We start from the raw sequence: 230,686 nt of genomic DNA, 5'->3' as shown, positions 1-230,686 counted from the left end.
CACCAGCACCACAGATCGCTCGTCGCTGCTGGTCAGAAGCGCGACCAGGGCCGGCCACACCGTCGGCAACTGGTCCGGGTACTGGCGGAGCGCATCGGCCGCTCGCACCCGCACCTCGGGGGCCGGCGAACTCAGATTGTTTGCGAGCGCGGTCGCGTGCCGCCGGCGTACCTCGGTCGGCGCCGTCTTCCAGGCCGGTTGTTGGAGGACGCACTCCAGCGTGCGCGGGTCGAGGTTCGTGTCTTCCACCAGCGCTACGGCCCCGTCGAGATTCAGTCCCGCGAACACCTTGGCCAGAGCCGCGAACGCATCCGGGGTGAATACGACGGACCGCCGGAGCCGGTCGAGGGTTCGCGCGACCAGGGTGGTCGCGTTCGGATCGCCCTGCGCGATCCACGGCAGAACCGGGCACACCGTGCGCGCGGTTTCGGGCTGCTTCGCGATCAGTTCCAGAACGTCCGGTAGCACGGAACTGGCGCCCGAACCGAGCGCGTACAGCACCCGGCCCGCGGCCTCGAGCAAGTCCAGTGGCACCGCGCTGCAATCGCGCGTGCGCTCCAGAATCACGTTGTGTGCGTGGGGGCGCGCGAGCAGGCGCGCTGGAACGCACTTCGCGGCTTTACTGAATACGACCGCCCGCGTTTGCGCCGGTATGTTTGGATCACTGAGGATCGGGATCAGTACGGCCCACCCCCGTGCGCCGAGGCGAGCCACGCGCTGGACCGCGGGCACAAATAAGTCCTGCGCCTCGGTGCCCAGGCGCACCAAAAGCTCGCGCGCGAGTGGCTCGAGGTCCGGTCGCCGACCGAGGTGCTCACAGAGCACGTCCGTCAGGAGCGCGAGTAGGAGCGGGTCGTTTTCAAATTGCGGGCTTTGCGGATCGATAGTTGCGAGCCACGCGCGGTTGACTCGCCACGTCAGTCGCCAGAGCGCGGCACCGGCCGCGAACCCCGCTTCGGGGTGGAGCAACCGGGCACGAACGGGTTCCAGTGTGATCGAGAGGTCGCTGGTTGCGTGTCCCGCGCCATCGGCCAGACCCATGAGCAGGGCGGATTCGACTTGCGGACCGGCGTGACCGAGAAGCGCCAGCCAAAGTTCCGCCGCGCGTTCGCCGGAACGAACCACAGTTTCGCCGGCCCATTTTTGGTCCCCCGGCGCCAGCCCGCGGAACTCCGCCGGCGCGTGAAGGGCGAAGTCCACGATCAGCGGTCCGGCCCGGTCCGGCGCGAGTTTGCGCATCACGGCGACCGCGTCCGCGGACGCGGCCAAATTCGCTCGACGCAGCACCCACGCGAGCGCGGCACCGGCGGCACCTTCGTCGCGGTACACCTCGACCATCGCCTCGGCCGCGATCACCCGGCGCGCGGGGAGCGCTGCGTTCAACTCGGCGCGGATGAACGATTCGAGCGCGGCGGCCTCGGCGGGGGTCGCACGCAGGTGGGCGTAGATCTCCCCGCGCACGGCGGGTCCGCCGGTGCTCCATTGCGTGAGCAGGTTCGCGAACGTGGGGGTATCGGACATGCGCGGGTGTTCGAGCGCGATCTTCAGCGGCGGAGCGATAACCATTGCAGTTGGATGGTATCACACGGTCTGGGATGTGCCAACGGGCGGCGGAAAAGCGGTGCCGATAATCGGAAGACAGCGCCGGTCGCGAATTGGTTCGTTTGCGTCGTTTTGGGCTCATTTCTCGTGATACGCGGGAGTAAATCGGCGCCGCCGGGCGTTATACGAATGGCGGGGTGAACGCGACCCCGTCGGTGACTCTACTTCACTTCGAGGAGGACGCGAACGATGATCGTTCCACAACCGTGTGCACGGTGCGGCGGCGAGATCCCGCCCGAGCGGTTGGAAGCCATCCCCGAGACGAGGGTGTGCGTGGCGTGCAGCAAAGAGATGGGCGGCGAGTTCACGGTGGTCGCGACACCGGAACGGATCAGCAAGGAGGGCAGCCTCAAGAAGAACTACGGCGGGTACAGTACCCAGAAGATCCGGAGGCCGATCAAGCCGAAGAGTAGCGAGTGATTCGATTGAAGATGCGTGGCGAGGGCCGCTGGTAGCAAACCGGTGGCCCTCGCCACGCGCAAACGCATTCACCCGTCAGTGGCGCCGCCATGCTGCTGGCGGGGCACCGGAGACACTGGGCGAGATTGTGACGTGCCGCCTCTCCCCGCGGGCGAATCGCGGTTCTCGGTCCGCATCGCCGAGCACTACACCTTGAACACGTCCTTCACGTTGTCGCGCAGGAGCCGCGTGCCCAGTGCGACCGCGTCCGTCTCACTGAGTGCCCCGGGGCGGACGAACTCGTCTGCCAACACGCCCGCAAGAATGCGCCGGTACATGCCGTACTTTGGCTTCACGAACTCCAGCTTGTAGGCGTCCGAATAGTACCCGATCAGCTTCGTCTTCGGCACCGCGGTGATGCGCTCCGTCAAGTCCTTGCGGATGAACGGCGGGGTGTTCGAGTACCACCAGTGGCCGTTCGGCAGCACGTTCGGGAAGATCCACGAGTACGCCATCAGTTCCTGGTTCTGCGCGCTCGTCAGCACCGAGACCGGGAACGTCACGTCCGGGAAGGCGTTGAACAGTTCCTTGTATTGCAGCAAACTGGTGCGCTGGTCGAACAGGTCTTGCCCCTGGTAAACGCCCTTCTCGTAAACACGACGGTTCACGCCGATCATTAAGTCGAACGGGAGCCGGAAGTCGCGGCAGAACTCGGCGATCAGCCAGAACATGCCGGGCGCGAGGTCGTGGTACCCGTGGAACTGCATCTGTTCGTAGAAGTGCTCGTCGTCGAACTTCGCCGGGTGGAAGTTGGGCGGGAGCGAGATCGCACACGCCTTCGCCCCGTTCCGCGTGAAGTGCAGGAACACTTTCGCTAGCGCCATTCGCAGCGTCGCCCCGTCGTGAACGTGGACGCCGCTGATCGCCTCGAGCCGGCGCCGCGTGTCGGGCTTATCGAGATTGAACACCAGTGAGTCCGTCCGCAAACACGGGACGTACTTCGTGGTGTCGAAGCCCTGGAGCGGGTCGTCGAACTCGTTCGTCAGGAAGATCTTTTCGAGGCGCGACTTCGCGAACACCTGCGCTTCCCAGTCCGGTTGCGCGAACGTCTTTTGCGCAGCGTCGAAGAGTTTGTCCGCGTCGGCCGCGGTGACGTGCGTTTCCTGTTCGTCGAAGCCCAGAAACGTGCGGGCGATGTCCACGAACCAGCCGTACTGGGCAGTGTTGTCGTACCGGTCCATGAACCGGACGATTTCGCGCACGCGCTCGCGCGGGTCCGCGTCCCGTGACAGGAGTGCCTGACCCATCCCGGCGGAGTGGGCGAGTTCGGTGTAGTAGTGGTAGCCGAGGATGTCGTCGAGGGACTTCGAGACCGGGCTGAGCGGGTCGATGTGCGAGTGCGGGTCAATAAGGGGAACCTTGGACAGTGCGGATTCCAGGTTCTGCACCAGTTGATCGGCCGGCATGGCGCCCTCTTCAGCAGCAGGTAGAAAGGTGGGCGGTTGTGTCAGTTTTACCAATGACACGTCTTACAACGCCCGGCAAGATTTACAAACTAGGCGAGGTTTCCGAACTGTGGCACGAATTTTTGCCGCGGTACACCGATTGGTCAATTTTCGCGGACTTATGGCATCAGAGGAGTTGCGCCGAATCGAGCATTTGGTGCCCCGCGATACTCCGGCAATTGGCACGGTCGCTGCTTTCAGTTATACCGTCCGCGACGAACAACCCCCAAGTGAATCGCGGATCGGTGCCGGATCGCTCAACGACGAACTTTCCCCCAAAGTTCGTCACCCCCAAGGGCGACCCGGAACTGCGGAACACCAGGGCCACAACGACCTTCCCCCAAGGTCGCGGCCACGGGAGAGATTTCCCCCCTCTCCCGAACCTTTCAGACAACACGTCCGTTCCCCCGTCTTACGGCAACACTCCCCCATGCCGCCGCCTCCCCCAGGCGGCGGCTCGTCTTTTTGATACACGTGATGGCTTCAAGAGTTGGGGAGCTTACACCAACCGATTCACGCCGGCCGTTCGCCAACGCATACCGTTATTCCAAATCCATTCGCCACCACGCGAGCGCCGTGAACACCGCGCCGAACGCACACAATGCCGCGCACGCGGTGAGCACGGCTGATATGTCCGGGGCCGGGGTCGCGAGCAGTTGGTTGTAAGCGTCCAGCGCCCAAGCGTGTGGGGTCACGAGGCTGATCGTCTTCATCTGTTCAGGCATCAGGTCGCGCGGCATCAGTGATCCGCTCACGCCGCCGAGCACGAGTACCAGCAGCGTGCCGTAGACCGCGACCTGTGTTTCGGTGCGCGCGACGCTCGCGACCAGAATCGCGAGCCCCACGGCCGCGAAAGAGGTGCTGGCCACGAGGGGCAGTAGAAGCTCCGGGCGCGAACCCCACGTCATCCCGAAGAGGAGCTGCCCGGCCGCGAGCAAGAACGCCCCCTGGAGCAGCGACACCGCGAGGCACGGGAGCAGTTTGCCGAGGAGGATCTGCCCGCGTGTGAGCGGGGCGGCGCGGAGGCGCACCATCGTGCCGTGCTTGCGCTCGCCGACGAACAGCCAGCCCACGCTCAGTACCAGGAAGAACGCGAACATCACCGTGTACGACGGCACCAGGATCTGGTACCGCAGCGCGCCGCGATTTAGCACGCCGCTACCGGCCGTGTCGTGGTACTCGATGCGGTTCGCGGCGACGCCCTCGCGGGTATCGCTCTTCACCAGATCGCTCCATCGCGTCGCCTCGAAGTTGTAGTTCGAGAACAAATCGCCGACCCCGCGCTTCACCGTTGGTCCCACCTGCTTTTGCACCGAGGGCGTGAGTACCTCGCCGAACGCGACGTCTTTACCCACGCGCTCCATGATCGCGCGGTTCTGGAACGCCTTATGAACCGCGCGCTGGAACTCGCCCTTGCGGTTCGCGATGACGAGGGCGTCTTCACTGGCTTTGAAGAAGTTGCTCCCCTTTGTTGCGCGAAACTCGTCCAGCACGATCTTCGGAAAGTCCTTATCGCTGGTGAGCGCGACGAGCAGTTTCTGCACCACCGGGTCGAGTTCCTGAAGAACCTCCGGTGCGATCGGCTTCACACCGTTGAGGCGGTTCGCGACCAGTTCCATGAACTTCTCGTCACCGACGCGGGCGAACGCCTTCCCGATCATCCACGGAATCACCACGCGCAGGAGCGTGACCTGCGTGACCTGCTCGATGATGGACGCGGACACGGGTTGCGTGCGGTCGTTTAGCAGCGAGGCGCCGAGTTGGTTAAGGCGCACGCCGTCGCGCCCGAACGGGTTAACGGAATCGGCACTCGTGAGGAACGAGCAGCGGTGCATCCGTTCGCTGAAATCCTCCTCGAACACGATGACCGCGGCGCGCCGGTTCTTCGCGATCAGGCGCTCGGCTTCACCGCGGTCGCGGATGATTTCCAGCCGAATGTCTTGCGTCGCGCTCATGTCGTCGATCACGACTTCCGACCACGGCTTTTCGGGGAAGGGCACCTTTCCGGGCAGCCCGCGATCGAGGTTCACGACGGAGATGCGGAGCCGATCGTCCGGCTTCTCGCCGAAACCCTCACCCAGCGCCAGCCCCAGCACGAGAATGAGCAACAGCGGCGTGACAAGCAGAATGACCGCGCTCCGCGGGTCGCGGAGCAACAGTCGAAGGTCTTTCGCGGCGAGTGTGAGAATGGGCATGCGCTAATCCCTTAGCCCGCGGCCAGTGAGGTTCAGGAACACGCGCTCCAGAGTCGGCTCGGTGGTGGTCGCGGAGGTGAGGTTCGCCCCGCTTGCGGCGCACTCGGACGCAATCCGCGCCAGGACTGGGCCGATGTCTTCGACCACGACATCGAAGGTGGAGAAACCTATGCCCGAAGAACCTAACCCCCCAACCCCCTTCCCTAAGAAAGAAGGGGGAGCAGAGCCAAGAACAGGTGCGGAACTGTTTTCGGTATTAAGCCCCTCTCCGTTTAGGGGAGGGGCTGGGGAGGGGTTCTGTTCTGTTCCCCCTTCCTTCTTAGGGAAGGGGGTTAGGGGGTTAGGTTGTCTTTGCTCCCCCACTCTCTTCACACCCGGTATCGCTTGCAGACGCTGGAGGAAGTTGCTCGGCGCGCCGGACACCGTGACGCGGACGGTCGTGTCGAGGCGCCGGAGCAGGTTCGGGAGCGTGTCGCAGGCCCGGAGCGTGCCGTTGTCGAGGACGGCAATGCGCTTGCACAGCGTTTGCACCTCTTCCATGTAGTGGCTCGTGTAAATCACCGTGAGCCCGGCCGCGTTGAGGGCCTTCACCTGCTCGAAGATGTGGTTGCGGCTCTGTGGGTCCACGCCCGTTGTCGGCTCGTCCAGAATGAGCAACTTCGGCGCGTGTACGACCGCGACCGCGAGGTTCAGCCTGCGCTTCATGCCGCCGGAGAACGCGCCGGCGCGGTCGTTCGCGCGATCAGTCAGTTCCACTGCGGCGAGCACCTCGGCGACCCGCGATTCCAGTTGCTTCCCGCGAAGAGCGTAGAGCTTGCCGAAGAACCGGAGGTTCTCGCGTGCGGTCAGGTCGGGGTAGATCGCGAGGTCTTGCGTACCGATGCCGATGAGGTGGCGCAGTGCGCGGTCGTCGTGCGTGAACGGTCGGCCGAAGAGTTTCACCGACCCGCCGTCGGCGCGCGTCAGCCCGGCCGCGATCGAAAGCAGCGTCGTCTTGCCGGCACCGTTGGGACCGAGCAGGCCGAAGACTTCGCCCGGTTGCACGGCGAGCGAAACACCGTCTAGAGCAACGGTTTCGCCGTACCGTTTGCGAATGTCCGTGACTTCGAGTACCGCTTCTGGCATGGAGGACTTTGTTGAAACGATGGTTGCAGTTACCGGAATCTACGGAATGGTTACTCGCGTGGCCTTAACCATCTACCCGCAATGGATTTAAGTCGCCTGTCGAAGCTCGTAGGCTAACAATTGCTAACATTTTTGGCCCGGAGCGGTCGCGCGGCCGATTCGTGTCGCGCTCAATGCGCTAACTGCTGATTTTTCCATTACTTGTAACAAAGGTTCCCTTTCGCCGCCCCAAGCCTGTGGCTAACAAACGCTGACATCTCGGCTAACAAATCCACCCCTCAGAGTGCTCGCTGTCAGTCGCTCACCACTCGCATCATTCTCGCGCCAGCACCCTAACCCGACAAATTATACCATAGTGAACAGAAGGATACAATCGGTTTGGTCGGGGTATCGCGAACGTGTCGTAGAAACTTCATCTCCCGTGGCAGTCTTGGCCACCACTCGCGGTATGCGGCCGGGGTCTGCAGTTCTTGGTTGTATTCCCCCAGCGCCTTACGGTTACTCCGTGATGCGCCCACCGAAACTAGAAGGACCGAGGATCGTGGACCAGGAACTGTTGGCCAGCGCCCGGGTTCGGCTCGCGAACGAGCGGCCCGTTAATACGAAGGGCGAGTACATCCTGTATTGGCCCCAGATGTTTCGGCGGCTGCACTCGAACCACGCGCTCGATTGCGCGCTCCGGCTCGCCGCCGAATACAAGAAGCCGCTCGTGGTGTACGAGGGGCTGAAGCTGAACTACCCGTGGGCGAATGCCCGGCACCATGCGTTTATTCTGCAAGGAATGCGCGACAACGCGGTTGCGGCGAAGAAGCTCGGCGTCGCGTACTGGCCGTTCGTGGAGACGCTGGGCGACACCGGACGCGGGCTGGTGAAGCGACTCGCCGCGAATGCCGTGTGCGTTGTAACCGATGATTACCCCGCGTACATCGTTCCCGCACACAACCGCGCGCTCGCGGCGAAGAGTGACGTGCCGGTGATTCTGGTCGATGGCAATTCCGTTGTGCCGCTCGCGCGACTCGGGGCGCCTGTTGCGGCCGCTGCGCACCTGCGCCCCCGTATTCACAAGCTGTTTGCCGAGGAGTGGCACCACCGCTCCGCACCAGTCCCCGAGGTGTCGAAGGTCGCGAAGAGCAAGCTCGACCCGCCGTTCCGCGCGTGGAACCCCAAAGAAAATATCGCGACGTTCGTTGCCGCGCTGCCGGTCGATCAGAGCGTACCACCGGTGCCGGGGATCGAAGGCGGCTCCGTGGCGGGGCGAACCGCGCTAGATTCGTTTATAGCTGAGAAGCTGCCGAACTACGCGGAGGGGCGCAACGAACCGAATGACCCCGCGCACAACGCGGCGAGCGGCCTGAGTCCGTACCTGCACTACGGCCATCTCAGCATTCAGGAGGTCACGGAGGCCGTTTTGGGTGACGAGTGGACCGCGAAAGAAATCAATCCGAAGACCCGGAACAAGGACGATTTCTTTTGTCGCGATGCGAACGTGAACAGTTTTTTGGACGAGGCGATTACCTGGCGCGATGTGGGTTATCACTGGCATTTCGCACGAAATTCGACGAATAACGCGAATTTAGAATTCACCCTCAATGTCAGTTGGTGCGCGCCCCCAACAACCGACATTCCGCGATTTAATTTCGAGATGATGGATTTTTCCCCGGGTGGCGAACGCACCCTGGACATCGTGTTGCCAGACTGGGCACGAACCACGCTCCGCAAGCACGAATCCGACCGGCGCGAGCACCTCTACGACCTCGAAGAGTTTGAAGCCGCCGCGACCCACGACGACCTTTGGAACGCGGCCCAGCGCGAACTGGTCGCGACCGGGCGCATTCACAACTACCTGCGGATGTTGTGGGGCAAGAAGGTATTGGAATGGAGCGAATCGCCGGCGGTCGCGTACCGCGTGCTGGAGTACCTCAATAACAAGTACGCGATCGATGGACGCGACCCGAACTCGTACACGGGCATTTTGTGGTGCTTCGGGCTGTTCGACCGCCCGTGGCCCCCGGAGCGCGAGGTTTTCGGAGGGGTGCGCTACATGTCGTCCGCGAACACCGCCCGGAAGTTCGACCTCGATGGCTACTACGAGTACGTTGATCGGGTCGCCCCGCGCTCGTGATCTCGTGCGAAACACCGCAACGCTTCGCCTTTGCGACAACCGCGCGCAGGCAAGGGGAACCGATTCAATAATCGGTCGGGTGGAGCGGGTTCGGTGCGGCACCGCGCGCCATCTCAACGGCTTTCGTGGTGATGTAGTACCGCGCGAGCGCGTTCGGGCGCTCCCACGGCGGAACGGCACGCGGCGCGTGGAAGTACCGCACGAACTCGTCCATTACGGCCGCGAAGTGGTCCTCGTGGCTCGCGCGCCAGTCGTCCGGGATGACGACCTGGGCTTCGGTACCGAGATCGGAGACGAACATCCCGGTGAAATCGCGCTGGAACGCATCGCACCGACCGCGGAGCCGGTCCACCATTTCTGCGTGGCGCGCCGGGTCGGTCGCCGTGACGAATATCTCCGGCCGCGCGCCCGGCTGCTGGCGGATCGTGAGCGTCGCCCGCGTTCCCCGCGCGACGCAGGCGTGCGTGTCGCCGCCCGCGGGCGATTCAAACTCCCAGGCCGTTTCCAGTTTCACGTGAACGCCGCGAAGTGTGTAGGTCGCGCTGTTGTTCCCGGCGTAGTGCAAATTTCGCCCCACCACATACGGGCGCAACTCGTCCGGGAAGCCGCCCAGACCCGTGACCGCGCCGAACTGCTCCCGGGTGAGCACCAGCGGCGCCCGGTCCGCGGCGAGCATCTGAATCTGCGTCGCGTAGTCGATCGGCTGGTCCGGCGCGGTGATCCACATGGAGAGGTCCGCGAGGTGCGTGCCCACGTCGGCCATCGCTTCACCGGACGTGGCCGGGTCGAACCACCACCAGGGCCGCACGAGCGGTCGATCGTTGACCAATTTCTTGAGGAAGTGAACGCTCCGCATCTGCAGGGCCGGCTCGTTCGGGGCGCCGGTCTGCCACGAACCGAACAGGTCCGCGTCGCGGGCGAACTCGCGGACGAGCCAGTTCGTGATCTCGAACCGCTCGGTGAGCATGTCCCACATGAACACTTCGCGCAGCTCGGACTCGCGGAACAGGGCTTCGAGTTTGGGGAAGTCCGCGTGTTCGATGATCCAGGGCTTGTCCGCGATAACGGGTAGGCAGTTCGACACGGCGAGCCGCATCAGGTCGATCTTCGGCCGGTTGCGCCCGCTGAGGACGACCGCGTTGCCGGGCTGCTCGCGCGCGAACCGTTCGAGGTAGTCGGCGCCGGCCCGGAGGTCCACTTCCCAGGTCGTCGGTTGGTCGGGCCGGTTGTTGAACGCGGCGATCCGCGCGAGGTGAGCGAGCGTGTCGGCGTCGAGCGGCGCGTACACGTGCGTGCGGGGGTCGATCCCGTACAGCGCGCGCTTTTGCACGAGAGCCGCGTGGAAGTGACCGGGGGCCACGGTCATGAGACGAAGTAAGCGGAACAACGAAAACTCCGCGGTGGGCCGAACGAGCGGGGGTGTCGGTTGGGAAAGAGCAAGTTGCGGGCCGGGGCGCGGGGGCGTAGAGATAACACCGAACTTCAGCGGATCTCTGAACCGGGCGGTACTCATGACAGCACGTTTTGTAATGGTTGGCGGATTCCTCGGCGCCGGAAAAACCACCGCGCTCGGGCGGCTCGCGCGCCTGTACCAATCACAGGGCAAGCGGGTGGGGGTCGTTACCAACGACCAAGCGCACGATCTCGTGGACACGAACACGTTCCGCGGACAGGGGATCGCGGTGGAGGAGGTTCCCGGCGCGTGCTTCTGCTGTCGCTTCGACGATCTCGTGGGCCGCGTCGGTGCGCTCGAGGCGTCCGAACGGCCCGATGTGATACTCGCCGAACCTGTGGGGAGTTGCACCGATCTCGTGGCGACCGTCGTCCAACCGCTCAAGGACCTGTACGCCGGCCGGTTCGAGGTCGCGCCCTACGCGGTCCTGTTCAAGCCGAGCCACGGGATTCGCATCCTGCGCAACCAGTCCGCCGGCGGGTTCAGTCCGAAGGCCGCGTACATCTTCAAGAAGCAGCTCGAAGAGGCCGACGCGATCGTGATAAATCGGATCGACGAACTCGACCCGCCAGCCATCGAGGAACTTTCGCGGTTGCTGGGCGAACAGTTCCCCGGGACGCCGGTCCTCCGTGTGAGTGCGACCACCGGCGCGGGCTTCGACGCGCTCGCAGAACTGCTCGACCAGACGGGCGCGTTCGGGCGCAAGATTTTGGACATCGACTACGACACGTATGCGGAGGGCGAGGCCGAACTCGGCTGGCTGAACGCGACCGCCCGGCTCACCTCGGACGCGCCCTTCGACCTCGACGCGCTGCTCACCGCGATCCTGGGCGATCTGGCGACCGTGTGCCGCGCGCTGGGCGGCGAAGTGGCGCACCTGAAACTCATCGGCATGGACGACGCGAGCGCGTTCGCGGTCGGGAACGTGATTAGCAGCGACACCGCGCCGAAGCTCTCGCTGCCGAGCGGCCTGCGCCCGCGCGAAGCGGACCTCATCGTGAACGCCCGGGTCGCGATCGACCCGGCTGTGCTGGAAGCGGAAGTGAAGCGCGTCGTCGCCGTGCAGTGCGCGCTGGCGGGCGTGATCGCGGACTTCCGCACGAGCCAGAGCTTGCGCCCCGGGCGCCCCGTTCCGACGCACCGGTACACCGAAGCGAAGAACTAACTGGTGGGGTGGCGGAGGAAGAGAAATGCGCCGCGGATGAACGTCGATAACACGGATCAAGATAAGAATATTTTGACAGGATCGACAAGATTAACAGGATTAAAATTTCGGAATCCTGTCGATCCTGTTAATCCTGTCCAATAGTTTTCTGTCCTGTCTTGATCCGTGTTATCGGCGTTCATCCGCGGCGCATTTGATTTCTTTTCACCGCTATTCGCGGTCCGCGTCGTTCGGCAGCGGGTTGCGGGTGAAGATCCATTCTTCGATGGGCCGACCTTCCACCAAGTGCTCCTGCACGAAGCGCGGGATGCGGTCGGCGGTCATGCCCGAGTACCACGTCCCTTCGGGGTAGACGACCATGATCGGTCCGCCGGCGCAGACGCGCAAGCACCCGACCTTTGTGCGGTAGCACGCGGCCGGTCCGGTCGCGAGCGAGAGCTGGCGGTCCTTCAGTTCGCCCTTCAGTTTGTCCCACGCGGCTTCGGCTCCTGCCGCGCCGACGTCCGCACAGCACGCTTCGCCGAGGCACAAGAACACGTGCCGGTGGAAGTGGCCGATCAGCAGCTTGTCGGCGATCGCGGTGAGTTTCTCGTTCGATACGGCCATCGTAACGACCCCAATGACCCCGCACGGGCGGGGTCAAACTTTTCTCTTGGTGTTCCACAAGCGGACGCGCCTGGTGACCTCCGCGAACAGGAGCACGCTCGAGGTCGCGGCGGCGACCACCAACCAGTCTACCGCTCTCAGCGGCTCGACATTAAACACCGCGCCGCCGAGCGTGACGATGAGCACCTGCCCGACCACGGTGAGGGACGCGATCGCCAGGAACTGCCGGTTCTCGAACAGCCGGTGCCAGCCGGATTCTTCCGGGGCGAGCGAGCGGCAGTTGATCTGGTTCCACACCTGGAAGAACACGTACACGCTGAAAAACAGCGTGACCTGGCGCATCGTCAGTTCGGGGAACTCGCCCGACTTCGGCCCGTCCCCCGCGAACCACCCCGCGTGCTGCATCCCGAGTAGCATCGCGATCATCACCACGACGAAGAACGCGGCGGTGCTGCCGATGGTGCCGAGCATCGCGGGCGTGAGGATGTTCTCGTTGCGCGTCTTGGGCGGCCGGCGCATCAGGTTCGCACGGGGCGGTTCGCTGCACAGCGCGATCGCCGCGAACGTGTCCATAATGACGTTGATCCAGAGCAGTTGCAGGACCGTGAACGGCGGTTTGAGCCCCAAGAACGGCCCCAGGAACGCGATCAACAGGGCCGACACGTTGATCGTGAGCTGGAACTGGATGAACCGCTGAATGTTCTCGTAGAGCGCGCGGCCCCAGTGGACCCCGCGGACGATCGTGCTGAACGCATCGTCGAGCAACACGATCTTGCTCGCTTCCTTCGCCACTTCGGTGCCCGAAATGCCCATCGCCAGCCCGACGTCCGCTTTCTTGAGCGCGGGGGCGTCGTTCGTGCCGTCGCCGGTCATCGCGACGACGTGGTTCTGCGCTTGCAGCAGTTCCACGATGCGGAACTTGTCCCCGGGAAGCGCGCGCGCGAGGACGCGCAACCGCGGGAGAATCGCGGAAAGTTCCGCGTCGGTTAACTTCGCGAATTCCGCGTGCGTCAGCGCCAGTGCATCCGGCTCGTCGAGTAACCCGATCTCTCGGCCGATCGCGCGGGCGGTTTCGATCGTGTCGCCCGTAATCATCTTCACTTCGATGCCCGCAGCGCGGCACTGGCGGACGGCTTCCTTTACGTCGTCGCGGAGCGGGTCGCGGATGCCGACCCAGCCGTCGAAAATGAGGTCGTTTTCGATCTCCGCGCGCCGGTCGTGGATCGCGCCTTCTTCGCGCGGGAAGTCCGGAGGGAGTTCGGTGTGCGCGAACGCGAGCGTGCGCATCGCGTCCCCCGCGGCCGCGGAGATGCGCGACTGAATCTCGGCACGAATTTCCGGCGTGAGGTCGTGCGTTGAACCATCGGGAGAGCGGTACCGCGTGGCCTGCGCGAGCAGCACCTCCGGGGCGCCCTTCACGAGCGTGACGGCGCGGCCCGCGTCTCGCACCACGGTCGTCATCCGCTTGCGGTCGGACGAGAAGTGGATCTGGTACAGCACGGGGTGCTGTGCCCGGAGTTCGATGTAATTCAAACTGTTCGGGTGGGTCCACGCGCCCGCAGTGAGCCAGTTCAACAGCGCGCCTTCCGTGCTGTTACCGATGACCGCGGTCTTGCCGTTTTTCTGTTCGAGGCTCGCGGTCGAGTTCGCGGCCGAGTTCACGATCACCCAGAAGAGCGGCGAGTGTACCCAGGGTTCATCGCTCTTCATCCCCGGCGACGCGATCGCGCTGTCTTTCTCGTAAACGGCCGTGCCCAGCCCGACGCGCGACACCGTCATCTTGTTCTGAGTGAGGGTGCCGGTTTTGTCGGAGCAGATCACGGTCGCCGAGCCGATCGTCTCGCACGCGACCAGTTGCCGCACGAGCGAGTTCGACTGGCTCATCTTGCGCCACGCGATCGCGAGCGACACGGTCACGCTCATCGGCAGCCCTTCGGGGACCGCGACGACGATGACGATGACCATGTAAACGAAGTACGAGAGCAGCGCCCGCACGCTCCCGAGCAGCACCTTGCTTGCGTCTTCGCCCTCTTGAGGGAGCCGCACTTCGCCCAGTATCAGCCCGCGAACGAGCAGCGCGACGAAGATCGCGCCGGCCGCGGCGTAGCCGATTTTGCTGATGAGCTTCGCGAGGACTTCGAGCTTCTCCTGGAGCGGCGTGGACGCTTTCGAGATGGTGAGTTTCTGCTGCACGCGCTCGGCACGCGACTCGGGCGTCGAATCGCTCGCGTCCGGTGCGGGGGACTCGCCCGACAGACGCCGGGCGATCTGACCGAGCATCGTGTCGTCGCCGATGTTGGTCACGACCATCTGGCCGACGCCGTCGCGCACCTGCGTCCCGCGGAACACGCACCCGGGCTGGTCGGGACCGTCGAAGTCCTCGTCAGCGCGCCCCGCCGTTTTTTTTGCCGGCTCGCTCTCACCGGTCATGAGCGCCTGATCGACGTGAAGTTCGTTCGACCGCACGATGCGCCCGTCGGCGGGGATCTCGTCGCCCATTTCGAGCAGGACGAGGTCACCGACCACCGCGTCTTCGAGCGGAATCGTGTGGACCCCGCCGTTCCGCTCGACTTTGACGCGGATCGCGTCCCGAGTCGAATTAAGTTTCTCGAACTCCCGGTCGCTACGGAACTCGCTGAAGAAGGCCACACCGGTCGCGAGGAACACGGCGATCATCACCGCGAGCCCCTCGTAGGACGGGTCGCCGAGCGCAGCGCTCGCGCCGACGAGGAGCCCCGCGAGCGCGAACAGAACCGCCGGGAGCCACTCCCCGAGCTTCGCCACGACCGCGCCGATCACTACGGCGAGCACCGCACCGAGGGCGAGCCCGCCGACGAGCGGGGACGTGTCGAACAGGTCCACCACGATCTTGAGGAGCGAGGCCGCGAGCAGGATCTTGATGATCGGGTCCGCGAACTTTTCGAGGAACTTCTTCCAGACGGGTTCGCGGGGCAGGGGGGTGAGCCGGTTCGCGCCGAATTTCGATCGGCTCTCGGCAACCTGTTCGTCGCTCAGGCCGGCTTCGGTCGCGCGCGGGAACAGCTCGGACACGGCACGGAGGGATCGCATGTGGCAGCTCGGCGGGTGTGTGCGGTTCGTATTGGGCGCTTCGCTCGCGGGGTTCGGCGATTTCGGAAGGCGCGAGCCGCAGGCGAGCGCGTCGGGACGCGCTGACCTGCGGCTCGCGGATCGACCGGCGACGAAGCACCGAGCACGATTACTGTTCCATCACTTCCTTTTCCTTCTTGTTGGCCAGGTCGTCGATCTTGCCCTCGTAGGCCTTAAGCAAGTCCTGCATCTTCGCCTTGCCCTTGTCGCGGTCGTCCTCGGTCATGGTCTTGGCTTTTTCGGCGTCCTCGAAGTGCTTGTTCCCGTCGCGGCGGATGTTGCGGCACGACACCTTCGCGGCCTCGGCCGATTTCTTGAGCTGCGCAACGATCTTCTTGCGCTGGTCGCCGCTCATCGCGGGCATCGACAGCCGGATCACCTTGCCGTCGTTGTTCGGGGCCAATCCGAGGTCGCTCGCGCGAATCGCCTTTTCGATTTCCTTCAGGCTGTCGGCCGTGTAGGGCTTGATGACGATGGTCGCGGCGTCCGGGCACGTCACCGAGGCCATGTCGCGGATCGGCGACATCGTGCCATAATTGTCCACGCGGAGCGCGTCCAGCATTTGCGGGGACGCGCGGCCGGTCCGCAACCCCTTCAGGTCGTTGCGGAACACGTCCGTCGCCTTCTCCATTCGGTCCTCGGAATCCTTCAAAATCTGTGGTGCGGTCATGGCACGTCCTCTGGCGTTGGTCCGTGGTCTTTGGCGTCGAATTATTCCTATTGTCGCAGGTCGGCGGGCGGTAGGAAAGGTAGCCCGGGGCGGCGATTCCGGTTCGGACGTCACCGGGGAACGCGCCCCACGACCCGCCGGACCGAAACCGAATCCGTCAACCGGTGACGATGGTACCGATCGGCTGACCGGCAACGGCCCGTTCGATCGCGCCGTCCTGCTTGTAGTTGAACACTAGGATCGGAAGTTTTGCGAGCCGGCACATCTCGAACGCGCCGATGTCCATCACCCCGAGTTGCTTCTGGATCACTTGATCGAACGTGAGGCGCTCGAACTTCTCGGCGTAGGGGTTCTTCGCGGGGTCGGAGTTGAAGACGCCGTCAACCTTTGTGGCCTTAAGAAGAACGTGTGCCTGGAGTTCGGTTCCGCGAAGTGCCGCCGCGGTGTCCGTGGTGACGAACGGGTTCCCGGTGCCGCCGGCGAGGATCACGATGCGGTTCTTCTCCAGGTGCCGCAGCGCCCGGCGCCGGATGTACGGTTCCGCGACCGTTTCCATGCGCACGGCGCTCTGGAGGCGCGTTTCCACGCCCATCGCTTCGAGTGTGTCCTGGAGCGCGAGGCCGTTCATCACGGTCGCGAGCATTCCCATGTAGTCGGCGGTCGCGGGCTTGATCCGCTCGTCGCCGGCCGAGAACTGTGCGCCGCGGAGCAGGTTCCCGCCGCCGATCACGACCGCGAGTTGCACCCCGCTCGCAGCAACGCGGGCGAGTTGTTCGGCGATGTGCTTCGTTTCATCGAGGTTGATGCCCAGTTTGCCCCCGCCGAAGCCGAGCGCTTCACCGCTGAGCTTGAGCAGAACGCGCTTGTACTTCGGTGCGGACGTGTCGGTGTCGGGCATAGCGGTACGGACCGGACGTGTACAGATACGCGGCGCGACGTGCGCACGCGGAGGCGGGTACCCCTCGACAGAGTACGAACCGCCTCCGCGGACGGCACGCTAGCCGACGTTCACGCCGACCCCGATTCCGGCCCCGGTGCCCAGCGCGAGCCGGAACAACCCGAGCACCATTCCCGTGAGAATGATCCCGGCCACGATGCGCAGGAGCAGCGCTTCTTGGGCGCGCAGGAAGCCCAGACACCCGAACGAAACCAGCATGAAGCCGAGCATCGAGCCGTAGCCCTCGTACAGCCGCGACCGTTTGTTCCCGATCTCGGTGTAGCGCTTGTCCTCGTCGGCTTCTCGCTTCTGAATGACGAACTCGTCCTCGATCTTCTTCTTGTCGTCGTCGTATTTTTTCTGTTCCTCCGCGGTGAGTTCCGAGCGGTCCTTCTTGCCCTTGGGGAGCAACTTGCGGACGCGGATCTCTTCTTCCAGGGCGACCTTCTTTTCGTACTCCACCGCGCGCTGGGTGGACGCCGTGGAGAGCACCTGCATGAACGTGAAGAACAGTACGAAGAACACACCGATGCCGAACAACAGCCCCGGGACGCCGCCGATCGCGGCCAGCGGGTTCTCCCCCGAAAGGTACTTCTTGCGCCTCCGTGAGAACGACGATTCTTTCAAGTCGCTATCAAAATCCTGGTCCTCGGGGGGCCCCGATTCGGTCCCCGTAGCCGCGACCAGGCCGGCGTCCGTAACCATGAGGGCCGTGCGACACTTCTTGCACTTGAGCCGCCGACCGATGTCCTTCTCGGCCACGTTGTAGAGTGCCCCACACGATGGGCATGTGTTGTTCATAGCCTGCTGCTGTTAATTAGAGGTAGGGCCGGACCCTCGCGGACCGGCCCGAGACGGTGGAACCGTTCGCGCCACACTCTTCGTGTCGTGCGCGGACTCGGATTCTAAGTTGTGAGAAAGAGTGTTGCAAGCGAGCCGAGCAGAAGCCGTTAAATTTCACTCACCGTCGGACAGATGACGCGGGTGGGCGACTCGGCGCTTGAGCAGTGCGGCCTCCGCTACGCCATCGAGCAGGCCGTCCAACAACCCGGCAACGGCGACGGGGGCGTCCCCGGCCACCGCGGACTGCACGTTCCCGCTCACATCAATGTGAACCGCGTGCGCGCCGGGCCGGGCCGACAGGATGCCCATCCCCACGCGCGTGAGCCGGTTGCCGGACAGGTCCAGGAATTGAAGGTGCTCGAACAGTCTGCCGAAGAGTTCGCAGCAGGCGCTTACGCCGTTGTCCGTGAGCTGGTTGCGCCCGAGCCGGAGCGCTTGCAGCCGACCAATGTGCGGCGAGCGCAGTAACGCGGCGACGCCGGAATCGCTGAGGTAGTTGTGCGACAGGTCGAGTGCGGTACACGCCGCGAGCGCGGGGCACGCGGCGAGCGCCGCCGCACCCGCCGGGCCGATCATGTTGGCGCGGAGTGATAGCTCCGGTTGGGCCTTTGTCACGCGGGCGAAAAGGGGCGCGCGCGTGAGTCGGGTGACGCCCGCGTCGCCGATGCGGTTCCCCGTGACCCGGAGCGAGTGCAGGCGCGTGAGGGACTTACTCGCGATTACGGCCCCGAGCCCCGCGTCACCGATGTCGTTGCCCGAGAGATCGAGGCCGGTCAGTCCCGCGAAGAACGGCGATTCCGCGAGCGCGGTCGCCCCCGCGTCGCCGATCGTGTCGTTGTCGTTGAGCGCGAGCGTGGTGAGGTTCGGGAACGCACTGCTCCGAGCGAGGAGGTTCACGCCGGAATCTTCGATCCGGTTGAAGCCGAGATCGAGCGCGGCGAGGTTCTCAAGGAACGGCGATCGCGCGAGCAGGTTCACGCCGCCGTTGCCGAGATCGCAGTTGCACAGATCGAGTTCCCGCACCCGCGCGAGGAGCGGCGACGCGGCCAGTTTCGTCATCACGGGTGCCGCGTCGCGGAGGCTCAGCCTGCGGACCCGGAGGCGCGCGAACAGTTCTTCGCCGCGCTCGAGGAACGTTGCGGCGTCGACCGATGCGGAATCGGGTACGCCGCGCCGGAAATCGACCGTTTCGACCAGTCCGGCGAGGTGCGCGGTCCACGCGGCGCGGTTCCTGGTGAGCAGTTCGTCTTGCCGGTCGCAGAGCGCGGGCCGGAGCGGGTCGTCTTCACTCAGCCGCGCGAGTGCGAGCTGCACGCGGATCAGCTCCGCGCGCTCCGGCGCGCCCGAATCGTCGAGGAAGTCGGCGTACAGCAGGCGCGGTCCGTCGTCCGCGAACCGAGCGAACACCGCGTCCAGGAATGGTTGCTCGTCCGTGAAGTACATGACCGCATCGTACCTCGTGGGCCGGGGCGATGCAGCAAAGAATCGGGTTCGATCCGCGAACGTCAAACTTCGCGTTCTGGAACGATCGACGGCGCCGTCACGCTTGGTCTACTCACCGCTTTGAATGGCGGCCTCACTCGCTGAGGCGCCGACCGAGGCGCTCGATGAGCGCGGTTCGGACCGCGGAGTGGGCGTTGTACATTCCGCTGATGTCCAACTCCGTTTGGGGCGAAAGGTACTCGGATTCCGCCAGTGGCGAAAGATCGTCCACGTCAATTTCGTCGTTCCGGCTCAGATCGAGTACTTGAAGGCGCGCGAGGCGCGGGGACGACGCGAGCACGTCCAGCACGCTCCGGCGCAGTTGGCACTGAGACAGACGCAGGCCGCTGAGCCTCCAGTGCGGCGAATTGAGGATCGCGTCCACGCCCGCGTCGGTGATGCGCGTGCCGCTCACGGAGAGCACACGCAGGTTCGCGAGGTCGATGCACTCCGCGAGCGCACGCAGCCCGTTGTCGGTGAGCGATTCGTAGTGCTCGGCGCCGTCCTGGTGGTACACACTGTTGAAGTTCAGGTGCAGCGTGTGGAGGTTCTTGAACCGCCCGCTGCGCGCGAGGGCACGAAGTGCCTCGTCCGTGAGGTAGTTGGACGACAGATCGAGGTACGTGAGCGACCCGGCCCAGGGCGCCTCGCAGAGTTGGGCCACGCCCCCGTCGCGGAGCCAGTTCTGTCCCACATCGAGAACACGGAGTGCGGGCGAGCCGGTCGAGGTGAAAAGCGGGTCGAGCGAGATTTCTGGCACCGACCCCTGCTGCATTCGGAGCGCTTCGGCGCGCGTCCAGAAGCGGGATCGCGCGAGGGCGCGCAAGTTCGTGATCGCGCTGCCGCACCCGTTTAACTGGAGGCGCTGGAGTTCTGCGACCGAAGCACAGCCGAGAAGGTTATCGAGCGAGATCGCACCCAGAGGGGTGCCCGAAATGTCGAGTTCGCGCAGGCGACACTTGGTGTCGCGAAAAGCTTCCCAGCCGTTCGGCGCGATCTGGTTGTAACGAATGTCCAGCGACGTGAGGCTCTGGCAGCACGCGGCCGCGAGCAGCCCTCCGAGGTCGTCCGCTGTGAGTTGCGCGCCGGCCGCGGTCAGTTCTTCGAGCGTGTTCTCCGTTCCGAGTGCCCGGACCAGTTCCCACACATCGAGCCGGCCTTCGTCGTAGTATTGGGCCGGGGCGCCGCACCGCAGAATCTTCAACTGGTCCCGAAAGGGAGCGTACCCCAGGAGTTCGGGGAGCGCGTCCAAACCCGGCCGGGCCGTGAGGTCGAGTTCGCGGAGGCGTGCGAAGTTGGACCGGCACAGGAATTGTCCGAGTTCGCCGATCGTCGTGTACCAGCCCGCGAGGTCGATCGCTTCGAGTCGCCCGAACCACGATTTCTGACCCGTTTCGCGCAGGTCTTCGATCATGTCCATCTGCCCGCCCTGCACGCGCCACCGGCGGACCGGGTGTGCCGCACACAGATCGGACCCGGGGCCGAGCATGAAGTACGGGTTGGCCGCGATCTCGTTTACGAACCCGCGCTCGAATTCCCATTCGGTCAACCCGTCCATATCGTCGGGGGCGACGCCGAGCCACGCGCGCTCGTGCTGCGCGAGCAGGTCGTGTTCGCGGTCCTCGAGTGCGGCGCGCTGCGGGGCACCTTCGGGTAGGCGCGCCCGTTCAACCTGCACGCGGATGAACTCGGCGCGCGCGGCATCGCCCTCTTCATCGAGGTAGTCGGCATAAACGAGACGCGGGGTGTCCTCGTCGGGCATTTCGCGAATGGCGCGGAGCAGGGCAGCTTCGGTGGACATGCGGGTTACCTGGTTCCCACCGCGGAATCGTCTCCGAGCCAGCGCGTGGTGCCGGCCCCCGGAGAAGTACCGGCGCCGGCGCCGGCAACGGGACCGGGAACCCGAGAAAAATCGCGTGCGGCTCGACCGCATGATAGCAGACGCGGCGGGCGATCCAATCTGGTAGCAGTTACAGCACGCCCGGTTCGTTCGGGTCCACCGCGAGCACGCCGTTGAAGCTTTTGAGAACTTCGACCACGAAAAGATAGTCGTTGAAGTGTTCCATGAAGGGATCGGGTACGTCGGTTCCCACCTCGACGCGGCGCCCGGACGCGATCAGCGCCTCGGCTTCCGCCGGTTCGATGCCCGCGAGGTGCCCCACCAAGCCGTTCGTTTCTTCGCGGATGTGGTCCCCGTTCGCGAGCGCCAGCGCGATCCACCAGTCGCCCTTACTGACGGTGACCGTTTCACCCTCGCGCGCCACGCTGAAACCCGGGAACTTCGCTGCGAGTCGCGTGCGAGCTTCGTCGAGTGTAAAGTCCGAATCGGGACGGAGCAGGCCGAGCGCGCGGTACATGGGAACCTCGGGTACATCGGGATCGCGTCCACTGGGTGCGTGCCGTCACGCACCCTTTTCGCACTGAGGCGTCCTCCACAATAGCCTATCGCAATTGTTGCGGGTTCGCTTGAGTATCCGCAGCGTTGTAGGGCGCCACCCGTCATGTGCATGACTTTTGCACCAATGCAAGCACTTCTGGTGTCCGCTCTACCGCTTCACGTTGTTGAGCGTTTCCAATGCCAGTAGCAGCGCCTGCGTGCCCTTGCGCCCAAACCCTTGTGCGCGAACGGCTTCGTAGAGCTGTTTCGCCAAGCCCAGGCCCGGAAGCGAGAGGTTCATCTTCTCGGCTTCCGCCAAGGCTATGCCCATGTCCTTGATGAAGTGCTCGACGTAGAAGCCCGGCTCGAAGTTGCGGGCCAGCATGCGCGGGCCGAGGACTTCCAGGGCCTTGCTCCCGGCGGCGCCGACGCTGACGCTCTTGAACACGGTTTCGAGGTCGAGCCCGGCCTTGTGGCCGTACAGGAGCCCTTCGCACACTGCGATCATGTTTGACGAGATGAGGATCTGGTTCACCATCTTGGTGTGCTGGCCGGCCCCCGGCGCGCCCTGGTGAACGATCGTCTTTCCCATGCACTCGAACACCGGCTGCACGGCCGCCACCACCTCCTTGTCCCCGCCGATCATAATGGAGAGCGCTGCGTTCTTCGCACCGACGTCGCCGCCGCTCACGGGCGCATCGAGCGCGGCCACGCCTTTGGCCTTCGCTGCCTCGTAAATCTCTTTCGCCAGCGAGGGCTCGCTGGTCGTCATGTCCACCAGCACCGCGCCCGGTTTCGCCCCCGCGAGCGCGCCGTCCGTGCCCAGGAACACTTCGCGCACGTCCTTCGGGAAGCCGACGATCGCAAACACGATGTCGGCTTGCTCGGCCACTTCCTTCGGGCTATGAGCGAGTTTCGCGCCGGCCTCGACGAGCGGTTGGGCCTTGTCCGCGGACCGGTTGTAGACGGTCGCGGAGTACCCCTTCGTCATGGCGTGTTGGCACATCCAGCGTCCCATGACCCCGGTGCCGATCCAGCCGATGCGGGTTTTTCCGGGTTGCGCGACGGGAATTTGCATTGCGTGCGTCTCGTTAAGGAAGTATGTATATTCTTTACAGTTTTCGCAGTGGTTGAACCGTGCCGGGACAAATTCACTTCCCTGGCAAGAAGCCGGCGACTGGCGCTCATGTTAGTGAACCCGCCTCCACGCTGACACAACCGGACGCGAACGGAATACCTTCCCATCTTTTGTCTCTGAAGAAGAGACAAAAACGGGTCGTTACATTCATCGAAGGAACGCCCCGCGTGACCGCGAACGACACTCCCAAACTCGGTGCCCCGATCGTGCTCGTTCACGGTCTGTGCGGGTACGACCGCGTGGTGGCCTTCGGGCGGACGCTCAAGGACTATTTTCCCGGCATCCGCGAGAAACTCGAAGCGGCCGGGAACCGCGTTCTAATGCCCCGACTGAGCTGCACACTCGGTGTTTCCGCGCGCGCCGGGGAATTGAAGCGGTACATTCAAAGGCACGTGCCGGCGGGTCCGGTCCATGTGATCGGGCACAGCATGGGCGGGCTCGATGCCCGTTACATGGTGAGCGAACTCGGTATGGCCGACCGCGTGCGGTCGCTCACCACCGTGGGTACACCGCACCGCGGGAGCGCGTTCGCGGATTGGGGCGTGGGCCGGTTCGGTCGGGTGCTCTCACCGTTCTTTCAGTTCCTCGGACTGTCGTACCAAGCGTTCATTGATCTCACCTCTGCCGCGTGCCGTCGGTTCAACGCCACGGTGCGCGACGCGCGGGGCGTGCGGTACTACTCTGTTGCGGGCGTGTGCGAGGGCTTGTGGGTCGGCCCGGGGTGGCGGTTCCCGCACGGCATCGTGAGCCGCGCGGAAGGGCCGAACGACGGGGTGGTATCGGTCGCATCGGCCTCGTGGGGCGAACACAGCGAAGTGTGGGACGGGGACCACCTGAACCTGGTGAACTGGCCGAACCGCCAGGCGCGGAAATGCGGCGTGTGGGACTCGTTTGCCCCGGACTACGGGCGCATCGTGCGCCGCATCGCGGTGAGCGACTGATCGGTTGGCCCGACCCGCAGAGCCGGGCGAGGGTGAAGAAGCCGACCGATCGCTAAACCTTGCCCGCTCACTTTGCCGTGTGAAGGCGCCCCGTGCGCCGCGACCGTGCTAACACGAGCGTCGGCGGCAATTCCCGCCCCCTACTTCAACGTTTCTCAACGTTCGATGTCCCGGGCTCTCCGATTGAGAAATAGCCGCCACGGAAAGCGGCGTTCCACCTCGGAAGGGTCTCCACGATGCGTAACCTGTTCCTCGCGGCACTCGGCGTGTTCGCCGTCTCCGGTGCGGTCTCCGCGCAACAGCCGCAGTACCAACCCGTGCCCCAATATCCGGCCAGCGTGCCGAGCGCCGCAGCCGCGACCCCGCTGCAACCGGTTTCCGGCACGACCGTCATCCGCGGGAACGGGGGCTGCACGAACTGCGCTCCCGTCGGTCCGGTGACCCGCGGGTTCAAGATGTCCAGTGTGACCGGCGGCAACTGCCAGTACGGCGCGCCGTGCCAGAGCGGGTGCGGCAGCGTGAAGAGCGACCTCGCGTTCCACTTCGGCTCGTGCAAGTCGTTCTTCTCGCCGTGCGGCCCGAATCTGGGTCACGGCTGCGGGATCACCCCGATGGCCGCGCCGTGGGGCACCGGCTTCGGCTGCCCCCGCGCCTACGACAGCTACGCCAACCACTAAGACTGGTCCCAGGTCATCAAGTCGTAAAGTCCCAAGTCAGAAGACAGTCTTCTGACTTGGGACTTTACGACTTGATGACCTGGGACTTATTTTCGGACCCTGTTCCACAAGCGGCCGAAGCGCTCGCCCAGCCACCACTTCGGCTCGCACTGCGGACCGTAGGTGAGGCCGAACCGCTTCATCGCGACGTCGGTGATCCCGGACACCACTTCGCCGGGGTTGTCCGACACGATGAGTTGGTCCAAATCGGTCGGGTCGATGGTCTTCTCGTTGGCCATCAGCCGGAGCTGGTCGAGCAGCGGGCGCCAGTAGTCGACGCCCATGAGCGCCACGGGGAACTGTTCCAGTTTGCCCGTTTGAATGAGCGTCGCGACCTCGAACAGTTCGTCCAGCGTCCCGAACCCGCCCGGCATCACCACGAACGCGTAGCTGTACTTCACAAGCATCAGCTTGCGGACGAAGAAGTATTCAAAGTCGATCCACGAATCGACGTAGGGGTTCGGCTTCTGCTCCATCGGCAGCACGATGTTGCAGCCGATGGACCGCCCACCCACGTCGCGCGCGCCGCGGTTGGCGGCTTCCATGATCCCGGGGCCGCCACCGGTCATCACCGTGAACCCGGACTCGGCCAAATATTTGCCGACCTCCCGGGCCATGCCGTAGTAGCGGTGGTGCTCGTCGAACCGCGCGGACCCGAACACGGTCACGCACGGGCCGACGAAGTGCAACTTGCGGAACCCGTAGACCAGCTCGCGGAAAATCTTGACCGCCTGCCAGAACTCGAACTTCCGCGCCTGCGGACCCTGAAGGAACTTTTTCGCTTCCGGGACCGCGCGGCCCGCGTGCCGCTGCCACTCACCGGACAGTTTGGCGGCATCGGTCAGTTTGGTGACATCCGTTTCTATCAATCGATCGGCCATCGCAACTACTCCGCCGCGGAAATGACGAATGACCCAGCGAAATTGAAGGGAAACCGGGCCGCGCCCGGCTCCCCTTCGCTGCGTGGGTCATTCGTGCCCGCGGATGGACTCTTCCCACTACTACCATTATTCGCGCGCGATGCCGGCCGCTTGCATCAAATCTGCCGTGGACCGGTACGCTTCCGTTACCCACTCGACGATTTTTTCGGGCTCCGGTGAATACTCCAGTTCGATGCTAATCGCCCCATCAATCCCCAGCGCCGCGATCTCTTTCAGGTAGGGCACGAAATTCACCACGCCGCGGCCCGGGGGCAGATCCCCGTGAACCTTCCCGTCGCAATCACTGATGTGAACATGAATCGCCTTGCCCTTCAATGCGCGTAGCTCCTCGGGTTTACTGCCCGCAAGGTGGAGGTGCGAAACATCGATGTTCGCGCGCACGGCAGGGTGATCGACTTCGTCGATAAAGCGCACCATGTTCGGCACGTCGTTCAGCAGTGAGAGCTTGAACGGTTCGAGTTCGAGAGCGACGTCGAGCCCGAGGGCCGCCGCGTAATCGCCGAGCGTTTTCAGGTGCTCCACGCCGGTCTTCCACTGTTCCGCGGGCGGGATCACCTGGCGCTCCCAGATGTACTCCCCGAGCACGAGCAGCAGGTTCCGCGCGCCCAGTTCGTAGCAAAAATCCAGGTACGCGCGGCAGCGGTCGAGGTGAAAGCGCTGCACACTTGGGTTGAAGTCGATCAGCCCCACCGCGACGCACGCGACGCTCACGACGGGCAGGTCGGCCCGCGCGCACTCGGTGCGGATGAGCTTGCGCTCCTTCGCGCCGGTGTCGAGCGGGTCCGCGAAGATGTCAATGGTGTCGAACCCGATGGCCTTCGTCTGCCGGATACCGAACGCCGTGCCCTTTCCCGCTTGCGCCCAGGCCGAGTTGATGAGTCCGAGTTTCATGATTATTCCGTGTTTCGTGTTTGGTGCCGGGCCGGTGCCCCGTGCGCACCGGCGCCCGGCTCGCACACAGTAAACTCCGCGCACCAAACCCCAAACACAAAACGCCAAACACTGGCCCAAGCCACCGGCGCTGGTAGGTTGACCAGACCGCCCGGCGGCGCCGGGACTTTACACCGGACCCATTTGATGCTGGAACATTTCGGCGATTACGGCTACCTCGGCGTGTTCGTGGCGCTGATCGCGTCGGCGACGGTGGTCCCGCTCCCGGAAGAGCTGCCGGTCATCACTGCGGGCATCCTGGTGGGGCACGAGGGGACGTCGCTCCGGTGGTACATCATGCTGCCGGTGCTGATGGCCGGCGTGGTGATCGGCGACGGCGCGCTCTACGGCATCGGCCGGTTCTGGGGGCGCCGGCTGCTCCACATCGGGTGGGTGCAGCGCAAGATCATCACGCCGGAGAAGCGCGAGCAGATCGAGAAGAACTTCCACGACCGCGGGATCATGATTCTGCTCGGCGCGCGCATGTTGCCGGGCATCCGCGGGCCGATCTTCATGATGGCCGGGGTGCTCCGGGTGCCGCTAGGCCGGTTCCTGCTCGCGGACGCGATCTACGCCATTCCGCTCGTCAACATCATATTTTGGCTGTCCTACTTCCTCACCGATCAAGTGCTGCTGATCTTTAACAAGATCAACGAGTACAAACCGCTGGTGATCGTCGCCATTCTGTCGGGGATCGCGGGCGCGATGATTCAGAAGTACGTCTTCGGCCGCCACGTCTCGACCGGCGAACCGCCCCACGTGCCCACCATCATCGCCAAGCCCGCGGTCGCGATGGGGCACGTGGTCGGTCAGGCGGTTGAAATGGCAGTGGATACCGTGACCGGCCGGCACCACGACAAACCGCACGAGGGGGCGCCCGCCGCGCCCGACGGCGCTGCGGACCAGGAGTTCGGCATCCGCGTTCAGGAGCCGAGCGCCAACGGCAACGCGGCCGGGAACCAAGTGAGCGAGAAGAAAGCAGACGAGAAGGCGGGCGGGTGAAGCCCCGTAGAGTAGTGGGGCGAACGGCCGGTGTCAGCCGGCCGGTGTTCTTGGCTTCCCACCGGCCGGCTGACACCGGCCGTTCGCCCCACACCGCAGGCCACACTCGAGTGCGCCTCATTTCGCCAGTTTGCCGTTAGTTTGTAGGTGCGTCAGGTAGGTGTGCCAGTCCTTCTCGAACGCGGGCAGATCCTTATCGACCAGCGCCGCGAACGCCTTCTTCGGATCGCCCCCGCTGTTGAGCGCGACCAGGTATTTGTCGAACTCTTTCGTGCCGATCAGCCGGCGGTCGAACGTCAGGTAATAGGCCAGCGCCCAGCACGACAGGTACGCCCGATCGGATACGGCCTTCTGGTCCGCGTGCGACGCGATGAATGCGTCCCGCCCGGTCGCGAGCAGGTCGCCGAGCGGAACGAGCGCGTTGCCGTTCTTCAACTTGAGCCAGTCCTTGGTGCGCTGGAGCCGGTCCTTGTCCGGGTGGTCCGCGCGCAGCTCGCCGGCTTCCACCACGGCCGTCTCGAACACCTGCGCGAGCCCCTCGTTCAGCCAGCGCGGGAGCTCGCCGGTTCCCTTCCCGGCCTTGACTTCGTCGGGCTTCAACGGCGGGTACACGAACGTCGCGACGTAGGCGTGAAACGATTCGTGGTACAGCAGCGCGAAGAGCAACTTGCCGGTCGCGGTGTCGAACTTGATGCCGTTGTTCACGTCGGCGGTGAAGACGCGCTTCTTCTCGGTCGCGATCGTTTTCAGGTGGCGCGCCAGTTCCTCGCCCTTGTACAACTTGCGCACCCCGTCCTCGTAGCGGTCCAGCCCCGCGAGTTGCTGCCCGTGGTGAACTCGGGCGGACTGCAAATCGGTCCCGAGGCGCGTCAGATCGCTGCCGCACAAAACGCGGTTGTTGGTCACGTCGTACACGGCCGGGTTCAGCACCCGCGCGCCGCCGAGCAGCGCCCCATACTCGTCCGGCGCGGTCGCGAGCATGATCTTCGTCGGGCGCCCGTTCTTCACCGTTGGCGGGAGGAACCGGGTGAACGCGGTGTAGATCTGCTCCAGACGCACCGCGGACCGGCGCGTGAGCTCCTCGGTCCCGGTGCAAACGAGGGTAAAGTAGTCCGAATCGTACAACTTCGCGCCGCCCGGTTTCTCCGGCCAATCCGCGGGCACCAGTTCGAGCGACTCCATCCGCTTGCGCTCACCCTCGCCGGTCGGGTCCAGTTCCGCGAGCCGCTCTTTCAGGGTCTCGCGATCCTTGTCGGAGAGCTTCTTGGTGTCGGCAATTTCGGCCTTGCTTAAGAAGCTCGTGAGTGTGACCGTGGGGCGCCCGGGGGGGCGCGAGACGGACTGGAACTCGATGCCGTCCAGCAACTCGTGCAGGATCAGCCCCTGCAACTTCGCGCCGTTCGTCAGCGTGATCTCGTCGAACGCCCAGTTCGAGAGCCCCGCCGGTTGCGCGGGCGGTTGTGCCACCGCGCCGGCACACGCGAGAGCGACCAGGAGAACGAGCAGTGCGCAACGCATGGATTCGTCCGGCACGGTTGAGGGGCGTGTTAACTATTGTGCGTCGGGAACGGTAGGATTGGAAGTGAGTGCCCGGTTCTCGAGGTGACTTCATGGCCGCGTCGGATCTGGTGGTGGCGTTCACAGGTGCGAGCGGATCGCCCTACGGTTTGCGGCTCGTGGAAGTGCTGCTCCGGGCGGGTCGTGCCGTGCATTTGACCATCAGCCCGGCCGCGGTCGAGGTGTTGGAAACGGAAGCCGGCGCAACGGTTCAACTCGACTCGGACGAGTTCGACCCCGCCGCACTGCTGGGCGAACGCGCTGACGGGCTGGATCTCGCGCGCTTGCACTACCATCACTTTCGCAACTTTCGGGCGGGCATCGCGAGCGGGTCGTTTCTCACCGGCGGCATGGTGATCTGTCCCTGTAGCCTCGGCACCCTCGCGGCCGTTGCGCACGGCGTTTCGGAGAACCTGATTCACCGCGCCGCGGACGTTCACCTGAAGGAGCGGCGGAAGTTAATTTTGGTGCCGCGCGAGACCCCACTTGGTCTGATCGCTTTGAAGAACATGGTGGCAGTGACTGAAGCCGGAGCCGTGGTGCTTCCCGCAATGCCGGCCTTCTACACCCGGCCCCGGGGACTCGGCGACATGGTCGATTTTGTCGTCGGGCGCATCTGCGACCAACTAGGGGTCGAACACGGGCTTTCGCGGCGCTGGGGGGAGCCGGTGGACGAGTAGCGCCCGAAATTCCTGCGGCATAGTCCGAACATTCGGCACATTTTTGATTTTCTGTTCTATGCTCAATTCGTCGTACCTCATGCGAGGTCGTCGCACCCCCTAAAATCATTGGAAACGACGGGCTATGGCAGCCATTGCCCCGGTTTCTACAACCGATCTGCTCGACCTCATCAAGAAGAGCAACCTGCTCCCGACGGCGCGTCTCCTCGCGCTCCCCGGGCCGGAATCGCTTTCTGTGGACCCGCGCCAGGCCGCGGGCGCGCTGATTCAAAAGAACTTTCTCACCAAATTCCAAAGCACACAACTGCTGGCCGGGCGGTACAAGGGCTTCCGCATCGGGCCGTATGTGATTCAGGATCTGCTCGGGCGCGGGGGCATGGGCGCTGTGTACCTGGGCGAGCACCTGGAACTGAACCGCAAGGTGGCGCTCAAGGTACTCGCGCCGGTGCGTGGGGAGGCCCAGCAGCTCGCCACGGAGCGGTTCCTGCGGGAAGCCCGCGCCGCGGCGGCTCTCGATCACCCGAACATTGTCCGAGTTTTCGACGTGGCCCGGCACAACGAGACGCCGTACCTCGTGATGGAGTTCGTGGACGGCGAGACGCTCCAGGAAACGCTCGACCGGGACGGGAGCGTGCCGCCCGAGGTCGCGGCCGAATACGTTTCCCAGGCCGCGTCCGGGCTCCAGCACGCACACGAGCGCGGGTTCATTCACCGCGACATCAAGCCCGCGAACCTGATCCGCGACCGGTTCGGCGTAGTGAAGGTGCTGGACATGGGGCTGGCGCGGTCCGGGAGCGACGAGGACAAGCTGACGGAGGTACTCGACCGGGGCGCGGTGGTGGGGACCGCCGATTTCATCTCCCCCGAGCAGGCGATCAACTGCCCGAACATCGACGGCCGGGCGGACATTTACAGCCTGGGTGCCACGCTGTTCACGCTGCTCGCGGGCAAGACGCCGTTCGACGGGAACACGACCCAAAAGCTGATGCAGCACCAAATGAAGGACGTGCCCCCCCTCGCCGGGCTGAAGCCGGACCTGCCGACGGGGTTGACCGAGGTGGTCGCGCGGATGCTCGCGAAGAAGGCGGCCGACCGGTACCCGACGGCCGCGGAAGTGATTGCCGCTCTCGTGCCGTGGGCGGGCCACAGCTCGCACGTTGTGGCGGGCCTCTCGCGGACGAAGATCGGGCAATCCGCGGACCGACAATCCGTGCTCGGGGGGTGGTCCTCGTCCGGCAGCTCACAGCGCATCCGGCTGGTCCCGCTGGGCACGGAACCGAGCGATTCGGGCGAACTGGATTTTTCCGATACGGGGAAGGCCACGATCGCCCTCTCCGGTGCCGAAACCGCCCGTTCGCGAACGCCCGCGCCCGTGTCGGTCCCCGTTCGCACCGTTCCCGCAGATCCGCTGCTCGTGCCGGTACCCGTGCCGCGCGCGGGGCGCGGTACGATGGCGCTCGTGGCCGGCCTCGCGTTCGCGATGCTCGTGGCGGGGGTGCTGATCGGCTGGCTCGCGTTCGGGCGCTGATTCACCTCGGCTGGTGTAACTCTGTACCCCACGGTAACATAACGGTCTCCCGAAACTCGGAGACCCGTTGTGGACCTTTTTGACGACCTGCGCGAAGAGAACCGTTTGCGTGCGCGGCCGCTCGCCGCGCGGATGCGCCCGCGCACGCTCGACGAGTACGTCGGGCAAAGTCACTTCCTCGGGCCGGGCAAACTGCTCCGGCGCATGCTCCTCGCGGACCGGCTGAACTCACTCATCTTCTACGGCCCGCCCGGGTGCGGCAAAACCGCCCTCGCGCACGTCATCGCGAACCACACCAAGAGCCGGTTCAAGCCGCTGAACGCGGTCGCGGCCGGGATCAAGGAAGTGCGCGAGTTGCTCGCGGAGGCGCGCAGTCACCTCGAAGAACTCGGCGAGCGCACCATCCTGTTTCTCGACGAGATCCACCGCTTCAACCGCGCGCAACAGGACGTACTCCTGCCCGACGTGGAAGACGGCGTGATCGTTCTCATCGGTGCTACGACGCAGAACCCGTTCTTCGCGATTAACACGCCGCTCCTGTCGCGGAGCCAGATTTTCCGCTTCGAGCCGCTGACGCGGGACGACATCCGCACGCTGATTGCCCGCGCCCTCACAGACAAAGAACGCGGACTGGGCAAACAGAACGTGACGATCACCGAGGACGCGCTGGCGTTCCTGGTCGAAACGTGCGACGGCGACGCGCGCCGGGCGCTCACGGCGCTGGAAATCGGCGTGAAGTCGGCCCTCGCGCCGGAGCGGGCGAAACCTACCCCCCCGTCCCCCCTCGCTTCTTGTGAGGGGGAACCCCCTGCGGGTTCCCCCTGCAACCCCCTCCTGACAGGGAAGGGGGGGAACAACCCCTCCCCAACCCCTCCCCTAAACGGAGAGGGGCTTAATACCGAAAACAGTTCCGCACCTGTTCTTGGCTCTGCTCCCCCTTCCTTCTTAGGGAAGGGGGTTGGGGGGTTAGGTTCTGCGCCCGGTATCCTCTTCGACCTCACCCTCGCGCAAGATTCCATCCAGCAGAAAGTGATCGAGTTCGACCCGACCGGCGATACGCACTACGACACCGCTTCCGCTTTTATCAAGAGCCTCCGCGGGAGCGACCCGGACGCGGCACTGTACTGGATGGCCCGGATGCTCGAAGGCGGCGAAGATCCGCGGTTCGTGGCGCGCCGGTTGGTCATCTTCGCTTCCGAAGACGTCGGCAACGCGGACCCGTTCGGGGTGGTGCTCGCGAACGCGACGTGGGACGCGGTGGAGAAGGTCGGCTTGCCGGAGTGCCGAATCAACTTGGCGCACGCGGTCTGCTACCTCGCGACCGCCCAGAAATCGAACGCGAGTTACATGGCCGGTGAAGCCGCTGCGAAAGACGTGAAAGAGGGCCGCACGCTCCCGGTTCCGTTGCACCTCCGCGACAAGAACTATCGCGGCGCGAAGGAAACGCTCGGTCACGGGGTCGGGTACAAGTACGCCCACGACTTCGAGGGCGGGTGGGTCGACCAGGAGTACATCCCAACGGACGCGGAGTATTACCAGCCCACCGACCGCGGCCACGAGGGGAAGATCAAAGCGCGTCTCGAAGAACTGCGGAAGCGGAAGAAGAAGCCGACAGAGGGCGAACGGCCGGCGTAAGCCGGCTGGTGGGGCGGTGCTTGCGCTGTGGATGTAAGCGACGCCGTGCGTCAGCAGGGTTCACGTGCGCGGGTGTTGGGTCGTCGATCTCGTCTTGGGAAAAGTCTGATGCGCCGCGAGCGCCGGCAGTACCACATCGAGTATCGGCGCGATCCAGCGGTGATCGTCGTGAAAGAGCACGATGTCGCCGGGGCGCACGAGTTCCAGCACTTCCCGCGCGCACTGAATCGCATCGGCTTCGCTGCGGCACTGCCAGTCACCACTATCGAGCGACCAATTCACGCACTCCAGTCCCAAGCGCTTCGCGGCGAACCACGACCCGGGTCTCAGTTTGCCGAGCGGTGGGCGGAAGAGGGTTGCCCCCGGTACTAGCGTTTGGCACTTCCGCACGTCGGCGCGCGGTTCCCGAATGTCGCGCCAGCGCGGAACAGTGTGAGCGAACGTGTGGTTCCCCAGTGTGTGCCCGGCTGCTGTGATGCGTTTTACGAGCGCCGGGTCCGCGATGCGCTTGCCGACCAGGAAGAATGCCGCACGGACGTCGAACACTGCGAGTCGGTCCAGCACCGCGGGGGTGTGTTCGGGGTGCGGGCCATCGTCGAACGTGAGCCACACGTCTGAACCCGCGTAGCGGGTTCGGCTGAACGGTGCGAGCGCAGCGCGCTTCAACCAGTTCGTGCGTCGGGCGAACGTCATGCCGCGCGCCTTGTCCCTTCGAGCGGGCGCGGAGTGCGTTCCCAGCCCGAACTTCGGCGCACCAAACCTGCCAGTGTCACCCAGCCCAACCGCGCCACCACGAACGGCGACCGGAGTAGCAGCCCGAGTCGCTTGCGCGATAGCCCCACGACCCACATCGCGCGTAAGTACAGCATCACGATCACGGATACGAGCACGGCCGGCCATAAGACGAAGCCGCACGCGAGACCGACCGCCGCCGTGAGCGCGAGATGCGCCAGTACAAGCGGCTTGCTCGCGAGCAGCCCGGCCCCGCGCCAGCGCCGGCGCTGTTGGCACAAATCCGCGACCGACGGCGGCGCTTCACACGCCACTTCCGCGCCGCCGCAGTAGCGCACGCGAACGCCCGCGGATCTCAGCCGCTGCGAGTATTCGGCATCTTCTGTTGCGCCGAACGCATCCCACGGCACGCGCGCCAACACACTGCGGCGAAACACCATTCCGGTTCCGCGAAGTGGGACCGAAAAGCCGAGCCGGTCCCAGCCCGCGGCGATGGAATCATCGAACGCCGCACCCACGGCCGCGACGAACCCGGCCGGCCCGTCGTCCGCGTTCCGGGACCGCACGGCCACTTGTGCCGCTTCCGCGCCGGTCGTGAACGTTGCGTCGAGTGCTTGAAGTGCATTGCGGTTCAGCGTGCAGTCCGCATCGAGAATAAGCACAACGTCCGGCGCCCCCCTCAGTACGCGCTCCAGTCCAAAGGCGAGCGCGTACCCCTTTCCGCGCTCCGCGAGGTCGAGCCGAACGAAGCACGTAACTCCGGCTTCGCGCGCGACCGTTGCGGTGCCGTCCGTGCAGTTGTCCGCGACCACGCAGACCCGCACCAGTTCCTGCGGATAATCGAGGATCGCCAAACTTCGCAGTGTCCGCGGAAGCGCGTGCTCTTCGTTGTGTGCGGGGACCAGGATGGTGAAAGTGTTGGTCGGCGCGCGCGATCGCTCGCGCCGGCGCCAGAGCCCGGCGAGCGTGGGGACGAGATAGCCCAGGCACGCCACCGTCGCCAGGACGAGGCACGCCAGAAGCCCGGTCGTAGCGACCATGCCTCACCGACGATTAAGGATATTTTGGTTCAGCGCGGGCCATACCGGTGCGTCGCGACGAGAGCAAGTCGTTTTTTGGCGGGCGCTCGTTGCCTCGCGGTTCGTCCCTAGAACCGTGAGTGTCAACGAGCGCGTGGTACATTTCGTTCCATCTTCTGTTGACACACGGCGCGGTGCCGCTATACCTCGTGGCCGAAAACGGGCGGCCGCCGACGGGGGAAACGACCGGTAGCCGCGCCAAACAAACACGAGTCCGAAACGCCCCGGTCCGCGAGACGCTCTGCTGACAGGGCCGGAGGGGGCACAATGGACGCGACCACTTCGGTGGAATCGCTCAAAGACGGTATTCGGAGGTTCGCCACCGTGCGCGGGTGGGAGCCGTACCACACGCCGAAGAACCTCGCGATGGCCCTCGCGAGCGAGGTCGGTGAGTTGTGCGACATCCTCCGCTGGCTGACGCCCGAGGAGTCGGTCGCCGTGGCTGCGGACCCGGCCACGCGCGAAGCGGTCGCGGACGAACTGGCGGACATCGCGAACATCGTGTTCTTGCTCAGCGCTCACACCGGGATCGATTTGTCCGAGGCGATCGCGGCGAAGATGACGAAGAACGCGATCAAGTACCCGCCGCCGGCCTAGCCCGGCGCGGAAGGGGAAGGGATCACGATCGGGCGCGGCTCCGGGGGGAGCCGCGAATTCGATGTCGGGCCGGCGCGCCGGCGTTGAGAAACGGATCGACCTGTCGAGGGGGAGTAGGCCGTGCGTAAACGACCGATTGTGCTCGCGGCCGCTGTTGCGGTCGCGGGGCTCGCCGTGCTGGGGACGGTGGTGGCGCAGCAACCGAGCAGCGGGTACACGCAGCCCAAAGTGGTGCCGGCCAGCGGCACGCTTCCGGCAACGACGCGCCCCTACAACGAGTGGACGCCGAACTCGAACCAGCCCATTCCCTCGCCCGCCGCGGGCCTCGGTAGCGGGAACCCGGGGGGAGCGCGACCCGCGGGCGGCTCTTACCCGGCTCCCGGCGGTCAACCGCAGAATGGTTACCCGGCGGGCAGTCAGCCCGTGAATCGGCCGCGCCCCGGCATCGCGGGGGCCGATCCGATCCGCCCCGCCGGGGGATTTGACATCCCGGCCCCGAGCATGGACCTGCCCGGCGCGGGCACCCCTCTGGCCCGGCCGCTCCCGCCGCCGAGCCTGAGCGTCGAGCCGGGGGACAACAAGTTCGCCCCGCCGCCCGCGCTCGGTGGGCCTGCCGTTCCGCCGGCCCCGGGCGGTACTCCGCTCGCACCGTCGGCCCCGCCGTTCGTTCCGGTGCCGCCGGCGCCGGGGGGAATCGCGCCGCCGGGCGCAGTTGCGCCGCCGACCGTTCCGCCCGGGCTGCCCGCGTTCCCGTCAACGCCGATCGCCCCGCCGGGTGGCGGGACCAAGCCGATCCCCGCTCCGGGAATTGTGCCGCTCGTTCCCCCGGGACCGAGTGTGCCGAGCGTGTCCGCCGCGCCCACCGGCGCGCCGCTCCCGAGCCGCGTGTCGCAGAGCGTGACCATTGACGCGGTCTGCCCCGAGTCCGTGGTGTTCAACTCGGAATGGCGCTACGAGATCGTGATCCGCAACTCGGGCAACGTCGTCGTGCAGAACGTCCGCGTGGAGGACGACATCCCGGCCGGTGCCCAGTACGTCGGCAGTGATCCGCCCGCCGAAGTGAGCGGCGACAAACTGGTGTGGGCGCTCGGCTCGATGGATGGCGCCACCGAAAAGCGGATCGCCGTGCGGGTGCGACCGACCGAAGAGGGCGAACTCCGCAGCCGCGCATCCGTGACGTACTCCGCGTCCGTTGATGCGAAGACCAAAGTGACCCGCCCGCGCCTCGCGGTGACCGTCGGGTGCCCCGAAGTGGCTCGTGCGGGCGAAGAGCCGTTGTTCAAGATCAAGGTCACGAACTCCGGGACCGGCCCCGCGCAGCAGATGGTGTTCAAAGCGCTCCTGTCGGACGGGTTGGACTACCGCGACCAGGGTAAAGAACTCGTGACCAAACTCGCGAGCCTGCCCGCGGGCGAATCGCGGACGGTGGACCTGCCGCTGAGCGCGCTCAAGTCCGGCTTGCAGTCGTGTCAGGTGACTGTGGCGGCCGAGGGTAGCCCGGAAGCGACTGCGAGGGCGTCCGTGAACGTGGTCGAACCGCTGCTCCAGATCGCGCAATCGGGTCCGGCGAAGTGCCTCGTCCGGGCCGAGCCGACCTACGAAATCAAGTTCTCGAACCCGGGCACCGCCGCGACGGACGCGATCACGGTTTACTCCGTGCTGCCGGACGGCTTCGACTTCGTCCAGGCCAGCGACAGCGGCACGTTCAACGCGACCAACCGGGTCGTGAGCTGGAAGCTGAGCGGGCTGGCCGCGGGCGGCACCAAGGCCGTCGGCATCAAGTTGCGGGCCGGGGCCGCGGGTGACGTGGCGCTGCGGACCACGGCGACGGCCGCGCCGGAGGTGCAACCGGGCGGCGTGGCCCCCGCGGGTGGCGTTGCGGTCCGGGCCGGGCGTGTGTTAGAGGCGAAAGCCGATACCGCGATCAAGGCCGAGGGCGTGGCCGCGCTGCGGTTCGATGTGGCGGGGCTCGAGAACCCGGTCGAGGTCGGCAAGGAAGCGGTCTACGAGATCCGGATCATGAACCAGGGCACCGGGGCTTGCACCAACGTGCAAATCATGGCCGCCCTCGCCGACGGGACCACGTTCACGAACTCGAACGGCCCGACCCAGGCGAAGGCCACCGGGCAGACACTGGTGTTCGAGCCGATCCCGACGCTCGCGGTGAAGGGCGAGACGGTGTACCGCGTGCGGGTCCGCGGGGCCGCGGCCGGCGACCAGCGGTTCCGGGTGCAACTCACCTGCGACCAGGTCCGCACGCCGGTGGTCAAGGAAGAGAGTACGCGGTTCTACAAGGAGTGACGCGGCCCAAGGGCAGGGGACGGGAGCACCCCGTCCGCGCGGCCAGGGGTGTCAAGGACAGCGGCGGCGCCCGCGAGGGCGAAAGGCAGTGGCGACAGATCGGTGAGTTGCCCCCGCTCCACAAGAGCGGGGGGCGAGACGGCCTCGGCCGTGCGGGGGCACGGGGCGAGGTGCAGTGGAAGGGAACAGCGGGGGTTGCTACAGTCCGGCGACTTCATACCGGCTCCGTGCGCGGGACGCGCTGCGGGGCCGGACGGGGGAGGGAGTCCGTTCATGAGCATTAGTCGTGCGCCACGCAGGGACCGGATCGAAACGGACGCGAACGCGATCCACATTCGTTGGATGATCCGGCGGGACATGCCGGACGTCATGGGCATCGAGTTGTCGAGCTTCGAGTACGCCTGGACCGAGGACGACTTCCTCCGGTGCCTGCGCCAGCGGAACTGCATCGGGATGGTCGCCGAGCGGGGCGACACGATCATCGGGTTCATGATTTATGAACTGCACCGGGCGCGCCTCCAGCTCCTGAATTTCGCGGTCGCACCCGCGGTTCGTCGGAGCGGGGTGGGCGGGCTGCTCATCAACAAGCTGATCTACAAACTGTGCAGCCACCGCCGGCAGAAGCTGAGCCTCGCGGTGCGCGAGGGGAACACGGCCGCGCAACTGTTCTTCCGGGCGCACCGGTTCAAGGCGGCCCGCGTCCTCCGCAACTACTACGAGGACAGCGGCGAGGACGCCTACCAGATGGAGTACAAGCCCGCGGAAGAGGAGTGGGCCGAGTTCGGTGGCGAACCGATCAACCGCGTCGCGATGTTTGAAGAGAGCTGAGCGCGGCGAAATTGCCCTCGTCCGGTGGGTATCCGCCCGACAAAGGCACTTACGGTGAATGCGATTGGTTTCGTTTTTGTGATCGTCGTAGCGGGCAAACGAGCCGCGACCGCAAGGGAGCGGTCTGCGGCTCCCCGCGTTGAGCCGGAACCATTGGGAACCGGTTGTGCCTCCCGCTCTCTTGCGGTCGCGGCTCGCTTCCAAGGAATCAGAAACCGGACGAACCGGACTAACGGGAAAGGGACGCCCCAATGACGACGGAACGCAAACTGTGGTGGCGCAAGGTCGTGGCGGTCGCGATCGGTGGGGGTGTCGTCGCGGGCGGACTGGTCGGCGTCGTTCGGGCAACCACGGACACTCATAAGCCCGTGCCGCCCGTAGTCGAAGACGCCGCCTGGACGCGGTTAGCAGATCCGGTTGTGCCGGCGGTTGCCGAAGTCGATCGGCGTGATGTTCCGCCCGGGGAAGTGATTCAGGTCGGGGCCGCGCTCCCGATACCCGTACCCAGCGCGCCGACCCCGGTTGCACCCGCAGTGCCCGTTATTCCGGCCCCGCCCGCGCCGTTCCCGCCGAATCTCGAACCGGTCGGAGCGGGTCCGCGCGTTCCCGATGCGGGTTCTGGTGCCGATAAGAACTTGCTCCCGCCGGTGCCGTCGCTCCCGCCCGTCGAGCTGCCGAAGGTGCCGGCTGCGCAAACTCCACCGGCCGCGAAGCCGACCATCCCGGCTCCGCCGATGGACTTGCTGCCGCAACTGCCGGTTCCGAGTGCCCCTCCCGCCGCTGGGTTACCAGCGCCGACCACACCGGGCTCCCTGCCCGCACTTCCCGCGCTTCCCGGTGGGACCGCGGAGCCACAAAAGGTACCCGTCGTTCCTGCGCCGCCCGCGCCGGTAATGCCCGTAGTTCCCCCGCCGGCGGGAATTGCGCCGTTGATACCACCGGTACAAACTACCGAGTCGGTGCAGCCGATGTTACCGGGTAAACCGGATTCTGGCTTGAACCCGACTATTCCAGGGAATACGCTCAATCCAACGCCGCCGACTGGTGCCGCGATGCCTGCCGGCTTCCCACCGAAGAGCCCCGGGGGGCGCGACGTGCCCGGCACGCCGGTCGATCGGCCGAAGCCGCCCGAGCCGTCATTCGGTTCGACCGACAAGTTCTCGGTCCCGGCGGCCAACCCACTGAGCCCGACACCACGAGAATCCGCCATGCTCAACCTGAAACAGACGGCCGCCCTCGCGGTCCTTAGCGGTGCGATGCTCACCGCGGAGCAGGCCCGGTCCGCCGTGCCACTTCCGCCGATCGTTCCGGCCGTGCCGGTGAAAGCCGCCGAGAAGACGGAGACGGAGAAGCTCAGAGACGACTTGACCGAAGCAAACAAGAAGATCACGGCGCTCGAAACATCTGTTAAGGGGCTTACGGAACTGTTGAAGGGCAAGAAGGACACCGACGGGACGACTATCCTTCCCAGCGATCCCGGCGCGGTCGAGGAAATCAAGCGGCTCAAGAACCGCATTGCGGAACTCGACAACGAACTCAAATCGCTGAAGACGCAGACCGCGTTGAAGCCGGCGATCGTCCCCGAGGCGAAGCCGAGGGGCATCGTGAAGGTGGTGAACGAGTACCCGGTCGAGATCTCGATGGTCATCAACGAGAAGTCGCACCGGATTCTGCCGAACACGAAGATCGATGTCGAAGTGCCGGCCGGAGAGTTCAGCTACCAGCTCCTCCAGTCCGGGGCCGCGGTCACGCGGAGCGTCATCAAGGACAAAGAGACTGTTACGCTGCGGATCAAGTAAACCCGAGAAGTGCGGGACACGACGCTCAGAACGGAAGACGATTGTCTTCCGTTCTTGGTTTTCTGCTCCGCGCTCCGCATCCCGCGCTGCACATGATCGTTACCATTGATGGTCCGTCCGGGGTCGGCAAGAGCACCGTTACGAAGGAACTCGCGGCCCGTTTGGGGTTCGAGTACCTGAACACCGGCGCGATGTACCGCGCCGTTGCGCTCGCGGTTCTGCGGGCGGGCATTCGCCCCGGCGACGAGGCCGCGGTGACGGCGGCGCTGGCGGGCGTGCGCGTCGAGGTGCCGCCGGGCTGTATCCTGCTGAACGGCGAGAACGTGGTCGCAGCGATCCGCGCGCCGGACGTGTCGCGTGGCGCGAGCGAGGTCGCCGTTCACCGGGCCGTGCGCCTGATGCTCGTCGCCGCCCAGCGCGCGACGGCGACCGGGCACGACATGATCTGCGACGGGCGCGACCAGGGTTCGTTCGTGTTTCCGACCGCGGAGTGCAAGTTCTTCCTGATTGCTGACGCGCGCGTGCGGGCCGAACGGCGCGCGGCCGAACTCGCCGCGAAGGGCGACGTTGTCAGCGTCGCGGACGTGATGCGCGACCAGGACGAGCGCGACCGGCGCGACGCGGCGCGCGAACTCGCGCCGATGGCCCCCGCCCCGGACGCGATGGTCCTCGATACAACACACCTCACCACGAACGAAGTCATCAACCGCTTAGAGAACGTCGTCCGCGACCTCCGCGCGTGCCTGCGGCGCTGAGCGTTGGGGCCGCAGAAAGCACTTCGGATATGGCAGACCGCCCGAACTTCGTCGGCCGCGTGTGGTACGACACCGTTTTCTGGTCCTCATTCACGTTCTTCACGTTCGGGTTCAGCATCCGGCGCAGCGGCTGGAAGAACATGCCGCGCACCGGGCCGGTGCTGGTGCTCGCGAACCACCAGTCGATGTTCGACCCGGTGATGGTGGGGCTCTCGTCGCGCCGCTATCTTTCGTATCTCGCGCGAAAGAACCTCTTCGAGCAGCGCGGACTCGCACCCATCATTCGCAGCCTGAACGCGATCCCGATCGACCGCGGCATGGGGAAGGACGGCATTCAGGCGGTGCTCGATGCGCTGGGCCAGGGGCAGGCGGTGCTCGTGTTCCCCGAAGGCGAGCGCACGCAGGACGGCGCGGTCGAGCCGCTGAAGCCGGGCGTGTCGCTGCTCATCAAGCGCGTGAATTGCCCGATTGTGCCAGTGGGGATCGCGGGCGCGTTCGCGGCGTGGTCGCGGCACATGAAGTGGCCGAAGTTGTCGCCCCTCTTGTTACCACCGGACCCGAGTACGATTGCGATTTCCGTGGGCGCTCCTATTGAGGCCGCGCGCTACCAGAACATGAAGCGCGACGCGATGCTCGCCGACCTGCACCGCGCGCTCGTGGAGCAGCACGCGGACGCCGAGCGCCTGCGTCGGAAGTGATTACCGTCGCCCAGTGGCAATTCACATTGGCGTGCTGCTCTCTGCGTTGTCTTCCCGGCCCTGTCAGCGGAGCTTCTCGCGGGCCGGGGAGTGGGAAGTGCTTCCGCTCCCCGGCGGTCGCGGCTCGTCCAATTCGCTCCAACGATCCCGAAACGACATTAGTGGGCTGACTTTTCCGGTACGGAGGGCTTCGGGTCGGGTGCTCCCGCCCCCCCACGAACCCGGTCGATCGTGCCCGAGGGCTTCTCCAGATCGACGATTACTTCTTGGCCCCAGACGTGTTCGCCGGTGTTCGCGGCTTTGTCCACGGCCTGTGCGCGGACGTAGAACTTCCACAACTTTTCGTCGGGCACTTCCCAGGCGTAGCGCCCGGTGGTGGCGGTGAGATCGTTGTCGAGCCGGTACTTGATCTCGTTCCACTTCGTGGCGGTCTTGTCGAGCGACCACTCCAGCCGCACGGGTTGCGGCATCAGGTTCGCGTCGGACGCGCTCCAGGTGATCTCGACGAGCGGCCCCTTAACGCCGCCCGGCTTCACCTGCACGCCGGTGATCTCCACGCGCGGTTTCGTGGTGTCCACCACCACGAGCACCATCGGCGGGTCGTCCTTTTTGGGGTCGTCGGCCTTCTTACCCGCGCCGCTCTCCGGGATGATGTAGAACCCGTAAATGCCCTCGTTGGGCGCCTTGTACGCAAGAGGGATTTTGTGCGGTTCTGCGTCGCCGGGCATCAGCTTGCTCGGTTGTTTCTTCACGAATTCCCAGGTGCCCTTGTCCTTCTGCACGAAGAGGTGCGCGGCCTGAACCCCCGAGCGCCCCATGTGTTGCACGGTGTACTCGAAGTCGAATTCGAGTGCGTTTACGTAGTCGATGCGCGGTTCCGGCAGGGACGGCACGGACCCGCCCGCCCACGCCGGTCCGCCCGGTTGTTTCGGCAGCCCGACCGGTGTGCCCGGCTCCGCGGGGACGCGCACGACCGGCGAGAGCCCCTCGTGCCCGGCCCGGTCCCGGGCCTTGACGCGCACGTCGAGCGACTGCCCCGGCTTGAACTTCCATGCGTAGAAGTCACTCGCCCGGAACGGCTTATCCGCGGGCACGTTCTTCACCGCCGTCCAGTCGGTACTGGACGGCCATTTGCACTCGAGGACGATGCTCGTTGGGTCGAGGTTGTCGTCGGTGGCGCGCCACTCCACCCCGGTGCCCGACGGCGCGAGTTGCACGCGCGGGGCCACGGTATCGACGACGGCGCGAATTTCCGGCGCGAGCGCGTCCGCTTTGGGTGCGACGGTCTCGTCGGCGTAGACGAGCTGCACCGCGAACTCGTAATCCCCGTCGCGGGGGGCCTCAAAGATGAAGCCGCGCCGGTCGTTGATCTGGCTCAGCCCGCCGACCGGTAACTTCTGCCCCTTCTGAAACGCGCCGCGGTTCAAGGAGTAGTAGAGCTGGAGGTGCGTGACCTTGTTCTGGAGCGCACCGAGGTTCTGAACGTTGACCGGGATGCTGACGGACCGGTTCGGCCAGTAGTGCGGCTGAAGGCCGCCGAACGGGTCGCGGGTGTCTTGGGGGCTCGCGGTCGGGGTCAGCGCGAGCGCCGTACCCAACCCGATAACGACGATCAGGATGTGTTTGGAGCGCACGGTTGACCTCCTCTCGTGGTGCGCCGGGACCGTGCACCACACAGAAGATCGACCGGGAGGGATGGATGGCTTGAGCGAAAGGGAGCGAAGTTGGGGGAAATGCGGGCCGGAGTGAAGCCCGAGGAACGCTTCCCGGAGTGCGTGCGTCGCGCCCCGGGACCACCACCTGCCACTCTTCTCGCGCCCCGCGGCTACTTGCCCTTCACGTACTTTTCTGGATTCTCTTTGAACTCGTCGCGGCACCCGGAGCAGCACACCCAGTAGTCCTTGCCATTGTAGCTCACGGAGATGTTGGCGGAACCGCCCGAGACGATGCACTCCGGCTTCTTGGGTGCGCCGGCAACGACGCCGTCCTTGCTGCCGTTCATCGCGTGGACCGCGGAGAACAGGCCCTTCCCGCCGTCCTGCTTCTCGTACTTCATGGCGAACCGCTCGCCCTCGGCAGCGGTGTTCAGTGTGAGGCGGTACACGTCGTTGGTCTTCGGGTCCTTGCGCTCGACCTTCAGCGCGCCCTTCGCGTAGGCGCCCTCGAACGTCTGGGCGGCTTCGCCCTTCGCGGACGGGGTGAGGGCGAGCAGGTACTTCTTCTTCTCCGCGTCGTACTTCAGTTCGCCGCTCGTGAAGTATTTGCCCTTACCCTCGGCAAACGAAACTGTGATCCAGGCGTCGCCGTCCTTGAACTTCCAGCCCCAGCTCACCTTCTCCTTCCACGCCTCGGTCTTCGCGCCGACCTTCTGCGTGCCCTCGAGGTTCCACAGCCCGATGAAGTCCTGAACTTCTTGAAGGGCCTTCTTCGACTTGGCCGAGTCTTCCGGCTTCGCTTTCTTTTCGGGTTGCGCGCCGCTGTGAAGGGCGGTCAACCCGAGGCCGCACACTGCGAGCGCGGCGATGTACGTCGTCCGCTGAAACATCGTAAACGTCCCTCTGGGAGTGGTGAGTGGGTGGGAATAGAACCCGTTACTGGTTCGACGCCCCGGCGGGCCGTTCGGTTCCGCAACATCATTCCTAAGTCATAAACCCGCTCTCCGCCACTGAATACCGGTCGCCCGCCTCACTTGGCGAGGCCGTTGGGGTCGATGCGGAGGACGCGGAGCGGCTCGTTCGCTTCGGCCGCGCCGCGGAACTCGAACGTGTCCCCGAACGGGACCGCTTGCGGGACGAGGACCGACCGCGCCGGGTTGCTCGGGTGCGGGACGACGAACCAGAACAGGTTCCCGGCCCCGAAGTAAAGACCGCCGCCGGCCGGCCGGGTGACGACGACCGGGCCGAACTTGTTCTGGTCGTCGCTAAACCACACGACCCCACTTTCGGTAATCACACCGGCCGAGGTGTCGTTGACCCAGAGCGCGCCCTTCGGTGCCCCCGCGCCGGGTGGCCACAACGAGGTCACGGGCCGCGACTCGGCGCCGAGCGGAAGATAGAACAGCGCGCGGTCCTTTTTGCCCTTCCCTTTCGTCTCGAGGGTCAACAGGAGTCGGCCGGGGGTACCGCTGGCGGCGACGGCGAGCGGCTTCACCTCGCCCCCGAGGTCGTGTACGCGGAGCCGGTCGAGGGCCGCTCCGGCCTTGATCTGGTAAAGAACCCCGCCCACGACGAGGACGATCGATCCGCCCCCCGCGGCGCGGGCGACGGACGCACCCAAGATGACTTTCCCTCGCGCGCCGCGGGGCGCGATGAACTCGGACACGGTGGCCCCGCGGCGCACGTCGAACAGGTGGACCGCGCCGGCCGTGGAAACGGTCACGATCTGGTCCGGTTGGGGCGCGAAGAACGCGGCGGCGAGACCGTCTTTCTGGTGGTCCGGCTTGCCGGCGAAGGGATCAACGGCATCGGCCAGCTTCGTGTTACCCTCCAGATCCCACACCGTGAGCTTCCCGCCGGACGCGGCGAGGAACCGCGTGGCGGTGGCGGAGGAGTGCAGGTCCCAGATCGGCTCGACGGGGTCGGCGGTGAACTCCAGGCGCGAGACGCGCACCCGGGACGACGGACTGTAGGCGTCGAGCGCGAAATTCGTACCGGTTCGCACCACGACAAAGGTGTCGGCCGTTTTCGGGTCGAAGGGCGGGAACGCGCGCCGGACGAGGTCGAACTCCGTTTCGAGGATGAACCGCGGTTCACTCGGCTTGTCCGCGCGCTCGAACACGATCGGCTCCTTACCGACAGTGAACGCGGGGCGCGCGGCCGTCAGTTCGAGCGCCGGGCGCGTGCCCTCGGGTTCGAGAGCCTGGTCCGCCGAGTTCGGGTCCGCCGGAGCCGACGGGTCTTCGTTCTGCGCTTCCGTTTTGATCGCTTCCGGCGGTTCCGTGTTCTTCATGTACGCGATGACCGCGGCGGTCCCCAGAGTGACCGCGAGAAGTCTGGCGCCGACCCTGGTCCGCAGCCTCCTGTCCGTCCCGCTTTTTGCTTCCGGGCACTGGTAACGGGACGTGTTCTCTGCTGTTTCCTCCGGCTCGTTCTCGCGCGTCTTGCGGGGTTGTGGGCCGTCGGCGGGGATTTCGGACGAGTGCGCGACGGGCTGGGGCGCGGGGGGCTTCGGAGCCGCTTGATCGAGGTCGACCGCACCGGCGCCCGGAAGCCCGGAGAGAGCTTTCACCGGTGCGGTTGTCAGGTCCGGCGCCGGTTGCGCCGGTGCGAAGTCGGTTGGGTCGGCCTTATTTTCTTTCGACAGTAGAGCCGCGGGTGCTTCGGCTGCATCGAGTCTCTGCGGTTCACGGGCGACGCGATTCACCGGGAGGGGCGCGAGGACGCGGAACGAGTGCTGACACCGCGGGCACCGGACTTTTCTGCCGATTCGACTCTCGGGCGCCTTCAGTTTCACCCCGCAGTAAGGGCATCTTATCTTGGCGTATTTTATGCCGTTGGATAAAGGAAGCGCGGGCGCCTCGGCTGCGTCGATCTCCTGCGGTTCACGGGCGGCGCGATCCGCCGGGGTGAGTACGGGAATGCGGAACGAGTGTTGACACTGCTGGCACCGGACTTTTCTGCCGATTCGACTTTCGGGCGCTTTCAGCCTCACCCCACAGTTGGGACACAGCACCAAGACCACGATAACCTCACGGGCGTGCGCAGTCGAGCGATGAGAGGTGAATTTCAGGCTATCAGCCGCACCCGAATGTTGCAACGAACAAGGCGGGTTAAAGGGCTCGAGTGCAGAAACGGACTGTGGCGTGTCAGGCGGGCCGTACCCGGTAGTCCTCCCGCTGCCGGCCGGCTTGGACGGCGCACAGGGTCGCCATCCGAGCCGCGCGCTACACTCCACCGCGCCACTGTCGGCTCCAGCCGATGGCACACCGCCCGCTCACACGATCCCTCCACCAATCCACTGCCGATCACCCGCCTTTCGGACGACCGCGCCCCGTAGCCGGTGTGCATGGAAAACCCTTCCGATCAGTGACGCGCACCCGCGAGAAAGGGTATTGGGGAGCTACCGATCGGCGGGCGCGCGTTTGAGCCGCTCCTCAAGGACCGTGGCGAGTTCGTTGGGGTCGTATGCCTTGGCCACGAGCTTCCCGGTCGGGTCGAGGAGCCAGTACGTCGGCACGCTCGACACCCCACTCGTGCCGCTGGCCCCGAGGCGCCCCTGTGCCCACCCCACATCGAGGCCCTTCAGCGCCGTCTCCCAAGCCGTCGCGTCGTCGTCGAGCGCGAGCGAGAGCACTCCCAATCCGCGCGCCGCGAACCGCTCGTGTAACGTCTTCAGCGCCGGGAGTTGCTTCTTGCACGGCGCGCACCAACTCGCCCAGAAATGCACCACCATGTACTTGCCCCTGCAGTCCGCGAGCGTCCCGTCCTTGCCGTCGGTCCTCTTGAAAGACAGTGCCGGGACGTCCCCGGGGCTCAGAACGGGTTCGACCTCTGCTGTGATCTGGGACACCTTCAGTTCCCCGCGGGCCGCATCGGTGGCCGTCACCGTGACCCGGACCACGCGCCGGGCCACCGGGTCGATGAGGCACCCGCTCGGCTTCGCGTACACCGCGACTGCCAGGTCGTACTCCCCGGCCGGCACACCGCTCACCCGGAACGTGCCGTCGGAGGCGAGTTTCACGAACCAGTTCTGAAGGGTGCTCAGGTACGCGAGGCCCTCGGTGCTCTGGTGCCACGTGTCCCGCCACCCCTTCCGGGCATCGAACCCGGCGGCCGCCACGTCGGGCGGCGGGGTGATCCCGGGCTCCCGGCGCACCAGGTAGTTCAGCGAGTACGTGCAGTCGAGGTCCGGTGGAACCTTGCCGGCGAGCTTCACCTGTCCGGTCACGACGGCCCCACCGGACCCGAGCGCGAGGTCGACCCGTGCGCCCGGCTTGAGGTCGAGCGGCACTCTCGGTCCGGAACGGAACCCCTCGTCCTTCCACGGACCCAAGTAGACCCGAACGCTCACCGGACCGGGCGGGACGCGCGGGAACTCGAACCGGCCCTCGGCGTCTGTAGTCGCTTGCAGGTCGTAGGAAACGCGCGGCCGGGTCAGGTCTTGGATGCGGACCGCGGCCGCGAACACCGTGGCCCCGCGCACCGGCTTTCCGCCGTCGTACAGCGTGCCACGGACCGCGCCCCACGGTTGCAGCTTCAGGGTGCCCGCATCGACCCGGTCGGCGGAACACTCGGCGAACGCGAACCCCGCGCCGGTCCGAGCGACCACGGCCCACGGCTCGCCCGGGTCCGGGAACTCGAACCGCCCCTGCTCGTCCGTGAACGTGCGGTGGGTGTCGTCCCCGGAGAGCCGGACCTGCTCGGTCGGGGTGGCGAGGAGCACTTCCGCCTTGGCCGCGGGCCGGCCGGTAGCATCGACCACCAGCCCGGTCCGCGCGCGGCTCGGGGCGAGCCGGAAGTTCTGAACTCGGGCCGCGTCGTCCCCGACCCGGAACTCGGGTCCGTCCTGGGTCCGGTACCCGGGCGCCTCGATCCGGAGCCGGAGCGGGATGTCGGTCCGGTACGCCAAAAAGTCGAGCCGCCCCGCGGTGCCGGCGGCCCCGTTGAACCGCTCCGCGCTCAGGTGGTCCTTCCCGAACACGTCCACCGGGATCACGGCGAAGCGCGGGACCGGTTTGCCGGTGGCCGCGTCCGTGACCGTACCGGTGACCCGATGCTCGGCCTTGAGGGTCACGGTCCGATCCGGCGACCCGCCGGTGACCTCGAGCTTGAGTGCCGTGTACCCCCGCGCCTCGATTTGGACTTTCACCGGCTCGTTCGGAGCGGCCGCCCATTCCCAAGACCCGTTCGCGTCGGCCCGGCGCGGGATCCCGGTGCCCGTCCCCTTCGGGTGGTTCGCGTTGTGTACCGAATGGATCGATTTGCTCCCCTTCCACTCCATCAGGGATACGGACGCAGCGGGGACCGGTTTACCACCGGTATCGACGGTCCGAAGGCGCACCAACTTACCCGGCACCAGACGGAAGTCCTGGGCCGGGGAGTCGGGCTTGAGTTCGACCGCGCGGAGTTGCGGCGCCCAGCCGGGAGCAATCACCGTGAGTGACGTTTTTCCCGGGGCCAGGGCCGGGAGTCGGAACCGGCCGTCGGCGTCGGTCGAGAATGTGTTCGTCGTGTCGCCCCCGTCGGGGGCGTCGCTGTGGGCCACGAGCGCGTCCTTGATCGGCTTGCCGTCCGGATCGGTCACCGTCCCGCGGACGACGACGCCGGTCTTGAGCACGAGAATTGCGGTCCCCTTCCGCAGGGCTGCGGTCGTAATCCCGGTCTCCTTAGCCACCTGTGCCCAGCGGGGTTCGGTGACATAGTCCGGGTGCGTCACGAGCAGGCTCAGTTCGACCTCCGGGTGGTCCGGCACGGTGTCGATGCGCCACCGGCCGTCGGCGTCCGTCGCGGGCGCGTCGCTGCCCCGTGCCAAGGTGTCGCTGTAACGGACGCGCCCATCGCCCCGAACGGGCCTCGGGTCGTTCCCGAGGCGGACCTCGATCTTGGCCCCGGCGACCGGGCGCCCCTTCTCGTCAACGATTCGGCCCCCCGCGGTTCCCGTGGGCTCGAGCCGGAACGTGTACTCGGCCGGGACGCCCTTGCCGTTCAACAGTTCGGCCTGCTCCCAGTTCGCGAACAGGGTCGCGCACCCGATCTTACTGGCCCACAGGCGCAGGATGTAGAAAGTCTTTGGGAGCTCGATCCGGGCGACACCTGCCGTATCGGTCTCGGTGTCGCGGTTGGCTTTAAAATCCTTTTCGTCGGTCCAGACACCCACGTGAACGTTGGCCCCCGACAGGGGCTGGCCCCGGGCGTCCAAAACGACCACGCGCATTGCCCCGGCCGCGACCGGTGGGGCGTGCGGTTCGGGGGCTCGATCCAGGGGCGCGGTGGTGCCCGTTGGTGGCGCGACCGGCGCCGCGGGGGCGGTGCTCGATGCGACCGCCCCGACCGCGAGGAACCCGCCGAGGATCAGTACGCCGAGGGTAGCCCTCATCTTGTTCCGACCCGTCATCCCGATTCCTCCACTAACGAGTTGAGCAACCCGGGACGAGATTACCCCGTCCGGATTTCCGGTAGCGAGTGTCCGCACGATGTGTGACATGCTCTGGACAAGGGGTACGGGCACCGCGTGCGCGGGGCGCGCGCCCAGAAGTGTCCCGAGGAGAGCCGCAGAAAGGCCCAGCCCGCGCCGGGCGAGCGCGGCTTGGAGCCGGTCCCGGCCCCGCTCCAAGCGGTTCTTGAGTGTGGCGAGTGGACACCCCAGGCGCGCGGCCGCTTCGTCCCGGGTCGCGCCCTCGAGGTAACACAGCACGAGCGGACCCCGGAGCGGCTCGGGCAGCGCGAGGAGTTCCTCATCGAGCACCGCGAGCAACTCGCGGGCGGTGAGCTCGGCGAGCGGGTCCGCGGGCACCCGCGGCGCGACCGCGCCCTCGCGCCGGGTCCGCCGGGCCGTCCCGCGCCGGACCTTGAGGGCCAGCAGGTGCGCGGTCCGGTGCAGCCAGCTCGCGACCGACGGGTGCCAGTGCCCGGACGGGGCTCGTCGGGCCAGGAGCACGAACGCGGCCTGGAACACGTCCTCCGCGTCGTGTGCGTTGCCGAGCACCCGGTGCCCGGTCGCGATCACCATCGGCCCGTGGCGCCGGACCAGGGTCTCGAACGCGCCCTCGTCTTGCCGCTCGGTGAACTGTCGGAGCAGCTCCCGGTCCGTGGTCCCGGGATCGACAGTCCCCGTTACCAACTGCCGAACGCGCTGTCGGTCGATCCCGGCGCCCCGTATCGCCATTGTCGTCCCCACTCCGGTGATCCGAAGTCCCATTGCTACCCTACAATCCCCGCCGACAGCGAACCGGCTAACCGAAATTCCCGGATCATGAAATTGTTCCCAACCAGAACCGAAACGGTCCGCGCCGGCTCGGACCCCGAACCGAACACTTCGGGCGCCGGCGCCGCGAAGCCTACACCCGCTCGCAAGCCGGCGAGGGCTGGGCGCTGGTGCCCGAGTAGTACGACGACGGGGTACACGGGGTAACGCGGACCGTCCGGGCTCCAGAAACTCATGGCTCACCCGGAGGCGTTTGATGAGTAACTTCAGCGGTTTCGGCGCATCGAGGAACTCGCTGCTGTGTTTACCGCAATCGAAGCGGTGCGGGCGGAGGTGTTCGCGCGTTGCACGGGGTCTTGGCGGACCGGAACCCAGGGCGTGGGCCAGCGCGGGGCCGTGGTCGCGTGCGAATGGGGCAATGGCTTCCAACGAGCGCGTGCCCGCGAGTGTGGCGACGATCACGAGGTTCAGAACTACCGGGAGCGGGTACCGGCGCCCGACGGATCGCGCGGATCGGGAATCGTGGCCAGAACTTCGGTCAGCGACGGCACGGCTTCCATACCGGTCTCCCCGAAAAAGGACCGGGAGCGAATACCCGAACTTCACCCAACTGCCAAGACCAACGAACTAAACGGCCCGCGCGAGCTGCAGGACTCGTCTTCCCTGCGGCCCCCATCTTTGCTAAACCGGCGCCCCAGCCCCGGGCAGAAGCGGGGGCATTGGTGCGGCCTCCGGGCGGCACCCGGTCGCCGAGGCCAAAGTAGAGGGGTGGGGTCTCGTATGAGAAGGTTTCCGAGGCGACGGTATCTCGTGCTCGTGTTACTTCTGGCCGCGGCGGGAACCGCTGCGTTCGCAGCGAACCACCCCCGCAAGAAGAAGCCCAAGAAAAACAAGCCCGATTCAGTCGCAACCAAGATCGATTACGCGCGTCATGTCAAGCCCATCCTGGAAGCTCACTGCTACTCGTGCCACGGGCCGAGCAAGTCCGCGGCCGGGCTCCGGCTCGATACCGTCGCGTCTATCCGCAAGGGCGGCGACAGTGGTGGCGTGGTTGTCCCGGGTGACGGTTCCAGAAGCCTCCTTGTCACGGTACTGACCGGCGCCGATGACCAGGTCCAGATGCCGCCGACCGGCGAACCGCTGAACGCCGAGCAAGTTGCAATCATCAAGGCTTGGATCGACGACGGGGCCGGCGCGTCGAACGAATCCGGCGCGCCGAACGAATCCGCCCCCGCTCCCCGGTCGGATCACTGGGCGTTCCGGCCCCCGGTCGCAGCCCCGGTTCCGGCGGCCGGGCACCCGATCGACGCCTTTCTCGCCGTCGGTCGCGAACGGCACGGACTGACCCCCAATCCGCCCGCGCCGCGCGCGATCCTGTTGCGCCGCGTCTACATCGACCTCATCGGGCTCCCGCCGACCCGAGAGGAGCTCTCCGCGTTTCTGGCGGACACTTCCGAAAGAGCATACGAGAAGGTAGTCGAGCGCCTCCTCGCCGACGCGCGGTACGGCGAGCGCTGGGGCCGGCACTGGATGGACGTGTGGCGCTACTCCGACGCCGACGGGCGCAAAGCCAAAGCCGACATCTGGTGGGGTAACGCGCACGTCTGGCGGTGGCGCGATTGGATCGTCCGCGCGCTCAACGAGGACAAGCGCTACGACCGTATGGTACTCGAGATGCTGGCCGGGGACGAAGTCGCCGGCGGGGACCACACCACCGCCGCGGCCACCGGCTTCTTGGTGCGCAACTGGTTCAAACTGGATCGCGACATCTGGCTGACCAATACGGTCGACCACACCGCGAAAGCGTTTCTCGGACTTTCGCTCGGGTGCGCCCGGTGCCACGACCACAAGTTCGACCCGGTGAGCCAGAAAGAGTACTACCGGTTCCGCGCGTTCTTCGAGCCGCACGACGTGCGCACCGACCCGGTTCCTGGCGAAACCGGCCCGGCGGCCCACGTCGCTCGCGTGTACGACGCCAAACCGGATGAGCCGACTTGGGTGTTCGTGCGGGGGGACTCCAAAGCGCCGGACAAATCGGTCCGCATGCCCCCGGGGGTCCCGGCGGCGCTCGGCGCGGTCGCCGTCGCTCCGCCCGCGGCCGGGGCGAACAGCACCGGGCGGCGGCTCGCGCTGGCCAAGTGGATCGGCGCCCGGGAGAACCCACTTACGGCTCGTGTCGCCGTGAATCACATCTGGATGCGGCACTTCGGCCGACCGCTCGTGAACAACGTTGCCGACTTCGGCCTCCGCACGCCGGCGCCCGCACAGCAGCAGTTGCTCGACTGGCTGGCCGTCGAATTCATGGAGCGCGAGTGGAGCGCCAAACACCTGCACCGGCTCATCGTGACCTCCGCCGCGTACCGCATGAGTTCGTCGAACCGGGGCGCGTCGGCCGGGAACTTGACCGCCGACCCGGACAATAATTTCTACTGGCGGGCGAACTCTCGGCGGATGGAGGCCGAGGCGGTGCGCGACTCGCTCCTGTGGCTGGCCGGGGCGCTGGAACCAACGGCCGGCGGACCGCCGGTCGATCCGGCCCGCGGAACAGAAACCGGGCGCCGCAGCCTCTACTACCGTTACTCGCGCGAGGACAAGATGGACTTGCTCTTGGCGTTCGATGCGCCGGGCGTGGAGGAGTGCTATCGCCGCGAGCAGAGCATAGTGCCTCAGCAGGCGTTGGCGCTCGAAAACAGCGCGTTCTCGTGGGACCAGGCCCGGCGGATCGCCCGCCGGCTCGAGCGCGACGCGCCCGCCCCGGCCGCGTTCGTACCGGCCGCGTTCGAGCACGTCCTCGGGCGCCCCCCCACGGCCGCCGAGGGCGCGGCATGTGAGGCGTTTCTGGCCCGCCAGCAGGCGCTATTAGCCGATCCGAACGGGCTGACCCCGCTCCCGCTCCCGCCGGAGCCCGTCAAACTTGATCCCGAGGCCGCCAAACAATTAGCCACGCGGGTGCGCGGGTTACCGCTGGTGCTCGGGGACGCCAAGCCGCTGCCGCCGGTGCCCCCTGCCGCCGGCCCGGTCGCGCGGGCGCGCGAGTATTTGGTTCACGCGCTGCTGAACCACAACGACTTTATCACCGTTCGCTGAAGTAAGGAGACCGATATGGCGGTGTCACCGCGCCCCGTTGGGCGGAGGCGGTTCCTCGCGGACCTCGGGATGGGGTTCACCGGCGCCGCTCTCGGGGCCATGCTGTTCGAAGACGGCATCGCCAAGCCGGTGACGGCCGGGGGCGGGGCCGCGCCGGCCGCGCGGGCCAAGAGCGTGATCTGGCTGTTCATGCTCGGCGGGGCCAGCCATTTGGAGACCTTCGACCCCAAACCGGCGCTGAACAAGTATGCGGACAAGACGATCGCCGAGACGCCGTTCGAGCGGACCGTCAGCGACCCGAAGGTGACCAAGAACTTCCGCGTGTTCGCCGGGGCCGCCCGACTGGGGACCAAGATCCTGCGCCCGCAAGTCGGGTTCCGCGAGCGGGGGCAGTGCGGCACCGCGGTGTGCGACTGGCTGCCGCACGTCGGCGACTGCGCGGACGATATTGCGGTGGTGCGGTCGCTCTGGACCACCGACTTCAGCCACGCGGCGCAGGCCCTGGCCCACACCGGCCGGATCATCATCGACGGGCGCGAGCCGTGCCTGGGCTCGTGGGCGCATTACGGACTGGGCACGCTCAACCGCGACCTGCCGAAGTTCGTGGTGATGGGGCGGCCGCCGAGCGACTTCGGCGGGGGCTACGGGGCGCACCAGGCGAGTTACTTGGGGCCGGAGCACGACGGCATACCCGTCGAGGTGCAACCGGATCGCGCGGTGCCGTACCCGCCGCGCGGCGCCGGTCTCACGCGCGAGGCTCAGAAGGCCGAGTTCGACCTCGTGGGCGAGCTGAACAATCTCGCCGACGTCGAGTACCCGGACGATCCCGCACTCAGGGCACGAATCAGGTCCTACGAACTGGCGTTCCGGATGCAGTCGGCGTTCCCGGACATCGTGGGGCTGGCCGACGAGACCCGCGAAACGAAGACCCTGTACGGCTTGGACGATCCGGTAACGGCGCCGTTCGGCCGCCAGTGCCTGGTGGCCCGGCGCCTGGTCGAGCGCGGGGTACGGTTCGTCCAGATCTACCACGGCGGGGCGGCCGACGACGACAACGGGCTGTGGGACTCGCACCAGGAACTGCGGAAAAACACGAGTGACCGGTGCCGCGAGGTGGACCGGCCGGTTGCCGCGCTGCTCAAGGATCTCAAGCGCCGCGGGATGCTGGACAGCACGCTGGTAGTGTGGGCGACCGAGTTCGGGCGGACGCCGAACGTCGAGCCGCGGCCGGACGGGGAGAGTGATCGCGAGGAACTGCGCGGGCGCGATCACCACATTTACGGGTTCTCGTCGTGGCTAGCCGGGGGCGGGATCAAGGGAGGGATTGTCCACGGTGCGACCGATGAACTCGGGTTTCACGCCGCTGAGAACCGGCACTTCGTCGCCGACATTCACGCGACCGTGCTGCGGCAACTCGGGCTCGACCCGCAGCGGCTGGAGATCCCCGGTCGGCGGCGCCTGGACCTGGAGCGCGGCCGCCCGATCACCGAAATCATCGCGTGATCGGGCCACAAAACGCTCGAGCAAATTCCCGGCGTGGCAGGCCGCCTACTGCCGGGTCCGCGCCGGGCGCCTGAAACTGCACTAGCAACGTTCACCGAACGGACTACCCGACCGCGATCGCGGTCGGGACATCGGCCGTGGTCCGACGGGGACGGGGTGCAAGATCGCGGGCCGCCGGTTGCGCGGCGCGGGTATGAAGTGGTGGAAGCCCCGGTCCGCTCAAGGCGCGGCGCTACGCGCCCTCTTGCTCAGCAACGAGGGCTTCTGGAATGCCCCCCGGACCACAAGCCGCTTGAATACCGCGCACATTCCTCGGACTTATCCCCTCGGAGGAGCGCACTCGACCGTTCTGCCCGTTGCCACCGGAATCGCGACCCGTCATACTGAAGGGCACCAGAGGCCGCTGCTGGTTCGATCTATTTCTGTTCGCACACACAGCTCCGCCGCGCCGCTGTCGCCCGGCGAACCACATGACGCACCCCCTGTTCGCCGTGTTTAGTCCCGCGCTCGCCGCCGGCGCCGCCGTCGTCGCTCTCGGCGTGCCCCTCGTCGTCCACTTGCTCTTCCGCAAGCGGTACCAGATCGTGCCGTGGGCCGCGATGCGGTTCCTCCTCGTCGCGGAGCGCCGGCACAAGCGCCGCATCGACCAGTGGCTGCTGCTCGCCCTGCGCACGCTCGCGCTCCTGTTGTTCCTGTTCGCCATGATCGCGGTGATGCCGTGGGCCGAAGGACTGTGGCAGCAGATCCGCCCCGGCGCCGCGGAAACGGTCGCGAACGTGCCCCGCACGCACCACGTTCTCGTGATCGATGCGTCCCTCAGCATGACCGCGCGGGCCGAAGGCGATCGGACCCGGTTCCAGCGCGCGATCGCGCAGGCCGAGAACCTGGTCCGCTCGGGGAACCCCGGCGACGGGTACACCGTGCTGGTCCTAGCGACCGCGCTGCAGCCCGTTGTGCCCGGGCCGTCGAACGACCCCGAGAAGGTGGTCGCCGAGCTGCGCAAAATCAGGCCGGCACACGGTGCCGCCGACCACGCCGCCGCACTCGCGCACGTCGCGGACGTCCTCACGCGGTCCCCGCGGGCCTACCCGCGGCGCCAGCTCACGTTCTTTACGGACCTCCAGCGCTCCTCGTGGGTGAACGCGGTCCCGCGTGCCGAGAACAGCACGGCCGAGGTCTGGCAGAGGATCGTCTCGCGCTCGGACGTGGCCCTCGTGGACACCGCGGGCCACGACCCCGAGAACCTGGCCGTTGCCGAGATGACCCTCGCCGACCCGATGCCGCTCGTCGACCAACCGGTCACGGTTACGGTCACGGTCGCGAACTTCGGGCGCAGCGAGCGCAAGGGCGTGCGCGTCGAGTTGCTCGTGGGGCGCCCCTCGGCCGGAGGGGACGCGCTCGCGTCCGTCGAGCAGAAGCCCGTCGAGCCGATCCCCCCCGGCGGGCGCCAGAGCGTGAAGTTCGACCTGGACCACCAGCACCGGTTCCGCAGCCGCGGGGTCCACGTGCTCCAGGCCAGGATCGTCGAGGGCGACGACCTCGCGGCCGACGACAGCCGGGCGCTCGCGGTCGAGGTGCGCGACGGGCTGCACGCGCTCCTCGTCGACGGCCGGGCCGACCCCGACGTGAACCGGCGCGGGGCCACGCACCTTCAGCGCGCGCTGTTCCCGCCCGGCGCCAAGTACACCGATACCCCGAACCGCCCGCGCGTGGTCGCGCCCAACGACTTCGCCGACCCGTCCTGTGACCTCACCAACGTCGATTGCGTGTTCTTCTGTGACGTACCGAACCCGACCGCGGAGATGGCCGCGAAACTCGATGCGGTGCTGCGCCGCGGGGGGACCGTCGTCATCGGGCTGGGGCCGAACGCGGCTTCCGCCGCGAGTCGCGCGAAGTACAACGCGGAGTTCTACCGGGACGGGGCCGGCGTGCTCCCCGGTGCGCTCGGCGACGTCGTGACCGCGACCGGGCCGGACGACCCCGGGTTCCGGCTCGCGGCCGAGGAAGACGATTACCGCAAACCGCCGCTCGCGATGTTCGGCGCGGACAAGTTGCGGGCCGAGCTCATCAACGAACCGTTCCGCACGTACCTGCGGATCGACGCGCCGGCCGACGGCCGCGCGCGCCGACTCATGACCTTCTCGCGCGCCGGGACGGGGCCGGCCCCGATGACCACGTCCGCCGCCAAACCCGACCCGGCCCTTATTGAGTGGAGCAAGCACCGCGGGCGCGTCTGCGTCTTCACCAGCTCGTTCAACCGCGACTGGAACGACTGGGCGACGATGCAGACCTATCTCGTGTTCTGGCACGAGTTTCTGAAATACTCCGTCGCGAACCCGGACCGCCACACGGTCCGCGTCGGCGAGGCGCTCGAGGAGTTCTTCCCCGCGGCCGCGGTCGGATTGACCGCCGGACTGAGCGGCCCCGACGGGCTTTCTGCGACCGTTCCGCTCGTGACGCAGGACGAGGCGGGCGTCGCGCGGTTCGCCAACACCTCACTGAGCGGGTTGTACCGCGTGGGGCTGAACGGCTCGCGCGACCGCGTGTTCGCGGTGAACGTGCCGGAGGTGGTCGTCGGTGCCCCCACGGAATCGGACCTCGCGCGCATCGATCCGCGCGAGTTCAAGTCCTTCAGCGCCGTCCAGATCGTGCCCGATGTGACGGAAGTGAAGCCCACGAGCGCGAGCGGCGCGTTCGTTATCACCGCACCGAAGCCGCACGGCCCCCGGGTCGCGCGCGGGGCGGCTCTGTTCGCGGTCCTCTTCCTGGTGACCGAGCTCGTTTTGGCGTGGCGCTTCGGCCCGTCGCGGTCCGGGGCGGGCGGGGGGGCACCGGCACGCTCTCGCATCGGGCGCGCCCTCGTGCTCGTCGGCGCGCTCGTTCCGCTCGCGGTCGGTACGTTTGTGATGGTTTCGGTGATCCACGCCGACCGCACCGGCAACCCGCTCGGGTTCCTCCCGCACGGCCTGCGCTCTGGCATCGAGGCCGCGGCCGATGTGCCCACCGCGGGACCGGGTGAGGGAACCCACTGGCGCCTCGAATGGTTCCCCGCGCTCTTCAAGAACAGCACTACGGACCGGCGGACGGTCACGGCGCTCGCGTGCGCGTGCCTCGCGCTCACGTTCGGCGTGTACTGGATCGAGCGCCGCGCCGCGGGCGGGCTCGGCCGGGTCACGGTCCCGGCGCTGCTCCGGTCGGTCACATTCCTGCTCGCGCTGTTCGTGGTCCTGGCCCAGATCCGGCTCGCGTTCGATCGCGAGGGGTTGCCCGAAATCGTCATCCTGCTCGACACCTCCGCGAGCATGAACACGCGGGACGAGCTGAAAGACCCCGCCGTGCGCGCTCGGGCGGAAGAACTGGCCGGCACCACGGACCTGTCCGAAGTGAGCCGGCTCAAACTGGCCCAAATGCTCCTCACGCGGAAAGACGCCGACTGGCTCGACCGGCTGCTTCGCGAGAAGCAGGTCAAGGTTCACCTGTACGCGGTCGACACGCAGACTCGGCAGATCGGGTCCGTGGAGGAGGAGAGCCAACTCGCCGACGCGCGCGACGCCCTCACGAAACAGCAACCGACGGGCGAGGGGTCGCACCTCGGCGAGGGCATCGAGTCGGTGCTGAAAGCGTTCCGCGGGAGCACGCTGTCGGCCATCATCATGTTCACCGACGGCGTGACAACGAGCGGCGACGATCTGCCCAAGGCCGCGCGCGCCGCGGCCGACGACGGCGTGCCGCTGTTCCTCGTGGGCACCGGGGACCCGTGGCAACCGCCGGACCTCGCGCTCGCCGACATTCAGGCCGAGGACGTGGTGGGGAAGGGCGACCAGCTCGTTTTTAAGGCGCGCCTGAGCGCGAAGGGCGACGTGCCCGCGAACCCGGTCACGGTGTTCCTCCAGGAGCGCCTCCCGAACGGCAAGTTGGAGGACCGCGGGCGCGCGACCGTCGCGCCGGACCCGAACGGGAACCCGGTCGACGTCACGGTCACGCACGTCCCGATGGAGGTGGGCGAGAAGACGTTCATCCTCAGCGTGCCGGCGGTCCCGGGAGAAACCAACGTCCGCAACAACAAGATCGAGCGCACGGTGCTCGTCACCGAGTCGCGGCGCATCCGGGTGCTGTACGTCGAGGGGTACCCGCGGTACGACTTCCGCTTCGTGAAGGTGATGCTGGAGCGCGAGTCGGACAAGTCCGTCGGCGGCAAGGCGGTCGAGGTCCACGTCGTGCTGCTCGACGCCTCGAAGGGGTGGGCGGAAACGGACCGGTCCGCGTTCCGCGGCGATTTCCCCACGCGCACGGAGCTGTTCGGGTACGACGTGGTCGTGCTCGGCGACGTGGACCCGAAGCAGGTGCCGCGCGCGGCGATCGCGCTGCGCGACCTCGCGGACTTCGTGAAGGAGAAGGGCGGCGGGCTGCTCTTCCTCAGCGGCGAACAGGGCACCCCGGCCGCCTACGCGGACACGCCGCTCGCGGAGGTGCTGCCCGTCGCCCCGGGCGACCAGCCGGTGGCGACCCGGCCGCCCGAGGAGCAGCCGATCACCGAGGGGTTCCGCCCGCGCTGGACCCAGACCGGGAAGCAGCACCCGCTGTTCCTGCTCTCGCCGGACGAGGCCGCGTCGGGCCGCGCCTGGAACCAGTTCCAGGAACTGTTCTGGTACGCGAAGGGGTACCGGCCCAAGCCGCTCACGCGCGTGCTCGCGACGCACCCGACGCGCCGGGCGGACGGCGGCGCGGCCGACGAGAACCACGCGCTGATCGTGCAGCAGTTCGTCGGGAACGGCCCGGTGCTGTTCTTCGGGTTCGACGACACCTGGCGCTGGCGGTTCCGCACCGACGAGGAGAACTTCGATCGCTTCTGGATGCAGACGATGCGGGTGCTGTCGCGCTCGCGCGTTCGCCGGCCGGAGGTGCGCGTCGCGCCCAAAACGGAGTTCTGGCGCGACGAGAAAGTCACTATCCAGGTGCGGTTCCCGGTCGAAGCGCCGGCCCCGGCGGGGGCGGCGCCCGTGCGCGTGACGATGACGCGCGGCCCGGTGCTGAAGCCGGACGGCACCCCCGCGCCCGGCCCCACCGAAACGAACACGCTCACGCTGACCCGCACGCCGGGGCCGACGGTGCTGTTCGAGACGACCCTGGCCCGCGCCGCCGAGGGCGAGTACCGCTTCGAACTGGCGGACCCGGAAGTGCAGGGGACGCGGCCGTTCGCGACGGCCCGGGTGCTCCCGCCGATGGGCGAGCGCGAGCGCACCGAAATGAACCGCGCCGACCTCGCGGCGGCGGCGAACATCTCCGGGGGCGGGTTCTACACGCTCGACCGGGCCGCGGACGTCTTCAACGACCTCAAAAACCTCCAGCGCGTGCCGCTGAACCAGCCGTGCCCGCCGGTACCGCTCTGGAACCACCCGCTCCTCTACGTACTGCTATTGTCACTTCTCCTGAGCGAGTGGCTTTTGCGGAAGCGCGAGCGGCTGTTATGATGGTGGGCGCGCTGCACAGCCGAACCGGACAAGAACCCGGGAAGTGACCCTCCCGGGTTCGTCGTGGCGAAAGGTCTCCGCATGGCACTGCTCCTGCGCCCGCCGGAAGAGCGCGAATCGCTCCCGGTCCGCCTCGCCGACCTCGGGCGCGCGCGGAAACGGGTCGCGCTCGCCGCGGGCGCGTTCGGGTTCGTCGGCACCGTCGTCGGGATCGCCACGGTCTCCGGGCTCCTCGACGCGGCCGTTCACCTGTCGCCGTTCGTTCGCACGCTCGCGCTCGTCGCCCTGCTCGCGGCCGGTGGGGTCGCCTGGGCGCGCGGGATCGGCCGCGCGCGGCGGTACCGCGCCGATGCGCTCGCCGTTGCCCTCGAACTCGAGGACCAGTTCCCTTCGCTCAACGACGCGCTTGCGTCGGCCGTTTCGTTCCTGGGAACCGACGACGACGGCGATGCGGCCGATGACCTCCCGCCGAAACGAACCGGCGTGTCCAACCGCCTGACCGCGTCCGCGGTGCGGGTCGCGGAGCGCCGGGCCGGGCGCCTGCCGCTCGACCACCTCGTCCCGACCGGCCGGTGCTGGTGGAACGGATGGTTGTGCGGCGCGGCGGTCGCGGTCGCGGTGCCGCTCGCGCTGTTCGACACGGACCGCGCCGCGACCGCCGTCGCGCGCCTGGCGGACCCGTTCGGCACGCACCCCTGGCCCACGAAAACGCGCATCGAGTTCCTCGCCCCGAAGGAGTTCCCCGCGCGCATCCCGAAGGGCGAAGCGTTCGAGTTCCGGTTCGCCGTGCGCGACGAGCTCGCGGGGCCGGCGGTCGTTTCCGTGCGCGTGAAGGACGGCGGTGAGTTCGAGGAGCCGTTCCCGCTCGCGCGCAACAACGACCCGCAGGTGCCCGGGGCCGCGGTCGTCACGGCCCGGTTCGACCCGTCCCGCGTGTCCAGCACGTTTGAAGTTCGGGTGGCCTCGAACGACGCGGTCACCGACTGGCAAACGGTCACCGTGGTGCCCCCGCCGCGCCTCGTCCCGCTCGACGGGCGCCCGTCCCCGCAGTTCAACATTACCCCGCCCGCGTACACGCACCTGCCCGCGGTCGAACTGCCGCCCGGCGCGTCGGTGATCGAGATCCCGACCGGGACCGTGGTCCGCTTCCGGGCCGCGACCGACGTCCGACTCTCGGCCGCGGTTCTCGCGTTCGCGGGGGACAAGAGCGGCGTCACAAGTGCGGCGCCGCTCGCGCATTTGGCGCACCTGGACCCCATAGCGGCCCTCGGCGCGCAGGCGCTTGCCAACGAGATGACCGCCGACATCCCGCTTACCATTTCCGAGGACGGGACGCGCTTCTCCGCGACGTTCGTTCCGGTGCTGTCCGGCACTTACGCACTGAAGTTGACCGACGACACCGGGTTGACCGGCACGCGGACGATCAAGATCGACCTCACCCCGGACCCGGTTCCCAAAGTCGCGCTCAATCAGCCCGTTACGGGGCGCGACCCTTCGTACCTCGCCCCCACCGCCTCGGTGGTCGTGCGCGCGACCGCGGACGACCCGCTCTACGGCGTGCGCGGCGCGTTCCTCGAGTACCGGGTCGGGCGCGACGGCCCCGTGCGCTCGATCCCGCTCGGCGCGGCCGGTAACTACCCCGTCGCGGCCCTCGCGGGGGTGGTCGGCGGGCCGGCGGTTGTGCTCACCCCGCCCGCGGGGAGCCTCGACGCTTCCGCGAGCGTCCCGGTCAAAGTGTTCCTGCGGGACGACGGCACGCCCGTGCGCGCGGGCGACTTGCTCGTCCTGCGGGCCGCGGCCGACGACTGGGATGACGTCGCCGTGCTCAAGGGGCGCGGGCGGAGCGCCGGCGAAGTCGAAATTCGCATCGCGGCGCCGGAAGCGATCGATGCGTGGCTCCAGAGGGAACTGGCGGCGATCCGCCCCGAACTGGTCCGCGTCCGGGAGCAACAGCGCGACGCGAAACAGAAGACCCTCGAGGTGATGCCCCTCCCGGGCGGGGCACTCGCCCCGGCCGACCGCGACCGGCTCGTGGGCGCGGACCAGGGCCAGCGGCAAGTCACGGGCAAGATCGCCGACCCCGCGCAGGGGCTCCGCGCGAAAGCGGACCTGCTCCGCGAAACGGTTCGCGCCAACGGGCTCCCGAAATCGAACACGACCGACCGCGTGGAGATCGTCGCGACCGAGCTCGGGCGCGCGGCCGACCGCGACCTGGGCGCTGCGCAACAGAACCTGGCCGACGCGCTCCGGCTCGCGGGGCAGTCCCCCAAAGCCGGCCAGGAAAAGGAGCTGGCGGACTACCTGCGCAAAGCCGGGCGGAGCCAGAAGAACATTGAGGACACCGCGACCGCGCTTCTGGACCTGCTCGCGCTCTGGGGCGGGGCCGGCGAGATCCGGAGCGAGGCCCGCGTGCAGAAGGACGCGATCTTGCGCCAACTCGTGGGCAACGAGCAGCTCAAAGAGCGCGTCAAGGAGGGCAAGCAGAACCCCGCCGACGACGAGCAGCGCGAACTCGACCGCGCTGCACTCCGGGCCGACCAGTCCGCGGACCAAGCCCGCGAGCTGATCGGGCGCGCCGCGAACCTCGCGGCCGAAAAAGACAAGCAAGCGGACGACCTCCGTACCCAGGCCGCGGCCAAAGAAAAGGAAGCGGCCGACCTCAAGCGCCAGGCGGGCGCGACCGACAACCCGGTCGAAAAATCGTCACTGAACGCACAGGCGGACGCGGTCGCGGCGACCGCAGCCGATCTGAAGGCCGCAGCAGAGAAGGCCGAGGCCGAAGCGAAGGCGCTCCGCAAGGGGCTCGAGGCGGCCGGCGGGCAGGGACTGGCGGATGAACTGCGCACCGCGGCCGATCTGCTCCGCAAGAACAAACAGAGCGGTGCCGAGACCGCGCTGCGCTCCGCGGGCGGGCGCCTCGACGCGCTCGCCGACGCACTCGCGGAAAAAGAAGTGGACGCGGTGCCCGAACTCGCCAAGCCGAAGATCCAGCGCCGCGCCGCCGACCAACTGGACGCACTCGCCGGGAACGTGGACAGCCTCCGAAAGCGCGTCGAGACCGCGGCCCGGCTCGCGGACCCGGTTCAACGGGCCGAAACGCTCAAGATCCTCGGCCAAGAGCAGGACAAGCTCGTCGAGCGCGGGCGCGAGATGCTCCAAAAATTGACCGCGGACAAGGCCGAGGACGCGGCCCGGGACCTCCGCGCCGCCCTCGACCGGATGGAGGCCGCGCGCGACGACCTGGAGCAGGGGCAGCCGAACACCCGCTCGCAGCGCGAGGCGGTGGAGCGCCTCGATGCCGCGCGCGACAAGCTCGACCTCGCCGCGGCGCAGGGCGGCCGGCAGCTCTCCGACGAGAAGCGCCGCAAGCTCGCGGACCAGGTGAAGTCACTACTCGAAAAGCAGCGCGCGGCCGTGGCAGAGGCGAACCGTATTCACGGCGAGGTCGCGAAGCAAAAGGGGTGGGACAAGCTCCTGCTCACGAGCTACTCCGACATCGACGCGGTGCGCGAAAAGGACATCGCGATCGAGGTCCGCAAGCTCGCGGAAACCGACTTCGCGCCGCTCCCGGTTTTCGCCCGTTTACTCACCGATTCCGCGAAAGCCATCGATACGGCCCGCGAGAAGATCAAGACGCGGTGCGACGATGCGGACCTCGCCGCCGCGTTCGACGCGGACCTCGAAGCGCTCGGCGACCGCAAGGTCATCCGGCCGATGGAACTCGCGCTGCGGCGCCTGGAACAACTTGCCGACGCGCTCAAGCCCGACGACAAGAAACCGCCCACCAAGAAGAACAACCCGCCCGAGAACCCGCCCAAGGTGCCGAACCCGCCGGCGAATCCCAATGGGGGTGGCGAGCAGGACGTGATTCCGCCGCTCGCACAACTGAAGGTGCTCCGCGCGCTCCAGGCGGAACTCAACGACCGTACCGTCCAGTTCGCGAAAGATCACCCGGACCCTGATAAACTAACGGACGGCGAGAAGGAAGAACTCGGGGAACTGGAACAGGCCCAGCGCGAGATCGCCGAGTTGTTCGAGCAGATGGCGAAGCTGTTCCCGTCGGGCGAGAAGGAAAAGGACAAGAACGAAAAGGAAAAGGGCGCAGAGGCGAAAGAGAAGACCGACCCGTAACGTGGTGCCGGCTCGTTTGTACTTTCTCACGCTCGACCTTACAGCAGGTGACCCATGAACCGCGTCTCGTTTCTCGTGCTGTTCGCTGCGGTGGGTTCCCTCGCGAACGCGCGGGCGGGGGCCGAGGTGCCCGTCGCCCCGCCGCCCCGCGAGATCCGGCCCGACGGTACCCGCGACCCGGTCCCGCCCCCGGAACCGCCCGCGAAGGGCGAAGACCCGGCCGTCACCGTCAAGCGCATCATCGAGAACTCGAAGGACGTCGGCGACAAGCTCGCGAAGACCGATACGGGCACCGACACGCGCAAGACCCAGGGCAAGATCCTGTCCGACATCGATGCACTCATCAACCAGCAGGAGAACCCGCCGCCCCCGCAGCCCGACAAGGATAAAGACAAAGAGAAGGACAAGGATAAAGACAAGAGCGATAAGAAAGACCCGATGATGAACACGGGCATGCCGATGAAGAACGACACGCCCATGAAAAACGACATGCCGATGGGCGGTATGAATATGGGTGATCCGCCCCCAATGGGCGGCGGGATGGGGGACTCACAGCCGATGGGGCGCAAGCCGCGCATGGGCGATCCGATGAACGATTCCAAAAAGGAGCCGGGAGGCAACGCGAAGGAGCCGAACAAGTCGGAGAACGACCCCAAAAAGGGCGGGACCGAGCCGAAAGGCCCCCCGGGTACGACCGGCGGGAACCCGATGGGCACGGCGAAGACCGGCAAGCCGTCGCTGCCGTTCGAGGAGGACGTCGCGAAGGACGTGTGGGGGCACCTGCCGGACAAGCTCCGCCAGCAGATGTCGCAGTATTACAAGGAAGACTTCACGCCGAAGTACGCGGAACTGCTCCGGCTGTACTATTCGTCGCTCTCGGAAAAAGGCATGAAGCCCGGCGACCCGAAGAAGTGATTTGTTTTGTAGTTTTGTAGGGTGGGTCAAGGCTTCGCGCAGGCCCACCAGTCGTGCTTCAGCTCTCAGTATGGCCACGGGTCTGCCTTTTCAGGGTGGCGTCCATCAGGAAACGGCGGCCCACGGGTCGTGCTTCAGTTCGCAGGGAGATGGTGGGCCTGCGCAGAGCCTTGACCCACCCTACAAAAACAAATACTCCCAGGTACAGCACCATCGCAAATGTAAACAACACGTTCGGCGTAATGCCCGAACCCGGTATACAATCGAAGCGTGCCCACCGAAGGTTCCCGATTCATGCGTAACCCCCTGCGGTCCGTGTCGCGGCGCGACTTCTTCCGGGCAACGGCGGTGGGCGGGTCCGTGGCCGCGCTCCACCTGGGCGGGTTCGCCCAACCGGGCGGCGGACCGCGCGCGGACGAACCGGCCGCCCCGCGGTCGGACACGGGCGCCGAGTTCATCACCCCGGACACGCAATTGGCCATCGACCGCGGGCTCGCGCTGCTCGCGCAGAGCCAGGGCGCCGACGGGTCGTTCGGGGACCGCATCGGCGGGGCCACGGCGGGGATCACGGGGCTGAGCGGGCTGGCCCTGCTCGGGGCCGGGCACCAGCCCGGGCGCGGGAAGTTCGGGAAGAACGTGAGCAGGGTGGTCGACTACGTCACCGGGCTGGTGGCGGGCACAAACCCCGGGTTTCTGAGCGACAACCAGTTCGGGCGCATCAGCAATCAGCCCAGCGCGATGTACAGCCACGGGTTCGCGAGCCTGTTCCTCGCGGAAGTGTGCGGGATGCTGCCCGAGGCCCAGCGCCAGAAGCGCGTGCGCGCGGTGCTCGAGAAGGCGACCGCGTTCGGGGTGAGCGCACAAAACACCGAGGGCGGGTGGCGGTACGAGCCCAACGCCCCGTTCGCGGACGTGTCGGTGACGGTCGCGATGATGATGGGCCTGCGCGCGGCCCGGAACGCGGGCGTGTTCGTGCGCAAGGACGTCGTGCGGCGCGGCGCGAAGTACATCCGCGAGTGCCAGGTGGCCGACGGCGGGTTCAGTTACTTCAAGGGCACGGGGCCGTCGGCGTTCGCGCGGAGCGCCGCGGCGGTCGTCGGGCTGTACAGCGCGAGCATCCCCGAGGACGAGAAGGCGAACAACGCGGCCATCGAGCGCGGGCTGCGGTACCTGCAGCAGTTCACGCCCAACCGCCAGTTCAACCAGCGCGAGCTGCCCCCGGCGCACTACTACTACGGCCAGTACTACGCGGCCCTGGCGATGTGGTCGGCCGGGGGCGACTACTGGCGCACCTGGTTCCCGGCGATCCGCGACGAGCTCCTGGGCCGCGCCCGGGCCAACGGCGGCACCTGGAGCGACCACTTCCACGGCACCTCCTACGCCACCGCGATGAGCCTCATCGTGCTCCAGTTGCCCAACAACTATCTCCCCATTTTGCAGAAGTAGTGCGGCGGGGCCTCTTCCCCTTCTTTGGGGAAGAAGCGACGACGTTCCGGTCGATGTCGTGGTTCGGTGCGCACACTCACCCACGGGATTCGATCATTTTGCGAGCTCTTTCAGCCGGATCTTACGGTACTCCATCTGCCCGCGGTCCGCTTCCAGACCGATGGGACCGGTCGCGGGGAGCTTGAACTTCGCCTCCAGCACTTCGCCGTTGCACGTGCAGTACGCGACCTCTCCCTTCACCACGACCACAATTTCGTTCCAGTCTTGGGGTTTGTACTTTTTCAGTTCCTTGTACGGCCCGGCAACGAAGTAGTCCCGCACCTGGAGTTGTGGTCCGCGAACGAACAGCCCGCTGTCCGCGTTCACCGCCGCGCGGAACTCCAGGCGCAGCTCGAAGTCTTTGGGGAACTTCGCACCGGTCCAGAGTTGCTGAAGTCCCTTCCCGGGGTTCACGGTCAGAACGCCGTCCTTCGCGGTGTAGCGCTTGTCGGACGCTTCTATTTTGCCGTCGAACGACTCGAACTTGTCACCCGACTTGTAGCCCCACCCGGTCAGATCCTTGCCGTTGAAGAGTTCGACCGTTCCCGGTTCGAGCTTCTGTGCCCGCTCCCACGCGAGCCCCGGAGTATCAACGCGAAACTGCACGACGCGGTTGAACTCCACCTCAGTTACGTAAGCGGTGCGACCGTCGGGGCCGCCGAAGCAGATGTTGCTCGGCTGCTTGCCCAACACGGCGATTTCCTTCAGGATTTTGCCCTCCGGGGAGAGCTTCACCACCGTACCCGCACCGTATCGCGTGATGTACAGGTTGCCGGCGGTGTCGCAGCGCATGCCGTCGAAGCCGTGGTCGTCGAACTTCTTCAGGAGCGTCTTTTCGCCGAGGCTCCCATCCGTCTTGATCGGGAACGACCACACGTTTTGCTGCGCGCTTTCGTTAACGTAGAGTAGCTTCCCGTCCGGGCTCACCTCGATGCCGTTCGTGGTGCCCATGTCGCTCGCCACTTTCGTGATTTTTCCGTTCGTGCTGATCTTCCAGAGTTGACCCGTGCTTTTTCCCCAATTGGGGTCGCTCGCGTACAGGGTGCCGTCCGGCGCGATGGCGAGATCGTTCGGCTGGTTCATGGTCGGTTCGTGGGCGAATACCTCGATCTTCTTCGTCTTCGGGTCGATCTTGAGGACGTTGTGCCCTGTGTAATCCGCTACGAACATGAACTCGTTCTTGTCGAACACGATGCCGTTCCCGACGCTCTTGTTCGGTAGCTCCACGAACACTTCCGTTTTGCCGTCGGGCGTGACGCGCGCGATGTCGCCGTTCTTCTTCAGATTCACAACGTAAAGATTCCCGGCCGCGTCGCACGCCGGGCCTTCGATCCCGGGTGTGAAACTGTTCTTCTCGGTAAGCGGCTTCGCAACGAACAGTTCGTCCTTGCTTTCGGACGTGTTCGCGGTCGGGACGGCTTTGGGGGCGAGTTCCAGCACCGTGTACGGACTGAGCATCAGCACATACACACCACCCGCCTTCGTTTGGCAAACGCCGAGCGTAACGTAGCGCGAAGTCGTGACGCCTTCGGGCGTTTTGAACGTGCCCGCGTGGTACGGGAGCGGTTTGCCGTCTTTCCCCACGAACGCGGTGTAATCGGGGTTCTTAATTGCGACCGGCCCGTGATCCTTGGGTGCCCCGGTGCCGGGCGCGTAGCTCACCGCGTGGTGCAGGTTGATTCCCCACGCGCTCGATCGTGTGACGGAAACCCACACGTCCCCCTTCGGCCCGACGCACATCGCCCTGCAATCCGTCCCCTTTGCGCCTGGCACGAGTGGGCCGAGGTCGCGCCCCGGGAGCGTGTCGCCCGCGGCAGTCAGGTCGTAGGCGTACAGGTGGTTGCTGCTCATCGGCACGCAGTAGAGCGTCTTGCCGTCGGGCGACGTGTCCCAATTAATGGGGTGGCCTCGCGGCTGCTCCACCAGGTTCGGATCGAGCTTCGGCTCTTTCCCGTCGATGGTCTGCTTCAACTTGTCGAGCTTGTCGGTCTTCGGATCGTAGCGCGCGATTTCGCCGCCCAACAGCGGGTGATAGGCGCGGCCCAGGTGGTCCAGCACGATGAAGCCGTAGATGTGTTTTGTGTCGATCAGTTCGCGGTACTTGCCCGTCTTCAGGTCGAGAACGAGGAAGATCGAACTTTCGCCGGGTCCGGGGCGCCCGTCCGAGCACGTCGAAATGTACGCGACTCCGCGGCTCTCGTCGGGCGTGATGCTGTTGATCCCGTGGTGCTTCACCGGGATGTCGTACACCTTCGTTTCGCCGGTCTTCGGGTCGTAGACCATCGGGTACCCGCCGGGGTAGTCTTCGCGCGTCTCGGACTTGTCGGGGTACCCCTGCTTGGTGCCGAAGTAGATTTTCCCGCTCGCACCGACGTTGTTTCGCGTGTGGATCTTGGCCTGTGAACCGAACCCCTTGAGGTCTTTTCCGATCACCTTGTGGCAATCGACGACCACCTTCATTTGCTTCGTTTTCGGGTCGAACTCGACGAGCCAGGCGTTTACGCCGTTCGCGTGCGTGCCGATGTAGAGCTTCCCGTTGTGCCCCTCGATGATCGAGAAATAGCCCTCGCCTTCGGGGGCCGTTTCTTTCGGGATCGCGTGCGCGGTCGCGGGCACCCAGTGGTCGATCTTCTCGGTCGGCGGTGGAGCGGCGGTCGCGAGCGCGACGAGGGCGGAAAAGACGATCGGGGTCATGTGCTGACTCTGCGCGTGGGACGAGCGAGTGAGGTAGGAATCGGTGGATTGTCGGTTGTGGTTCCACGAAAGGCAAGCGCTCTCTACGCGCTCGCACCGCGTAGTTCTGCGGTCGCGAGTTCGCGCATGCGGAACTTCTGCACCTTACCCGTAACGGTCATCGGGAAGGTGTCTACGAACTTCCAGTGGCGCGGGATCTTGTACGTTGCGATGCGCCCGTGACAGGCCAGGAAGAGGTCGTCTCCGGTCAGGATCGCACCGATCTGGAGCCGCACCCAGGCCATGACCTCTTCGCCGTACTTCGGGCACGGGATGCCGATCACCTGGGCCTCCGCGACGCCGGGGATCGTGTGCAGGAACTCTTCGACCTCGCGCGGGTACACGTTTTCGCCGCCGCGAATGATGACGTCCTTGAGCCGGCCGACGATGCTCACATACCCCTCGTCGTCCATGACCGCGAGATCGCCGGTGTGCATCCACCCGGTGGAATCGATGGCGCGGGCGGTCGCGTCCGGGTCGTCCCAGTAGCCCAGCATCACCATGTACCCGCGCGTACATTGCTCGCCCGGCACGCCCCGCGGAACGACGGCTCCCGTTGCGGGATCGATGATCTTGATCTCGGCGTGGGGAACCGGGCGCCCGACGGTCGCGACGCGCTTTTCGAGCGGGTCGTCGCGGCCGGTCTGTGTTGAAGCCGGTGACGTTTCCGTCATGCCGCACACGTTGGTGATTTCGCGCATGTGCATCCGCGTTTGTATCTGTTTCATCACCTCGATCGGGCACGGCGCGCCGGCGGTGATACCGGTGCGGAGCGAAGACAGGTTGAACTCGCCGAACCGCGGGTGGTTGAGTTCCGCGATGAACATGGTCGGCACGCCGTAGAGTGACGTGCAGCGCTCGGCTTGAACCGTTTCCAGCACCGCGAGCGGGTCGAACGACTCCGCGGGCACGACGATGCACGCGCCGTGGGTGGTACACGCGAGGTTCCCGAGCACCATTCCGAAGCAGTGGTAGAACGGCACCGGCACGCAGACGCGGTCGCGTTCCGTGTAGCCGAGGCCCTCCGCGGTGAAGAAGGCGTTGTTCAGGATGTTGTGGTGCGACAGCGTCGCGCCTTTGGGGAAGCCCGTCGTGCCGGACGTGTACTGAATGTTGATCGGGTCATCGAACTGGAGCTTGGTTTCGATCTCTGTGAGCCGCTCTTCGCTGGTCGCTTCTGCGCCCGCGAGCAGGGCGTCCCATTCGGAGTCGATGACGAGTGCCGCACGCAGCGCGGGACAGCGGTCGCGGACTTGGTTCAAGATCGCGAGGTAATCCGTTTGCCGGAACCCGCGGGCCAAACAGAGCAGGGCGACGCCGCTCTTGTTCAGCGCGTATTCCAGTTCGGTGGCCTTGTACGCAGGATTAATGTTCACGAGGATCGCGCCGATGCGCGCGGTCGCGTATTGCAGCACGACCCACTCGAAGCGATTGGGTGCCCAGATCCCGACGCGATCACCGGTTTTCACCCCGCGCGCGATCAATCCATAGGCTGCGCGCGCGACCAGCTCCCACAATTCGCGGTAGGTCGCGCGGAAGTTCTGGTGCCGCACGACGAGCGCATCGCGCCCGCCGAACTGCTCGACGGTCCGACGCAAGTTCGCGCCGATCGTTTCGCCGAGTAGCGGAACCGGGGACGCGCCGTGCGCATAGGAGGGGAGCGGCATCGCGGGCTCGCTTTCGCGACAGGAGAATAGCCCGATTGTGCCGATCGGGTTCGCGAAAGTCTACAGGCGCTCGTGATTCGCTCTGCGAGCGATGAGGCGTTCGCCCCGCGGGGCCGACCCGATCCGCTGGCCGTTCACTCGCTGGGTGTGAAGGCTTTGAGCATCGCGCGGGTGTCCCGGAGCGCCTGGACGACCGTGCCCGGGAACGCGCTGCGGAACTTCGCTTTGCGGTCGGAGGGCCAGCCGGTCACCAGGATGGCGAAGGCCGAGTGGCGCGCGGGCTCGAACCCGGCGACCTTGTGTTTGTCCTGAACGTAGTTGGCGAGCGCATCAGCCGCGGAAAGGAGAGCGACGAGTTCGCGGTGGAGCTTCTCTTCCCCGGGCCGGTGGTGGTTCAGGATCACCCGAACGACCGGCTCGGGCAACGAGTTCTGGGTCGCGAACTGGTACCCGATGGCACAGTGGTCGATGCCCAGCACGTTCCGCTCATGGGCGAGTGTGTCATCGTCTTCACGGAAATCGAGTGGGTCCGCGGATTCGGCCGTTTCGGGCACCTTGACGGTGGCTACGATCCGACCGATGTCGTGCAGCAACCCCGCGGTGAACTCCGTTCCCTCGAATTCGGCCCCGGTGAGTCGCGCCAGCCCCGCCGCGACCTGGGCCACGAACAGCGAGTGCCGGAGCAACACGTCGCACCGCTTCTGGACTTCCGGCGGGTGGCTCTTGTACAGGTTTCGCATTCCGATCGCGCAAACCAGGGTCGCGCACTCTTTCAGCCCGATTCGGAGGACGGCCTGAAGCACGTCCCCGACTTCCGCCCGTCCGCGGTACGTCCACGTGTTCGCGACACGAAGAACGGCCGCCGTGAGTACACTGTCCCGGCGGATGACGGCCGCGACCTCGGCCGCCGATGCGTCCGGGGTGCTCGCCAGGGCCGCCGCTCGGACGGCCGAGTCCGACAGCATGGGGTACGATTCGACGCGCTCCAGGTCCGACAGGACGATGTCCCGGGTACACGGAATCGGTGCGCGGTCGGTGGGTTTTGGGTGGGAGAGAACGGGCATTGGGGTGCTGTCCTTCAGCGTTGTGTGCCCCAAACGTAGAATCGGTTCGCACCGCGAGCAAACCCGCGCGAACCGACGACGAGATAAATTATTACGTTGTTACGACTTGCGGATTGTTATTGTCGCATCCCACAGCACCTCGAAAACTATCGGGCAGGCGCGGACGCAACGGAAGCGGGTTGGATTTGGATTTTACCGTCCCGGATCGTGACTCGATACCGCGGTTGGGGCGCGGACATCCATTCGTTAAACACGATCTGCGTGGTGCGGCGGTTGTGGATCTTCACCACGGGATCGGACGCTGCGTAATCGATCTCGAAGCTGAAGCCCGGTTCGCGCCGGTGTGCGTCCACGAACGTTTGGACGGCCCGTAACGCGCGGGTCAGTTCTTGTTCTTGCTGCGTTACAGTGAGGTTTGCATCGCGGATGTGCTCGGCCCCCAGGGTGCTGAGGGCGAGAAGTCCGATCACCAACCCGGTGCGAATGCGACCACCCCACGAACCGACCGCGAACCACGCGGCCGACACTGCCAGCAGCCCAAACAGCAGCGCAGTGTAGGCGTAGTACGAGTTCGAACTGAGGATAAACGGGCTGGGGCGCATGTTCATTCGGCCGAGTACGGTCATCGCGCCGTAAGCGGCGTACAGCACGGTCGGCAACAACAACGTGAGCAGCGGTAACCGTGCCCGTGTGCCAACGAGTCGCCACAGACCCACAAGTCCCAGGATTACGGCGGCCCCGAGTACGGCGATCGATGTTGCCACTGCCGGCGACAGGAACCGCAGCCGGATCTTCCACTCCAGGCTCTCTGCGATCTGGAGGCGCTGCCCGCTGTACGTCGTCTGGACCAGCGAGGGGAAGAACGGCTGGACCGCAGTGTAGCTCCCGTAGCGCACGGAGTGTTCCAGCGTCGCGCGCGTGAGCGCCTGGTCCACGATGGCCGGTCCCAGATTGTCGGCGACGTAGTTTCCGCGGTGGGCGTGTAGGTCGATTCGGTTCGTTGTTTGGTAGATGACTATGATCGACGCGAACGCCGCAATCACGAGTGCCGCGCGCTTCTTTCCGATTTGTGGGAGCAGCACAGCCGCCGTAAACGCACCGGCAAGGACGGCGTAGAGTTGGCCCAACTCGTAAGTGAACGCCGAAAGAAGTGCCAGTGCCCACGTCCCCCAGAGGTATCCGCGTGCGGGGGTGCCATTTTGCACTCCGCTTGCGTATCGGAACAGACAGCTCACGGACCCGAGGAGAAATAGCAGGAACAGCAAGTAACCGTGCAGGTGGCTCCAGATGACGAGTTCCTGACCGCACGGGTTGAGCGCGAAGAACGCGAGCGTGGCGTAGATGAGGTAGTCGCGTCCGGGGTCGGATGTGGCCGAGCCCTCACTCGGTGGCCGAACGATATTCGCGATCTGACGCAGTAGCACGAAGAACAGTACACAGGTGGCACAATGGAGGGCGATGCCGAACCCTTGTGTGAGTGCGAGATTGCCCTCGAACGCGGTCTTTTCTGCTGCGAGTAGAGCGAACAGGATCGGCCGGAACAAGTCGGTGTCGCCCGGCATCATCTGCCGCGTGCGATTATAGGAGTACGTGTGGCGCAGGGCGTCGAAGAACGAGTGGTCGTTCATCGCATCGACGAGGTAGCACCACTGGTCCGCGCGGGGCGGGTGCTTGAGCGAGGGCGCGTGGGCCATCATCACGAACCCGAACACGCCGGCGAGAACCAAAAGATCCGTGACGGTCCGCCGACCGATCGGGGTTCGGGTCCATTCCGCGAGTCGGCGAATCATCCGTGGCGCGCCTCAATAGGTGATTTCGGCGCTCAGCGCCAGAGGAAGAAGTCCCGGAGGAACTGGAAGTAGTACGATGCGCCCCACCGGATCACTCGGAGTTTGCGTTCGCCACCGATCCGAGGGGGTTCGTCACCCGCAATCTCTGCCACTTTGAGGCGCCGGCGGGCCGCGCGCACGGAGAGCAGCGGCTCCCAACTGATGCGGCACCCGAACAGGCGCTCGGGCGTTTGGTACCACCGGTCCTGGTCGAGTTCCAGTTCGCGGACGAGGCGGGTGCGGTACGCCCGGTAAATCACCATCGCGTCGGTGTACCGGCCGCCGTGGAGCAGGTTCACCGTGCGCGTGAACAGCCAGTTCCCGAACGCGGTCACCCAGTCGTCGTCCGTGCTCTTCGCGGGGGGCTTGTAGCGCGACACGATCACCATGTCGTACCCCTCGTCGATCTTGGTGACGAGGTCGACGAGCAGGTCGGGGATACTGTTCCCGTCCGGGCTGAAGGTGACGATCACGTCCCCGCGCACCTTCGGGAGCACTTCCATGTACGCCTGGCGGATACCGGGTTCACTCTGGACGTGGACCTCGTAGCCGTTGGCCCGCGCCCACTCGACCGTGCCGTCGGTGGACCCGCCGTCCAGAATAATGATCTGATCCACCCATTCGGGGCGGATGAGCGGCATGATCGCCCTCATGCCGTCGATCTCGTTGAGAGTCGGCACGACGAGCGTGACCGTGCAGGTGCGCACGGGGGGCGCGTGGTCCCACGCCTCGGTCGGCTGGTGGGCGGGGCCGCAAACAGTTGTGAGGAGCGGGGCCATAGTGAACGAAACCCGCCGGCTCGGGGTAGGGGCGACGCGGGGTTATAGGGGAAGTGCGCGGCCGGGTCAATCGCGACCGGCCCGGCCCGTTTGCCGGCGAAAAGTGCTGATTTTGGACCAAATGCGGGGTTAAATCCGCGCCGGACGGCTTCGCGCGAATCGACGCGGCACCGAATTCGGGTCATTTTGGCGAACGAGTTGATTGTTCGCAGGTTGCTGGGGGGCGCAAAATCACAGCGCGAACGCAATTTCGTGTGTCTGGGCGCGCCCGTCAGCGGGGTTCTTCTTGGTGATTGTGGAACACGACTCGGAACAGACCGGACCGGCGACACTGGAAGCCGACCGGATTGTGGCAGACGTGCTCGCCGGTGACACCCCGGCGTTCGCCGGGCTCGTGCGCCTGTACCAGGAAAGCGTGTGGCGCATCGCCGCGGCCGTGCTCCGCGACCGCGACGCGACCGAAAATCTCGTGCAACAAGTGTTCGTGGACGCTTACTTTCACCTGGACCAGTACGCTCCCGGTACGGACTTCGGCGCGTGGGTGCGGACCGTCGCACGTAACCGCTTGCGGAAAGAGCTCCGGGCCGCGGGGCGCGAGGACCGGCGGTTGGCCGTGTACCGCGAGCGGCTCGCGGAGCGCCTCCGGGCCGAATCCGGTTCGGCGAACGACGATTCTGAGAACTTCGTCGAGGCCCTCCGCGGGTGCCGGGATCAGCTCCCGCCGCGTGACGCTGTACTCGTGAACTTGCGGTACGAGAAGGGCCTTTCCTTCGAGGCCATCGCCGAGGAGCAGGGGCAGACGCCCGAAGCCGTGCAGCGAATGATTTCCCGCATTCGGTTCCGGCTCCGCGCGTGCATCCAAAATAAGCTAACCGACGCATGACTCGCATCACCGAACTCACCCTGCGCCTGCTCGACCACACTCTCAGCGACGCCGAGGGTGCGGAACTCGACGCCCTCATCGCGACCGATCCCGACGCGGAAGCGGAACACCTCGCGCTGCTTGAACTCGAAGCGGAACTCCGCGGGCTCCGCACGGGCTTCGATCTCTCCGAAGCGACGCTCGCGCGAGTACAAGAATTCCAGACCGAGCGCACAACCGACGCGGTGCTGGCCGAAATCGCCGACCGAGCGCCACCCACATGGGCCGCGCGTTCGGAACTCGCGCCGGTGCCGCGGGCTGAATCGCGTCCGCAGCGCCGGAGGTGGGCCGGAGTGGTTGCGCTGACCGCGTGTGCGGCCACGATCGTGCTCGTTGTGTGGTTGGGCACCAAACCCGCGGAAGTTGTTCAGCCCAAGCGCGACGAAGCGGCAGTTCCCGAGACACGGGCGTTCGCCAAGCTGTCGCGGAAGGCGGGGTTCGTCGAGGTGCTCAACCCCGCGGGTGATGCGATTCCCACAGAGGAGGGCGGCGACCTTCCCGCGGGGTTCACCCTTCGCACCGTGGGTGATGACAGCCTCGCGGTCGTGGACGTGCTCTCCGATAACTCGCGGTTCGAGATCGAACCGGACTCCGTTGTGCGGTTCCGGGCCAGCGCGCCGGAGAACGCGACCAAGTCGCAATTGTTCCTGGCCGCGGGGCAACTCACGGCCGCGGTCCCGCAGCAATCTGATAACAGACACATGGTCGTGGGCACGCCGGTGGCGGAAGTGTTCGCGCGGAGCGGATTGTTCATTGTTTCTTCGGCCGGCCCCGATTCGGCCCGCGTGGACATCAAGCGCGGGAAGGTGGAACTGGTCCGCGCCGCCACTCCGAAGCCGGTCCTGGTCGGGGTCGGCTCGGCCGTCGTGAACGCGGGTTTTGACAAAGTTCACATCGAGCAGTCGTGGAACGTGGACCGTGTTGCAAGGCGCACGCTCACGGCCCCGGTACCCGGTTACCGCGACGCGATCTTTTCGCCAGACGGCTCCGAGGTGTGGACCGCGAACGGGCGCGCGTTCACGCGCTGGACCCCGACCGGTCCCGTCGAACTCAGCTTTTACGTTCGGAGGCTCGAGGGGCAGGCCGCGTTCGCACGTAACAAGCAGCTCCTCATCACTTTCCGCGGTGAGAAGGACGACCGCGTACTGGTTCGCACCCTCCCCGACGGCGGGGAACACGCGGCGATCAACGTGCGCCCGAACGAAGCGCGACTGTGGACCGCGGCGCCGGATGCGTCCTGGCTCGCGCTGGTTGAACCGAAGCCGAGCAAGCGCGTCCGCATCTTCGACGGCGGAACCGGGAACGAGCGGTTCGTGCGCGAGTTCGACGAGAACGTGGGGTGCATCGCCGCCAGCCCCGATTCGCGCGTGCTCGCGGTCGGGTTGAACGACCCGAGCCGCAGCCCGAACAACAAGATCGCTCTGCTCGATGCCGCGACCGGTGACCGGCTCTCCGCGCTCTCCACACCGAAGAAGCCGCTGACCGCGCTGGCCTACTCGGACGACGGGCGATTACTCGCGGTCGGCTTCAACGGCGTCATTCAACTTTGGGACGTGCGAAACCGCGAGCTGTTGCGATCGATCACCGGGTTCGAGCGCGTGCTGACGTGCTTGGCGTTCTCGCCTGATGGTAAGCGCCTCGCGGCCGGGACGCCGGACGGCCACGTGTGGCTTTGGCACACCGAAACCGCTCAGCAGACGCAACTCATCGAAACGGGCGGGCGCGTCGTTCGGTCGATCGCGTTCCACCCTACGGGGACGCAACTCGTTACGGTTGCCAATGGCGCGCCGGTCGCGGTGTGGGACGTGAACGAGGCGCTCCTGGGTGCCAAAATTCAGTGACCTCAACCGAGCCGAGAGTTACTCGAACAGTTCCTTCACCACGTTTCCCTTCACGTCGGTGAGGCGGAAGTCGCGCCCGGCGTGCTTGAACGTCAGCTTTTCGTGGTCGAGCCCGAGCAGGTGCAGGATCGTGGCGTGCAGGTCGTGCATGTGGACCTTCTTGTCCATCGCGTAGTAACCGAAGTCGTCGGTCGCGCCGTGGACCATGCCCCCAGTTACTCCCCCTCCGGCGAGCCACATGCTGAAGGCGTGCGGGTTGTGGTCGCGCCCGTCGCCGCCCTGCGCCGCGGGCGTGCGCCCGAACTCGCCGCCCCACCACACGAGTGTGTCTTTCAGCAGGTCGCGCTGCTTCAGGTCGGCCAAGAGCGCCGCGATGGGCTTGTCCACTTCCAGCGCGTTCTTCGTGTGGTCCTTCTTCAAGTTGTCGTGTTGGTCCCACTTGTAACTGTGGGTGCATTGAATGAACCGCACGCCGGCTTCGGCCAGCCTCCGGGCCGTAAGACACTGGCGCCCGAAGTTGTCCGTCGGTTTGCCGTCTCCGATACCGTAGCTCTCGCGCGTCTTCACGGTTTCTTTCGACAGGTCCGTGACCGTCGGGGCTTCTGCCTGCATTCGGAATGCCAGCTCGAACGACCCGATGCGGGCTTCGAGGGCCGCGTCGGGTCCGCTCTTCGAGAAGTGACTGGTGTTGATTTCTTTTAAGAGTTCGAGCTGCATTCGCTGGAGTTCGGGGGCGGCCGCGGGCACGATGTCCTTCACCGTGGCTTGTTTGGCCGGAATGCCCGAGTGCCCGATCGGTGTGCCCTGGTACGCGGCCGGCAGGAACGCGCTCGACCAGTTCTGTAACCCGCCGTGCCCCAGCGTGGGGCAGAGCGTGATGAACCCGGGCAGGTTCTGATTTTCGCTACCGAGGCCGTAAGTGACCCAGCTCCCGATGCTGGGCCGGACGAACGTGTCGCTCCCGGTGTGCAGTTGAAGGAGCGCGCCGCCGTGCGCGGAGTTGTCCGCGTGGACCGAGCGGATCACGCAGAGGTCGTCCGCGCGCTTGCGGACCTCGGGGAACAGGTCGCTCACCTGGATGCCGCTATCGCCCCCGGGCCGGAACTCCCAAGGCGACTGAAGGAGGTTCCCGGTCGCGGCGAACTGCACGCGCGGCTTCTGTCCCGGGTAGGGTTTGCCGTGGTGCTTCTTCAGCATTGGCTTGGGGTCGAACGTATCGACCTGCGACGGTCCGCCGTGCATGAACAGGAAGATCACGCGCTTCGCTTTTGGCGCGAAGTGCGTGGGTCGCGGCGCGAGGGCGGAGGCGGATTTCGCTTCGCGCGCGTGGAGCATGTCGGCCAGCGCAAGCAGCCCGAAGCTGTTCGCCGACAGCTTCAGCATGTCGCGCCGGGAAACGGCGGGTGCGAGCGTGTTACAGAACGTCGGCATCGTTGCTCCCGGGCGAACCCCGCCCGCAAGGGCGGCGGGTCTCATCATGTGAATCACCCGCCGCCCTTGCGGGCGGGGTTCGCCGAATCAGTTCACGTACACGAATTCGCTGCTCGCGAACAGCACCTGGCACCACGCGGCCCAGGCCTTCGTGCGGCGGGTTGCGGCGTCCGTTTCTTTCGTGCTCAGCGCGGCATCGAACCGCTGAACGAAGCTCACAGCGCGACTCACGTCTTCGTCGGTCGCGGGGCGCGCGAGTGCCCGCAGGTACGCGGCTTTCACGCGGTCCGCGTCGTTCCCCTCGGGCTTCGAGAGCGATGCCGCGAACGCCTTCGCTTGTTCCGTTACAAACGGGTTGTTCATCAGGTACAGTGCCTGCGACGCGATCACGGTCGAGGCGCGCTTGCCGTTAGAAACGTGCGGTTCCACGAAGTCGAAGGCCTGGAAGAAGTCGAACACGTTGTTGCGGATGACCGGCAAATAGATGCTACGGCGGTGGCTGTCGTACCGCGTCTTCGTGTTGGACTGGTCGTTGGTGACGTACTCGAAGTTGCCGTTGCTGAGGAGCGAACCGCCCGCAGTGTGGTCGAGCGTCCCGGCCACCACGAGCATCGAATCGCGCACGGCTTCGGCTTCGAGGCGCTGGCGGTTGAACCGCCACAGGAGGCGGTTCTCCGGGTCCGCGAGCGCGGCTCGCTCGTCGTGGGTGCTGTTCATCTGGTAGGTCGCCGAGAGCAGGATGAGTTTGTGCAACTTCTTCATCGACCAGCCGTTCTTGACGAACTGTACCGCGAGCCAATCGAGCAGTTCGGGGTGCGTCGGCCGGTCCCCGAGTCGGCCAAAATTGTCCGGCGAGCGCACCAGCCCTTCGCCGAAGTGGTGCTGCCAGACGCGGTTGACCATCACGCGCGCGGTCAGGGGGTGTGCGGGGTCGGCGAGCCAGTTCGCGAGTTCCAACCGGCCGCTCGATGTGCGGAGCGCGCCGTACCGGATCTTGTTCGCTTCGAGCTTGTCCGCCGGGTTCGGTTTAATCTCGACAAAGGGCTTCTGCTCCTCTCCGGCGATGATGCGCGGGAAGACTGCGGGGGCTTCAGCGCCCGGCGTCGAGTACGTACCGCGTACCTGCACGTAGAGATTGCGCCCGTGCGTGCCGTAAGCGCCGCCGCTGCCCTCTTCGACGGCGAGTACCACCGGGCTCGCGGGCGGGAGTGCCGCTTCGAGTTTTTTGATTTCCGCCCGCTTCTCGTCTGCCTTAGCCGCGACCTCGATGCGCTTCTGCTTCTCTGTTTCGGGTACCTTGCTGTACTCCACCTCCAACTTGCGGACGTCCTTACGCAGTTGTTCGAGTTTCTGGCGGTCCGCCCGGATCTCGGGCTTTTCGGGACCGTCCGGGGACCGCTCGAAGGCGCGCGCGACGGTGTTCAGGTTCTGCATCGTGCGCGTGCTGGTGAACACGGCGAGGAGGCTGTAGTAGTCGCGCGTCGGGATCGGGTCGAACTTGTGGTCGTGGCACCGGGCGCAGCCGAGCGTGAGGCCCATGAACGCTTTGCCCACGGTGTCGAGTTGCTCGTCGGCGATGTCGAGCAGCATCTTCTGCTTGTCCGGCTCCGCGAGCACCTTCGGCCCGATCGAGAGGAGCCCGGTCGCCGTCAGTTGTTCCAGTCGTGCCGCGCCCGAATCGGCGGGGAGCAAATCCCCCGCGAGCTGTTCCTTCACGAACTGGTCGTAGGGCTTGTCGTCGTTGAAGCTCTTGATGACGTAGTCGCGGTAGCGCCAGGCGTTGCCGAACGAGGTGTTCTCATCGAGGCCGTTGGAGTCGGCGTAGCGCACGACGTCGAGCCAGTGGCGCGCCCAGCGCTCGCCGTAGGTCGGCGCCGCGAGCAACCGGTCGATGACTTTTTCAAACGCCTCGGGCGAATCGTCTTTGAGGAACGCTGCGACTTCTTCTGGCGTGGGCGGGAGCCCGGTGAGATCGAACGTTACGCGCCGGATCAGCGTCCGCTTGTCCGTGGGATCGGCCGGCGACAATTTCGCGGCGCTGAGCTTCGTGAGGATGAAACGGTCAATTTCATTCCGGCTCGCGTACTTCGGATTTTGGATCTCCGGTACCGGGGGTAACTTGGCTGGCTGAAACGCCCAGAACGCCTTCTGCTCGGGGGTGAACAGCGGACCGGCTGGTGCTGCTGGGTTCGTGGTCGCGGTGTCATTGGGCCACGCGGCGCCGGACTTCACCCACTTCGTCAGGTCCGCGATCTGCTGATCCGAGAGCTTGCCCTTCGGGGGCATTTTGAGCCCCTCTTCGGTGTACTCCACCGCTTTAACGAGCAGGCTCTTGTCCGGTTCGCCCGGTACGAGCGCGGGGCCGGTTTCGCCGCCCTTCAGAAGCTCCGCGCGCGACGTGACCTTGAACCCGCCCCCGAGGGACTTGCTCCCGCCGTTCGCGGGCGGCGTGCCGTGGCACTTCAAACAGTGGTCCGCGAGTAGCGGCCGGATCTTCTTCTCGAAGAACTCATCATCGGCGGATGCGTTGGCCGGCGCAGCGGGTGGCGCGGCAGTGGCAGTGAACGGAGGCGCGAGCAGTAGGGTCGCGACAACGCACGCAGCACGGCGGAGCGGGGCCGTCATGCCTGTTGACCTCGGAGGCGTGATTCGGGCGGAAGAGGCGGGTGGGAGGGCTGCAGCTATTCTATCGCCGAACGAACGGGGTGCAAAACGAAAGCGGCCCGCCTCGAAGAGTTCGGGCGGGCCGGATGAAGATTTCAAAGGTCGTTGCATCAATCGTCGATCGGGACGGGCCGACTCGGGTACCGGTCGGGGTGGTCGAGTTCCGCGGGCCGTAACCCGAGCTTCACTTTGAAGACCTTGCGCTCGGTCCCGCGCTGTACTTCGATCTCGACGATCGCGCCCGGTCGGAACGAGCAAATGTGCGCGACCGCGTCGCTGTAGTCCCGGGGATTCAGGGTGCCGACGCGCAAAATCACGTCGGCTTGACGGAGGCCGTATTTCGCTGCGGGCGCGTTCGGTTCGATGCGATCGATCACGACCCCCTCGCCGAGCGTGACGCCGAGGTACCCGCGGCCCATCGGGTCGGGCCGCAGTTCCGGCGGCACCGGGGCAAGAGTGTGTGTCGCGCCGCCGAGCAGCAGCGCGGTAATCGCGGTCATCATGGGAGACCCTCCGGTGGCGCGAGCGCCAGGGCCGCTGAGGGCTACGGCCTACATTCAGTCATGCCCGAAAGTGCAGTTGAATGCAAGGGAGAACTGCGGCGATTGGAAGGCACGAAGGCAAGACGTCACGCCGCGGTTTGCGTGGTGCCTTGCGCTGTTTTGGCAACGGGATAGGTCAGCCATTCGTCGATCGGCCACACGCGATCGGCTAATCCGGTGACCAACGCTGGTACTCGTCGGTGGCCTCCAACACGACGAGCGTTGGCCCTCCAACGGCCCGAACCGGGTGACCAACTGGTCGAGCCCGCCATCGGTGTTGAGAGCCCGGCGCCGGGGGCCGGCGCGGTAACCACGATACTTGCACCTACTTGAAACTACTTGAAACTACTGGAATCGAGTTGCTCCCCGCCGGCCGGCGCGGTCCAATGACCCCGCGCCGGAGACCCAACCGGCCGAGTTCCCGCGTGACCTCTCCCCGTGATCGAGGAACCATCTCGTGCGCCCTCTCAACTGGTTGCTGGCTGCTTGTGTATTCTCTGGCGTCGCGGGTTCGTCGGCCGCGGCCGACCCCACCGCACACCGGATCATGTTTGCGGAATACGGGAAAGGGCCGAACCGGTTGGTCGAATTGGGTGCCGATGGAAAGGTGACATGGGAGCACAAGTTCCCGAGCACCGCGGTCATTTTTGACGCGCTCCCCAACGGGCACGTGATCTACGCCTACGGGGGCAAGCCGACCGGGGTGCAGGAAATCGACCGCGACCACAAAGTGATCTGGAATTACGAGAGCAAGTGCCCCCAGGTGCTCGGGAGCCGCCGCCTGCCGAACGGGAACACGTTGCTCGCCGAGCAGGGGCCGTGCCGGGCGGTGGAGGTCGACAAGGACGGGAAGGTTGTGCGGACGACCCCGCTGACCACAACCGAGAAGGGGTATCACCTCCAGGTGCGGAACGTTCACAAGCTGGCAAATGGAAACGTCCTCGCCGCGCACGAGGGCGAGGGGGCGGTCCGAGAGGTGGACGCGGACGGGAAGGTCGTGTGGGAGTACGCGAAAGTGGAGAACGCCGGGGAAGCGGTTCGCCTGGCCAACGGAAACACCCTGATCGCCTGCGGAACCCAGAAGCGGATTATTGAGGTCACACCGAAGGGCGAGGTGGCCTGGGAGTTCGGCCCCAAGGACGCCCCGGAGTTAAACCTGACGTGGATCTCCAGTTTGCAGGTGCTGAAGAACGGAAACTACGTGGTGGGTAACTTCCTCCGCGGGCAGGAGGGGAAGGGCGCCCACGCCTTCGAGGTGACCCGGGGGAAGAAGGTGGTGTGGATGTTCGCTGACCACAAACTGGCGCAGTCGATCACCACCGTCCGGGTTCTTGGCGACAAGTGATTCCCGGCGGGCGACCCGATGTCGAGCGACGGAACCGCGGGGCGCCTACTGCCCAGTTACTAAAAGGTGTACACCGAGTACGAACGCGGCCATTCCCAGGCCGCCGGCGAACTCGGTCCCGCCGCGGCCCGGTCGCCCGGTTAAACGGGTTCCCGTTCCGCACCTCCGCAATCACCTGGCCCGCGTGCGCCAAATACCAACGATTCGCGCACGCCCCAAACCATTGCGAGAGCGAACCCGGCGACCGGTGCGAGGCGCGGCCACCCACGTCAATCCAGTTCCCGTCGGGCGGCCGGGTGTGACGTCGGCCACCTGAATTTGTCACGGCGTCACGTCCCCGGTGTTCATACCGTCATCGAGTTGAAGTTCGCGTTGGCACGGTCGGCCACCGGTCGCTCGATCCCGGGGTTACTTCTTCCACCGGCGGGGGGGCAGTGGCGGCCCGGCCGGAACCGACAACGAGTTACCACCACCGAGGGCTTGGTAGGCATTTACGACGGCCGCCAGTTGCTGCCTCTTCGTTTCGATCAGGACCATTCTCGCGTCCATGAAGTCGCGCTGGGCCAGCAGCACTTCCACGTATTCCGCGCGGGCGTTATCGAACAGTTTGCTGGCAGAGTCGACCGAGGCCTCGAGCGCGGACAACTGCTGTTTCTTGATCTCGATGCTCTTGCGGTAGTTCTCCACCATCGACACGCGGTTGACGACCTCGGTGAAAGCGTTGAGGACCACGCGCTGGTAGTTGTACACGCTCTCCAATTGTTTGGCGTTCGCGCTCAGGTACTCGGCCCGGATCGCCTTTTTGTTGATTAGCGGTGCCATCAGGTCGCCGGCGACGTTAGCGGCCAGGGCCTCCGGCGTGTTGAACAGGTACTTGGGATTGAAAGCCTGGTAGCCCACGCCGGCGGTGATGGTCAGGTCCGGAAAGAAGTGGGCGCGGGCGACCTTCACGTCGAGTCCGGCGGCTTCCAGCTCGCGCTCGGCTTGCCGGATGTCGGGGCGGTTCTGAAGGAGCTGCGAGGGCGCCCCCAGGCTCAGGGTGTTAATGTTGAGATCGAAGAAGTCCGCGGACGCACGGGCGACGGGCGCCGGTACGCGATTGAGGCGGAAGTTAATACGGTTCTCGCCCTCAACGATATCCTGTAGAACGATCAGCTTTTCACTCTGGTTCTTGCGAACCTCGGCCTGGAAGCGCTGGACGCCGAGTTCGGTGCCCCGTCCCGCGTCCTTCTTGGCGATGGCGACCTCGAGGCTCCGTTGCTGCAGCTCGATGGTTTTGTTCAGAGTTTCGAGCCGCTTGTCGAGCGCCATAAGGCCGTAGTAATTCTCGGCAATTTCGGCGACGAGACGGGTCACGAAGTCGTTCCGCTTCTCGCTGGCGGCGATGTAGCGCTGGGCCGCGGCGTCCCGTGCGTTGCGTAGTGCCCGCCAGATGTCCAGCCGCCAGAAGAGGTTGAGACCCATTCGGAAATCGGGCAGCGGGTTGTGAATGGGCTGGTTGGGGCGAATATCGAGTTGGCTATCGACGGCCCCGTCGCGCGTGAAGCGGCTGGACAGATCCAACCCCGTACCGCCCCCGGCGGTGACGAAGGGGAGGTACGCCCCTTGGCGCGCAAGAACCTCGTTCCGGGCGACCTGAACTTCCTCGTTGAGGATCTTCAGTTCCCGGTTGTTAAGCATCGCCTGATCGATCAACTGCGTGAGAATTCTGTCGTTATAGAATTCTTCTACCCCGAGCTGGCCAGAGCTTCCCGAACTGATCGGTGGGCCGATTAGCCCGCCGATCAGCCCACCGGCCGCCTCGCCGATCGTTCCGCTAATCGTCCCGCTGGGCGCGTCACTGATCGCCCCGGTGAAACTCGCCGGTAGGATCGGCCCCGGGTCCGCCTGGCGCAGTTCGGGTATCCGACAGGATGGCAAAACCAGCGCGCCGCACGCGATCACTCGCGCGATCACGTACCTCCGGCGCTTCGCGTTCGGAAATCGCACTAAGAGATTCATCCGCCTCATCCTTGAGGAGTTAGCGCCCAGTCGGAAACCCTACGTACTTGATCGGCAATCCTGCCTAGCAGTATTAGGTGATCCAGGCGCTATAATCGGGATCTTTGGTATTTGGGCCGACCACAGGGCTGATAAATCAATCCGCGGTCGGTCCGGGGTCGCAGTGAAACGCTTCTGTCTCGAACCGACCGGTCAGTTCTGGGCTCCGTCCGACGGGGGGGAGTCCGACGGCGGATGGTGGGGCGGAGACTCGGGGGGCGGCGGGCTGGCGGGACCGGCATCGAACGGTAAGTGCTCGCTCTCGGCGCCGTGCGACTCTAATGGGGCACGCTCAAAAATCTCGCTGAGAGGCCCGTCCACCTCGTCCTGGAGAAGTTTGCGCCCGTCGGCGATCCGACCGAACAAGTAATACAAGCCGGGAATTATCAGAACCCCGACCACAGTACCCACGAGCATCCCGCCGGCCCCCGTGGTGCCGATGGTTCGGTTCCCGATCGCCCCGGCGCCGGTGGCCAGGACCAACGGAAGGAGCCCCGCGATGAAGGCGAAGGAGGTCATCTGAATCGGCCGGAAGCGCAATTTCCCCCCTTCGATGGCCGCGTCCTTGAGTGACAGCCCCTCCTGGCGCCGCTGGACCGCGAACTCGACGATCAGGATCGCGTTCTTGCCGAGCAGACCGACCAGCATGATCAGACCGATCTGGGCGTACACGTCGTTCGCCAGCCCCATCGCCTGCAGGCAGAAGAAGGAACCGAAGACGCCGATCGGCAGCGACAGGATTACCGCCAGCGGCAGGATAAAACTCTCGTACTGGCCGACGAGCACGAGATAGACGAAGGCGATGACGACCAGAAAGATATAGATCGCCTCGTTCCCCTTTTTCGACTCGTCGTAAGAGAGGCCGGCCCAGTCGATCCCGTACCCACGCGGCAGCGTCTCGGCTGCGACCTCCTGGATCGCTTTGATGGCTTGCCCGCTGCTGTAGCCGGCGGCGGGGGCACCTTGAATGGTGGCGGAGGGGTACAGGTTGTAGCGCGTGATCTCGTTCAAGCCCTGCTTCTTCTTGAGTTCCATGAACGCGGAGTAGGGGACCATTTCCCCTTCTACACGGACCTTTTCCATGTTCCCAGTTTTTTCGTTCTTGATCTCGATCTCGCGTTCGCTCTTGATGAACATGTCCTTCAAATCCTTGGGGAGCCGCCGGAACTCCGGCGACGCCTGAACGTAGACCTTGTAGAACTGGTTGAAGAGAATGAAGCCCTGCTCGTAAGTGCTGCCAATTTGGATGTTGAGATTGTCCAACACTTTTGCCTTCGTTAGCCCCTTCTGGTAGAGGATGTCGTCGTTGATGATCAATTCGTACTGCGGGTAGTCGGTGGCGAAGAAGGTGAACAGATTGTTCAGTTCTTTGCGCTTCTTCAGGGCGGCCATGAACTTTTCGTTCACCTCCCCGAGCCGCTGGTAGTCGGACGTGTTCGTTTTGTCGAGGAGCACCACGGAGACGCCCCCGGCCGCGCCGAAGCCGGGAACCGCGGGGGGTTCAAAGAACTCGAGTTTGACGTTGGACATCCGGCCGCATTTTTCCTCGAGTTCTTCAATGATCTGGCGCGCGGTCCGTTTGCGGTCGGTCCAGTTTTTCAGGTTGATGATGCAGGTTCCCGCGTTCGAGCCCCGGCCCTCGGTCAGCACCTCGTACCCGGCCAACGAGGTGACGGAGGTGACTTCTTCGACCTCTTTGGCGATCTCCTCGAGTTCGTGGGACTTGGCGTTGGTGTACTCGAGCGTCGAGCCCGGCGGAGTCTGGATGACCGCGTAGATGATGCCCTGGTCCTCGCCGGGGATGAACCCGGTCGGGAGCTTCGTGTTGACGACAACAATGCCGGCGGCGAAGCCCCCGACGACGGCCATGCTCAGCGTCCGGCGCGTCACGATGCGCCGGAGGACCCCCGCGTAGCCGCTCGTGACCTTCTCGACGGCGCGGTCAAAAGGCCCCCGCACAAAGGGCAGCAGAATGAACAGGAAGCCGACCGCTCCCCACAAATAGTACGCCAGATAAGTGATTGGCGCCAGGACCAACAGCCCGCCCGCAACGTACACCAGAACGACTTGTAGTCCGAGCCGCTTTTTTGCGTGGGTCGTGTGGTTCGTATGGTTCGAGTGGCCGCCGGCGTGGGGCTTGAGGATCATCGCACAGAGCACGGGCGTCAGCGTCAGGGCCACCAGACCGGAGAGAACGATGGACGTGGCCATCGTGATCCCGAACTGGCGGTAGAAGGTGCCGACCGGCCCGGGAATGAACGTCACCGGAACGAAGACGGCCGTCATCACCAGGGTGATGGCGATGATCGCGCCGCTGATCTCGTGGAGCACTTCCATCGTCGCTCGGTACGGCGACAGGTGCTTTTCGCCCATCTTGGCGTGGACCGCTTCGACCACCACGATCGCGTCGTCCACCACGACCCCGATCGCGAGGACCAGTGCGAAGAGCGTGATCAGGTTGATCGACAAACCCATCAACTGCAAAACAAAGAAGGTCCCGACGAGGGACACCGGAACCGCGAGGATCGGGATCAGCGTGGACCGCAGATCCCCGAGAAACATGTAGACCACCAGAGACACTAAAATGAACGCCTCGAGCAGCGTGTGCAGCACCTTTTCGATAGAGGCGTCGAGGAAGCGGGAAACGTCGTAGGCGAGTTCGTAGTCCATGCCGGGCGGGAACGATTCCTTCTTAATTTGCTCGAGTTCCTTCTTGATTTCCTCAATGACCACCGCGGCGTTGGAGCCGGGACTTTGCTTGAGAATGATGGACGCCGCGGGGTGACCGTTGATGTCCGAGTAAATATCGAAGAACTCGGAGCCCAGCTCGATGCCGGGCGGTGGGGACTTAGGTAGAACCGCCGCGCCGGCGCCGCCGATGACGGCCGGCAGCGCTTTCCGGACGTCGGGCTTGATCGGGTCCGGGACGCCACAGACCTGGTGGAGTCGCAGGATCTCGCCGTTGGCGTTCGCCCTCAGAATGATGTTTCCGTAATCGTCCGCCTTGTTGTATCGCCCCTTATAGGTCAAGACGTACTCGATGGACTGCGACGTCTGACCCGTTGCTTGGCCGATTCGCCCGGGCGAGCCAATTATACTCTGCTCCGCCAGGGCCTTCATGACATCTTCGGTGGATATCGCGCGGGCGCGCATGAGGTCGGGGTTCAGCCAGATCCGCATCGCGAACGTGCGGTTGCCGAGGTTTCTGGGAATGCCCATGCCCTGGATCCGCTTGAGCACGGGCATGACGTTGACGTTGGTGAAGTTGAACAGGTCCTTCTGGTCGGCGTTCGGGTCCGTGCTGAAAATGTTCACGTACATCAGCATGCTGGGGACGACCTGGCTGACGAGAATCCCCTCCCGCACCACCAGCGGCGGGAGCCGGCTCAGCATGATGTTGACCCGGTTCTGCACGTTCACGACGTTGATGTCGGGGTCCGTGCCCGGCTCGAAGTAGATCAGGATCGCCGCCTCACCGGCGCTGGTAGCGGAGGAGACCATGTACCGCATGTTCTGGACGCCGTTGATGGATTGCTCCAACGGAATCAGAACCGAATCGACCAAAACGTTGGCACTGGCCCCCGGATACGCAATGGACACCTGAACGGTCGGCGGCGCGACGTTGGGGAACTGTGCGACCGGAAGGGTCTTGATCCCCAGCACGCCCAGGAACAAGAGGAGGATCGAGATGACGATCGCCAGTGCCGGCCGATGGAGGATCTGTGTGAACATGGTTCTGAGATAATCTCGTTAGGTTCCGTATTCAGGGAGCGGCGGGAAACGGGTACTATTCCGCGTGATTTTTTTGGTTCGCCAGAGCTTCTGCCGACTTACGGAACTCGTACTCCACCTTCTCGCCCTCGTGAACCTGCCGGCCCCCCTCGAGTATGATCTTCTCGTCCACACCGATTCCGCTCTTGATGATAAAGACGTCGTCCATTTCGTGCTGGATCGTGATCAGGCGCTGGTGCACCACGTGGTCCTCACCGACGACGTACACGTACCGCTTGTCGAGAACCTCGAACGTCGCCCGCTGCGGGATGACGATGGCGTTGTGGACCGTTTGGTGAATCAACACGCTGCCGGTCTGACCGTGGCGCAGCAGGCGCTCCGGGTTCGGAAAATCCGCGCGGAAGGGGATGTTCCCGGTCTCGTTGTTGAATTTTCCCTCGATGGTGACGGTGTCGCCGGCGGACTGATCGAACTTGCTACCGTCCGCCAGCACGAGTTCGATTCGCGAATCCAAGAGTTTGAGCTGCCCGTTCTCCTGACTCTTACCCTGGTGCATTTTGTAGTCGAGGTAGCGGGCCTCGGGGACGTTGAAATAAACCCACATCACGCTGTTGTCGGACAAGGTCGTGAGGAGGTCCTCCTTTTTCACCAAACTGCCCTGCTGCTGGTACAAGCGGTCGATGATGCCGTCGAACCGTGCGGTGACCACGGTAAAGTTCAGTTCGGCCGCCGCCTGTTCCGCCCGGGCCTCGGCCTTGGCCAGTTTAGCCTCGTACAGTGCCACCTCCTGAATCGAGATCACTTTCTGATCGCACAATCTCTTGGCGTTATCGCGCTCCACCCGCGCGAACTGGGCCTCGGCCCGCTCGGCGTCCAACTTCGCCTTGTACAGCGTGGGTACCACCCTGAACAGCACGTCGCCCGTACTCACCGTCTGGCCCTCCCTGACCGGGATCGGCTCGAGATAGCCTTCCTGCAAAGCACGGACTTCGATGTTGCGCTGAGAGCGGATCTGGCAGACGTATTGCTGGGTGAGAACGACGTCCTTTGCCTGAGGGCTGGTGACCACGATCTTTTGGTGCTCCTGGTGCTGCTCCTTCTCCTCCGCGTGCGTGCGCTCGCAAGCGGGTAGAGAAAGGGAAATCAGCGCCAGACTGACGGCCAGGGTCGACGAGACTTTCATAGATTTTTTCGCTCGCTGGTTCCCGGTACTGGTTAGAACACCAAACCAGTGCGGTTTCGTAAGTCCACATTCCGGCTTAATATTTCGAGTAATGCAATCTTCGGACCAATGCGATTAGCCACCGACAGATCCGGCCCTCCGAGCGATCTGCCTCTAAACCTAGCACCTAACCGGAATTTCATTCGATAAAGAAACCCGTTCGAGACAGAAATGCGATTGGCAACTTCCGGCTGATCCGCCAGCGTAAATCCTTTGCGCACAAGATTTGCGAAGACCATGAAAAGTGGGCTTCGGAACCCAGAAGACGTGTCGCTCGGCTCTGCACTTTCTCAGCCCGCGTGAAACTTTGGTCCCTGTTTTTGACCCGATCGATTGCGCAGTTTTAGGGCTTATGGAGTGCGATGTGATCAATTGTTCATATTGCGCGTGATTCGTGTCGAACTGGGGGGTAAATGGGTGCCAGACGACCAGACTGGCACGACCGCGATCTCTAAGCCGGTGTTTCGGCGGAAGGGTTACCATCTCCACCCAGGGCGCTCTCGAGCGGTTCGATTCAGCGGGAGTGCGCTGGGGGCTTTTGCGATGCAACTGCAGATGGTGGAAGACGATACCGAGATCAGCCAGTCGCTGCGCCGCGGTTTTCTGGAGACGGTGACAAATGTCTCTCTCGGGTGTGCGGGTCGTGGCTGACGCCAACTTGCTCCGCGTCCGTACCAGTTGATGACCGTGAGACCCATCCGACACTGATTTTCCCCACGAAGCGGGGCACTTCAATTACATTCGTGAAATGTGTCAATCCGTGGTCATGTAATTAGCCGCAGGCACTGTGGGCCTTGTCGTTGGTCGGGCACGCGCGGAGGACCGCGATCTTATCCGTGAGGCGACTCGTCTTCGCCGATGACGAGATCGGGGGGCGGTGCAGATCGTGCCCGCGTCTGGTTTCGGATCCCGCGTCTCTTGTTGCCGGGCGCGCCGAGCCGGAACAGTAGAATCAGGCTCGTCTTTTAGGCGCTCGGGCGCGCGAACGACCCGGGTCTTGTTCTCGGGCGCGGAGCCGTTTCGGGCGCGTGAGACAGAAGGCGCCGAGCGAACCGATGGTGCGCGATTCGCGGCGCGAAAGGCCGTCGCAAAAGCGGGCGGAATCGGGCGCGGACACGGAGAACCTTAAAAGGCTCGCGCGGTGGGAGAGTTGCGAGCGCTGGAGGTCGGTAGTGAATAGAGTATGCCGCAAGCCGTCTCCGAAATGAAGTGGAAATTCCCGATGCGCGTGTTCGTTTACGAGTACATGACCGCAACCGGTACCGGGCGCGAACCCGATTCGCCCGATCACGGGATGTACCGCGAAGGCTCCGCGATGCGGGACGCGGTGGCCGAAGATTTCGCTCGCGTGGCGGGAGTTACGGTCGAAACACTCGATCGATTTGAAGGGAACGATCACGAACGCGAGCTCCAGCGCGTTGCGGAGCGAAGCGATTGGTCACTCGTGATCGCGCCCGAAACGGACGGACAACTCGATCGCGACTGTCGCGCGGTGCGCCAATCGGTGAGTGCGCTGCTCGGGTCATCGGTGGGAGCCGTTGCCCTCACCTCAGATAAGCTCGCGCTCGCGGCCCACTGGCGTGCGCACGGCGTGCGCACGCCGGCGACAACGGACCGCGCCCCGACCCCGTGTGAAGCCTTTCCGGTGGTGTGGAAGCCGCGCGACGGGGCCGGATCGACGGACACGTTTCTGATCCGCGACCGGTTCGAGTTGGCGCCCGCGCTCGCGGCCCGCACACCCGCGCACTCGATGATCCTTCAGGAGTTCGTGCCCGGGCGCGCGGCGAGTGTCGCGTTCCTGTGCGGCCCGCGCGGGCACTTACCCCTTCTGCCCGCTTTCCAATTACTGAGTAGCGACGGGCGATTCAAATACAGGGGGGGGGAGTTGCCGATCCCGGACGACCTCGCGGCCCGCGCCGTGAAACTCGGCCGTGCTGCGGTGGAGTGCGTGCCCGAGTTGCTCGGATTCGTGGGCGTCGATCTGGTACTGGGCGACGCGCCTGATGGCTCGGGCGATTACGCTATCGAGATCAACCCGCGGCTCACCACATCGTACATCGGGCTCCGCGCGCTCGCGGATTTCAACCTCGCCGAGGCCGTGCTCGGTGTCGCGAAGGGAGAGGACGTTCGCGCGCCCCGGTGGAAGCCGGGGCGCGTGCGGTTCGGTCCCGACGGGTCCGCGCATCACCTATGAATCTGGTGGCGCGGAACCTCCGCGGCTCTACTTCTTCGGCGGCAGCGGGTTCGCGAGTTGCGCGGCGCGGCCGGCGAGTGCCCGAGCGTGTGCCGCGCGACCGGGAAACCCGGCGTGTGCGACGGAATGCTGCTCGTAGGTGCGCCACGCGGAGAGGGCCGTCTTCCACGAATCCGTGGCATCGGACCTCAGACGATCTGCCTCGGCCCCCACCGCAGTGTCCGCGCGGGCCTGGCTCCGTTCCGCGAGTTCGTGCTTGCACAGCGCGAGGAGGTACGTCGATTCCGCGAGACCGACTTCGGACGACGCCCGGTCCACGAGAAACTGTACACCGGCGTGTTTCCAATTGTTGTCGATCTGGCCGACGATGTTCGCCTCTGTGACCTTATCCGCATTCAGTTGGGCGCGCCCGAGTTCCTGATAAAGGCCGTTGATGAGCTCGATCCACTCCTTGATCTGCTGGTCCGCGTCCTTGTTCAGGCGGAGGCGCTCTAAACCGTTGGCGAACGTTTCCTGTTTCGCCACGAGGTCTTTCGCCGCGTCCTGGAACTGACCGCGCTGGATGCGCTCGCGCGGGTTGGGCGGTTCGATGAACGAAATTCCGAGGACCGCCGCCGCGGTCCCACCGAGGCGCGCCCGGGCGGGCACGGGCGCGAGGGCGTCCGGGAGTTTGAACACGCTCGTCGGGAGTTGCTCGCGCCGGAACGCATCGAACAATCGGGCGGAGGGCGGACCGCGATCGGTGCCGCCCATGTCGAGTGGGAGCAGCGAGCGGCTCGCGTGCCCGTAGGCGAACGCGTCCGGTTGGCTCGGCTTGTCCTGCGGGTTCCAGAACGCGGGCTTCGGGTCCGGGAACGAGTCCTGCAGCGCCTTCGCGTTAAAAGCCAGCTTCGCGCCGAGTTCGCTCTTCAGTTTGGATTCCACCAGAGCCATGCGCGGGGCGAGTGCGTTTACGGGCACCGCGAGGAACGCGGTTGCCTTTTTCGCGTCTTCAAGCGTTGCGCCGCTGATGTTGGCCGGGTCCGCGAACCACGCTTTTGCGGCGTCGGGGTTCGCTTTGAGTTGCGCGAGTGTGACCGGGAAGGGTTGCCCGCGCCACGGGTCGAAGAGTTTCACGTCGGAGCCGATCCGCACACCGACCGCCCAGAACGGGCCGCGCGGGGCGCCGCTTATGAAGGCCTTGTTATCGTGAGTCACCAGCGGCAGCCCGGCCGGTTGCTCCCCCGCGTCCGGCCCACCGATCAGGCACCCGTCGAGTTCGAGTTGTTGGAGCAGCGCTAGGAAAACGTACATCCGCTCGAGCCCGGAGCCGAACCCGCGCCGCAATACCGCGGTCGGGGGGAGCGCGCTGGCACCGTCGGAGCGGCCCGCGACCCGCATCCACGGCTGTAGGTAGACTTGTCGGCACACCCAGGCGAACGCCCGTTCCGCGCGCTGGTCCGGCGGGAACCCGTTGAGTGCCAGAGAATCCGCCGAATCGCGCAAGTACAAACAGTCCGAGAGGTAAACGCTGTCGTGTGCGCTGAACGTGGTGGCGCGAACCTCCTCGCGATCGTCGGGGGAGAGCGGCACGAGGTGCGCGAGTTTCGTGAATTCCGCTTCCGACAGCGCGGGGAGCGCGTCTTTGGTTTGGGTGTTCAGGTCGGTCGCCAACCCACCGAGGGCGGTCCGGCACGCGGCCCAATCGGTTTCCTTTTTCAACCGCTGACCGGCGACCTTCCAGGGATCACCCTTCGCGGTGACGGGTTCCTCATTATTCTTCACGCCGCTCGGCGGCTTCGTACACCCGCTCGCTCCGGTGAGTACGGCGCCGACCACGAACAGTGCGGCGAGGGTGAGAGCGGCGAGTGGTCGGCGGGAGCGGGCGTCGGGCCAGTGGTCGGGGGTCATGCGGGTTGGCTCGTGTGGCAGTGGCTTGGCAGAGTTCCTGTTGCAAGTTCGAGTTCGACGCCCCGCGACGGACCAACGTGTTTCGCGTCCGGCCGACGTTCACCGTCACGACGCTTTCTTGTCATCCGCCGGGAATTTGGACCCCGAACCCTGGGAAACAGCGTTACTGAGGGCGGCTCGGATTCGCAGGCACCGCGTGAACAACTCGGGCAGCGCGTCGAGCGGGAGCATGTTCGGCCCGTCGCTCTTCGCCTCGTCCGGGTTCGGGTGCGTTTCGAGGAACACCCCGTCGCACCCGGCGGCGACCGCGGCGCGGGTCAGGACCGGCACCATGTCGCGGTCCCCCCCCGTGCGGTCCCCGAGCGCTCCCGGTCTCTGTACGCTGTGGGTGGCGTCGAAGATCACCGGAGCACCGGTTTCTTGCATCCACGGCACGGATCGCATGTCGTTGACCAGCAACCCGTAACCGAAGGTCGTGCCGCGCTCGGTCAGGAGCACGTTTCGGCTCCCGAACTCGGAGAGCTTCGCGACCACGTTCTTCATATCCCACGGGGACATGAATTGCCCCTTTTTGACGTTCACCACGCGCCCGGTCCGGCCGCACGCTTCCAGCAAGTCGGTTTGGCGCGCGAGGAACGCCGGAACTTGAAGCACGTCGCACACTTCTGCGGCCGGGGCCGCTTGTGCGCACTCGTGAATGTCGGTGGTTACCGGCAAGCCGGTTGCTCGTTTAACGGCTTCCAGAGTTTTAAGGCCCTCGTGAAGCCCCGGCCCGCGAAACGACTTGCCGGAACTCCGGTTCGCCTTGTCGAAGGAGGCCTTGAACACGAGCGGGAGCGAGAGCTTGTCCGCGTACCCGCGGAGCGTTTCCGCGATGCGCAGCGTCAGGGCGTGTGATTCGATCACACACGGACCGCAGATCCACAGCAACGGGTTGCCGGCGCCGATCTGATAAGACCCCACGGTCACGACGCTCATAGGGGGGTGCGGCTCCATCGGTTCTCCTTGCGCGCGAGCGCGGGACGGGCAGAAATTGAGATGTAGCGGGTTCGCGCCGCGCGGGGCAACCCCAACTGTGGCGCGCCCAAATATTAGGGAGGGCGCGTGCGTTCAGGTCCGGGCGAGTCAAGTGGGCGAAAATTCCGCGATCCGGTGCGATTCGGCCCGAATCTTTGCAACTCTTGCGTTCCGCCGCCCGATTAGGGACTGTGCCCTTCGGCTCTGCTACATCCAATCGCCTTTAAAACGGGCCGAACTTGAATCGACCCTCCCGGTCGCCGGGTTCCGGTGGCATCGGAAAAAGTTGCTCTCGTTTTGTAAGAACGCACTTGGTAGAGTCCGCCGCCTTCACGGTCCCGAAATCATTCCGGGGCGTGGGGCCGCACTCATGGACGGGTGCGACTTGACAGGAGGTCGTTGCGTGGCTCGCCGCCGATTGCGCCACAAACTGATGCTGGGCCTGGTCCTCGTGGCCGGGAGCATTGGGCTATTGGCGAGCGGCACGGCTTACGGCATTTACACGTATTATGTGAGCGTAAAGACGATCGATCGCAAGGTTAGTGAGCTGGCGATCGTGACTCAGATGATTGGTGCGTTGAACACTTTTGACCAGGGCGACCCTAACAACGGTGACGGTTGCCTTTTGGCCATAGATTCCACCCGGGCACTTCTGAACGGAACTTACGGTTTCGACCAAGCGAATAAGAAAAATGTTCAGGCGGGGTACGACCCCGATGATGGCGCTCAGGAGTCATTTCTTATACCGGAATTAAACAGAAATCTGGATGCGCTTCAGAAAGAAGTCAATGACGTAATACAAAAGCCACAAAGTGGTAGCACAACTGTAGCGGTCCGGGATCAGGAACAGGTTCGTAGAGAGTACGGGAGCGCCCGGCGCACTGCGGAAAATTTACGTCACGCACTTCTCGACGACATTCAGAAGAGCGGCCAGGAATCTTTCGGCGCGATCCGGCGGACCGCCTGGGTGGTCGGGTTCGCGATGGTCTGGGCGCTGGCGCTCGTCGCGACGATGCTGTACTACTTCCGCGTGTGGATGTTCGCCCCGATCCGCGAGCTGCAAGCCGGGGTCCAGCGCGTTCAGAGCGGGACGTTCGATCAGCCCCTCACGCTCACTTCCGGCGACGAGCTCCAGGAGCTCGCGGACGAGTTCAACGCGATGGTCGCCCGCCTGCACGCGGTCTACGCGGACCTCGCCCGCCAGGTGAACGAGCGGAGCCGGCAGCTCGTGCGGTCCGAGCGCATGGTGTCCGTCGGGTTCCTCGCCGCGGGCGTCGCGCACGAAATCAACAACCCGCTCGCGAGCATCCTCTTCTGTTCCGAAGCGCTCGAGCGCCGGTTGCAAGACGTGCTCGCGTCCAGCACCGCGCCGCCCGCGGAAACCGAAGTCCTCACGCGCTACCTGAAGATGATTCAACAGGAAGCGCTGCGGTGTAAGGACATCACACAGAAGTTGCTCGACTTCAGCCGCACGGGGGAGCGCACGAAGGATCCGGCCGACCTCACCGGCCTGGTCCGCGGCGTCCTCGAAGTCGCGCGGCACCTGCCGTCGAGCCGCGGGAAGGGCGTCGCCTTCGAGCCGGCCGGGTACATCGTCGCCCCCGTTAACGCACAAGACTTGAAGAGTGTGATTTTGAACCTCGTGGTGAACGCGCTCGACAGCATGGAAGACGGCGGTCAGTTGGGGATCACGCTCGGGACCGCCGGCGGGTACGCGGAACTGATCTTCGCGGACACCGGGTGCGGCATGGCGCCGGAGGTGTTGCAGAACATCTTCGAGCCGTTCTACACCAAGAGCCGCACGGGGAAGGGGACCGGGCTGGGGCTGTTTATCAGCCACCAGATCGTGGACCAGCACGGCGGGACGATCACGGCCGCCAGTGCCGGACCGGGCACCGGGAGCACGTTCACCGTTCGCATCCCGCTGCAGCTCGCACCAGGTGTATCGGATGCGCCGGGGAGCGAGGGCGACTCGGAACCGGCGCCCACTGTGCTGACATTTCCCGGCAGCCGCACCGCGGCATGATGGGCGGCTGAAACGGGCTTGTAAATCCTGCAAGCCCGTCTAAGCTCCGCCGCCCCCAAGTTCGGATCGTGAAACGGAGACCGCGAGTGGCAACCACACCCGCACACAACCGCCTGCGAATCCTGTTCGTCGACGATGAAGCCCACCTGCGGGAGTTCATGAAGTCCGAACTGCCCCGGTTCGGGCACGAGGTCACGACCTGTGCGGACAGCAAGAGCGGCATCGAGACGGTCAAGAAGCAGACGTTCGACGCGGCCATCCTCGACATGCGGATGGAGCACGACAAGGCGGGGCTCCAGGTGCTCGCCGCGCTCAAGCAGGTCGCGCCGGACACCGAAGCCGTCATCATGACCGGGTACGGCAGCACGGAGACCGCCGTCGAAGCGCTCCGGCTCGGCGCGTTCGACTACCTCACCAAGCCGTGCAAGCTCACCGACATCGAGGCGCTGCTGATCCGCATTCAGGAGAAGCGGAAACTCAAGAACAAGACCGCGGCCCTCGAGAGCCGCGTCGAGGCGGCCGAAGGCCCGTCCGGGCTGATCGGGGCCAGCGCCGCCATGACGCCGGTGCAGCAGTTCATCGACCGCGTCGGGCCGACCGACGGCCGGGTGCTCATCACCGGCGAAACCGGCACCGGGAAAGAGGTCGTCGCGCGCTCGCTGTACACGAAGAGCAAGCGCGCCGACATGCCGTTCGTCCCAGTGAACTGCGGGGCGCTCACGCAGACCCTCGCCGAGAGCCAACTGTTCGGCCACAAGAAGGGCGCTTTCACCGGCGCGGACAAGGACCACAAGGGGTTCTTCGAGGTCGCGAACGGCGGCACCCTGTTCCTCGACGAACTCGGGGAACTGGACAAGAATCTTCAGGTGAAACTGCTCCGGGTTCTCGAAGCGGGCGAGATCCAGCGACTGGGCGAGAGCCAGCCCATTACCGTGGACGTGCGGGTCATCAGCGCGACGAACAAAGACCTGCGGAAGATGATTGAAGAGGGAACGTTCCGCGAGGATCTGCTGTTCCGGCTGAACATGTTCCACGTTCACCTGCCGCCGCTCCGGGACCGGCGCGAGGACATCCCCGAACTGGCCCGGCACCTGCTCGCCAAGCACGCCAAGCGCCCGGTGGAGAACGTGGCCCACCTGCTGACCCCCGAAGCGCTCCGGATCATGCTCAACCATGATTACAAGGGGAACGTGCGGGAGCTGACGAACGCGATGGAGTACGCCTGGATCGTGTCCGGCGGCGGGCTCATCACGCCGGAAGCGCTGCCCCGCGACATGGTGTACCCGAAGACGTCCGCGACGATTCCGATGGCATTCCCGGTTACTCACAGCGCGCCTGCGCCGAGCGCCTACCCCGCCCCATTCCCCGGGAACGCGCCGACATCGTTACCCTTCCCGGCGACCCAGGGCGACCAAGGTACAGGTGGGCCGACGAAATCGCTGGCGGACGTGGAAATGGAGTACATCCTTCAGGTGTACGCGAAGAACGGGATGAACAAGCAGAAGACGTCCGACGAGTTGGGGATCAGCCTGAAGACGCTCTACAATAAACTGCACAAGTACGAAGAAGAGCGCCAGCGCCGGGCGGGGTGAGTGGTCGCCGGTGCGTGAGAGATTGAGACGGGATCAAGATCCGACAGGATTCACACAGTGGATCGCGTCGGATCTTGATCCCGTTGATCTTGTTAATCCTGTCAGAAAGACTTCGTTCGTTCTCGCCGGCCGTTCGCCAACCACATCGCCGGGCCGACCTCACGCCGCTCGCGTTCACCTGGAATCTCCGGTGCCACAAGCGGGAGGGTTCAATCGAACTTCTTCCAGGTGAGTGTTTCCTTACCGGTCATCCCGATGCCGCCGACCCCGGCCGCCGGTTGCTACTCGATCGTTTGCACGCGGATAACGGGCAGACGATCGGGCAACTCTGCGCACACCTGGACGGGATGACCCGTCAAGCGGTGACCAACACCTCGCGGTGCTCGAAGACGGGTATTGGTCCTACGGTCGGGATTGGCTGTACAGTCGGATGAAGTACCATAGCGCGCCGAGGTGATTCCTCGGGCACTTGGAGCACGTCCGGGTCTTACGGGCGAATCGCGCGCACCTCGATCTCAGCGTAAGCCCGAAGCGCTCGATGTGTGCGGTGTACCCGGTGCCCTTGCCCGCGGCTCGGTGCCGAGGAGCGGGGATCACGGCTCGGTACGAGGCCAGGAAGTCGGTGAACACAATGACCCCGGTTCGGTACCCGCGCGGGAGCGCGCTCCAGAGGCGCCGGGCGGTGCCCGCGGACCGATCGCCCACGACCATCGCGGGTGTCCGCGTCGAGGGCCACCCAGACCCAATGCACGTCGGCCTTGGATCCCACGAAGCTCCACAATTCGTCGGCCTCGATTACGACCGGGCCGGACTTTTTGGGGGCAACCCGGGGTCGTGCGGGGTGCCCTCCCGGTACAGCGCGTTGACGAACCCCTGGAGCCACGACCGGGACACCCCGACGACCCGGGCGATGGCCCGGATCCCGACCCGCTCGGCCAGCAGGCGGCGGATCAGATCCTTGGTCGCGTCGGGAACCGGTCCGGTCTTCGGAGCGGCGACGAATCGCCGGTCGCACCCACGGCACCGGAACCCCGGCGTACCCGAGTGGGTGAGCCCATTGCGGACCACATGGGTCGCCCCGCATCGGGGGCACGGCGGAATCGGTGCCCGAGGGCGAGTTGCGTTCGGCATCCCAACACCTTATGGCAATCCCGACTCGTGGGTCACTACCGAAAAAAGCCCGCCTCGTCACACGCGGGACCGCGCCGGACCAAGTCCCGTTCGTCGTCGGCGACGGCTACTTCAGTGTCATCAGGAACTCGATCAGGTCACGCATCTCGCGGGTCGTCAGCGTGCGATCGACCGCCGGCATCGGCGAGAGCGACGTGGAGCGCCGCTCGATCTCGTCGGCTTGCACGGTCACTTTCTTGCCGTCCGGCGTTTGCACGACGAGCGCGCCCTTCTCTTCCGACAACAGCGTACCGCCGATCGTGCGCCCGTCCGCCAGCGCGAGCGTGACCGTGCCGAACCCGGTCGCGATTTTCGCGCTCGGGAGCACCAGCGATTCCAGTAAGTGCTCGCGCGTCTTGACCGGGGTGCGTGCCACCACTTTCGTCAGGTCCGGGCCGGCCGTGCCACCGGACCCGTTGATCGTGTGGCACCGCACGCACTGGGCCGCCGTATGGTTGAAGAACACGTCGCGCCCCGCGTCGGCGTCGCCCCCCGTCAGGCTCACCTTGAACTTGCCAACGGGATCCTGTGGCAACGCGGACTCGAACTTCAACCGCAACCGATCCCGTAGCGGCGACGGGGCCGACTTCAGCGCGTCGAGCATATCAACTTGCAGATCGGCCGGCACCTCACCGGCCGCAAGGCGGTACGTCCAGGCGTCGAGGACTCGTTCCGCGGCCGGGGTCTTCAATGTGGCGACCGCGGCGAGTGCCTGCTGCCGTTCGCGCGTCGAAGCAGCTTCATCGGCGAGCACTTCGTCGAGCAGCGGCACCCCGCGGGCCGGATCGGATTTCGCGACGAGTTCGCGCGCCTCGGCCCGCACCAGCGGCGCGTTGCTTTTCAGCGCGGCCGTGAGTACCGCGTCCGCCTGCTTCGACTTGTGACCTGCGAAGAACCGTACCGCCGCGACGCGCAAGTTCGGATCGGCCTTGGGGTCGCCCGCGAGTGAAGCGAACCGGGCTTCATCGGCCCGCGCCCCGACCGCGACGACCAACCCGACCGCGTCCGTTTGGAGCCGACCGGTCGTGCCGGCGAGGAGCGCTTCGAGTCCGCTCTCGACGACGCCGCGAACGATCGCCGCGTCGCGCGTCTTCTCGGTCCGCCAGAAGCCGGTGACGCGGTCGCGCGGGGGCGGGTTCGACCAGTCTTTCAGGGCCGCGAGGGCTTCGGCCCGGACCGCCGTCGAGAGCGTCGGGCAGGTCACGGCCGCGAGAACGACCCGCGCGTGTTCGGTTCCACCGAGCCGGTAGTTCGCGTTGATCGCGCGACGCGCGAGCGCGTCGCTATCCGCGATCGGCGAAGCTACCAGTTTCGCGAGTTGTGCCGCCAGCGGGGGCAGCAGGTCGTCCATCGGGAGGTCGTGAATCGCGCGTGCGGCTTCGGTGCGCACCAGCGGGTCGGCGTCGGCCAAGAGGTTCGCGACCCGCTTGTCGGCGAGCTTGCGCTGAACCAGCACGACGGCCATGCGCACGGCCGCGCTCGGATCGCCGGACCGGGCCGCAACGGAATCGGCGTCCGCGATGCGGGTCAGGGCCGCGACGCAGGCGTGGCGGATGAAGGTGTCTTCGTCCTTGTTCGCTTTCAGCACGTCGAACAGGGGGCCGACGGCCGGCTTGTGTTTCAACTTGCCGAGCGACTGTGCCGCGAAGAACCGCACCCGCGGGTTCGCATCGGTGAGGCGCTCGACGAGTGTGGCCGCGGCCGCGCCGGTTCCGACGTCACCGACCAACTTCGCGGCCTGAGCGCGGACTTCATCGTCAGCGTCGGTGAGCCGGGCCGTGATCGGACCGACCGCAACAGGGTTCTTGCGCGCGAGCTGCCCGAGCGCCCACAGCGCGTGGATTCGCGCGAACTGGCTCTCGTTCTTCGCGGCGACCTTTTCCAGCGTCGCGCAGATCGCGGGCGTTCGTCCGGCTCGCTCCACGAGCGCGAACTGCACCCGCTGGCGCACGCGCTGGTCGGCGTGCCCCAGCAACTTTGTGAGTTCGTCGGCGCTCCGCTTGTCGAAGCCCTCGGCAAACAATTTCTTCGTGTCTTTCACGACGGGGGCGTCGAGCTTCGCGGGGTCGAACACCGTGTAGATGCGACCGCCGAGGCTCTTGCCGCCCCAATCGAGGTTCACGAAATCCGCGACGTACAGCTTGCCGTCGTAGCCGAACTCGGCGTCGGTCGCCTTGATCGGTTTGAAGAAGTCGTGGTAGTCCTCGATCTCGAAGCCGGCCCCCTTCGCCTTCACTCGGAACGCTTCCAACCCGGCGTCGGGACCGCTGGTGTAATTGCACATCACGAAGCTGTTCTTGTAGCGGTCCGGCAGACTCGTTCCGCTCGTGAACAGGAACCCGCTCGGCCCGGTGCCGATTTTGCCGACAGGGGGCACGATGTACGCGGGTTGCCCGCTGTGCGGCAGGTGCCAGAGCCGTTCCGCGAACCACGGTCCGGTGGTGTACGGCCCCGGGATCGTTTGGTACGGCATGTTCCAGCCACTGTTGCCGTCCTCGACCACGTACACGAGGCGGGCGTGGTCGCCCTTGTCGCAGTTGTTGTCGTCGGCGAACAGGTTGCCGTACTGGTCGAACGCGAGCTCCTGCGGGTTCCGCAAGCCGCGGTGAACGACCTCGAACTCGGTGCCGTCCGGGTTACAGCGGAACACCGCACCCGTTCGCGGCCCGCTGTGCGTGGCGCCCTCTTTGCTGGTGACGTGGAAGCCGCGGTCGCCGACGCTGAAATAGAGTTTCCCGTCAGGCCCCCAGGCGAGGCCGTGCAGGTCGTGACCGAGGAACGCACAGTTCACGCCGAACCCGGTGAGCAGCGCCTCGCGCACGTCGGCCTTGCCCTCGCCCCTGGTGTCCTTGAGCTTCCACAGGTTCGGAATGCAGGTGAAATAGACGTCGCCGTTAGTGGCCATGACCCCGGCCGCGAGGCCGTCGAGGGGGGCGTTGAAGCCGCCCGCGAAGACCGTGCTCTTGTCGGCCCGGCCCGTGCCCTTAGTGTCCTCGAGGAGGCGGACCTGGTCACTGTGCTTGGTGAACCAGTCCATGCCGCCGTCGAACTTGTTGGCGTGCTTGCGGTACATCGCAAGGCGCTCTTCGGGGGTGCGGATCTGCAGGTCGTCGTCGAGGAGGAAGCTGCGGCTGCGGTTCTCTTCGGTACCCCGGTTGAAGCGGTACTCCTCGGCAACGAACACGCGATTCTTCTCGTCGAGGCCGATGGCGACCGGGCTCGCGAGCATCGGTTCCGCGGCGAACAGCTCGACTTTCAACCCGGCCGGGACTTTGAACGTCGCGATCTGCTTGCGGGCGGCATCGGTGCCGTCGGGCAGGTCGGGTTCCGTGGCCGCTTTCGGACCCGCGGCGGGATCAACGGCCGAGCCCGCGGAAACGAGGGCGAAGAACGCGAACAGCGCGGCGATGCGGGAGGGGTGCATTGCGACCTTGGAAATGGGTCGGGGGGACAGACGATACCGGGGTGGTTCATGATATTGGAACGACCGGACCCGGTGGCCACATACCGAACACGCGACGAGCTTCGGTGTGGTGTTCGGGGCAGAGGGTATCGAAGTGAAGCGCGTGGGTCCGCGTGCCTCAAACGTGAGCGCGTGCGCCGGGGGCCGGGTTCAGGCGCTGCGCCGGGGCGTTCGGTATCACTCCGGGGGGACGACCTGCTCGTCGCGCCGGTCGCCCAGTGCGTCGAGCGTGCCCGGGGCCAGCCCGTACCGCAGGTGCCGGACGCTCCCGTCGCCGAACACCGTGTTCGCGCCGGACGGGTGCGCGGAGCCGAACTCGTAGTCCATTTCCTTGCGCTCGTCGCGCCCGAACGGGCGGGAGGTGATGGCGATGATGTCGTTGTCCCAGCCGTCCGTGAACCCCTGGTCGTCGCACCAGTCGCCCGTGGCGTACCGGTCCGGGTGGAGCCGCTTCTCGCTGACGACCAGGGTGGTGCTCAGCCCGTCCGTGACGCTCGCGGTTGTGGTGCGCAACGGGTTCCGCACGATCACCCCGAAGTACGGGCCGGTTTCTCCGGCCGTGCCCCCGGTGCCCGTTGCGGCGGCGTAGTCGCCCCCCGCGCGCGGCCCGAACGACTGGGCTACGACCGTCGGCCCGCGGCGGGCCGGGCAGAAGTAAAGCGGGACCGGGGTAGTCAGCACGGCGGCCGGGCTCCGGTGCAGCGCGTCTTGCTCGATGAACGGCAGGAGCTGGAACGCCCACCCCGCGTTCTGTGCGGGCGGGGCCGCGGGAACCCCGTTGACGTAGGTCGGGGGCGGGGCGAATGACGTCCCGCCGGTCGGGAAGTAGCCCACCGCGTCGTGGTGGCTGTGCAGCGCCAACCCGATCTGCTTGAGGTTGTTGGCGCACTTGATCCGGGCCGCGGCCTCTCGGACCTTCTGCACCGCGGGCAGCAAGAGCCCGATCAGAACCGCAACGATAGCGATGACAACGAGCAGTTCGATGAGGGTGAGGGCCGTTCGGCGCATCTGCGGTCCCCCTTGAAGGACAGGTGCCGATCGATCCGCTACGGGGCCACGGCCCTCCGAGCTGATCCGAAGTCCTTCGTTTCGTACTTGTGGCACTTGCACCCTCGCCGAAATCGTTCCGGTACCGTGTGGGAGCGTTCGGCGTGTCTACTAGTGTAGCTGAGCGCTGGCGGCCCTGATACCGAATCGTGTAGACCAATTCTGACAGGAACCGACGCGAACCGATCGTAGCCGGTATTTACTTGAACCCAGCGAGCTCAGACATTAGCATCGACTCGAAAACGGCTGAGAGCAAGATCGGTGGGAGCGCGAACCGCTCGGTTTCGGTTCGGGTCCGAACTGCTCAGCGCCCGGACCGATACCCAAGTAGTTCACCCGATGAGTGCATTTCTACCCGCGTTCGATCCGGACCCGGAAACCCGTGCCGCGGGGCGGACCGCGAAACTGCGTGAGTACACATACAACCACGACTACGTTTCGCCGCTCGCGTTCGTCGGGGAAGTGCCCAGCCGCGACCGGTTCCCCATCGACTTCACCACGCTCGTTCTCGGCAAGATCATGACGAACGTGGCGAACCAGGCCGACGCGGATTCCGCGCTGCGCCGGCGCCTGCGCGTGATGGACACCCCGATCACCGACATGGTGCTCGCCGGGTCGACCGCCGTTCGCGCCGTCGGCGCCGCGGTGGGTGCCGTGATCGGGGCGGCGGCGGACGCCCGTCGGTTGCAAACGATCGACGACTACAACGCGCTCTTCCACGTCATCGGGCTGCCGCCGATCGCGAAGGACTTTGAATTCGACAGCACGTTCGCGGAGTTGCGGCTCGCCGGGCCGAACCCGGTGATGATTCACCGGATCGACAAACCGGACGATCGGTTCCCGGTCACGGACGCGCACTTTCAGGTGGCGCTGCCCGGCGACGCCCTCGCGGCGGCCGGGGCGGATGGGCGGCTGTTTCTGGTGGACTACCAGAAACTTGACGGGGTCGAAACTGGGGTGAGCCCGTGTGGGCTGCCGAAGTACCTCTACGCCCCACTCGCGCTGTTCGCGGTGAACACGGACACGCGAAAACTGGTCCCGGTCGCGATCCAGTGCAAGCAGCGACCGGGGCCGGAAAACCCGATCTTCACGCCGGACGACGGCTACAACTGGCGGATCGCCAAGACGATCGTGGAAATCGCCGACGGGAACTACCACGAGGCGATCACGCACCTCGGGCGCACGCACCTGACGGTCGAGCCGTTTGTGGTCGCGGCGCACCGGCAGTTCGGTCCGAATCACCCGCTCAATGTGCTGCTCCAACCGCACTTCGGCGGCACGCTCGCGATCAACCACCTCGCGCGCCTCAAACTGATTTCGCCCGACGGCGTCATAGACCGGCTCCTCGGCGCGAAGATCTCCGCGGCGCTGGGGCTTAGTGCATGGGGGGTGCAGGGCCATGCGTTCATGGATCTGCTGCCACCGGCGTCGTTCCGGCGCCGCGGGGTCGATAACACGGCCACCTTGCCGAGTTACTCTTACCGCGACGACGCCCTCCTGCACTGGGAGGCCGTTCGCGAGTGGGTCGCGACGTATCTGCGGTGCTTCTACCGGTCCGATGCCGAAGTCGCGGCGGACATCGAAGTCGCGGCGTGGCTCACGGAGGCGTCCGCGAAGACCGGCGGGCGCATCAACGGGATCGAACCGGCCCGCACCTTCGCGGAACTGGTCGACGTGACCGCGCTTGTGATTTTCACCGCGAGCGCGCAGCACGCGGCGGTGAACTTCCCGCAATACGACATCATGAGTTACGCCCCCGCGATGCCGCTCGCGGGTTACGCCCCCGCGCCCACGAGCAAGACCGGTGCTACAGAAGCCGACTACATGGCGATGCTGCCACCCCGGGACCAGGCCGCGCTCCAGATGAACACCGGCTTTATGCTCGGAACGGCGCACTACACGCGGTTGGGGCACTACGAGCCGGGGTACTTCGGCGAACCACGCATTAACGAATTGGCGGCGCGCTTCGCCGCGAAGATGGACGAGATCGAGGCCACTATCACGGAACGAAATCGGCACCGCCGGCCGTACCCGTTTATGCTGCCATCGGGTGTCCCGCAGAGCATCAACATTTAAATTCCTCGGTGCGGTAGCCGTGGGTCGCGCGCTCTCAGCCGATGGGGTAGCCGCGGTCAATTTACCACCCGTGAAGCGCCCTCGTTCCATGAGCGCGCCAGACTGGAAGACACCTTCCGTGAACGAAGACGATATCGTCCTCAACGGCATCAACGGTGCGACGGGCGAGTACCTCGTGTCGCCGATCACGCCGGCTCAGGCCGTCAACATCGCGAGCGGGCGCCCCGCGGAAAGTGCCCTCACGACGTGGCTCAGAGCCATCGCGAGCGTCTTCAAACGACCGAAACTCGGCCTCCCGATGGACGTCGATCCGGTCAACCCGGCGCGCGCCGGGTGGGCGATTGTGCTCCCCGCGGGCGCCCCACCGGAACTCAGAGCCGCGGTTCAACCGCTCATCGACCGCCGCAAGTCTGTTGTTCCGCCCGACCGGTGTAAGGTGCTCGAGTACCGGCCCGGCGAAACGATGAAGAAGTGGCTCGCGCGCCACGGCGTGGCGCCGGGCACGGTCGCGCCGACGAAAGTCCCGTACTACGTCACGCTCGTCGGCGGGCCGGCCGAGATCCCGTTCGACTTCCAGTACCTGCTCGACGTCGAGTACGCGGTCGGGCGCCTCTGCTTCGATGCCCCGGAGCAGTACCGACGGTACGCGGAGAGTGTCGCAGCGTATGAAACGGCTTCGAGCGTCAAGAACGCGAAGGAAGTCACTTATTGGGGTCCGCGACACGCCGCGGACCGCTCCACGCAAATGAGCGCCGATTCGCTCATCCGTCCACTGATGGACGGCGTGCCGGCCGCGGGCGACCAGCCCGCGGAGGCGCCGGTCGCCACCGAGAAAGGGTTCCGCTCGAGGTGCTTCCGCGCCGCAGACGCGACGAAGGCGAAACTGCTCGAGACGTTGCACCCGACGACCGGGACCGCGCCGCCCGCGGTGCTGTTCACCGCGTCGCACGGGATGGGGTGGCCGAAGGACGACCCGCGCCAGCGGCCGGCGCAGGGCGCGCTGCTCGCACAAGATTGGGCCGGGTTCGGGCAGGTGACGCCGGCGCATTACCTGACCGCGGCCGAAATCGAAGACGGTGCGAACGTGGGCGGAATCGTCGCGTTCCTGTTCGCGTGCTACGGCGCCGGCACGCCCGCGACCGATGCGTTTCTCACCGACCGCGGGCGCGGACCGGTGGACATCGCCTCGGCGCCGTTCGTCGCCGCGCTCCCGCAACGGTTACTGTCGCACCCCAACGGCGCGGCACTCGCCGTACTCGGGCACGTTGAGCGCGCGTGGGGGTATTCGATCCGCCCGACCGGGGCCGGAACGCAGATCGGGCAGTTTCGCGATTTTCTCGCCCGCATCATGTCCGGCGAACCGGTCGGGCACGCGACGAAGAACTTCAGCGAGCGCTACGCGGTGCTTTCGACGGCCCTGGCGGGCGCGCTGGACGAATCGAGCAAAGAACCGAAACTCTCTCCTCAAGAAATCGCCGCGACCTGGGTCGAACGAAACGACGCGCAGAATTACGTTATCCTCGGCGACCCGGCCGTGAAACTGCGGACCGATTTGTTGAAGTGACGTGTCCTTCGCGCGGAGCGCCGCGCGACCGGGGCGCCGACTCCCGTCCCCGGAACCCGGTCACTTATGCCTGCGCCCTACCACGTCCGGCTCGCGGTTTCGCAGTACGGTGAGCAGTTCCGCGCCGAACTTTTTACCGAAGACCTCGGCGACACCGAGGGCGACGTGCTCACCGAACTGCCGCCGAGCATCGCCGAGTGGGTGCCGTATCTCGCGCAGGGAGCGGACCTCCCGCCGGACGCGGCCCGGCAGCTCGGAAAGGATCTGTTCGCGGCGCTACTCGGCCAACCGGAGAACGCGAAGAAGTGGGCCGAGGTGCTCGCCCGGGCTGACCGCAAGGGCCAGTCGATCCGCCTGCTCATCGACGCCACGACCGAAGCCGTTCGCGATCTCCCTTATGGTCTGCTCTGCGAGCCGCACGACGACTGGTTCCTGTTTCGCGGGAAGAAGCGCCCGGTCGAGTTCGTTCGCATCCTGCGCCGGTGCTCGCCGCGCACGCTGAAGCTCCGCGGGCGGCTCCGGGTCGTGATCGCGGTCGCGGAGCCGAGGAGCGCGGACGTTCCGCCGTTCGATGCGCCCCTCCGGTTGCAAAAGTTCGCAGCGGCGGTTCACAAGGAAATCGACCTCGTCGTTTGCGGTCCGAGCGGCCCGAAACCACTTGCCGCAATCGCCCCGAATCCGGAAACCGCTGATCCCGCGGTGTTCGCCCCGTACACGAAGACCACTCGCAGCGCACTCCGCCAGGCACTCGCGGGCGAGTTCGACGTGTTCCACCTGCTCGCCCACGGGCACGGGGCAGGGGTGCTGCTTTGCACGGACGACGGCGCACCGGCCGAAACGACCGCGAGCGAACTCGGCGAGTGGTGCGGCGCGGGCCAAACGCCACTGGCGTTCCTGCAAGTGTGTAAGGCCGGTCAGACGGCCGGGCGCGGGGGCTTCGGCGGGGTCGCCCAGCAGTTGCTCAACCCGCGCAGCGGGAACATGGCGGCGGTGGTCGCGTCCACGTTCCCGCTCGACGCCGAGCACAGCACGGACGCGGCCGTCGGGTTCTACCGTCAACTCGCGGCGGGCAAACCGCCCGAGGAAGCACTCACCGCGGAGCGCCCGGAAACCGACTGGTGTTGGGCGTTCCTCGAACTGTGGGCGCGCCCCGGCGCGCTCGGTGGCACGCAGCAGCGGGCCGCGTTCCAGTTCGTCAGCCCGTACCGCGGCCTTTCGAGTTTCGGTGAACAGGACGCCGACCTGTTCTTCGGCCGCAAAGTCGAGGTCGCGGAGCTGCTTCAGATTTTGCGCACCGAGCCGGTCCTCGGGGTGGTCGGCGACTCGGGCAGTGGCAAAACGTCGCTGCTGCAAGCGGGGCTGGTTCACGCGATCCGGCGCGACGGGCTGGCCGGCTCGGACAAGTGGCGCATCGTCTCGCTCCGTCCGGGGTACCGCCCCGCGCAAGCGCTCCTGTCAGCGCTTACAGGTACCACCGGGGAACCCACGCCGTCCGCGCTGCGGGCCGCACTGCGAGCGGACGCACAGCCGTTGATCGTGGTGTTCGACCAGTTCGAGGAAGTGTTTACGCTCGCGCGTGACGTGAACGAAGTGCGGATGATGAACGAGGTACTCGCACAGGCCGTCGATCAGCAGCGCGACCGGTTCCGGCTCGTCATCGGAATGCGGAGTGAGTTCCTGGGGCAGTCCGCGTCCGCGCCGGAACTCGGCCCGCGCATTCAGCGGCCCTGGGTGCTCCGGCCGCCCGGCGCGGACGACCTGCGCGGCATCGTTGCGGGACCGGCCGAGCACTGCGGGTACACGTTTCAAGGGCCGCTCGCCGACGGCAACCCGGCGCACGCGGTCGGGCTGCTCGATCGCATCCTCGCCGACCCGTTGCTCGACCGCAACAAGGGCGGGGCGCCGCTCCCGCTGTTGCAATTCGCGCTCGAGCGGTTGTGGCTGAAGGCGGTCGAGAAGGGCGTGACGGAGTTCACGCACGCGGAATTCGACGAGATCGGCGGGATGGGCCGGGCGATCGCGCAGCACGCGGAGGCGGTGTTCCAGGCGAGCGCCACCGCGCCCGAGTTCGGGGCCGGGGGGCGCCACCTCGTGGAGCAGATCGTCACCGCACTCGTCAGCGCGCAGGGCACGCGCCAGCCGCGCTCGCGCGAGGGGCTCCAGGCGGAAACAGGCGCCCCGGAGGCGGCGCGGGCGGTGATCGATTTCCTCGTGGGCGAGCGGCTGCTGACGATCCGCACCGACCCGGAGGACATGTCGAAATCGCTCGTCGATCTGTCGCACGAGGCGCTGATTCACAACTGGGACCGGCTCCGCGGGTGGCTGGCCGAAGACCCGCAGGGCCGGGCGATGCGCGAGGAGTTCCGCACGGCCGCGGAGAAGTGGGAGGTGGGCTTCGCGGGCACCCCGGCCCAGAGCCGGTATGCGCTGCCCGGTACCGACGTGGCCCGGAACTACCTCGCGTGGATCAGCACCAGTAACCCGCGGCTCGTGCCCGTGCAGCAGGAGTTCGCACGGGCGATGCGCGACATGCTCACGCGCCACCAGCGCCGCCGGCAACTGGTAACGGCGGTGCTGGTGGCACTCACGCTGTCGGCGTGCGCCCTGGCGTTCTACGCCGACGGGCAGGCATCACTGGCCCAGACCAACGAGTCCAAAGCGAACAAGAACGCGGCCCGAGCCGAGGCGGAAAAAGAGAAGGCCGAGCGCGAAGAGGAGAAGGCCAAGCGCGAGAAGGAGAAAGCCGAGCGCGAGGAGCGACGGGTACAGGAGCGGTCCGCCGCCCTACTTCTAGACCGCGGTATAGATCTGTGCGAGCGCGGCCGGCCCCGGATCGGTATGCTCAGCATCGCCAAGAGCCTCGAAACCTGCCCGCCGGAGGCCGAAGCCCTGCGCCGGGTCATTCGCACCAACCTGTCCGCGTGGGCCTGGTACCTGATGTGCCTGGACGGGGCGCGACAGTTCCCCGGTCCGGGCATCGCGGCCAGCCCCGACGGACAGGCGGTCCTGATCGCCGTCGCCCCGGGAACGGCCCAACTGTTCGACGCGGACACGGGCCACCCACTCGGGCCGCCCATGAAACCGGGCGAGCGGAACGCGGTATGGGGCGAGGTCATGCGGGCCGGGAACGAGTGGGTCGTGCTCACCTACGGGTCACACACCGCCCGGCTCTGGAACGGCACCACGGGTGCCCCGGTGGGGCGCGTGTTTGAAACGGCAACCGCCCCCGGTGTGCCGGCCCAGGGCGAGATCCTGATCGCCGCTATCAGGCCCGACCGACAAGCCCTTGCCCTCGGGATGGCCCACGGAGAGGCCCGGCTCTGGAGCGTGACAACGGGGGAGGCGCTGGGGCAACCGTACAAGCACGAGGGGCCGGTCCACGATCTGGCGTTTACTCCCGACGGCGGGATGCTGCTGACCGGCTGCTCCCGGCGCCCGAACCGCCCGCTGCTCCCGGACGTGGCGGCCGTGGCCCGCGTTGGGGCCGAGCGGCGCGCGGCCGGGGTCGCACGGTTCTTGAACCTGTCCACGCGGGAACTCGCCTGGTCGCGCACGATGAAAAATCCGGTGACCTCCGTCGGCGTCAGCCCCGACCCCGGCGGGCGGTACCTCGCGGTCGGCGGGTTCGCAGTCGCGATCTACGACCGGCACGAGAAAAAAATTCTCACCAACAGTCAGAAGGACCACGAGCCGGCCAACTGGACCGCCTTCGACCCCGAGGAGCCGGGCACGATGTTCATGTCCCGCTCGTCCGGTGACGTCGAGCTTTTGCACTTCCCGGATTCTTCGCGCGCTCCGACTGATGACGCCGAGTTCTCGCATGGGCAAGAACCCTCTCACGACCTCTCGAACCCCGTGACGAGCGAGCGCCTGTCACCACAGGGGCTTGTGGTCGGGGCGGGGTTCCGTAAGGATCGGAGCGTATTCACGTTCAACCGCGACGGCACCATGCGGCTCTGGCGGCGCCCGCTCACGCAGAAAGCGCAGCGCGAGTTCGTTCACACCGACGCGGTGCTTTCGGTAGCGTTCGGGCCGAGCGACAAGACCCTGGCGACTGGGTGCCGTAACGGGTCGGCGTACCTCTGGAACACCGACGCGCCCGATAAATGGAAGCACCAGTTCACGCCGCCCCGGAAAAAAGAGAACTCCCACCCGCTCACCCAGGTTCGGATCAGTTCCGACGGCGAACGAGTGATCGCCCAGGACCAGCACTTTAACCAGTTTGTTTGGGACGCGGCGACCGCGCGCCCGGTTGTTCCGGTCGCCGGGGAAGCGCTCGTCGGAGTGGCCGACGACGGGGCCACCGCCCTCGTGCGGCTCCCCGATCTGACTTACCGGGTGAAGAACCTGCTCACCAAACAGGCCGGGGCGCCGTTCGTCGTCCCGGGCGGGGTCGGTCCCGACGCGGCGCACAACGACGACGAGACGACCATGCTGCGGGTCGTGCGCGTGGCATTCAGCCCCGACCGTTCGGTCGTGGCGACGATCAACGAGCCCGGTCAGGTGCTCCTCTGGCGCTCGGACACCGGGGAGGCGGTGGGGCACCCGATCGCCCACACGATCCGGGGCGGAACCGACAAGATCCGTGCGGTGAGCTTCTGCCCGGACGGAACCCGGCTCCTGACTCAGAGTTCCCGTGTCCGCGGCGTCTGGGACGCGGCGACCGCACGCGAGGAACACGTGCTCCATAACCCCGTCGGCGTGCAACTGTCCCGGTTCAGCCCGAACGGGCGGCTGGTGCTCTCTGGCACCAACTTTAACATGGTGCAGATGTGGGACATCCCCGGCCGGTCGGTCCGCGAGACCGCGCTGCTGCACTCGGCTCAGGTGTGGGGGGTGACGGCCAGTGCTGATGGCTCGCGCGTGCTCACCGCGAGCTACGACCGCACCGCACGAGCCTGGGACGCGGAAACCGGCAAACCGATCTCGCCCCCGCTGTTCCACGGCGAGGGGGTGAGTGAGGTGGTGTACAGCCAGGACGGTAAGTGGATTCTGACCGGGAGCTGGGACCGGCGCGCGCGGTGCTGGGCCACGGTGGAGCCGGTGCCCGACGAGGTCGAAAGGGTCAAGCTCTGGGTCGAAGTCATGACGGGGCTCCAGATCGGACTCACCGGAGCCTCCGACCTGCTCACGGCCGAGGAATGGCACAAGCGGTACCGGCGGCTCGACGCGCTCGGTGGGCCGCTGGTGGGGCGTGCCACTCCCGAAAGATGACCGGTCCGGCGGTCACCCCGCGGTCAGCGCCGCCTGCCACACCGCGTGCGCCACCTCGGGGCGACAGATGTCGTTGTGCGCGCCGCCGCGCCCGCTCCCCTCGCGGATCACCTCGCTGCACTCCAGGTTGTACGCCGCGCCCGGCACGAAGTTGTAGTCGGTCGTTGCCGGGAGCAGCGCGAGGTCGGTCGCGTTCGTGCCCGGCCCCTGGATGCCGTGCGAACCCACCGCTCCGTACTTCGGCAACTCGCCCGGCGCCGCGAACGCCACCTGGCCCGCCACCCCCGCGCCCAGCGGGTACCACCTCCCGGTCGCCGTGTCGAACACCGACCGCGTCGAGATGATCGGCCCGCGCACGCGCTTGTCGGAAAACACTTTGTTGAAGTAGCCCGGTTGACCCGGCGTCGCGGGGATGTCGTCGCAGTACGACCAGATCGACAGCGCGCCCTGGACCAGCGCGAGCGAGTCCACCGGGCGCGCCACGCGGCCGCGGCCCTTCGGCCCCGCGAGCGCCGCGGACATCACGATGCACCCGAAACTGTGCCCCATCAGGTGGAACCGCAGGTTCCGCGGGGCCGCCTGCATCATCCGCGCGAGGAACCTCGAGCCGACCGATTCGCCGAACCACCGCGCGCGGTCCTTCATGCGCCAGAACGAGAGCGTCCGCAGCACGCCGAAGATCCCCCCGCCACTAAAGAGGCCGAAGCTCGGCGCGTCCTCGCGGAGCGACTGGTACACGCCCTCCGGGTCGAACCCGGAGCGGTCGCCGCCCGGACCCGCGCCGACCCCGCCGATGCCGAGGTCGGCTTCGAGGTTCAACTGCCGGTACGCCGCGAACACGTCCGGTGGCAGCGCCTCCGGCTCCACGTCGTCCATCGCGCCAACGACGATGCGCCGGATCGCGTCGCGCGCCGCGGGCGTGTCGGCGATGCGCGCCGCGTAATCGTCGACCATCGCCTGAACCGGGTCGTCCGCGGGGGCGCCGTCGATCGGGACCGTGAACGATCCCCCCTCGCCGAACGACTCGTCGCCCCACGGCATGCTCGGCCAGTGAATGCCGATCACGTGCGGCTTGAAGCCCGGGCGCGCCTGGTTCATGCGCGCGACGTCCGCGGTGCAGGCGGTCATCGCCTCGACCCACTTGTCGTACTGTGCCCGGGCGGACGGGACGTCTCCCATCCACCCGTGGCTGAGAACGAACACGTCCGTGACCCCGGAGTCGTCCGGCGCGAGGGTGCGGAGGACCAGATCGGACATGAGGCCGTTCGGATCGTCGGTGCGCTCGCTTCCGCCGGAATCGAAACAGACGAGGTCGTAGGCGGCCCGTCGATCGGTCGGGGCGAATCGGGGCATAGTTTCCCCTCGGGTCCGTGTGGAACCACGATTGTGGAATAAAAAACAGCCGGAATGCTGGTAGAGTGTAACCGACCTTTCGGTTGACACAATCTGTTAACCCAGGTCGCGCCAGATTCGCTGAAATCACTTGTGAATGGTCCTAGACAGCCGCCTTCGCTCCAGTTACTCTCACACAATAAACTAGCACTTGCACACCAAACACAATCCCGCCGCGGGGCGGACCAGAGTGACGCCCCGTGCTACCACCGCCCCCACACAAACCGGACGAAGCCACCGCCGATCGAACCACGTCCCTTCCCCATCCGGAGCCTTCGGGGGCCGGTGAGCACTTACTGCCTACGGGCGCCCCGACCGGGAACCATACGGGTAGCGTGCCGGACCCGTCGGCCGCTGTGTCCGCGGCTTCCGCGGAGTTAGAAGCCGCGTTCGGCGACCGCTACGAAGTCGGTACACAACTCGGGCACGGCGGGTTCGGGACCGTCTACCACGCGCGCGACCGGCGCCTGAATCGCCAGGTCGCGCTGAAGGTGTCGTGGAGCGTGACGGCCGACACGGACCGGCTCCTCCGCGAGGCCCGCGCGCTCGCACAGCTCCGGCACGCCGGGATCGTCACGGTGTACGACGTCGCGGTCGCCGGGCGGTGCTGCTTCGTCGTGTCCGAACTGCTCGCGGGACCGAGCCTTTCTCACTGGCTCGACGAGTACCGGCCGGCGCCCGCCGAGGCGGTTGGGATCGCTGCCGCGGTCGGGGACGCACTGGCTCACGCCCACGCGCGGAGCATCGTTCACCGCGACGTGAAGCCGTCGAACATTGTGTTCGCGGAGGACCGGCGCCCGGTGCTGATCGACTTCGGGCTGGCGCTCTCGGACCTGGACACGGAGAACGAACTCGGGGTCGTGGCCGGTACGCCGTCGTTCATGTCGCCGGAACAGGCCGGGGGGCGCGGGCACCGGCCCGACGGTCGCACCGACGTTTACGGATTGGCCGCGACCCTCTACGCGATGCTCTGCGGGCGGTCGCCGTTTCGCGGGCGCACCCGGAGCGACGTCATGCGCCAGGTGCGGGAAGACGAGCCCCAACCGCTGCGCCAGCTCCGGCCCGACGTGTCGCCGGAACTGGAGCGCGTCTGTCTGAAGGGGATGGCGAAGCTCCCGGGCGACCGCTACACGACGGCCGCCGACTTCACCGACGCGCTCCGCCGGGCGGTCGGGCTCCTGCCCGCGCTCCCTGCGATTCCGGTGCCGGTCGTGTCGGTGCCGAAGCCGGCTCCGGCAGTGGTTCCCGCGCCGAAACCGGTACCCCCGGCCGTAGCACGCGGCGCACGGGCCGAGTGGCGGCAGGTCACGATCCTCCAGTGTTTGTGGGAGGCGGGAGAGAACGACGAAGACCCGATGGAACAGGTGACCGCGTTCCAGACGGCGTGCGCGGAAGTGGCCGTCGCACACGGCGGGCTGCCGTTGCAAGTGTCCGGCACCGCGTTCCTGGCCTGCTTCGGGTACCCGGTCGCGCGCGAGGACGCGCCGCGCCAGGCCGTTCGCGCGGCTCTGGCGCTTAGCGAACGGTGCGCGGCGGTCGCGGTCGGCACCGGGCCGGCCGTGGTCACCGAGCACCCGCCCGCGCCGCCCGTCGTGGTCGGGGACGTGGTCACGGTCGCATCGGCGCTGCTGTCACAGGGAACGGCCTCCGGGGTGACAGTTTCTCACGCGACGTTCCAACTCGTGGACGGCTTCTTCGACTGCGAGCCGTTCGGTGCGGTCCGCCCCCGCGGGCTCCCGCAGGTGCCCGTTTTCGTCGTGCGAGCCGAACGAACTGCGCGCAACCGCGTCGATGCCACGGACCCGGCACGGCTCACCCCGCTCGTCGGCCGCGACCGCGAGGTCGAGCTGCTCAAAGAGCGGTGGGAACTCACGGCCGAAGGGGTGCAGAACGTCATTTTGCTCGTCGCGGACCCGGGGTTGGGGAAATCACGGCTCGTCCGCGTGTTGCGCGACCACGTTGTACAGGAAGTCGACGCCCCGGCGTTCGAGTCGACGCGCTCGGCCTCGGTCGGGGGCGCGGTGATCGAGTGGTTCTGCTCCCCGTACCACCAGGGGAGCCCGTTCTACCCGGTGATCGAGTACTTCGACCGCGCCTACCGACTGAGCCGCGAACCCGACGCGGCAGAGCGCCTCGATCTCCTTCTGGCGCGGCTCCGCGAAGAGGGCGTCCACGACGCCGAAGACCAGGCGCTCCTGGCCGCGGTGCTATCGGTCCCGACCGGTGACCGGCTGCCGCTCCTCGCGCTCACCCCGGAGCGGCAGCGCGAGAAGACCCAGGACGCGGTACTCAACTGGCTGATCGCCCGCGCCGCCTTCACCCCGCTTTTGTTTGTCGTCGAGGACATGCACTGGGTCGATCCGTCCACGGAGGCGCTGCTCGCGCAGTTCGTCGAGCGCGGCGGCGAGGCCCGCGTACTCGCGGTGTTCACGTTCCGCCCGGAATACGACCCGCCGTGGAAGGGGAAGGCCGTTCAGACGGTGGTCGCACTGAACCGGCTGACCCGGGGACAGATCGCCGAAATGATCCGCGCGCAAACTGGGGATCGGGCGATCCCGCAGACGGTCGCGGACCAGATCGCGGAGCGGACCGACGGTGTCCCGTTGTTCGTGGAGGAATTCACGCGGCTACTGGTCGAGCGCGGCGCGCCCGCGGACGAGGTCGGTGCCGACATCCCGACCACCCTCCGCGACCTACTGCTGGCGCGGCTCGACCGGATGGCGAGCGACAAGGCGGTGGTGCAACTCGGCGCGGTGATCGGGCGGACGTTCGCGCACGCGGTCATCCGGGCGGCGTCCGAGTTAGACGAACAGGCTTTGCGAGTTGAACTCGACAAATTGGTCGGAGCCGGGCTGCTGTTCAGCAAGGGCTCATTGCCGCGAACGACGTACACGTTCAAGCACGCCCTGATCCAGGACGCAGCGTACCAGTCGATGGTAAAGAAGCGCCGACAGCAGTTCCACAAGGCCGTGGCGGAGAAACTGGAGGAGCGGTTCCCGGAGGTGGCCCAGACGCAGCCGGAACTGCTCGCCCGGCACTTCACCGAGGCGGGCGAAGCGGACCGGGCGATCGACTACTGGCTGAGGGCCGGGCGCCGCGCGCGGGCAGCGTTCGCTAACGCCGAGGCGATCGCACACTTGCGGCGCGGGCTCGGCGTGCTCGCCACGCAGCCAGAGTCGCCGGACCGGAACGCCCGGGAACTTCAGTTCCAGGTTCCCCTCGCGGTCGCCCTCATGACCGCCCGCGGGTACGCCCACCCGGACCTGGAGTCGGTTCACGCGCGCGCCCGGGAACTGTGCGAGCGGCTCGGGCCATCGGCCCCGTTGTTCCACGTCATTTGGGGCAACTGGGCGCTGCGCCTGATCCGGGACGAACTGGACGAAGCGAACCGGTTGGCGGGCGAACTGTGCGAACTGGCCGACCGACGTGCCGACCGCGGGATGCGGGTCGAGGCAGATTTCGCGGTGACGATCACGAGTCTGTTCCGCGGAGAGTTCGCCCGGTGCCGGGCTGCCGCCGCCCGGTGCCGGGAACTGGAGGATGCCGGCGCCGCGCTCGCGCACTCCGCTCACACCGGGCAGAACGTCGGCATGGCGTACCGGTGCTACGCCGGGCTTTCGGCGTGGTACCTCGGCTTCCCGGACGAGGCCGCGGCCCGAATGCGCGAGGCGGTTGAATTCGCGCGGGGCCTGGGCCACCCGTTCAGCCACGCCTATGCGCTGCACCACGCCGGCTGGCTCGCCTACCTCCTGCGGGACGGCGAGGGCGGCATCCGGTACGGGAACGAGTGCGTGGCCGTGTCCGAGGAACAGGGGTTCGCGTTCTGGAAGGCGCTGGGGATCATCAGCCGCGGCACCGGGCACATGGTCGCCGACCGGCCGGATCAGGCGCTGGCACAGGTCAGCGCGGGGCTGACTCTGTACCACACAACGAGCTCGCGGAAGTCGCTCTCCGAGTACCACGGGTTCCTCGCCGAGATCCACCTCCGGTCCGGGCGCCCGGAGGTCGCGCGGACCGAGATCGAAGCGGGGCTGGCCGCCTGTGAGCGGACGAACAACCGCGTCTACGAGGCCGAACTGCACCGCCTCGCGGGTGAGGTCGCGCTCGCCACCGCTCCCCCGGACCCGACTGCGGCGGAGGCCGCGTTCCTCCGCTGTTTGGGGGTTTCACAGCGCCAGGGGGCGCGGTCGTGGGAACTGCGGGGGGCGACGAGTCTGGCCCGGCTGTGGCGCCGCGTCGGGCGCGCTGCCGAAGCCCGCGCCCTGCTCGCGGCCGTTTACTCGCACTTCACCGAGGGGCTGAGCACCCCGGACTTGCGCGACGCACGTGCCGTGCTCGACGAACTCAACACCGCGGTGCCCACATGACCCCGCCCGTCGCCCCCTCGCCGCTCGAACAGGTTCCACCGAACGAGACAGCAGCGATCGCGGACCTCGTGGCCCTTCAGTCGCGCCTCGGTGATCCGGCCCGGCCCCGGCGCGGGCAGCACGCCAAGGGGCACGGTCTGGTCCGCGGAACGTTCACCGTTCGCGCCGACGTCCCGCCCCCGCTGCGCGTCGGCCTGTTCGCGGCCCCGAACAGTTTCGCGTGCTGGGTCCGCTTTTCAAACGGGTTCGCCGAAGACGACCGCCTACCGGACGTTCACGGGATCGGGATCAAGGTGCTCAACCCGGTCGCGGATCACGACTTCTTACTCGTCGATCACGAGACGTTCTTCGCGGCCGACGTGCGCCGAACGGTCGGTGTGTTCTCGCGGCACGTCGACCTCCTCACATCCGGTGCTTCCCCGGCCGAACACGACCGCCTGCTCGCGGCCGAGTACCCGGTCGAGGCGGTGCTGCTGGGCGGGTTCGTTCGTCCGGCCGAGCCGTCGCCGCTCGAACCGCGGTACTTCAGTGGCACCCCGTATGCCCTCGGGGACCGTGCGGTGAAGTACCAGTTGCTCCCGCGGCCGCAGAACCTCGCGGTTCAGCGCATCCCACCCGACACGCCCGACTTCCTTCGGGCCGCGCTCGCCACGCACCTCTCCGCCCGGCCCGCCACGTTCGACTTCTGCGTGCAACCGCAGCGCGACCCGATCTCCGATCCCGTGGAAGATCCGACCGCCGCGTGGGGCGGGGACGCGGTCCCGGTCGCCGTTCTCACGCTCCCGGTTCAAGAGTTCGACACCGCGGAGCGGGAAGCTCTGGCGGACGCGCTGGCGTTTTCGTTGTGGCACGCTCCGGCTGAACACCGCCCGCTCGGGGGCATCAACCGCGGCCGGAAAGCGGTGTACGAGATGAGTGCGACCGCGCGCCGATCAAAGTAACACCAGGAGCCTATCCATGATCCGGTTCGCACTGGCGCTGACACTCCTCGCTCCGGTGGCCGTTCGCGCGCGCGGGGCGGACCCGATCTACCTCGACCAGGGGTGGAGCGGCGACGAGCGCGCGGCGTACTACGCACTGCCGCAGGGTTCGGAGGTGATGCCGTACTCTTGGTTCCTCGCGCTCGAACAGCCGTGGGCCGAGAAGCCGTTCCGCGATGACGCCCACATCGAATCGTTCCGCTACATCCCGGCCGCAGTGAACAAGTTCAACCCTGATGGGCTGCCGGTCGGGTTCACCAAGGGGCGCGGGAAGGACGGAAAGGACTGGTTCGGGCTGACGTGCGCGGCGTGCCACACCGGGCAGTTCACTTATAAGGGCAAGACGGTGCGGGTCGACGGCGGAACCGCACTCGCCGACGCCCTCGGGTTCCAGTCCACTTTAGTCACCGCGGTGAAGGCGACCCTCGCACAGCCGGCGAAGTTCGACCGGTTCGCCCGCCGGGTGCTCGGCGAAAAGCACACTCCCGAGCGCGCGAAGGTGCTGGCGACCGAGTTGCGCGAACAGCTCCGGGTGATGGCCGACTGGGAGGCCACCAGTCGGCCATCACACCCCGGTGGGTACGGTGTTTGGGACGCCCTTGGGGTGCTGCTCAACACCATTACCGGCACCGCCCCGGGCACCCCCGACAACTACCGCGTTCCCAGCACCCCGGTCAGTTACCCGAGCATCTGGTCCACGAACCGGTACGACCGACTGCTGTGGAACGCATCGGTCGAGAGCGTCACCCTGAGACAGGTGGGCGAGGTCATCATCGTCTTCGGCCGCGCGCGGGCAACCGCCGGCCCGGACGGAAAATTAACGTTTGAATCCAGCGCGGACCTGAACACGCTCGCGAAGGTGTACGATTACACCTCGATGTTGACGCCACCGGCGTGGCCGGAGGACGTGCTGGGTAAGATCGACCGCGACCTAGCGAAGCGCGGCGAGAAAATCTACCAGGACCAGAAGTGCGCGACGTGCCACCCGCTCGCGCCGTACCCGACTGTGGAAGCGAAGGCCGGCGGCCGAAAGCTCATCAAGACGACCGCGACCCCGTTGAAAGAGGTGGGCACGGACCCGCTCTACGCCGAGTACTTCACGAGACGAACCGCCGTGCCCGGTGCTCTCGCACCCGTATTCAAGGGGACCATGTTTGAAGGGCAGCAAGAAGTGCCGGCAGCGATCCAGTTCCTCGCGACCCTCACGCGGATCACCGAGGCGGACCTCGACCGGGCGGCGAAGACTCCCGCCGACCGCGCGCGATTGCTCGGCGACCGCCCGCTGCCTCAATTGCCCAAGACCCCGGCGGAACTGCAGCAACTGGTGAGCGCCCTACACGCTTACAAGGCCACGCCCCTGACCGGTGTGTGGTCCACGGCCCCGTACCTGCACAACGGGTCGGTGGCGAACCTGTACGAGCTGCTCCTGCCGCCGGAGAAGCGGATGAAGTCGTTTTACCTGGGGCACCGGGAGTTCGATCCCAAGCACGTCGGCCACCGCACCGGGCCGTTCGAGCACGGGTACAAGTACGACACCGCGCTGCCCGGGTACTCGAACCGCGGGCACGAGTACGGGACCGGCCTCGCCGACGGCGATCGCTGGGCGCTGGTCGAGTACCTCAAGACGCTGTGACCGGTGCCCGCGGCCGGAACCGCGCCCTCATGCCCTTGGGCATCATCACCGCGAAGAAAAACGACTGCTGGTACGGCCGGGAGACGTCCACGTCCGGCTCGCTCTCGCGGTAGATCGTCGCGAGCACGAGTCGGTGAACGAACTGTCCGAACGCGGCCCCGACGCACGCGCGCGGCCCGCGCCCGAACGGGAAAAAGTGCCCGCTGCCATACGGGTTCGCCTCCGCGCCGCCGTTGTCCCAGCGCTCCGGCGCGAACCGCTCCGGTTCCGCCCAGTGCGGCGCAAACTTGTGGAGGTACCAGTTGGAGATGAAGATCAGCGTGTCGGGCGGGAGCACGTGCGAACCGAGTTTCACCTCGCGCCCGCGCGCCGTGTTGCGGAAGTAGATCGGCACCGCCGGGTAGTACCGCATCGACTCGCGGATCGCGAACTCGAGCGGCCGGACCGCATCGAGCGCGGCGCGGTCGAACCCGTCGGGCAGTTCGTCCCGCACCGCCCGCGCGACCTTGGCCCCTTCCTCCGCGTGTTTCGCGAGAAGGTACAGGGTGGTGTTGACCGTGCTGCTACACGAGAACACCCCGCCGAAGAAGTTCGTCGCGAGCGCTTCCGCGAGGGCCGCGTCCGATAGCGACGTACCCCGCGCGAGCACGCAGTTGAGCAAGTCGGGTGCGGCCGGGTCCGGGTTCGCGCGCGCCTCTGCGACGGCCCGCGTGAACGTGCCGTACCAGTTCTCGCGGGCCGAGTGGAAGAACGGGTGGAGCGGAAAGACCTGCTTCGGGAGGGCCATCCGACCCGTACCGGTGCGGGCCAGGGTCCGGAACCAGTGGAACCGGTTCGGCGGGAAGACGCGCCCCCAGAACGCCCGCGCGAACACATCGAACACCAGGCGCTGCACGTCCCAATACAGATCGACCGGTTCGTGCGACCGGCCGGCCCACCGCCCCACCGTTTCAGCGACCACCGCGCGGAGCGGTTCGACCTGTCGGGAGAGCCATTCGTCGAGTGGGATCGTGGAGAGCGGGTTGTCGCGCCGCGCCTCTTCCCACCCGCGCCCGAAGTTGGTGATGAACAGGCTGGGCCGCGTGATGACCGGTTTGAGCGCGTCGACGGGCGCGCCCTTGTAGAACTCCGCGGCGCGCGTGTCGAGCACCTCGCCGATCAGGTGCGGGTCGTTGAGTACGACCGCCGGTTTGTTGAACAGCCAGACCAGGGTGATCCCGCCGTACCGGTGCCCGTACTCCGCGCACAGCTCCCACGGCCACCGCCCGAAGAACGCGGGCGCGGTCCCGAACGGGAACCGCGGGGTCGGCCCGGGAATGTGTTTCAGGCGCGCGTGCTTGTGGTCGTTGATCGTGCGGTGCAATCGGGCGAGCATCCGGTCTGCTCCGAGGAAACGAGGGGCGGTCGCCGACCGGCTCACCAGAACCGGCTACGCGAGAGCGGAACGACGAAACGAACCGATCCGCGGCCCGTTTCTCTATCCGGGAGTGGAATCGTCTAAATGTAATGTGTGGTGTGAATTTAATGGCTGATACAGCCACTCGCAAGTAATTTCGCCCGGGGCTGCGCGAGCTGGGGGCTATTTGGCGGCGCGTCTCGGCGGTCGAGCGCGCTGCCTCCGGGGAACTCGCTACGACCAAGTTGCCGCGCCAACTGACGTTCATCGTCAGCCGCGGACATCCGGACGCCCACTCGGTGGCAACGGTCCGGACTGGTTCCAGATAATGGATCGGGACGGGTTCGTGTCGCGAGAAGAGCTTACCAGGAGCAAGAACGTTTTCGCCCGACTCGATCTCGACAAAGGCGGCCCGATTGCCCCGGAACGGCATGATCTTGCGTAAAAGTGTCGCCCGCACAAACCTCGCGGATCAACGGTATCTGTGGTCATTTGGGCGGAATGGAGGGCACGAACTGGCCGCATGCGCGACATGAATTCACTCTGGCAAATGATCTGCGACGCATTGCAAGGAAGTGGTAGTTTGGTGAACGGGTGCCGATCGAGTCGCTGGGACGGGAGAACTGCGACATCCGCGAATCGTGCTCCCGAGAGCCACGACGCGCGGGCGCCCGGCGAGGGGAACCGAGGTGATCGCCCGCTACTTCACGAACCTCTTGGCCTGAGTCGGCTCGGCGGCCAGCTCGAACGGTTCCAGTTCGGTCGGCCCGGTACCCATTTTCGCGCGGAACTTGGACGTCTTCGGTACGCGGTATTTACCGGCGAATAGGTCCGCGGCCTTTTCCGAGTTGGGGTCCGACTGCCAGATGAACGTGACCACGTACTCCCCCTCCGCGGCTCCGTCGCCCTCCTTATTAATGGACATCCGGAAGAGCCCGTCGGCGTCGGTCACACCACAAGGGGCGGAACACCCACCCCACTATCGTGAATGAGGTCTAACCTGTACCTCGGCTTTGAACTGAACGATCAAGTTGGGGGTAATTGAAAGCCGGTCTCGAGACGCCTTACGGGGTCGGGCTCACAAGCTTCAACCGGGTGCTTTCCGTAAGTCTATGGGGCATGAGCTGCGGGGAGCCGCCCGCCACACCGATCGAGGGTGAATCCGTGCCACCGTTGCCGACACCCGTTCTACCCAAGCGGCTCCCGCACGAACCGCACCCGGTCGCGACGGCCCACCACGTCTCGCCACTGCTCGTCGAGGCATCTGCTGCCGACCCCGACGCGGTGTTACAACGGTTCGGCACCTCGGCGGCGGGGCTGTCGGACGAGGAAGCCGGGCGGCGGTTGCGGGAGAACGGCCCGAACGTCGTGGCCCGCGACGAGCGCCACCCACGCATCCGCCTGCTCCGCAAGGCACTCGTCAACCCGCTCGTCATCCTGCTGGTCGTGCTGTCCGCCTCGTCGTTCCTCACCGGCGACCTCCGCGCCGGGTGCGCCATCCTCCTGATGGTGCTCCTCGGGGTCGTGGTGCGGTTCGTCCAGGAGGCCCGCGCCGACTCTGCCGCCGCCCGACTCCGGGCGATGATCAGCGTTCACGCGACCGTTCGCCGCGGCGGGCAGGCGCGCGAGGTGCCGATCGCGGATCTGGTGCGGGGGGACGTGGTCGAACTCGCCGCCGGAGATATGATCCCGGCCGACATCCGGCTGCTCGTGTGCAAAGACCTGTTCGTCACCCAGGGCAGTTTGACCGGGGAGTCGTTCCCGGTGGAGAAGTTCGGCGCGCGGGAGGACACCGCCGGCCGGTCGCCGCTCGAACGGACCAACGTCTGCTACTTGGGCACCAGTGTCGAGAGCGGGGCGGCGGCCGCCGTCGTCGTGGCCACCGGGCTGACGACCTGCCTCGGGAGCATCTCCGCCGCCCTGGTCGAGCAGCCGCCGCCGACCAGCTTCGACCGCGGGATGACCCGGTTCACGTGGCTGATGATCTACTTCATCTTCGCCATGGTCCCGACGGTTTTCCTCGTCAACGGGCTGACGAAGGGGGACTGGGCCGGGGCGTTCTTCTTCGCGATGGCGGTCGCGGTCGGGATGACCCCGGAGATGCTCCCGATGATCGTCGCCGTCTGCCTGTCCAAGGGCGCGATCGGGATGTCCCGCAAGCGGGTAATCGTCAAGCGGCTGAACGCGATCCAGAACCTGGGGGCAATGGACGTCTTGTGTACGGACAAGACCGGCACCCTGACCCAGGACCGGATCGTCCTGGAGAAGCACTGCGACGTGACCCTGAAAGAGGACGACGAGGTGCTGCTCCTCGCGTACCTCAACAGCCACTTCCAAACCGGGCTGAAGAACCTGATGGACCGGGCGATACTGTCGCACGCCGAGGTCCACGCGCACCCGTCGTTCGCGGACTACGCCAAGGTCGATGAGATCCCGTTCGACTTCTCCCACCGGATGATGTCGGTCGTGGTCAAACGGCCCGGGGGCGGGCACCGGCTGATCTGCAAGGGCGCGCCGGAGGCGCTCTACGAGCGGTGCGCGAACTTTGAACTCGACGGGGAGATTCGGCCCGTCAGCCCGATGTTCCGGGCGGACCTCAAAGAGGAATTCGACCGGCTCAGTGCCGACGGGTTCCGCGTGCTCGCGGTCGCGTACCGCGACTTCGGCGCCCGGCCGTCCTATTGAAAAAAGAGGACGAGCGGGACCTGACGCTGCGCGGGTACGTGGCGTTTCTCGACCCGCCCAAGGACACGGCCCGCGCCGCGATCGCCGCGCTCCGGACGGGCGGGGTCGCCGTCAAGGTGCTGACCGGGGACAACGAGCTCGTCAGCCGGAAGATCTGCCGGGAGGTGGGCATCGCCACGGACGCGGTCTTGGTGGGCGGTCAGGTCGAGGGGATGTCCGACGCGGAACTGGCGGCGGCGGCGGACAAGACGACGCTGTTCGCCCGACTGTCTCCGGCCCACAAGCGGCGGGTGATCCGGTGCTTGCAAGGGGCCGGGCATGTCGTCGGGTTCCTGGGCGACGGGATCAACGACGCCCCGGCGCTGCGGGCCGCCGCCGTCGGCGTCTCGGTGGATACCGCGACCGACATCGCCAAGGAGTCGGCGGACGTGATCCTGCTGGAGAAGGACCTGCTGGTGCTGGAAGAGGGGGTGCGGCAGGGGCGGAAGGTGTTCGCGAACATCCTGAAGTACGTCCGGATGGGGGCGAGTTCGAACTTCGGGAACATGTTCAGTGTCCTCGGCGCGAGCGCGTTCCTGCCGTTCGTGCCGATGCTCCCGATCCAGATCCTGGCCAACAACCTGTTGTACGACTTGTCCCAGGTGGCGATCCCGACCGACGACGTGGACCCGGAGCAGGTGGCCGAACCGCGGCCGTGGTCCATCGCCCAGATCACCCGGTACATCCTGTTCATCGGGCCGTGCAGCTCGGTCTTCGACTACGTCACGTTCTTCGTCATGCTGTACGTCTTCGGGTGCTGGGCTCCGGCCAACGCGTCGGTGTTCCAGACCGCGTGGTTCGTCGAGTCCCTGCTGACACAGACCCTGGTCATCCACGTCATCCGCACGAACCGCATTCCGTTCTTCCAGAGTCGGGCGAGTCGGCCACTGATCGCGACCACGGGCGCGGTAATGCTCGTCGGGGCGTCGCTGCCGTTCTCCCCGGTCGGTCCACTGCTCGGGTTCGCCCCACTGCCGGTGCTGTACTGGCCGATCCTCGCACTGATCCTCTTCGGGTACGTCCTGCTCACGCAGGTCGTAAAGATGTGGCTGGTGCGGAAGTGCGGGGTGACCGGGTAACGGGAAGGCGTTACTCGAGTCGTGACGGGTTCCCTTCCCGTCCGACGTGACGTCCGCTCACGGCACTTCGGTCGGTGGGTCGACGTGCTCGGACCCGAAGGTGATGATGAGCGGTCTCGGCCCGCCGTCCTTGGGCGTGAGCCGGGCGAGCAGCTCATTGGGCGGGGTCTCGCCCTCGTACACGATGGTCAGACCCGTGCGCCGCACCGGGGAGCCGACCTCCGACTCGGTTAGATTGGGACGTTCGTATTGGGCGATGGGTCTTCGACTTCGATCTGGTTCGCGACCACCGGCACGCTGCACCGGCGGCGCAGTTCGTACAGTGCGAGCTGCTTGCCGTAATAGGTCCGCGCCGACCCGCAGATGACAATGCCCCGCGGCACGACCTTGAACCACAGTTCGCGCAGGTGGTTACGGTGGTCGTGACAAATCTCGGCCGCCCACTCTCGGAGCCCGCGCCCCGAATCGTTGTCACACGCGAGCGCAGCGCTCATTGTCACGTCCCGCCGTTTTGTGCCCCGACGAATTTTGTTTGGCTCAAAGCAACACTCGTGCCGGGGTGCGCCGGCACAACTCCGCTGTGATTACCCTAAGCTGGCACGGCGGGTGTGACCGAACCGCACACTCCGAGGAACACCGGGTGTGTCGGGGCGGCACACCCGGCCCCGTGACCGCCACCGTCTGAAGGCGCGCGGAGTCCGAAACCTCGGTACAACCGCGTCCCCCGGGCGCACAAACGGCTGGCACCCGGATTGCGATGGCCCCCAGCGACCACCAACTCCGGGAGCCCACGATGCAAACCTTGGTTCAAGCCTCGATCATGCTCGGCTTCGGCGCCGTGTTGCTCACGTTCCTCGTCGCGTTCACGCACATCTTGCTCCGCAAGGCGCCCCCGCGCTAGGCGCCCGCGCCCGGAGTTTGGAAGCTCCCCGTTGTTGACACGCGCGCGCGGATCGGGAACCATCTATGAATTGCACCGTCATTCGGTCCGACAACGCGGGGCGCAGGAGCGCTGTGATCGCACGTATTTCCCTCGACCAACTGGCCGAGATCCTCGACATCACCGAAGACGGGGTCGTGACCGCCGACGTGCGGCACGAGATCGTCCTGTTCAACCGCGGCGCGGCCAAACTGTTCGGGTACGAGCCGGAAGAGGTGCTCGGGCGCCCGCTCGAGCTCCTGCTCCCCGAGCGGTTCCGGCACCCGCACCCGGGGCAGGTCGAGGAGTTCGCCCGCGCCCCGGCCCCGGCCCGGTTGATGGGCGAGCGCCGGGAAGTGTTCGGCAAGCGCAGGGACGGGTCCGAGTTCCCGGCCGAGATCTCGATCTCGAAGTTCGGCACCGGCCCGGAAATGCTCTTCACGGCCATTGTCCGCGACGTGACCGAGCGCAAGCGGTTCGAGGCGGCCCAACGGGAACTGGAGCACCTCCGCTCCCAGGCCGAGCTCGCCGAGGCGCGCGCCCGGGCGGACGAGCGGCTCCGGGAAACGGCCAGCCAGCGCGAACAGGCATTAACCGAGCTCCAGACCCGGACCGAAGAGCTGCGCGCCACCACGCAGCAGTTGTGGCAGGCGGCCAAGCTCGCCGGGGTCGGGGAACTGGCCGCGAGCATCGCCCACGAGCTGAACAACCCCCTGGGCACGGTGAGCCTGCGCATCGAGGGGCTGATCGCCAAAACGCTCCCGGAAGACCCCCGGCGCAAGCCCCTGGAGATCGTCGGGGGCGAGGTCGAGCGCATGGCCGGGCTGGTCGCCAACCTGCTCCAGTTCAGTCGCGCCGGGCGCGAGCAGGTGTCTACTGTGGACGTCTGCGAAGAGGTCACCAAAACGGTCGAGCTGATCGGGCACCACTTGCGGAAGCACGGCGTCCGGGTGCTGCCGGAGTTCGACCGCAAGGTCACCACGATCCACGCGGACCGCCAGCACTTGCGCCAAGTGTTCCTGAACCTGTTCACCAACGCGGTCGACGCGATGCCCGGGGGCGGGACGCTCGTGCCGCGCGTGCGCCCCGGGCACCTGCCCGGTGGGGCGCCGGCGGTGGTGATCGAGGTGACGGACTCGGGCGTGGGGATTCCCGCCGAGCTCCAGGACCGGGTGTTCGAGCCGTTCTTCACCACCAAAGAGGACGGCAAGGGGACCGGGCTCGGGCTGGCCATCTGCCGGCGCATCGTGCACCAGCACAACGGCACGCTCGAGGTCGAGAGCCGGGTGAACGCGGGGACCACGATCCGCGTCACGCTGCCGGTCCGCCCGGACACGAACGTCGCGCGCCTGCGCGACTGACGCTCCCGCCGTAAACGCACCGATGAGTGAAGCGCCTATGACCGGTACCGACGACAAGAAGCCGCGCGGCCGCGTGCTCGTGGTGGACGACGAAGTGGAGCTGATGCGCGCCCTGTGCGAGTCGCTCACCGACGAGGGGTTCGAGGTCCGGGGGCTCTCGGACCCGGCGCTCGTGCCGGACGCGCTGCGGGCCGGCGAGTTCGACCTGCTCCTGTCGGACCTGATGATGCCGGGGACCGACGGGATCCAGCTCCTGCGCCGGGGCCTGGAGATCGACCCGCACCTCGTGGGGGTCATCATGACCGGGCAGGGCACGATCCAGACCGCGGTCGAGGCGATGAAGGCCGGGGCGTTCGACTACGTCCTGAAACCGTTCCGGCTCCAACAGGTGATGCCCGTTCTGGACCGGGCGCTGGAGGTGCGCCGGCTACGGGTCGAGAACGTCCGGCTCCGGCACTTCGTCCAGCGCCTCACGTTCGAGTCCGAGCGCTACCGCATCGTGGGCCAGAGCCCGGCCGTGCGGAAGATCGTCCAGATGATCGAGAAGGTGGCCCCGACGAACGCGGGGGTGCTCGTGCGCGGGCCGAGCGGGACCGGTAAGGAGCTGATCGCCCGGGCGCTCCACGGCAACAGCGCCCGGCGCGACAAGCCGCTCGTCACCGTGAACTGCGCCACGCTGCAAGAGAGCCTGCTCGAGAGCGAGCTGTTCGGCCACGAGAGGGGCGCGTTCACCGGGGCCGACCGCGCCAAGCCGGGCCTCTTCGAGGTCGCCGAGGGCGGCACGCTGTTCGTCGACGAAGTGGCCGAGATGGGACCGGCGCTCCAGGCGAAGCTGCTCCGCGTACTGGAAGACGGGCACTACCGGCGCGTCGGGAGCACCCAGGAGAAGCGCGCCGACGTGCGCGTGGTCGCGGCCACCAACAAACCGCTGGAAGCCGAGCAAGCGGCCGGGCGCTTCCGCGAGGATCTGTTCTTCCGGCTGAACGTGATTTCCATCACCCTGCCGGCGCTAAAGGACCGGCGCGAGGACATTCCCGAACTCATCGCCCACTTCCTGCACACGCGGCAAGTGGGGCGCGGGCTCATGACCGTCGACCCGCCCGCCCGCGCCGCGCTGTGCGCCCACGACTGGCCCGGGAACATCCGCGAACTCGCGAACGTTCTGGAGCGCGCCCAGATTCTCGCCGAAGGAACCACGATCACGCCCGACGACCTGCCCGAAACTGTACTGGCGGGCGGCACATCGGGACCGGGGGTCGAGCCCCCGATCCGCGCCACCAGCCCCGACGACCTCGATCGCGTGGAGCAGCACCACGTCGCGGACGTGCTCCGGCGCCACGGCGGGAACAAGGTCCAGGCGGCCAAGGCGCTCGGGGTGAGCCGCCGAACGCTGTACCGCCTCATCGACAAGCACCGGCTCGCCGCGGAGGGCCCGTAGGCGCCCTGCGGCACACGGTTCTACGCATACGTCGGGGCGGCGTGGGTCGATTCGGGTGCGAGAGCCGGCGCGGGAACGTGTACCGGCGCGGCCTCGCGCTCCCGACACACCCACCACGCGAGCGTCGCGCCGATCACAGATGCGACGCTCAACCAGCCGATCGCGCACATCGCGGAGATGGCGATGATCTCGGAGGCGTCGAGTCCCGTTGGCATGGTCATGTGTCTTCTCCCGCCACCAATCGGGTGATGCGGAACCGGCCCGTTGGTGGCGCGCGGGCGGTTCCGGTCAAAATTCGTTCGTGTGAAGTAGTTCAGCCCGCGGACCGGTAATCCGCCCCGCGTGCGCACCGGATGCACGTGCGGGCGTAAGGCACGGCGTCGAGCCGCGCTTTGGCGATCGCGTGGCCGCACCGGGCACAAACCCCGAACGTGCCCGCGTCGATCCGCTCGAGGGCCGAGGTCGCCTCGGCCAGAATGTGCTCTTCGGGAACGAGGAGCGTGCGCGCCACATCTTCTTCGGTTTCGCGCGTGGCGCGGTCGGCCTCGTGTGCCGGCATGTCGTCGACTCCCCGCTCCGCCCCCGTCGGCCCGCGTAACCCCTCGGCTTCGAGTCGCGCGACGCCGTCTGACAGGCGCGCGACCAGATCGCGCAATGTCTGCTGGTACGTTTGCAGCGCAGGCGCGGTCAAGTGTGCGTGGGTCACGACGGCCCCTCGTAGGTGTGCGTTCCGCATTTTGATCGGGAGTAAAGCAACGCCCATGCCGGAGCGGTCGAGGTGGGCAGAACCTCACTAAAACGCTGTAAAAGCAGGGATATGCAGGGCGACAGCGCCTCGGAAGGCAGCGCACGTGTGCGGGGGCGTCACAACCGCGTGCCCGTTCCGCACGCGCGCGCCACAAGCGATTTTTGGCCGAACCAGAGCGGGTGGTCTGCGAATGTTTCGCCGGGCGAAATACCCGGTCGAGGTGACGAGAGGTTCGGCGATGATGTGCTAAAAAACGAAGGCTTCGCAGTGCGAAGCCTTCGGGGTGCAAACGTTCCGAAGCGGCGCGTATCAAACCGACGCGATTTCCTGTACCTCTCGGATCGCTGAGGGTGCCAGTGCGTGGCGGAACGGCCCGCGCACGGTGAGCACAGGGCACGGGGCCTTCCGCATCACACTCTCGGCCACGCTCCCCACGAGTAAGCGCACCAGTCCACTCGTTCCGTGAGTGCCCATCACGATCACGTCCGCACTCGCGTCCGTCGCGAGTTTGAGGATCTGCTCCGCCGGATCACCTTCGGGCAACCGGTGCTCGACACACACACCGCGCCCAATCCCAACTTTCACCAGACGCGCCCGCGCTTCGTGCGGTTCCTCGACCGGTACCGCCACGCCCATCCCGTTAGCTGCGAAGGCGTGCCCGGGCGCGAGGACGTGAGCCACGATCAGCGTCGCTTTGTAGTCGCGGGCCAACGCACAAGCCAACTCGAACGCCGACTCCGCCGAAGCGGAAAAGTCCGTGGGGAACAGAATCGTTCGGATGGGAAGCATGTGGTACTCCGAAAGAGGTGGTACGGGCGCGAGTGGCGGTGGGAGTTCGCCCACAACCCGTGTGAGAACCGGTGCCCGTTGGTTACTTGTTTGCGAAGGTCGTGGGTGCGGGGGCGGCACTGATGCGCTCTTCCCGCAGGTGCTGGTGGCACCGCACACAAGTGAGCGTGAGGTCCACGTAGGCCAGGGCCGCGGCGTCGGTGTTCTTGTCCTTCGCGGCTTTCTTGAGGCCCTCGGACCGGCGCAGGAATTCGTTACTGTACAGCAGGTACTTGTCGGTCTCGTTGATCTTCCAAGTGGAGTCCTTGACGCACTCGATCAGCCCATCGGCCCCGACATCGATCTTCTTGAAGTCGTTGGTCGCCAGCCCCTCCAATACCCTCTGCGCGTGCGCCAGCTTCCGCTGCATCACGGTCGGCTTTTTCGATTCGTCTTTGGGTTTCGGCGGATCAACAGCGCGCCCGGTTCCGCCGATCATCACGGCGGCCGCGACACCGACCCACACTGCGGAGCGAACTGATGACTTCATCGGGCTCTCCAAAATTGGGGCGCTGCACCGAACTGGAGGAAGCTTCCCGTAGGCAGTGGCGAGCGCTACAGGTGGAAAAGCAACTCGGGGGCCAAGACGAACGCGACCGAGAATCTGAGAAACAATCGGTGGCACTGAGGTGTTACAAACGGTGCGGTTTCGGCCCGGCGCGAGTACCTGAAAGTACCGGCGCGCCGCCCCGTCGTTCGCAATTCGCCGCGATTTCCGTGCCGCGGGTGTGTCGCGAATCCGGCGCGCCAAGTCCCCCGCCACGACGTTGGGGGCGCCGTGCATGTGCGAACGCGGCACACCCGCGGCGGAAGTGTACCAAACCCGCTCACCTCGAAATACGTGCCGGGCACCCGCGGCGAACCCCAGACCGGTCATGTTCATCGGGGTGCCACACCGGGAACCGCGGCCAGTTTTTTGACGCAGTCATTTCCACCATCACACGACTAGCAGAAACGAACCCTGAGTTTGCGAGATGTCGGAACCGGTGTACCTCCCCCGTCCCCGATCACGGCCCGCCGAACGCCGTGGCGCTGGTTCTCGCGTTCGCGCTCCTCGCGGAAGGCGTTCGTCGCGCGGAACTCGGACGTGTGGCTGCACCTCGCGACCGGGCGGCTGGTGGCTCACGGCGACTACCACTTCGGCGCGGACCCGTTCGCGTACACAATCGCTGACAAATACTAGTGGGTCAACCGGTCTGGATTGACGGGCCGCCTGTGATCTGATTTCCTGGCAGTCCGAGGAGGCCCGTCATGGAACGGAAGGCGAAGTTCGTGGTGCGGTTAGACGAAGCGGAGCGCGGGCGGTTGCAGGAGATAGTGGGTCGGGGAAAGGGCTCCAAAACGATCCGCAACCGCGCGGGCGAACACGGGCCGGGGTAGCCGGACACGAAGATCGCCGGGGCCTTCGGGGTAGGCGTGCGGACCGTCGAGCGCACGCGCCCAGCACCGGACACATCTGCGCGATCGGTCACTCGCCCTTGCGTTCCTCGATCCAGGCGAAGATCAGTTCGGCTGGCTGGCGAAGAACGCCGTCGCTTTTTTTCTAGGCCGGCAATCGCGACTGGATCGGCAGCGGTTGATCCAATAGGCTTTGGGTCGTCCCAGGAGGATGACCCGTGAAGACCGCAAAGACGGCCGGGCCGACGATCACCCACGACCTGACACCCGAGCGGACCGACTGCCCGCACTGCGTGCGGCCGATGACCGCCGACTACGCCAACCGCCGGACCCTCCACACCTTGGCCGGCGTCACCCGCCTCAACCTCACCATCCGACGTTGCCACAACACCGCGTGCGTCGCCCACAAGCGGCCCTACCGGCCCGAGGTCGAGGGGTCATTCGCGTTGCCACGGCACGAGTTCGGGTTCGATGTTGTTGCCCTCGTTGGCCGCCTCCGGTACGCCGAACACCGCTCTGTTCCCGAGATCCACACCCACCTCGTCGGACGCCAGGTGTCGGTGTCCGAGCGGACCGTCACCAACCTGCTCGACCGGTACGACGAGTTGTTCGCCACGACCCTGGCCGACGACCGCCGACTGAACAAGGTACTCACCGCACAGAAGAGGGTGATCCTGGCCCTCGACGGGCTGCAACCCGATGTCGGGCACGAGGTGCTGTGGGTCATCCGGGACGTGCTCAGCGGCGAGATCCTTCTCGCGAAGAGCCTGTTGTCGGCCCGGAACCAGGACCTCGCCGACCTGCTGTTGGCCGTGAAGGCGAGTTGCCCGGTCCCGGTTGCGGGCGTGGTGTCCGACGGCCAGCACTCGATCCGCAAGGCGGTCGCAAAGGCGTTCCCCGGTGTGCCCCATCAGTTGTGCCAGTTCCACTTCCTGCGTGAGGCCGCGCGGCCCATTTACGAGGCCGACCGGCACGCCAAGGTGGGGCTCAAGAAGAAGGTCCGCGGGGTGCGCGCGATCGAACGCAAGGTCGAGGGGCGAACGGACCCCGAAGCGGACGTGGTGCGCGGGTACTGCTCGGCCGTGCGGAGCGCCCTGACCGACGACGGGCGCCCGCCCCTGGAGGCGTCGGGGCTCAAGCTCCACGCCCGGCTGTGCGCGGTCGTGTTGAGCCTCGGGAGGGCGGAGACCGAAGGGGGCTGCCGACCGAGCTGAGCCGTCTGCGGGCGCTACTGCGGGACGGGTTGCGTGTGGCCGGCGGGGCGTTCGCGCCATTGTACCTGGCGTTCGGGTGGGTGCATCGGGCCGCCCACGTCCTGGGCCAGGTCGAACTCGGCGGTGCGTCCGTCCGGGCGCAGTTGAGCGGGTTGCTCGGGGCGATGACGCGGCACCGGGAGTCGGTCGGCGCCCTGGGTGCGGCCGTGGATCACTTCGTGAAGGTGAGCCGGAGCTACTGGCCCGGGCTGTTCGCCTGTTACGACACGCCGGGCCTGCCGCGCACCAATAACGACCTGGAGCGAGCGTTCGGGAGTCACCGGTACCACGAGCGACGGGCGACGGGCCGTAAGGGCGCCAGTCCGTCGCTCGTGCTGCGGGGCGCGGCCAAGCTGATCGCCGGGTTGGCGACGCGGTCACGTGAAGTGACGGCGGCGGACCTGGCCGCCGCGGATCGGGCCGCGTGGAAGCGGTTGCGGGCCGAGTTGGAAACGCGGCGCGAGCGCCGGGTCGAGCGGAGACGCTTCCGACGCAATCCCGAGAGCTACCTGAAAGCCCTGGAAAACAAGCTCATCCAGTCACGTCTGCCGACCTAGTTTTTTTAGGATGTCGCGCTCCGCCTGCAGTCGCTTCACTTCCACCCGCAGCTTGCGGTTCTCCTCTTCGAGCGGTGTTAAGTGCCCCGATCCGGGGAACGCGTTGGCCCCGTCCTTGGCGAGGGCCTTCTTCCAGGTGTGCAACAGGTTCTCGCCGACCCCCAACCGGCGGGCCGCCCGGGGGACCGACAGCTTCTGCTCGGTCACCATCTTCACGGCGGACAGCTTGAACTCGGCGGTGCATGTCTTCCGCTTACCTGCCATCGGTGTATCTCCTGGTGATCCGAGTTTACACCGCTTTCCCGCTGTCTACCATTCGTGGGGAACTTCAATCTTAAGCAGTTGGGCTGTCCGTCAAATCGTCAGCACCTCAGTTCTCGCCGGCCGCGCGCGTGCAGAGTGCGGCGAACGTCGCGAGGCTCAGTTCCTCGCGGAGGAACTGGACGTGCCCGTCTGCGAACAGGAAGTTCCCGCCGCCCGTGTGGAACGAGTACGGTTCGTTGTCGTTTCGTTTGTTCATCACCGACGCGCAGTTCACCCCGCACCCCTCGGCCGATCCGTCGGCCGCCGACCCGTCGAAACTGAACGGCCCTTCGTTGTCCGCCCAACCGATACCCTGGTCGTTGGTCACCCCCGTGTTCGGCACGCGCCCGCGGTACACGAGCGGGCGCCCGGCCGCTTCCACGACCATGATGGTCGATGACGTTCCGTCGCTGATGGCCGTCATTGCGTTCTTCGAGTCCCGGTGCATGACCGAGAACCGGTTGTCGGCAGTGTAAAGCGGGGCGGAGAAGTGCGGGTTGATGCTCCCGTGTTGGACCCCTTGGATCGCCTCGTAGTCGGTTGGCGCCAGGGGTTGGGTGAACGTTAGCGCCGGGCGCCCGGGGGCCGGGGACGGTTTTGCCGGGGCCGCGGTGATCGGCGTTCGCGAACCGGTGCTGGGGCACTCGTACATCGGAACCCGGTAACCGGCCGCGGACAGGTTCGGGCCTTCCCACCAGTGGAAGTTCAGATCGAACACCTTTCGCAAGTTGTCTTGCTCGACATACGGGAGGATGGCGGTGCGCCACGAGTGCCACTTCCCGGCCGGGTTCCCGGCCCCGGCCTTCGTCCACCCGGACGCGGGGAAGAATTGGTAGCTGTCGTGGTACCCGTGGATCGCGAGTCCCATTTGCTTGAGGTTGTTCTGGCACTTCATGCGGGCCGCGGCCTCGCGCACCTTCTGAACCGCGGGGAGCAGCAGTCCAATGAGGACGGCAACAATCGCGATCACCACCAGTAACTCGATCAGCGTAAACCCGCGGCGAAACATGGTATCCCTCGTGTGGTGAGAAAACGACCGTTTCGTTGGAGGTAGTCGGCAAACGTGATTGTGACTCGTTACTTCAGGAGCCGCCGTAAGGCGGTCATGCCGAGTTCGGTGACCTGCGTGGCTTTCAGCGCCCATAGCACCGGGTTCATCAGTTCCAGGGAGACGGCACCGGTGTACCCGATCTGCGTGAGCCTTTGCACGAGCGGTTCGAGGCGGAAGTCCCCTTCGCCCGGCATCACGCGGTCGCTGTCCGTCATGAGCTCGCGGGGCACCCCGGCCACGTCACACACCTGAACGTGAAACAGGTTCCGTGCGGTCAGGCGCTGCAGGTCTTCGGGCTTGCTCGGTCCCTTGTAGTAGTGGAACACGTCCAAACACACGCCGACGTTCGGCTCGCCACATTGCTCGACGAGCGTAAGCGCCGTGTCGAGGCACGAACAGAACGTCTCGGTTCCCCGGAACTCGAGCGCGAGCCGCACCCCGAACCCGGCGGCCCACTGTGCGGCCTGCGTGAGCGACACCAGCGCGCGACCGAGTAACTGAGGGTCCAGCGCGTGGCCGGTCGCCGGGCCGAAATCCGTAACGAGCAGAAGGGTCGGGATCGCGAACTGCTGACAGAGTTCGAGCCGGCGCTTGAAGTGGTCGAAATGGACCTTGCGCTGTTCGCCCTGCGACAGAAGCAGTCCGCCCTGGCTCGCGGCGGCGACGAGGGTGATTCCGCGGTCCGCGAGCGCGATGCGCGTGTCCGCGGGTGAGACGGCTTCGAGGTGCTTTTCCAGCTTCGTTAGCCACACTTCAATGGCCGTGCATCCGCCGGCCGGGTAGTTCGCCACGTCGTCCGCGAACGACCCGGGGAGCGTTGTCACTTGCGAGATACAGGGAATCATGCGTTAGCTTTGGGGTTTCTCGCGGGGCTGCTTCGCCTTGGGCTTCTCTTTTTCCTTGTCTTTCTTCTCGACCGGATCGGGGCTCGAATCGAAACTGATGTACCCGCCCACCCACGCGGCGAGCGTGCCGAACGCCGTCAGGTGCAGGCACAGCCCGAGCACGATCAACAGCCTCGAGCGATTCTTGTCCTTGCTGGACAATTTTCTCCGGCGCGTTTGCCCCGAATCGGCCGCGGACGCAGCTTGGGCCTCGGCGAAGGCGTCCGGGTTCACGCCCCAGCCGTCCGGTTCCGGGGGGGCGACCGGCACCGCCACGGGCATCGCGACTTCGCGCACGACCGGAATGGAGGTCACCGACGAAACCGGTACGGCCATCGGCACCGCGGGTGGCGGTGGAGGGGGAAGAATGCCCGCGCGACAAAAGGGAGCCAGCGCGTCTTGTGCTTCCTGAGCAGTCTGAGGCCGATCTTCGGGTCGCTTCGCAATCATGCGCATGACGAACGCGGCAAACTCGGAAGGAACGTCGGGTCGCAGTCGCTCGAGCGGGGTGGGCTCCGCGGAGCGAATCTTGTCCGCGAGTTCGCTCAACGTTTCGGCGGTGTGCGGGGGCCGACCTGCGAGTAACAGGTAAAGTGACGCGCCCAAGCCGTAAAGGTCACTACGCGCGTCGTAAATGTTCTCGTCCAAGCTCTCCGGTGGGAGGTACGCCAGGACATCGGGGACCGGCAAGTTTTGCGTACCCAGCGCGTGGGCCGGGATCAGTCCCGTTTCGGCGAGTTTCGCGGTCGCGTTGTGCGCGGGCCGGCGCTTCGTCGTTCCGTCGGGGTAGGCTTTCGCCGTGAGCGGGCCGACGATCACCAGTCCGGGTCGGACCTCGCCGTGCCAACCGCCGCGCTCGTGGATCGTGCCCAGCGCCGCGGCGACCGCCCAGCCGTATTCGGCCGCGAGGAACCCCGGCATGGCCCCGCCGATTTCGATCAAGAGCGAACCGAGATCCGCCGCATCGCTGGGCTGTTCCAGCACGGCATACGCTTCCCCGCGGTACTCTCCTGCATCAAGGAGCGGGAGCAGGTTCGCGTGTGGGAGCATCCCAAAGGCGCGCGCGCGTTTGATGACGCCCGATGTCGAAGTGTTTTGCCCGAACGCACTCGTGTTCAATCGCCGCAGGACGACCGGGGTGCGGAGCGACGGGTGAAGGGCACGGTATGCGGTTCCCCCCGGGCACGGGCCGATCTCATCGACCACCGGGTAATTGGCGAAACTCAGATCCTGGCCGCGCCCCTCGCGGATCGCGTCGGCCTGGAACCGCGTGAGTACGCCCTTTTCCAGTAAGTACGAGCACAGCGCGGTGAGGTCGGTTTGTGGGGCGTCCGGCTGACGAATGAGCTGCTCCACCTGATCGGGGAACAGCACGCGGTTCGCCTTGGCGTGATCGAAGAAGCCGGCAATCGAATCGGAGGGCATCGGGTGACCCAGGGAAGGGCAGCGCAGGCAGGTGTCGTCTATTCTAGCGTGCGGAACCGGGTTCGGGGGACAGATTGGGCAAGAACCGCGTCACCAGCGGGCGACCCATTCGGCCCAGGTCACCCGGCGCGCGAGCGCACCCGCGCCCCGTTCGGGGCCGGGTTCGGCCGTGCGCTCGTGAGCGTCGAACCGTGTGACCGCGGCCATGTCGAGGAGCCCCCGGAGCGCGAACGTGGACACGGCGCGCTGCGGTTCCGTCAGTTTGTCGGCCCAGCCCATGTGCGGGATGCTCGCTTCGATCGTGCCGCCGATGTTCTCGAACGCGATCACGAACGGGTCACGGCCCAGCGCGGGTGCTCGTAGTTCGACTTCCGCCCGTTGGCACCCGAACCGTACCGCGCCCACCTCGACGGCAATTTCGCCCCAATCCTTGTTACCGGCCAAAAGGGGCAGGAGTTCGCGCTCGATGAACCGGTGAACGCCCTCGGCCGCGTGTTGCAGTTCGTGGTGCAGACGGGCCGCCTTCGCCCGATCACCCGCGTCCAGGGCGTGTCGCGTCTTGCGATGTAATTTGGGCACGGTCCCGGAGTGGAAACCGGGCCGCAGGAGCCCGCGCATCGACTCGCCGTGCGAACCGAGCATCACCGGCTTGAGATCGGGCGACCGGTTCGCGCGGTACAACCGCCAGTTCTCCTTCAATTCCCACGCGACGAACCCGAACACACCGGGGCACCCGTTAATGATGACCGTGGCGGGCACCCACCCGATTATCTCTGCGAGCGCCGGTAGCGTCGGCCACACGACCTTGTGACCGACCGTGACGACCGGGAAGTGTTTGACCGGGTTCACCTGCGGTTCCAGCAGCAAATAGAACGCGAATCGTGTCACGTAGGCGATCGGGAACCAGATCAACCCGAGGAGCGCTTTCAGGGCGAGCGACCCTTGCGAATCGCCACCGCGGAACCGCATCCACTCGTCTACAGCGTAGAGCTGTCGTTCGACCCAGTTCGCCAGAGTGCGGAACACGTCGATGATCGTGCCGATCAAGCCGGGCACGAGGTTGGAACGGACGAGGCGCCACCAATCCGACAATGCCTCCGCGATGCGGTCCTGAAACATCCATCCGAACGGCGTGTTGTAAAACACCGTCAGCGTCACAAACAGGATCCAACCCCACCATAACAGGAACCGTGGGCTCAAGCCGAGTACGAAAAAGACCCCCACCAAAATGAGGCTCAGGAGCAGCGGGCTGAAAAAGTGGCGATACAGGAACCGGGCGGTCCCGCTGAGTCGGATCGCGCGCAACGACCGCGACCGCCAGACCGCGTGCGGCAGATCCCAAACGACCCCCCGCACGGCCCACCATACCAATCCCACGCCCGCGAGCACGGCCCGCCGGAACGGGGGGGCGTGGAACATCAGTAGGAGGAAGATGCCTAGCCCCAGGATCGCGGGCCAAGTGATGAGATCCGTGCCGTGACCGTGGGGCACCACCTCGTGGAATTCGAGTGTGTTCTCATCGAACTCCCACACCGCCCCCTTTTTCGGTGCGGACGACGTGAACACGTTAGTCACGAGTTCGACGCGGTCTTCGACGTTCTTCGTGACGAACTCGAGTGTATCGGGGTCGAAGTCGGTCGGGGTCGCCACCTCGTCTTCAAAGAATTCGAGCGTGTCTTCGTCGAAATCCCATTCCCACTGTGCTGCTGGCGCCGTTCCGCCGTTAGGCACAGGTACCATCGTACCTGGGGTGGCCTGAGCCTTTGGCTTCGACTCGAACGACCGGCTCACCAACCCGACTACATTCCCGCCGATGTGCCGCAACTCTTCGGCGAACATCAGTGCGAAGAACGCGCCGCCGAACGGCAGGAGCAGGTACAGCGTGAGCGCCCGGCCCCACGGGGTGCCGAAGAAGATCGAGCTGAACCGCTGGATCATTCGGAGGTAGATTTCGCCGCGCCGGTACACACCGTCGAGCGCATAAGCGAGGTTCCGGTCCGCGCGCAACAGTGGGTCGCCGGTCAGGAACTCGCCGACCCCTGCGAGATCGGGGAGTTTGAGCCGGTTTCGTGCGACCGCGTCGCGCAGGTCGCCGATGCGCAGAAACCCGCGATCGCACACGCGGTCGAGCAACTCCGCAACGAGCTTGTCGCGTGCGACTTCTTCGACCCGGTTGGCGGGCACCACCCCCGCGTCCGTGATCGCGCGCACAATGATCGGCTCGAATTCGTAGCGGATCGCGTGCTCGCGCCGGTGGACCTCGTGGTGCATCAGGCGGTCGAGGCGCAGTTGCTCCTGTTCGTCCAACCCGGCGCGGAGCAGTTGTTTGTGTGCCTTGTTGAGCGCCATCAACAGCATGACCGGACGCGCGTGCGGTAAGTGTCGGCGCACCGGGCGCCGACCGAGCGTGCGGATCGCTTCCGGTAGGTCCACGGCGTACACTTCGCGCGCGAGGTCCGCCGGGATGCGCTGCAGTTCGTACAAACAGCGCGCGGCGCGCGGCCAGATGCCCGCCGCCGCGAGCGGGAGGAGCGGCCCGAGTGCCTGTCGCCACTCTTGGCGTGTTTCGTGGTCCCACCCCAATACGTCGCCGAGTCGGTCCACCAGTTGTCCGAGTGCGGCGATGGCACCCGCTACGGCCCGTTCGCAGTTCTCGCCCTGTCCGATCTCGGCCGCTTGCGTGCGGAGTACCGCCGCGCGGACGAGGTTCCCCTTCTGTTCGGCTTCGAGCGCCTTCTGGAGTTTCCCGCTCGTATCGCCCCGCGCCGCAGCGCCCGGAGCAGGCGTTCGAGGCGCGCACGGGGCGCACCAGCGCTCGTCCGGGGGCGGATCGCGTTCCGGGTCCGCTGCGCCCGCCGGGCGCGACGCGGTGGCGAGTTCCGCGAGGGTGATTCCGTCCGACAGCAGATCCCGGACGGCGTGGCCGTGGGGCAGGGCGGGGAAGAACTCCTCCGCCGCGTGGGTCGTGAAGTGGTCGAGGTCCAAGTACACGGCTGAGAACACGCGGTAACGGTCCACGTCGTTCGCTTCCGGTGCGGCGAAGTGCTCGTTCTCCAGAACGTAGCGGATCTCGCGCGCCGCGCCCGGACCGAAGGCACTCAGGCGTGCGGAACACGTTTCCGGGCTCAATTTCCCCGACGCGAGTTGCTGATCGATCGCGCGCATCACGGCCGCGCGGAACAACACGCGCCAGTAGACACGCAGTTGTTCTTCCCGCGGTTTGCTATCGATCAGCCGGTCGTTCGGGTCGGTCACGAGCAGCAGGCGCGGCTCCGTTCCCTCCAACACGGCGCGCGGCAGCACGTCCGCGGCGACGAGGTCGGTTCGACTGAACCAGTGCGGCAAATCCGCGCGGGTGGGCAGCGCGCGCCCGCGGTCGGCCAGGAAGTTCAGCACCTGGCGCAAGTGCCGCTCGGACACGAGCCTCAGGGCCGGTTCGACGGCGCGGAGAATCGGTTCGATGCTCGAATCGTGCGACAACGCCGGCTCCTACGGTAATCGAATGCGCCTACCGACGATCATCCGGGAACCCGGGCGCCGGTCAAGCCTCTGCCCCCGAAGTTCGGGCACAAGTGCCCGCGCGCGGCCGTCAAACGCTGAGCGGTCACGCACCAGTGGCCGCGGGGCGTATGATTCAAGTGAGGCGCTCGTGATTCACGGCGCCCGGAACCGGAGCGGCTCGCCATGCCCGACATCCCGAAGTTGACGCACCCGTGGTTCGTGGCCGTTTGGCCCGGGATGGGGCACGTGGCCCTGAACGCGGGCGTTTATCTGCTCGCGAAACTCGGCATGACCGCCGTGGCCGAGTTCGAGTCCGGTGAACTGTTCGACGTGACCCAGGTAGAAGTAAAGGACGGGGTGATCCAACCCGCTCGCCGGCCGCGGAACCGCTTTTTCGTGTGGACCGACCCGGACAAGCGGCACGACCTCGTTGTTTTTCTCGGCGAAGCCCAGCCCCCGGTGGGCAAGTTCCCGTTCTGCCGGCAAGTGATCGAGTACGCGCGCGAACTGGGCGTCGAGCGGGTGATTACGTTCGCGGCGATGGCGACGGACATGCGCCCCGAGCACCCGTCGCGCGTGTTCGGCGCGGCCACCGACGAGGACGGCGTGGCGGAACTGCGGCGGCTCGATGTGACCATTCTCGAAGAGGGGCACATCGGGGGGCTGAACGGCGTGCTGCTCGGGGCCGCGGCCGCGAGCGGGCTCCGCGGGAACTGCTTCCTCGGGGAGATGCCGCAGGTGTTCGCTCAGGTTCCGTTCCCAAAAGCGTCGCTCGCGATCCTCGAAGCGTTCACGATGCTGACGGGCGTGGAACTCGATCTCGATGAACTCGCGGAGCAGGCCCGGGCCGTTGAGGAGCAATTGGGCGAACTGCTCGCCCGCGTCGAGGACCAGTACGAGCGCCCGAGCGAGGAGGGCGAAGGGGAAGCGGACGAGGACGAGGGGGGCGAGGATTTTTCGGGCGACGAGGAGGAAGCCGAGAGCGAGAGCGGCCCCGCACACGAGGGGATCGGGTACCGGTACGAGGGGCCGGACGAGCCCGTTTCGCAGACCTCCGTGCAGCGGATCGAGGAACTGTTTTCGCGCGCCGCGACCGACCGCACCAAGGCGTTCGAGCTGAAACGCGAACTCGACCGGCTCGGGCTGTTCAAACGGTACGAGGACCGGTTCCTCGACTTGTTCAAGCACACCGACTAAATCTGAAGGCAAGAACCGTCCTCCTCGCACGGGACTCTTGCTATGCTTCGCTCGCTCGCGGCCGTTATTGCGGTCGGCTCCGTTATTGGGCTCGCGCTGGTGCCACACGCCACCGGTGCGGCACCAGCCGAACCCGACGTACTCTCCCCGTTCCCGCACCCCAAGGGCTACGTTTGCTACCGCGCCGCCGGGCCGGTTGCGATTGATGGCGACCTCAAGGACGCGGCCTGGGACGCGGTCCCGTGGACGGACACGTTCGCAGACATCGAGGGCGACAAGCAACCCAAGCCGCGGTTCCGCACGCGGGTGAAGATGCTCTGGGACGATGAGGCGCTGTACATCGCGGCGGAACTCGAAGAGCCGGACGTGTGGGCCACGCTCAAGGAGCACGATTCGGTCATCTTCGCTGATAACGATTTCGAGGTCTTTCTCGACCCCGATGGCGACAACCACCTCTACGGCGAACTCGAACTGAACGCGCTGAACACCACCTGGGACCTGCTCCTCACGAAGCCGTACAAGGACGGCGGAAACGCCGTGAATGCCTGGGAAATCACGGGCCTGAAGACCGCTGTGAAGGTGAACGGCACGCTGAACGACCCGCGCGACAAGGACACCGGCTGGACGATCGAAATCAAGTGGCCCTGGAAGGGGCTCAAGGAGCTCAGTGGGAGGCCGATGCCGCCGAAGGACGGCGACCAGTGGCGCATCAATTTCTCGCGCGTGGAATGGGACACGGAACTCGTCGGGGGCAAAACGCAGAAAGTGAAAGGCAAGCCCGAACACAACTGGGTCTGGTCCCCGCAGGGGTTGATCGACATGCACCGGCCGGAGCGCTGGGGGTTCCTCCAGTTCAGCACGGCCAAGCCGGGCGAGGCGAAATTCAAGCCCGATGTGGACTGGGACATTCGTGACACGCTCCACCGCTGCTACTACGCCCAGCGCGCGTACCACAAGAAGAACGGCAAGTACACGCCGACCGTGGCGGACCTCGGGTTGAAGGACTTGCCCGGTCGCGTACAAGCACAAACGACGCGGACGGGCTTCGAGGTGTCGTGGATGGACCGCGACACGAACCCGCAGAAGCCGATCTACACCATTACTCACGACGCGCGCATTCGCAAGGAATGACCGTCTTTTCCTGGGACCGCGGACGCCCCGTCCGCAGTGGTCACGAGCCGCGACCGCAAGGGAGCGAGAGGTACCGCACGTCCGCTGCGGCTCGGTGCGATAGACGGGAGTCGCGGTTCCGCTCCCTCGCGGTCGCGGCTCGTTGCGATGGTCCTGAAAGGTGGCCTGTCGCAGTGGTTCGCAGAGTAACACCGCGCCGTATGGCACGGAGAGCAGCGGACCGGACGTCCGCGGTCCCGGGGGTAGCTCACGCACCTTTGCTCGAATCGGGCGCGGTGTTTTCTTGCGCTCGGATGGACTCGCGGATCGCGGCGAGAATCTCCTCCCCGCGCGTTTGGGTCCACGGATCGGGATCTTGCAGCGCGAGCGCCAGTGCGGGAATCGCAGCGCGCCCGTAGGAGATCAAAGCACGAAAGGCCGCGGCCCGAGTCTCGGGTGAGCCGAACTTCATCACCAGAAGTAGTGGCCGAACCGCGTCGAGGTCTTTCAATTCTCCGAGCACATCGGCGGCCGGTACTGCTACCTTTGGGTCGGCGTATTCGAGTGCCCGAATCAGCACGGTCGTTGCACTTGGCCCCTGGCGCCGGAGCGCGTTGAGTGCCGCGTCGCGGACCTCGGGCATCATGTCTTTGAGCAGAACAAACAGTTCGTCGCAGGCCCACGGTTCTGTGATCCCGCCGAGGTGATCGGCCACTTGTTGGCGCACATTGGGGTCGGAATCGCGGACTCGCGCAGCAATGGCTCGTTGCGAGATGTGACCTTCAGCACCCAGGACGCGCTTGAACCATTTCAGCATGGGCGGGCCTTGCCTGAAGTTGTCCGTGAAGCTCACCCAAGCGGGAACTCTCCCAACCTATGTGGAGGAAGGGAGAGGCCGAAACGCTCTCACAAACCCTTGCCGGGGGTGACGGTGAGCTTCTTCTCCTTGCCGTCGCGCTTCACGACGAGTGTCACGGCTTTGCCCGGCTTCACGAGCGACGCGGCCAGGAAAGTGTCGGCGATCGTATCGGTCCAGCGCCCGTCGAGCGTCAGCAGTCGGTCGCCTTCCTTCAGTCCGCCGATTGCCGCGGGGCTCTTCGCGAGCACTTTGCCGACCACCACGCCCGCGTCTTCGTCGTCCTTGTCGCGGGACACGTCAAATCCCCACACCGCAGCGGGGGCGACCACGTTCGGTTCCGGCTTGGTGCCTTTGGACGCGCCCATGAGTTTGTCCATCAGGCCCTGCATCGCGTCGCCCGGGACGTACCCGCTGGGGGTGAGTGTCATTTCCTTCTTTTCGTAGTCGATGGTCATCTTGTAACGGGCGAAGAACGGGAACCCGATGATGCCCTCGACCGGCCCGACCACGTCCGCGATCGCCGCGACCGTGGGGTGGTCCATCACCATCGTGGGCATCCCCTCGAGCTTCAGGTCGCCGATTTCGAGCTTCTTGATGGTCTTCGCGCCCATCGAGGCACCGAACAGCGGCAACCCGCCCTTATCTTCCTTCGATAGTATCCCGGACGCCTTCGCGATCTTGTTGTTGACGAGGTTCGTGGGGGCGCCGGTGTCGAAGATCAAGCGGTACGGTCCCTTATCGTTGATCTTCACCTGAATCGCCATGTGTCGCGATTTCAGCAGCTCGAACGGAACCACGATCGGCTTTTCGTCGCTCTTCAGCGGTTCCTTTTCCGGCGGCGCAGCAATGGCAACCGGTGCGAAAGCAAGAGCCGTGAACAGGGAAAGTGTACGTGCGAATTTCATGATTAAAGCCCCTTTCCGAGTTCGACCACGATCTCTTCTTCTTTGCCGTCGCGTGTGACGTGGAACCGCCACTTGGTGCCGACCCCGGCTTTCGCGAGCGCCTTCGCTAGGTCTTTGCCCGAGTCGACCGTGTCCGTTTTGACGCTGGTGATACGATCGCCGACCTTGAGTCCGGCTTTTTCGGCGGGGCTGCCCGTGAGGACCGATTTGACGACGACTTTGCCGTCTTTCTCGTCGAACTCGATCCCGGTGAACCCGCGCGGGGCGATATCGAAGTTCGGCTTGATGCCGAGGAGCGATGTGAGCATTTTCACCATCGGTCCCATCGACTGGATGCCCTCGCCGCCCTTGCCGCCGAGCGGAAGGAGCGGCGGCGGGTCGAACGCGAGCGGCTCGAACACCAGTTTGTCGCGGGTGAGGTCGTACTCGATGCGGAACCGCGCGAGCACGTTGTAGCCGATCACGCCGTGCAGCTCGACGCCGGCTAACCCCATCCCGTTCATGCCATCAAGTTGAATCAGGTCTTCGACCCGACCACGGGCCTTTTCGACCTTCAGTCCGCCTTCCAACTCGAACGAGTCGAAATCGACCCAGCCCTTTTCGCCTTCCTCGGCCTTGGCCTTCTTCGCAACGCCCTTCGTGATGAACACGGCCGGGGCGCCTGTATCCACGATGAGGTTGAACGGCCCCTTACCGTTGATCTTCGTGCGCACCATCACGTGCTTCGTGTCGGTGAGGCGGTACGGTACCTCGACCTTCGCCGCTTTTGCGGTCACTTTCGCGTCCGCGGTGGCTTTGGCCTTATCGTCCGCACGCGACGCGGCGAGGGGCACCAGCCCCAAGAACGCCGCGAGCACGAGCGCGTAGCGGAATCTCATGTGCGATCTCCGTAGATTCTTCGTTAAAAATGCTGATCTCGGTTCCGGAATCTCAGTGGACACTCGTTCGATTCTTGCAATCATTAGTATATTGGCTAGATCGTTTCGCTCTACGTTGGCTACTGGGGTAACAATTGCTAACTTTTTGGCCCCGGGTCGGCTCGTGCGAACGCGGCGGGGAGCGAACAATGCACCAAATTCTGATTGCTTCAGGACTTCGGGCATTATTGGCTTCCTGACCTCCTCATGCGAACGGCTACCGCGGGCTAACAAGTGCTAACATCTCCGCGATTTCGGGGTTCATTGGGCCAACATCTCGGTAACAAAAGTGGCCCTCACTTACCTCGGCGCTGGTGTCGTGAGGAGACACTCGGGCAACTCGTAACCGCGCTACATTTTAATTGTACACTCGTGCATCATCAAGGCAAAGAGTTCGGGTGTGGGACGCGCGGATTCGCGTGAATACAGCGTCAGCCGAGCCACCCGAAAACTGAGGGTTGATGCTGCACGAGTATGTCGACTTTGCGAAATTGATTGAAGCGGCTCCGGGCGCCACTGAGCTGGTGGCGCATGAAGGTTACCGACCACCGGGTCATTAGTGCTCGCCAGCCTGTGAGGGGTGTCACGGCTTGTCTTTGAGTCGGTCCAGTGCTTCTTGGGCCATCTTGGTTGGCTGCGCGTCGGGATGGCCCGTCGAGAGATCCTTCAGGATCGCCACCGCGTCCGGGGTGCCGAAGAACTCGAGTAACGAAATCGCCCGGACCGCCCGGGTCCACTTGCGCTTGGGGCACCCCACGAACTCCCCGACGTTCAGCCGGTCCACCCGGTGCTCGGCCCACCACGACCCGTCGGCCTGAAAGTTGTACCCGTCCCCCTTACCGAGCGCCCGCAGAGTCACCGCTTTGTTCATCAAGTGCTTGTTCAGGTAGTCCAGGGTCCGGCCACTCAAGACCGTGACCAACCGCTGACGCGCCGGGGCGTCTGTCACCTGATCCATGAGTCCCACCAGATCGATGGTTAACCGGGGGTCGAAGTATTCCAGTTCGTGGAACGCGCCCTTCCACACCGCTTCTTTCTCGCTCCCCAGGTCGGTCAGAAGCTGTTGCACCCGGTCCTTGGTGAGCTTTAGAGGCTTCAGGTTCTCACGCAGGTAGGGGATCGCGTCCTTCGGGCGCCCAGCGAGTGCCAAGAGCGACTTGGACGCGGCCGGCTCGTCCTTCTCCAGTTCGGCCCACTGGATGTCCAGTGCTTTGCGCACCGCCGCTGGGTCGTTCGGGACCGGAGCGGCGGGAGCGGTTGAGAATAGCGCGATCAGGGCCGCCGGGACCAGCAATGAGCGGTACATCGGAGTTCCTCCGTTGGTGGGAAATATCCTACCAGACGCTCGAGCGGTCGTTCCATCTCGATCTGGGCGGTGCTGCTGCGCGGTGAACGGATTGTGAAGGATTCTATCGGAGGGGAATGCGGAAGTGTGGGGCGAACCCCGCCCTTGTGGGCGGGGTTCGGCAAATTGCACTTACTTCTTGTTGGGGTCGGTTCGCAGCACGCGGACGCGCTCCTTACCGACGGGCGTGGCACCGAGGAACCCGAACAGCATTTCATTCGTGGTCTCTTCGCCGAACCGCACGAGTTTCGGCGGGTTGCTGGGGTTGTGGGGGTTCTTGTCGGAGTTATCGAACACGGCCTCCACATCGATCCTGGTACCCGCCTTCGCGAACACGGGTTTCGCGAACCAGTACGATTCCTGCCAGTTGTAATCCCAGTCCTTGATGTCCACGAGCACGACGGTTTCGCCGCCCGGCGGGGTCAGGCTCACCTTCACGCTCCGGCCGAGCAGGTGCATGTGCGGCATCACGCTGTGAAGGTTCGCGTCCGCGGTGGTCCACGCGGAACCTTTCTCGACGTGCTTGGCCTTGCCCGCGGGGATGAGTGTGAGCGGTGACATTCCCCCCACGACGAGCGTGGTCCACGGCTTCTCGACCGGCTTCTTCGCGAAGTACAGCCCGACCTTCGTGCGGTCCTTTTCGGGCTTCCCGGTGCGGTGGTAGTGGACCTGGAGCACGATCTCCGCTTCCTTGGGCAGCAGCACGCCGGAACTCTCGGGGAATTGCGTGCCGAGTTGCCCCGGCGCCCAGCCGCCGAGCGACCCGACCGCCGGGATTTCGGGGCGCGGCGCATCCGCCTGGTTCGGGATGAAGCCGAGGCCCATTGCCACCGGGTAACCGGAACCGCGATCCAGTTCGTCCGCGAGTTTCTTGCGCTCGCGCTCGGCGGTTTCGAGCTTGCGCGCCTTACCGGTGGTGTCGAAGTAGTTGAGCGTGTGGTGAACGACGGTCGCGTTGCCCGGCCTCACCTCGTAAGCGACCACGTACTTGTCTTCCTTCAACCCCGTGGGGAGCACGAAGCAGCGGAACGTGTCCTTGCCGGCAGCGCCGACATGGAAGTCGTCGGGCACTTCGACCACGAGGTCCGGTTCGCCCAGGCGCCAGCCGGCCGGGAACTTGACGGGCGGCGGGGCGTCCTTCGGGTCACCCTCGGGGCACCCGGTCTTTTCCCACAACGCGAGCGTGTCGAGTTCGCGTGCGGTCAAACTGCGGGCGTTCTTGAACTCCAGCCCCGCGCTCGGCTTCCACGGCGGCATTTCCTTCGACTGTGTGTAGTGGACGATGTCGGAGGCCCAGTTGAGCGCCTGTTTGTACGTCATCAGCGCGAACGGCCCCACGTCACCGGGTCGGTGGCAGCTCTGGCAGTGTTTTTGGAGGATCGGCTGCACGTCGCGGTGGTAGGTAACGGTGTCGGAGGTGACCTTCCGCTCTTTCGCGTCAATGTGACAGCCGATGGCCCGCGTCGCGGGGGCCGACACGTTCTTGCCCGCGGTGAGCGCTTCGAGTGCGTCCCGCAGGTCGTGTTCGGTCACCTGGGGGTTCTTCTTCAGACGGCCGTAATACTGATTGTCGATCCGTCCGCGGTACCGCAGGACGTGGTTGTGATCGAGGACGAACGCTTCCGGCGTGACGATCGCCTTGAACGCTTCAGCCGCCGCGAGTTTGCTGTCAGACAGGGCGGGGAAGGGGAGTTTGAACTCTGTGCTTTTCTTCGCGATCCGCTCCGCGCTGTCGTCCGTCGGGACGAGTGCAAGGAACTTGACGCCCCTTGCGGCGTAGGTTTTGTGAAGTTCCGCGAGGGCGCCCGCGTAGCTGTTCGAGACCGGGCAGTCGAACGAGAGGAACACGACGACCGTGCCCTTTTCGCCCGCGAAATCCCGGAGCGCGGGCGTTTTCCCGTCGACCGCGGCGAACTTCACGTTCTCAATTTCCTTGTTGAGTCGGTCCGTGCTGACGTCCGGGTCCGCGGCGGACGTGCGCGCCGGCTCCGAGAACCCGACCAGAACACCGACCATCGCGAGAACCGCGCCCGTCAACCCGATGTGAGCCGCCCGAGACATCCGCGCACCTCCACAAGACCGCAGCAACGCAAGAGGCGACGTTGCCACACCCTCATAGCATACACGCTCCAGCCGGGGCGGGTTTCAGGTTCACGGAAGTATCACGGGGCGGGTTCCATTGACAGAGCGATTCCTGTCAGAGCGAAAGAGCCTTGGCCAGAACCGATTAGACACTCGCGATCGCCCGGCACGCTTGACCGAGCGCGAACCCGGTGCCGGCCAGTGCCACCATTCCGAGTGCGAGCCGCTGACCCTGTGTGCGGTAGCGGGCGAACTCGTCCGACGCAGCACAGGCCCGCCACGGCCAGTGGACCCACGACACATACGTGAACAGGACGCAGGCCGCGAGCCACACACCGGCTTTCGCGGTCATCAGTGCGAGCCACACGATGTTCGAGCCGTCCCACTTCAACCCGACGAGCGCGAAGCCGGACAGCCCGCACGTCAGGAGCCCGGCCGTCACGAAGTACCGCATGTTGTGCGCGAGGTGCGTGGAGAAGTGCTCGTAATCGGACCGCTTGTCGAAGAACGTGTACGCTTTCGCGTCGACGACGAGTGTGCGGTAGAAGATCGCTCCGAACCACGCCGCCGCCGACATCCCGTGGACCCAAAAAAGCAGTTGTTCCAGGGCTTTCATGGCGAATCTCGCTGTTGTGTTCCCCACTCCTCACACCGAGATCGCGAGCGGGAACACAACAGCGAAAACGCTTTCACACCCCGGACGCCAGGAGCGGGATGCCGTCGGGCGGAGTCGCGTTGAGGTCGCGGGCGGATACGGGCTGCATCCGCGCAACGATGACGGTGATGTTGTCGAAGCCGCCGGCGTCGTTGGCCGCAGTGATAAGCGCGCTCGCGGCGAGTTCGGCGGACGGGGCGCTCACGAGGATGTCGTGAATCGCTTCGTCCGTCACCTTGCGCGAGAGGCCGTCCGTACACAGGAGCAACTCGTCGCCCGGTTGAAGGGTCGCGTGGTACAAGTCGGGCGTAACATCCCTCTGACCCGCACCGATGCAGTTCCAGAGCGCGTTGCCGAGCCCGGACGCTTCCGCTTGTGCGGGGGTCAGCAAGCCGTCGTCCACAGCGCGCTGCCCGACCGTGTGGTCGGTGGTCCAGAGCTGGAGTTTGCCGTCGCGTCGGAGGTAAAAGCGGCTGTCGCCCGCGTGAACGACGTACACGCGCGGCCACAGCACGCACGCGAGGGTGAGCGTCGTGCCCATTTTGCGGAACCGCGATTGCTCGGCCGCGTCTTTAACTGCTTCCTGAACCGCCTGAACCGCGTTCTTGAGTTCGTTCTCCAGCTCCTTTTCGCGCCCGTCCTGGTAACGGTAGAACCACGGCATCGTCTTCGCGACGTACCACGAAATCGTTTCCACCGCGAGGCCGCTGGCCAGTTCCCCGCCGGCCAGTCCGCCCATTCCGTCGGCCACAACGAACAGGTGCCCGGTAACGCCCGATTTCCACCCGTAGGAGTGGGGCGGGGTCAGGCTCGTCTGCGTCACTTGGAGCTGTTTCGTGAGGTCCGCGATGAGGAAGTGGTCTTCGTTATTCTTGCGCACGCGGCCGATGTCCGTCAGCCCGGCGTACTCGACCGTGACAGCCATTTGATGCGACTCCCGCTTGAGGAAGAGCTCACGCTCTCACTGCAATGCAAGCGGTGTGCCGTCGCTCCTGCTTTTTAACACCTAATGGAATTAGACCTTATTCACGATAGCGGGTCGAGTGTTCTGCCCCTTCCCCAGAGCCGGTTCAGGAGGCTCGGTGTTTGAGCATCCGGTTGACCAACCCGGCAATGGCCCGACCCGCATCGCGTGCCTCGGTCGCGGGTGTCGGTTTAAGTGCGCCACCGCCCGGAACCGCGCAACCGCCCGATCGCGTGTTCCACTACGATCCGGCGCCGGCTGAACGCGCGGTTGTACTTCCGGTCTTCTGGCGGACGGTCCTTCCCGCGCGGCTTGCGTCGCGGGGCCGCGCCCAACCCCGTTGGGTGCAGTTCGCCCATCCCGACGTAACCCAGATCGCCGATCCCGCCGACCCCCCCTTCGGGAGCCGCTTCATGAGCCGCGACTTCTTGAGCCGTTTGATGTCCGCCCACGGCCCCGGCACCGAGTCCGAGACGTCCACGATGGCCCCGGACTCCTCATCTACGGCCACTTGGCTCTTGAGCGTGTGGGCCTTCTTCTTCCCCGAATAGTACGCCCGCGGACGGCGCTTCAGGCGCGGGGTCCTTTGCTCGAACGAGTCGATTACCACCGCCAGACCGGGCGTGCCGGCGAGCAACGCCGGCAACCGCTGCGCCGGGCCGTGCCGGGGTCGGGCGTGCGCATCGTGTCCCGGCCCGCTTGCTCCAGTGCCGGCAGGCACCGGGTGCGGGCGGGCTGGCCGTCGAGTCGGACACCCCGAACAGGAACCCGAGTACCTCATTGGTCGGGTACTGGCGCAGCCAGATGACCGTCAGCAGCACCTGATCGGCGGTCGACAGGTCGAAGTCGTCGCCTCCTCCGACCGCCCGTTGTCGGTTGGGCCGCTCGAGTGCCTTCTTGTGCGCGGCTTCAACGGCCGGGACCACATCAGCCGCCAACGCATCGAACGCGGCAACGGTCAACCCGGTCAGGTGACCAAAAACGACCGAGGACTTCCGCAGGTTCTCAAGGCGCGCGATCATCGGCATCATCCGACAGGGCAAGATTCGTCCCGACATCCTACGAATCAACTGCTATCGTGAATGAGGTCTATTAGCTAGCGCGTGAAGTTCGGTTTCGTGCCGGTCCAGTTGCCGACCTTCCCGCCGCCATTAGGACTACCGGACAAACCTGCTGTCTTCCAGCGATTTTCGATGATGGCCAGGGTTTTGTCGTTTAGTCCTAGTGGAGAGTCATTCGGTTTGTTGTGAGGGGTCAGTTGGTTGCGAATAATGGTTCATGAAAGCACTGTTTCTTCGTGAGTTGACGGAATCCGAGCGCGGGGCGCTCCGACAGGGCCTCCGCAGCCGGGAAGTTCTTACCCTCCGCGCGCCCAGATCCTGCTGGCCAGCGCCGACCAAAAACCCCGTCCCAGATCTCGCGCCGGGTCGGCTGCGCTCGCAAACCGTTCGCAACACGATCCATGCCTTCGAGAAGGAGGGGGCCGGCTGCTTGGCCGAGAAGAAGCGCGGACCCAAGGATGCCCAGCCGATCCTCGACGAGGCGAAGGCCGATCCGCTCAAGGGCATCCTCCACCAGTCCCCGCGCCGCTTCGGCAAGGCCCGGAGCACCTGGACCCTGGATCTGTTGGCCGAAGTCGCCTTCGAGCAGGAGTTGCCCCGCGCCGGCTCTCCCACGAGGCCGTCCGGCAGGCGGTCAAGCGCCTGGGGCACGGGTGGAAGCGGGCCAAGCAGTGGATCACAAGTCCCGACCCCGCCTACGCGCGAAAAAAAAGCGCGACCGGCTGATCCGATTGGCGGCGTCGCACCCGGAGTGGGTGCTGGGGTACCAAGACGAGTGCTGGTGGAGCCGGTTGGCCCTCCCGCGATGCACGCCTGGTCCGACGACCCGTTGCGGCTGGTCGAGCGCGAGGTGCCGAAGGGCGATACCGACCCGAAGGCGCTGTCGTGCTACGGGCTGTTGCGCGGGGACACGGGCCGGATGATGTTGCGGTTCGTGTCGGGCCGCCCGGTCTCGCAAGTGACGGAGGACTACTTGGGTTGGGTGTGCGAGCGGCTGAAGGCGGAGGGGAAGAAGGCGCTACTGTTGGTGTGGGACAACGCGGCGTGGCACGTCAGTAAGCGCGTGCGGGTGTGGATCAAGGGCCACAACCGGAAGGCTCGTGCGGAGGGCGGGGTTCGGATCGTGGCGTGCTTCCTGCCGGTGAAGAGCCCGTGGCTCAACCCCATCGAGCCCAAGTGGGCGCGGCAAGAGGGCCATCGTCGAACCCGACCGCCTGCTGGCAGCAGTCGAGGTCCGAACCCGCGTGTGCGACTACTACGGATGCGAGCACCTGGAGCCGCTCGCACAACTATCCGCCTGAAGCTGCACTAGTACCGGCCGCAAGGCCGCGGGTGAGCAGGTATCATTTCGGCCTTTTCGTCTCCGTTTGCGGAGTTGGTCAATCCTTGCGTGGGTGCTTGAAGTCGTCATTGTCGATCAAGTTAGGGATGGAGAACCACGCAAAGTAACTCCGTACTATCCGGCGGAATTGGTGCTCAGCCGTGATAACTCGAAGGATTGTCATTTCCCCGACCTCAAATCGGTTAGCTGAAGAGGTCGTTTACAACGGGCTGGTCATTCAAAGGCAAGGTATCGTTACAACTATTCGCACGTCACCACGTTGGGATCATTGCCCTGTTTCCGCTGTCGTGTATTTCATGACCCATCTGGTAAGCCGCCCGGTGTTGTCCTCGCCAACAGCGAATCGGCCATCGGGTAAAATGACGCCTGAACAACCTTCAGTCAAAAGGTGCAGCTTGGTTCGGTCGGCCACGTCGCGGGCGGCGACACCGTGCTGCTCCAGCTCGGTGACTCCCGCTTCCAACTCCTCTACTGGCACATCCACACATGACAAATCGAGTGGGGCGGAATCGCGATTGCAAAGTAACTTGACCAGCGTAAACGCGGACAGGCTGACGAAGCAGGGCGACCAAGCGGATTCAGTCTGAGCCTGATCTGTGGTAGCAGGCAATTCTTCTAAGACACTGAATGACCATCTTTCTTTGCTCTCGGGTTTCGCATCGACGAATCTGTCCCATGCATCATTCGTGAGATCTTCACCAAACCATGATGAAGGAATGAAACCTAACAGGTTCAGTCTTGTCCAAATTGTCTCCAACAAAACGTATGCGGGGGTCAAGACGTTGTTCGTCATGAGTAGGGGCCACCACCCGTTAAATGTGGGAGTACCCCACGGCATGGCCGTGTTTTTGACAGCTGAGTAGCCTGGCCCGATGATGCAACTGGGGATGGAAGCCGCGTTCCAGCCTGGAGTCTTGTCGAGTGACTCCAGGTGCTTGAGTATACCCTTACGGAACGAATCGTAAGAGGCGTACCCGTAGTACCCGAGCAGAATGCGGACGGGCCAAGCGGCCTCTGTAACAAGGGACCAGTAGATGCCTTGGTGGAGCAGTGGCAGGCTGTTTTTGTCGTCGGGCAAAGGGGTCCGGGTTAGGATGTGAAAGCACTGTCGCACCATTCTACTAACGATAGGCGGCTGTTCGTGGTCGAGCCGGAGTACGCTTCTGAGGTTATTGAATCCCTCGTCAAGACCCTCGGAGTACAGGTTTTTCTTGACCTCCACGACTGCGACAACTTCGTCAAGAGTGAAGACACGGGAATCGGTGTGTGGCACCTGAGTTCCCTCACCGATCACAACCATGCAATCAAGTTGCTTGCTCCACTGGTCAGTACGGTCTTTGATAAACCCCGAGGCAACTCGCAATCCCTCAAACGGCAAGTGCTTTTCCAGTGCGTTCCTCGACAGTCCTTCGTACATATCACCAATCGTAGGATTGTGGGGCAGTTTCCACTCTGCCAGCTTGGCCTTTTCGATTTCAAGGAGTGTGTGAAGCAGTTCGGCGGCGGTGCGAATCATCTGGAGCATCCAATTTTACGGATTTTCGATCCGGCTCAAAAGCTGTCCGCGATTTACACCGCTCGCAAATCTACAGGAGCCGTGAGCAGGGCCTCGTGCATGTCATTGAAAAAGACAGTCGTGCTCCAAGTAATCGCGTTCTCGGTCAGTTTTTGAAAGCTGCTGGAAAGATTTCAGGTTTCTCTCTGGGCATGAAACAAGTTCACTGGCCACACCCGCCACTTCCGCATCCCTTCGGTCCCTGATCGTCGCTGAGTAGGGGAAGGGCGGTCTTACCCTTTTCGGCCACGATCTTGGCCCATTGCGAGCCGCCGTGTTCGGGGAGGAGTTCTAGCTTTCCCGTGGTTTGAGCGTAAATGCCCTTCGCGAGCACGTACCAGCAGAAGTAACAGTGGTTGCTCGTGGCGCCGGGGAGGGCGTTCGGGTCGCGTGCCAGGATCTCGTCGCGGATCGCGGTCAGCCCGTCGCGGAAGACCGTACCCACCACCGGGTGGTTGCGCGCGAACTGAACGATCTGCTCGAGGCTGTCGGTGTAGATGTTCCCGATCGTGAGCTGGTCCAGGTCCGAAGCAAACCCGCAGCACGGCTTTACTTCGCCCTTTGGGTTCACGATGAGCGCTTGCCCCGGGCCTTCGCAGTAGTCCTCCTCGAACCACGTGCCGTCCCAGGAATCGCCGGGGAGTTCCTCAGCGCGCTCCACGGTGGCGAGGTGGTTCCAGCACGCGGTCATCGTGAAGTCGTCGCTCACGAGCAGGTAGCGCCCGAGCACCTTCGACCACTCGACCACGCCGTCCAGAGCTTCTGCGAGGCGCTTGATCGGCTCCAAACCCTTGTTAGGGGCGCGACTCGCGTAACTCAGCGAGAGGATCGTGTCGCGTGCGAAGACCGCGCGCGTTACCCGGCAGAACTCCGCGAGCTTCTCGATGTCCATGCCGTGGAACTTATCCACGCTCAGGCCGATTTTGCCGTTGAACCCCGCGTCGCGGAGGTCGGACAACACCGCCGTGGCGTGCTCCGCGTCGCGGTGCCACACGCCGTTCGTCATCAACTTGTCGAACCGGAACCCGAGTTCCGCAGCGCGCGCGGTGAGTACGTTCAGGAACTCCGGGTACAGGAACGGTTCGCCGCCCGTGAAACCGACCGTGCCGATGCCCGCGTGGTGGGCCTGTTCGAGGAACCGGACCGCGGTCGGGATGTCGAGTCGGTCGGGCCACTCGATCGGCACGCAGCAGTGCGGGCACGCGAGGTTGCACTGGTAGAGGGGCGCTAACTGCACCATTCGCGGACGAAACATCCGGGCGGGCGGCTCAGAAGGGGCGAAGCGCTTGATAATTGAGGTACTCATGAGCCACTCTGAGAAGGCTGGCGAGTTATTCTACAAACGTCGGCGCCGTCTGTTCGCTAACTCTCCCGCTATCTCAGGCGCCGCTGCGGTGGGCGTGTACGGATTGACACGCCCGACCATCCATATTCTGTTTTCTCACCGACGGATGACGGCCGTCACCGGGAAGTGGTCCGAGGGCGTCCGGCCGGCCTTCTCGGTACGGTCGATTTCCCCCGCGACTACCTTCCAGTCGCGTGACACACCGATCCAGTCGATCCGGTTCCCCTGATTCACTCCGGCCTTGAAATCGGTCGTCGTGCCCTCACCCGCCTCGCGCTTCGGGTGCGCCACCCGGAAGCTGTCCAAGACCGGCGACTGGTCGTTCCCGCGATTGTGGAACAGGGCCTTGTACGGGTCGCTGTCCTCGCCGGAGTTAAAGTCGCCGGTGAGGACCACGGAACAGTCCTTCCCGAGGGTGGCGATCTGCTCGCGGATCAGTTTCGCCGACTTGAGCCGGGCTTCCTTCCCGATGTGGTCGAAGTGCGTGTTCACGAACAGCACCGGTTTGCCACCTCGCTTGTCCTTCAACCGCACCCACGTGGCCATGCGGGGCAGGGAGCTGTCCCAGCTCTTGCTGCCCGCGTCTTTCGGCGTCTCGCTGAGCCAGAAGTGTCCGCCGTCCACCTTCTCGAACCGGGCCTCGCGCCAGTACAGGGCCATCATCTCGCCCTTCTCCTTGCCGTCGTTCCGGCCGACCCCGAGCACACCGTACCCCTTGAGCTTCTCGGCCAGGAAGTCGCGCTGGAAGCCCAGCGTTTCCTGCGTTCCGAGCAGGTCCGGGCCGAACGCCTTCACCGTCTCCGAGAGAAACTCTTTCCGCTTGTCCCAGTGGTTCTCGCCGTCCTTGGCCGTGCCGTAGCGCACATTGAAGCTCATGACTTTGACATCCGAGCCGGCCGGACCTTCACCGGCGAATGCAGGAGCCGACAGCCCGAAGATTACCGCCAAACAAATCACCCGAGCAACCATCACGAACCTCGTGGGAGAATTGGTTCCGATCACAGACGGAAGGGGCAAGTTCGTTCGCTCGTTCCGAGCGTTATTTCTTCTCGAACACCGGTAGAGGCGCTGCGGCCTTCGGGCTCGCCGCACCGAAATCCTCTCCCACCAGAGCGGCAACCGTGGCGGCGACCTGACTCTGCGTCACTTCGCGTTTCTCGCGCTCGCCCGTGGCCGGTGTGTCCGGTCCCATCACCGCGATCCAGATGTGTTCCGCCCCCTCCACGTTCTTCCCGTGGTCGGTCCAGTCCACCCGCGTGCTCCCGCGGCCGTGGTCGGTCGTGATGAGGAGGGCAGTTTTGTTCTTGTATTGCGGATCTTTCTGCAGCCCGTCCCACAGTTCCGCGAGGAACCGGTCGGCCTTGTTCGCGGAGTCCAAGTACAGGTCGTACCGCCGACCGTGCCCCCACTCGTCCGTTTCACCCAGCCCGATGTACAGCACGCGGGGCTTGCGCCGCTCCAGTGCCGACTTCGCCGCGCCCATCGTGAACACGTCGAACGCATTGTCCGGCCAGTACCGCGGGAGTAGTTCCATCGTCTCGTTCAGGCCGCGCTCGCGGTCGGTCAACTTGTCGGCTTTGAGCGGCTCCCATCCGGCCTGAATGCGTAACCCGTTCTGTTGCGTCCGAAAGATCGAAGGAAACACGTCCCAGGTGCAGACCGCCTCGACCTTATCCTTGAAGCCCGGCCGACCGTTCAGGAACTCCAGCACCGAGAGATTGGGATTGGCTTTCTTGGCGTTCGAGTCGATCCGCGGATCGGCAAGCCCGCAGAACATCTCGCTGTAGCCCGGGTACGAGAACTTGAGCCCGTTGGTGATCTTGGCCGATGCGCCTTTGGCCGGGTTCCCGAAGACCTGGCCGTTCTTGGCCACGGTGCCCCACAGGAACGGCATCAGCGCCGCCCGCCGGTCCTCGAGCTTCTCGCGCGAGTACCGCTTTTTCAGCCCGGGGACGTCCTTAACCCCGCCCTGCTTGGCGTCCATGAACGACTCGTCCCCGCCCTCGAACAGCTCCTGCCAGCGGAACCCGTCGAGCGTCACAACAATGACGTTTTCGGCTTTCCGTGCCGGCTCCGAGCCCGACGCGGGCGCCGTGAGTGTGGCGAGCACCACAAAGGCGGCGGATGAGATCAGGCAGCGTTTCGCGCCGCCTTTGGAGCGCACCGCGGCGCACAGGTTCGACAGGTCCAACATGGCAGCATCTCGGACGGAGAGTGTGAGTGCTAGAGAGCATACGAACCGCGTTGGTGACGCGGTTAAAGTTCGGATGAAGGTGCGGCGAGCGGTCGCCGCTGTGGAATTGTGGAGGGTGGGTAGCGAATGGGCACGTTTTACTTGCTCCCGGTTGTGAGCTCTACGAACTTCCATAACAACCAGGCCGAGCAGAACGCGCGGACCACTTCGTTACCCCGGATCGGTGCCGTGCCTACCGGAAGGTACAGTGTGACCTCCCGCCGCGCGAGTGCGCCTTCGACGAGTACCGCTCGGAGCAGCCATATGGCCGTACTCTCGTCCGGGGCCACGATCCCGCCCAACCGGTCTCGACCGATTCGAGCAAATTTCGGTGGGAGGTAATAGTGGCCTCGGCGGGTGTCGCTAGTTCCCAAGTGCTGGTAGAGGGCAGTTTCCTTTTAACCCTCCGTCAGGTGACTGTCCCAAACGACAGATAGTTGGGCCGGAACGTGCGGGGACGGTTCTTCACCGCGCGCTCTTCGCCCGATAAAGCACGGGAACTGGCTCCCGCATTGTGCAAACGCGCGCTGCGGGTGAATCGTCTCTTACATGAGTACGTGTCGTGGCCGGCGCGCGGCGTTAGGTTGCGGGTGCCGGTTCGTCGTACAATATCGCCCCTCTCCATGTAACGGGATGCGCCGACCGCCACTTCCCCGGCCGAACGGGAGCGGGTAGATTTCTCCTTGTGAACCGTGCGGGGAAGTGACAAAATCGGTCGGGTGCGCCGATCATTCGCGGCGCACCGGTCACGGACAGAAATGGGAACCGCCATGCGTGGCTTCAAAATGCGGCTGCTGTCCTGTGGGGTACTCGCCGCGCTCTGCGCGTGGCTCGTCACCTGGAGTGCCCACTCGGTGAACGGGCAGCCCGCCGCCGTCGCCGGGGTCGCACAGCCCGTCAGACCGGGCCAGAAGAGTGACAAGGACAAGGAGAAAGACAAGGGCGATCGCTCGGAGATCGATGACAACCTCCCGTTCGCCCCGCCCTACCAGCGCGACGCCAAGAACCAGCTCAAGGCCGCGCGCGACTACCTGACGTTCAAGGATCCGCCTTACAATACCATCTGTCCGCTGCTCCAAAACATTCTCGATACGCAGAGCGACTCGTTCTTCGACGTGAAGTACAAGGTCGGGAACGAGACCCGCGTCAACCGCATCAGCGTGAAGACCGAAGCGAACCGTATCATCGCGGAGTTCCAGCCCGAGGGGCTCCAGTTCTACCAGCAGGCCTACGGCGCCACGGCGTCCGGGCTCCTCGACGACGCGATCCGGGCCAACTACGACCTCGCGGTCCTCGCCGACGTGTCGCAGCGGTTCTTCCACACGAAGGCCGGGGCCGAGGCCGCGATCCTGCTCGGCACGCTGTACCTCGAGCGCGGCAACTTCCTCGAAGCGGCGTACTCGTTCGAGCGCGTGCTCCCGCGGAAGGACGTGGACGAGCTCTTCACGCCGTACACGCTCTTCAAAGTGGCCCTGGCCTTCAAGCGCAGCCCCGACCCCCGGCACAATGAACTGTTTAAAGTGGCCGAGGACAAGCTGTTCAAGGCGACCCGGGACGGGCTCACGATCGGCCGGAAGAAGTACACGCCGGAAATGGTGCGGACCGAACTGGACCGCCCGATCGAATTGATGCGGGCCAATACTGTCGTCGGCGAGTGGGGCGTGAGGGGCGGCAACGCGGCCCGCAACGGCGTCGTGGACGGCGGTCCGCCGTTCCTCGACAAGGTGTTCGGGTTCCCGATGTTCTACGATGGCGACGACGAGGCCAACCTCTTCATCAAGGGCGAATTGGACCGGCTCTTCGCCCGCGACGGCAAGGCGCCCAAGAACATCCCGCTCCCGGGGACGTTCCCGGTCACCACGGCCGACCTCATCATGTTCCGCAGCTACGACGGGGTGTACGCGGTCGCGACCCGGGACCGTGTGGTGAACGGCCGCGTCGTCCGCGCGGGCGAGATCGTCTGGCGCTCGAAGACCACGGCCGGGATGCACCAGTTGATGAAGAGCGACGGCACCAACGACGTGGACATGACGCGCGACGCCAAGAGCTGGTGGAGCACCTACAACACCAAAGCGGTCAACGTTTCCAGCATCTTCTACGAGAACCCGCTGATCGGCTCGCTGTCCCACGACGGCCAGAACGTCTACTTCGTGGACGACCTCGCGATCACCCCGCCGCCGGTGTTCAACAACCCGGAGTTCGGCATCAACAACGGGCCGCAGTTCCGGCACAGCGGCGACCTCGCGGACATGGTCCGGGCCGGGCGCCTGGCCGCGGTGGACATGAAGAGCGGGAACCTCAAGTGGGAACTCGGCCGCGTGAAAGAGGCCACCCAGGACCCGAAGGGGCCGCAACAACAGCCGCTGCCCCCGCGCCTGACCGAAGAAGAGGCCGACAAAAACACCGACGCCTTCCGCCTGTGCCTCGACGCGGTGTTCCTCAGCGCGCCGCTGCCGATCAACGGCCGGCTCTACGTGCTGATCGAACAGGCCGGCGTCATCCGCCTGCTGTGCCTCGACCCGAAGAACCTCGTCAAGGCCCCCGGCCCGGACCCGACCCCGAAGCCCACCCTGGTGTGGAGCCAGAAGCTCGGCAAGCCCAACAGCACGCTCCCCACCGACTCGGTGCGCCGGTACCAGAGCGCGGCCCTCGCCGCGAGCGACGGGATCATCGTGTGCCCGACCAACTCCGGCGTCGTCGTCGCCGTGGACGCCCGGTCCCGGAGCCTGCTGTGGGCGCACGGGTACCGGAAGGTCTCCCAGCAGGCCCGCACGATCAACCCGCAAACCGGGATGCCCGAGATCCCGGAGCAGCTCCGGAACGACCGGTGGCGCTCGGCGGGGCCGGTCATCAGTGGCGGGCGCGTCATTCTGACCGCTTACGACTCGAACCTGCTGGAGTGCCTCGACCTGCGCACGGGGAAGATCCTGTGGGAGGTGACGAAAGAGGCCACCGACCTGTACGTCGGCGGCGTGGTCAACGACCGCGTGATCGTGGTCGGGACCAACCAGATCCGCGCGTACCACCTGACCGGCGAGGACAAGGCCACGCAGAAGCCGAAGGTCGCGTGGGCGCCCGTCACGATCCCCACCCCGACCGGCCACGGGGCCACCGGGCGCAACGCCTTCTACGTCCCGGTGCGCCAGGAGACGGCCGGGCGCGACACGGTCCCGGCCGGCGAGATCTGGGCCGTCAACATCGAGGACGGCAAGATCGTCTCGAAGACCGGCGCCCGGAAGCGCAACGACACCACCGAGCTCGCCAAGTACGGCATCGGCAACCTCGTGTTCCAGGACGGGCTCGTGTTCGCCCAGTCGCCGTGGGAGCTCGCCGCGTACCCGCAGCTCGAGCTCAAGATCGCGGAGATGAAAAAGCTCCTCGACAAGAACCCGAACGACCCGCTCGGGCTCCTGGCCCGCGGCGAGCTCTACCTCGACGACGGGAAGCTCGCGGACGCGATCGCCGACTTCAAGGCGGCCGAGAAGAACAAGCTGCCGGTCGAGAAGCTCCCGCTCCTGCGGGACAAGCTCTACATCGTGTACACGGAACTGCTCCGCGCCGATTTCAACGCGGGCGAGGGGTACCTCAAGGAGTACGAGGCGCTCTGTGATGTGCCGGCGGTCGCGATGGAGACCCCGGAGGACAAGGTCCGGCGCGACGACGAGGTCAAGCGCCGCAAGCGCCTCCACTACTACCTCCTGGCCCGCGGGCGCGAGACCCAGGGCCGGCTCAGCGAGGCGTTCGACCACTACCTCGCGCTCGCCAACCTCGGCGAGGGCAAGCAACTGCTCGAAATGCCCGACGAGCCGAACGTGCGGATGCGCCCCGACGTGTGGGCGCGCGGGCGCATCGAGGCGATGATCCGCCGGGCCGCGACCCCGGAGGCAAAGAAGTCGCTCGAGACCCGCGTGGTGAAGGAGTGGAACGCGGTCAAGGACGGGAACAACCTGCAGCGGCTCCGCGAGTTCGTCGCGGTTTTCGGGCCGTTCTTCGACACCGGGACCGAGGCACAGTTCAAGCTCGCCGACGTGCTGCTCGCGACCAACAACGACGCCGACACGCGCGAGGCGCAGACGCACCTCTCGCAGCTCCGCGTGGCCTCCGACGACCCGGTCGTTCGCGCCCGCGCCACCGAGGCGCTCGCGCAGCTCATGATTAAGAACCGGATGATGGAGGACGCGGTCGGTTTGTACCTGCAGCTCGGCAAGGAATATCCCAACGTCGTCATCCGCGACGGCAAAACCGGGGCCGATTTCCTCACGAACCTGCTCACCGACAAGCGCCTGTTGCCGTTCCTCGAACCGAGCCGCTACCCGCTCCCGACCCGCGTGAAGGCGGAGCAGACCCAGCCGATCTCGCCGGTGTCCTACAACCAGCAGTTCGAGGTCGAGTCGCCCGCGGACCTGTTCCCCGCGTACCGCCAGTACCGGTTCACCCTGGACCAGAGCATCTCCGGCAACGGGACGTGGGCGCTCCGCGGGTTCGACCGCTCGACCGGCAACGAGCGCGTCCGGTTCCCCAACATGGCGAACCAGAACCTGTACTCGCGCAACGGGCTGCCGATCCCGTGGTCCAAGTTCGTTCAGGGCAACGGGCACCTGATGCTCGTTCAAATGGGCATGACGGTGTACTGCTTCGACCTGGCCGAGAAGAAGGAGCTGTGGAACAAGAACCTGCTCTCCGACAACCCGCTCCAGCCGAACATGAGCTACCAGGTCGAGATCCTGCCCGACGGCGAGTGCGAACTGTGGCTGGCCAACGGCGTGAAGGTGCCGATGGGCCGGTCCGCGATCCTGCAGGCGAACTACGCGTGCCTCCTGACGTCCGACGGGCTGGAGGCGATCGAGCCGCTGACCCGGCGCGTGCTCTGGACCCGCAAGGGCGTGCCCGAGCGCACCAACATCTACGGCGACGGGCGCTACATCGTGCTGGTCGAAACCGACACGGGCGCCAACCACAAGCCGCTCTCGACGAAGCTGCTCCGGGCCGTGGACGGGCTGCAGGTCGAGAACTCGCCGGACTCCGGGCGCGTGCTCGCCGACGCCAAGTCGTACCGCATCATCGGGCGCACGGCGCTCGTCACGACGGGCACCGGGGAGCAGCCCCGCGCGATCCGCTTGTACGACCTCGCGACCGGTAAGGACGTGTGGAAGAAGGAGTACGACGCGAAGGCGGTCCCGGTCACCTCGGCCCTCAACCCCGATTGGGCCGGGTTCATCAAGTCCGACGGGACCGCGGAGATCTTCTCCATTCGGACGGGCGAGGCGCTGGCGACGCTCAAGATCGACCAGAAGAACCTCGAGACCCACCTGAAGCCGTGTACCGGGGCGCAGGTGTTCGCGGACGCGGACCGGTTCTACCTGGTCCTCGACCGCGACCCCAACGCGGTCCGGCAGATCAACGTCAACAGCATGCTCCGGTCCCAGCGGGTCAACGGGCCGATTTACGCCTTCGATCGCGGTACCGGCAAGCGGCTGTGGATGTACGAGGGGGTGCTCGAGAACCAGCAACTCGTGCTGGAACACTTTAACGAACTGCCGGTCATCATCGCGGCCGCGGTGGTGATGAATCAGAACGGCACGCAGTACAGCCACACCGTGGTGGTCATCGAAAAGGAGCGCGGGCGCCTGCTCTTCGATAAGCCGCTCGTGTACAACGGGAACCCGTTCAGCCTGGTGATCGACTCGAAGAACGGGACGATCAGCTTGAACCGGTACGACACCCGCGTCCTGATCCAGCCGGACGAGCCGAAGAAGCCGGACGAGCCGAAGAAGTAAGTGTTTTTCTGTGGTTCGGCCTCTCGCGCGGTGTTGTGTTGTCGAGTTAACTGTACTCTCGGACCGGTGTCGCGGTGCTATTCCGCGGTACCGGCCGTGAACCGTTACCGATTCGCCACACGATCTCTCCTCGCTCTGTGGCCGAAAAACTCATCGCATCGCGCTTTTTTCGGTCCCTCTCCCAATTCGGTGGGCAGACCGTGCCCACCGGTGTTAATCCTTTGTCCCGCGATCGTCTTTTACCCATACCCCATTTTTCCGACCGGCCCTCGCAGGTCGAGCCGAAGGTGGGTTCTCGTTGGAGAGCGTCATGCCCCGCAGTTGGTTGCTCGCGACCCTGACGGCGTGTGTGGTCGGCGGTGTGGTCACCGTTCCCGCACCTCGACCGGCACGGGCCGCCGACGAGAAGAAAGACAAGGACCAGAAGAAGGCGATCGAGTCGGCGATCGACAAGGGGCTCGAGTACCTGAAGAAGACCCAGGCCCAAGACGGTCACTGGGAAGCGCAGGGCGGTCAGTACCCGACGACCATGACCGCCCTCGCGGGGATGGCGTTCCTGATGGAAGGCAGCACCCTCAAAGAGGGCAAGTATTCCGATCAGGTGAAGAAGGCCGTGGACTGGTTCCTCGCGCCGGCGCGCCAGCAGGCCAACGGGATGCTCGGGGATTCCCGCAACCCCACGGAATCGGTGCGGTACATGTACGGTCAGGGGTTCGGCACGATGTTCCTGGCCAGCGTGTACGGCGAAGAAGAGGACAAGGAACAGCGCGACAAGCTCGAGAAGCTGCTCAAGAAGGCCGTCGAGTTCATCTGCAAGGCCCAGACCCTCAAGAAGCACCGCAAAGCCGAGGGCAAGGACGTGGACATCGGCGGTTGGGGGTACGTGAGCGCGGCCGACGGCGGGAACTTCGACGAGGGCTCGGTGACCATCACCGCGCTCCAGGGGCTCCGGGCCGCGCGCAACGCGGGCATCCCGGTCCCCAAGGAGAACATCGACAAGGCCGTGAACTACCTCGAGGCCTGCACCACCACTGATGGCGGCATCATCTACAACTACCTCGGCGGGGCGGCGGGGCGCGGTCAGGAGCGCCCGCCGCTGACGGCCGCGGCGATCTGTTGCGGGTTCAGCGCCGGGCAGTACAAGGGCGAACTCCCCAAGCGCTGGCTCAAATACTGTAAGGACCACGAGAGCACGTTCTTGGCCAAGGGGCGCCAGGCCCACGACGAGTATCAGACGTACTACTTCGGCCAGGCCATGTACGCGCTCGGGGACGAGAAGTACGGGGAGATGTTCCCGGACCAGAAGGAAAAGGACAAGTGGCTCAGTTGGGCGCGGTTCAAGGACGTCTATTTCCCGCAGATCCTCGACAACCAGGACAAGACCGGTGGCTCCTGGACCCAGAGTTCCATTTCGCCCGTCTACGTGACCAGCATCAACCTGTGCTTGCTCCAGTTGGAGAAGGGTATTCTGCCCATCTACCAGCGCTAACCGCAGTCGTGCCGGCGGGCCGGGTTGTACCGGCTCTGCCCCTTGTTCGCTTTGTCGGGCGCGCGAAACCGGATTTTTATCGCGACACGACGACCGGACTGAGTGTATTTCTATCCCTACATTCGACCCCCTTCACCCAACCCTCCGAGAGCTGAGCCGCGATGAGCACAACCGGGCAAATGGCGCAGAGCGACGTCGACTCCATTCAGAAACTCAAATCGGCGTTCGATAATATCAAGAAGCAACTGACCCGCGTCATCGTCGGGCAGGACCTCGTGATCGAGGAGCTGCTCATCGCGCTCTTCAGCAAGGGCCACTGCATGCTCGAGGGCGTGCCGGGCCTCGCGAAGACGCTCATGATTAGCACCCTGTCGCGGTGCCTGTCGCTGGAATTCAGCCGCATCCAGTTCACCCCCGACCTGATGCCCGCCGACATCACCGGGACCGACTTCATCGAGAAGAACCCGGCCACCGGGTCGTTCGAGCTCCTGTTCCGGCCCGGCCCGCTGTTCTCGAACATGGTCCTCGCGGACGAGATCAACCGGACCCCGCCGCGGACCCAGGCCGCGCTCCTCGAGGCCATGCAGGAGCGCCAGGTGTCCGTCGGGCGCGTGCGCCACAAGCTCGCGAACCCGTTCTTCGTGCTCGCGACCCAGAACCCGATCGAACAAGAAGGGACGTACCCGCTCCCCGAAGCGCAGCAGGACCGCTTCATGTTCAAGGTGTACGTCCACTACCCGACGTTCAACGAGGAGTTCGAGATCGCCCGGCGCACGACCGGGGTCGCGGCCGACGAGATCACCCCGGTCCTCTCGGGCGAGCAGATCCAGGAGATCCAGACGCTGGTCCGCAAGGTGCCGGTGACCGACCACGTGATCCACTACTGTCTCGCGCTCGTGCGCCAGACCCGGGTGGGCGAGCCCGGCACGCCGAAGTTCATCAAGGACTGGCTGAGCTGGGGCGCCGGCCCCCGCGCCGTGCAGAACCTGATCCTCGGGGGCAAGGCCCGCGCGCTGCTCTACGGCCGCGCCCACGTCACCACCGAGGACATCAAGGCCCTCGCGCTCCCGGTCCTCCGGCACCGCATCCTGACGAACTTCACCGCCGCGTCCGAGGGCGTGAACACCGACACGGTCGTCAAGAAGCTCGTCGAGGAGACCCCGGAAAAAGAAGGCGCGCTGCTCGGCGACCCGCGGTTCCAGAAGATGTTCGCGTCCTGAATCGGGTTCCGGGTTCCCGGTTCCAAACTGGGACCCCGGATCGGCGCCGCCCCAACTTGGACCCGCACCCCGACCCCTGGAACTGACTGGAACTGAATCGTCATGGCCAAGCGCAGCGACTCCGACAACCCGCGCCGGTTCCTCGACCCGAAGGTGATCGCCCGCATCTCGCAGCTCGACCTGCGGGCGCGCCAGGTGGTCGAGGGGTTCCTCGCGGGGATGCACAAGAGCCCCGTGTACGGGCAGAGCGTGGAGTTCGTGCAGCACCGCGAGTACATGCCCGGCGACGACCTGCGCCGCATCGACTGGAAGGTGTGGCAGCGGTCCGACAAGTTCGTCATCAAGCAGTACGAAGCGGAAACGAACCTGCGATCTTACGTGGTGGTGGACGCGAGCGAGTCCATGCTCTACGGGGCGGACAAGCACCGTAAAGCGGGCACGCTGTACAAGTACGACTACGTCGCCACGGCCGCCGCGTGCCTCGCGTACATGACCGTCAAGCAGCAGGACTCGTGCGGGCTCGTCACGTTCGACTCGGACGTGCGCGAGGCGATCCCGCCGCGCAGCTCGGTGCGCCACATGGACGCCGTGACCAAGGCGCTCCACGTGTCGAACCCGCGCGAGAAGACCGACATGGTCAAGATCATGCGGCAGGTCGCGGAGAGCATGCCGAGCCGCGGCCTCGTGCTCGTGTTCTCGGACCTGCTGTGCGACCGCGAGCAGCTCTTCAAGGGTCTGGAGATGCTCCGGCACCGGCGCCACGACGTGATGGTGTTCCACATCCTCGACGACGACGAGCTCCTGTTCCCGTTCTCCGGGATGACGAAGTTCGAGGGCCTCGAACAGCTCCCGGACCTGCTCTGCGACCCGCGCGCGCTCCGCGACGGGTACCTCGAGGAGCTGGAAATCTACCTCACGGAAGTGCGCCGCGGCTGCACCCGGATCGGCATCGACTACACGCTGCTCCGCACCAGCGACTACATGGACGCGGTCCTCTCGAAGTTCCTCTTCCAGCGGATGTCCACGCGGGCCGCGCCCGCCCGCCGTTAACGGCGCGCTCCCCGGGCCAGTGCCCGAACGAACCGACCGCCGCCCAGAGCGTTGTCTGGGTTCCCGCTCCCGCCCCGTGAGATGGGCGGGAGGGAGACGCGCGGCGACCCGTACCGACCACCGACGCCGAGATTCGCACCGATGCTGTCGCAGTTCCTCAACCCGTGGACGTTCCTGGCCGGCGCGGCCCTCGTCAGCGTGCCGATCATCATCCACCTGATCAACCGGATCCGGTACCGGCGCGTCAAGTGGGCGGCGATGGAGTTCCTGCTCAAAGCCCAGAAGCGCATGCGCCGGCGCAAGATCCTCGAGCAGTTGTTGCTGCTCCTCCTGCGCTGCCTGCTCGTGTTCTTCGCGGGGCTGCTGTTCGCGCGCTACATCGGGGGGTGCTCGGGCTCGAAGGGCATGGAGACGCGGCCCACCACGCACCTCGTCATCCTCGACGACACCCCGAGCATGGCCGACGCCTGGCGCCGCGAGGACGGCTCGCCGACCGACGCCTACGCGGAAGCCAAGCGGCTCGTCTACGAGAAGCTGATGCCGGCCACGGCCGAGGCGACGACCAACCAGACCATGCAGGTGCTCAAGCTCTCGGAGCTCGACAAGCCGTTCCCGGCGAAGACCGACGACGCGAAAGTGACCGCCCTCGGCATCAGCGAGATGGAGGGGCACCTGAAGCCGCTCCAGGTCACGACCGTGCGCAAGAGCCTGCGGGACGGGCTCGACGCGGCCCGGGCGCTGCTCGGCGACGCGCCCGCGACCAACGCCAAGGTCGTCCACGTCATCTCCGACTTGCGGAGCGTGGACTGGGCCGAGGACGGCGACACGATCCAGGGCAAGCTCACCGAGTTGAAGGACCTCGGCGTCACGGTCCACTTCATCGACGTCGTGAACCCGGCGCGCAAGCCGGACCGCAAGTCCCCGCAATCCGCCGACAACGTGTCCATCGTCGAGGTCAAGCCGCGCAACCGCGTCGTCGCGGCCAACCAGCAGACCGACATCGAGGTGCGGATCAAGAACTTCGGCGGGACCGACCTCAAGGAGGTGCGGGTCGACTTCTACCTCAACGGCGTCAAGGACACGATCCCCTCGATGGTGTTCCCCAGCCTCCCGGCCAACCAGGAGCGGGTCCAGTCGTGCCAGGCGACGTTCACCCAAACCGGGTCGCGCGACAAGCCGCTGGACCGGTTCAACCTCGTGACCGCGGTCCTGGGCACCCCGGAGGCGGGCGGCCTGGCGATCGACAACGTGCGCCACACCGTCGTCGAGGTGCGCCCGAAACTGCAAGTGCTCGTGGTCGACGGGCGGGTCGACAAGCGCGACAAGCAGGAGGGCGACAGCTTCTATCTCCGTAAGCTGTTCCTCGACTCGTTCGGCGGGATCGACTGGGTCGTGACCGAGGCCCCGAAGCTCGACGGGTACGACCTGCGCCCGTTCTCCACGGTCTACCTGCTCAACGTTCCCCAACTGAGTGCGGCCGCGGTCACGAACCTGGAGCGGTTCGTCACGGGCGGCGGCGGGGTCGGAGTGTTCCTCGGGCCGGACGTGAAGCCCGAGGACTACACCGCGCGTATGTTCCGCGGCGGGCAAGGGTTCTTCCCCGTGCCGCTCTCGATCAAAGAACCGGTTGTGCTGAAGGAGGAACAGAAACTGGCGCGCGAGATCGCGTTCGGCAAGCGCGTGATCCTCCGCGACCCGGCCAACCGGCTGCACCCGGCGCTCAACGCGATCTACACCAACGAGCGCGGCGGGACCGCGAAGGACAGCGAGGTCGAGCGATACTTCTTGTTCACCAACATCGACTCGTACTGGCCCATCGCCCGGCGCGGGAGCTGGCGCGACGACAAGTCGGTGCAGGAGCTGTACTGCATGCCGAACGAGAAGCCGATCGCGGACTTCGAGGCCCCGGCCAAGGAGCTGGCCAAGGCGGTGCGCGCGAAGTACGGGGACGCGAAGTTCGAGAAGGCGCGCAAGTACCTCACCCCACTGATTAAGAACATCGAGGAGACCCCGGCCCAGGTCGGGCTCCCGCTCTCGATCCTCGCGCGGCACCTGGACCAGTTGCTCTGCGACCAGATCAACGACGGCGACGAGAGCGAGCCGATCCTGCGCGACTTCTGGAACCAGCCCGAACTGGCCGAGATCAAACCGCTGGCGATGCAGCTCCGCGACGAGGCCAAGTTCGGCGACCCGCTGTACGTCGCGAAGACGTTCGGGCGCGGGCGCGTCGCGGTGATGACCACCGACGCGGGCGGCACGCACGGCACCAGCAAGCAGTGGACCGACTGGCCCTCGGGCAAGGGCAGCCCGGGCTGGGTCGTCGTGGTGAGCGAGATGCAGAAGTACCTGTCCGGCGGCGGGGGGGAAGGGAACCTGTCGCTGGGCGACCGGTACTTCGCGGAGTTCGAGGCCGGGCGGTACAAGCCCTCCGTGGCGCGGCACCTGCTCACGTTCGATCCGGTGAAGTCCGAGAAGCCCGCGGGCGGGCTGATCCCGAAGGCGCTCGGCGACCAGGCGCTCGACCAGCCCGCGAACGCGGTCGACGCGGCCCCGGACGCCCCGCGCCGGCCGTTCCAGTTGTCTTACGCCGACGCGAAAGTGCCCGGCGCGTACATCTTCAGCCTGACGCGGCTCAAGGGCGACAAGGACCCGCCCGGTACGCCCGCGGAGCAGCCGGACTACGCCGCGGTTGCCTTCAACGTGGACGCGACGCGCGAGGGCGACATGCACCGCGCCAACACGGACGACCTCGCGACCCAAACCAACAAGGCGCCGCTCCACAACATCGAAGACCTCTCGTGGATCGATCAGCTCAAGCAGAAGCCGACGGACATGTCGAGCCGGCGCTGGCTGTACCTGCTCATCCTGCTCCTGCTGATCGCGGAACAGGCCTGGGCGGTGCGGATCAGTTACCACTCGAAGCCGGAGGACCTGGAACTGTTGGCCCCCAGTGCGGCGGCGGCGTTCGCCCACACGACGGCCCCGCCGGTTCCGGCCGGTGCGCCCGCCGGGGCGGCCTGATCCGAGGCGGACCCGCCCGACCCAGGGGCGGGCGGGGTCCGCGAGCGAAACACCAACACACGAACAAACACGACCGGACACCCGCGAGCAGGCGATGAACGAAACAACGACGACGAAAAAGAACGAGTTCGTGTTCCGGCGCGTGTCCGACTCGTTCGACCAGTTCAGCGGAGACGCGATCGGCGCTTTCGCCGGGAACATTTACTGTCAGGTGCTCCTGGCCCTCGTGGTCCTCGCGCTGGTCGCGCGCGTCACGTACAAGTACGCGAACGCCGCCAAGCACCAGCCCGGCGCGAAGGACCCGGTCGCGGCGAAGCTCCGGTCCGGGTTCTGGCTCTTCCTGATTACTTACGTCGTGGTCGGGATGTACTTCTACAACGTCCGCGACGCGGAGCCGGCGAAGGGCACGGGCGAGACCCTCTCGACGGGCAGCGCCGGGAACGTCGTGAAGTGGTACGCCCTCACGATCGGGCTGTTCGCGCTCGGCTCGGTCTTCGTCGTCTTCATGTACCTCAAGGACACGCGGACCGTGCGGTGGTACTTCGCCGGCCCGCTCGCTCTCATGCGGATCACGGTGTACGCGATCCTCTGCTTCGTCTTCCTGCTCCCCGCGATGCAGACCTGGGAGGACACCAACAAGCAGTCGCGCGTCGTCCTCCTGCTCGACATCAGCCCGAGCGTGACTGATGTGACCGACGAGATCGGCTCCGGGGCCGCGAAGAAGTCCCGGACCCGGATGGACATCCTCATCGAGTTCCTGACGGACGAGAAGGTCGCGTTCCTGAAGAACCTCCTGGAGAAGAACCCGGTCGCGGTCTACGCCTTCGGCACGCGGCTCGACGAGTCCCCGACGATGATCGGGCAGGGCGACGCGGGGTGGTCCAGGGCGGACTGGGAAGCGTTCCGCAAGTACGACTTCAAGCCGTTCGTGCTCCGCGGGCTCTCGGAGGCTGGCAAGACTCAAATCCGGGGCGTGCGGGAATGGGGCGACGGCCCCGGGACCGCGGACTGGGCACAGACCTGGTTCGCGCGCAAGGCCGACGCGGAGTTGAAGTCGTTCTCGGGCCTCGAGTCGGAGGACGATATCACGGCCCTGCGCAAGAATCTGGAGAAGCTCGACAAGCGGATCGATGTGGCCCGCACCATCACGATGGGCACCAACGTTCCCGACTCGATTTCCGCCGCGATCAACCGCGAGTCGTCCAACATGGTGCAGGGCATCATCGTGTTGTCGGACGGCCGGAGCAACCTCGGGTCGGATTCGAGTTACGTCGAGCTCCGGGACCGCGCGGTCCGCGAAAAGATCCCGGTGTTCACGATCACCGTCGGCGAGGAGCGGTCCTCGGCCGCGATCACCATCACCGACGTCCAGGCTCCCGATAGCGCACCGATCGACGAGGCGTGGAAGATCATCGTCGAGGCCGACGGCGTGAACCTCGCGAACAAGGAAGTCGAAGTGTTCCTCGACCTCTGGTTGCCGGGCCGCGACATCAAGGCCGTGGGGCCGGACCATCAGATCACGCAGAAGCTCACGTTCGCGCCCGGCGACCCGCCGCACGGCCAGACCGAGTTCGTCATCGACCCGGCCAAGTTGCCGGAAACGCTCACCGTCGAGTCGAAGGACGCGGCCATCAAGAAGCGCGTGCTCCCCGAGGGCAAGTGGTCCGCGCGCGCCCGGATCGCCAAAGACCCGCTCGAGGCGTTCCCGGACCCGGAGCACATCAGCGCCGTGCGCGAGGTCAACGTCGTCCAACAGAAGCTCCGCATCCTCCTGATGGCCGGTGCCCCGTCGCGCGAGTTCAGCTTCCTCCGCACGCTGCTGGTCCGCGAGGTGATGGACAAGCGCGCGTCGCTCACCACGTTCGTGCAGAACGACGCCGGTACGACCGGCAAGCTCACCGCCGAGCAGGACGAACTCGTCATCCCGCGGTTCCCGACGAAGTTCGACCTGAAGCCCGCGATCAAGGACGACCCGGAGAAGGCGTACAACCTCAACGAGTACGACGTGATCGTGGCGTTCGACCCGGACTGGTCGGAGCTCTCGGTCCAGCAGGCCGAGGACCTCCGCCGGTGGGTCAAGGAGGGGGGCGGCGGGCTCATTTACGTCGCCGGGCCGATCAACACGTTCCAGCTCGCCCGCGTCGAGAAGGACAGCCGACTCGACCCGGTCCTGGACGTCCTGCCGGTCCAACCGGCCGACATCATCGCCGTGCGGTTCAAGGGGACCCCGCGGACCCCGCGGCGCCTCTACCTGAACTCGAAGGCGATCATCGGTTCGGACCTGCTGAAGCTCGACGACAAGGTCGCGGACGACCCCGTCGCCGGGTGGGAGCGGTTCTTCACCGACCGCGAAAAGTACGTCCCGGACGGTGACCTCAAGTCGGAACTGTTCCCGGCCCGCGGCTTCTTCTCGTGCTACCCGCTCAAGGCGGACGTTGGCATCGGCGGGGTCAAAGCCGGTAGCGCGGTGCTCGCGGAGTTCGCCGACGTGGGCGACACGGGGGAACTCGTCAAGCTCCCCTATCTGGTGACGAATAACCCGTCCGCGTCCTGGCGCACCTGCTTCCTCGCGTCGGGCGAGTTCTACAAGATGCGCGTGTTCGAGCCCGGCGAGGGCACGGGCCGCGAGTACTTCGAGCGCATCTGGATCAAGATGATTAAGTACATGGCGGGCAAGCGGAACATCAAGGCCCCGCGCGGGCGCGTGCTGGTCGCGAAGGAGGCCGTCTCCGGCGCCCCGCTCCGCGTCCAGGCCCGCGTCCTCAACGAGAGCGCCCGGCCCTACGACATCACCGCGGCCGCGCCGAAGTTCACCATCGTCCAGGAGCCCGCGGGCGGGGGCGACAAGCGCTCGTTCGGCCCGTTCGACCTGGCGCCCAAGACGAACCCCGGCGGCGCGTTCGACGGCTACTACGGCGGCCAAGTTCTGCTCGACCCGAAGACCTTCGCCGCCGGCGAGGCGCTCTACCGCGTCGAGATCGACGTCCCGGACTCGTCCGAAAAGCTGTCCGGCGAGTTCAAGATCCGCGCGGCCGACCCGGAAATGGACAACAAGAAACCCGACTTCCCGTCGATGCTCCGGATGGCCAGCGAGTTCGACAAGGACTTCCAGGCCCGGTTGCCGGACAAGGTGAAGGTCGAATTCGGAACCAAGCTCCCGAAGGACGCCGGGGTCCACCGTCTCGCGTTCAAGGTCGGCGAGCCCGAACTGCTGAAACTGATCCCCGAGTGCATGGTGACCAAGAAGGTGAGCACGCAGAACCGCGGACCGGTGAACGACCTGTGGGACCGCGGGTTCGACATGCCGACCTGGACCCCGGAGAGCGAGGGCACCAACAAGTACCTGGCCTCGTGGTGGTCCGGTCAGCGGCTCTCGGTCGTCATGCTGGCGGTCATCTTCCTGCTCTCGTTCGAGTGGCTGGGCCGCAAGCTCCTCCGCTTGGCGTAACGCGACTGGTGCTTCGCGCCCGGCGGACCTCGAACCCCGCCGGGCGCGGCGACGAACACCGAACTAACGAACACGACACCACTGAATACTGGGTGACGACGATATGGCAACCGCGGAACAAACCCGACGGTCCGAGGGCTCCGACCGGGCGCGCGACCCACAGGTGTACCACCCGCTGGACCGGCTCCGCGGCATCATCCGGCGCTACATCGTCATCGAGGGCGCGATCTCCGCGATCCTCTTCGTGGCCGCCTGGTTCGTGCTCGGGCTGGTCCTGGACTTCGGGCTGTTCAAGGTTTCGGGCTGGGACTGGGCGCTCGACGCGGGGCGGGGCTTCCGCGTGGTCGCCCTGATCGCCGCGCTGGGACTGTTCGCGGCGTTCCTGGTGTTCCGGATCGCCACCCGACTGACGAAAGAGTTTTCCTACCCGGCCCTCGCGCTGGTTCTGGAGCGCAAGTTCCCGAAGGTGCTCGGCGACCGACTCATCACCGCCGTCGAAATGGCCGACGTCGACGCGATGGGCAAGTTCGGGTACTCGAAGGAGATGATTAACATCACCATCGCCGAGGCCCGGGAGCGGGTCGGCACGGTGCCGGTGAACGAGGTGTTCGACTGGCGCCGGTTGTGGGTGATGGGGTTCGTCGCGTTGGGGCTGCTGGTCGGCACCCTGGGCGTCGCGTTCGCGAGCCACGCGGTCGCAACGAAGGCGGCCAGCCCGTACCGGTTCGGGTGGAAGTTCGCGCACGTCACCGGGATCTTCCTCGAGCGCAACGTCGCCCTGATGAACACGCCCTGGCCGCGCCGGGCGCACATCGAACTGGTCGGCTTCCCCGAGACCGAGGCGACCGTCAGCCGCGACGTGGCGACGGTGCCGGTCACGGCCCGCGCGTACAAGTGGGTCGTCGCGGACGCCTCCGCGCCCGAGGGGTGGCGCCCGATGGTGTGGGCGGACGTGACCGAGGGGCTCGTCGGGCGCAAGGCTCCGGAGCTCGATTTTGAAGTGCTGCGGTTCGCCGACGAGCCGAAGGGCAGCGTGCCGAAAAGCGCGTCCGAATGGACCGTGGACACCGTCGAGCGCCGGCTGTTCGTCCCGGACGACGCGCCCGACGAATCGCTCGCGCCCGAAGCGGCCGCTTACCGCGCGTCGCTGCGCCAGTCACTCGGGGACAAGTTCGCCGAGGCGCAAGAGGTGTTCAAGGCCCTGAGCGCGAGAGCGGACCAGCCGAGCATGGGGCGCACCCTGCGTAAACTCGAACTGACGCGGTGGGTGACCAAGTCCGACAAGGACGGGAACGCGGAGCGCGACGAGAGCGGGCAGACGTTCCGGGTCGAGGTGCCGATCGAGGTGTCGTTCAAGTACGTTGGGGCCAAGTTCCGCGGCGGCGGCACCCTGACGCCGAAGCAGAACAACGAGTTCACCGGTGACATCAGCGGGCTGAAGGAGGACGTCGAGTTCGTCGTGAGGGCCGACGACTTCTCCACCCGCGGGCACCGCATCCGGCTCATCCCGCCCCCCTCGCTCAAGCGGCTGTACCGCGTCCAGGAAGAACCGAGTTACCTGCACCACGCGCCGCCCCAGGGGGCGAGCTTCGACGACCTGAAGGGCAAGCGCCAGGTGATGACCGAGCGGAACCTCTCGCTCACTGGCGAGCGGTCCGTCGTCGTGGTGCCCGCGGGCTCGCAGGTGCTCCTCGTCGCCGACGCCTATACCGACGACGAGGGCAAGTTGTCGGACAACGACGCGGTCGTGTCCGCGGTCGCGGTCCCGGTCACCGGGAAGTTCCCGGGCGCGGCATTCGGCGACGACGGCAAGATGACGCAGGCGCCCGTGCCGGTTCAGGTGACCGAGGGCGGTAAGGGTTTCAGCATCATGTTCCGCAACACGTGGGACGACCTGGGGCCGGTCTCACAGGCCGCCGTGTCGGTTCTCAAGGGCGCCTACCCCGAAAAAGACGCGCGGGCGAACGTCGACTTCCGGCTCAAAGACCCGGTCGAGTTCAAGGTGACGTACACGAACAAATACGCCGTCAGCACGACGCGGTCGGTCCTGATCCAGGTCACGCAGGACCAACCGCCGGTGGTGGAAGTGGGCGTGGACGTGATCCGCAAGTCGGGCAACGTGTACCTCGTCACGCCGGTGGCCCGCATCCCGTTCAACCCGGACAGCTTCATCAAGGACGACAACGGGCTGAGCAAGGTCGAGTACCAGTTCAACTACTACGCAGAAGACTCCGACACGGTCCGCGCGATACGGACGAAGTACGCCCTGCGCTCGCTCCTCGACGCGCCCGGCGCCGGTCAACGGTACCTCCCGGCCCTTATGCTCCCGCGCCTGCACGCGGACAACTTCCGCATGCTCGACAAGTCCGACGACCGGCTCAGTGCGTCGGTGTTCGTCAGCGAGTTCGTGAACCAGAGCAGCAAGCTCCGGCGCGACACCAAGGAGCGCCTCGACGCCCTGCTCAAAACGCCCAGCGCGGACGAGACGAACCCCGAAGCGGTGCGCAAGATCGAACTGAAGAACGCGGACCGCGACTACTTCGACCTGAAGGAACTCAACGACCAGGGGATCATCAAGATCCTGGCGCCGCGGGGCGACATCCAGCCGAGTTACCGCATGGACCTGTTCGTGCAGGCCACCGACAATAACGCCGACGCCGACGGCGGCCCGCGCGTCACCCGCAGTAGCGAGCCGATCCGCCTGCGCATCGTTTCCGAGGGCGATCTGCTGCTCGAAATTAGCAAGGAAGAGGAGCAACTCGGCACGCGCCTCGACGAGGCGCTCGTGAAACTCGCGGCGGCCAAACGGAAGTACGACTTCATCCGCAACTCGAACGGCTTTAAGGACGAAACGCCCGAGCAAGTGGACGCCGTCAAGGTGCGCCACCAGGACGCCTCCCAGGACGTCGAGAAGGCCCGGGACATCGTTCAGACGGTGCTCCGCGAGTTCCGCCGGATCGCCCGCGAGTGCCAGGTGAACCGGGTCATTGATGTGACCACGAATAACTACCTCAAGTATTGCGGGCGCCTCGAGGGCATCCTGAGCGAGGACCCGCAAGCGTCGGTCGCGTTCCCCAAAACGCAGAACCTGATGAACAACGTTCAGAACGTGCTGAACGGCGGCCGCTGGGCGCCCCTCGTCGCGGTGAGCGACGCCGAGCAGTCACTGTGGACGCTCGAGCAACTTCTCGCGGAGATCCGCAAGGAGATCGGTGAGTCGCAGAACAAAGAGTTCGTGATCAAGATGATTAAGAAAATCAAGGACGATCAGCTTGTCGTCCAGGCGCAAATTGAAAAGATGAAAAGGGCTTTTGACGATATTTACCTCAGTGAGAAACCGACCATCGGCCAGATCGGTGCGGTGGCCCTGACGAAGGGCGAGGCCAAGAAGTTGAGCCACACGATCATCTGGGCGAAGTACAAAGAAGACGACCTCACCGTAAAAGTAATCGCGTCCGATCCCTCCATTACGGTACCCGCGGAACTGAAACTCACTTACGAAACGCACCAGTTCCGGTTCGATTACGAGGTCAAAGCGGGAGCAAAAGAGGGCACTTATAAGATCACCCTCACCCCGGCTGTTGGTGCCCCGGTTGAAGTGACGGTGGTCGTGAAGTAGTTCTCAATCACACAGGGGTTCCGCCCTGTGCTACGGACGCCGGCCCCTCCGGGGCGAAGACTGGTGCTTCCTGCTGTGAAGGAGCGGCGTCCGCCTTGTTCTTTCTGTTCCAAACCTGCCCGCTCACAGAGCGAATGTGCCCACAAGTAGATCGCTCCGCGGTGCAATTACGGGCAGGCAGAAATCGAATTCGTAACGGACTGTAACATCTGCCCGAACGCTTGTGGTTTTTCCCCCGTTGTCTGTTGGCGGCCCTCTCGCAGGTCGTCACAATGGCAGACGAATGAACACCCGGCGACGCGGATTTGCCGCATCGCCCCCTCGGAGGGAGGCTTCCCATGTTCCGCCGGTTGCCGACATTCCTGCCGCTGACTTTCGCAGCGACGGTCGGCTTGTTCGTGCTCACCTCGGTCATTACCGCCCAGCAGCCAACGCCCGTGCCCGCTACCGGTACCAAGCGGAGTCAAGAAGAGAACCTGAAGTTCTACAAGAGCTTCACGGAACAGGTGTTACGGCTCGCCCAGAAGTGGGAGAAGAGCGACAGCCCCGAAGACAAGGATCGGGCCAAGTCCCTCCGGTCCGTTCTGAAATTGGCCGAAGAGCGGGGCGTCGAGAAGCTGTTCAAGGAGCTCATTGAGGGGCTCAACGGTAAGAACCTCGGCGGCAGCGACTTCGAGTCGCTACTTGGCAAGGACAAGAAGCTGATTGACGCGCTGACCGAGATCCTCAGTATCCTCGAAACCGATGACGAAAGCGCCCGGTTGCGGAAGGAGATCGAGAAGCTCGAAGCGGCGATCAAGGCGATCCGCGAGGTGAAAACCAAGCAGGAGAACCTGCTCGCGCGGACCTTCAACCCGAAGAGCGACGCCGACAAGCTCGCGAAGGACCAGAACGACCTCGCGAAGAAGACGCAGGACCTGGCCAACGCGCTCGCGAAGGCGGCCAACCCGAACGACAAGGGCAACCCGAACGGCGGCGAGAAACAGGAGCCGAAGTCCGAGAACAAGGCCGAGCCGAAGCCGGGCGAGAACACCGCCGAGAACAAGCCCGACACCAAGGAAAACAAGAGCGACAACAAGGCCGAGGGTATGGGTGGGATGCCAATGGACCCGAAGGGCGGGGGCGAAGCCAAGCCGGTGGGCGGGATGCCGATGGCCGGGATGCCCGGCGGCGACAAGCCGGCCCCGATGGACCCGAAGGGCGGCGAGGCCAAGCCGAGCGGCGAAGCCAAACCGATGGACCCGATGGGCGGCGAGCCCAAGCCGATGAGCGGCGAGAGCAAGGCCCAGGGCGCGGGTAAGGCCGATAGCAAGCCGTCGGCCGGCCAACCGGGCGGCGAGGGCAAGCCGATGGGCGGCGAGGGCATGGGCGGGATGGGCATGGGCCAGCCCAGCCCCGGCGGTTCCAAGAGCGGCGGTTCGCCCTCGGGCGGTAACCCGCCCCCGCAAGGCGGCAAGAAGGACCCGGCCGCGCAGAACGTGCAAGAGGCCGTCCCGCAACAGCAGGGCGCTGAAGAGGACATCAAGAAGAACGAGAAGACCCCTGCCACCAAGAAGCAGGACGAGGCGATCAAGAAGCTGGAAGAGGCGCTCAAGGATCTGGAAGCGCGCCTGAAGCAGCTCCGCGAAAAGGAACTGGCCAAGCTCCTTGCGAACCTCGAACAGCGCGTCACCCTGATGCTCAAGCTGCAAACCGAAGTGCAGGGCGATACCGTAAACATTTACAAAACCGTGCAGTCGCTCGGCGGCAAGCCGGCGGTCGCGGAGATCCAGAAGAGCCAAACTCAGGCCGACAAGGAGAGCCAGATCATCGGGATCGCCGACGCCACGCTCAAGCTGATGGAGGGCGAGGGCAGCGCGGTCGTGTTCGCGGGCGTGCTGAAGGAAGTTCGGGGCGACATGGAAGCGGTCCAGAAGCGCCTCAACGAGGCCCGCGTCGGCGAGGACACGCAGCAGATCGAGGGCGACATCATCGAACAACTCAAGATGATGAGGGAGGCTCTCAAGAAGGCCAAGCAGGACCTGGAAAACAAACCGAGCGAACCGAAGCCGAACGACCCGAACGCCAAGAAGCCGGACAACAAGCTGCTGGAACTCCTCGCCGAACTCAAGTTGGTGAAGTCACTCCAGGAGCAGGTGAACAAGCGGACGGTCATGTACAACAAGCAAGATCCGGGCGAACAGGCCAAAGATCCGCTGATCCAGGCGGAGTTGAACCAACTCGCCGCCCGCCAGAAAGTGCTGCAAGACATGCTGCACAAGATCGCGAACAAGGAAAATCAGTGAGCCGAAAATGAGGAGTGCCTGATGGTGGCACGAAATTTGTTGTGTCCGTTTCCAGAAAAAGGTAAGTTGCAGGTGTGAAAAAAGCGTGTGGTGGTCGTCTTCTGATCAGAGATGGCCACCGCGTGTCCGCAAAAATCGCAAGTGACTCTCCGCTCCATTTCCGAACCCGAGGAGTTGTGTCGTGAAGATTCGCCAGCTGTTTGCGGCCGCCGCGGTCTCCGCGGGACTGGTCACAACCGTCACCCCAGCGTTCGCCGCTGAACCGGCCAAAAAGCCGACGTTCGGCTTCAGCACGCTGAAAGCCGCCACCCCGGAATCCGCCAAGGCGAAGTCCGAAGCGTGGTTGAAGTCGGTCGGCAAGTTCGATCAGGCCGCTTTCGACAAGGTTTGGGCCGACGAGAAGCGAACCGTTCTCGACCGCACCGCCGACGCGCTCGCGCTGGGGAACTCCGAAGTCGCCGCGATGCTCGCCAGCGTGCGCAAGCAGGACGCCGTGGCCCCGGCCGCGGTCCCGGGCATTCTGAAGGACGACAAGCAGGACGCCTTCTTCCGCACCAACGTCGCCCTCGCGTTCGCGAAGGCCGCGGCCAGCAAGAAGGTGTACGAAGAGGCCATCGACGCCCTCAAGGGCGTGAACCCGGACGTCGCCGTCGACCCGGCCAGCCTGTACTTCTTCAAAGCCGTTTCGCACCACGCGACCGCGATGAAGACCGGCGACAAGGAAGCGGCGATCACCTCGATCGTCAAGCTCCTCGACGACGTGTCCGACGCCCCGGACCGCTACAAGATCGTCGCCACCCTCATGTTCTTTGAAATGCAGAACTGGGCCAGCGACCCGAAGGACCTGTCGAACATCGAGCGCCTGATGGACAACAGCGGGCGCCGGCTCGACCTGTCCCGCGGCGGCGAAAAGACCCAGGACATCCAGAAGAAGATCGTGTTCCGCCTCGACGAGATCATCAAGGAACTCGAATCCCAGTGCAAGGGTGGTCAGTGCAACGGCGGCAACTGCCCCGGCGGCGGCCAGGGCAACGGCAACGGTAACGGCAACAACCTGAACCCGAGCAAGCCGGCCGCCGACAGCAAGATCATGGGCGGGAGCGGGCCGGGCAAGGTCACCGACCAGGAGCTCCGCAAGATCGCCGAACAGTGGGGCTCGCTGCCGGCCGCGCAACGGGCCAAGGTCGTCCAGGACATTACCCGTGATCTGCCGGCCAAGTTCGAGCCGATGATTAAGAACTACTTCGAGTCCCTGGACAAGATCCACGGGTACAAGAAGTGAGTGGTCGGCGCGTTACGGCGGTATAATCTAGGCGGTGGCCGACCGCAATCGGCCACCGCCTCTCCGTTCGCAGTGGGTGCGGTCGACCGCGTGCCCGGGCCACCCGTCCCTTCCGTCAGCGCGAGGAACTCAACGATGCGATTCCCCCGCCGCGCAGTGGCTCTCGCCGCCGGACTCACGGTTCTTGCTCTTACCGGACCCGGTGCTACCGGCGACGACGTGACCACCAGTGCCGGCAAGAAGCTCAACGGGAAGCTCGTGGCCGTGGACGCTCAGGGCGTGATGTTCGCCGTGGGCGAGAGCAAGGCGCAGATCCCGGCGCGCGACATCGTGGTGGTCGATTTGGGGAACAAGGTCGCGCCGGTCCCGAAGGACGTGACGACCTTCTCCGAGATCGAACTGACCGACGGTTCGACGTTCCGCGTTGTGAAGTTCTCCCTGAAAGACAAACAGTTTGAGGCCGACCCGGTCCCGGGTCCGCAGGGCCTCCCCCTTCCGAAAATCGAGCTCCCGATGGGCGCGGTTTTTTCCGCGATGAAGCGGGCCGACGACGCGAAGGTGCGGGACGCCTGGAAGAAGATGCTGGCGAACCGCGGCAAGCGCGACCTGTACGTGATCGCACAAGAAACCGGCTTCACGTACATTCAGGGCACCGTGCTGAGCGGGACCGCGACGGGTAACAGGCCGTTCGTAACCTTCGAGAAGGAGGGCGGCGGGAAGGACGAGCTCCCGTTGTCGCGTGCGGCGGGGCTCGTGTTCTACCAGCCGCAACCGCCGGTCATCCCGGCGACGCTGTGCAAAGTGACCGACGTGTTCGGGAACGCGCTCACCGCGTCCGCGATCTCGATCGCACCCGAGGGCGTTTCCGTGACGACAGTGGCCGGCGCCACGATCAAGTACGCCTCGACCGCGGCCCTGGTGAAGCTCGATTACGCGCTCGGCAACGTCGCGTACCTGTCGGACCTCGACCCGCAGCTCGAACTGCCCGAGGTGCCGCTCATTGAGAAGCGCCTCAACCCGACCGCGGCGTACCTGAAGGACCGGTCCCTCTCGAACGAGACGATCAAACTGGAAAACCAGTCGTTCCCGAAGGGCGTGTGCATCGCCCCGGAAACGGTCGCGACGTTCAACCTCGGGGGCGACTACACGCAATTCAAGGCGACGGTCGGGATCGACGAGAACGGCGCGAACGCGACGAGCGCCGCCCGGGTGACCATTGAGGCCGACGGTCAGGTGCTGTTCACCGAACAACTGAAGCGAAAGGACAAACCCAAAGGGTTAGTTCTTGCCGTTAAGGGCGTCAAACAGTTGCGCATCATCGTCGAAGCGGACACGCCGCTCAACGGGAACTACGTCACGCTGGCCGAGGCTCGCGTCCAGAAGTGACCGTACCGTTCGCTCTTCGAGTGGGTCGCGCCGACAATTACGAACCTCAACTTGCGGGCCCACGCACCCGCTCGCTCCGCGAGCGGCCCGCGCCGAATTCACGTTCCTTCCGGGGCTTCACCATGAGCCGATTTCTTCGACCGTCCCGCCTCGCGGCGGTGGCCGCGTGTGCGGTCGTCGCGACCGCCGGTCTGCTGGTGCCGGTGGCCCCGGCGGCCCCGCTCGACGTGGACAAGGGCGTACTCGACGCCCAGGCCCAGCGCATCGCCGCGATCAAGAAGGTCCACCCGGCTGTGGTGGCGGTGTGCATGCCCAACGGGGAGGGGTGCGGGTCCGGCGTGCTCATCGACGCCGAGGGCTACGCGCTGACCAACTTCCACGTCGTCCAGGCGACCGGGCCGCTGCCCCGCGCGGGGCTCGCCGACGGCGTGCTCTACGACGCGGTCGTGTGCGGCATCGATAAGGTCGGGGACGTGGCCCTCATTCGCATGGTCCCGAAGGAGAAGGGCAAGCCGTTCCCGTTCGTGAAGCTCGGCGACAGCGACAAGGTGCGCGGGGGCGACTGGTCCCTCGCAATGGGCAACCCGTTCTCGCTGGCGATGGACTTCACCCCGACCGTGACCTACGGGCTCGTGAGCGGGGTGAACCGGTACCAGCCGCCCGAAGGGAAGGGGCTGCTCGAGTACACCGACTGCATCCAGATCGAGACCTCGATCAACCCCGGGAACTCGGGCGGCCCGCTGTTCAACATGCAGGGCGAACTGATCGGGATCAACGGGCGCGGGTCGTTCGAGAAGCGGGGCCGGGTGAACTCCGGCGTCGGGTACGCGATCTCGATCAACCAGATCAAGAACTTTATGGGCCACCTGCGGGCCGGGATCGACACGGACCACGCCACGCTCGGCGCGTTCGTCGCCAGCAAGTCCGAGGACGCCCCGCTCGCCCAGATGGTCGTGAAGCAGATCCTGGACGAGAGCGACGCCTCCCGGCGCGGGCTCGAGAACAACGACCAGTTGCTCGAGTTCGCCGGGCGCGCGATGACGAGCACGAACCAGTTCAAGAACGCGCTCGGGATCTACCCCAAAGATTGGCGCCTGCCGGTCACGATCCGCCGGGCGAACGAGCAGAAGGAGCTCCTGGTCCGGTTGATGGGGAACATGGAAAAGGAGCGGGAGAAGCCGCCGGTGCCCGGCGAGGGTCCGCCCCAACCGGCGCCCCCGACCCCGGCGCCGAAGGCGACCGGCGAGATCGCCAAAATGTACGAGGCGAAGAAGGGGTACTCGAACTGGTACTTCAACGCGCTCGAGCGCGACAAGTTGCTCGCCGCGTTCAAGAAGCACGGCGACTTCTCGACGGCCACCGGCTCGTGGACGATCGAGGGCGGGTTCAAGATGCCGGACCGCGAGGGGGCGCTGCGCGTCGAGATCGCCGAGACCAAGGACACGACCAAGGTCACGCTGAAGATGAACGTCGAAACCAGCCTCGAGCCGCTCAAGCAGACGGACATCGGGCTGCAGAAGCAGCCGCTCGGGAGCGGCGGGCTGATGACGGCCCTGTACCAGTACCAGCGGCTCCTGACGCTCGGCGCGAAGGGGTTCGAGGGCGAGTTCGCCCACGGCGGAAACGAGCCGTTCTACCCGTACCCGGCCGACGGCTCCGCGCCCAAGTCGCTCGCGGCGCTCCGCGTGGACTGCGCGGTGATCGTGAGCAAGCACGGCTCGGTCAACTGCAAGTGGTTCTTCTCGCTCAAAGACGCCACGCTCCTCGGGTTCGAGTCGTACATCGCGAAGGACTCGAAGGACGCCGAAGCGGACCCGTGCGAGGTGTACTTCTCCGACTACAAGGACGTGGACGGGCGCAAGGTGCCGGGCCGCATCGAGGTGCGCCACGCCGACAAGCGCTACGCGGTCCTCACCCCGACGAAGTGGACACTGGGCAAGTAACTCGGGCCACCGCGCGGCCCGCGCCCGAACGCGCGGGCCGCACGATCCCTCACCACGGCACACCACAACTACCATGTTTACGCGACACTCCGTTTTCCTCGCGGCCCTGGCGGTTCTCGGCGCGCCGGCCCTCGCGCCCGCGGCCGACCCGTTCGCGGACACGGCGGAAAAGGCGAACAAGAAGCTCGTGAAGATCTTCGGCGCCGGCGGGTTCCAGCGCATCAACAACTACGGCACCGGGATCGTCATCAGCAAGGAGGGGCACGTCCTCACGGTCGCGAGCCAGTTGCTCGACACGACCGCGCTCGTCGTCCACCTCTACGACGGCCAGCGCCTCCCGGCGCAGGTGATCGTGACCGAACCGCTCCTCGACGTCGCGCTCATCAAGATCCGCCCGGAGGGGAAGAAGCTCGAGGACCCGACCGGGCTCGACCTCGACTACTTCGACTTCGGCGCGGCCGCGAAGCGCCCGCCCGCGGGCGCGGGCGACTGGATCATCGCCATGAGCAACACGTTCGAGATCGCGCTCCGCGACGAGCCGCTGAGCGTGCAGCGCGGGGTCGTCTCCGCGTACACGAAGATGGCCGGGCGCCGCGGGATCTTCGAGTTCCCGTACACCGGCGACGTGTACGTGGTGGACGCGATCACCAACAACCCCGGGGCCGCCGGCGGCGCGCTGCTCAACCGCAAGGGCGAACTGCTCGGCATCATCGGCCGCGAGATCAAGAACAGCCTGACCGAGACGTGGATGAACTACGCGATCCCGGTCGGCGGGAAGGTCGACGTGAAGGAAAAGGTGCTCACCAAGGACAAGGACGGCAGGGACGTCGAGGAGGAGAAAATCACCACGATCGCGATGCCGGAGTTCGTCACCCTGGCGCTGCAGGGCAAATACAAGCCGGTCGTTCGGAAGGACGTCATCGGGCAGGGCGGGTACCACGGGATCGTCTTCGTCCCCAACGTGCTCGAGCGCACGCCGGCGTTCATCGAGGACGTGGTGCCGGGCTCGCCCGCGGACAAGGCCGGGCTCCGCCCCGATGATCTCGTGAGCTTCGTCGACGGTGAGCCGATCGTGAGCATCAAGGCGTTCGACGATTTCATCAAGAAGCACACGCGAACGGGCAGCAAGGTCCGGCTCGAAGTGCGCCGCGGGGAGGCCCTCCAGACCATCGAGGTGGACCTCGGTGCCCACCCGCCCAAACCGAGCAAGCCGGTGCCCCCGGCCCCGCCGACCGTCCCGACCCCTCCGAAGAAGTAATCGGGCTCCGTTGCGCCGGCCCCGGTCGGCGCCGCGAACGACGTCACAATTATTAACAGACCGCACTTATTCGGAACACACCGATGACATTCACAGTACCCAGAACCGCGCGGCCGTGGGGCACGGTGGTCGCCGCGGCTCTGCTCGCCGCGCCGGTTTCGGCGCAACCGAAGCCGGACATCAACGAGGCGACCGAGAAGGCGATGAAGGCGGCCTCCGCGAAGGTCGCGCCGTCGCTCGTGAAGATCGAAACCACTGGCGGGGCCGAAACCGTTTCGGACAAGAAGGGGGCCGGGCCGGGCATCCGCAAGGGTGTCGGGCCGACCACGGGGCTGGTCGTCTCCCCGGACGGGTTCATCATCTCCAGCGCGTTCAACTTCGCGAACAAACCCGCCAACATCTTCGTGACCGTGCCCGGGCGCGACCGTGTCGTCGCGAAGATCGTCGCCAACGACCAGTCGCGCATGCTCACGCTCCTCAAGATCGAGCTGAAAGACCTGCCCGTTCCCGACGCGGTCCCGAAAAAGGACGTCGAAATTGGTCAGTGGGGGCTGTCGCTCGGGCGCACGCTCGACAACAGCGTGGACCACCCGCCGTCGATGAGCGCGGGCATCGTGAGCGCGACCAACCGCATTTGGGGCAAGGCGATTCAGACCGACGCGAAGACCTCGCCCGTGAACTACGGCGGGGCACTCGTCTCCATCGAGGGGCGCGTGTACGGTGTCATCGTTCCCGCCTCGAACCGCGCCGAGGGCGAGACGGCCGGAGTGGACGTGTACGACGGCGGGATCGGGTTCGCGGTCCCGCTGGAAGACGTTCTCGCGTCGCTGCCGCGTTTGAAGGCGGGACAGGACTTGCGCCGCGGGTTGCTCGGGGTGCAGCCCAAGGGCGAGGGAGTGTACAACCCGGCCGTGATCGGGGCCATTCAACCGGACTCCGCGGCCGCACGAGCCGGGCTCCAGGTCAATGACAAGATCGTCGAACTCAACGGCAAGAAGGTCCAAGACTATTCGGCCCTCCAGCACATTTTGGGGCCGCTGTACGAGGGCGACGAGATCGCGCTTAAAGCGGTGCGCGGCGACAAGGAGATGGAGTTCAAGGGGATCAAGCTGCTCGGCACGACGACCGCATACGTCAAAGCGTACCTCGGCATCCTGCCGATGCGGGACGACCCGGGTCCGGGGGTCGAGGTCCGCTTCGTGTACCCGAAGAGCCCGGCCGAGGCCGCGGGGATCAAGGTCGGCGACCGCATCATGAAGTTCGGCGCGACCGCGCAACCCGTTCAGAACCGCGCCACGTTCCTGGCGGCGATCCAAACCCTCACGCCCGGCGTCGAGGTCAAGGTGGAGGTGAAGCGGAAGGAGGGCGGAAAGGTCGAAACGGTGTCCGCGAAGCTCACCCCGGTGCCCGACGAAGTGCCGGAAAAGCTCCCGCTGCCGTCCTCCGCGGGCAAGGCGCTCGAGGGGCAGCCCAAGCCGAAAGACCCGCCCAAAGACCCGTTCCCCAAAGACCCGTTCCCGCCGAAGGGCCTGAGCGACGTGCGCGCGGACGCGGGTGGCCAAGACGAGAAGAAGGGCGACAAGAAAGACGAGAAGAAGGACAAGCCGAAGGTCGAAACGGGGTACCTGACGCGGACCAACGAGGCGCTCGGGCGCGAGTACTGGGTGTACATCCCGGACAACTACGACCCGAACGTGTCGCACGGGCTGATCGTGTGGTTCCACCCGGCCGGGCAGGGCGGTAAGGACGGCGAGAAGATGTCCAAGACTTTCCGCGATTTCGCCGAGGACAATCACTTCATCGTGATGGGACCGAAGTCCAACGGCGCCGACGGGTGGGTCGCGAGCGAAACGGAACTCGTGGTACAGGACGTGAAAACGGTGCTCGGTCAGTACACGATCGACCGCACCCGCGTCGTGGCCCACGGCATGGCGAGCGGCGGGCAGATGGCGTTCTACGTGGGGTTCAACGCCCGCGACGTGTTCCGCGGGGTTTGTACCGTGGGCGCGACGCTCGGCACCGCGCCCAAGGACAACGTGGCGAACCAACCGCTGTCGTTCTTCATTACGGGCGGGGACAAAGACCCGCTCATCAAGGAGATCGTGGAGCACAAGAACTTGCTCATCGAGAAGCGGTTCCCGGTGATCTTCCGCGAGATGAAGGAATCGGGCAAAGAGTATTTCGACGAGACCACGTTCAAGGACTTCCAGAACTGGATCGACTCGCTCGACCGGATCTGAGTGGGCGACCGTGTAACGCAGAAGCTCTGTGGGCCACGCGCATCGTGCGCGTGGCCCACAGAGCTTTTTTGCCTCTCGTGGTTCACGTTTTGACGTTGGGGCGGTGGGGCGTGTTCGTGCGGAAGCTGGGGCGCGGATCGGCGGTTTCGCGGACCGTATAAACGGCCCTTCGATCGCTCTCGTGCTCCCCACAGATAATTATTGCGGCAGCACGATCGGAAAAGGTAAGCTATGTTTCGGGACGATAAACCGCGGACATGTCGCCCGTCTTCTCGCGGTTCCCGCACCTTTCTCGCGTGACAATAAAAATGCCTGCACTACCTCTGCCGGCCACAACCGCGGAGCTCCTCGCTCTCATTCGCGGGAGCGGGATTCACACGCCGCCGAGCGCTCTCGAGGAGCGCCTGGCCCAAATACGCGACCTCCCGGACGAGCCGATTCGGGCGGCCGAACTCCTGGTCCGCCAGGGGCTCCTCACGCGGTTCCAGGCGAAACAGCTCCTCGCCGGGCGGCACAAGGGCTTCCGGCTCGGGCCGTATGTCATTCAAGACGTGCTCGGGCAGGGGGGGATGGGCGCGGTGTACCTCGCGGAACACGGCACCCTTCGTCGGCGCGTCGCGCTCAAGGTGCTCCGCTCCCAGCGCGGTCCCGACCAAAAAGTGAGTGTCGAGCGGTTCATGCGCGAGGCCCGCGCCGCGGCCGCCCTCGATCACCCGAACATCGTTCGGATTCACGACGTGGCCCAGCAGGGCGAGGTCCACTATCTGGCGCTCGAATTCGTCGAGGGGCGCACGCTCGACCAGCTCCTCGAGCGCGGGGCCACGGTCGCGCCCTCGCTGGCCGTGGGGTACATCGCACAGGCCGCGGCCGGTCTCCAACACGCGCACGAGAAGGGGTTTATTCACCGGGACATCAAGCCCGCCAACCTCATTTTGGCCTCGAACGGCACCGTCAAAATCCTGGACATGGGGCTGGCCCGGTCGCTGACGAGCGAGGGCGACAATCTCACCGAGATGCTGGACAAAGGCGCGATCGTCGGCACGGTCGATTTCCTCGCGCCCGAACAGGCGCTCGGTGACGACCAGATCGACATCCGGGCCGACATTTACAGCCTCGGGGCGACGTTCTACGCGCTCGTGACCGGCAAACCGCCGTTCCGCGGAACCACGTCCCAGAAACTGGCCCAGCACCAGATGAAGCCGGCGCCGGACCTCGCCGCGGAGGACCGGACGTTCCCGCCGGAACTGGCCCAGATCGTCGCGAAGATGTTGGCGAAGAAGCCCGAGGACCGCTACCAGACCCCGGGGGAGGTGATCGCGGCGCTCGCGCCGTGGTTGTCCGACGCCAGCGAACAGAAGGTCGTTGTCGGGATCTCGGCGAGCGACCAGGACAGCGCCGCTCGTTTGCGCGCGACGCTCGCCGAGGTCGCGACCAAACGGACGAAGCGCACCACGAAACCCGCGCCGGTCGAAGCGCCCCCCGAGCGCCGATCGGGGCGCCGGTGGATCGCGATCGGGGCGGTGCTGGCGCTGATCGGGGTCGTCGGGGCCGTCGGCTACGTGGTCTGGCCGGCCCCCAAACAAACGGTACAACTCCCGCGCACCGAACAAACGCCCGGTCCCGTCGAACCGGGGCCGGATGCGAACGCTCCGGGTGCTCCGGGTACCCCGGCGGGGCCAAACGCTCCTCGGCCCAACCCGAAAGTCGTCATCACCGCCGGCGCCGAGGGGCTGCAGGTTCAAACGGCCAAGTACGAAGCCCTGATCGACAAGGCGGACGGCTGTCTCAGCAGTTTCCGGGTCGCGGGCGTCGAGTTCCTTCGGAACGGGGCCGCTCTCGCGGGCGGGCAGACGATCGCGCGCGGCGGGTACTTTTACTACGAAAAGGCCGGGCACCACGGGCTGGTCAAGTTGACCGACGTGAAGCAGACCGCCCCGAACGTCATTGAGGCGAAGAACGGTCAATTTAGCATCCGCTACGAGTTCAGCGCGAACGCGCTCACGATCACCGCGAACAACGCGACCGACGACACCGTGCCGTATTACCTCCTGCTCGATTCGGGCGCGGTTCACGACGTGGCGAACGATAAGGGCGAACAACTCTCGGTCCCCGCGGCCCGAACCCAGGCCGATCCGCTCGACCCGAAGTGGCGAACGACGACTTGGTTCGCCGGGCGCGCGGCGCTCAAGGTGACGGACCTGACGGAAGACCCCGCGACCAAAATTTGGGGGCCGTTCTCGGAGTTCCGGTCCCAGGTCTGGGAGAGCGCGGCGAAAACTTACAACCGCGTGCAGTTCACCCTGGAACCGACCATCAGCGCCGAGGTTCCGAAACCCGTGCTGACGCCGGGGGCCGTTATCGTCACCCGGTCCGGCCCCGCGCGCGTCGTTCAGACCGAACTGTACGAAGCGACGGTCGATTCGGACGGGTGCATGCCGAGCCTCCGCATCGACGGGGTGGAGGTGCTGAAAGCCAACATCAACGTGTCGCGCGGCGTCTATTTCCTGCCCGGGTACCCGCTCCCGTTCGACATCAAACAGTCCGCCCCCACGACCATCACCGCCCAGTGCGACAAGGCCGCGATCCAGTACGACTTCGCTGCGAACAAGATCACCTGGACGGCCGAGAACCGGTCCGACCAGGGGATGCCACTCTTCGTCGTGATGGACACGTCGGTGACGGGGGTGCGGAACGAAAAAGACGAGTGGTCGAAACTGCCCGTCACGAAAGACGCCGGTGCCCCCGAGGGCGCGGGGTGGGGGACCACCACCTGGTTCGCGGGGCGCGCCAAGATGAAACTGACGGGCGCGAGTAAACTTTGGGGGCCGTGGGAGGGGAAGTACCAGGTTTGGGAGGCGTTCCTCGCGCCCAAAGAAAAGCGCGTCATCACGGTTGAGATCGGGCTGACCGACGCGACCGAAGCGGGCAAACTCGGCGACCTCACCGGGGCCAAGCCGGCGCTCGCGACCGACCTGACTCTGGACGCCCCAACGGATTACCAGGTGTTCCAGCGGAAGACCAAGCTCCAGGGCGCGGTGGTCGTTCGCGGGCGGATGCGCTCGGCCTACGACCGGTTGGAAATTCGCACCACCGGGAAGCCGCTCCAGGGGATGCTGCCCGATCAGTGGCGCGAGGTTCCGCTCGCGGACAAAGCACGATCCTTCGAGGCCACGGTCCCGGCACCCGCCGGGGGGTGGTACAAGGTCGAGGTTCGCGCGCTGAAGGACGGTAAAGTCGTGGGCGAGATGAGTGTGGACCACGTCGGGGTCGGCGAAATCTTTATCGGGGCGGGCCAGTCCAACTCCACCAACTGCGGTCAAGAGCGGATCCAGCAAAAGTCCGGGATGGTGTCCTCATTTAGCGGCAGCGGCTGGCAGCTCGGCGACGACCCGCAGCCCGGCGTTCACGACAACACCTCCGGCGGGAGTTACTGGCCGGCGTTCGGTGACGCGCTGTTCGAGGAGTACCAAGTTCCCATCGGTGTCGCTTCGACCGGGCACTCCGGGACGAGCGTCAACCAGTGGGCGCCGGGCGGCGAACTGTGCCGCTGGACCACGGGGCGCATGAACCAATTCGGGCCGAACGGGTTCCGAGCGGTGCTGTGGCACCAGGGCGAATCGGACGTCGGGATGCCGGCCGAGGAGTACACCCGCAAGATGACGGCCCTGATTCGGGAGACCCGCAGGGTAGCCGGCTGGGAGGTACCGTGGTTCGTGGCGCAGGTCTCGTACCACAACCCCAATCAGGTCTCGTTCCCGAACCCGCGCGCGGGACAAAAGAAGTTGTGGGAGACCGGCGTCGCGTTCGAGGGGCCGGACACCGACACCCTCACCGGCGACAACCGGGACGAGGGCGGAAAGGGCATTCACTTCAGCCCCAAAGGGTTGAAAGCTCACGGCAAGCTCTGGGCCGAGAAGGTCGCCGCGTACTTGGACAAGGAGCTGGTCAAGTAGCAACCGCCCACGCGCTCGACTGAAACGCAACGGCCGGCGCTTCTGCGCCGGCCGTGACTTTTGTGTGCCTTGCGAAAGTGTAGTCCGCTCGCTCCGCGAGCGGTTCGCTTGGTTCGATGCGACTCGCTAACTGCTCTGGAAGCCAAAGCCCCGCTCGCGGAGCGAGCGGACTACACTTTCGCGTCAACGAGTGACGAACGTCGCCTACCGACCCGGCCCACCACCAACTCCACCGGGGTTCGGCTGCGGGTTAAATGGAGGCGTTTGTAGTATGGGTTGGCGCGGTACGGGCGGTTGGAACGTCTTCGCGTTTGCAGCGGTCGTGACGTAGTAGATGTTCCCCGCATACACCATTTTCAGTTCCGCCATATCCGCGAGAACCCGCACCGCGTCGTACAGGCGCACGTCGTTCAGGGTTACTGTCAACCCGGGTTTCTTGTCCTGAGTTTCGCACCGTGGGTCCAGCACGATGTTCGCCCCGGTTTGCTTCCGCAGGTCGGCGAGGATATCGGCCAGTGGCTTGTGTTCGGCCGAAACGCTCACCACCCCACCGTAAATTTGTTCGCTAGACATTTGTAAATTGATTGTTTCTACATCATCATCGGTGTGATCGAGTGGATTGACTCCGGGGCGAACCGCGGGAACGTAGGCCGGCACGATGACCAGTTGTGTTCCTCGAATCTGATACGTGCAGGGGTGCTCCAACCGGACCTGTGCCAGGGCATCCACGAGAGCGTCACGCAGCGATAACTTCTCCGCGCGCGATGGGAGCACAATCTTGGTGTCGTAAATCGTTTTCAGTGCATTCGTTGGGAAAGCATTTCCATCCGCACCCCCAGCGGGGCTGATTACACCAATTCGCCGGAACGCGGCGATATCGACGCGGACGATGAGGCCAGTTTGTTGCTCAATCTTGGCAAGAACCTCCTCTACCGTCGCGCCCTCGGGGGCGAGTCCTGCCCCCACCAGTTTGAGCAGCGCGGCCTCTCCGGTTGCGTTCACATCCGCTTTCGCCTCGGGCACAGCGGGCTTCGCGGCCGGTGGAGCGGTGACGAGTTCCGGGGTGAGGGGGCGGTCGGCGGCTTTCGCCGGAGGTGCCACCGGGTCGGCCGCGGTGAGGTAGAACCCCGCGCCCGCGCTCCCCAACAGCCCCAATACGAGGCCCAGTGTTGCGAAAACTCGAAGATTCGTCGTCATTACAGTTACTCCTCGTGCGAGTTCGATTACCGCGGGCGAGACTGCCCCGCCCCCCGGTCCGGCGGCCTCGGTGAGCACCGCCGAAATAGTGCTGGTAAACAGTTCTGTGAGTCGCGGGCCGGCCGCTTCTACCGGTCCGCCGAGCAGTTGTTCGAGCGCGATCCCGGCCCCGACCGCCACCCCGCGGCGCGTCAACCGGGCCTGAAGGGTTTTTCGCGCCGCGCTGAGCCGGGAATCGACCGTGCCGGTGGGCACCGCCAGCGCCGCGGCCGCTTCCGTGTTGGTCCGGCCCTCGATCAGGCACAGCACGATGACCGCCCGGAGTTTATCCGGCAGGCCGGCGACTTCCGCATCAATGACGGTCTTCAGCTCGTCGGCTTCCCACACTGGGAGTTGTGATTCGGGCATCGGCACCTCGCTCGTCGGGAGCGCTGCGACGGGGCGCCGGGCGCGCCGACCGGCGGCTTTCAGGGCGATCTGATGGGCCACCCGGTACAGCCAGCCGGACAAGGACTCGCGCTGCCGTATCGTTGCGGCCGAGGTCGCCAGGGCGAGGAACACGGCCTGGAACGCATCTTCCGCGTCGGCCTCGGCTCCCAATCGCCGGCGGCACACCGAGAGAACCATCGCCCCGTGGCGCTGAACCAGACCCGTGAACGCGGTCTGGTCGGCGGTTCGGACGAACCGTTCCAGGAGGTCCGCGTCGGAATCGGCCGACAGCGACGGGCGCAACCGGGCGACGAAGCCGAACAACCCTCGGGATGACCCAGCCATTGCCCCCTCCGACCGAGTACCGACGCCAGAATAGTTCCTGCTGGGTACCGAACACTTCGGAAAAACTCGAAAGAATTTTCCCGAAGGCGCGAGAACGCGAGAACGGTATTCGGGCCTGTTTAAGTCGATTTGTGCCGCTCGAACACCAACGGCGGGGATGTGATATTCGTTTGCGCGCCGCACGCACCAATGTTTGAAGCGCGGGCGCCGAACAGGGATTCGGGTGAACGGAGCGTTCGGATAACCTCTTCGTTGATCTGAGAGCCTCGACTCGTTCGCCGCTACAAGACCTCTTGCTCCAGGACGTGCCATTCTCAGTTGATTCGGTATCACTTGTCGGCCGTCGGTGGCTTGGGCGCGGCCGGTTCTTTCAGGTACCGGTCGGCGAACTTCAGGAAGGTCGGCCAGTTCGGGCCGGTGGTGTGCCCGCCCGCGTGCTGGCGGAAGGCGATTTCGCCGTCGGTGAGGGCCGTCTCTTGCGCCGGGAACTCCGAGGTACCCAGGCCCTTCTTGCCCAACAGCTTGTACACCGGCTCGGCCGCGACTCCGGCCATGAACATGCCGCGTGCGTCGATCCACCCGCCCTCGACCTGGAGGGACCCGACGCTGATGAGTACCGGCCGCGGGGCGCACAGCGCGACCAACTCGTGGGCGTCCACCGGAAGATCCTTTGCCGTGAGCGGCCCGGCGTACTTGATGTAGTTCCCGGCCATCCAGTGGTACTCACCGGTCCCGGCGACGTTCTCCACCTTCTCCCCGTAGTCGCGGCGGTGGAGCTTCGCGCCGCCCGCGCCGGACGACCCGATGAACCCGATCGCGAACCGCTCGTCGTAAGCCATCGTGACGATAGCTGCTTTCCCGTACCGGGACAGCCCCTCAATGCCGACGCGCTTGGCGTCCACCGCCGGGTCGGTCTCGAAGTGGTCCAGCGCCCGGCTCGCGCCCCAAGCCCAGGCCCGCAGCGCGCCCCAATCGTCGACCGCACGGGGCTGCCCCCTATTGCACAGCCCGATGATTCCCGTCGTCAGCCCCGCCCCGTTGTCGGCCTGAACGCTCGTCGGGGTGATGATCGCGTAGCCCCACCCCTTCGCGAGAACTTGCTGCTGCCAACTCGGGGGACCGCCGGCCTTGGGCGCCGGCCCCTTGCCCCCGAAGTTGAACCCGAACTCCATGATTACCGGTACCGGACCCTTCGCATCCGCGGGCGTGGTCAGTGTCAATTGAATGTCCACGGTGACGAGCGGGTACGCGGAGTTGTCGACGTGACCGACGAGCTTCTTGGCGACGACCGGCACGTCGCCGACCGTTTGCTTCTCGGTGGCGGTCACCTCCCACTTCACTTTGGGGGTGTTTTTGGGCACCCGGCCGTATACCTCGCGGTCGAAGTCCTCGATGATCTCGGCCCGGCGCTTCGCCCACAGCGCGGCGGTCACCTTCGTGCCGTCCTTCATCACGAGCGGGTCGGGCAGGTCCGGGTACGGGTTGGCCTTCGACTCGTCCAGGTTCGCGGCGTTGGCCGATTTCGGGTTGCCGTCGGCGCCGCGGCGGATCTCCTTGATCTTCAGGAGTTCCAGCATCCGCTTGTGGTCCTCCTGGGCGGTCATCTTGACCGGTGGTTTGGGCGGGTCTGCAGCGCGGCTCACCGCGGAGAGGTGCCCCGTGAGAAGGAGCGCCACCGCGACCGGGACGGGAGAGCGTCGCATGAGGGTCTCGTTGTGTGGTGAATGAACCACGGTCACACGGAAATCGATTTTGCCCCGTGTGCCGCAGTTTTGTGAAGCGGTCGTCATTCTATCGACGGCACGCCCGCGATCTCGAGCCGCGTACCTCACGAGATGCGAACGGGCACGAAACGTCGCGCGTATTTCCGCTTTCTTCGGGCACCGCCGAGCGCGGTACGGTCGAGGTGATTCGAGTGCGGCTCTCGTACCCACAGGGCACAGAACTTCTACACCACTTCTACTGACCGTTTCTCCACTGTCGGGAGGTATCGAATGAGAACCGTGCTGGTCTGTGCGATCGGCCTCGGACTCGCCGGAGCCGCCGTCGTGACTCTCGCGCACGCGACGGGGCAACCACCGGCCTCCGCGCAGCCCCCGAACCCGGACTCCCAGTACCGGCTCGGCCCCGACTCCTTGCCCCAAGAGGGCGTTCCGAAGGGCGAGATTAAGGGGCCGTTCACGCTCCCGTGCGCGGTTTACCCCGGCACCCAGCACACGCACTGGGTGTACGTGCCCGCGCAGTACGATCCGAAGGTTCCGGCCGCGCTCATGGTGTACCAGGACGGGCAGGCGTTCAAAGACGAGAAGGGGGACGTGCGGGCACAGAACGTGATGGACAACCTGATTTACCGTCGAGAAATTCCGGTGATGATCGGGGTGTTCATCAACCCGGGCCGCAAGCCGGACCAGCCCGAGCCGACCCCGCGGGATTGGGGCGACCGGAACACCAACCGGCCGACCGAGTACAACTCGCTGGACGACAAATACGCCCGAGTAATCACGGACGAGCTGATACCGGCCCTCGCGAAAGATTACAACCTTTCAAAAGACCCGGAGATGCGCGGGATCGGCGGGTCGAGCTCGGGTGCGATCGCGGCGTTCACCGTGGCGTGGGAGCGCCCGGACCAGTTCCGCAAGGTGCTGAGCAACGTCGGCAGCTTCGTCAACCTGCGGGGCGGACACGTGTACGCGGACAAGGTTCTGGAAGCCGAGAAGAAGCCGCTCCGGGTGTACCTGTGCGACGGGCGCAACGACAACCGCGGGCTCCGGGGCGGGAAGTACGATGAGAAGATGGACTGGTTCTACCAGAACGTGCGGCTGATGAAGGCGCTGACGAAGAAGGGGTACGATGTGAACTACTCGTGGGGCATGAACAACCACGGGCAGAAGTTCGGCGGGGCGATCCTGCCGGAGATGATGCGCTGGCTGTGGCGGGACGGGCCGGTCTCGACCGACCCCAAGGACGCGGACGAGCGCGGGTTCCGTCAACCGGCGAAGAAGTAAGGGGCGGAGCCCTGGGTGCCAAATCGCGTGAGCAAACAGAAGAAGCCGGTGGTTCGGGCTCGCGCCGTTCGCAAAGGCCACCGGCCGGCTGCAGCTGATCGCACACCTGCCGGTCCTGCCGTTCGCGCGTCTTTGCGTCAGGACGGCTGCGCGGTGGACGCGGGTGGTGCGGGGCGCTTGAAGCAGAGCAGCAGCACGTCCTGCTCCGCTTCAACGTTGTGGTAGACCGTGGACGAGACGAGCTCCCACCCCTCGGCGCCGAGCTGGTTGAGGGCCGATTCCAGGTCGCCGGCGCCGGACTCGTTCCCAAGTCCTCGGGTGACAAACTGAGCCGTTGTGTACTGCCACTTGGTCACGGCTGGTGCTCCGCGTTACGACCTGTTCGGGCGAGCGGTCCGAAAACGCCCGTCACTCCACCGGGTACTGCATCCGGCCGCAACTGGCGCAGGTGCGGAAGGTACCGTTGCGCAGGGCAATGAACTGCGATTCGGTCATGCTCGTGCGGCACCCCTGGCACACCCGGGCTTTTGATGCGGCGAACGAGTCCGGTCCCTTTGTCTTCACGATGTTGTCGTAGGTCGGTTTCACGTCGGGCGGGAGCGTCGCCTCGGTGCGGGCCAGGTCCGCGGTACACACTTCTTGGTCGCCCTTCATGCCCTCCAGCCGCTCGGCCGCTTCGATCTGGAACTGCTTGAAGTCGGCTTGCGCCTGTGCCCATACCTGCTCGACGGCCGGGATCGCGGCGGTCCTCTCTTCGAGTTCCATGATCGTGGCGAGGATGGCGTCTTCCAGCTCGCCCTTCTTCGCTTGCGCCTGAACGATTTCGGACTGTTTTGCGGCGTACTCCTTCTGCACGCTGATCCCGGTGAGTTGGTCTTCCAGTTTTGCGAGGCGCGTCTCGGTCTGTTTCAGGCTGCCCTCGTCCTCACGCTGTTTGAGTTTGAGTTTTGTGATGGAGTCGTGGTGATCCTTATGGGACTGACGCGCGGTGTCCAAATCGTCCTGGTACCCCTGGAGCACGCGCGGCCCGCGATCGATTTCGGCCTGGAGGTTGCGGAGGTGAACTCGGAGTCGGTGGCACTCGCGAAGCGCAGAAGTAACAGACGACATGGCGGCTCCTTTGCGGGCATTGTATTAAAGGCGCACGGCCAACGTGAACTTGCTGGTGGTGCGGGCGTGCCAACCGATGTTGAAGCCCTCTTTTGTTTTGTGGCACAGGGCTCGTGTCGCGCCGGTCGCCAATACCCTGAAATGCCGCGGCCGGCGCGGGCCGGCTGGTGAGGGTCGGGCGCTCTCGGGCGCCTTCATCTCGACCAGTCGGCCCGCGCCGGCCGCGTACCCGAAAGCCGGATCTCACGTCTTGTTCTTCAGCCCGTCAAGGAATCCTTCGAGTTGCCGGCTGCGGACCGGGTGCTGCAACTTGCGGACGGCCTTCGCCTCGATCTGGCGCACGCGCTCGCGCGTCACCTTGAAGATGCGGCCGACCTCTTCGAGCGTGTACGTGTAGCCGTCGCCCAGGCCGTAGCGCAGCTTGATGATCTCGCGCTCGCGGTACGTGAGCGTCTTCAGCACGCCCTCGATCTTGTCCTTCAGCATCTCGTTGGTCGCGGCGTTCACCGGACTATCGACCGAGTTGTCCTCGATGAAGTCGCCGAAGTACGAGTCCTCGCTCTCGCCCACTGGCCGGTCGAGGCTGATCGGCTGGCGGCTGATCTTCAGTACCCGCTTGCACTCCTCGTAGGAGATGTTCGCGGCCTTCGCGGTCTCCTCGATCGTGGGTTCGCGCCCGAGCGCCTGGAGCAGTTGCTTCGAGACGTTGCGGAGCTTCGACATGGTCTCGATCATGTGGACCGGGATGCGGATCGTCCGCGCCTGGTCCGCGATCGCCCGCGTGATCGCCTGCCGGATCCACCACGTCGCGTAGGTGCTGAACTTGAACCCGCGCCGGTGCTCGTACTTGTCTACCGCCCGCATGAGGCCGGTGTTGCCCTCCTGGATCAGGTCGAGGAAGGAGAGCCCGCGGTTGCGGTACTTCTTGGCGATGCTGACCACGAGCCGGAGGTTCCCGCCGGACAGGTCGCGCTTGGCCTGCTCGTACTCCGTGAACCGCTGCTTCATGATGCCGACCCGCTTGCGCAGGCTGGCCGGTTCTTCGAGCGTGATGAGCATCAGGTCCTGGAGCTCTTTCTCCAGGTTCGCGCGCTCTTCCTTGGCCGTGCGGTTGCCCTTGAGGGTTTCGATCTCCGCTTCGAGTTCGTCCATCCGCTGGCTGATCTGCTCCAGCTTCTTCATCAGCGGCTGCACCTTTTGGGTGCGGATCGACAGCTCCTCGACGAGCGTCACCGTCTTGCGGCGGCGGAGCCGGAGGCGCTCGCGGAGTTCGTCCTTCTCCGGGGCCGGGGTGCGGTCGTCCCCGAGCCGCTGGAAGTCCTCGACGTTGCCCTCCATGAGCGGTTCGAGGGTCCGCAGGTTGTGCGGCATCCGCGCGAGGATCTTGTCCTTTTCGAGGTTCTCGGTCTGCGAGACCTTGATCGTGCGGTCGAAGGGCAGGTCGCCACTGTGCACGCGCTTGAGGGTCTCGACGACCTGCCGCATCGCGTAGTCGCACTCGAGCACCTTGCGCCGGAACCGGCGGCGCGTGAGCTCGATCTTCATCGCGAGCGAGACCTCCTGCCGGCGGTCCAGCAGGTCGATCTGGCCCATCTGGGTCAGGTACATGCGGACCGGGTCGTCGATGTGCCGCCCGTCGCCGTCGGAGTCCTCGAACGCGGACGATTCCGGGTCGGCGATGATGGCGTCCACCGCCACGGCCGGGGTGTCTTCGGCCTCCTCGTCCGCGTCGATCAGGCTCACGCCGTGTTGATCGAGGAGCTCGGTGATCTCGGTCAGGCGCTCGGGCTCGGCGTCGGCCGAGAGCGCGGCGTTCACCTCGTCGTAGGTGAGCGTGCCGCTCTGTTTACCCTTCTCGATCAGGGCCTTGAGGACCTCGTCGTTCTTCCAGTCCATCCGAACCCCTCCCACGCTGGTCGTCCGCGTCGAGCCGTCAATGGCTGCTGCGGCGGGTGGTTCTGAAACTCGTGGTGCGAAACTTGGGTGGCTCGTGTCGGCGGCCCCGGGCGGTTACGCCGCGGGGGTCGCCTGCTGGCCCGGGTCGTCTTCGGGGCTTCCGTTGTTTCCGTTTTTCGGGCGCTTTGGTGGTTGCGTTTTCTGGATGCGGCGGAGCAGTTCGATCGTCTCCTCGTCACTCGCGCCGGACATCAGTTCCTTGGCTTTCTTCGCTTCCTCTTCGGCCTTCATCTCGTTGAACCGCTTCAGCAGTCGGGTCAACCACTGTTCGCGGTCCTGCATCTGCTGGCCGACGAACTGGAGCGTTTGGGCCGCGTCGAACAGGTCGGGCCGGTCGTTGAGGCGCTCGCGGAGCGCTTCCAGATCGGGCACCATACCGGCCGATTGCGCCGCGAACAGCTCGGTGAGGAGCCGGCGCAGGCCGCTGTGCGTGATCTCCTCCGGGGCCAATCGTGCCGCGGCTGCCGGTACCAGTGTCGAGTCGGCGAGCAGCAGTTCGACCAGTTGCCTCTCGGCCGCGGCCGCGGGACCGGCTTTTGACCCGCCCCGGGGGCGCTCGTTCGTCGGGAGGATCGCGTCCGGCCGCACCGTGGGTGTCGGGCGCCCCTCGCGGCCCCTCTGTTCGCGCTCTTTCTGTTCGGTTTCGCGCTCTTTCTGCTCGTGGGCCTTGCGCAGTTCTCCGAACCGCGCCCACAGTGTTTCTTGCTTCGAGCCGAGCCGGTGCGAGAGCCGGGTGATAATCAGTTCCCGTTTCATCTGGGCCGCGGCCCCGGGGATCGGGGGGGCGGACGCCATGATGCCGAGGATGTCGTCCGTGATGCGCCGCTTCGTTTCAATTGAGGGTACCGGGTCGCGCTCCAAAAGCTTGTTCAGTTTAAAATCGAGCGCGTCCGCCGCCGATGTCAGTACCTCTTTAAAGGCGTCGATTCCGTTGGGGCGCACCAGTAAGTCGCACGGGTCGAGCCCCTCGGGGAGCGTCGCGACCGCGAGTTCCACGTCCTGCGAGACGAACATTTCCAGCGCGCGGTCGACGCCGGTGTACCCGCCCGCGTCCGCATCGTACAGGAGAACGACCTTCGGGGCGTAGCGCCGGAGCTGGGCGACGTGCTTGGGGTTCAGCGCGGTGCCCATCGTGGCGACCACTTGCGGGACGCCGCACTGGTGCGCCATCATCACGTCGGTGTAGCCCTCGACCACCGCGATGTAGCCCGCGTTGGCGTGGCGCGCGAGGTCCAGCCCGTACAGCAATTCACTCTTGTGGAAGAGGGGGGTTTCAGCGGAGTTGTAGTACTTCGGTCCGCGGGCGGCTAAGGGGTTGTTCGGCATGATCCGGCCGCCGAACCCGACCACCTGTCCGCGCACGTCCTTGATCGGGAACATCACCCGGTCGCGGAACCGGTCGTAGTGCCCGCGGCTCCCGTCGCGGGGGGCGATCAGCCCCACCTCAACGAGCGTATCAATGGGCACGCGCTCGGCCAGCGCGAGCTTCGCGAGCCAGTCCCCGGTAATCGGCGCGAACCCGATCCCGAAGTCGCGGACGGTTTTGCCGGCGAGCTTGCGCTCGCCTATGTACTTGCGGGCGGCCGCACCCTCGTCGGCCTCCAAATACTGGTAGGCGTACTTGGACTGCGCCCAGCGCATCACTTCGAGCAACTTGGTGCGGTGGTGGTCCTGCGGCGATTGTTGCTCGTCGAGCTTGATTCCGGCCTTCGCCGCGAGTATAGCCCGCGCTTCCTTGAACCCGACCTTCTCCTGAAACATCGTGAAGGCGAAGACGTCCCCGTGGGCCTCGCACGCCCAGCACTTGTACCGCTGGCGCTGGGGATCGATGTCGAGGGACGGGCGGGTGTCGGCGTGGAAGGGGCAGACGGCTTTGAAGATCTTGCCGGCCGGGATGATGTTGATGTACGAACCGACCACGGCGACGATGTCGCTAGCGGCTTTGACCTGTTTGGTAAGCTCCACCTGGTCGGACGGCACGGGACACCTTTCAACGTGCAAAGTTGAAAATGAGAAGTTCAAAATGGAGAACGATCCGTCATCCATTCGCCACTTGTCATTTTGACTTTTTCACTGAAAGCGGTCGGTCGGCCTTGGCGGACGTCGAGCGGACCCTGGAACCCCGTGCTGGTGGAGCTTGGCGAACCGGCATTGTGTCTTGCAGTTCTCGTGTGTTACCTGTCCTCGGTTCGGAGTACCCGGGGGTACTACCGGGGGAGGCCGGGAACGGAACGGGCAAGAGCGAGTGTGCCTGAGTCGCGCCGTATTGGGGGTGGGGAATCTCGAGTGGTGCCGTGGCTCCTCTGAGCCATAAAGGTCGGTGCATCAATCCGTTGATGCTTGGCGAATTATAGCCGGTCCTGAGAACCCGTCAAGGCAAGCTCCCGCCCAACCGCCGCACGCCGCAAACTTAACCCACAACCCGGATAGCGGCGGCCCGGAGAACCCGAAATCTCGGCGCAAAGTCCCGTTACCGTCGGTGATTCGTGCGCGGGCGCTTCAGCCGGCACGACCGGCGCAGTGGGCGATTTCGTTCTGATACCTTTCTCGTTGCCCCCTGCCGCGGCCGGGCTTAGACTCATTCTCCGAAGCCACCCACGGGGCACTTGCTCCACAGCTTCTCCCACGCTCGCTTCCCAAAACGGTTGGTTGGAGACCCTCACATGACGACCCGTCGGATCACCCGGCGCCAGGCGCTCGCCGCGTCCGCTGCCGCGCTCGGCTACTTCCACCTCGCGCCGGCGGTGTCCTCCGCCCGCGTGTACCGCGCGAACGAGAAGCTCCGCGTCGCCGGCGTCGGCGTCGGCGGGAAGGGGGACAGTGACATCGAGCAGGCCGCGAAGCTGATGGACGTGGTCGCCCTGTGCGACGTGGACGAGAGCAAGCTGGCGCCGAAGGCGAAGAAGTGGGCCGCGGCGAAGACCTTCACGGACTTCCGCAAGCTGTTCGACGACACCGCGCTGCTCAAGAACATCGACGCCTTCACCGTGTCCACGCCGGACCACAACCACGCGGTCGTCAGCATCCTCGCGATGCGGGCCGGGAAGCACGTGTACTGCCAGAAGCCGCTCACGCACGACGTGTACGAAGCCCACCTGATGCGGGCCGAGGCGAAGAAGAACAAGGTCTGCACGCAGATGGGCAACCAGGGCACGGCGGCGAACGGGCTGCGCCGCGCGGCCGAGCTGCTGCAGAAGGGCGTGCTCGGCGACGTGGCCGAGGTCCACGTGTGGACGAACCGCCCGATCTGGCCGCAGGCGCCCGGCGTAACGGACCAGAAGCCGCCGAAGGAAGGCGCCGTTCCGAAGGGCATTCACTGGGACGAGTTCCTCGGCGTCGCGCCGGACCGCCCCTACGCCGCGGGCATCCACCCGTTCGCGTGGCGCGGGTTCTGGGACTACGGCACCGGGGCCATCGGCGACATGGCCTGCCACACCGCGAACATGGCGTTCATGGGGCTGAAGCTCGGGCACCCGACGAAGGTGTCGGCCGAGGCCGGCGACGTGAACCCGCTCACGTGCCCCAGTTTCGCCCAGGCGGCCATCGAGTTCCCGAAGCGCGAGGGCCTGGTGCCCGTCACGCTGCACTGGTACGAGGGCAAGAGGGACGGCAAGAAAGTGCTCCCTTCGGACAAGCTCGTCGAACAGGCGACCGCGCTCTCGAAGGGCAAACTGGTGGACAGCGGTTCCATCATCGTCGGCACGAAGGGCTTCGCGTACTCGCCGGACGACTACGGCGCGAACGTGTTCTTCAGCACCGGCGAGAAGACCGGCAGCAACACCAAGCCCGAAACGATGCCCTCGAACGATAAGGGCGACCAGGGCCAGAAGAACGAGTGGGTCGAGGCGATCAAGGCCGGCAAGCCGGAACTGGCCCTCTCGAACTTCGACTACGCCGGCCTGCTGACCGCTGCGTTCTTGCTCGGCAACGTGGCGATCCGCACCGGCAAGGCGTTCAACTTCGACGGCGAGAAGTGCCAGGCCGACATCAAGGAAGCGGCCCCGCTCATTCGCCGCACGTACCGCAAGGGCTGGGACCTGATCGGCTACAACGCCTCGTGATTGAGTGACGAAGCAACGCGCCACGGCCCGCCAATGTTTGGCGGGCCGTGGCGTTTTGGTGAACGGCCGGTGCGGGCTCGCGCCGCGTCGCTCGCAATAACTCACCAACTCAGCAAATCCCAAGTAACCCGCCGCGGAGCGCGGGTCGCGCGGCATCGCGTGCGGCGGTCCGGTAGAATCCCTGATGGGACCGGCGCCAACTGGCACGGTTCCAACAGCGGGGGGCCGGACGTGAAGCAGTTCCTGTTCGCGCGGTACTCGTGGCCGCTCGTCACCCTCGGCGGGCTGGTCGCGGCCGCGTGCCTGGCCAGTACGTGGTACATCAACCGGCTCCAGGGCGATCTCGCGCGCGCGGTCCGGCACGATGCGTCCAAAATGGACGCGGCCGACGAGCTCCAGGTCCAGTTGCGGCACCTCCGGTTCCACTCGGTCATTTTCGCCGCCGAACCGACCGCCGCGCGCGCCGAGCTGGTGCGGGCCGATACCGCTCAAGTGGAGGCGGCGTTCGACAGCATCCGGCGCAACCTCATCGCGGACGACGAAGAGTTGCTCGCACTCATCGAGCGCGACTACGCCGAATACAAGCACCGGCTCGGGCCCGACGGGTTGCCGCTCCCCGCGCGCACCGTGCCCGACCTCATTCGCTGGTCCGATGCGCACCCGATGCGGGAACTGTTGCAGCCGGTCCGCGAGCTGTCCGATCGCCAGCGCGCCCGCATGGAAGCCGGGTTAACCCGGAGCGAAGCGCAGACGACCTGGGCCGGGCGCGTGCTGATCGTTCTGGGACTGGCGGGGGCGCTCGGCGGGCTCCTGAGCGGGTACGCGACCGCGCGCGGGTTGACGCGCCGGGCCGCGCACCTCTCGGTCCGCGTCCGGGCCGTCCAAGCCGAACTGGACCAGGAAGTGGGTGCGCTGACGGTGGACGCCGCGCGCTCCATTGGGGACCTCGACGCACAACTCGACTACGTGGTCGGGCGCGTCAAGGAGGTCTGTCAGCGGCTCCAGGAGCAAGAGCGCGGGCTGCTCCGGGCCGAGCAACTTGCCGCGGTCGGTCAACTCGCCGCGGGGATCGCGCACGAGGTCCGCAACCCGCTCACGGGAATCAAGTTCCTGGTCGAAGGAGCACTCCGCCCGGCTCAAACGATTCCACTGACGAACGAAGACCTCCGACTGATCCGCCAGGAGGTCGTTCGCATCGAGCGAACCGTGCAGGGGCTTTTGGACTTCGCCCGAACCCCGGTACTCGACCGGCACCGGTACGACCTCCGCGAACTGGTCGCCGAAGCCGCCGGGGTCGCACGCGGGCGCGCCGAGGCGAAACCGGTCGCCCTGCGCGTGGCTCCCGCGCCCGCCGCGGCCGTGGCGTCCGTGGACCGCGACCAGTTCCTATCGCTCCTCACGAACCTGCTCCTCAACGCGATCGACGCCACCCCGCCCGGCGGCGAGGTGCAGGTTCGCACCAGTACGGCGCCGAACGGCGCCCTGACCGTAGAAGTCGCCGATACCGGAACGGGAATCGACCCGCGGATCGCCGACAAGCTCTTCACCCCGTTCGCGACCACCAAGCCGACCGGCACCGGTTTGGGGCTGACCATTGCCCAGCGCGTCGCGCGCGATCACGGCGGAACGCTGACCGCCGCCAACCGAATCAGCGGCGGGGCGTGTTTCACCCTGACTCTACCCGCCGCGGGAGACCTCCATGCCGAAGCTCCTGGTCGTTGACGACGAGCCGATCATCTGTCACTCGTTCCGGCGGGTGTTCGCCGCGCCCGATGTGGAAATTCTGACGGCCGGGACGGTCACCGAGGGGTGGCGCCGGGTCGAGCAGGAGCGCCCGGACGTGATCGTGCTGGATTTGCAGCTCCCGGACGGGTCCGGGCTCGATCTGTTCGAGCGCATCCGGACCGCGGACCCGAAGCGCCCGGTGATCTTCATCACCGCGCACGGGACCACCGAGACGACCATTGAGGCGATGAAGCACGGCGCGTTCGATTACCTGCTCAAGCCGCTCGACCTGGAGCAGATGAGCGGCGTGCTCGGGCGCGCGTTCGAGGCCGCCCGGCTCATGCGCGAGCCGGCCGCGCTCCCGGACGACCCGGGCGGCGATCGGATCATCGGGCGGTCGCCGCTCATGCAGGAGATGTGCAAGCAGATCGGGCGAATCGCCCCGCAGGACGTGAACGTGCTGATTCTGGGGGAGAGCGGAACCGGCAAGGAACTGGTCGCCCGTGCGATCTACTCGCACAGCCGGCGTGCGTCCCGCCCGTTCATGGCGCTCAACTGCGCCGCGATCCCGGACGCGCTCGTCGAGAGCGAATTGTTCGGGCACGAACAGGGCGCGTTTACCGGGGCCGACCGCAAGCGCATCGGCAAATTCGAGCAGTGCGGGGACGGGACGCTCCTGCTCGACGAGATCGGCGACATGCCGCTCGCCGCGCAAGCCAAGATGCTCCGCGTGCTCCAGGACCAGACCTTCGAGCGCCTCGGGGGGAGCCAACCCATCGCGACGCACGTCCGCGTGCTCGCCGCGACCAACCAGCACCTCGAGCAGCTCATCGCCAACGGGCGGTTCCGTAACGATCTCTATTACCGGCTGAAGGTGGTCACGATCCACGTCCCGGCGCTGCGTGAACGGAGGGCCGATATTCCCGAGCTGGCGCACTATTTCCTCTTCCGCTACGCGCGCGAAGCCAACCGCGACTTGCGCGGGTTCGCGCCAGAAGCCCTTGATTTGCTCCAACGTTACGATTGGCCGGGGAACGTCCGCGAGTTGCAGAACAGCATCCAGGCGGCCGTTTACCAGACCGCGGGCCGAACGCTCCTGCCCACGGACTTGCCGGGGTTGGCCGACGCACCCCTTGCGCCGGCCGCTCCCCTCGCTCCCGATGCGCCGCTCTCGTTCGATTTGGCGGCAACGATTGAATCGATGCTTCAAGAAGGCGGAAAGGACGTTCACAAGCGGGTGATCGCGCTCGTGGAGCGCGAACTGATCGCTCGTGCGCTGCGGCACACGCACGGGCACCAGATGCAAGCGAGCGACCTACTCGGCATCAATCGCACCACTCTGCGAACCAAGCTCCGGGAACTCGGCATCACCCTGGATAAAGTCGTCACCGACCAGAACGGCGAGTGATTGTTTGTTCCGAGACCGGCCTTTGCCGCCTGTACGTTTATGAAGAATTCAAAGCGGGCGAATGAGGCACTCCCGGGCGCACAACCGCACGGAACCGCACGAACCAAGTCAGGGGCGCGACTATCCTTCCCGGTACGAACTCGGGGCCGGACCGGGAGCTATCATGCGCAAACTTGCCAGCATTCAGACGGTGAACGCCGCCGAACCGATCCCCAACGCCGACGCGATCGAGAAGATCCGCGTTCTCGGTTGGTGGGTCGTCGTCAAGAAGGGCGAATTTAAGCCCGGGGATCGAGTGGTGTACTGCGAAATCGACTCCCTGCTGCCGGAAACGGCGGACTTCGAGTTCCTGCGCCCCAACTGCTTCAAGCCCGCGCGAACGGACGCGGCCGGCGCGGTCGTGCTCCCGAGCGGGTTCCGCATCAAGACGATCAAGCTCCGCGGTCAGGTGTCGCAGGGCATTTGTTTCCCGCTCGACATTCTGCCCGCCGGCGCGCCCGCCACCGAAGACGCGGACGTGACCGAGGCCCTGGGCGTGTCCAAGTGGGAACCGCCCCAGACCGGCGCCAGCGGTCGGGCGCGCGGGAGCTTCCCCGGCTTCTTGCCGAAGACGGACGAGACCCGCGTGCAGGTGCTCGAAAAAGTCCTCGCGCGGTACCAGGGCGTGGAGTTCTGCCTCACGGAGAAGCTGGACGGCACCTCGTTTACCGCATTCATCCGGGAGGGCGAGTTCGGCGTGTGCAGCCGGAACATGCTCCTCGATACGACCGACCCGATGAGCGCGCTCGTCGGGGTGGCGAAGCGCCTGAACCTCGAAGAGCGCCTGCGCGCGATCGGCGCCGCACGCGGGTTCGAGGTCGCAGTTCAGGGCGAGGTGATCGGTCCCGGAGTGCAGCAGAACAAGTACGCACTGAAGGAGGTCGGGCTCCGCGTATTTAACGTGTTCGACGTGAGCGCGTATCGGTTCCTCGACCACGCGGACGCGCTCGCCGCCGTCGCCGAAATGGGGCTGGAAGCTGTCCCGCAGCTCGGCACGCTCGTGCTGGGCCACGGCGTGGACGAACTCGTCGCGCTGTCCGAGGGCACGAGCGTTCTGAACGCCAAGGCCCAGCGCGAAGGAATCGTGCTGCGCCCGCTGCGCGAGGTGGACGACGACTACCTCGGGCGCCTCAGTTTCAAGGCGATCAACCCGAAATTCCTGCTCAAGTACGACGAGTAGGGACAGGCGAGTACGAAATTGCGCCGCGGATCAGAATTAAAGGCGGATTGGCCACAAAAACGCACAAAGGACACAAAAGAAAACCGAGAGCAAAGGACCGAGAAACAGAGCGGCAGAAGATCGAATTTCTGTTCTCTGATCTCGGTCCTCTGACCCTCTGGTTTTCTTTTGTGTCCTTTGTGCGTTTTTGTGGCCAATCCGCCTTTAATTCAGCCTTCTGCTTACTTACCGGCGACGGTGCCGTTCGTGCCGGCCGCGGCGACGAGTTTCGGGAACGTTTCGGTCAGGTTCGCTCCGGCCTCGACGATGATCTTCTTCTCTTCGACCACGAGCTTACCGTCCACCATGATCTCGGCCTTCACCTCGTAGAAGAACTTCTGTCCGACCGCGAGCGGCGGGGTGTAGAAGTGGCGCTCCGGGCCGGCGCCGGCGGCCGGCTTGCCGTCCACGAAGAGCTTGGCGTCGGCCGGGAGGGTGAACTTCAGGTTCGCGCCCATCGGCTGGCCGTCCGAGCCCGGCTTGGGCGCCGGGGCGACCGGGACCGTCATCACCGGCGGGCGGTTCGGGTTCGCCGGGGCGTTCGGGTTGGTGATGGTGCCGTAGACCGCGTGCGGGTCGGTCAGGTTGGTCGTCGGGTAACCCGGCCCCCACACCGGCGAGGCGCCGGAGTTGTACCCGTGGAGCGTGTACGGCGGCATCCCGATCGGCGGCCCCCAACTCGATCCGTATTGGAACGCGCCCGAGCACCCGCGGCACGAACCGTAGCAGGAAGCGTAGTGCGCGTACCCGTTGCACGAGCCGAAGCACGAATACCCGGTACACGAGGTGCGGTGCCCGAGGAACCCGCTGGAGCGCACCCCCGCGAACGAACCGCCGTGGCACGACCCGTGACAGGAGGAGCCGTAGCACGACCCGTAGCACCCGACCGACACGGCGCCACAGCACCCGGTGGCAAGGGGGACAACCGCGGCGGGTTTCGCGGGCGGGGTGACGTCGGCACCGGCCGACATCGCGGTGAGCATCACGATGCTGTACATGAGTTGCAACCTCTACATTCGGAACGGGCGGCGACGGTGGAGACGGTCCCCGTGTTCACGATGGTAGAGTTGGGGTAAAAATACGTCAAAGGCAAACGGCGGAAACTAGGTGGTTTAGGGTGTTATTGGCACCGTTACGACCGGACCCGGTCGGGACGACGAAAATCCTTCAAATAAACGCTCAAGTTGCGAACGCAGAGGCACGACAACGCGGAAGGCAAAAAAGAGCCGCGGATCAACGCCGATCACGCGGATCAAAACAGGAGCGCACAGGGCGGGAGCCCTGTGCTACGAACACCGGCCGCTCCGGGGCGAAGACCGGTAACCATCTTCCGCCGCGGATCTATCTCCGTTTCTGCCTGATCCGCGTGATCTGTGTGATCCGCGGCTGCATTGTTCATCACCTCACTCCACGAAGATGAACTCCTTCGCGTTGAGCAGGACGTGGGCGAGGTCGGCCCACGCCTTCGGGTGGTCGGGTTTGCCGTACTCCGCGGCCTGTTCTGCCACGAACGCGACCGCACTGGTTCGTTCGTCGTTCGTGGGCTCGCGCCCGAACGCGGTCGCGTACATCTGGCGCACGCGGTCCTCGGGTTTCTGGCCCGGTGCCGCGAGCGCGCGTTTCGCCCACAGTTCCGCTTGTTGGAGCACGAACGGGTTGTTCAGCATCACAAGCGCCTGGGCCGGCACGTTGGACACGGTGCGCCGGCCGATCGCGGTGAACGGCGTGGGGTAGTCGAACGCGGTGAACATCGGGTTGATGAAGTTTCGGCGCACTTGCAGGTAGACGCTGCGCCGGCCGTCGCCGTCGAGCGGCCCGGACGCCGGGCGCCCGCGCCCGACCTGGTGGTCGGTGAGGCTCGGTGGCGCGCCCTGGCCCCCCATCTTGAGGTCGAGTCGTCCGCTGACCGCGAGGATGCTGTCGCGGATCGCTTCGGCTTCGAGGCGTTTCACGTTCTGCCGGTGGAGCAACTTGTTCTGTGGGTCGGCGGTGACCGCTTTCACGGTCTGTTCCGGTGTCGCGCGGCTCGATTGCCGGTACGCGGTGGAGAGCACCATCAGCCGGTGCATCGACTTCAGGCTCCACTTCTTCGTGACCAGTTCGGTCGCCAACCAGTCGAGCAGTTCCGGGTGCGTGGGGCGTTGCCCCTGGAGGCCGAAATCGTCGGGGCTGCGAACGAGCCCCTCGCCGAAGTGGTGCTTCCAGAGCCGGTTCACGATCACGCGCGCGACGAGCGGGTTCGACGGATCGGTGACGGTGCGCGCGAGTTCGAGGCGCCCGCTGCCGGTGGTGGCGAACGCGGATCTGCCGAACGCTTCGAGGGTGGCCCGCGGTGCCTCGGTGCCGAGGTTCTTGTGGCTCCCGCGGATGAACACGTGTTCGTTGATGCCGTTGCCGTCGGCCATCGCGGGGGCGCGCCGGGGATCGGGGATTTTGGCCTCGATCTCGCGCACGCGGGCAATGAGTTTGTCCGCGTTGGGGTCAGCAGGCAGTTCGGGGGACCGCACCTTGGCTCCCGGTTCGCTCGGGGGCGGGGCGTCCGCGAACCACGCTTCCGCGATCGCGACCCAACCCGGCCCGTCGTCGAGCAACTCCAGGTACGCGGGCTGGCCCTTCCACATGCGCAAGTCGAACACCATCCAGCGGAGCTCTTCGCCGTGGTTGATCGACTGGGCGAGCCCGCCGTAGATCGGGTCTTGGATGAGTTGCAGACCGTTGAGCACGAGCCGCGCCCGCGCGCTGCGCCCGGCCACGCGAACCGCGAGGTACGGCTTGTCGATGGCGAACGTCGGTGAGCGGAGCGCGCCCACGAGTTTGCGCGACTCCTGCCCGCTGTGGGGGAACCCGTCGCCGGCTTCGGGGCGGAACGCCAACCCGTCGGTGAACCAGCGCTTCTGCCAGTCACCACCGAAGCGCTCGAACTCGACGGCCTTCTCGCGCCAGGTCGTTCCTTGAGGGGAACGAGGGGCATCCGCTCCCGGCTTTGCGAGCCCCAGAACGCGGTCCAGTTCTGCGCGGGCGGTCTTCATTTCGTCGAGCAATTTTATCGTCGGGGCGGGGTCGCTCACATCGGCGCGGTTGTAGCGCGAGCTACTTAGCACGCCGAACAGGGCGTAGTAGTCTTTGGTCGCGATCGGGTCGAACTTGTGATCGTGGCACCGGGCGCAACTGATCGTGAGGCCGAGCACCGCCTTGCCGAACACATCAATTTGGTTATCGATGCGGTCGGCGAACTCGGCGCGCGAATCGACCGGTGAGTGCTTCGCCTCGCCGAGCCACCAAAACCCGGTCGCGGCGAGCGCATCGTTCGTGCCGTCCGGCGCGCGCCGCGGGGGGAGGAGGTCGCCCGCGATCTGCTCGGTGAGGAACTGGTCGAACGGCACGTCCGCGTTGAGCGCGCGAATCACGTAGTCGCGGTAGCGCCACGCATCCGGGATTTCAAAGTCGAACTCGTGGCCCTGCGTTTCTGCGTACCGCACGAGGTCGAGCCAGTGTCGGCCCCAGCGCTCGCCGTACTGGGGCGACGCGAGCAGCTTTTCGACGACCTTCTCGTAAGCACTCGGCGATTCGTCTTTCAGGAACGCATCGATTTCCGCGGGCGTGGGGGGGAGCCCGGTCAGGTCGAAGTATATTCGGCGCAACAGCGTGCGTTTTTCGGCCGGCGGAGCGAACGTTAAGTCGGCTTTGTCGAGCTGTGCGAGCAGGAACCGATCAATTTCATTTGTGATTTGTGATTTGTGATTTGTGATTTGTGGCGGTTGCGGGCGCTTGATCGTGGCGAACGACCAGTGCGCCTTTGCCCGCGCGTGCAAATCGAACTTCGCGCTCGTGCCGGCCGAACCCGCGCCGTCGTTGGGCCACGGCGCGCCGCCCCTCACCCATTCCGTGAGCACGGCAATGTCGGCGTCCGAGAGCTTGCCCTTGGGGGGCATCTTGACTTCGCCCGCGTAGCCGACGGCGGCGACGAGTTGGCTCTTGGCCGGGTCACCGGGCTTGACCGCGGGGCCGCTCTCGCCGCCCTTCGCGAACTCGGCCTTCGCGTCGAGCCGTAACCCGCCCTTCTGCTTCTTCGCGTCGTGGCAACTCACGCAGTTCGCGACCAGGATCGGCCGCACCTTCTTCTCGAAGTAATCGTTGTCTACCGGCTCGGCTGCGCGAACCACTGCGCTGGGAGACAACAAAGCGAGAACGGTGAGGATCGAAATGCGCATGTGGCGGGCTCGTGGCTCGATGAGCGGGCGGGAAGGCGGGCGGGAGTGCATATATCTTGCCCGACGCGGGGGCCGGGATCAACCCGAGCGAAGCAGTTTCAAGCCCTTTGGGGACACTGCCGTTGTTTTTCTAGCCGCAGAAGTGTGGGCGCGTAGCCGGGTGAGAGTAACCTTCGGTGCGCCGCGCGCGAAACCGTGGGGCGCGAGAAGCGTCATGGATTGACCGCGGTACACGCGGGCGCGCGCCGCGGTCAACTCATAGAAAACCCGTATGGCCTCCGAACGCGAATCGCCGTCCGTTGCCGACTACGTCGTGACCGCGCTCAGCCCGGCGCTCGTCATGCTCATGGTCGGCAGCCTCGTGTTCTTCCTCATCGAGGTGCTGTACGAGGGGCGGTACTCGGACCGGCTCCTGTACACGATGTTTTTCTTCGTGTTCGCCGCGGTGCTCGTCGCGCGCATTGCCATCCAGCACGACGCCGGGCGCGCCAAAATTTATGGCATCGCTCTCGCGATCGTCACGTACCTGGCGCTGCTCTCTTACGTCGAGTACCCCGGTGGGTGGCTCAAATCCTGGGGCTGGCTCGTCAACCTCGGGCTGCTCGTTCTCGTCTGGTGGAGCGCGCACAAACTCACCTGGGACTGCACCCACATCGATGAGAAGGCGGAAGCGAGCGGGCGCGGGTTGCTCTCGGCTGCGGGCCTCGATGCGGACGACGAGAAGGTGAACCCCGACCGCGAGGACGGGGGGAATTCTCAACCGAAGCCCAAGCCGGAACGCAAGCGGCGCGGGAAGAAAAAGAAAGCGCAGCACGATTCGCGCTTGTGGGACTGGATCGAGAAGTACAAGGCGCACCGCGACACGCAGCGAAAAACCGGTCACACCCCCGGCGTGTGGGTGCTGTACTTCGCGCTCGCCGCGCTGCCGTTATTCGCGCTGGGGCAGTCGCTCGTCGATCCCAACGACGACAAGCGCCGGTGGGCGACGCTCGTTCAGATGACCGTGTATATCGCGAGCGCACTCGGACTACTCGTTACGACGAGTCTGTTGGGAGTACGGCGCTATTTGCGGCAGCGCAAAGCAAAAGTGCCCGGCGCGATGACCGCGAGCTGGCTCGGCCTGGGCGGAATACTCATTGTGGCGTTCTTGGTACTCGGGGCGTTCCTCCCCAGACCGCACTCCGAGGTGCCCTGGTTCGGCATCGAGCGCGCGGGGAAGGCCAAACGAGATGCTTCAAAGTACGCCCAACTCGGCGATTCGGCCGGCGAGGGGGACGGCCGCGGCGGGAACAAGACCAAAGCCGGCAACGGGTCCGCGAGCGGGAAGGGCGGCAACCCCGGCGGCGGAAGTAAGGGCGAGAAGGGTTCGGGTGGGAAGGGGCAAGACGGCAAGGGCGGAAGCGGGAAGAAGGGGGACCAGTCCGGCGGGAACGAAAAGGGCAAAGGAAAGGGATCGGGGAACGAGTCCGAAGCCCCAAAGGACCAGGACGACAGTCGCGGGGGCGGCCCGGATCGCGAAGCCGACGACGCGAAGGACGATGGCGGGGACCGCAACCAGACCCGTGACTCGCCGCCCGATTCGCAGCTCGGCGGCGTGCTAGCTCAAGTCGCGAAGGGCGTGAAGTGGCTCGTGTTCGCGCTGATTATCCTCGCCGTTATTTTCGGTCTGTTCTTCGGCGTGCTGAAGTACCTCGCGCCGTTCACCGATTGGGCACGGCGCTGGCTCGAAGGCATCCGCGCGTGGTGGGCGAATCTGTTCGGCAAGAAGGTCGACACCGTCCGCAGGAGCGCCGGAGTGGACGCGAAGCCGCTGGCGCCGGTGCGCCCGCCGCCCTTCAGCGCGTACTCGAACCCGTTCGCCGATGGGACCGCGGACGGGCGCGACCCGGCGGAACTGATCGCGTACACGTTTGAAGCGTTTGATGCCTGGGCGTGGGACCGCGACGTCGGGTGCGAGCCGACCGAAACCGCGCTGGAGTTCGCGCGCCGAGTGGGAGAAGCGGTTCCCGATCGCGCGGAGGCGCTCGCGCGGCTCACCAACCTCTACACGCGGATGGCCTACTCCACGCTCCCGATACCGGGCAACGCGCCCGCGGTACTGGAGGACGTGTGGGAGCAGTTGGTCCACGGTGCGGGTGTTGGGGTGTAGGTGAAGCCCGCCCACAAGGGCGGTGGGTGTGGGGCGCAACGGGGCAGACACGCAATCAACTGCCCGGTTTAGTGTGGAAATGGGCCAATCGGAGTGCCCACCCGCTCGTTAACACTCGCTGGTGGAGTTGCGCAACTACAAAACGGCTTTGTGGTATTTACCCACCGCCCTTGTGGGCGGGGTTCACTTCCCCATCTTGTGGGGCGGTTGCCAGGAAAGGAGGCTCGCGGCACAATCGTTGCACTTGTTTGCACTTCTTACCCGTAAGCGCGCTCGTGCGTCTGGCGGGCGGGCCGCGAATCCGGTACTTCTTCCTTATCTCCACACACTCTCATCGTGCTAGGGTCATCAATGAGTCACGCCGGCGAAACGTCCAAGTTCCTGCCGTTCGGCTCGGACCCCGCGCCCTCTGTGCCCAACCCTTCTGCTCCCGGCGAGTACGGCTGGTTCGGTCCGCAGGACATGTACCTCTTTAACGAGGGCAGCCACCTCCGGCTCCACGACAAGCTCGGTTCGCACCCCGCGACCGTCGACGGCGTGAGCGGGTACCACTTCGCGGTGTGGGCGCCGAACGCGGATTACATCAGCGTGGTCGGCGACTTCAACGAGTGGGACCGGGGCAAGCACCCAATGCGCGCCATCGGCTCGTCGGGCGTGTGGGGCGCCTTCATTCCGGGCGTGAAGGCGGGCACCTGTTACAAGTACCACGTCGCCGCGCCCGGCGGGTTCATCGCCGAGAAGACCGACCCGTTCGCGTTCACGTGCGAGATCCCGCCGAAGTCGGCCGCGGTGACCTGGGATCTCGGCTACAAGTGGAACGACGCCGACTGGATGGCGACCCGGAAGGCGAAGGGCGGGCACGACAAGCCGGTGAGCATTTACGAAGTTCACCTCGGCTCGTGGATGCGCGAGGCCGACCCGCCGTACCACTCGCTGAACTACCGCGACGTGGCCCCGAAGCTCGCCGCGTACTGCCGGGACATGGGGTTCACGCACGTCGAGCTGCTGCCGATCACGGAGCACCCGTTCTTCGCGTCGTGGGGCTACCAGACGACCGGGTACTTCGCCGCGACCAGCCGCTACGGGACGCCGCAAGACCTGATGTTCCTCGTGGACACCCTGCACCAGTACGGCGTCGCGGTGATCCTCGACTGGGTGCCGAGCCACTTCGCGACGGACGCCTGGGCCCTGTCGCGGTTCGACGGGACCGCACTCTTCGAGCACGCGGACGCCAAACAGGGGTTCCACCCGGATTGGGGCAGCTACGTCTTCAACTACAGCCGCCACGAGGTGCGGAGCTTCCTGCTCTCGTCCGCGATGTTCTGGCTGGACAAGTACCACATCGACGGGCTGCGCGTCGACGCGGTCGCGTCCATGCTGTACCTGGATTACTCGCGCAAGGCGGGCGAGTGGGTGCCGAACCAGTACGGCGGCCGCGAGAACATCGACGCGGTCAACTTCCTGCGCCGCTTCAACGAGGAAGTGTACCGCCACTTCCCGGACGTGCAGACCTTCGCGGAGGAATCGACCGCGTGGCCGATGGTGTCGCGCCCCACTTACGTCGGCGGCTTGGGCTTCGGCTACAAGTGGGACATGGGCTGGATGCACGACACGCTCAAATATTTCATGATGGACCCGATCCACCGGAAGCACCACCAGAACGACCTCACGTTCCGCATGCTCTACGCCTACAACGAGAGCTTCGTGATGCCGCTCTCGCACGACGAGGTGGTGCAGGGCAAGGGGCCGCTGTGGGACAAGATGGCCGGCGACGAGTGGCAGAAGTTCGCGAGCATGCGGCTGCTCTTCGCGTACCAGTGGGGCATGACCGGGAAGAAGCTCATTTTCATGGGCGACGAGATCGCGCAGCGCCAGGAGTGGCGGCACGACCAGAGCATCGACTGGCACCTCCTGAAGTACGGCCCGCACAAGGGCGTGCAGGACGTGGTGCGCGACCTGAACAAGCTCTACGCGGCCGAGCCCGCGCTGCACGAACTGGACAACCAGCCCGGCGGGTTCGAGTGGATCGACTGCACCGACGCCGCGAACAGCGTCATCTGCTGCGTGCGGAAGGGTAAAGGTGAGGACGTCATCCTCATCGTGTACAACTTCACGCCCATCCCGCGCCCGGGCTACCGCGTCGGCGTACCCGGCCCCGGTGCGTGGACCGAGGTGATGAACACCGACGCGGGCGTTTACGGCGGGAGCAACGTCGGCAACGCGGGCGGCGTGTACGCCGAGTTCCAGCCGATTCACGGCCAAAAATATTCCGTGGCGCTGAATCTGCCTCCGTTGGGCGCCGTCTTCTTCAAGGGGAAGTTGTAATCCGACTCGCTCTCGGGGGTTCACGATGCCCGCAAAAACGTGCGTTCTGATGTTGGCGCTCCTCGTGAGCGCTGTGGGGCTGTCCGCGCCGGTGGCGGACGAGCCGACGAAGAAGGAACTCGAAACGGTGCTCCGGAACCTCAAACAAATCGGGCTCGCGTTCCACGGCTACAGCGATGCACACGAGCTCCAGTTGGCCGACGACATTACGGACAAGGACGGCCGGGTGATTTTGAGCTGGCGCGTCGCGCTCCTGCCGTATTTGGACGAGGACAAACTGTACAAGGAGTTCAAACTAGACGAGCCGTGGGACAGCGCGCACAACAAGAAACTCGTCGCCAAGATGCCGAAGATTTATGCCCCCGTGCGCGGGAAAGCAAAGGCCGGCGAGACGTTCTACCAGCGGTTCGTCGGGAAGGACACGCTCTTCAACGAGAAGGGCAGCTACAAGCTCAGCACGATTCCCGACGGCACGTCCAACACCGCACTGGTGGTCGAGGCGGGCGACCCGGTGCTCTGGTCGCAACCCGCGGACCTTCCCTTCGGTGCCAAACAGCCTCTACCCAAACTCGGCGGATTGTTCGACGGCGAGTTCCACGTCCTACTCGGTGACGGGTCCGTTTTCCGTGTCAAAAAGGACTTCGACGCGGACGAAATGAAGAAAGTCATCATGCCGGACGACGGCCAACCGGTCGATACGCGGAAACTTCAGAAGTGAGTCGGTTGGTATGAAGAGCACAGGGCGGGAGCCCTGTGCTCTTACCCGTCATTTCTTCTCGCCGCCCAAATGAGAGACATGCTCATTGCGCGGCGCGGGCTGGAACCGTCGCCACGCTGCGCAGGCTCCGCGCGGGAACGGGAACAGACGACATGGGCGTTCCCCGGTGGTGATTGGGTCATCCGGCCATCTCACCCGGTGGAACGACCACGCGGGGTAATCGTTGGCAGCGAATGCGAATTTTCGGGATCAGACCCCGCGCGTGGTCGGCTCCCAGATGTACTTGTGCATCTGCAACTGCATCCGCACGCGGTGGAGGCCGGATTCGAGCAACCAGTCGACCAGTTCCACCGGTTGAACGCTCGTGAAGACGCAACTCACGAGACAGGTGAAGCGCTCGTCCAGTTTGTGCGCGCGGACCGCGTTCGCGGCCCAATCCCAGTCCGCGCGCGACGCGATCACGAACTTGATCTGGTCCGTGGGCTTCAGCACATCGAGGTTCGCCCACCGGTTCCGGTGGCTCTCGCCGCTATCGGGGCACTTGAGGTCCATGATGACGTGAACCCGCGGGTCGACGTCCGCGACCGAGTGCGAGCCACTCGTTTCGAGCAGCACAGTCTTCCCCGCATCACACAACTCGGTCATCAGCGCGAACACGTCGGCTTGCAGCAGCGGTTCACCGCCGGTGATCTCCACGAGCGGGCAATCGAAGCTGAGCGCCTTCGCCAGCACGTCCCCGCGCGACATCCGCGTGCCCTGGTTGAAGGCGTGCGGGGTGTCGCACCAGCGGCACCGGCTGTCGCACACCGACGCGCGCACGAACACACACGGCAACCCGGCGAAAGTCGATTCGCCCTGGACACTTATGTAAATTTCGTGGACCAACAGTTCGCCCGCGGGCACGTCGCGCAGGAGCGCAACTCGGTGGGCGGCTTCTGCGGGCACATCGAGTAACGGCATTCGCATCAATTGGCTCATCATCCCATCTTAGCCGGTCCCGCGATTTCGGGCTCCTATCACGTATTCCTCCAACCTGTTAATGGAGGTGTACCGTTCTACGCGGTCCAATGTGATAAATTGTATACTAGTTGGTAGCTTTTCCCCAACGGTTTCGGGGTACGAATCTGCCCCTCAACGCAGCTCCGCACGAGCGTGTGCGACGGCCGGGCGGGGCCGGTGGCGCGGGTGGAAATCTTCGCGTGGTAGAGTTTCGGTGAATTCGGCCGGGTGAAGTCGGAATCGCGCCAACACGCGGCGGGTACGGGCACTTACAATGTCACCATGAACGCCATTCTGCTCGCCGGCGCGGCCCTCGTCGGACTGCCCATTCTGCTGCACCTCATTATGAAGCAGGAGCCCAAACGGCTCCCGTTCCCGGCGTTCCGGTTCCTCAAACAGAAGCTCAAGACCAACCAGCGCAAGTTGCGGCTGCGGCACTTCATCCTGCTCGCGCTGCGAATGCTCATTATCGCGCTGTTCTGCCTCACGCTCTACCAGCCCACGTTCAAGAGCGACCAGCTCAACATCCGCGGCGAGCAGCCGGTCGCGACGGTCATCATCATCGACACCAGCCCGAGCATGGGCTACGTGGCGAACGACAAGTCGCGGCTCGAAGAGGCCCGGTTGCGCGCGCTCGAACTCCTCAGCGAACTGCCCGATAAGTCGCCCGTGGTGATACTCGAGACGAGCGACCTCAACGCGGCCTGGCTGCCCGACGTGGCCGCGGCCCGTCGGCGCCTCGAAGAGATCAAGGAGCCGCGCGGCGGGAACCAGTCGGTGAGTTCCGCGATCGCGACCGCGTACCAGCTTCTGGCGAAGGTGGAACAGGAAACCGAGTCCCCGGACCCGCTCCAGAAGCTGGTCGCGGTGTTCACCGACCGCACGGCCGCGTCGTGGGACGCGAACCGCACCGAAGACCTGAAGAAGCTCCGGGAGACCGTCCCCGACCCGAAGGCCATTCACGTCGTCTTCGATTTCGGCGCGGACCAGCCCACGAACGTGTCCATTCTCTCGGTTGACATGAAACCGCAGGTGATCGCGGAGAACAACACCGCTCACGTGCTCGTTACAGTGGGCGCGGTCGGGGCGGCCGGCGAGAGCGTCGAAGCCACGGTCGTCGCGCGGCCCGTTGCCGGGGGCACCAGAGCGGACACTTCGGTCAGTAAAGTGGTGACGATCCCCAACGGCCAAACGCGGACGGTCCCGTTCGAGTTCCGCGACCTCAAAGCGGGGCTGAACCAGTGGGAGTTCGCGCTCAAGGCGCCCGACAATTTGATGATCGACAACAAGCGGTTCCTCACGTTCAAGGTGGGGGCCGCGCGGCGCATCCTGACCATCACGGACGACAAGAAGGCCGCGGTGTTCTGGCAGGTCGCGCACCTCGTGCAGGAAGAGTTCAGTTGCCTGGTGGTCACCCCGGACCAGATCAAGATCGGTGACGGCGGGCAAGCGGTTGTGCAGTACGAAGCGGACCCGAAGAAGCCGAACGACCCGCCCACGGTGGACGACCTCCGATCGTTCGAGGCGGTGTGCCTGCTCGCGGTGCGCGATCCGAACCAGCCCGCGGGCAGCGCCCTCTGGGACAAACTGCGGCCGTACCTCCAGACCGGCGGAAAGCTCATCGTCGTCCCCGGGCGCGACGGGTGGATGAACCTCACCGATTACAACGTGGGCGCGAGCGACCTGATGCCGGGTACGTTCGGGAAGGTGATCGAAACGAAGAAGCTGACCCCCGCGCCACCGCTCCAAAAGGCATCGAGTTGGGACGAGCCGCGCGAGGGCAAGAACGGGGTGACGTTGGTACTCGACGAGAAGGCTCTGAAGCACCCGCTGCTGAAGCCGATCGAGGACTGGCGGCAGCAAAAGAGCGACCGCGTGGACGTGATCGCGAACCCGCGCACGGCGTGGAAATTCTGGGACGTGACGCGCGACCCGAACGCGACCGTGGTGGCGTATTATAACGACGCGGAGAAGCCCGAAGCGCGGCACCCGGCGATCCTGGAGCGCCCGGTTCTCGACAAGGAAGGTAAGCCGAGGGGCAAGGTGGTGCTCCTCACCACGCGGATGGACGTGACCAACGACAAAGACGATTGGAGCGACTACTGGGCACAGGAGGGATCGAGTTGGTTCGTCGCGTTTCCCAATTTGCTCGTGCGCTACCTCGCGGGGGACACGGCCGACGCGAACTTCAACTACCCGACGGGCGCCACGGTGACCGTTCCGTTGCCGCGCGGCAAACTGACCCGCGAGAGTGTAGTCGTCTTGGAAGGCCCGCGCGTGGAGGGGAACGACGCGATCATCCGCCCGGGCGACAAGCAGACGGACATCCGACTCGTCTCGCCGAAGACGAACAACGCGGGCAACTTCGCGCTCTCCGTCACCAAGGACGAGCGCGAGATTTGGAGGGACGGGTTCAGCCTGAACGTGCCGCCGGACGAGAGCAATTTGGACAAGGTGCCGCTCGAAGCGGTGGAAGACTTGGTGGGCGCGGGGCGCGTGATCCCAGTGACGCGGAACGTGACCCTGGCGGACTTGCTCAGCGTCACGTTGGGCCAGCCGGTGGACCTGTTCCCGTGGCTCCTGATCGCGGTCCTCGCGGCGCAGGTCGCCGAAGGTTTCATCGCCAACCGCTTCTACCGCCGTGCGAAGTGATGCGATGGAGTGGCCCGCTCACGTCTGCTAAACTTGCGGTGAAGTCGTTTCGAGGGACGCGCTACGCCCGACCTGCTCGAAGTCATTGCCGAGAACGACACCGCTGTACTGAGCGGCTGGGCCACTGTGTTCAATGAGCGCGCGCCCCGAATCGAAACATTGCCCCAGGACAAGCGCCGCGAAGAGCTGTTCACACTGGCCCGTGAATTCACCCGACGCGCGGCGTGGGCGACCGAAACCGCCGAGGGGTGGCTGGCGGAATTGATGACGCGCCTTCGCACGGGAATGGGCGGCGACAAATACCGCGCGCTGTTTCGCAGCGGTCGTGAACTGTGCCGGATGTGCCAATCGGTAACGGAAATTGCGGGTTACTTGTGGCGCATGACGGAAGCGGTCAGTGTACCTGTGGCCGAAATTCGCGATGCAGAAGGCACCCTGAGTGCCGCTCGGCAGCGCCTCACCGCTGTCGAAAACGAGATCGCCTCGTTAACCCGACGGGCGGGACGCCATTTTCCCGAAATGGACTTGGAGCGGCTCGAGAAGGAAAAGCAGCAGATCGCAGAGCGAAAGGTGCTGACGCCGGAGCAATCGCGCGCGGCTTTCCTGAAACCCGAGTGAGGTTTGGTCGTGACTTTCAGCGTCCAAATCGCTCAGGCGGTGGTTTTTCCGGGCGAACGGCCGGTGTGAGCCGGCCGGTGAGATATCCGTATTCTGGCGCTTATACCCAGTGCAGAGTACGCGCCCGCGACGATGAGTGATTTGGGGTTTGGTGCTACTATCACCGGCCGGCTTACACCGGCCGTTCGCCAGATGCGGCTCGCTTCACCTCACGAACCGACTCACCCGCGTGGCGCCGTCTTGTAGCTCGAAGCGGTAGCCGTCGGGGAAGGCGTCGGCGAACTCTTCTTGGTGCGACACCAGCAGGATGCAGTGCAGGTGCCCGCGGAGGTTCTGCAACTCCTGGATCATCACCTGCCGACCGGCGCGGTCGAGGCAGCCGAAGCCCTCATCAATGATGACGCTCTCGATCGGTCGGTGCTGCTTGCTCGCGTACTGGCCGATGCCCAGGGCCAGCGCCACCGCGACCCGGAACCGCTGGCTCCCGCTCAGGAACGCAACGTTGATCGCGCCGCCGCCCGTGACGCGGTTGGCGCACTCGAGGTCGAGTGCCTTGTCCGTGCCGGTTTCCGCTTCCACCAGGCGCATGAAGAGCTGCCCGCCGCTCAGTCGGTCGAGCACCGCGTTCGCGTAGTCGACGATTTGCCGTTCCGCTTGCCGGACGAGGTGGCGCTGGAGCCGGTCGCGGCCGAGGAGTTCCGCCAGTGTTTTGTGCCGGTTGTGCTCCGCGTCCACGGCTTTGAACCGCTCGCCGAGTTCGTTGCGCTGGTGACGGTAGCCGTCGAGTATGCGTTTGCGCCCCTGTGCGTCGAGCAGCTCTTTGTTGCGCGCGTCCAGTTCCTTGCGCGCGGCCGCGGCCTCGGCGCGCACGTCGTCCGGCGACCGGCGTTCTTCTTCTGGGAACGAGTCGGACTCGGCTTCGAGTTGCTTGATTTCGGCCCGGAGCGGATCGAGCCCGCCGCGCGCCGCCTGGAGCTGCGTGAACTTCGCCTCGGTGTTTTTGCCGATGAGGGCGTCGAGTTCGTCCTGCCACTTCGCGCGGTCGGTGAGCCCGGCGTTTTCGAGGGGCTTTTGCCACGCCGCGGGGAGCGTCTTCTTCGCGCGCTCGATGGCTTCTGCGCTCTGCTTGCGGCTCGCCTCTTCGAGATTCAGTTTGCCCGCGATCTCGGTCAACTCGCGGTCCGCTTCGCTCAGCGCGCGCTGGTAGCGATCGATTTCCGCTTCGGTCGTGGCGATCTCCTTTTTGCCCGCGACTAGCGAGCCGGTCACGCTCTTTTCTTCGCTCTGCTTGCCCGCGAACTCTTGGCGCAGCGCGCCCGCGTCGCCGCCGGGGAGTCCGCGCTGGGCGCGCGCGAAACGCTCCCGGGCGGAGTCGAGTTTCGCGCGGAGCGTTTCGATTTTCTTTGCCTCGTCTTGCGCGGCTTTCAGTTTGCGCTTGGTGGTGTCGATGCCGCGCGCCTCGTCGTTGAGCGCGGCGAGGTCTTGCCGGTTGGGGTACGTGACCGCGGACCAGTCCGAGGGCTCGGACGCGCCCAGTTTGTGTTTGAACTCGTCGGGGAGCGCGAAGTAGGTTTGCCGGCACGCATCGGTGAGGCGCTTGATGTCGCCCGCGGACTGTTTAACGGCTGCGTCGGCGTCCTTCCATTTGTCTCGTAGATCGCCCAGTCGCTTGCGCTCGGTCGTTTCTTTGAGGCCGAGATCGTCTTCGAGTTGGCGGGCCTTTTCTGCCTCGGCGGTAAGTGTTTTCAGCTTCTCGTCGGACTTCTTCGCGTTCGCTTCGCGCGTCTTCTTTTCGTCTGCAAAGTGCTCCGGGGTGAGCTTCTGACCACACGCCCGACACTTCGTCTGGCCGGTCATCGTTTTGAACTCGTCGGCGAGTTCGCGCGCTTGGCGGGCGAGTGCCCGCGTCTCGGCCATTAACTGGTCCTTCGCGGCGCGGTCCTCGCGCGCGGCCTTCGCATCAACTTCGAGCCGCGTGAACTCCTCTTTGGCTTTTACGCCGTCGGACTTGAGCTTGGCTTCGTCCGCGCGGGCCTGCTTTTCTGTCGTGACGGCCTTTGTGAGTTCGGACCGGTCCTGGTGGAGCCGTTCGAGCAGCGCGACGTGTTGCGCCAGGAGCGCGAGGCGCTCGTGCTCGGTCTGGAACTTGCGCACCGCAGACTCGGGGTCCGCGGGAAAGGGCTGCAACTCGGCCTCGAGGCGCGAAACTTCGCTCTCCGCGTCCTCGACCTGCTTCACCTTTTCCAATATGCCCGCGAGTTCGCGGAGCCGGGTTTCGAGTAGCGCCTTTTTCGCTTCGTCCTCGGACTGCGTTTTCTTCAGCGAAGTGAGCTTCTTGCGCCCCTGCGAGAGCACGTTTTCCATCTTGCGCCGATTATCTGCAACTTCCTCGCGTTCCTTCGTGAGCCGCTCGGTGTTGCGCTCGGACGCACTCATGCGCCCGCGCTCGGTGACGATGGTGTTCACCGCGGGGAGCACGTCGCGGAGTTCCCGGAGCCGCGTGTAGTCTTTCTCGATCGCGATTGCGGTGCCGAGCAGTTTTTCGGCGTCGGCGAGTTTCAGTTTCACCCCCGCGAGTTTGGCCTGGGTGTCAGTCCAGCGCCGGGCGCGCAGTTCCAGTGCGTTCAGGTGGTCGATGCGCGTCTGCGCATTGGTCCGCGCTTCCTCCACAACGGCAATATGGCCCTCGACCTCCGCGTACTCCTCGGGGCTCACGTCTTTGACGCCGAGGAGTTGGTTGGTGATCCCTTCGAGTTCGCTCTTGAGCGCGCGCCGCTTGTCGTCGGCTTTGCCGTGGAGCTTCTGGTACCGCTCCAGGTCCACGATCCGCGCGAGAACCCCGGCGCGCCCGGCGGGGGTGCTGTCGAGCAGTTTCTCCGACTTGCCCTGCAACAGCAGCACCGACGACGTGAACGTTTCGTAATCGAGCCCGATCTTGTCCTTCACCCACGTATCGAATTTCGCCTTGTACTCGGTGCCAGAAACGGCCTCCCACGACTCGCCCGTGATCTCGCTGTTCGTGAATTTCAGCACCTGCTGCGTGCTGGCGACGCCGCTCTGCCGCTTGCGCACGGTGCGCTTGATGCGGTACAGTTGCTTCTCGCTCGTGAAGTCGAACTCCACGCTGAGCGTGGTGGACTCCTTGTTAATCAGCTCCGCCGCGCTCTGGCTCCCGCCCCGGTGGTGGCCGAACAGCGCGAACGTGACCGCGTCGAACACGCTCGACTTGCCGCTCCCGTTGGTGCCCGAGAGCATCCACAGCGGCGCGCTGTCGAACCGGATCTCCTGCTCGTCCTTGTACGACAGGAAGCCGGACAGCTTGATTCGTTGCGGGATCATCACACACTCCGGGCGAACGGCCGGTGTGAGCCGGCCGGTGGTCTTTTCGCCGATCAAAAGGGCAGCGGTTGAGGGTGGCACCACCGGCCGGCTTACACCGGCCGTTCGCCTAACCCCAAGCTGAAATTAGATCCTGTCGAAACTCTTTTTCTTCGTTCTGATCCGCGGTATCTGCGTCATCCGCGGCCCCATTCCGTTCAACTTTACCACACCGGTTAGTTCTCCATTTCCTTCAGCAATCCGTCGGCGATTTTCAGGATCGCGTCGCGCTCGGCCTCGTCGTGCTGAATTAGCTCTTGCCCCAAATACTCGTGGACCGTTTCGGAGAAGCCTTTCCCCCCGCTGGCCGCGGGGTTCACCAGCGACGGCCCGAGAGCGCCCGTTTCCTTCCAGTCGCGCGCGTACCAGCGCGGGAAGATCTTGTCCAAATCGCGGAGCACGTCTTCGAGTTGGTCCTTGCCCGCGGTGTAGCGGATCTGCAGGTTCACCAGGTCGGTGTTCGCGTTCGGGTACTCCGCCCTCAGGCGCGGAATGTCCTCCGCGGGGTCGAGCACCACGACTTCGTAAATCGGCGTCGCGGGGAGCGAGTGGACCACCGGCTCTCCGTTCCGCCCGTCCGGGCCGATCTCGACCAAAACGACGCCCTTTTGGTCGGCCTGTTCACCCAAGTCCATGCGCTCGATGCTGCCGGAATAGCGCATGTGCGATGCGCCGAGCCACTGCGGTTTGTGAATGTGGCCCAGCGCCACGTAATCGAACTGGTCCGGCAGTTCCGCGCCCTCAACAACAACGTCTTCTTCCGTGGTGATGCGGAACAGGCTCGGTCCGATGGTGGAGCCGTGAACGTGGACGTGTGCGCCGAGTACCGAAGGCGCTTTGGGGTCGTACTTGGGGTGCGCGCGGATCTCGCGCAGTGAATCCGCCCATGCAGAAACGAGCAGCGCGTTCTTTTCCTCGGGGCTGCCGTACTTGAGACCGGTTTCGCCCCGGAAGAAGCAGTGCGGGGTCGGGTACGGCATCAGCACGAACTGGACCGGGAACCCACTCATCCGGTCTTCGAGCCGGAGGAACGTGGGGCCGGCCGCGAGGTACAACCGGCCCGGCGGTACTGTTTCGCCCGGCTTCCCGACCGTGGGCGAGGCCAGCGACATCGCGCTCACGAGCGTCTGGCAGAAGTTCTCGTTGTCGTGGTTGCCGGTCAGTGTGAGGATCGTGCCGCCGGCTTCGAGGAACGGGCTGAAGACGCCCTGCCAGTGGCGGATGGTTTCGCGCAACCCGTCGGGCCGGGCCAACTCGCTGAAGAGGTCGCCCGCGACGAGCAGCACGTCGACGTTTTCTTGCTTGCAGCAATCGGCGACGCGCTCGACCGCTTTGCGCAGGTCGTCGGTCCGGTCGATCCGGCCGAGCCGGTCGCCGAGGTGCCAGTCCGCGGTGTGGAGGATTCGCATATCCCGGTATTCTGCCGGGATGCGCCGACCGGCGAAAGGTCAGATGGGCCGGACCGTCGAAACGGTGCCGGCCCAAGTTCGTGCGGGGCTTAGCTTTCCGCCACGACGGGGTTCTTCAGGGTGCCGATGCCCTCGATCTCGACCTCGGCCACGTCGCCGGCCTTCAGCAGGATCGGCGGCTTGCGCGCGATGCCCACGCCCGGGGGCGTGCCGGTGAAGATCAGGTCACCCGGCTCCAGCGTCACCACTTGCGAGAGGAACCACAGCAGGTGCGGCACGCCGAAGATGAACTCCTTCGTATTGGAGTTCTGGAGCGTCGTGCCGTTCAGCCGCAGTTGAATCTGCAGCTTGTGCGGGTTGGTCAGTTCGTCAGACGTGACGAGGACCGGGCCGGTCGGGGCGAACGTGTCGAACGTCTTCCCGATGATCCACTGCTTCTCTTCGCCGCGGAACTGCCAGTCGCGGGCGCTCACGTCGTGGCCGACGGTGTACCCGCCCACGTACTCGAACGCCGCGTCGGTGTTTGGGATGTGCTTCCCGGTCTTGCCGATGACGATCACCAGTTCGGCTTCGTAGTCCACCTTCTCGGCCACCTTCGGCAGAACGATCGGTTCGCCGTGGGCGATGAGGGTGTTCGGGAACTTGCCGAACACGACCGGCTCGGTCGGGATCGCCTTCCCGCCCTCAATGGCGTGGTCGCGGTAGTTCAGCCCGATGCACAGGATCTTGCCGGGGTGCGGGATCGGCGGGAGGAGCTTGACCGCGTTGGCCGCGTACTTGACGGCGTTCTTGTTGGACGCGACTTCGCTGGCGGCCTTGCGGATCGCGGGGGACGCGGCCAGAAGGGTCTTCACGCAGGTGGGCAGGCCGGGGTCGGTCGCGTGCAGGTCGATGTACCCGTCGGCGACGGCGAGAGCGGCCCGGGGACCGTGGGGGGTGAGAATCGTAGCAAGCTTCATAGCGGTACTCTGGGTGAGGGATAGAGGATATT

At 65.7% G+C, this 230,686-nt stretch carries 144 protein-coding genes and 5 pseudogenes (1 of these 149 only partly in view); 68 read left to right on the top strand and 81 right to left on the bottom strand.

What is annotated here, in order from left to right; all coding sequences use genetic code 11:
* Window positions 1-1,521: the 5' portion of a HEAT repeat domain-containing protein gene (locus J8F10_RS08140; protein ID WP_210653339.1), read on the bottom strand. It extends 825 nt beyond the left edge of the window; 1,521 of the gene's 2,346 nt are visible here — the first part of the coding sequence; the start codon lies at window positions 1,519-1,521; its stop codon lies beyond the left edge, outside the window.
* 270 nt (window positions 1,522-1,791) lie between these two features.
* Here J8F10_RS08140 and J8F10_RS08135 point away from each other — a divergent pair, with 270 nt between their 5' ends.
* Window positions 1,792-2,022: a TraR/DksA family transcriptional regulator gene (locus J8F10_RS08135; RefSeq protein ID WP_210653338.1), complete on the top strand. Its 231-nt coding sequence runs from the start codon at window positions 1,792-1,794 to the stop codon at window positions 2,020-2,022.
* A gap of 185 nt (window positions 2,023-2,207) precedes the next feature.
* Here J8F10_RS08135 and J8F10_RS08130 read toward each other — a convergent pair whose 3' ends face one another.
* The 3 genes from J8F10_RS08130 to J8F10_RS08120 form a co-directional block, all read right to left on the bottom strand.
* Window positions 2,208-3,467, bottom strand: a complete 1,260-nt coding sequence (locus tag J8F10_RS08130) for a glucuronate isomerase (protein ID WP_210653337.1) — start codon at window positions 3,465-3,467, stop codon at window positions 2,208-2,210.
* A 581-nt stretch (window positions 3,468-4,048) separates the two neighbouring features.
* A complete protein-coding gene (locus J8F10_RS08125) occupies window positions 4,049-5,701 on the bottom strand; it encodes an ABC transporter permease (RefSeq protein ID WP_210653336.1) in 1,653 nt (550 codons plus the stop codon).
* A gap of 3 nt (window positions 5,702-5,704) precedes the next feature.
* Complete coding sequence (locus J8F10_RS08120; RefSeq protein ID WP_246523057.1) at window positions 5,705-6,826, bottom strand: ABC transporter ATP-binding protein; 1,122 nt, start codon at window positions 6,824-6,826, stop codon at window positions 5,705-5,707.
* 541 nt (window positions 6,827-7,367) lie between these two features.
* On the opposite strand from J8F10_RS08120, the gene J8F10_RS08115 reads away from it, so the two are divergent.
* The gene (locus tag J8F10_RS08115) at window positions 7,368-8,948 is read left to right on the top strand and encodes a deoxyribodipyrimidine photolyase (protein ID WP_315854090.1); all 1,581 of its coding nucleotides are present in this window, start codon (window positions 7,368-7,370) and stop codon (window positions 8,946-8,948) included.
* 64 nt (window positions 8,949-9,012) lie between these two features.
* Here J8F10_RS08115 and J8F10_RS08110 read toward each other — a convergent pair whose 3' ends face one another.
* Window positions 9,013-10,335, bottom strand: a complete 1,323-nt coding sequence (locus J8F10_RS08110) for a putative oxidoreductase C-terminal domain-containing protein (protein WP_210653335.1) — start codon at window positions 10,333-10,335, stop codon at window positions 9,013-9,015.
* Between the two features lie 124 nt (window positions 10,336-10,459).
* Between J8F10_RS08110 and J8F10_RS08105 the strand changes: the two genes are divergently transcribed.
* Window positions 10,460-11,566, top strand: coding sequence for a GTP-binding protein (locus J8F10_RS08105; RefSeq protein ID WP_210653334.1), 1,107 nt, complete (start codon window positions 10,460-10,462; stop codon window positions 11,564-11,566).
* 210 nt (window positions 11,567-11,776) lie between these two features.
* Here the strand turns inward: J8F10_RS08105 and J8F10_RS08100 are convergent, their stop codons facing one another.
* The 9 genes and pseudogenes from J8F10_RS08100 to J8F10_RS40715 all read right to left on the bottom strand — a co-directional run.
* Window positions 11,777-12,172, bottom strand: coding sequence for a (2Fe-2S) ferredoxin domain-containing protein (locus tag J8F10_RS08100; protein WP_210653333.1), 396 nt, complete (start codon window positions 12,170-12,172; stop codon window positions 11,777-11,779).
* A gap of 33 nt (window positions 12,173-12,205) precedes the next feature.
* Complete coding sequence (locus tag J8F10_RS08095) at window positions 12,206-15,241, bottom strand: calcium-translocating P-type ATPase, PMCA-type (RefSeq protein WP_210653332.1); 3,036 nt, start codon at window positions 15,239-15,241, stop codon at window positions 12,206-12,208.
* A gap of 148 nt (window positions 15,242-15,389) precedes the next feature.
* Entirely contained in the window at window positions 15,390-15,950 is a 561-nt protein-coding gene (gene frr, locus J8F10_RS08090; protein WP_210653331.1) for a ribosome recycling factor, read from the bottom strand.
* A 157-nt stretch (window positions 15,951-16,107) separates the two neighbouring features.
* Entirely contained in the window at window positions 16,108-16,848 is a 741-nt protein-coding gene (gene pyrH / locus J8F10_RS08085; RefSeq protein ID WP_210653330.1) for a UMP kinase, read from the bottom strand.
* A 99-nt stretch (window positions 16,849-16,947) separates the two neighbouring features.
* Window positions 16,948-17,688, bottom strand: a complete 741-nt coding sequence (locus tag J8F10_RS08080) for an MJ0042-type zinc finger domain-containing protein (RefSeq protein ID WP_210653329.1) — start codon at window positions 17,686-17,688, stop codon at window positions 16,948-16,950.
* Window positions 17,689-17,844: 156 nt separating this feature from the next.
* A complete protein-coding gene (locus J8F10_RS08075; protein WP_210653328.1) occupies window positions 17,845-19,173 on the bottom strand; it encodes a TIGR02996 domain-containing protein in 1,329 nt (442 codons plus the stop codon).
* Window positions 19,174-19,306: 133 nt separating this feature from the next.
* Complete coding sequence (locus J8F10_RS08070) at window positions 19,307-21,013, bottom strand: TIGR02996 domain-containing protein (RefSeq protein ID WP_210653327.1); 1,707 nt, start codon at window positions 21,011-21,013, stop codon at window positions 19,307-19,309.
* 169 nt (window positions 21,014-21,182) lie between these two features.
* Window positions 21,183-21,569 carry a hypothetical protein gene (locus tag J8F10_RS08065; RefSeq protein ID WP_210653326.1) on the bottom strand — a complete coding sequence of 129 codons (387 nt, stop codon included), beginning with the start codon at window positions 21,567-21,569 and terminating at the stop codon, window positions 21,183-21,185.
* A 189-nt stretch (window positions 21,570-21,758) separates the two neighbouring features.
* Window positions 21,759-22,691: pseudogene (locus J8F10_RS40715) on the bottom strand (NAD(P)-dependent oxidoreductase); the annotation flags it as partial.
* A 203-nt stretch (window positions 22,692-22,894) separates the two neighbouring features.
* On the opposite strand from J8F10_RS40715, the gene J8F10_RS08055 reads away from it, so the two are divergent.
* A complete protein-coding gene (locus J8F10_RS08055; protein WP_210653324.1) occupies window positions 22,895-23,668 on the top strand; it encodes an alpha/beta fold hydrolase in 774 nt (257 codons plus the stop codon).
* Window positions 23,669-23,904: 236 nt separating this feature from the next.
* On the top strand, window positions 23,905-24,345 hold the full coding sequence (locus tag J8F10_RS08050; RefSeq protein WP_210653323.1) for a hypothetical protein: 441 nt from the start codon (window positions 23,905-23,907) through the stop codon (window positions 24,343-24,345).
* A gap of 86 nt (window positions 24,346-24,431) precedes the next feature.
* Here the strand turns inward: J8F10_RS08050 and J8F10_RS08045 are convergent, their stop codons facing one another.
* Together J8F10_RS08045 and J8F10_RS08040 are read right to left on the bottom strand one after the other, a co-directional pair.
* On the bottom strand, window positions 24,432-25,265 hold the full coding sequence (locus J8F10_RS08045) for an LOG family protein (RefSeq protein ID WP_210653322.1): 834 nt from the start codon (window positions 25,263-25,265) through the stop codon (window positions 24,432-24,434).
* 126 nt (window positions 25,266-25,391) lie between these two features.
* Complete coding sequence (locus J8F10_RS08040) at window positions 25,392-26,216, bottom strand: sugar phosphate isomerase/epimerase family protein (protein ID WP_210653321.1); 825 nt, start codon at window positions 26,214-26,216, stop codon at window positions 25,392-25,394.
* Window positions 26,217-26,402: 186 nt separating this feature from the next.
* Between J8F10_RS08040 and J8F10_RS08035 the strand changes: the two genes are divergently transcribed.
* Window positions 26,403-27,257, top strand: coding sequence for a DedA family protein (locus J8F10_RS08035; protein WP_210653320.1), 855 nt, complete (start codon window positions 26,403-26,405; stop codon window positions 27,255-27,257).
* 117 nt (window positions 27,258-27,374) lie between these two features.
* Here J8F10_RS08035 and J8F10_RS08030 read toward each other — a convergent pair whose 3' ends face one another.
* A complete protein-coding gene (locus J8F10_RS08030) occupies window positions 27,375-28,775 on the bottom strand; it encodes a DUF1570 domain-containing protein (protein ID WP_210653319.1) in 1,401 nt (466 codons plus the stop codon).
* 92 nt (window positions 28,776-28,867) lie between these two features.
* Here J8F10_RS08030 and J8F10_RS08025 point away from each other — a divergent pair, with 92 nt between their 5' ends.
* The 3 genes from J8F10_RS08025 (at window position 28,868) to J8F10_RS08015 (ending at window position 32,657) form a co-directional block, all read left to right on the top strand.
* Window positions 28,868-29,494 carry a UbiX family flavin prenyltransferase gene (locus J8F10_RS08025; protein ID WP_210653318.1) on the top strand — a complete coding sequence of 209 codons (627 nt, stop codon included), beginning with the start codon at window positions 28,868-28,870 and terminating at the stop codon, window positions 29,492-29,494.
* A gap of 124 nt (window positions 29,495-29,618) precedes the next feature.
* On the top strand, window positions 29,619-31,022 hold the full coding sequence (locus J8F10_RS08020) for a serine/threonine-protein kinase (protein ID WP_210653317.1): 1,404 nt from the start codon (window positions 29,619-29,621) through the stop codon (window positions 31,020-31,022).
* A gap of 69 nt (window positions 31,023-31,091) precedes the next feature.
* Window positions 31,092-32,657 (top strand): replication-associated recombination protein A, encoded by a 1,566-nt coding sequence (locus tag J8F10_RS08015; protein ID WP_210653316.1) that lies wholly within the window; start codon window positions 31,092-31,094, stop codon window positions 32,655-32,657.
* Window positions 32,658-32,717: 60 nt separating this feature from the next.
* Here J8F10_RS08015 and J8F10_RS08010 read toward each other — a convergent pair whose 3' ends face one another.
* Entirely contained in the window at window positions 32,718-33,350 is a 633-nt protein-coding gene (locus J8F10_RS08010; protein ID WP_210653315.1) for a polysaccharide deacetylase family protein, read from the bottom strand.
* The gene (locus tag J8F10_RS08005) at window positions 33,347-34,429 is read right to left on the bottom strand and encodes a glycosyltransferase family 2 protein (RefSeq protein ID WP_210653314.1); all 1,083 of its coding nucleotides are present in this window, start codon (window positions 34,427-34,429) and stop codon (window positions 33,347-33,349) included. The genes J8F10_RS08010 and J8F10_RS08005 overlap by 4 nt, the downstream gene beginning before the upstream one ends.
* Window positions 34,430-34,735: 306 nt before the next feature.
* On the opposite strand from J8F10_RS08005, the gene J8F10_RS08000 reads away from it, so the two are divergent.
* The 6 genes from J8F10_RS08000 to J8F10_RS07975 all read left to right on the top strand — a co-directional run bounded on the left by J8F10_RS08000 (window position 34,736) and on the right by J8F10_RS07975 (window position 41,446).
* Window positions 34,736-35,065 (top strand): nucleotide pyrophosphohydrolase, encoded by a 330-nt coding sequence (locus J8F10_RS08000; protein WP_210653313.1) that lies wholly within the window; start codon window positions 34,736-34,738, stop codon window positions 35,063-35,065.
* 120 nt (window positions 35,066-35,185) lie between these two features.
* Window positions 35,186-37,366, top strand: coding sequence for a DUF11 domain-containing protein (locus J8F10_RS07995; protein ID WP_210653312.1), 2,181 nt, complete (start codon window positions 35,186-35,188; stop codon window positions 37,364-37,366).
* Window positions 37,367-37,639: 273 nt separating this feature from the next.
* A complete protein-coding gene (gene rimI / locus J8F10_RS07990; RefSeq protein WP_210653311.1) occupies window positions 37,640-38,194 on the top strand; it encodes a ribosomal protein S18-alanine N-acetyltransferase in 555 nt (184 codons plus the stop codon).
* A 251-nt stretch (window positions 38,195-38,445) separates the two neighbouring features.
* A complete protein-coding gene (locus J8F10_RS07985; RefSeq protein WP_210653310.1) occupies window positions 38,446-39,993 on the top strand; it encodes a hypothetical protein in 1,548 nt (515 codons plus the stop codon).
* Between the two features lie 92 nt (window positions 39,994-40,085).
* On the top strand, window positions 40,086-40,748 hold the full coding sequence (cmk, locus tag J8F10_RS07980) for a (d)CMP kinase (protein WP_210653309.1): 663 nt from the start codon (window positions 40,086-40,088) through the stop codon (window positions 40,746-40,748).
* A gap of 29 nt (window positions 40,749-40,777) precedes the next feature.
* Window positions 40,778-41,446 carry a lysophospholipid acyltransferase family protein gene (locus J8F10_RS07975; protein WP_210653308.1) on the top strand — a complete coding sequence of 223 codons (669 nt, stop codon included), beginning with the start codon at window positions 40,778-40,780 and terminating at the stop codon, window positions 41,444-41,446.
* A gap of 158 nt (window positions 41,447-41,604) precedes the next feature.
* On the opposite strand, the gene J8F10_RS07970 is transcribed toward J8F10_RS07975, so the two are convergent.
* The 4 genes from J8F10_RS07970 to J8F10_RS07955 all read right to left on the bottom strand — a co-directional run bounded on the left by J8F10_RS07970 (window position 41,605) and on the right by J8F10_RS07955 (window position 50,269).
* The gene (locus J8F10_RS07970; protein WP_210653307.1) at window positions 41,605-43,080 is read right to left on the bottom strand and encodes a hypothetical protein; all 1,476 of its coding nucleotides are present in this window, start codon (window positions 43,078-43,080) and stop codon (window positions 41,605-41,607) included.
* A gap of 191 nt (window positions 43,081-43,271) precedes the next feature.
* Window positions 43,272-43,991 (bottom strand): YHS domain-containing protein, encoded by a 720-nt coding sequence (locus J8F10_RS07965; RefSeq protein ID WP_210653306.1) that lies wholly within the window; start codon window positions 43,989-43,991, stop codon window positions 43,272-43,274.
* Window positions 43,992-44,131: 140 nt separating this feature from the next.
* Complete coding sequence (locus J8F10_RS07960; protein WP_210653305.1) at window positions 44,132-45,808, bottom strand: hypothetical protein; 1,677 nt, start codon at window positions 45,806-45,808, stop codon at window positions 44,132-44,134.
* Window positions 45,809-46,504: 696 nt separating this feature from the next.
* Entirely contained in the window at window positions 46,505-50,269 is a 3,765-nt protein-coding gene (locus J8F10_RS07955; RefSeq protein WP_210653304.1) for a sigma-70 family RNA polymerase sigma factor, read from the bottom strand.
* 849 nt (window positions 50,270-51,118) lie between these two features.
* Here J8F10_RS07955 and J8F10_RS07950 point away from each other — a divergent pair.
* The 6 genes from J8F10_RS07950 (at window position 51,119) to J8F10_RS07925 (ending at window position 66,861) form a co-directional block, all read left to right on the top strand.
* Complete coding sequence (locus J8F10_RS07950) at window positions 51,119-53,395, top strand: PSD1 and planctomycete cytochrome C domain-containing protein (RefSeq protein WP_210653303.1); 2,277 nt, start codon at window positions 51,119-51,121, stop codon at window positions 53,393-53,395.
* A 15-nt stretch (window positions 53,396-53,410) separates the two neighbouring features.
* On the top strand, window positions 53,411-54,898 hold the full coding sequence (locus J8F10_RS07945; protein WP_210653302.1) for a DUF1501 domain-containing protein: 1,488 nt from the start codon (window positions 53,411-53,413) through the stop codon (window positions 54,896-54,898).
* A 470-nt stretch (window positions 54,899-55,368) separates the two neighbouring features.
* Window positions 55,369-60,369 carry a VWA domain-containing protein gene (locus J8F10_RS07940; protein WP_210653301.1) on the top strand — a complete coding sequence of 1,667 codons (5,001 nt, stop codon included), beginning with the start codon at window positions 55,369-55,371 and terminating at the stop codon, window positions 60,367-60,369.
* Between the two features lie 63 nt (window positions 60,370-60,432).
* Window positions 60,433-64,500 carry a hypothetical protein gene (locus J8F10_RS07935; RefSeq protein WP_210653300.1) on the top strand — a complete coding sequence of 1,356 codons (4,068 nt, stop codon included), beginning with the start codon at window positions 60,433-60,435 and terminating at the stop codon, window positions 64,498-64,500.
* A gap of 54 nt (window positions 64,501-64,554) precedes the next feature.
* Complete coding sequence (locus J8F10_RS07930) at window positions 64,555-65,415, top strand: hypothetical protein (RefSeq protein ID WP_210653299.1); 861 nt, start codon at window positions 64,555-64,557, stop codon at window positions 65,413-65,415.
* A gap of 294 nt (window positions 65,416-65,709) precedes the next feature.
* The gene (locus J8F10_RS07925; protein ID WP_210653298.1) at window positions 65,710-66,861 is read left to right on the top strand and encodes a prenyltransferase; all 1,152 of its coding nucleotides are present in this window, start codon (window positions 65,710-65,712) and stop codon (window positions 66,859-66,861) included.
* Window positions 66,862-66,954: 93 nt separating this feature from the next.
* On the opposite strand, the gene J8F10_RS38600 is transcribed toward J8F10_RS07925, so the two are convergent.
* The 5 genes from J8F10_RS38600 to J8F10_RS07900 all read right to left on the bottom strand — a co-directional run bounded on the left by J8F10_RS38600 (window position 66,955) and on the right by J8F10_RS07900 (window position 74,972).
* On the bottom strand, window positions 66,955-69,594 hold the full coding sequence (locus J8F10_RS38600) for an SMP-30/gluconolactonase/LRE family protein (protein WP_246523049.1): 2,640 nt from the start codon (window positions 69,592-69,594) through the stop codon (window positions 66,955-66,957).
* 83 nt (window positions 69,595-69,677) lie between these two features.
* Complete coding sequence (locus tag J8F10_RS07915) at window positions 69,678-71,300, bottom strand: AMP-binding protein (protein ID WP_210653297.1); 1,623 nt, start codon at window positions 71,298-71,300, stop codon at window positions 69,678-69,680.
* 134 nt (window positions 71,301-71,434) lie between these two features.
* On the bottom strand, window positions 71,435-72,364 hold the full coding sequence (locus J8F10_RS07910; RefSeq protein ID WP_210653296.1) for an HDOD domain-containing protein: 930 nt from the start codon (window positions 72,362-72,364) through the stop codon (window positions 71,435-71,437).
* Window positions 72,365-72,510: 146 nt separating this feature from the next.
* Window positions 72,511-74,154, bottom strand: a complete 1,644-nt coding sequence (locus J8F10_RS07905; protein ID WP_210653295.1) for a hypothetical protein — start codon at window positions 74,152-74,154, stop codon at window positions 72,511-72,513.
* Window positions 74,155-74,186: 32 nt separating this feature from the next.
* Window positions 74,187-74,972 (bottom strand): glycosyltransferase family 2 protein, encoded by a 786-nt coding sequence (locus J8F10_RS07900; protein ID WP_210653294.1) that lies wholly within the window; start codon window positions 74,970-74,972, stop codon window positions 74,187-74,189.
* Between the two features lie 289 nt (window positions 74,973-75,261).
* Between J8F10_RS07900 and J8F10_RS07895 the strand changes: the two genes are divergently transcribed.
* Complete coding sequence (locus tag J8F10_RS07895) at window positions 75,262-75,855, top strand: sigma-70 family RNA polymerase sigma factor (RefSeq protein WP_210653293.1); 594 nt, start codon at window positions 75,262-75,264, stop codon at window positions 75,853-75,855.
* The gene (locus J8F10_RS07890) at window positions 75,852-77,735 is read left to right on the top strand and encodes a WD40 repeat domain-containing protein (RefSeq protein WP_210653292.1); all 1,884 of its coding nucleotides are present in this window, start codon (window positions 75,852-75,854) and stop codon (window positions 77,733-77,735) included. Before J8F10_RS07895 ends, J8F10_RS07890 begins: the two co-directional genes overlap by 4 nt.
* Window positions 77,736-77,753: 18 nt before the next feature.
* On the opposite strand, the gene J8F10_RS07885 is transcribed toward J8F10_RS07890, so the two are convergent.
* From J8F10_RS07885 to J8F10_RS07875, 3 genes are all read right to left on the bottom strand, one after another.
* Window positions 77,754-79,166 (bottom strand): DUF1501 domain-containing protein, encoded by a 1,413-nt coding sequence (locus J8F10_RS07885; protein ID WP_210653291.1) that lies wholly within the window; start codon window positions 79,164-79,166, stop codon window positions 77,754-77,756.
* An 87-nt stretch (window positions 79,167-79,253) separates the two neighbouring features.
* A complete protein-coding gene (locus J8F10_RS07880; RefSeq protein WP_210653290.1) occupies window positions 79,254-81,791 on the bottom strand; it encodes a PSD1 and planctomycete cytochrome C domain-containing protein in 2,538 nt (845 codons plus the stop codon).
* Window positions 81,792-81,940: 149 nt separating this feature from the next.
* Window positions 81,941-82,333, bottom strand: a complete 393-nt coding sequence (locus J8F10_RS07875) for a PDZ domain-containing protein (RefSeq protein WP_210653289.1) — start codon at window positions 82,331-82,333, stop codon at window positions 81,941-81,943.
* A 496-nt stretch (window positions 82,334-82,829) separates the two neighbouring features.
* Between J8F10_RS07875 and J8F10_RS07870 the strand changes: the two genes are divergently transcribed.
* The gene (locus J8F10_RS07870; RefSeq protein ID WP_315854088.1) at window positions 82,830-83,717 is read left to right on the top strand and encodes a beta-propeller domain-containing protein; all 888 of its coding nucleotides are present in this window, start codon (window positions 82,830-82,832) and stop codon (window positions 83,715-83,717) included.
* A 408-nt stretch (window positions 83,718-84,125) separates the two neighbouring features.
* Here the strand turns inward: J8F10_RS07870 and J8F10_RS07865 are convergent, their stop codons facing one another.
* The 3 genes from J8F10_RS07865 to J8F10_RS07855 form a co-directional block, all read right to left on the bottom strand.
* The gene (locus J8F10_RS07865; protein ID WP_210653288.1) at window positions 84,126-85,718 is read right to left on the bottom strand and encodes a TolC family protein; all 1,593 of its coding nucleotides are present in this window, start codon (window positions 85,716-85,718) and stop codon (window positions 84,126-84,128) included.
* A gap of 192 nt (window positions 85,719-85,910) precedes the next feature.
* The gene (locus J8F10_RS07860; protein ID WP_210653287.1) at window positions 85,911-89,489 is read right to left on the bottom strand and encodes an efflux RND transporter permease subunit; all 3,579 of its coding nucleotides are present in this window, start codon (window positions 89,487-89,489) and stop codon (window positions 85,911-85,913) included.
* Window positions 89,490-89,544: 55 nt separating this feature from the next.
* The gene (locus J8F10_RS07855) at window positions 89,545-90,672 is read right to left on the bottom strand and encodes an efflux RND transporter periplasmic adaptor subunit (RefSeq protein WP_210653286.1); all 1,128 of its coding nucleotides are present in this window, start codon (window positions 90,670-90,672) and stop codon (window positions 89,545-89,547) included.
* 1,222 nt (window positions 90,673-91,894) lie between these two features.
* Between J8F10_RS07855 and J8F10_RS07850 the strand changes: the two genes are divergently transcribed.
* On the top strand, window positions 91,895-92,905 hold the full coding sequence (locus J8F10_RS07850) for an ATP-grasp domain-containing protein (protein WP_210653285.1): 1,011 nt from the start codon (window positions 91,895-91,897) through the stop codon (window positions 92,903-92,905).
* A gap of 27 nt (window positions 92,906-92,932) precedes the next feature.
* Here the strand turns inward: J8F10_RS07850 and J8F10_RS07845 are convergent, their stop codons facing one another.
* Together J8F10_RS07845 and kdsA are read right to left on the bottom strand one after the other, a co-directional pair.
* Window positions 92,933-94,795, bottom strand: coding sequence for a hypothetical protein (locus J8F10_RS07845; RefSeq protein ID WP_210653284.1), 1,863 nt, complete (start codon window positions 94,793-94,795; stop codon window positions 92,933-92,935).
* A gap of 105 nt (window positions 94,796-94,900) precedes the next feature.
* Window positions 94,901-95,791, bottom strand: coding sequence for a 3-deoxy-8-phosphooctulonate synthase (gene kdsA, locus J8F10_RS07840; RefSeq protein ID WP_246523042.1), 891 nt, complete (start codon window positions 95,789-95,791; stop codon window positions 94,901-94,903).
* A 424-nt stretch (window positions 95,792-96,215) separates the two neighbouring features.
* Here kdsA and J8F10_RS40300 point away from each other — a divergent pair, with 424 nt between their 5' ends.
* The 3 genes and pseudogenes from J8F10_RS40300 to J8F10_RS40710 form a co-directional block, all read left to right on the top strand.
* Window positions 96,216-97,838, top strand: a complete 1,623-nt coding sequence (locus tag J8F10_RS40300; RefSeq protein WP_210653283.1) for a sensor histidine kinase — start codon at window positions 96,216-96,218, stop codon at window positions 97,836-97,838.
* Window positions 97,839-97,924: 86 nt separating this feature from the next.
* Complete coding sequence (locus J8F10_RS07830; protein ID WP_210653282.1) at window positions 97,925-99,430, top strand: sigma-54-dependent transcriptional regulator; 1,506 nt, start codon at window positions 97,925-97,927, stop codon at window positions 99,428-99,430.
* Between the two features lie 212 nt (window positions 99,431-99,642).
* Window positions 99,643-99,821 (top strand): annotated as a pseudogene (locus J8F10_RS40710) (helix-turn-helix domain-containing protein); the annotation flags it as partial.
* 11 nt (window positions 99,822-99,832) lie between these two features.
* Here J8F10_RS40710 and J8F10_RS07825 read toward each other — a convergent pair.
* From J8F10_RS07825 to J8F10_RS07810, 4 genes are all read right to left on the bottom strand, one after another.
* Complete coding sequence (locus J8F10_RS07825) at window positions 99,833-100,141, bottom strand: IS1 family transposase (protein WP_210653281.1); 309 nt, start codon at window positions 100,139-100,141, stop codon at window positions 99,833-99,835.
* Between the two features lie 84 nt (window positions 100,142-100,225).
* Window positions 100,226-100,561, bottom strand: coding sequence for an IS1/IS1595 family N-terminal zinc-binding domain-containing protein (locus tag J8F10_RS07820; RefSeq protein ID WP_449267457.1), 336 nt, complete (start codon window positions 100,559-100,561; stop codon window positions 100,226-100,228).
* Between the two features lie 106 nt (window positions 100,562-100,667).
* A complete protein-coding gene (locus J8F10_RS07815; RefSeq protein WP_210653279.1) occupies window positions 100,668-104,024 on the bottom strand; it encodes a PVC-type heme-binding CxxCH protein in 3,357 nt (1,118 codons plus the stop codon).
* A gap of 216 nt (window positions 104,025-104,240) precedes the next feature.
* On the bottom strand, window positions 104,241-105,071 hold the full coding sequence (locus tag J8F10_RS07810) for a DUF1559 family PulG-like putative transporter (RefSeq protein ID WP_210653278.1): 831 nt from the start codon (window positions 105,069-105,071) through the stop codon (window positions 104,241-104,243).
* A gap of 378 nt (window positions 105,072-105,449) precedes the next feature.
* On the opposite strand from J8F10_RS07810, the gene J8F10_RS07805 reads away from it, so the two are divergent.
* The 3 genes from J8F10_RS07805 to J8F10_RS07795 all read left to right on the top strand — a co-directional run bounded on the left by J8F10_RS07805 (window position 105,450) and on the right by J8F10_RS07795 (window position 113,964).
* Window positions 105,450-107,186, top strand: a complete 1,737-nt coding sequence (locus J8F10_RS07805) for a lipoxygenase family protein (protein WP_210653277.1) — start codon at window positions 105,450-105,452, stop codon at window positions 107,184-107,186.
* Between the two features lie 118 nt (window positions 107,187-107,304).
* Window positions 107,305-108,750, top strand: coding sequence for a C25 family cysteine peptidase (locus tag J8F10_RS07800; RefSeq protein ID WP_210653276.1), 1,446 nt, complete (start codon window positions 107,305-107,307; stop codon window positions 108,748-108,750).
* Between the two features lie 66 nt (window positions 108,751-108,816).
* Window positions 108,817-113,964 carry an nSTAND1 domain-containing NTPase gene (locus J8F10_RS07795; RefSeq protein ID WP_210653275.1) on the top strand — a complete coding sequence of 1,716 codons (5,148 nt, stop codon included), beginning with the start codon at window positions 108,817-108,819 and terminating at the stop codon, window positions 113,962-113,964.
* Between the two features lie 12 nt (window positions 113,965-113,976).
* Here the strand turns inward: J8F10_RS07795 and J8F10_RS07790 are convergent, their stop codons facing one another.
* Window positions 113,977-115,317 (bottom strand): hypothetical protein, encoded by a 1,341-nt coding sequence (locus J8F10_RS07790; RefSeq protein WP_210653274.1) that lies wholly within the window; start codon window positions 115,315-115,317, stop codon window positions 113,977-113,979.
* A 395-nt stretch (window positions 115,318-115,712) separates the two neighbouring features.
* Here J8F10_RS07790 and J8F10_RS07785 point away from each other — a divergent pair, with 395 nt between their 5' ends.
* From J8F10_RS07785 to J8F10_RS07775, 3 genes are read left to right on the top strand one after another with little or no spacing between them, the layout of a single operon-like run.
* Window positions 115,713-119,723, top strand: coding sequence for a protein kinase domain-containing protein (locus tag J8F10_RS07785; RefSeq protein WP_210653273.1), 4,011 nt, complete (start codon window positions 115,713-115,715; stop codon window positions 119,721-119,723).
* Complete coding sequence (locus J8F10_RS07780) at window positions 119,720-120,664, top strand: hypothetical protein (protein WP_210653272.1); 945 nt, start codon at window positions 119,720-119,722, stop codon at window positions 120,662-120,664. Before J8F10_RS07785 ends, J8F10_RS07780 begins: the two co-directional genes overlap by 4 nt.
* A 16-nt stretch (window positions 120,665-120,680) precedes the next feature.
* Window positions 120,681-122,336, top strand: coding sequence for a di-heme-cytochrome C peroxidase (locus tag J8F10_RS07775; RefSeq protein WP_210653271.1), 1,656 nt, complete (start codon window positions 120,681-120,683; stop codon window positions 122,334-122,336).
* Here the strand turns inward: J8F10_RS07775 and J8F10_RS07770 are convergent.
* Both J8F10_RS07770 and J8F10_RS07765 read right to left on the bottom strand, forming a co-directional pair.
* Window positions 122,323-123,711 (bottom strand): cytochrome P450, encoded by a 1,389-nt coding sequence (locus tag J8F10_RS07770; RefSeq protein WP_210653270.1) that lies wholly within the window; start codon window positions 123,709-123,711, stop codon window positions 122,323-122,325. The genes J8F10_RS07775 and J8F10_RS07770 overlap by 14 nt on opposite strands.
* Before the next feature lie 721 nt (window positions 123,712-124,432).
* Complete coding sequence (locus J8F10_RS07765; RefSeq protein WP_210653269.1) at window positions 124,433-124,657, bottom strand: hypothetical protein; 225 nt, start codon at window positions 124,655-124,657, stop codon at window positions 124,433-124,435.
* A 239-nt stretch (window positions 124,658-124,896) separates the two neighbouring features.
* On the opposite strand from J8F10_RS07765, the gene J8F10_RS07760 reads away from it, so the two are divergent.
* Both J8F10_RS07760 and J8F10_RS39750 read left to right on the top strand, forming a co-directional pair.
* Entirely contained in the window at window positions 124,897-126,417 is a 1,521-nt protein-coding gene (locus J8F10_RS07760; RefSeq protein WP_210653268.1) for an HAD-IC family P-type ATPase, read from the top strand.
* Entirely contained in the window at window positions 126,414-127,535 is a 1,122-nt protein-coding gene (locus J8F10_RS39750; protein WP_261363052.1) for an HAD-IC family P-type ATPase, read from the top strand. The genes J8F10_RS07760 and J8F10_RS39750 overlap by 4 nt, the downstream gene beginning before the upstream one ends.
* 57 nt (window positions 127,536-127,592) lie before the next feature.
* Here J8F10_RS39750 and J8F10_RS07750 read toward each other — a convergent pair whose 3' ends face one another.
* Window positions 127,593-127,742 (bottom strand): hypothetical protein, encoded by a 150-nt coding sequence (locus tag J8F10_RS07750; protein ID WP_210653267.1) that lies wholly within the window; start codon window positions 127,740-127,742, stop codon window positions 127,593-127,595.
* A gap of 23 nt (window positions 127,743-127,765) precedes the next feature.
* Complete coding sequence (locus J8F10_RS07745) at window positions 127,766-128,029, bottom strand: hypothetical protein (protein ID WP_210653266.1); 264 nt, start codon at window positions 128,027-128,029, stop codon at window positions 127,766-127,768.
* A 472-nt stretch (window positions 128,030-128,501) separates the two neighbouring features.
* Between J8F10_RS07745 and J8F10_RS07740 the strand changes: the two genes are divergently transcribed.
* Window positions 128,502-129,815 carry a two-component system sensor histidine kinase NtrB gene (locus J8F10_RS07740; protein WP_210653265.1) on the top strand — a complete coding sequence of 438 codons (1,314 nt, stop codon included), beginning with the start codon at window positions 128,502-128,504 and terminating at the stop codon, window positions 129,813-129,815.
* 22 nt (window positions 129,816-129,837) lie between these two features.
* On the top strand, window positions 129,838-131,253 hold the full coding sequence (locus tag J8F10_RS07735) for a sigma-54-dependent transcriptional regulator (RefSeq protein WP_210653264.1): 1,416 nt from the start codon (window positions 129,838-129,840) through the stop codon (window positions 131,251-131,253).
* A 20-nt stretch (window positions 131,254-131,273) separates the two neighbouring features.
* Here J8F10_RS07735 and J8F10_RS07730 read toward each other — a convergent pair whose 3' ends face one another.
* From J8F10_RS07730 to J8F10_RS07715, 4 genes are all read right to left on the bottom strand, one after another.
* On the bottom strand, window positions 131,274-131,474 hold the full coding sequence (locus J8F10_RS07730; RefSeq protein WP_210653263.1) for a hypothetical protein: 201 nt from the start codon (window positions 131,472-131,474) through the stop codon (window positions 131,274-131,276).
* Window positions 131,475-131,566: 92 nt separating this feature from the next.
* Window positions 131,567-131,959 (bottom strand): TraR/DksA family transcriptional regulator, encoded by a 393-nt coding sequence (locus J8F10_RS40295; RefSeq protein WP_210653262.1) that lies wholly within the window; start codon window positions 131,957-131,959, stop codon window positions 131,567-131,569.
* Window positions 131,960-132,310: 351 nt separating this feature from the next.
* The gene (locus J8F10_RS07720) at window positions 132,311-132,790 is read right to left on the bottom strand and encodes a universal stress protein (RefSeq protein ID WP_210653261.1); all 480 of its coding nucleotides are present in this window, start codon (window positions 132,788-132,790) and stop codon (window positions 132,311-132,313) included.
* An 82-nt stretch (window positions 132,791-132,872) separates the two neighbouring features.
* Entirely contained in the window at window positions 132,873-133,319 is a 447-nt protein-coding gene (locus J8F10_RS07715; RefSeq protein WP_210653260.1) for a hypothetical protein, read from the bottom strand.
* Between the two features lie 477 nt (window positions 133,320-133,796).
* Here J8F10_RS07715 and J8F10_RS07710 point away from each other — a divergent pair, with 477 nt between their 5' ends.
* Together J8F10_RS07710 and J8F10_RS39745 are read left to right on the top strand one after the other, a co-directional pair.
* Entirely contained in the window at window positions 133,797-134,012 is a 216-nt protein-coding gene (locus J8F10_RS07710) for a hypothetical protein (protein ID WP_210653259.1), read from the top strand.
* Window positions 134,013-134,080: 68 nt separating this feature from the next.
* The gene (locus J8F10_RS39745; protein WP_261363051.1) at window positions 134,081-134,209 is read left to right on the top strand and encodes a hypothetical protein; all 129 of its coding nucleotides are present in this window, start codon (window positions 134,081-134,083) and stop codon (window positions 134,207-134,209) included.
* Here the strand turns inward: J8F10_RS39745 and J8F10_RS41100 are convergent.
* Window positions 134,205-134,372: pseudogene (locus J8F10_RS41100) on the bottom strand (IS3 family transposase); the annotation flags it as partial. The gene J8F10_RS39745 and the pseudogene J8F10_RS41100 overlap by 5 nt on opposite strands.
* Before the next feature lie 157 nt (window positions 134,373-134,529).
* Here J8F10_RS41100 and J8F10_RS07705 point away from each other — a divergent pair.
* Window positions 134,530-136,037 (top strand): transposase gene (locus J8F10_RS07705; RefSeq protein ID WP_210661799.1). Its coding sequence is split into 2 segments (ribosomal slippage): window positions 134,530-135,427 and window positions 135,427-136,037, totalling 1,509 coding nucleotides; the frame shifts between segments, so codons are not numbered across the junction.
* Here J8F10_RS07705 and J8F10_RS07700 read toward each other — a convergent pair.
* The 5 genes and pseudogenes from J8F10_RS07700 to J8F10_RS07680 all read right to left on the bottom strand — a co-directional run.
* Window positions 136,032-136,301 (bottom strand): annotated as a pseudogene (locus tag J8F10_RS07700) (transposase); the annotation flags it as partial. The gene J8F10_RS07705 and the pseudogene J8F10_RS07700 overlap by 6 nt on opposite strands.
* A 106-nt stretch (window positions 136,302-136,407) precedes the next feature.
* Window positions 136,408-137,349 (bottom strand): DUF1559 family PulG-like putative transporter, encoded by a 942-nt coding sequence (locus J8F10_RS07695; RefSeq protein ID WP_210653257.1) that lies wholly within the window; start codon window positions 137,347-137,349, stop codon window positions 136,408-136,410.
* 68 nt (window positions 137,350-137,417) lie between these two features.
* Entirely contained in the window at window positions 137,418-138,236 is an 819-nt protein-coding gene (locus tag J8F10_RS07690; RefSeq protein ID WP_210653256.1) for a sugar phosphate isomerase/epimerase family protein, read from the bottom strand.
* A gap of 3 nt (window positions 138,237-138,239) precedes the next feature.
* Window positions 138,240-139,700, bottom strand: coding sequence for a serine/threonine protein kinase (locus J8F10_RS07685; RefSeq protein ID WP_210653255.1), 1,461 nt, complete (start codon window positions 139,698-139,700; stop codon window positions 138,240-138,242).
* A 90-nt stretch (window positions 139,701-139,790) separates the two neighbouring features.
* The gene (locus J8F10_RS07680; RefSeq protein ID WP_210653254.1) at window positions 139,791-143,180 is read right to left on the bottom strand and encodes a hypothetical protein; all 3,390 of its coding nucleotides are present in this window, start codon (window positions 143,178-143,180) and stop codon (window positions 139,791-139,793) included.
* 204 nt (window positions 143,181-143,384) lie between these two features.
* Here J8F10_RS07680 and J8F10_RS07675 point away from each other — a divergent pair, with 204 nt between their 5' ends.
* Together J8F10_RS07675 and J8F10_RS07670 are read left to right on the top strand one after the other, a co-directional pair.
* Entirely contained in the window at window positions 143,385-144,398 is a 1,014-nt protein-coding gene (locus tag J8F10_RS07675) for a PAC2 family protein (RefSeq protein ID WP_210653253.1), read from the top strand.
* Between the two features lie 42 nt (window positions 144,399-144,440).
* Entirely contained in the window at window positions 144,441-145,529 is a 1,089-nt protein-coding gene (locus tag J8F10_RS07670) for a carbohydrate-binding family 9-like protein (RefSeq protein WP_210653252.1), read from the top strand.
* 247 nt (window positions 145,530-145,776) lie between these two features.
* Here the strand turns inward: J8F10_RS07670 and J8F10_RS07665 are convergent, their stop codons facing one another.
* From J8F10_RS07665 to J8F10_RS38565, 10 genes and pseudogenes are all read right to left on the bottom strand, one after another.
* Entirely contained in the window at window positions 145,777-146,325 is a 549-nt protein-coding gene (locus J8F10_RS07665) for a HEAT repeat domain-containing protein (protein ID WP_210653251.1), read from the bottom strand.
* A gap of 89 nt (window positions 146,326-146,414) precedes the next feature.
* On the bottom strand, window positions 146,415-147,272 hold the full coding sequence (locus J8F10_RS07660) for a PDZ domain-containing protein (protein ID WP_210653250.1): 858 nt from the start codon (window positions 147,270-147,272) through the stop codon (window positions 146,415-146,417).
* A 2-nt stretch (window positions 147,273-147,274) separates the two neighbouring features.
* Complete coding sequence (locus J8F10_RS07655) at window positions 147,275-148,150, bottom strand: PDZ domain-containing protein (RefSeq protein ID WP_210653249.1); 876 nt, start codon at window positions 148,148-148,150, stop codon at window positions 147,275-147,277.
* 622 nt (window positions 148,151-148,772) lie between these two features.
* Complete coding sequence (locus tag J8F10_RS07650; RefSeq protein WP_210653248.1) at window positions 148,773-149,495, bottom strand: hypothetical protein; 723 nt, start codon at window positions 149,493-149,495, stop codon at window positions 148,773-148,775.
* 171 nt (window positions 149,496-149,666) lie between these two features.
* A complete protein-coding gene (locus J8F10_RS07645; protein ID WP_210653247.1) occupies window positions 149,667-151,595 on the bottom strand; it encodes a redoxin domain-containing protein in 1,929 nt (642 codons plus the stop codon).
* Between the two features lie 166 nt (window positions 151,596-151,761).
* A complete protein-coding gene (locus tag J8F10_RS07640; RefSeq protein ID WP_210653246.1) occupies window positions 151,762-152,232 on the bottom strand; it encodes a hypothetical protein in 471 nt (156 codons plus the stop codon).
* 73 nt (window positions 152,233-152,305) lie between these two features.
* Complete coding sequence (locus tag J8F10_RS07635) at window positions 152,306-153,196, bottom strand: PP2C family protein-serine/threonine phosphatase (RefSeq protein WP_210653245.1); 891 nt, start codon at window positions 153,194-153,196, stop codon at window positions 152,306-152,308.
* Window positions 153,197-153,426: 230 nt separating this feature from the next.
* Complete coding sequence (locus tag J8F10_RS38575) at window positions 153,427-153,594, bottom strand: transposase family protein (RefSeq protein ID WP_246523039.1); 168 nt, start codon at window positions 153,592-153,594, stop codon at window positions 153,427-153,429.
* A gap of 53 nt (window positions 153,595-153,647) precedes the next feature.
* A pseudogene (locus J8F10_RS38570) lies at window positions 153,648-153,809 on the bottom strand (transposase family protein); the annotation flags it as partial.
* Entirely contained in the window at window positions 153,733-154,257 is a 525-nt protein-coding gene (locus J8F10_RS38565) for a helix-turn-helix domain-containing protein (RefSeq protein ID WP_246523037.1), read from the bottom strand. The gene J8F10_RS38565 and the pseudogene J8F10_RS38570, both read right to left, overlap by 77 nt.
* Before the next feature lie 256 nt (window positions 154,258-154,513).
* Between J8F10_RS38565 and J8F10_RS40290 the strand changes: the two genes are divergently transcribed.
* A complete protein-coding gene (locus tag J8F10_RS40290) occupies window positions 154,514-155,608 on the top strand; it encodes a transposase (RefSeq protein WP_210653244.1) in 1,095 nt (364 codons plus the stop codon).
* 295 nt (window positions 155,609-155,903) lie between these two features.
* Here J8F10_RS40290 and J8F10_RS07620 read toward each other — a convergent pair whose 3' ends face one another.
* The 4 genes from J8F10_RS07620 to J8F10_RS07605 all read right to left on the bottom strand — a co-directional run bounded on the left by J8F10_RS07620 (window position 155,904) and on the right by J8F10_RS07605 (window position 160,732).
* A complete protein-coding gene (locus tag J8F10_RS07620; protein WP_210653243.1) occupies window positions 155,904-157,154 on the bottom strand; it encodes a DUF6602 domain-containing protein in 1,251 nt (416 codons plus the stop codon).
* Window positions 157,155-157,356: 202 nt separating this feature from the next.
* The gene (locus J8F10_RS07615; RefSeq protein ID WP_210653242.1) at window positions 157,357-158,499 is read right to left on the bottom strand and encodes a radical SAM protein; all 1,143 of its coding nucleotides are present in this window, start codon (window positions 158,497-158,499) and stop codon (window positions 157,357-157,359) included.
* A 135-nt stretch (window positions 158,500-158,634) separates the two neighbouring features.
* A complete protein-coding gene (locus tag J8F10_RS07610) occupies window positions 158,635-159,414 on the bottom strand; it encodes an endonuclease/exonuclease/phosphatase family protein (RefSeq protein WP_246523029.1) in 780 nt (259 codons plus the stop codon).
* Window positions 159,415-159,577: 163 nt separating this feature from the next.
* Complete coding sequence (locus J8F10_RS07605) at window positions 159,578-160,732, bottom strand: alkaline phosphatase family protein (protein ID WP_210653240.1); 1,155 nt, start codon at window positions 160,730-160,732, stop codon at window positions 159,578-159,580.
* Window positions 160,733-161,541: 809 nt separating this feature from the next.
* Between J8F10_RS07605 and J8F10_RS07600 the strand changes: the two genes are divergently transcribed.
* From J8F10_RS07600 to J8F10_RS07535, 14 genes are all read left to right on the top strand, one after another.
* Window positions 161,542-166,548, top strand: coding sequence for an outer membrane protein assembly factor BamB family protein (locus J8F10_RS07600; RefSeq protein ID WP_210653239.1), 5,007 nt, complete (start codon window positions 161,542-161,544; stop codon window positions 166,546-166,548).
* A gap of 310 nt (window positions 166,549-166,858) precedes the next feature.
* Entirely contained in the window at window positions 166,859-168,037 is a 1,179-nt protein-coding gene (locus J8F10_RS07595; RefSeq protein WP_210653238.1) for a prenyltransferase/squalene oxidase repeat-containing protein, read from the top strand.
* 161 nt (window positions 168,038-168,198) lie between these two features.
* Window positions 168,199-169,257: an AAA family ATPase gene (locus tag J8F10_RS07590; RefSeq protein WP_210653237.1), complete on the top strand. Its 1,059-nt coding sequence runs from the start codon at window positions 168,199-168,201 to the stop codon at window positions 169,255-169,257.
* A 102-nt stretch (window positions 169,258-169,359) separates the two neighbouring features.
* Window positions 169,360-170,307: a DUF58 domain-containing protein gene (locus tag J8F10_RS07585; RefSeq protein WP_210653236.1), complete on the top strand. Its 948-nt coding sequence runs from the start codon at window positions 169,360-169,362 to the stop codon at window positions 170,305-170,307.
* 141 nt (window positions 170,308-170,448) lie between these two features.
* Window positions 170,449-173,328: a BatA domain-containing protein gene (locus J8F10_RS07580; RefSeq protein WP_210653235.1), complete on the top strand. Its 2,880-nt coding sequence runs from the start codon at window positions 170,449-170,451 to the stop codon at window positions 173,326-173,328.
* A gap of 94 nt (window positions 173,329-173,422) precedes the next feature.
* The gene (locus J8F10_RS07575) at window positions 173,423-176,776 is read left to right on the top strand and encodes a VWA domain-containing protein (protein ID WP_210653234.1); all 3,354 of its coding nucleotides are present in this window, start codon (window positions 173,423-173,425) and stop codon (window positions 176,774-176,776) included.
* Between the two features lie 103 nt (window positions 176,777-176,879).
* Window positions 176,880-180,395: a hypothetical protein gene (locus J8F10_RS07570; RefSeq protein WP_210653233.1), complete on the top strand. Its 3,516-nt coding sequence runs from the start codon at window positions 176,880-176,882 to the stop codon at window positions 180,393-180,395.
* Between the two features lie 338 nt (window positions 180,396-180,733).
* Window positions 180,734-182,680, top strand: a complete 1,947-nt coding sequence (locus J8F10_RS07565; RefSeq protein WP_210653232.1) for a hypothetical protein — start codon at window positions 180,734-180,736, stop codon at window positions 182,678-182,680.
* Window positions 182,681-182,861: 181 nt separating this feature from the next.
* Window positions 182,862-183,962: a hypothetical protein gene (locus J8F10_RS07560; RefSeq protein ID WP_210653231.1), complete on the top strand. Its 1,101-nt coding sequence runs from the start codon at window positions 182,862-182,864 to the stop codon at window positions 183,960-183,962.
* Window positions 183,963-184,097: 135 nt separating this feature from the next.
* Entirely contained in the window at window positions 184,098-185,348 is a 1,251-nt protein-coding gene (locus J8F10_RS07555) for an NPCBM/NEW2 domain-containing protein (RefSeq protein ID WP_210653230.1), read from the top strand.
* Window positions 185,349-185,470: 122 nt separating this feature from the next.
* Window positions 185,471-187,291 carry a S1C family serine protease gene (locus J8F10_RS07550; RefSeq protein ID WP_210653229.1) on the top strand — a complete coding sequence of 607 codons (1,821 nt, stop codon included), beginning with the start codon at window positions 185,471-185,473 and terminating at the stop codon, window positions 187,289-187,291.
* A gap of 73 nt (window positions 187,292-187,364) precedes the next feature.
* The gene (locus J8F10_RS07545; RefSeq protein WP_210653228.1) at window positions 187,365-188,549 is read left to right on the top strand and encodes a S1C family serine protease; all 1,185 of its coding nucleotides are present in this window, start codon (window positions 187,365-187,367) and stop codon (window positions 188,547-188,549) included.
* A gap of 83 nt (window positions 188,550-188,632) precedes the next feature.
* Window positions 188,633-190,789 carry a PDZ domain-containing protein gene (locus J8F10_RS07540; protein WP_210653227.1) on the top strand — a complete coding sequence of 719 codons (2,157 nt, stop codon included), beginning with the start codon at window positions 188,633-188,635 and terminating at the stop codon, window positions 190,787-190,789.
* 308 nt (window positions 190,790-191,097) lie between these two features.
* Entirely contained in the window at window positions 191,098-194,742 is a 3,645-nt protein-coding gene (locus tag J8F10_RS07535) for a protein kinase domain-containing protein (RefSeq protein ID WP_210653226.1), read from the top strand.
* A gap of 204 nt (window positions 194,743-194,946) precedes the next feature.
* Here the strand turns inward: J8F10_RS07535 and J8F10_RS07530 are convergent, their stop codons facing one another.
* Window positions 194,947-196,713 carry an RNA polymerase sigma factor gene (locus tag J8F10_RS07530; RefSeq protein ID WP_210653225.1) on the bottom strand — a complete coding sequence of 589 codons (1,767 nt, stop codon included), beginning with the start codon at window positions 196,711-196,713 and terminating at the stop codon, window positions 194,947-194,949.
* 329 nt (window positions 196,714-197,042) lie between these two features.
* Window positions 197,043-198,416 (bottom strand): alpha/beta hydrolase family protein, encoded by a 1,374-nt coding sequence (locus tag J8F10_RS07525; RefSeq protein ID WP_210653224.1) that lies wholly within the window; start codon window positions 198,414-198,416, stop codon window positions 197,043-197,045.
* 291 nt (window positions 198,417-198,707) lie between these two features.
* On the opposite strand from J8F10_RS07525, the gene J8F10_RS07520 reads away from it, so the two are divergent.
* The gene (locus tag J8F10_RS07520; RefSeq protein WP_210653223.1) at window positions 198,708-199,718 is read left to right on the top strand and encodes an alpha/beta hydrolase; all 1,011 of its coding nucleotides are present in this window, start codon (window positions 198,708-198,710) and stop codon (window positions 199,716-199,718) included.
* A 137-nt stretch (window positions 199,719-199,855) separates the two neighbouring features.
* Here the strand turns inward: J8F10_RS07520 and J8F10_RS07515 are convergent, their stop codons facing one another.
* From J8F10_RS07515 to dnaG, 4 genes are all read right to left on the bottom strand, one after another.
* The gene (locus J8F10_RS07515) at window positions 199,856-200,074 is read right to left on the bottom strand and encodes a DUF4177 domain-containing protein (RefSeq protein ID WP_210653222.1); all 219 of its coding nucleotides are present in this window, start codon (window positions 200,072-200,074) and stop codon (window positions 199,856-199,858) included.
* Window positions 200,075-200,126: 52 nt separating this feature from the next.
* The gene (locus J8F10_RS07510) at window positions 200,127-200,828 is read right to left on the bottom strand and encodes a zinc ribbon domain-containing protein (RefSeq protein ID WP_210653221.1); all 702 of its coding nucleotides are present in this window, start codon (window positions 200,826-200,828) and stop codon (window positions 200,127-200,129) included.
* A gap of 243 nt (window positions 200,829-201,071) precedes the next feature.
* Entirely contained in the window at window positions 201,072-202,724 is a 1,653-nt protein-coding gene (rpoD, locus tag J8F10_RS07505) for an RNA polymerase sigma factor RpoD (RefSeq protein WP_210653220.1), read from the bottom strand.
* A 114-nt stretch (window positions 202,725-202,838) separates the two neighbouring features.
* Window positions 202,839-204,764, bottom strand: coding sequence for a DNA primase (gene dnaG / locus J8F10_RS07500; protein ID WP_210653219.1), 1,926 nt, complete (start codon window positions 204,762-204,764; stop codon window positions 202,839-202,841).
* A gap of 683 nt (window positions 204,765-205,447) precedes the next feature.
* Between dnaG and J8F10_RS07495 the strand changes: the two genes are divergently transcribed.
* The 4 genes from J8F10_RS07495 to J8F10_RS07480 all read left to right on the top strand — a co-directional run bounded on the left by J8F10_RS07495 (window position 205,448) and on the right by J8F10_RS07480 (window position 211,197).
* Window positions 205,448-206,845: a Gfo/Idh/MocA family protein gene (locus tag J8F10_RS07495; RefSeq protein ID WP_210653218.1), complete on the top strand. Its 1,398-nt coding sequence runs from the start codon at window positions 205,448-205,450 to the stop codon at window positions 206,843-206,845.
* A gap of 231 nt (window positions 206,846-207,076) precedes the next feature.
* Complete coding sequence (locus J8F10_RS07490) at window positions 207,077-208,567, top strand: sensor histidine kinase (RefSeq protein ID WP_210653217.1); 1,491 nt, start codon at window positions 207,077-207,079, stop codon at window positions 208,565-208,567.
* Window positions 208,545-209,978: a sigma-54-dependent transcriptional regulator gene (locus J8F10_RS07485; protein ID WP_210653216.1), complete on the top strand. Its 1,434-nt coding sequence runs from the start codon at window positions 208,545-208,547 to the stop codon at window positions 209,976-209,978. Before J8F10_RS07490 ends, J8F10_RS07485 begins: the two co-directional genes overlap by 23 nt.
* 163 nt (window positions 209,979-210,141) lie before the next feature.
* Complete coding sequence (locus J8F10_RS07480) at window positions 210,142-211,197, top strand: RNA ligase (ATP) (RefSeq protein WP_210653215.1); 1,056 nt, start codon at window positions 210,142-210,144, stop codon at window positions 211,195-211,197.
* Between the two features lie 221 nt (window positions 211,198-211,418).
* Here the strand turns inward: J8F10_RS07480 and J8F10_RS07475 are convergent, their stop codons facing one another.
* Together J8F10_RS07475 and J8F10_RS07470 are read right to left on the bottom strand one after the other, a co-directional pair.
* Complete coding sequence (locus J8F10_RS07475; protein WP_210653214.1) at window positions 211,419-212,234, bottom strand: TIGR03000 domain-containing protein; 816 nt, start codon at window positions 212,232-212,234, stop codon at window positions 211,419-211,421.
* A gap of 405 nt (window positions 212,235-212,639) precedes the next feature.
* Window positions 212,640-215,447, bottom strand: coding sequence for a PSD1 and planctomycete cytochrome C domain-containing protein (locus tag J8F10_RS07470; protein WP_210653213.1), 2,808 nt, complete (start codon window positions 215,445-215,447; stop codon window positions 212,640-212,642).
* Window positions 215,448-215,718: 271 nt separating this feature from the next.
* Here J8F10_RS07470 and J8F10_RS07465 point away from each other — a divergent pair, with 271 nt between their 5' ends.
* The 3 genes from J8F10_RS07465 to J8F10_RS07455 all read left to right on the top strand — a co-directional run bounded on the left by J8F10_RS07465 (window position 215,719) and on the right by J8F10_RS07455 (window position 220,639).
* The gene (locus J8F10_RS07465) at window positions 215,719-217,596 is read left to right on the top strand and encodes a DUF4129 domain-containing protein (RefSeq protein WP_210653212.1); all 1,878 of its coding nucleotides are present in this window, start codon (window positions 215,719-215,721) and stop codon (window positions 217,594-217,596) included.
* A gap of 351 nt (window positions 217,597-217,947) precedes the next feature.
* Window positions 217,948-219,921 carry a 1,4-alpha-glucan branching protein GlgB gene (gene glgB, locus J8F10_RS07460; RefSeq protein WP_210653211.1) on the top strand — a complete coding sequence of 658 codons (1,974 nt, stop codon included), beginning with the start codon at window positions 217,948-217,950 and terminating at the stop codon, window positions 219,919-219,921.
* A 25-nt stretch (window positions 219,922-219,946) separates the two neighbouring features.
* Window positions 219,947-220,639 carry a DUF1559 family PulG-like putative transporter gene (locus J8F10_RS07455; protein WP_210653210.1) on the top strand — a complete coding sequence of 231 codons (693 nt, stop codon included), beginning with the start codon at window positions 219,947-219,949 and terminating at the stop codon, window positions 220,637-220,639.
* 249 nt (window positions 220,640-220,888) lie between these two features.
* Here the strand turns inward: J8F10_RS07455 and J8F10_RS07450 are convergent, their stop codons facing one another.
* The gene (locus tag J8F10_RS07450) at window positions 220,889-221,605 is read right to left on the bottom strand and encodes a 7-carboxy-7-deazaguanine synthase QueE (RefSeq protein ID WP_246523024.1); all 717 of its coding nucleotides are present in this window, start codon (window positions 221,603-221,605) and stop codon (window positions 220,889-220,891) included.
* Window positions 221,606-221,920: 315 nt separating this feature from the next.
* Here J8F10_RS07450 and J8F10_RS07445 point away from each other — a divergent pair, with 315 nt between their 5' ends.
* Together J8F10_RS07445 and J8F10_RS07440 are read left to right on the top strand one after the other, a co-directional pair.
* Complete coding sequence (locus J8F10_RS07445; RefSeq protein WP_210653209.1) at window positions 221,921-224,290, top strand: BatA domain-containing protein; 2,370 nt, start codon at window positions 221,921-221,923, stop codon at window positions 224,288-224,290.
* Between the two features lie 159 nt (window positions 224,291-224,449).
* Window positions 224,450-224,908 (top strand): hypothetical protein, encoded by a 459-nt coding sequence (locus J8F10_RS07440; protein ID WP_210653208.1) that lies wholly within the window; start codon window positions 224,450-224,452, stop codon window positions 224,906-224,908.
* Between the two features lie 204 nt (window positions 224,909-225,112).
* Here J8F10_RS07440 and J8F10_RS07435 read toward each other — a convergent pair whose 3' ends face one another.
* The 3 genes from J8F10_RS07435 to J8F10_RS07425 all read right to left on the bottom strand — a co-directional run bounded on the left by J8F10_RS07435 (window position 225,113) and on the right by J8F10_RS07425 (window position 230,654).
* Window positions 225,113-228,247, bottom strand: coding sequence for an ATP-binding protein (locus J8F10_RS07435; RefSeq protein ID WP_210653207.1), 3,135 nt, complete (start codon window positions 228,245-228,247; stop codon window positions 225,113-225,115).
* Window positions 228,248-228,462: 215 nt separating this feature from the next.
* Window positions 228,463-229,695, bottom strand: coding sequence for a metallophosphoesterase family protein (locus J8F10_RS07430; RefSeq protein ID WP_210653206.1), 1,233 nt, complete (start codon window positions 229,693-229,695; stop codon window positions 228,463-228,465).
* Between the two features lie 89 nt (window positions 229,696-229,784).
* Window positions 229,785-230,654: a fumarylacetoacetate hydrolase family protein gene (locus tag J8F10_RS07425; RefSeq protein ID WP_210653205.1), complete on the bottom strand. Its 870-nt coding sequence runs from the start codon at window positions 230,652-230,654 to the stop codon at window positions 229,785-229,787.
* Between the last annotated feature and the right edge of the window lie 32 nt (window positions 230,655-230,686).

This window comes from Gemmata palustris, assembly GCF_017939745.1.
GTDB classification, from domain to species: domain Bacteria; phylum Planctomycetota; class Planctomycetia; order Gemmatales; family Gemmataceae; genus Gemmata; species Gemmata palustris.
The sequence above is the reverse complement of the archived record's forward strand: the minus strand, read 5'-3'. Positions and strand labels throughout refer to the sequence as shown.

What these genes read in the sequence shown, in the direction of transcription:
- J8F10_RS08135 (WP_210653338.1), top strand. Translation starts at nt 1,792, where the DNA reads ATGATCGTTCCACAACCGTGTGCACGGTGCGGCGGCGAGATCCCGCCC.
- J8F10_RS08130 (WP_210653337.1), bottom strand. Translation starts at nt 3,467, where the DNA reads ATGCCGGCCGATCAACTGGTGCAGAACCTGGAATCCGCACTGTCCAAG.
- J8F10_RS08125 (WP_210653336.1), bottom strand. Translation starts at nt 5,701, where the DNA reads ATGCCCATTCTCACACTCGCCGCGAAAGACCTTCGACTGTTGCTCCGC.
- J8F10_RS08120 (WP_246523057.1), bottom strand. Translation starts at nt 6,826, where the DNA reads ATGCCAGAAGCGGTACTCGAAGTCACGGACATTCGCAAACGGTACGGC.
- J8F10_RS08105 (WP_210653334.1), top strand. Translation starts at nt 10,460, where the DNA reads ATGACAGCACGTTTTGTAATGGTTGGCGGATTCCTCGGCGCCGGAAAA.
- J8F10_RS08100 (WP_210653333.1), bottom strand. Translation starts at nt 12,172, where the DNA reads ATGGCCGTATCGAACGAGAAACTCACCGCGATCGCCGACAAGCTGCTG.
- J8F10_RS08095 (WP_210653332.1), bottom strand. Translation starts at nt 15,241, where the DNA reads ATGCGATCCCTCCGTGCCGTGTCCGAGCTGTTCCCGCGCGCGACCGAA.
- frr (WP_210653331.1), bottom strand. Translation starts at nt 15,950, where the DNA reads ATGACCGCACCACAGATTTTGAAGGATTCCGAGGACCGAATGGAGAAG.
- pyrH (WP_210653330.1), bottom strand. Translation starts at nt 16,848, where the DNA reads ATGCCCGACACCGACACGTCCGCACCGAAGTACAAGCGCGTTCTGCTC.
- J8F10_RS08080 (WP_210653329.1), bottom strand. Translation starts at nt 17,688, where the DNA reads ATGAACAACACATGCCCATCGTGTGGGGCACTCTACAACGTGGCCGAG.
- J8F10_RS08075 (WP_210653328.1), bottom strand. Translation starts at nt 19,173, where the DNA reads ATGTACTTCACGGACGAGCAACCATTCCTGGACGCGGTGTTCGCTCGG.
- J8F10_RS08070 (WP_210653327.1), bottom strand. Translation starts at nt 21,013, where the DNA reads ATGTCCACCGAAGCTGCCCTGCTCCGCGCCATTCGCGAAATGCCCGAC.
- J8F10_RS08065 (WP_210653326.1), bottom strand. Translation starts at nt 21,569, where the DNA reads ATGTACCGCGCGCTCGGCCTGCTCCGTCCCGATTCGGACTTTACACTC.
- J8F10_RS08050 (WP_210653323.1), top strand. Translation starts at nt 23,905, where the DNA reads ATGCGTAACCTGTTCCTCGCGGCACTCGGCGTGTTCGCCGTCTCCGGT.
- J8F10_RS08045 (WP_210653322.1), bottom strand. Translation starts at nt 25,265, where the DNA reads ATGGCCGATCGATTGATAGAAACGGATGTCACCAAACTGACCGATGCC.
- J8F10_RS08040 (WP_210653321.1), bottom strand. Translation starts at nt 26,216, where the DNA reads ATGAAACTCGGACTCATCAACTCGGCCTGGGCGCAAGCGGGAAAGGGC.
- J8F10_RS08035 (WP_210653320.1), top strand. Translation starts at nt 26,403, where the DNA reads ATGCTGGAACATTTCGGCGATTACGGCTACCTCGGCGTGTTCGTGGCG.
- J8F10_RS08030 (WP_210653319.1), bottom strand. Translation starts at nt 28,775, where the DNA reads ATGCGTTGCGCACTGCTCGTTCTCCTGGTCGCTCTCGCGTGTGCCGGC.
- J8F10_RS08025 (WP_210653318.1), top strand. Translation starts at nt 28,868, where the DNA reads ATGGCCGCGTCGGATCTGGTGGTGGCGTTCACAGGTGCGAGCGGATCG.
- J8F10_RS08020 (WP_210653317.1), top strand. Translation starts at nt 29,619, where the DNA reads ATGGCAGCCATTGCCCCGGTTTCTACAACCGATCTGCTCGACCTCATC.
- J8F10_RS08010 (WP_210653315.1), bottom strand. Translation starts at nt 33,350, where the DNA reads ATGACGTTCGCCCGACGCACGAACTGGTTGAAGCGCGCTGCGCTCGCA.
- J8F10_RS08005 (WP_210653314.1), bottom strand. Translation starts at nt 34,429, where the DNA reads ATGGTCGCTACGACCGGGCTTCTGGCGTGCCTCGTCCTGGCGACGGTG.
- J8F10_RS08000 (WP_210653313.1), top strand. Translation starts at nt 34,736, where the DNA reads ATGGACGCGACCACTTCGGTGGAATCGCTCAAAGACGGTATTCGGAGG.
- rimI (WP_210653311.1), top strand. Translation starts at nt 37,640, where the DNA reads ATGAGCATTAGTCGTGCGCCACGCAGGGACCGGATCGAAACGGACGCG.
- J8F10_RS07985 (WP_210653310.1), top strand. Translation starts at nt 38,446, where the DNA reads ATGACGACGGAACGCAAACTGTGGTGGCGCAAGGTCGTGGCGGTCGCG.
- cmk (WP_210653309.1), top strand. Translation starts at nt 40,086, where the DNA reads ATGATCGTTACCATTGATGGTCCGTCCGGGGTCGGCAAGAGCACCGTT.
- J8F10_RS07975 (WP_210653308.1), top strand. Translation starts at nt 40,778, where the DNA reads ATGGCAGACCGCCCGAACTTCGTCGGCCGCGTGTGGTACGACACCGTT.
- J8F10_RS07965 (WP_210653306.1), bottom strand. Translation starts at nt 43,991, where the DNA reads ATGTTTCAGCGGACGACGTACATCGCCGCGCTCGCAGTGTGCGGCCTC.
- J8F10_RS07955 (WP_210653304.1), bottom strand. Translation starts at nt 50,269, where the DNA reads ATGGCGATACGGGGCGCCGGGATCGACCGACAGCGCGTTCGGCAGTTG.
- J8F10_RS07945 (WP_210653302.1), top strand. Translation starts at nt 53,411, where the DNA reads ATGGCGGTGTCACCGCGCCCCGTTGGGCGGAGGCGGTTCCTCGCGGAC.
- J8F10_RS07940 (WP_210653301.1), top strand. Translation starts at nt 55,369, where the DNA reads ATGACGCACCCCCTGTTCGCCGTGTTTAGTCCCGCGCTCGCCGCCGGC.
- J8F10_RS07930 (WP_210653299.1), top strand. Translation starts at nt 64,555, where the DNA reads ATGAACCGCGTCTCGTTTCTCGTGCTGTTCGCTGCGGTGGGTTCCCTC.
- J8F10_RS07925 (WP_210653298.1), top strand. Translation starts at nt 65,710, where the DNA reads ATGCGTAACCCCCTGCGGTCCGTGTCGCGGCGCGACTTCTTCCGGGCA.
- J8F10_RS38600 (WP_246523049.1), bottom strand. Translation starts at nt 69,594, where the DNA reads ATGACCCCGATCGTCTTTTCCGCCCTCGTCGCGCTCGCGACCGCCGCT.
- J8F10_RS07915 (WP_210653297.1), bottom strand. Translation starts at nt 71,300, where the DNA reads ATGCCGCTCCCCTCCTATGCGCACGGCGCGTCCCCGGTTCCGCTACTC.
- J8F10_RS07910 (WP_210653296.1), bottom strand. Translation starts at nt 72,364, where the DNA reads ATGCCCGTTCTCTCCCACCCAAAACCCACCGACCGCGCACCGATTCCG.
- J8F10_RS07905 (WP_210653295.1), bottom strand. Translation starts at nt 74,154, where the DNA reads ATGATTCGCCGACTCGCGGAATGGACCCGAACCCCGATCGGTCGGCGG.
- J8F10_RS07900 (WP_210653294.1), bottom strand. Translation starts at nt 74,972, where the DNA reads ATGGCCCCGCTCCTCACAACTGTTTGCGGCCCCGCCCACCAGCCGACC.
- J8F10_RS07890 (WP_210653292.1), top strand. Translation starts at nt 75,852, where the DNA reads ATGACTCGCATCACCGAACTCACCCTGCGCCTGCTCGACCACACTCTC.
- J8F10_RS07885 (WP_210653291.1), bottom strand. Translation starts at nt 79,166, where the DNA reads ATGCCGACGTTCTGTAACACGCTCGCACCCGCCGTTTCCCGGCGCGAC.
- J8F10_RS07880 (WP_210653290.1), bottom strand. Translation starts at nt 81,791, where the DNA reads ATGACGGCCCCGCTCCGCCGTGCTGCGTGCGTTGTCGCGACCCTACTG.
- J8F10_RS07875 (WP_210653289.1), bottom strand. Translation starts at nt 82,333, where the DNA reads ATGATGACCGCGATTACCGCGCTGCTGCTCGGCGGCGCGACACACACT.
- J8F10_RS07865 (WP_210653288.1), bottom strand. Translation starts at nt 85,718, where the DNA reads ATGAATCTCTTAGTGCGATTTCCGAACGCGAAGCGCCGGAGGTACGTG.
- J8F10_RS07860 (WP_210653287.1), bottom strand. Translation starts at nt 89,489, where the DNA reads ATGTTCACACAGATCCTCCATCGGCCGGCACTGGCGATCGTCATCTCG.
- J8F10_RS07855 (WP_210653286.1), bottom strand. Translation starts at nt 90,672, where the DNA reads ATGAAAGTCTCGTCGACCCTGGCCGTCAGTCTGGCGCTGATTTCCCTT.
- J8F10_RS07850 (WP_210653285.1), top strand. Translation starts at nt 91,895, where the DNA reads ATGCCGCAAGCCGTCTCCGAAATGAAGTGGAAATTCCCGATGCGCGTG.
- J8F10_RS07845 (WP_210653284.1), bottom strand. Translation starts at nt 94,795, where the DNA reads ATGACCCCCGACCACTGGCCCGACGCCCGCTCCCGCCGACCACTCGCC.
- kdsA (WP_246523042.1), bottom strand. Translation starts at nt 95,791, where the DNA reads ATGGAGCCGCACCCCCCTATGAGCGTCGTGACCGTGGGGTCTTATCAG.
- J8F10_RS07825 (WP_210653281.1), bottom strand. Translation starts at nt 100,141, where the DNA reads ATGGTCGTGGGCGATCGGTCCGCGGGCACCGCCCGGCGCCTCTGGAGC.
- J8F10_RS07820 (WP_449267457.1), bottom strand. Translation starts at nt 100,561, where the DNA reads ATGCCGAACGCAACTCGCCCTCGGGCACCGATTCCGCCGTGCCCCCGA.
- J8F10_RS07815 (WP_210653279.1), bottom strand. Translation starts at nt 104,024, where the DNA reads ATGCACCCCTCCCGCATCGCCGCGCTGTTCGCGTTCTTCGCCCTCGTT.
- J8F10_RS07810 (WP_210653278.1), bottom strand. Translation starts at nt 105,071, where the DNA reads ATGCGCCGAACGGCCCTCACCCTCATCGAACTGCTCGTTGTCATCGCT.
- J8F10_RS07805 (WP_210653277.1), top strand. Translation starts at nt 105,450, where the DNA reads ATGAGTGCATTTCTACCCGCGTTCGATCCGGACCCGGAAACCCGTGCC.
- J8F10_RS07795 (WP_210653275.1), top strand. Translation starts at nt 108,817, where the DNA reads ATGCCTGCGCCCTACCACGTCCGGCTCGCGGTTTCGCAGTACGGTGAG.
- J8F10_RS07790 (WP_210653274.1), bottom strand. Translation starts at nt 115,317, where the DNA reads ATGCCCCGATTCGCCCCGACCGATCGACGGGCCGCCTACGACCTCGTC.
- J8F10_RS07780 (WP_210653272.1), top strand. Translation starts at nt 119,720, where the DNA reads ATGACCCCGCCCGTCGCCCCCTCGCCGCTCGAACAGGTTCCACCGAAC.
- J8F10_RS07775 (WP_210653271.1), top strand. Translation starts at nt 120,681, where the DNA reads ATGATCCGGTTCGCACTGGCGCTGACACTCCTCGCTCCGGTGGCCGTT.
- J8F10_RS07770 (WP_210653270.1), bottom strand. Translation starts at nt 123,711, where the DNA reads ATGCTCGCCCGATTGCACCGCACGATCAACGACCACAAGCACGCGCGC.
- J8F10_RS07765 (WP_210653269.1), bottom strand. Translation starts at nt 124,657, where the DNA reads ATGTCCATTAATAAGGAGGGCGACGGAGCCGCGGAGGGGGAGTACGTG.
- J8F10_RS07745 (WP_210653266.1), bottom strand. Translation starts at nt 128,029, where the DNA reads ATGAGCGCTGCGCTCGCGTGTGACAACGATTCGGGGCGCGGGCTCCGA.
- J8F10_RS07740 (WP_210653265.1), top strand. Translation starts at nt 128,502, where the DNA reads ATGAATTGCACCGTCATTCGGTCCGACAACGCGGGGCGCAGGAGCGCT.
- J8F10_RS07735 (WP_210653264.1), top strand. Translation starts at nt 129,838, where the DNA reads ATGAGTGAAGCGCCTATGACCGGTACCGACGACAAGAAGCCGCGCGGC.
- J8F10_RS07730 (WP_210653263.1), bottom strand. Translation starts at nt 131,474, where the DNA reads ATGACCATGCCAACGGGACTCGACGCCTCCGAGATCATCGCCATCTCC.
- J8F10_RS07720 (WP_210653261.1), bottom strand. Translation starts at nt 132,790, where the DNA reads ATGCTTCCCATCCGAACGATTCTGTTCCCCACGGACTTTTCCGCTTCG.
- J8F10_RS07715 (WP_210653260.1), bottom strand. Translation starts at nt 133,319, where the DNA reads ATGAAGTCATCAGTTCGCTCCGCAGTGTGGGTCGGTGTCGCGGCCGCC.
- J8F10_RS39745 (WP_261363051.1), top strand. Translation starts at nt 134,081, where the DNA reads ATGGAACGGAAGGCGAAGTTCGTGGTGCGGTTAGACGAAGCGGAGCGC.
- J8F10_RS07695 (WP_210653257.1), bottom strand. Translation starts at nt 137,349, where the DNA reads ATGTTTCGCCGCGGGTTTACGCTGATCGAGTTACTGGTGGTGATCGCG.
- J8F10_RS07690 (WP_210653256.1), bottom strand. Translation starts at nt 138,236, where the DNA reads ATGATTCCCTGTATCTCGCAAGTGACAACGCTCCCCGGGTCGTTCGCG.
- J8F10_RS07685 (WP_210653255.1), bottom strand. Translation starts at nt 139,700, where the DNA reads ATGCCCTCCGATTCGATTGCCGGCTTCTTCGATCACGCCAAGGCGAAC.
- J8F10_RS07675 (WP_210653253.1), top strand. Translation starts at nt 143,385, where the DNA reads ATGCCCGACATCCCGAAGTTGACGCACCCGTGGTTCGTGGCCGTTTGG.
- J8F10_RS07670 (WP_210653252.1), top strand. Translation starts at nt 144,441, where the DNA reads ATGCTTCGCTCGCTCGCGGCCGTTATTGCGGTCGGCTCCGTTATTGGG.
- J8F10_RS07665 (WP_210653251.1), bottom strand. Translation starts at nt 146,325, where the DNA reads ATGCTGAAATGGTTCAAGCGCGTCCTGGGTGCTGAAGGTCACATCTCG.
- J8F10_RS07660 (WP_210653250.1), bottom strand. Translation starts at nt 147,272, where the DNA reads ATGAAATTCGCACGTACACTTTCCCTGTTCACGGCTCTTGCTTTCGCA.
- J8F10_RS07655 (WP_210653249.1), bottom strand. Translation starts at nt 148,150, where the DNA reads ATGAGATTCCGCTACGCGCTCGTGCTCGCGGCGTTCTTGGGGCTGGTG.
- J8F10_RS07650 (WP_210653248.1), bottom strand. Translation starts at nt 149,495, where the DNA reads ATGTACCGCTCATTGCTGGTCCCGGCGGCCCTGATCGCGCTATTCTCA.
- J8F10_RS07645 (WP_210653247.1), bottom strand. Translation starts at nt 151,595, where the DNA reads ATGTCTCGGGCGGCTCACATCGGGTTGACGGGCGCGGTTCTCGCGATG.
- J8F10_RS07640 (WP_210653246.1), bottom strand. Translation starts at nt 152,232, where the DNA reads ATGAAAGCCCTGGAACAACTGCTTTTTTGGGTCCACGGGATGTCGGCG.
- J8F10_RS07635 (WP_210653245.1), bottom strand. Translation starts at nt 153,196, where the DNA reads ATGGCTGTCACGGTCGAGTACGCCGGGCTGACGGACATCGGCCGCGTG.
- J8F10_RS38575 (WP_246523039.1), bottom strand. Translation starts at nt 153,594, where the DNA reads ATGGGCGAACTGCACCCAACGGGGTTGGGCGCGGCCCCGCGACGCAAG.
- J8F10_RS38565 (WP_246523037.1), bottom strand. Translation starts at nt 154,257, where the DNA reads ATGATCGCGCGCCTTGAGAACCTGCGGAAGTCCTCGGTCGTTTTTGGT.
- J8F10_RS40290 (WP_210653244.1), top strand. Translation starts at nt 154,514, where the DNA reads ATGAAAGCACTGTTTCTTCGTGAGTTGACGGAATCCGAGCGCGGGGCG.
- J8F10_RS07620 (WP_210653243.1), bottom strand. Translation starts at nt 157,154, where the DNA reads ATGATTCGCACCGCCGCCGAACTGCTTCACACACTCCTTGAAATCGAA.
- J8F10_RS07615 (WP_210653242.1), bottom strand. Translation starts at nt 158,499, where the DNA reads ATGAGTACCTCAATTATCAAGCGCTTCGCCCCTTCTGAGCCGCCCGCC.
- J8F10_RS07610 (WP_246523029.1), bottom strand. Translation starts at nt 159,414, where the DNA reads ATGAGCTTCAATGTGCGCTACGGCACGGCCAAGGACGGCGAGAACCAC.
- J8F10_RS07605 (WP_210653240.1), bottom strand. Translation starts at nt 160,732, where the DNA reads ATGTTGGACCTGTCGAACCTGTGCGCCGCGGTGCGCTCCAAAGGCGGC.
- J8F10_RS07600 (WP_210653239.1), top strand. Translation starts at nt 161,542, where the DNA reads ATGCGTGGCTTCAAAATGCGGCTGCTGTCCTGTGGGGTACTCGCCGCG.
- J8F10_RS07595 (WP_210653238.1), top strand. Translation starts at nt 166,859, where the DNA reads ATGCCCCGCAGTTGGTTGCTCGCGACCCTGACGGCGTGTGTGGTCGGC.
- J8F10_RS07590 (WP_210653237.1), top strand. Translation starts at nt 168,199, where the DNA reads ATGAGCACAACCGGGCAAATGGCGCAGAGCGACGTCGACTCCATTCAG.
- J8F10_RS07585 (WP_210653236.1), top strand. Translation starts at nt 169,360, where the DNA reads ATGGCCAAGCGCAGCGACTCCGACAACCCGCGCCGGTTCCTCGACCCG.
- J8F10_RS07580 (WP_210653235.1), top strand. Translation starts at nt 170,449, where the DNA reads ATGCTGTCGCAGTTCCTCAACCCGTGGACGTTCCTGGCCGGCGCGGCC.
- J8F10_RS07575 (WP_210653234.1), top strand. Translation starts at nt 173,423, where the DNA reads ATGAACGAAACAACGACGACGAAAAAGAACGAGTTCGTGTTCCGGCGC.
- J8F10_RS07570 (WP_210653233.1), top strand. Translation starts at nt 176,880, where the DNA reads ATGGCAACCGCGGAACAAACCCGACGGTCCGAGGGCTCCGACCGGGCG.
- J8F10_RS07565 (WP_210653232.1), top strand. Translation starts at nt 180,734, where the DNA reads ATGTTCCGCCGGTTGCCGACATTCCTGCCGCTGACTTTCGCAGCGACG.
- J8F10_RS07555 (WP_210653230.1), top strand. Translation starts at nt 184,098, where the DNA reads ATGCGATTCCCCCGCCGCGCAGTGGCTCTCGCCGCCGGACTCACGGTT.
- J8F10_RS07550 (WP_210653229.1), top strand. Translation starts at nt 185,471, where the DNA reads ATGAGCCGATTTCTTCGACCGTCCCGCCTCGCGGCGGTGGCCGCGTGT.
- J8F10_RS07545 (WP_210653228.1), top strand. Translation starts at nt 187,365, where the DNA reads ATGTTTACGCGACACTCCGTTTTCCTCGCGGCCCTGGCGGTTCTCGGC.
- J8F10_RS07540 (WP_210653227.1), top strand. Translation starts at nt 188,633, where the DNA reads ATGACATTCACAGTACCCAGAACCGCGCGGCCGTGGGGCACGGTGGTC.
- J8F10_RS07535 (WP_210653226.1), top strand. Translation starts at nt 191,098, where the DNA reads ATGCCTGCACTACCTCTGCCGGCCACAACCGCGGAGCTCCTCGCTCTC.
- J8F10_RS07530 (WP_210653225.1), bottom strand. Translation starts at nt 196,713, where the DNA reads ATGGCTGGGTCATCCCGAGGGTTGTTCGGCTTCGTCGCCCGGTTGCGC.
- J8F10_RS07525 (WP_210653224.1), bottom strand. Translation starts at nt 198,416, where the DNA reads ATGCGACGCTCTCCCGTCCCGGTCGCGGTGGCGCTCCTTCTCACGGGG.
- J8F10_RS07520 (WP_210653223.1), top strand. Translation starts at nt 198,708, where the DNA reads ATGAGAACCGTGCTGGTCTGTGCGATCGGCCTCGGACTCGCCGGAGCC.
- J8F10_RS07510 (WP_210653221.1), bottom strand. Translation starts at nt 200,828, where the DNA reads ATGTCGTCTGTTACTTCTGCGCTTCGCGAGTGCCACCGACTCCGAGTT.
- rpoD (WP_210653220.1), bottom strand. Translation starts at nt 202,724, where the DNA reads ATGGACTGGAAGAACGACGAGGTCCTCAAGGCCCTGATCGAGAAGGGT.
- J8F10_RS07495 (WP_210653218.1), top strand. Translation starts at nt 205,448, where the DNA reads ATGACGACCCGTCGGATCACCCGGCGCCAGGCGCTCGCCGCGTCCGCT.
- J8F10_RS07485 (WP_210653216.1), top strand. Translation starts at nt 208,545, where the DNA reads ATGCCGAAGCTCCTGGTCGTTGACGACGAGCCGATCATCTGTCACTCG.
- J8F10_RS07480 (WP_210653215.1), top strand. Translation starts at nt 210,142, where the DNA reads ATGCGCAAACTTGCCAGCATTCAGACGGTGAACGCCGCCGAACCGATC.
- J8F10_RS07475 (WP_210653214.1), bottom strand. Translation starts at nt 212,234, where the DNA reads ATGTACAGCATCGTGATGCTCACCGCGATGTCGGCCGGTGCCGACGTC.
- J8F10_RS07470 (WP_210653213.1), bottom strand. Translation starts at nt 215,447, where the DNA reads ATGCGCATTTCGATCCTCACCGTTCTCGCTTTGTTGTCTCCCAGCGCA.
- J8F10_RS07465 (WP_210653212.1), top strand. Translation starts at nt 215,719, where the DNA reads ATGGCCTCCGAACGCGAATCGCCGTCCGTTGCCGACTACGTCGTGACC.
- glgB (WP_210653211.1), top strand. Translation starts at nt 217,948, where the DNA reads ATGAGTCACGCCGGCGAAACGTCCAAGTTCCTGCCGTTCGGCTCGGAC.
- J8F10_RS07455 (WP_210653210.1), top strand. Translation starts at nt 219,947, where the DNA reads ATGCCCGCAAAAACGTGCGTTCTGATGTTGGCGCTCCTCGTGAGCGCT.
- J8F10_RS07450 (WP_246523024.1), bottom strand. Translation starts at nt 221,605, where the DNA reads ATGCGAATGCCGTTACTCGATGTGCCCGCAGAAGCCGCCCACCGAGTT.
- J8F10_RS07445 (WP_210653209.1), top strand. Translation starts at nt 221,921, where the DNA reads ATGAACGCCATTCTGCTCGCCGGCGCGGCCCTCGTCGGACTGCCCATT.
- J8F10_RS07435 (WP_210653207.1), bottom strand. Translation starts at nt 228,247, where the DNA reads ATGATCCCGCAACGAATCAAGCTGTCCGGCTTCCTGTCGTACAAGGAC.
- J8F10_RS07430 (WP_210653206.1), bottom strand. Translation starts at nt 229,695, where the DNA reads ATGCGAATCCTCCACACCGCGGACTGGCACCTCGGCGACCGGCTCGGC.
- J8F10_RS07425 (WP_210653205.1), bottom strand. Translation starts at nt 230,654, where the DNA reads ATGAAGCTTGCTACGATTCTCACCCCCCACGGTCCCCGGGCCGCTCTC.